Origin of the sequence: Pseudoxanthomonas mexicana (genome assembly GCF_014397415.1) — a bacterium.
In the GTDB taxonomy this organism is placed as follows: domain Bacteria; phylum Pseudomonadota; class Gammaproteobacteria; order Xanthomonadales; family Xanthomonadaceae; genus Pseudoxanthomonas_A; species Pseudoxanthomonas_A mexicana.
In genome coordinates, this window is the sequence record NZ_CP060731.1 from 671,878 (window position 1) to 896,880 (window position 225,003).

204 protein-coding genes, 1 pseudogene and 1 riboswitch (2 of these 206 cut by a window edge) are annotated in these 225,003 nt (G+C 68.6%); of the genes and pseudogenes, 111 read left to right on the forward strand and 94 right to left on the reverse strand.

What is annotated here, in order from left to right:
* Both IAE60_RS03065 and IAE60_RS03070 read right to left on the reverse strand, forming a co-directional pair.
* On the reverse strand, positions 1-3,944 hold the 5' portion of the coding sequence (locus tag IAE60_RS03065) for a DUF7507 domain-containing protein (protein ID WP_187573821.1). Its footprint begins 11,629 nt before the window's first position; the window shows 3,944 of its 15,573 coding nt (coding positions 1-3,944); it begins with the start codon at positions 3,942-3,944; its stop codon lies beyond the left edge, outside the window.
* A 469-nt stretch (positions 3,945-4,413) separates the two neighbouring features.
* Positions 4,414-5,163, reverse strand: coding sequence for a GntR family transcriptional regulator (locus IAE60_RS03070; RefSeq protein ID WP_162111451.1), 750 nt, complete (start codon positions 5,161-5,163; stop codon positions 4,414-4,416).
* A 123-nt stretch (positions 5,164-5,286) separates the two neighbouring features.
* Between IAE60_RS03070 and zwf the strand changes: the two genes are divergently transcribed.
* From zwf to IAE60_RS03090, 4 genes are all read left to right on the forward strand, one after another.
* Positions 5,287-6,765 carry a glucose-6-phosphate dehydrogenase gene (gene zwf, locus IAE60_RS03075; RefSeq protein ID WP_187573822.1) on the forward strand — a complete coding sequence of 493 codons (1,479 nt, stop codon included), beginning with the start codon at positions 5,287-5,289 and terminating at the stop codon, positions 6,763-6,765.
* Positions 6,766-6,853: 88 nt separating this feature from the next.
* The gene (gene pgl / locus IAE60_RS03080) at positions 6,854-7,567 is read left to right on the forward strand and encodes a 6-phosphogluconolactonase (RefSeq protein ID WP_187573823.1); all 714 of its coding nucleotides are present in this window, start codon (positions 6,854-6,856) and stop codon (positions 7,565-7,567) included.
* Positions 7,568-7,732: 165 nt separating this feature from the next.
* Positions 7,733-8,251: a c-type cytochrome gene (locus IAE60_RS03085; protein ID WP_185894600.1), complete on the forward strand. Its 519-nt coding sequence runs from the start codon at positions 7,733-7,735 to the stop codon at positions 8,249-8,251.
* A gap of 178 nt (positions 8,252-8,429) precedes the next feature.
* Complete coding sequence (locus tag IAE60_RS03090) at positions 8,430-10,151, forward strand: ExeM/NucH family extracellular endonuclease (RefSeq protein ID WP_187573824.1); 1,722 nt, start codon at positions 8,430-8,432, stop codon at positions 10,149-10,151.
* A 359-nt stretch (positions 10,152-10,510) separates the two neighbouring features.
* Here IAE60_RS03090 and IAE60_RS03095 read toward each other — a convergent pair whose 3' ends face one another.
* The 9 genes from IAE60_RS03095 to IAE60_RS03135 all read right to left on the reverse strand — a co-directional run bounded on the left by IAE60_RS03095 (position 10,511) and on the right by IAE60_RS03135 (position 16,563).
* Positions 10,511-10,948, reverse strand: coding sequence for a hypothetical protein (locus tag IAE60_RS03095; protein ID WP_187573825.1), 438 nt, complete (start codon positions 10,946-10,948; stop codon positions 10,511-10,513).
* A gap of 36 nt (positions 10,949-10,984) precedes the next feature.
* Positions 10,985-11,527 (reverse strand): DUF1697 domain-containing protein, encoded by a 543-nt coding sequence (locus tag IAE60_RS03100; RefSeq protein WP_187573826.1) that lies wholly within the window; start codon positions 11,525-11,527, stop codon positions 10,985-10,987.
* 7 nt (positions 11,528-11,534) lie between these two features.
* Positions 11,535-11,765 carry a DUF1653 domain-containing protein gene (locus IAE60_RS03105; protein ID WP_187573827.1) on the reverse strand — a complete coding sequence of 77 codons (231 nt, stop codon included), beginning with the start codon at positions 11,763-11,765 and terminating at the stop codon, positions 11,535-11,537.
* A gap of 138 nt (positions 11,766-11,903) precedes the next feature.
* Positions 11,904-12,404 (reverse strand): hypothetical protein, encoded by a 501-nt coding sequence (locus tag IAE60_RS03110; RefSeq protein ID WP_222937195.1) that lies wholly within the window; start codon positions 12,402-12,404, stop codon positions 11,904-11,906.
* 157 nt (positions 12,405-12,561) lie between these two features.
* Positions 12,562-12,945, reverse strand: coding sequence for a hypothetical protein (locus tag IAE60_RS03115; protein WP_187573829.1), 384 nt, complete (start codon positions 12,943-12,945; stop codon positions 12,562-12,564).
* Between the two features lie 70 nt (positions 12,946-13,015).
* Positions 13,016-13,378, reverse strand: coding sequence for a hypothetical protein (locus IAE60_RS03120; protein ID WP_187573830.1), 363 nt, complete (start codon positions 13,376-13,378; stop codon positions 13,016-13,018).
* Between the two features lie 12 nt (positions 13,379-13,390).
* Positions 13,391-15,115, reverse strand: a complete 1,725-nt coding sequence (gene ggt, locus IAE60_RS03125; protein ID WP_187573831.1) for a gamma-glutamyltransferase — start codon at positions 15,113-15,115, stop codon at positions 13,391-13,393.
* Positions 15,116-15,161: 46 nt separating this feature from the next.
* On the reverse strand, positions 15,162-15,863 hold the full coding sequence (locus tag IAE60_RS03130; RefSeq protein WP_187573832.1) for a 2OG-Fe(II) oxygenase: 702 nt from the start codon (positions 15,861-15,863) through the stop codon (positions 15,162-15,164).
* A gap of 67 nt (positions 15,864-15,930) precedes the next feature.
* Entirely contained in the window at positions 15,931-16,563 is a 633-nt protein-coding gene (locus tag IAE60_RS03135) for a tetratricopeptide repeat protein (RefSeq protein ID WP_425504451.1), read from the reverse strand.
* A gap of 157 nt (positions 16,564-16,720) precedes the next feature.
* Here IAE60_RS03135 and IAE60_RS03140 point away from each other — a divergent pair, with 157 nt between their 5' ends.
* Positions 16,721-20,428: an indolepyruvate ferredoxin oxidoreductase family protein gene (locus tag IAE60_RS03140; protein WP_187573833.1), complete on the forward strand. Its 3,708-nt coding sequence runs from the start codon at positions 16,721-16,723 to the stop codon at positions 20,426-20,428.
* Positions 20,429-20,483: 55 nt separating this feature from the next.
* On the opposite strand, the gene IAE60_RS03145 is transcribed toward IAE60_RS03140, so the two are convergent.
* Positions 20,484-21,113, reverse strand: coding sequence for a DUF938 domain-containing protein (locus IAE60_RS03145; protein ID WP_187573834.1), 630 nt, complete (start codon positions 21,111-21,113; stop codon positions 20,484-20,486).
* 72 nt (positions 21,114-21,185) lie between these two features.
* Positions 21,186-22,019, reverse strand: a complete 834-nt coding sequence (locus tag IAE60_RS03150; protein WP_187573835.1) for an NYN domain-containing protein — start codon at positions 22,017-22,019, stop codon at positions 21,186-21,188.
* Positions 22,020-22,142: 123 nt separating this feature from the next.
* Here IAE60_RS03150 and IAE60_RS03155 point away from each other — a divergent pair, with 123 nt between their 5' ends.
* From IAE60_RS03155 to IAE60_RS03225, 15 genes are all read left to right on the forward strand, one after another.
* A complete protein-coding gene (locus IAE60_RS03155) occupies positions 22,143-23,771 on the forward strand; it encodes a TldD/PmbA family protein (protein ID WP_187573836.1) in 1,629 nt (542 codons plus the stop codon).
* 262 nt (positions 23,772-24,033) lie between these two features.
* On the forward strand, positions 24,034-25,668 hold the full coding sequence (locus IAE60_RS03160; protein WP_187573837.1) for a TldD/PmbA family protein: 1,635 nt from the start codon (positions 24,034-24,036) through the stop codon (positions 25,666-25,668).
* Between the two features lie 23 nt (positions 25,669-25,691).
* Positions 25,692-27,026: a TldD/PmbA family protein gene (locus tag IAE60_RS03165; protein WP_187573838.1), complete on the forward strand. Its 1,335-nt coding sequence runs from the start codon at positions 25,692-25,694 to the stop codon at positions 27,024-27,026.
* A gap of 213 nt (positions 27,027-27,239) precedes the next feature.
* Complete coding sequence (locus IAE60_RS03170) at positions 27,240-27,908, forward strand: DUF4159 domain-containing protein (RefSeq protein ID WP_187573839.1); 669 nt, start codon at positions 27,240-27,242, stop codon at positions 27,906-27,908.
* Between the two features lie 185 nt (positions 27,909-28,093).
* Positions 28,094-29,086 (forward strand): AAA family ATPase, encoded by a 993-nt coding sequence (locus IAE60_RS03175; RefSeq protein WP_187573840.1) that lies wholly within the window; start codon positions 28,094-28,096, stop codon positions 29,084-29,086.
* Between the two features lie 8 nt (positions 29,087-29,094).
* Entirely contained in the window at positions 29,095-29,985 is an 891-nt protein-coding gene (locus tag IAE60_RS03180) for a DUF58 domain-containing protein (RefSeq protein WP_187573841.1), read from the forward strand.
* The gene (locus IAE60_RS03185) at positions 29,982-31,136 is read left to right on the forward strand and encodes a BatA domain-containing protein (protein ID WP_187573842.1); all 1,155 of its coding nucleotides are present in this window, start codon (positions 29,982-29,984) and stop codon (positions 31,134-31,136) included. Before IAE60_RS03180 ends, IAE60_RS03185 begins: the two co-directional genes overlap by 4 nt.
* Positions 31,133-33,301, forward strand: a complete 2,169-nt coding sequence (locus IAE60_RS03190) for a hypothetical protein (protein ID WP_187573843.1) — start codon at positions 31,133-31,135, stop codon at positions 33,299-33,301. The genes IAE60_RS03185 and IAE60_RS03190 overlap by 4 nt, the downstream gene beginning before the upstream one ends.
* Positions 33,298-35,121, forward strand: a complete 1,824-nt coding sequence (locus IAE60_RS03195) for a carboxypeptidase regulatory-like domain-containing protein (protein ID WP_187573844.1) — start codon at positions 33,298-33,300, stop codon at positions 35,119-35,121. The genes IAE60_RS03190 and IAE60_RS03195 overlap by 4 nt, the downstream gene beginning before the upstream one ends.
* A 59-nt stretch (positions 35,122-35,180) precedes the next feature.
* On the forward strand, positions 35,181-35,546 hold the full coding sequence (locus IAE60_RS03200; protein WP_187573845.1) for an I78 family peptidase inhibitor: 366 nt from the start codon (positions 35,181-35,183) through the stop codon (positions 35,544-35,546).
* 239 nt (positions 35,547-35,785) lie between these two features.
* On the forward strand, positions 35,786-40,258 hold the full coding sequence (gene gltB / locus IAE60_RS03205; protein WP_187573846.1) for a glutamate synthase large subunit: 4,473 nt from the start codon (positions 35,786-35,788) through the stop codon (positions 40,256-40,258).
* Positions 40,259-40,463: 205 nt separating this feature from the next.
* Positions 40,464-41,909: an FAD-dependent oxidoreductase gene (locus IAE60_RS03210; protein ID WP_187573847.1), complete on the forward strand. Its 1,446-nt coding sequence runs from the start codon at positions 40,464-40,466 to the stop codon at positions 41,907-41,909.
* A 122-nt stretch (positions 41,910-42,031) separates the two neighbouring features.
* Entirely contained in the window at positions 42,032-42,916 is an 885-nt protein-coding gene (locus IAE60_RS03215; RefSeq protein WP_187573848.1) for a methylglyoxal synthase, read from the forward strand.
* Positions 42,917-43,031: 115 nt separating this feature from the next.
* Positions 43,032-44,207 carry a benzoate/H(+) symporter BenE family transporter gene (locus tag IAE60_RS03220; protein WP_187573849.1) on the forward strand — a complete coding sequence of 392 codons (1,176 nt, stop codon included), beginning with the start codon at positions 43,032-43,034 and terminating at the stop codon, positions 44,205-44,207.
* 125 nt (positions 44,208-44,332) lie between these two features.
* A complete protein-coding gene (locus IAE60_RS03225) occupies positions 44,333-44,788 on the forward strand; it encodes a PepSY domain-containing protein (protein WP_187573850.1) in 456 nt (151 codons plus the stop codon).
* Positions 44,789-44,842: 54 nt separating this feature from the next.
* Here IAE60_RS03225 and IAE60_RS03230 read toward each other — a convergent pair whose 3' ends face one another.
* The 4 genes from IAE60_RS03230 to IAE60_RS03245 all read right to left on the reverse strand — a co-directional run bounded on the left by IAE60_RS03230 (position 44,843) and on the right by IAE60_RS03245 (position 48,935).
* A complete protein-coding gene (locus IAE60_RS03230; RefSeq protein ID WP_425504452.1) occupies positions 44,843-46,087 on the reverse strand; it encodes a TCR/Tet family MFS transporter in 1,245 nt (414 codons plus the stop codon).
* Between the two features lie 140 nt (positions 46,088-46,227).
* Positions 46,228-47,094, reverse strand: a complete 867-nt coding sequence (locus IAE60_RS19075) for a D-hexose-6-phosphate mutarotase (protein ID WP_187573852.1) — start codon at positions 47,092-47,094, stop codon at positions 46,228-46,230.
* Entirely contained in the window at positions 47,091-48,359 is a 1,269-nt protein-coding gene (locus tag IAE60_RS19080) for a lytic murein transglycosylase (RefSeq protein ID WP_222937231.1), read from the reverse strand. The genes IAE60_RS19075 and IAE60_RS19080 overlap by 4 nt, the downstream gene beginning before the upstream one ends.
* Positions 48,360-48,476: 117 nt before the next feature.
* Complete coding sequence (locus IAE60_RS03245) at positions 48,477-48,935, reverse strand: protease inhibitor I42 family protein (protein ID WP_187573854.1); 459 nt, start codon at positions 48,933-48,935, stop codon at positions 48,477-48,479.
* A gap of 33 nt (positions 48,936-48,968) precedes the next feature.
* Between IAE60_RS03245 and queF the strand changes: the two genes are divergently transcribed.
* The 4 genes from queF (at position 48,969) to IAE60_RS03265 (ending at position 53,189) form a co-directional block, all read left to right on the forward strand.
* Positions 48,969-49,787 carry an NADPH-dependent 7-cyano-7-deazaguanine reductase QueF gene (gene queF, locus IAE60_RS03250; RefSeq protein ID WP_187573855.1) on the forward strand — a complete coding sequence of 273 codons (819 nt, stop codon included), beginning with the start codon at positions 48,969-48,971 and terminating at the stop codon, positions 49,785-49,787.
* Positions 49,788-49,896: 109 nt separating this feature from the next.
* Positions 49,897-50,202, forward strand: a complete 306-nt coding sequence (locus IAE60_RS03255; RefSeq protein WP_162110057.1) for a LysM peptidoglycan-binding domain-containing protein — start codon at positions 49,897-49,899, stop codon at positions 50,200-50,202.
* 30 nt (positions 50,203-50,232) lie between these two features.
* On the forward strand, positions 50,233-50,715 hold the full coding sequence (locus IAE60_RS03260) for a hypothetical protein (protein WP_187573856.1): 483 nt from the start codon (positions 50,233-50,235) through the stop codon (positions 50,713-50,715).
* Between the two features lie 242 nt (positions 50,716-50,957).
* Entirely contained in the window at positions 50,958-53,189 is a 2,232-nt protein-coding gene (locus IAE60_RS03265) for an NADP-dependent isocitrate dehydrogenase (protein WP_187573857.1), read from the forward strand.
* Positions 53,190-53,452: 263 nt separating this feature from the next.
* On the opposite strand, the gene IAE60_RS03270 is transcribed toward IAE60_RS03265, so the two are convergent.
* Complete coding sequence (locus IAE60_RS03270; RefSeq protein WP_187573858.1) at positions 53,453-53,680, reverse strand: hypothetical protein; 228 nt, start codon at positions 53,678-53,680, stop codon at positions 53,453-53,455.
* Positions 53,681-53,789: 109 nt separating this feature from the next.
* Between IAE60_RS03270 and IAE60_RS03275 the strand changes: the two genes are divergently transcribed.
* From IAE60_RS03275 to IAE60_RS03285, 3 genes and pseudogenes are all read left to right on the forward strand, one after another.
* Positions 53,790-54,668, forward strand: coding sequence for a LysR substrate-binding domain-containing protein (locus IAE60_RS03275; protein WP_187573859.1), 879 nt, complete (start codon positions 53,790-53,792; stop codon positions 54,666-54,668).
* 69 nt (positions 54,669-54,737) lie between these two features.
* A pseudogene (aceK, locus tag IAE60_RS03280) lies at positions 54,738-56,408 on the forward strand (bifunctional isocitrate dehydrogenase kinase/phosphatase); the annotation flags it as partial.
* Positions 56,409-56,475: 67 nt separating this feature from the next.
* Positions 56,476-59,181 carry a bifunctional acetate--CoA ligase family protein/GNAT family N-acetyltransferase gene (locus tag IAE60_RS03285; RefSeq protein ID WP_187573861.1) on the forward strand — a complete coding sequence of 902 codons (2,706 nt, stop codon included), beginning with the start codon at positions 56,476-56,478 and terminating at the stop codon, positions 59,179-59,181.
* 9 nt (positions 59,182-59,190) lie between these two features.
* Here the strand turns inward: IAE60_RS03285 and IAE60_RS03290 are convergent, their stop codons facing one another.
* Positions 59,191-60,219, reverse strand: coding sequence for an NADP-dependent oxidoreductase (locus tag IAE60_RS03290; protein WP_187573862.1), 1,029 nt, complete (start codon positions 60,217-60,219; stop codon positions 59,191-59,193).
* Between the two features lie 143 nt (positions 60,220-60,362).
* Between IAE60_RS03290 and IAE60_RS03295 the strand changes: the two genes are divergently transcribed.
* Positions 60,363-61,229: a class I SAM-dependent methyltransferase gene (locus tag IAE60_RS03295; RefSeq protein ID WP_187573863.1), complete on the forward strand. Its 867-nt coding sequence runs from the start codon at positions 60,363-60,365 to the stop codon at positions 61,227-61,229.
* Between the two features lie 39 nt (positions 61,230-61,268).
* Here IAE60_RS03295 and IAE60_RS03300 read toward each other — a convergent pair whose 3' ends face one another.
* Both IAE60_RS03300 and IAE60_RS03305 read right to left on the reverse strand, forming a co-directional pair.
* Entirely contained in the window at positions 61,269-62,027 is a 759-nt protein-coding gene (locus tag IAE60_RS03300) for an anti-sigma factor family protein (protein WP_425504453.1), read from the reverse strand.
* The gene (locus IAE60_RS03305; protein WP_162111395.1) at positions 62,024-62,548 is read right to left on the reverse strand and encodes a sigma-70 family RNA polymerase sigma factor; all 525 of its coding nucleotides are present in this window, start codon (positions 62,546-62,548) and stop codon (positions 62,024-62,026) included. The genes IAE60_RS03300 and IAE60_RS03305 overlap by 4 nt, the downstream gene beginning before the upstream one ends.
* A 145-nt stretch (positions 62,549-62,693) precedes the next feature.
* Here IAE60_RS03305 and IAE60_RS03310 point away from each other — a divergent pair, with 145 nt between their 5' ends.
* The 3 genes from IAE60_RS03310 to IAE60_RS03320 all read left to right on the forward strand — a co-directional run bounded on the left by IAE60_RS03310 (position 62,694) and on the right by IAE60_RS03320 (position 64,982).
* Positions 62,694-63,794: a catalase family peroxidase gene (locus IAE60_RS03310; protein WP_187573864.1), complete on the forward strand. Its 1,101-nt coding sequence runs from the start codon at positions 62,694-62,696 to the stop codon at positions 63,792-63,794.
* Positions 63,791-64,372, forward strand: coding sequence for a cytochrome b (locus tag IAE60_RS03315; protein WP_187573865.1), 582 nt, complete (start codon positions 63,791-63,793; stop codon positions 64,370-64,372). The genes IAE60_RS03310 and IAE60_RS03315 overlap by 4 nt, the downstream gene beginning before the upstream one ends.
* A 73-nt stretch (positions 64,373-64,445) precedes the next feature.
* On the forward strand, positions 64,446-64,982 hold the full coding sequence (locus IAE60_RS03320; RefSeq protein WP_187573866.1) for a pseudouridine synthase: 537 nt from the start codon (positions 64,446-64,448) through the stop codon (positions 64,980-64,982).
* Between the two features lie 18 nt (positions 64,983-65,000).
* On the opposite strand, the gene IAE60_RS03325 is transcribed toward IAE60_RS03320, so the two are convergent.
* Both IAE60_RS03325 and hrpB read right to left on the reverse strand, forming a co-directional pair.
* Complete coding sequence (locus IAE60_RS03325) at positions 65,001-65,381, reverse strand: hypothetical protein (protein WP_187573867.1); 381 nt, start codon at positions 65,379-65,381, stop codon at positions 65,001-65,003.
* Positions 65,382-65,692: 311 nt separating this feature from the next.
* Complete coding sequence (gene hrpB / locus IAE60_RS03330; protein WP_187573868.1) at positions 65,693-68,290, reverse strand: ATP-dependent helicase HrpB; 2,598 nt, start codon at positions 68,288-68,290, stop codon at positions 65,693-65,695.
* A 139-nt stretch (positions 68,291-68,429) separates the two neighbouring features.
* Here hrpB and IAE60_RS03335 point away from each other — a divergent pair, with 139 nt between their 5' ends.
* Positions 68,430-69,227: a TatD family hydrolase gene (locus IAE60_RS03335; RefSeq protein ID WP_162111230.1), complete on the forward strand. Its 798-nt coding sequence runs from the start codon at positions 68,430-68,432 to the stop codon at positions 69,225-69,227.
* Between the two features lie 12 nt (positions 69,228-69,239).
* Here IAE60_RS03335 and IAE60_RS03340 read toward each other — a convergent pair whose 3' ends face one another.
* The 4 genes from IAE60_RS03340 to IAE60_RS03355 all read right to left on the reverse strand — a co-directional run bounded on the left by IAE60_RS03340 (position 69,240) and on the right by IAE60_RS03355 (position 72,530).
* Positions 69,240-69,755: a hypothetical protein gene (locus IAE60_RS03340; protein WP_185897173.1), complete on the reverse strand. Its 516-nt coding sequence runs from the start codon at positions 69,753-69,755 to the stop codon at positions 69,240-69,242.
* A gap of 68 nt (positions 69,756-69,823) precedes the next feature.
* Positions 69,824-70,753: a 2-dehydropantoate 2-reductase gene (gene panE / locus IAE60_RS03345; protein WP_187573869.1), complete on the reverse strand. Its 930-nt coding sequence runs from the start codon at positions 70,751-70,753 to the stop codon at positions 69,824-69,826.
* A complete protein-coding gene (locus IAE60_RS03350) occupies positions 70,753-71,562 on the reverse strand; it encodes an ABC transporter permease (protein WP_187573870.1) in 810 nt (269 codons plus the stop codon). Before IAE60_RS03350 ends, panE begins: the two co-directional genes overlap by 1 nt.
* Positions 71,559-72,530: an ABC transporter ATP-binding protein gene (locus IAE60_RS03355; RefSeq protein ID WP_187573871.1), complete on the reverse strand. Its 972-nt coding sequence runs from the start codon at positions 72,528-72,530 to the stop codon at positions 71,559-71,561. The genes IAE60_RS03350 and IAE60_RS03355 overlap by 4 nt, the downstream gene beginning before the upstream one ends.
* 141 nt (positions 72,531-72,671) lie before the next feature.
* Between IAE60_RS03355 and IAE60_RS03360 the strand changes: the two genes are divergently transcribed.
* From IAE60_RS03360 to IAE60_RS03375, 4 genes are all read left to right on the forward strand, one after another.
* Positions 72,672-73,382, forward strand: a complete 711-nt coding sequence (locus IAE60_RS03360; RefSeq protein ID WP_187574645.1) for a ferredoxin--NADP reductase — start codon at positions 72,672-72,674, stop codon at positions 73,380-73,382.
* An 82-nt stretch (positions 73,383-73,464) separates the two neighbouring features.
* Positions 73,465-74,973: an alpha/beta hydrolase gene (locus IAE60_RS03365; protein WP_187573872.1), complete on the forward strand. Its 1,509-nt coding sequence runs from the start codon at positions 73,465-73,467 to the stop codon at positions 74,971-74,973.
* A 42-nt stretch (positions 74,974-75,015) separates the two neighbouring features.
* Positions 75,016-75,762 carry an ABC transporter ATP-binding protein gene (locus IAE60_RS03370; RefSeq protein WP_187573873.1) on the forward strand — a complete coding sequence of 249 codons (747 nt, stop codon included), beginning with the start codon at positions 75,016-75,018 and terminating at the stop codon, positions 75,760-75,762.
* Positions 75,759-76,940: an ABC transporter permease gene (locus tag IAE60_RS03375; RefSeq protein ID WP_187573874.1), complete on the forward strand. Its 1,182-nt coding sequence runs from the start codon at positions 75,759-75,761 to the stop codon at positions 76,938-76,940. The genes IAE60_RS03370 and IAE60_RS03375 overlap by 4 nt, the downstream gene beginning before the upstream one ends.
* A 121-nt stretch (positions 76,941-77,061) precedes the next feature.
* Here IAE60_RS03375 and IAE60_RS03380 read toward each other — a convergent pair whose 3' ends face one another.
* The 5 genes from IAE60_RS03380 to rpmH all read right to left on the reverse strand — a co-directional run bounded on the left by IAE60_RS03380 (position 77,062) and on the right by rpmH (position 82,105).
* Positions 77,062-78,051: an energy transducer TonB gene (locus IAE60_RS03380; RefSeq protein WP_187573875.1), complete on the reverse strand. Its 990-nt coding sequence runs from the start codon at positions 78,049-78,051 to the stop codon at positions 77,062-77,064.
* Positions 78,052-78,287: 236 nt separating this feature from the next.
* Positions 78,288-79,628: a tRNA uridine-5-carboxymethylaminomethyl(34) synthesis GTPase MnmE gene (gene mnmE, locus IAE60_RS03385; protein WP_187573876.1), complete on the reverse strand. Its 1,341-nt coding sequence runs from the start codon at positions 79,626-79,628 to the stop codon at positions 78,288-78,290.
* 88 nt (positions 79,629-79,716) lie between these two features.
* Positions 79,717-81,423, reverse strand: coding sequence for a membrane protein insertase YidC (gene yidC / locus IAE60_RS03390; RefSeq protein WP_187573877.1), 1,707 nt, complete (start codon positions 81,421-81,423; stop codon positions 79,717-79,719).
* Positions 81,424-81,436: 13 nt separating this feature from the next.
* Positions 81,437-81,877 carry a ribonuclease P protein component gene (gene rnpA / locus IAE60_RS03395; RefSeq protein ID WP_162111218.1) on the reverse strand — a complete coding sequence of 147 codons (441 nt, stop codon included), beginning with the start codon at positions 81,875-81,877 and terminating at the stop codon, positions 81,437-81,439.
* An 87-nt stretch (positions 81,878-81,964) separates the two neighbouring features.
* The gene (gene rpmH, locus IAE60_RS03400) at positions 81,965-82,105 is read right to left on the reverse strand and encodes a 50S ribosomal protein L34 (protein ID WP_027083663.1); all 141 of its coding nucleotides are present in this window, start codon (positions 82,103-82,105) and stop codon (positions 81,965-81,967) included.
* Positions 82,106-82,376: 271 nt separating this feature from the next.
* Here rpmH and dnaA point away from each other — a divergent pair, with 271 nt between their 5' ends.
* The 12 genes from dnaA to IAE60_RS03460 all read left to right on the forward strand — a co-directional run bounded on the left by dnaA (position 82,377) and on the right by IAE60_RS03460 (position 95,286).
* On the forward strand, positions 82,377-83,705 hold the full coding sequence (gene dnaA, locus IAE60_RS03405) for a chromosomal replication initiator protein DnaA (protein ID WP_187574646.1): 1,329 nt from the start codon (positions 82,377-82,379) through the stop codon (positions 83,703-83,705).
* A 450-nt stretch (positions 83,706-84,155) separates the two neighbouring features.
* Positions 84,156-85,256: a DNA polymerase III subunit beta gene (gene dnaN, locus IAE60_RS03410; protein ID WP_162109031.1), complete on the forward strand. Its 1,101-nt coding sequence runs from the start codon at positions 84,156-84,158 to the stop codon at positions 85,254-85,256.
* A gap of 217 nt (positions 85,257-85,473) precedes the next feature.
* Complete coding sequence (gene recF / locus IAE60_RS03415) at positions 85,474-86,574, forward strand: DNA replication/repair protein RecF (RefSeq protein WP_187573878.1); 1,101 nt, start codon at positions 85,474-85,476, stop codon at positions 86,572-86,574.
* A gap of 118 nt (positions 86,575-86,692) precedes the next feature.
* Positions 86,693-89,158: a DNA topoisomerase (ATP-hydrolyzing) subunit B gene (gene gyrB, locus IAE60_RS03420; RefSeq protein ID WP_187573879.1), complete on the forward strand. Its 2,466-nt coding sequence runs from the start codon at positions 86,693-86,695 to the stop codon at positions 89,156-89,158.
* Positions 89,159-89,165: 7 nt separating this feature from the next.
* Positions 89,166-89,987 (forward strand): CPBP family intramembrane glutamic endopeptidase, encoded by an 822-nt coding sequence (locus IAE60_RS03425; RefSeq protein ID WP_187573880.1) that lies wholly within the window; start codon positions 89,166-89,168, stop codon positions 89,985-89,987.
* Positions 89,988-90,056: 69 nt separating this feature from the next.
* Positions 90,057-90,863 (forward strand): M48 family metallopeptidase, encoded by an 807-nt coding sequence (locus IAE60_RS03430; protein ID WP_187573881.1) that lies wholly within the window; start codon positions 90,057-90,059, stop codon positions 90,861-90,863.
* Between the two features lie 133 nt (positions 90,864-90,996).
* Complete coding sequence (locus IAE60_RS03435; protein ID WP_187573882.1) at positions 90,997-92,202, forward strand: tetratricopeptide repeat protein; 1,206 nt, start codon at positions 90,997-90,999, stop codon at positions 92,200-92,202.
* Positions 92,203-92,362: 160 nt separating this feature from the next.
* Positions 92,363-93,034: an energy transducer TonB gene (locus IAE60_RS03440; RefSeq protein ID WP_185894659.1), complete on the forward strand. Its 672-nt coding sequence runs from the start codon at positions 92,363-92,365 to the stop codon at positions 93,032-93,034.
* Between the two features lie 77 nt (positions 93,035-93,111).
* Entirely contained in the window at positions 93,112-93,873 is a 762-nt protein-coding gene (gene exbB, locus IAE60_RS03445) for a TonB-system energizer ExbB (RefSeq protein WP_162109038.1), read from the forward strand.
* A gap of 45 nt (positions 93,874-93,918) precedes the next feature.
* Positions 93,919-94,344 carry an ExbD/TolR family protein gene (locus IAE60_RS03450; RefSeq protein WP_162109039.1) on the forward strand — a complete coding sequence of 142 codons (426 nt, stop codon included), beginning with the start codon at positions 93,919-93,921 and terminating at the stop codon, positions 94,342-94,344.
* A 3-nt stretch (positions 94,345-94,347) separates the two neighbouring features.
* A complete protein-coding gene (locus IAE60_RS03455) occupies positions 94,348-94,758 on the forward strand; it encodes an ExbD/TolR family protein (RefSeq protein WP_162109040.1) in 411 nt (136 codons plus the stop codon).
* Positions 94,759-94,890: 132 nt separating this feature from the next.
* Complete coding sequence (locus tag IAE60_RS03460; protein ID WP_162109041.1) at positions 94,891-95,286, forward strand: ExbD/TolR family protein; 396 nt, start codon at positions 94,891-94,893, stop codon at positions 95,284-95,286.
* A 23-nt stretch (positions 95,287-95,309) separates the two neighbouring features.
* Here the strand turns inward: IAE60_RS03460 and IAE60_RS03465 are convergent, their stop codons facing one another.
* The 3 genes from IAE60_RS03465 to cls form a co-directional block, all read right to left on the reverse strand.
* Positions 95,310-96,083: a pyridoxine 5'-phosphate synthase gene (locus tag IAE60_RS03465; protein WP_185894660.1), complete on the reverse strand. Its 774-nt coding sequence runs from the start codon at positions 96,081-96,083 to the stop codon at positions 95,310-95,312.
* Positions 96,080-96,343 (reverse strand): hypothetical protein, encoded by a 264-nt coding sequence (locus IAE60_RS03470; RefSeq protein WP_187573883.1) that lies wholly within the window; start codon positions 96,341-96,343, stop codon positions 96,080-96,082. Before IAE60_RS03470 ends, IAE60_RS03465 begins: the two co-directional genes overlap by 4 nt.
* 64 nt (positions 96,344-96,407) lie before the next feature.
* A complete protein-coding gene (gene cls, locus IAE60_RS03475; protein WP_187573884.1) occupies positions 96,408-97,862 on the reverse strand; it encodes a cardiolipin synthase in 1,455 nt (484 codons plus the stop codon).
* A 55-nt stretch (positions 97,863-97,917) separates the two neighbouring features.
* On the opposite strand from cls, the gene IAE60_RS03480 reads away from it, so the two are divergent.
* Together IAE60_RS03480 and IAE60_RS03485 are read left to right on the forward strand one after the other, a co-directional pair.
* Entirely contained in the window at positions 97,918-99,006 is a 1,089-nt protein-coding gene (locus IAE60_RS03480; protein WP_187573885.1) for a PA0069 family radical SAM protein, read from the forward strand.
* A 92-nt stretch (positions 99,007-99,098) separates the two neighbouring features.
* Positions 99,099-99,632 (forward strand): nucleoside 2-deoxyribosyltransferase, encoded by a 534-nt coding sequence (locus IAE60_RS03485; RefSeq protein ID WP_187573886.1) that lies wholly within the window; start codon positions 99,099-99,101, stop codon positions 99,630-99,632.
* Between the two features lie 6 nt (positions 99,633-99,638).
* Here IAE60_RS03485 and IAE60_RS03490 read toward each other — a convergent pair whose 3' ends face one another.
* Both IAE60_RS03490 and IAE60_RS03495 read right to left on the reverse strand, forming a co-directional pair.
* The gene (locus IAE60_RS03490; RefSeq protein WP_162109046.1) at positions 99,639-100,352 is read right to left on the reverse strand and encodes a 2OG-Fe(II) oxygenase; all 714 of its coding nucleotides are present in this window, start codon (positions 100,350-100,352) and stop codon (positions 99,639-99,641) included.
* Positions 100,353-100,380: 28 nt separating this feature from the next.
* Positions 100,381-101,412, reverse strand: coding sequence for a class 1 fructose-bisphosphatase (locus IAE60_RS03495; protein WP_187573887.1), 1,032 nt, complete (start codon positions 101,410-101,412; stop codon positions 100,381-100,383).
* A gap of 96 nt (positions 101,413-101,508) precedes the next feature.
* On the opposite strand from IAE60_RS03495, the gene IAE60_RS03500 reads away from it, so the two are divergent.
* Positions 101,509-102,744: an MgtC/SapB family protein gene (locus tag IAE60_RS03500; RefSeq protein ID WP_187573888.1), complete on the forward strand. Its 1,236-nt coding sequence runs from the start codon at positions 101,509-101,511 to the stop codon at positions 102,742-102,744.
* A 100-nt stretch (positions 102,745-102,844) separates the two neighbouring features.
* On the opposite strand, the gene IAE60_RS03505 is transcribed toward IAE60_RS03500, so the two are convergent.
* The 9 genes from IAE60_RS03505 to phhA form a co-directional block, all read right to left on the reverse strand.
* Positions 102,845-103,474 (reverse strand): response regulator transcription factor, encoded by a 630-nt coding sequence (locus IAE60_RS03505; protein WP_187573889.1) that lies wholly within the window; start codon positions 103,472-103,474, stop codon positions 102,845-102,847.
* Positions 103,471-104,577: a sensor histidine kinase gene (locus tag IAE60_RS03510; RefSeq protein WP_187573890.1), complete on the reverse strand. Its 1,107-nt coding sequence runs from the start codon at positions 104,575-104,577 to the stop codon at positions 103,471-103,473. Before IAE60_RS03510 ends, IAE60_RS03505 begins: the two co-directional genes overlap by 4 nt.
* A gap of 81 nt (positions 104,578-104,658) precedes the next feature.
* The gene (prpF, locus tag IAE60_RS03515) at positions 104,659-105,852 is read right to left on the reverse strand and encodes a 2-methylaconitate cis-trans isomerase PrpF (protein WP_187573891.1); all 1,194 of its coding nucleotides are present in this window, start codon (positions 105,850-105,852) and stop codon (positions 104,659-104,661) included.
* Between the two features lie 13 nt (positions 105,853-105,865).
* On the reverse strand, positions 105,866-106,252 hold the full coding sequence (locus IAE60_RS03520; protein WP_187573892.1) for an endonuclease domain-containing protein: 387 nt from the start codon (positions 106,250-106,252) through the stop codon (positions 105,866-105,868).
* A gap of 83 nt (positions 106,253-106,335) precedes the next feature.
* On the reverse strand, positions 106,336-106,800 hold the full coding sequence (locus IAE60_RS03525; RefSeq protein ID WP_187573893.1) for an SRPBCC family protein: 465 nt from the start codon (positions 106,798-106,800) through the stop codon (positions 106,336-106,338).
* Between the two features lie 43 nt (positions 106,801-106,843).
* A complete protein-coding gene (gene acnD / locus IAE60_RS03530; protein WP_187573894.1) occupies positions 106,844-109,459 on the reverse strand; it encodes a Fe/S-dependent 2-methylisocitrate dehydratase AcnD in 2,616 nt (871 codons plus the stop codon).
* A gap of 160 nt (positions 109,460-109,619) precedes the next feature.
* Positions 109,620-111,203 carry a TIGR00341 family protein gene (locus IAE60_RS03535; protein WP_187573895.1) on the reverse strand — a complete coding sequence of 528 codons (1,584 nt, stop codon included), beginning with the start codon at positions 111,201-111,203 and terminating at the stop codon, positions 109,620-109,622.
* Between the two features lie 82 nt (positions 111,204-111,285).
* Positions 111,286-111,741: an azurin gene (azu, locus tag IAE60_RS03540; protein ID WP_185894670.1), complete on the reverse strand. Its 456-nt coding sequence runs from the start codon at positions 111,739-111,741 to the stop codon at positions 111,286-111,288.
* A 46-nt stretch (positions 111,742-111,787) separates the two neighbouring features.
* Positions 111,788-112,672 (reverse strand): phenylalanine 4-monooxygenase, encoded by an 885-nt coding sequence (gene phhA / locus IAE60_RS03545; protein WP_187573896.1) that lies wholly within the window; start codon positions 112,670-112,672, stop codon positions 111,788-111,790.
* A 130-nt stretch (positions 112,673-112,802) separates the two neighbouring features.
* On the opposite strand from phhA, the gene IAE60_RS03550 reads away from it, so the two are divergent.
* The 3 genes from IAE60_RS03550 (at position 112,803) to IAE60_RS03560 (ending at position 114,429) form a co-directional block, all read left to right on the forward strand.
* On the forward strand, positions 112,803-113,282 hold the full coding sequence (locus tag IAE60_RS03550; RefSeq protein ID WP_185894672.1) for an Lrp/AsnC family transcriptional regulator: 480 nt from the start codon (positions 112,803-112,805) through the stop codon (positions 113,280-113,282).
* A 61-nt stretch (positions 113,283-113,343) separates the two neighbouring features.
* Positions 113,344-113,646, forward strand: coding sequence for a putative quinol monooxygenase (locus tag IAE60_RS03555; protein ID WP_187573897.1), 303 nt, complete (start codon positions 113,344-113,346; stop codon positions 113,644-113,646).
* Positions 113,647-113,814: 168 nt separating this feature from the next.
* Complete coding sequence (locus IAE60_RS03560) at positions 113,815-114,429, forward strand: HD domain-containing protein (RefSeq protein ID WP_187573898.1); 615 nt, start codon at positions 113,815-113,817, stop codon at positions 114,427-114,429.
* 78 nt (positions 114,430-114,507) lie between these two features.
* On the opposite strand, the gene IAE60_RS03565 is transcribed toward IAE60_RS03560, so the two are convergent.
* Both IAE60_RS03565 and IAE60_RS03570 read right to left on the reverse strand, forming a co-directional pair.
* Positions 114,508-115,539, reverse strand: a complete 1,032-nt coding sequence (locus tag IAE60_RS03565) for a patatin-like phospholipase family protein (protein WP_162109060.1) — start codon at positions 115,537-115,539, stop codon at positions 114,508-114,510.
* 79 nt (positions 115,540-115,618) lie between these two features.
* Positions 115,619-116,638, reverse strand: a complete 1,020-nt coding sequence (locus IAE60_RS03570) for a TIGR00266 family protein (RefSeq protein WP_162109062.1) — start codon at positions 116,636-116,638, stop codon at positions 115,619-115,621.
* A gap of 240 nt (positions 116,639-116,878) precedes the next feature.
* On the opposite strand from IAE60_RS03570, the gene IAE60_RS03575 reads away from it, so the two are divergent.
* A complete protein-coding gene (locus IAE60_RS03575; protein ID WP_187573899.1) occupies positions 116,879-119,173 on the forward strand; it encodes a TonB-dependent receptor in 2,295 nt (764 codons plus the stop codon).
* Between the two features lie 158 nt (positions 119,174-119,331).
* Here the strand turns inward: IAE60_RS03575 and IAE60_RS03580 are convergent, their stop codons facing one another.
* Both IAE60_RS03580 and IAE60_RS03585 read right to left on the reverse strand, forming a co-directional pair.
* Positions 119,332-120,141, reverse strand: coding sequence for a rhomboid family intramembrane serine protease (locus tag IAE60_RS03580; RefSeq protein ID WP_187573900.1), 810 nt, complete (start codon positions 120,139-120,141; stop codon positions 119,332-119,334).
* Between the two features lie 91 nt (positions 120,142-120,232).
* A complete protein-coding gene (locus tag IAE60_RS03585) occupies positions 120,233-121,192 on the reverse strand; it encodes a TerC family protein (protein WP_187573901.1) in 960 nt (319 codons plus the stop codon).
* 242 nt (positions 121,193-121,434) lie between these two features.
* Between IAE60_RS03585 and IAE60_RS03590 the strand changes: the two genes are divergently transcribed.
* Positions 121,435-122,604, forward strand: a complete 1,170-nt coding sequence (locus IAE60_RS03590) for a class I SAM-dependent rRNA methyltransferase (RefSeq protein ID WP_187573902.1) — start codon at positions 121,435-121,437, stop codon at positions 122,602-122,604.
* A gap of 2 nt (positions 122,605-122,606) precedes the next feature.
* Positions 122,607-123,287 (forward strand): 3-keto-disaccharide hydrolase, encoded by a 681-nt coding sequence (locus IAE60_RS03595; RefSeq protein ID WP_187573903.1) that lies wholly within the window; start codon positions 122,607-122,609, stop codon positions 123,285-123,287.
* Positions 123,288-123,475: 188 nt separating this feature from the next.
* On the opposite strand, the gene fabV is transcribed toward IAE60_RS03595, so the two are convergent.
* The 3 genes from fabV to IAE60_RS03610 form a co-directional block, all read right to left on the reverse strand.
* The gene (fabV, locus tag IAE60_RS03600; RefSeq protein WP_187573904.1) at positions 123,476-124,693 is read right to left on the reverse strand and encodes an enoyl-ACP reductase FabV; all 1,218 of its coding nucleotides are present in this window, start codon (positions 124,691-124,693) and stop codon (positions 123,476-123,478) included.
* A gap of 170 nt (positions 124,694-124,863) precedes the next feature.
* Complete coding sequence (locus tag IAE60_RS03605) at positions 124,864-126,300, reverse strand: amino acid permease (RefSeq protein ID WP_187573905.1); 1,437 nt, start codon at positions 126,298-126,300, stop codon at positions 124,864-124,866.
* Positions 126,301-126,469: 169 nt separating this feature from the next.
* Positions 126,470-127,120 (reverse strand): suppressor of fused domain protein, encoded by a 651-nt coding sequence (locus tag IAE60_RS03610; protein ID WP_187573906.1) that lies wholly within the window; start codon positions 127,118-127,120, stop codon positions 126,470-126,472.
* Positions 127,121-127,284: 164 nt separating this feature from the next.
* On the opposite strand from IAE60_RS03610, the gene IAE60_RS03615 reads away from it, so the two are divergent.
* Positions 127,285-128,634, forward strand: a complete 1,350-nt coding sequence (locus IAE60_RS03615; RefSeq protein WP_187573907.1) for a DNA recombination protein RmuC — start codon at positions 127,285-127,287, stop codon at positions 128,632-128,634.
* A gap of 102 nt (positions 128,635-128,736) precedes the next feature.
* Here IAE60_RS03615 and IAE60_RS03620 read toward each other — a convergent pair whose 3' ends face one another.
* The 6 genes from IAE60_RS03620 to IAE60_RS03645 are packed head-to-tail and all read right to left on the reverse strand — an operon-like array spanning position 128,737 to position 132,819.
* Positions 128,737-129,750: an MlaA family lipoprotein gene (locus tag IAE60_RS03620; RefSeq protein WP_187573908.1), complete on the reverse strand. Its 1,014-nt coding sequence runs from the start codon at positions 129,748-129,750 to the stop codon at positions 128,737-128,739.
* 28 nt (positions 129,751-129,778) lie between these two features.
* A complete protein-coding gene (locus IAE60_RS03625) occupies positions 129,779-130,081 on the reverse strand; it encodes an STAS domain-containing protein (protein WP_244966645.1) in 303 nt (100 codons plus the stop codon).
* Positions 130,065-130,739, reverse strand: coding sequence for an MlaC/ttg2D family ABC transporter substrate-binding protein (locus IAE60_RS03630; RefSeq protein ID WP_185894688.1), 675 nt, complete (start codon positions 130,737-130,739; stop codon positions 130,065-130,067). The genes IAE60_RS03625 and IAE60_RS03630 overlap by 17 nt, the downstream gene beginning before the upstream one ends.
* Positions 130,736-131,275, reverse strand: a complete 540-nt coding sequence (gene mlaD, locus IAE60_RS03635) for an outer membrane lipid asymmetry maintenance protein MlaD (RefSeq protein WP_187573910.1) — start codon at positions 131,273-131,275, stop codon at positions 130,736-130,738. Before mlaD ends, IAE60_RS03630 begins: the two co-directional genes overlap by 4 nt.
* Before the next feature lie 3 nt (positions 131,276-131,278).
* Positions 131,279-132,031: an MlaE family lipid ABC transporter permease subunit gene (locus tag IAE60_RS03640; protein ID WP_142122896.1), complete on the reverse strand. Its 753-nt coding sequence runs from the start codon at positions 132,029-132,031 to the stop codon at positions 131,279-131,281.
* Positions 132,031-132,819: an ABC transporter ATP-binding protein gene (locus IAE60_RS03645; RefSeq protein WP_187573911.1), complete on the reverse strand. Its 789-nt coding sequence runs from the start codon at positions 132,817-132,819 to the stop codon at positions 132,031-132,033. The genes IAE60_RS03640 and IAE60_RS03645 overlap by 1 nt, the downstream gene beginning before the upstream one ends.
* A 218-nt stretch (positions 132,820-133,037) precedes the next feature.
* Here IAE60_RS03645 and recC point away from each other — a divergent pair, with 218 nt between their 5' ends.
* From recC to IAE60_RS03680, 7 genes are all read left to right on the forward strand, one after another.
* Positions 133,038-136,337, forward strand: coding sequence for an exodeoxyribonuclease V subunit gamma (recC, locus tag IAE60_RS03650; RefSeq protein WP_187573912.1), 3,300 nt, complete (start codon positions 133,038-133,040; stop codon positions 136,335-136,337).
* A complete protein-coding gene (locus tag IAE60_RS03655) occupies positions 136,334-139,978 on the forward strand; it encodes a UvrD-helicase domain-containing protein (RefSeq protein ID WP_187573913.1) in 3,645 nt (1,214 codons plus the stop codon). Before recC ends, IAE60_RS03655 begins: the two co-directional genes overlap by 4 nt.
* Positions 139,975-141,828 (forward strand): exodeoxyribonuclease V subunit alpha, encoded by a 1,854-nt coding sequence (recD, locus tag IAE60_RS03660; RefSeq protein WP_187573914.1) that lies wholly within the window; start codon positions 139,975-139,977, stop codon positions 141,826-141,828. Before IAE60_RS03655 ends, recD begins: the two co-directional genes overlap by 4 nt.
* A 173-nt stretch (positions 141,829-142,001) precedes the next feature.
* Positions 142,002-142,274 (forward strand): hypothetical protein, encoded by a 273-nt coding sequence (locus tag IAE60_RS03665; RefSeq protein ID WP_185894694.1) that lies wholly within the window; start codon positions 142,002-142,004, stop codon positions 142,272-142,274.
* A gap of 8 nt (positions 142,275-142,282) precedes the next feature.
* Positions 142,283-142,627, forward strand: a complete 345-nt coding sequence (locus IAE60_RS03670) for a hypothetical protein (protein ID WP_187573915.1) — start codon at positions 142,283-142,285, stop codon at positions 142,625-142,627.
* 210 nt (positions 142,628-142,837) lie between these two features.
* Positions 142,838-143,209, forward strand: coding sequence for a YciI family protein (locus IAE60_RS03675; protein WP_187573916.1), 372 nt, complete (start codon positions 142,838-142,840; stop codon positions 143,207-143,209).
* A gap of 169 nt (positions 143,210-143,378) precedes the next feature.
* Complete coding sequence (locus IAE60_RS03680) at positions 143,379-144,869, forward strand: serine hydrolase domain-containing protein (protein WP_187573917.1); 1,491 nt, start codon at positions 143,379-143,381, stop codon at positions 144,867-144,869.
* Positions 144,870-144,914: 45 nt separating this feature from the next.
* On the opposite strand, the gene IAE60_RS03685 is transcribed toward IAE60_RS03680, so the two are convergent.
* Together IAE60_RS03685 and IAE60_RS03690 are read right to left on the reverse strand one after the other, a co-directional pair.
* Positions 144,915-145,634 (reverse strand): class I SAM-dependent methyltransferase, encoded by a 720-nt coding sequence (locus IAE60_RS03685; RefSeq protein WP_187573918.1) that lies wholly within the window; start codon positions 145,632-145,634, stop codon positions 144,915-144,917.
* A gap of 94 nt (positions 145,635-145,728) precedes the next feature.
* On the reverse strand, positions 145,729-146,277 hold the full coding sequence (locus tag IAE60_RS03690) for a DUF2058 domain-containing protein (protein WP_187573919.1): 549 nt from the start codon (positions 146,275-146,277) through the stop codon (positions 145,729-145,731).
* A 63-nt stretch (positions 146,278-146,340) separates the two neighbouring features.
* Here IAE60_RS03690 and IAE60_RS03695 point away from each other — a divergent pair, with 63 nt between their 5' ends.
* From IAE60_RS03695 to IAE60_RS03705, 3 genes are read left to right on the forward strand one after another with little or no spacing between them, the layout of a single operon-like run.
* Complete coding sequence (locus tag IAE60_RS03695; protein ID WP_162109124.1) at positions 146,341-146,847, forward strand: M48 metallopeptidase family protein; 507 nt, start codon at positions 146,341-146,343, stop codon at positions 146,845-146,847.
* A gap of 58 nt (positions 146,848-146,905) precedes the next feature.
* Entirely contained in the window at positions 146,906-147,247 is a 342-nt protein-coding gene (locus IAE60_RS03700) for a cupin domain-containing protein (protein WP_162109097.1), read from the forward strand.
* A 30-nt stretch (positions 147,248-147,277) separates the two neighbouring features.
* On the forward strand, positions 147,278-147,775 hold the full coding sequence (locus IAE60_RS03705) for a DUF421 domain-containing protein (RefSeq protein WP_187574647.1): 498 nt from the start codon (positions 147,278-147,280) through the stop codon (positions 147,773-147,775).
* On the opposite strand, the gene IAE60_RS03710 is transcribed toward IAE60_RS03705, so the two are convergent.
* Together IAE60_RS03710 and IAE60_RS03715 are read right to left on the reverse strand one after the other, a co-directional pair.
* Positions 147,769-148,197: a hypothetical protein gene (locus tag IAE60_RS03710; protein WP_187573920.1), complete on the reverse strand. Its 429-nt coding sequence runs from the start codon at positions 148,195-148,197 to the stop codon at positions 147,769-147,771. The two genes, IAE60_RS03705 and IAE60_RS03710, sit on opposite strands and share 7 nt — an antisense overlap.
* Positions 148,198-148,211: 14 nt before the next feature.
* Positions 148,212-148,832 carry a hypothetical protein gene (locus tag IAE60_RS03715; RefSeq protein WP_187573921.1) on the reverse strand — a complete coding sequence of 207 codons (621 nt, stop codon included), beginning with the start codon at positions 148,830-148,832 and terminating at the stop codon, positions 148,212-148,214.
* A 124-nt stretch (positions 148,833-148,956) separates the two neighbouring features.
* Between IAE60_RS03715 and IAE60_RS03720 the strand changes: the two genes are divergently transcribed.
* From IAE60_RS03720 to IAE60_RS03735, 4 genes are all read left to right on the forward strand, one after another.
* Positions 148,957-149,517 carry a cysteine hydrolase family protein gene (locus IAE60_RS03720; protein WP_187573922.1) on the forward strand — a complete coding sequence of 187 codons (561 nt, stop codon included), beginning with the start codon at positions 148,957-148,959 and terminating at the stop codon, positions 149,515-149,517.
* A 44-nt stretch (positions 149,518-149,561) separates the two neighbouring features.
* Positions 149,562-150,110, forward strand: coding sequence for a YdeI/OmpD-associated family protein (locus tag IAE60_RS03725; protein WP_187573923.1), 549 nt, complete (start codon positions 149,562-149,564; stop codon positions 150,108-150,110).
* 129 nt (positions 150,111-150,239) lie between these two features.
* Positions 150,240-150,845, forward strand: a complete 606-nt coding sequence (folE, locus tag IAE60_RS03730; RefSeq protein ID WP_162109104.1) for a GTP cyclohydrolase I FolE — start codon at positions 150,240-150,242, stop codon at positions 150,843-150,845.
* 145 nt (positions 150,846-150,990) lie between these two features.
* Positions 150,991-151,374, forward strand: coding sequence for a YchJ family protein (locus tag IAE60_RS03735; protein ID WP_187573924.1), 384 nt, complete (start codon positions 150,991-150,993; stop codon positions 151,372-151,374).
* Positions 151,375-151,417: 43 nt separating this feature from the next.
* Here the strand turns inward: IAE60_RS03735 and IAE60_RS03740 are convergent, their stop codons facing one another.
* The gene (locus IAE60_RS03740; RefSeq protein WP_187573925.1) at positions 151,418-152,746 is read right to left on the reverse strand and encodes a M20 family metallopeptidase; all 1,329 of its coding nucleotides are present in this window, start codon (positions 152,744-152,746) and stop codon (positions 151,418-151,420) included.
* Positions 152,747-152,788: 42 nt separating this feature from the next.
* Positions 152,789-153,679 carry a DUF6624 domain-containing protein gene (locus tag IAE60_RS03745; protein ID WP_222937198.1) on the reverse strand — a complete coding sequence of 297 codons (891 nt, stop codon included), beginning with the start codon at positions 153,677-153,679 and terminating at the stop codon, positions 152,789-152,791.
* Between the two features lie 88 nt (positions 153,680-153,767).
* Between IAE60_RS03745 and IAE60_RS03750 the strand changes: the two genes are divergently transcribed.
* A complete protein-coding gene (locus tag IAE60_RS03750) occupies positions 153,768-154,556 on the forward strand; it encodes a TSUP family transporter (RefSeq protein ID WP_187573927.1) in 789 nt (262 codons plus the stop codon).
* 146 nt (positions 154,557-154,702) lie between these two features.
* On the opposite strand, the gene purU is transcribed toward IAE60_RS03750, so the two are convergent.
* Both purU and IAE60_RS03760 read right to left on the reverse strand, forming a co-directional pair.
* Positions 154,703-155,554, reverse strand: coding sequence for a formyltetrahydrofolate deformylase (gene purU, locus IAE60_RS03755; protein ID WP_187573928.1), 852 nt, complete (start codon positions 155,552-155,554; stop codon positions 154,703-154,705).
* Between the two features lie 9 nt (positions 155,555-155,563).
* Positions 155,564-155,881: a hypothetical protein gene (locus IAE60_RS03760; RefSeq protein WP_244966646.1), complete on the reverse strand. Its 318-nt coding sequence runs from the start codon at positions 155,879-155,881 to the stop codon at positions 155,564-155,566.
* A gap of 102 nt (positions 155,882-155,983) precedes the next feature.
* Between IAE60_RS03760 and IAE60_RS03765 the strand changes: the two genes are divergently transcribed.
* On the forward strand, positions 155,984-157,045 hold the full coding sequence (locus tag IAE60_RS03765) for a linear amide C-N hydrolase (protein ID WP_187573929.1): 1,062 nt from the start codon (positions 155,984-155,986) through the stop codon (positions 157,043-157,045).
* Here the strand turns inward: IAE60_RS03765 and IAE60_RS03770 are convergent, their stop codons facing one another.
* Complete coding sequence (locus IAE60_RS03770; protein WP_187573930.1) at positions 157,046-158,266, reverse strand: serine hydrolase domain-containing protein; 1,221 nt, start codon at positions 158,264-158,266, stop codon at positions 157,046-157,048. It abuts the gene before it with no gap.
* A gap of 169 nt (positions 158,267-158,435) precedes the next feature.
* Here IAE60_RS03770 and IAE60_RS03775 point away from each other — a divergent pair, with 169 nt between their 5' ends.
* Entirely contained in the window at positions 158,436-158,981 is a 546-nt protein-coding gene (locus IAE60_RS03775; RefSeq protein ID WP_187573931.1) for a hypothetical protein, read from the forward strand.
* Positions 158,982-159,081: 100 nt separating this feature from the next.
* Here the strand turns inward: IAE60_RS03775 and IAE60_RS03780 are convergent, their stop codons facing one another.
* The 7 genes from IAE60_RS03780 to IAE60_RS03810 form a co-directional block, all read right to left on the reverse strand.
* Positions 159,082-159,498 carry an acyl-CoA thioesterase gene (locus IAE60_RS03780; RefSeq protein ID WP_187573932.1) on the reverse strand — a complete coding sequence of 139 codons (417 nt, stop codon included), beginning with the start codon at positions 159,496-159,498 and terminating at the stop codon, positions 159,082-159,084.
* A 217-nt stretch (positions 159,499-159,715) separates the two neighbouring features.
* Positions 159,716-160,735 (reverse strand): ribonucleotide-diphosphate reductase subunit beta, encoded by a 1,020-nt coding sequence (locus IAE60_RS03785; RefSeq protein WP_187573933.1) that lies wholly within the window; start codon positions 160,733-160,735, stop codon positions 159,716-159,718.
* A 224-nt stretch (positions 160,736-160,959) separates the two neighbouring features.
* Entirely contained in the window at positions 160,960-163,296 is a 2,337-nt protein-coding gene (locus tag IAE60_RS03790) for a ribonucleoside-diphosphate reductase subunit alpha (RefSeq protein ID WP_187574649.1), read from the reverse strand.
* A gap of 273 nt (positions 163,297-163,569) precedes the next feature.
* A riboswitch (cobalamin riboswitch) is annotated at positions 163,570-163,790 on the reverse strand.
* A gap of 158 nt (positions 163,791-163,948) precedes the next feature.
* Positions 163,949-165,313: a 2-oxoadipate dioxygenase/decarboxylase HglS gene (gene hglS / locus IAE60_RS03795; RefSeq protein WP_187573934.1), complete on the reverse strand. Its 1,365-nt coding sequence runs from the start codon at positions 165,311-165,313 to the stop codon at positions 163,949-163,951.
* Positions 165,314-165,388: 75 nt separating this feature from the next.
* Positions 165,389-166,252, reverse strand: coding sequence for a sterol desaturase family protein (locus IAE60_RS03800; RefSeq protein ID WP_187573935.1), 864 nt, complete (start codon positions 166,250-166,252; stop codon positions 165,389-165,391).
* 9 nt (positions 166,253-166,261) lie between these two features.
* Positions 166,262-166,555, reverse strand: coding sequence for an EF-hand domain-containing protein (locus IAE60_RS19000; protein WP_187573936.1), 294 nt, complete (start codon positions 166,553-166,555; stop codon positions 166,262-166,264).
* A gap of 116 nt (positions 166,556-166,671) precedes the next feature.
* Positions 166,672-167,196: a hypothetical protein gene (locus IAE60_RS03810; RefSeq protein WP_187573937.1), complete on the reverse strand. Its 525-nt coding sequence runs from the start codon at positions 167,194-167,196 to the stop codon at positions 166,672-166,674.
* Positions 167,197-167,388: 192 nt separating this feature from the next.
* On the opposite strand from IAE60_RS03810, the gene ompR reads away from it, so the two are divergent.
* Genes ompR through IAE60_RS03825 form a run of 3 tightly spaced genes read left to right on the forward strand, consistent with a single transcriptional unit; the run spans position 167,389 to position 170,301 of the window.
* Positions 167,389-168,108, forward strand: a complete 720-nt coding sequence (gene ompR, locus IAE60_RS03815) for an osmolarity response regulator transcription factor OmpR (protein ID WP_162109899.1) — start codon at positions 167,389-167,391, stop codon at positions 168,106-168,108.
* A complete protein-coding gene (locus IAE60_RS03820; RefSeq protein WP_187573938.1) occupies positions 168,105-169,370 on the forward strand; it encodes an ATP-binding protein in 1,266 nt (421 codons plus the stop codon). The genes ompR and IAE60_RS03820 overlap by 4 nt, the downstream gene beginning before the upstream one ends.
* Positions 169,371-169,392: 22 nt before the next feature.
* The gene (locus IAE60_RS03825) at positions 169,393-170,301 is read left to right on the forward strand and encodes an alpha/beta hydrolase (RefSeq protein WP_187573939.1); all 909 of its coding nucleotides are present in this window, start codon (positions 169,393-169,395) and stop codon (positions 170,299-170,301) included.
* Positions 170,302-170,466: 165 nt separating this feature from the next.
* Here the strand turns inward: IAE60_RS03825 and IAE60_RS03830 are convergent, their stop codons facing one another.
* The 3 genes from IAE60_RS03830 to IAE60_RS03840 are packed head-to-tail and all read right to left on the reverse strand — an operon-like array spanning position 170,467 to position 173,034.
* On the reverse strand, positions 170,467-171,219 hold the full coding sequence (locus IAE60_RS03830) for an SIR2 family NAD-dependent protein deacylase (RefSeq protein WP_187573940.1): 753 nt from the start codon (positions 171,217-171,219) through the stop codon (positions 170,467-170,469).
* A gap of 4 nt (positions 171,220-171,223) precedes the next feature.
* The gene (gene zapE, locus IAE60_RS03835) at positions 171,224-172,375 is read right to left on the reverse strand and encodes a cell division protein ZapE (RefSeq protein WP_187573941.1); all 1,152 of its coding nucleotides are present in this window, start codon (positions 172,373-172,375) and stop codon (positions 171,224-171,226) included.
* Positions 172,375-173,034, reverse strand: coding sequence for an alpha/beta hydrolase (locus IAE60_RS03840; protein WP_187573942.1), 660 nt, complete (start codon positions 173,032-173,034; stop codon positions 172,375-172,377). Before IAE60_RS03840 ends, zapE begins: the two co-directional genes overlap by 1 nt.
* 201 nt (positions 173,035-173,235) lie before the next feature.
* On the opposite strand from IAE60_RS03840, the gene IAE60_RS03845 reads away from it, so the two are divergent.
* From IAE60_RS03845 to IAE60_RS03855, 3 genes are all read left to right on the forward strand, one after another.
* Complete coding sequence (locus tag IAE60_RS03845; RefSeq protein ID WP_185894725.1) at positions 173,236-174,153, forward strand: AEC family transporter; 918 nt, start codon at positions 173,236-173,238, stop codon at positions 174,151-174,153.
* A gap of 65 nt (positions 174,154-174,218) precedes the next feature.
* Positions 174,219-175,349 (forward strand): hypothetical protein, encoded by a 1,131-nt coding sequence (locus IAE60_RS03850; protein ID WP_187573943.1) that lies wholly within the window; start codon positions 174,219-174,221, stop codon positions 175,347-175,349.
* A 58-nt stretch (positions 175,350-175,407) separates the two neighbouring features.
* Positions 175,408-175,878: an MgtC/SapB family protein gene (locus IAE60_RS03855; protein ID WP_187573944.1), complete on the forward strand. Its 471-nt coding sequence runs from the start codon at positions 175,408-175,410 to the stop codon at positions 175,876-175,878.
* Positions 175,879-175,882: 4 nt separating this feature from the next.
* Here the strand turns inward: IAE60_RS03855 and yczR are convergent, their stop codons facing one another.
* Positions 175,883-177,322 carry a MocR-like transcription factor YczR gene (gene yczR, locus IAE60_RS03860; RefSeq protein WP_222937200.1) on the reverse strand — a complete coding sequence of 480 codons (1,440 nt, stop codon included), beginning with the start codon at positions 177,320-177,322 and terminating at the stop codon, positions 175,883-175,885.
* A 72-nt stretch (positions 177,323-177,394) separates the two neighbouring features.
* Between yczR and yczE the strand changes: the two genes are divergently transcribed.
* From yczE to IAE60_RS03875, 3 genes are all read left to right on the forward strand, one after another.
* Positions 177,395-178,075 (forward strand): membrane protein YczE, encoded by a 681-nt coding sequence (gene yczE, locus IAE60_RS03865; protein WP_187573946.1) that lies wholly within the window; start codon positions 177,395-177,397, stop codon positions 178,073-178,075.
* Positions 178,072-178,929, forward strand: a complete 858-nt coding sequence (locus IAE60_RS03870) for a PhzF family phenazine biosynthesis protein (RefSeq protein WP_187573947.1) — start codon at positions 178,072-178,074, stop codon at positions 178,927-178,929. The genes yczE and IAE60_RS03870 overlap by 4 nt, the downstream gene beginning before the upstream one ends.
* A 100-nt stretch (positions 178,930-179,029) precedes the next feature.
* Positions 179,030-179,836 (forward strand): hypothetical protein, encoded by an 807-nt coding sequence (locus tag IAE60_RS03875; protein WP_187573948.1) that lies wholly within the window; start codon positions 179,030-179,032, stop codon positions 179,834-179,836.
* 500 nt (positions 179,837-180,336) lie between these two features.
* Here the strand turns inward: IAE60_RS03875 and IAE60_RS03880 are convergent, their stop codons facing one another.
* The gene (locus IAE60_RS03880) at positions 180,337-181,836 is read right to left on the reverse strand and encodes an AAA family ATPase (protein WP_187573949.1); all 1,500 of its coding nucleotides are present in this window, start codon (positions 181,834-181,836) and stop codon (positions 180,337-180,339) included.
* Positions 181,837-182,016: 180 nt separating this feature from the next.
* Between IAE60_RS03880 and IAE60_RS03885 the strand changes: the two genes are divergently transcribed.
* The 9 genes from IAE60_RS03885 (at position 182,017) to IAE60_RS03925 (ending at position 190,908) form a co-directional block, all read left to right on the forward strand.
* Complete coding sequence (locus IAE60_RS03885) at positions 182,017-182,649, forward strand: ParA family protein (protein ID WP_187573950.1); 633 nt, start codon at positions 182,017-182,019, stop codon at positions 182,647-182,649.
* A 14-nt stretch (positions 182,650-182,663) separates the two neighbouring features.
* Positions 182,664-183,140, forward strand: a complete 477-nt coding sequence (locus tag IAE60_RS03890; protein ID WP_162109883.1) for a SixA phosphatase family protein — start codon at positions 182,664-182,666, stop codon at positions 183,138-183,140.
* On the forward strand, positions 183,137-183,721 hold the full coding sequence (locus tag IAE60_RS03895) for a YceI family protein (protein ID WP_187573951.1): 585 nt from the start codon (positions 183,137-183,139) through the stop codon (positions 183,719-183,721). Before IAE60_RS03890 ends, IAE60_RS03895 begins: the two co-directional genes overlap by 4 nt.
* Positions 183,718-185,688: a phospholipase D family protein gene (locus tag IAE60_RS03900; RefSeq protein ID WP_425504455.1), complete on the forward strand. Its 1,971-nt coding sequence runs from the start codon at positions 183,718-183,720 to the stop codon at positions 185,686-185,688. The genes IAE60_RS03895 and IAE60_RS03900 overlap by 4 nt, the downstream gene beginning before the upstream one ends.
* A 103-nt stretch (positions 185,689-185,791) precedes the next feature.
* On the forward strand, positions 185,792-186,220 hold the full coding sequence (locus tag IAE60_RS03905) for a hotdog fold thioesterase (RefSeq protein ID WP_187573952.1): 429 nt from the start codon (positions 185,792-185,794) through the stop codon (positions 186,218-186,220).
* A 51-nt stretch (positions 186,221-186,271) separates the two neighbouring features.
* Entirely contained in the window at positions 186,272-187,069 is a 798-nt protein-coding gene (locus IAE60_RS03910; RefSeq protein ID WP_187573953.1) for a lysophospholipid acyltransferase family protein, read from the forward strand.
* A 90-nt stretch (positions 187,070-187,159) separates the two neighbouring features.
* The gene (locus IAE60_RS03915) at positions 187,160-188,149 is read left to right on the forward strand and encodes a YheT family hydrolase (protein WP_187574651.1); all 990 of its coding nucleotides are present in this window, start codon (positions 187,160-187,162) and stop codon (positions 188,147-188,149) included.
* Positions 188,150-188,197: 48 nt separating this feature from the next.
* Complete coding sequence (locus tag IAE60_RS03920) at positions 188,198-190,267, forward strand: tetratricopeptide repeat protein (RefSeq protein WP_187573954.1); 2,070 nt, start codon at positions 188,198-188,200, stop codon at positions 190,265-190,267.
* 26 nt (positions 190,268-190,293) lie between these two features.
* Positions 190,294-190,908: a YbhB/YbcL family Raf kinase inhibitor-like protein gene (locus IAE60_RS03925; protein ID WP_187573955.1), complete on the forward strand. Its 615-nt coding sequence runs from the start codon at positions 190,294-190,296 to the stop codon at positions 190,906-190,908.
* A gap of 43 nt (positions 190,909-190,951) precedes the next feature.
* On the opposite strand, the gene IAE60_RS03930 is transcribed toward IAE60_RS03925, so the two are convergent.
* The 5 genes from IAE60_RS03930 to IAE60_RS03950 form a co-directional block, all read right to left on the reverse strand.
* Complete coding sequence (locus tag IAE60_RS03930; RefSeq protein ID WP_187573956.1) at positions 190,952-192,367, reverse strand: hypothetical protein; 1,416 nt, start codon at positions 192,365-192,367, stop codon at positions 190,952-190,954.
* A gap of 61 nt (positions 192,368-192,428) precedes the next feature.
* Positions 192,429-193,253 carry an META and DUF4377 domain-containing protein gene (locus tag IAE60_RS03935; protein ID WP_187573957.1) on the reverse strand — a complete coding sequence of 275 codons (825 nt, stop codon included), beginning with the start codon at positions 193,251-193,253 and terminating at the stop codon, positions 192,429-192,431.
* A gap of 69 nt (positions 193,254-193,322) precedes the next feature.
* Positions 193,323-194,117, reverse strand: a complete 795-nt coding sequence (locus IAE60_RS03940; RefSeq protein ID WP_187573958.1) for an undecaprenyl-diphosphate phosphatase — start codon at positions 194,115-194,117, stop codon at positions 193,323-193,325.
* A gap of 90 nt (positions 194,118-194,207) precedes the next feature.
* The gene (locus tag IAE60_RS03945; protein WP_187573959.1) at positions 194,208-195,833 is read right to left on the reverse strand and encodes a flavin monoamine oxidase family protein; all 1,626 of its coding nucleotides are present in this window, start codon (positions 195,831-195,833) and stop codon (positions 194,208-194,210) included.
* Positions 195,834-195,880: 47 nt separating this feature from the next.
* Complete coding sequence (locus IAE60_RS03950; RefSeq protein ID WP_244966648.1) at positions 195,881-201,778, reverse strand: putative Ig domain-containing protein; 5,898 nt, start codon at positions 201,776-201,778, stop codon at positions 195,881-195,883.
* Positions 201,779-202,055: 277 nt separating this feature from the next.
* Here IAE60_RS03950 and IAE60_RS03955 point away from each other — a divergent pair, with 277 nt between their 5' ends.
* The 4 genes from IAE60_RS03955 to IAE60_RS03970 all read left to right on the forward strand — a co-directional run bounded on the left by IAE60_RS03955 (position 202,056) and on the right by IAE60_RS03970 (position 204,316).
* The gene (locus IAE60_RS03955; protein WP_185894743.1) at positions 202,056-202,598 is read left to right on the forward strand and encodes a phage tail protein; all 543 of its coding nucleotides are present in this window, start codon (positions 202,056-202,058) and stop codon (positions 202,596-202,598) included.
* Positions 202,599-202,633: 35 nt separating this feature from the next.
* On the forward strand, positions 202,634-203,170 hold the full coding sequence (locus IAE60_RS03960; protein WP_185894744.1) for a phage tail protein: 537 nt from the start codon (positions 202,634-202,636) through the stop codon (positions 203,168-203,170).
* A 62-nt stretch (positions 203,171-203,232) separates the two neighbouring features.
* The gene (locus IAE60_RS03965) at positions 203,233-203,772 is read left to right on the forward strand and encodes a phage tail protein (protein ID WP_185894745.1); all 540 of its coding nucleotides are present in this window, start codon (positions 203,233-203,235) and stop codon (positions 203,770-203,772) included.
* Between the two features lie 7 nt (positions 203,773-203,779).
* Positions 203,780-204,316 (forward strand): GNAT family N-acetyltransferase, encoded by a 537-nt coding sequence (locus IAE60_RS03970; RefSeq protein ID WP_185894746.1) that lies wholly within the window; start codon positions 203,780-203,782, stop codon positions 204,314-204,316.
* 4 nt (positions 204,317-204,320) lie between these two features.
* Here the strand turns inward: IAE60_RS03970 and IAE60_RS03975 are convergent, their stop codons facing one another.
* A complete protein-coding gene (locus tag IAE60_RS03975; RefSeq protein WP_187573960.1) occupies positions 204,321-204,611 on the reverse strand; it encodes a DUF6916 family protein in 291 nt (96 codons plus the stop codon).
* A gap of 242 nt (positions 204,612-204,853) precedes the next feature.
* Between IAE60_RS03975 and glnA the strand changes: the two genes are divergently transcribed.
* The 6 genes from glnA (at position 204,854) to IAE60_RS04005 (ending at position 211,805) form a co-directional block, all read left to right on the forward strand.
* Complete coding sequence (gene glnA / locus IAE60_RS03980; RefSeq protein WP_162109867.1) at positions 204,854-206,263, forward strand: type I glutamate--ammonia ligase; 1,410 nt, start codon at positions 204,854-204,856, stop codon at positions 206,261-206,263.
* Between the two features lie 432 nt (positions 206,264-206,695).
* Positions 206,696-207,034, forward strand: coding sequence for a P-II family nitrogen regulator (locus IAE60_RS03985; protein ID WP_055941078.1), 339 nt, complete (start codon positions 206,696-206,698; stop codon positions 207,032-207,034).
* A 16-nt stretch (positions 207,035-207,050) separates the two neighbouring features.
* Positions 207,051-208,613: an ammonium transporter gene (locus IAE60_RS03990; RefSeq protein WP_222937202.1), complete on the forward strand. Its 1,563-nt coding sequence runs from the start codon at positions 207,051-207,053 to the stop codon at positions 208,611-208,613.
* A gap of 61 nt (positions 208,614-208,674) precedes the next feature.
* The gene (locus IAE60_RS03995; RefSeq protein ID WP_162109866.1) at positions 208,675-209,727 is read left to right on the forward strand and encodes a two-component system sensor histidine kinase NtrB; all 1,053 of its coding nucleotides are present in this window, start codon (positions 208,675-208,677) and stop codon (positions 209,725-209,727) included.
* A complete protein-coding gene (gene ntrC / locus IAE60_RS04000; RefSeq protein ID WP_187573961.1) occupies positions 209,717-211,153 on the forward strand; it encodes a nitrogen regulation protein NR(I) in 1,437 nt (478 codons plus the stop codon). The genes IAE60_RS03995 and ntrC overlap by 11 nt, the downstream gene beginning before the upstream one ends.
* 79 nt (positions 211,154-211,232) lie before the next feature.
* On the forward strand, positions 211,233-211,805 hold the full coding sequence (locus IAE60_RS04005) for a superoxide dismutase family protein (protein ID WP_187573962.1): 573 nt from the start codon (positions 211,233-211,235) through the stop codon (positions 211,803-211,805).
* Positions 211,806-211,880: 75 nt separating this feature from the next.
* Here the strand turns inward: IAE60_RS04005 and IAE60_RS04010 are convergent, their stop codons facing one another.
* The gene (locus IAE60_RS04010) at positions 211,881-212,765 is read right to left on the reverse strand and encodes a hypothetical protein (protein ID WP_187573963.1); all 885 of its coding nucleotides are present in this window, start codon (positions 212,763-212,765) and stop codon (positions 211,881-211,883) included.
* A gap of 107 nt (positions 212,766-212,872) precedes the next feature.
* On the opposite strand from IAE60_RS04010, the gene IAE60_RS04015 reads away from it, so the two are divergent.
* Both IAE60_RS04015 and IAE60_RS04020 read left to right on the forward strand, forming a co-directional pair.
* Positions 212,873-214,153, forward strand: a complete 1,281-nt coding sequence (locus tag IAE60_RS04015) for an acetyl-CoA C-acetyltransferase (protein WP_187573964.1) — start codon at positions 212,873-212,875, stop codon at positions 214,151-214,153.
* A gap of 31 nt (positions 214,154-214,184) precedes the next feature.
* Positions 214,185-215,105 (forward strand): restriction endonuclease, encoded by a 921-nt coding sequence (locus IAE60_RS04020; protein WP_187573965.1) that lies wholly within the window; start codon positions 214,185-214,187, stop codon positions 215,103-215,105.
* Positions 215,106-215,205: 100 nt separating this feature from the next.
* Here IAE60_RS04020 and IAE60_RS04025 read toward each other — a convergent pair whose 3' ends face one another.
* From IAE60_RS04025 to IAE60_RS04035, 3 genes are read right to left on the reverse strand one after another with little or no spacing between them, the layout of a single operon-like run.
* Positions 215,206-216,465, reverse strand: coding sequence for a heme biosynthesis HemY N-terminal domain-containing protein (locus IAE60_RS04025; RefSeq protein ID WP_187573966.1), 1,260 nt, complete (start codon positions 216,463-216,465; stop codon positions 215,206-215,208).
* The gene (locus tag IAE60_RS04030; RefSeq protein WP_244966649.1) at positions 216,462-217,487 is read right to left on the reverse strand and encodes a uroporphyrinogen-III C-methyltransferase; all 1,026 of its coding nucleotides are present in this window, start codon (positions 217,485-217,487) and stop codon (positions 216,462-216,464) included. The genes IAE60_RS04025 and IAE60_RS04030 overlap by 4 nt, the downstream gene beginning before the upstream one ends.
* A 44-nt stretch (positions 217,488-217,531) precedes the next feature.
* On the reverse strand, positions 217,532-218,302 hold the full coding sequence (locus IAE60_RS04035; RefSeq protein WP_187573968.1) for a uroporphyrinogen-III synthase: 771 nt from the start codon (positions 218,300-218,302) through the stop codon (positions 217,532-217,534).
* A gap of 16 nt (positions 218,303-218,318) precedes the next feature.
* Here IAE60_RS04035 and IAE60_RS04040 point away from each other — a divergent pair, with 16 nt between their 5' ends.
* The 5 genes from IAE60_RS04040 to IAE60_RS04060 all read left to right on the forward strand — a co-directional run bounded on the left by IAE60_RS04040 (position 218,319) and on the right by IAE60_RS04060 (position 221,435).
* Entirely contained in the window at positions 218,319-218,777 is a 459-nt protein-coding gene (locus tag IAE60_RS04040; protein WP_187573969.1) for a YiiD C-terminal domain-containing protein, read from the forward strand.
* A gap of 28 nt (positions 218,778-218,805) precedes the next feature.
* The gene (locus IAE60_RS04045) at positions 218,806-219,228 is read left to right on the forward strand and encodes a hypothetical protein (RefSeq protein WP_187573970.1); all 423 of its coding nucleotides are present in this window, start codon (positions 218,806-218,808) and stop codon (positions 219,226-219,228) included.
* Positions 219,229-219,292: 64 nt separating this feature from the next.
* Positions 219,293-219,736: a rhodanese-like domain-containing protein gene (locus tag IAE60_RS04050; protein WP_162110042.1), complete on the forward strand. Its 444-nt coding sequence runs from the start codon at positions 219,293-219,295 to the stop codon at positions 219,734-219,736.
* 96 nt (positions 219,737-219,832) lie between these two features.
* Positions 219,833-220,345 carry a protein-export chaperone SecB gene (gene secB, locus IAE60_RS04055; RefSeq protein WP_187573971.1) on the forward strand — a complete coding sequence of 171 codons (513 nt, stop codon included), beginning with the start codon at positions 219,833-219,835 and terminating at the stop codon, positions 220,343-220,345.
* Positions 220,346-220,397: 52 nt separating this feature from the next.
* On the forward strand, positions 220,398-221,435 hold the full coding sequence (locus tag IAE60_RS04060) for an NAD(P)H-dependent glycerol-3-phosphate dehydrogenase (protein WP_187573972.1): 1,038 nt from the start codon (positions 220,398-220,400) through the stop codon (positions 221,433-221,435).
* A 131-nt stretch (positions 221,436-221,566) separates the two neighbouring features.
* Here IAE60_RS04060 and IAE60_RS04065 read toward each other — a convergent pair whose 3' ends face one another.
* The gene (locus tag IAE60_RS04065) at positions 221,567-222,124 is read right to left on the reverse strand and encodes an OmpO family porin (RefSeq protein WP_162110039.1); all 558 of its coding nucleotides are present in this window, start codon (positions 222,122-222,124) and stop codon (positions 221,567-221,569) included.
* 261 nt (positions 222,125-222,385) lie between these two features.
* On the opposite strand from IAE60_RS04065, the gene IAE60_RS04070 reads away from it, so the two are divergent.
* Positions 222,386-222,778, forward strand: coding sequence for a transposase (locus IAE60_RS04070; protein WP_185894764.1), 393 nt, complete (start codon positions 222,386-222,388; stop codon positions 222,776-222,778).
* Between the two features lie 62 nt (positions 222,779-222,840).
* Here IAE60_RS04070 and IAE60_RS04075 read toward each other — a convergent pair whose 3' ends face one another.
* The 3 genes in view from IAE60_RS04075 to IAE60_RS04085 are tightly spaced (each overlapping or abutting the next) and all read right to left on the reverse strand, a layout consistent with a single transcriptional unit that may run on beyond the window.
* Positions 222,841-224,103 carry a dicarboxylate/amino acid:cation symporter gene (locus IAE60_RS04075; protein ID WP_187573973.1) on the reverse strand — a complete coding sequence of 421 codons (1,263 nt, stop codon included), beginning with the start codon at positions 224,101-224,103 and terminating at the stop codon, positions 222,841-222,843.
* Positions 224,100-224,891, reverse strand: coding sequence for a L,D-transpeptidase family protein (locus IAE60_RS04080; protein ID WP_187573974.1), 792 nt, complete (start codon positions 224,889-224,891; stop codon positions 224,100-224,102). The genes IAE60_RS04075 and IAE60_RS04080 overlap by 4 nt, the downstream gene beginning before the upstream one ends.
* A protein-coding gene (locus IAE60_RS04085) for a MurR/RpiR family transcriptional regulator (protein WP_185894767.1) crosses the window boundary here: on the reverse strand, positions 224,891-225,003 show its final stretch. 745 nt of this gene lie beyond the right edge of the window; only the last 113 of its 858 coding nucleotides appear in the window; the start codon falls outside the window, past its right edge; it ends in the stop codon at positions 224,891-224,893. Before IAE60_RS04085 ends, IAE60_RS04080 begins: the two co-directional genes overlap by 1 nt.

Genomic DNA, 225,003 nt, shown 5'->3' on the forward strand with positions numbered 1-225,003 from the left:
GCCGTCACCGTCACCGTGTCCGTCGGCGAGGTCGTCGTGCCATCGCTGGCGCTGGCGATGTTCGTCACCGTGCCCGCATCGATGTCCGCCTGCGTCACCGTGTACGTCGCCGTGCACGTGATCGACTGCGTCGGCGCCAGGCCACCGGCCGGCAGCGCCGGGCAGGTCACCGTCGCGATCCGGTCGTCGCTCACCGTGATGGCCGCCGTGATCGTCGTGTTGCCGCTGTTGGTCACCAGGTAGCTGTACGACAGCACGTCACCCACCGCCGCATAGCTCGGCGTGGTCGTCGTCTTGTCGATCGTCAGCGCAGGATTCCGCGTCGCCGTCACCGTCACCGTGTCCGTCGGCGAGGTCGTCGTGCCATCGCTGGCGCTGGCGATGTTCGTCACCGTGCCCGCATCGATGTCCGCCTGCGTCACCGTGTACGTCGCCGTGCACGTGATCGACTGCGTCGGCGCCAGGCCACCGGCCGGCAGCGCCGGGCAGGTCACCGTCGCGATCCGGTCGTCGCTCACCGTGATGGCCGCCGTGATCGTCGTGTTGCCGCTGTTGGTCACCAGGTAGCTGTACGACAGCACGTCACCCACCGCCGCATAGCTCGGCGTGGTCGTCGTCTTGTCGATCGTCAGCGCAGGATTCCGCGTCGCCGTCACCGTCACCGTGTCCGTCGGCGAGGTCGTCGTGCCATCGCTGGCGCTGGCGATGTTCGTCACCGTGCCCGCATCGATGTCCGCCTGCGTCACCGTGTACGTCGCCGTGCACGTGATCGACTGCGTCGGCGCCAGGCCACCGGCCGGCAGCGCCGGGCAGGTCACCGTCGCGATCCGGTCGTCGCTCACCGTGATGGCCGCCGTGATCGTCGTGTTGCCGCTGTTGGTCACCAGGTAGCTGTACGACAGCACGTCACCCACCGCCGCATAGCTCGGCGTGGTCGTCGTCTTGTCGATCGTCAGCGCAGGATTCCGCGTCGCCGTCACCGTCACCGTGTCCGTCGGCGAGGTCGTCGTGCCATCGCTGGCGCTGGCGATGTTCGTCACCGTGCCCGCATCGATGTCCGCCTGCGTCACCGTGTACGTCGCCGTGCACGTGATCGACTGCGTCGGCGCCAGGCCACCGGCCGGCAGCGCCGGGCAGGTCACCGTCGCGATCCGGTCGTCGCTCACCGTGATGGCCGCCGTGATCGTCGTGTTGCCGCTGTTGGTCACCAGGTAGCTGTACGACAGCACGTCACCCACCGCCGCATAGCTCGGCGTGGTCGTCGTCTTGTCGATCGTCAGCGCAGGATTCCGCGTCGCCGTCACCGTCACCGTGTCCGTCGGCGAGGTCGTCGTGCCATCGCTGGCGCTGGCGATGTTCGTCACCGTGCCCGCATCGATGTCCGCCTGCGTCACCGTGTACGTCGCCGTGCACGTGATCGACTGCGTCGGCGCCAGGCCACCGGCCGGCAGCGCCGGGCAGGTCACCGTCGCGATCCGGTCGTCGCTCACCGTGATGGCCGCCGTGATCGTCGTGTTGCCGCTGTTGGTCACCAGGTAGCTGTACGACAGCACGTCACCCACCGCCGCATAGCTCGGCGTGGTCGTCGTCTTGTCGATCGTCAGCGCAGGATTCCGCGTCGCCGTCACCGTCACCGTGTCCGTCGGCGAGGTCGTCGTGCCATCGCTGGCGCTGGCGATGTTCGTCACCGTGCCCGCATCGATGTCCGCCTGCGTCACCGTGTACGTCGCCGTGCACGTGATCGACTGCGTCGGCGCCAGGCCACCGGCCGGCAGCGCCGGGCAGGTCACCGTCGCGATCCGGTCGTCGCTCACCGTGATGGCCGCCGTGATCGTCGTGTTGCCGCTGTTGGTCACCAGGTAGCTGTACGACAGCACGTCACCCACCGCCGCATAGCTCGGCGTGGTCGTCGTCTTGTCGATCGTCAGCGCAGGATTCCGCGTCGCCGTCACCGTCACCGTGTCCGTCGGCGAGGTCGTCGTGCCATCGCTGGCGCTGGCGATGTTCGTCACCGTGCCCGCATCGATGTCCGCCTGCGTCACCGTGTACGTCGCCGTGCACGTGATCGACTGCGTCGGCGCCAGGCCACCGGCCGGCAGCGCCGGGCAGGTCACCGTCGCGATCCGGTCGTCGCTCACCGTGATGGCCGCCGTGATCGTCGTGTTGCCGCTGTTGGTCACCAGGTAGCTGTACGACAGCACGTCACCCACCGCCGCATAGCTCGGCGTGGTCGTCGTCTTGTCGATCGTCAGCGCAGGATTCCGCGTCGCCGTCACCGTCACCGTGTCCGTCGGCGAGGTCGTCGTGCCATCGCTGGCGCTGGCGATGTTCGTCACCGTGCCCGCATCGATGTCCGCCTGCGTCACCGTGTACGTCGCCGTGCACGTGATCGACTGCGTCGGCGCCAGGCCACCGGCCGGCAGCGCCGGGCAGGTCACCGTCGCGATCCGGTCGTCGCTCACCGTGATGGCCGCCGTGATCGTCGTGTTGCCGCTGTTGGTCACCAGGTAGCTGTACGACAGCACGTCACCCACCGCCGCATAGCTCGGCGTGGTCGTCGTCTTGTCGATCGTCAGCGCAGGATTCCGCGTGATCGGCGTGGTCGTCGTATCCGGCGGCGAGGTCACCACCGGACCCGTCGGCGGCGTGCCCGTCGCGGTCGCACTGTTGTTCACCTCGCCGGCGTCCACTTCCGCCTGCGTGATCGTGTGCGTGCCTGTGCAGGTCGTGTTCTGGCCCGGGGCCAGCGTCGTCACCGGGCACACGGCTGCAGCATCAAGCTGGGCGTCGTTCACCACCAGGCCCGTGATCGTCACGTTGCCCGTGTTCGTCACCAGGAACGTGTAGGCGATCGTGCTGCCTGCCATGTTGCCCGACGGCGTGCCGGCCGTCTTGTCGATCGTCAGCGCGGGCGCGGGCTGGAATGTGTTGACGATGGCGCAAGTGACCTGTCCGCCGTTGGCTACCGTGATCTGGCTGCCGACGCTCGCAATACCATCGTTCACGCACTGCCAGTCCCCGGCCGCATATCCGGCAGGCCCGGCCGATTCGGACAGCGTGTAGACGCCCGCAGAAACCGACACTGGACCCGTACCACCCGGACCACTGGCGACGGTCGGACCCGTCGCAGTCAGCGTCCAGTCGGAAGCCACTGCCGTGCCGCCGCCAGTGTTGTCGACCTGCTTGATCAGCGTCAGCGTCGCGGGTTGGTCATTGTTGGTGATCGTGCAGGTCGCGTTCTGGCCGTTGGCCAGGGTCAGCTGGTTGCTCGACAGCGTTCCGGCCGTGCAGCTCCACGCACTGGCGGTGTAGCCGGCCGCCGTCACTTCCGACAGCGTGTAAACGCCGGCGTTGACCGACTGGCTAGTCACTGCGGCAGTGCCGCTCACGCCGGTGATCGTCGTCGGACCGGTCGCCGTCAGCGGGAAGCTGGTGACCGTGGCGGTGCCGCCATTGTCGTTGACCACCGTCTTGACCAGCGTCAGCGTAGCCGCCTGGTCATTGTTGGTGATCGTGCAGGTCGCAACATCATTGCCGACCAGACTGATGCTGTTCGCGGATACCGCCGCGCCGCCATTCTTGACGCAACTCCAGGTGCTGGCGGTGTAGGCCGCGGGCCCACCCGTCTCCGACAGGGCATAGGTCCCTGCGGGGACTGCTGCGCTGGTAACGGCCGCCGCGCCGGTAGTACCCGAAATCGTCGTCGAGGGCCCCGTCGCGACCAGTGTCCACGCTGTGGCCGCGGCAGTGCCGCCGTTGTCGTTGACGACCTGCTTGACCAGGGTCAGGCGCGGCAACGCAAGTACACCGACCGTCACGCTAGAGGTGTTGTTCGCTGCGTTGCTGTCGACCACCGGCGAACCGGGAGGCAGGGCCACCGTGGCGGTGTTCTGGACCGAGGTCTGCGCATGGGCGGGGGCTAGAGCCGCCAGAGCGACCAGCATCAAACCCGATGTGGTCACCATGTGGCGGCGAAGGGCCGCTTTGAAAATGTAGGTCAGGCCTTGCACGGTAGTCCCTTGCGCTGAATCTGGACGAGCCAGCCGGGGACTGCCTCCCCCAAGGCTGTCTTGAAGTTGCCGCCCCTCACCGCGCGACCCATTCGCCGCGGGTTTTCGGGGTCTACGTCACAATTCGCGACCCGCGCCCCGTAGAGGACATGGGTTCCGGAAATGTGATGGTGATAACGTCTTTACGAAATCTTATCGTCAAATTGTAGACGGATAACACTACATTCATATACATGATCACACTTTTCACGTACGGCACGCCACTTTCTTGACGCCTTGGGCCCGGAGAACCGCTCCGGGAAAGGCGCGAATGACGCGCAGGCGAAAGCCTCCCGCCACCCGGGGGCGGCAGGTCTAGGGGCAGGATCACGGCAGGCAGGCCCGTCAGGGCCTGCGGCAGGCGTCAGTCGCTCTGCAGTTCGGCGACGAAGTCGTAGGCGTCGCCGCGATAGTAGGACCGGGTGGACTCCACGACCCGTCCGTCCTCCAGGAAGGCCCGACGCTCGACCAACAGGCCCGGCGCACCCACCGGCAATTCGAGGTGACGGGCCGCCTCCTCATCCAGCGCCACGGCCCGCAGACGCTGCAGGGCCCGCTTGGGCCGGTGGCCATAGGCGTCCAGCGCCTCATATAGAGAGGTCGTCACGCTGTCCGGATCCGGCAGCAGCGCGTACGGCACCAGGGTGCGCTCGATGGCGATCGGAGCGCCGTCGACGTGCCGCAGGCGGTACATGCGCACCACGCCGCTGCCTGGCGACAGGTTCAGCGCCATCGATTCCTCCGGAGTCACTTCCCCCACCGAACGCTCGAGGAACCTCACCTGCGGGTTGAGCCCGCGCTCGCGCAGGTCATCGGTGAAGCTGGTCAGGCGGGAGAACTGTCGCAGGATCCGCTCGGCCACGAAGGTCCCCGCGCCCTGCCGCTGCACAAGCAGACCACTTTCGATCAGGCCGGCCAGCGCCTTGCGAATGGTCACCCGCGACAGATCCAGCAGCTGGGCCAGGTCGCGCTCGCTGGGGAGCGCCTGCCCCGGCCGCAACACGCCCGCGTCCATGAGGTTCTGCAGCGCGCGGCGCAGGCGCAGGTAGGCGACGGCCCGGGTGGACTCACCGGTCTGCAGCCGCTGGTATTCCTCGAGCAGATTGGTTTGCATGACCCTCAAGATACCAGTGACGTACCAATATCGCAACAAGCCCTTCACATAGCGGACCTGTTGGCGTCCCGTGGTACCGCGGTGGTATGGTGGCAACTCATCCCGTTGCGCCGAGAAGCTCCCGTGACCGCGAAGACCCTGTCCGTCGACACCTTCGATCTCGTCATTTTCGGGGGCACCGGCGACCTGGCATTGCGCAAGCTGCTACCCGGCCTGCTGCGCCGCTATGCCGATGGCCAGATTCCGGAGGACAGTCGCATCCTGGGCGTGGCCCGCGACAGACAGGGCGATGCGGAGTACCGGGCCAAGGTGGGCGAAGCGCTGGCCCGCGTCGCCGCTGCCGACGAAACCCTCCAGGCCAGGCTGCCTGCCTTCCTGGACAAGCTCGGCTATCTGGCCCTGGATGCCACCAAGGACGAGGGCTGGGACGAGTTCGCCACCCGCCTGCTGGCCACCGGCGAGCGCATCCGGGTCTTCTACCTGTCCACCAGCCCCACCCTGTTCGTGAACATCTGCGACCGGCTGCGCGCGCATGGCCTGAACACCGGCAATGCCCGCGTGGTGATCGAGAAGCCGATCGGCCACGATTCGGCCAGCGCCGCCGTCATCAACGACGCCGTCGGCGGCGCGTTCGCCGAAAGCCAGATCTTCCGCATCGACCACTACCTGGGCAAGGAAACGGTCCAGAACCTGCTGGCGCTGCGCTTCGCCAATATCCTGTTCGAGCCGTTGTGGAATGCCAGCCGGATCGACCACGTGCAGATCACCGTGGCCGAAACCGTTGGCCTGGAGAAACGCGCGGGCTACTACGACACCTCCGGCGCGCTGCGCGACATGGTCCAGAACCACTTGCTGCAGCTGCTGTGCATGGTGGCGATGGAACCGCCGGCCGCCCTGCAGGCCGACGCCGTGCGCGATGAGAAACTGAAGGTGCTGCGCTCGCTCAAGCCGATCCGTGGCGAAGACGTCGCCCACCTGTCCGTGCGCGGCCAGTACCGCGCCGGCGCCAGCAGCGGCGCCGCCGTGCCGGGCTATCTGGAGGAACTGGGCAAGCCCGATTCCCGCACAGAGACGTTCGTGGCGCTGAAGGCGGAAGTGGACAACTGGCGCTGGGCCGGCGTGCCCTTCTACCTGCGCACCGGCAAGCGCCTGGCCGAGCGCGTGTCCGAGATCGTCATCGCCTTCAAGCAGATCCCGCACTCGATCTTCGACGACAGCGCCGGCCCGGTGATGGGCAACAAGCTGGTGCTGCGCCTGCAGCCGGACGAAGGCGTCAAGCTGTGGCTGATGATCAAGGACCCGGGACCGGGCGGCCTGCGCCTGCAGCATGTGCCGCTGGACATGAGCTTCGCCGAGGCCTTCGGCGTGCACCAGCCGGAAGCCTACGAGCGCCTGCTGATGGATGTGGTGCGCGGCAACCAGACCCTGTTCATGCGCCGCGACGAGGTCGAGGCCGCCTGGGCCTGGATCGACCCCATCCTGTCGGCCTGGGACAACCTGCGTGACGCGCCCAAGCCCTACACCGCCGGCTCGTGGGGTCCCAGCGCCGCCGTGGCGCTGGTCGAACGCGACGGCCGCACCTGGCACGAAGACACCGTCTGACGTCGCCGGCCCTGCCTTGCGGGGCCTTCACCCGGCACCTCACGCCGACCTGTCTTCCCCCGGGAAGCCCCCACTCCCGAGTCGCCCCATGCCCCCCACCGATCTCTCGCTGCAGATCCAGCTGCACCCGTTCCCGGACGGCGACGCCGTCGCCCAGGCGCTGGCCCAGGCCGTGGCCGACGACCTGCGCACCGCCCTCGCGCTGCGCGGCCAGGCCAGTATCGCCCTGTCCGGCGGCACCACCCCGCGCCGCTTCCTGCAGGCACTGTCGCAACAGCCGCTGGACTGGGCGAACGTCACCGTCACCCTGGTCGACGAACGCTGGGTGGATGACCGCCACGAGCGCTCTAACGCCCGGCTGGTGAAGGAGTATCTGCTGCAGGATGCGGCGGCCGACGCCCGGTTCGTGCCGCTGTACCGCCCGGCGGCTTCACCGGACGAGGTGCTGGCCGACGTGGCAGCCGCCCTGCCGGCCACGCTGGACGTGGTCGTGCTGGGCATGGGGGGTGACGGCCACACCGCCTCGTTCTTCCCCGGTGGCGACCGTCTCGCCGACGCGATGGACCCGGCCACGACCGCCACCGTCCTGCCGATGCGCGCCCCCGGCGCAGGCGAACCGCGCATCACCCTGACCCTGCCCGTGCTGCGGGATGCCGGCCGCCTGTACCTGCACATCGAGGGCGGCGAGAAGCGGCAGGTGCTGCAGCAGGCCCTTTCCGGCCACGGGGCCGGCGCCGGTTATCCCGTCCGCACGGTGCTGCAGGCCCTTCGCGCCCCGCTGCAGGTCTATCTGACGCAGTGACCGCCACGCGCCGGTGTTGAGGCAAAGACGGCCTCACTGCTTATAATGCCGCCTTGCCCGCGGCGTTCCGGCGCCCGGTCCCGCCAGGATCGCGCCCTGCGCCATCCGCCGGCCCCCGTTTCGTAGCCATGCGCGGCCCCGCGGCCGTGCTGCCAAAGGTGGAAAGTGCGTAACTACGACCTCGAATTCCTCAAGCATTTCTCGATGGTGATCGGCTTCCTGATGCTGGTCACCGCGGGCCTGATCGTCGGCGCGTACTTCCTGCACGACAGCCTGCCGCCGGAAGTGAACCCCAAGGCCGCCCAGATCACCGAGGCGCGCATCGCCCCCGCCGGCGCGGTCTATGCCGGCGAAACCGGTGCGGCGGCGCAGGCCGCCGCTGCGGCCGCCGCCGCGGCCGCTGCTTCGTCCCAGGTCGCCTACGGCGGCACCCTGGACGGCGGCGAGATCTACAAGAACCTGTGCGGCGCCTGCCACACCAATGGCGTGGGCAAGGCCCCCATGCTGAATGCTGCCGGCATCGGCGCACGCGCCGCCAAGGGCGTGGACATGCTGTACAAGCACGCCATCGAAGGCTTCACCGGCCCGGACGGCGGCATCATGCCCCCCAAGGGCGGTAACCCCGCCCTCACCGACGAGCAAGTGAAGGTGACGGTCGACTGGATGCTGGCCAACAGCAAGTAAGGCTTCGCGCCTTTCACGGAACGCCGCCCCCGGGGCGGCGTTTTTGTTTGCGCGGCATCCAACGTTGACGCGAATGTCCTTCTCCCCGCGCACGGCGCGAGGGAGCTGCGCAGGCATCGCCTCTGCCCGTCACCCATTCCGTTTACCCTTGCCGCCTCGCTTCAACGGCCGCCCCTCGATGACGCCTCCCCGCTCGCTGCCCACCCTCGCCCTGCTCGCCTCCCTGGCACTGCCCGCCTGCGCTGTCACGCCGCAGAAACCCGTCACACCCATCGGCGAGATACAGGGCGACGGCGCACGCAGCGCGCTCGATGGCCAGACCGTCACGATCGAAGGCATTGTCACCGCGACCTTTCCTGGTCTGGGCGGCTTCTTCGTGCAGGACGCCGGTGACGGGCAGGCGACGACCTCCGACGCCCTGCTCGTGGCCTTCGAGGAAGGCGTACCCGCACCGGCCATGGCTTCAGGCGATCGTGTCCGCGTGCGCGGCATCGTCGGCGAGCGCAAGGCCGGTGGCGACGACACGCTGACCGCGCTGCACGCACCGGTGATCCAGCCGCGCGGCACCGGCCGCATCGCGCCCACCGTGCTGACCGCACCGCCCGCCGACTGGGAACCGCTGGAAGGCATGCTGGTCCGCATCGACGCCCCGCTCACGCTCAGCGGGACGCACACGCTCGAGCGCTTCGGCGAGCTGATCGCCAGCTTCGACGGCCGCCTCTGGCAGCCCAGCGAACTCGCCGTACCCGGCAGCGCCGACGCCCAGCGCCTCGCGGCGGACAACGCGCGCCGCACCCTGCTGCTGGACGACGGCAGTGCCCAGCGCGACCCCGCCGGCGTGTGGTACGTGAAGGACGGCCAGCCGCTGCGCACCGGCACCGTGCTAACCGGCGCGCAGGGCATCGTGGAACAGCGCCTGGGCAGTTGGCGCCTGCAGCTCACCACCGCGCCGACGATCGCCGCACCGGAGCGCCCGGCCGCGCCGCAGGTCGCCGGCAATGTGCGCATCGCCGCGTTCAATCTGGAGAACCTATTCAACGGCGACGGCCGCGGCGGCGGCTTTCCCACCGAGCGCGGCGCCAAGACGCCGGAGCAACTGAAAGCACAGATGGCGAAGCTGGTGGCCACCATCCGCGGCCTGGATCCCGACATCGCCGCGCTGATGGAGTTGGAGAACGATGGCTACGGCGCCGACTCCAGCCTGGCGCAGCTGGTCGCTGCCCTGAATGCCGGTGGCGGCTCCTGGCGCTTCATCGACGCCAAGCAGGGCCCGGGCCCGGACACCATCCGCGTCGGCATCATCTACCGCAGCGACAGGGTGAAGCCCACCGGCAAGTCCGCCACGCTGGTGGAAGGCCCGTTCGGCGAACGCAGCCGCAGCCCGCTGGCGCAGGCGTTCGTGCGCGACAGCGGCAAACCCTTCGTCGTGGTCGCCAATCATCTGAAGTCGAAAGGCTGCTCGGAAGCCACCGGCCTGGACGCCGACCAGAAGGACGGCGCCGGCTGCTGGAACGCGCTGCGCCTGGATTCGGCCAAGCGTCTGGATGCGTGGTTGAAAGCCGATCCCACGCGCACGCGCAGCGACCGCATCGTCATGCTCGGCGACTTCAACGCCTACGCGATGGAAGCGCCGGTACGCTGGCTGCGCGACGAGGCCGGCTGGGTGGACGCGTTCAAGCAGGCCGGCATCGAACAACCCTACAGTTACGTCTACAGCGGCCTCACCGGTCGCCTCGATCACGCCCTGCTCAGCCCGTCATTGGCCAAGCAGCTGCGCGGCGCCGCCGAGTGGCACATCAACGCCGACGAGCAGGACGCGCAGGGCTACGCCGACGGCGACCCCGCGGTGCCGTTCCGCAGCTCCGATCACGACCCGTTGCTGCTGGGCTTCGATCTGTAGGCGATGGCGGCACCCCAGCAGGGTGGCTTTTGGTCCACCTTTGCCTGCGACCCTGCCCTGTCGCGAAGGTGGGCCAAGGCCCACCCTACGCGCGTCGTTGGTGAGGCGTTTTTTCCAGGCGGCCAGGCATGGATGCGCCATGGCGACGTGTGGAGGTGAGTCGACGACGCATGACTGTGAGATGCCGCACCCTCGAGGTGCGTCATCCGAGGCCTGTGCGTGCGATGACAAGCCGCTGACGCGAGGTGACAAGGCTGTTCTGTTCCATGACAAGGAAAAGCGCCTGGCTGGCGAGGCAGTAGCGCCTCGAATGTCGAGGAAGATTGCCTTGTCATGGAACGAAAGAACGTCGGCGATGGCTAGGGGCCGGTTGCACCTGCCTCGATGCGCGTTGCGACCGGCGAGCAGTAGGCCAGTGCCAGGCACGCGCCCCACAGCAGGGTCGATGCTTCGGTGAACATCGCTTCGAGCGGCGACATCAAGATCGGACCAAGCACGAGATACAGCGGAAGGCCCAGCAGCGTCAGGCAAAGCGACAGCATGCGTCCCCATCGTGTGAGCAGGAAGAGACCGATGAAGCCGGCCGCCGCGACCGTCAGCAAGGTCAGCACCGCCAACAAGGTCAGCAGAAGGGCAATCGGTGCCCGGTCGTCCATCAGGAGCCATGGGGAAGGCTCGCTCGCATAGGCATCGGCCAGCGCGGGCGAGTATCCGCCCGGAAGCAGACCAATCACCAACGCGGCAACCAGCGACAGGAAAGATGCGATCAACAGGGCGCGGAAACGGGTGATGGTCATCCTTGAATATCTCGGACTGGATGGAGATGCGGCGCGTCAGGCGTCGATCTTGTCGACCAACGCCTGCAGTTTCAACACGGTGGCCCAGTTGCGCGTGCTGGCAGCCTTGCCTGTCTTGCCCAGCAGCGCTTCGGCCGCCTTGCTTTCCAGAATGCCGCTGGCGCAATGCAGGTAGGCGGCATGCATGCCGACGTGGAACTGTTCCGGCGCGACGACGTGCGGCTCGATCGCCGACGTGGCCGACAGCATGCCGGCGTCCGCCACGAAGGCGATCAGCAGGCGCGAGGGATCATCGGCCGATGCGAACGGATTCTCGCGGACGATCAGCGCCAGTTCCTTGGCCGACACGACAATGACGGGCACCTCGATGCCGAGGCGCGTCGCGATGGCGTCCGAGATGTCGGCAGCGAGCTTCTTCCGGGAGCCCTTGCCCGTTCTGAAGACCACGTTGCCGCTGTTGAGGAGCGTGGCGACGTCGGTGTAGCCGAGATCCTCCAGCAACGCGCGCAGGTCCGCCATCGCGATGCGCTTGGCCTTGCCGACGTTGATGCCGCGGAGCAGGGCGATGTAGGTGGTCATGCCGGCCTCAATCGCTCGGCGCGAAGCGTCGCACCGCGCGCCCATCCACGATCACGTCTTCGCAGAACATCGCGTACGGCCGCACCCACAACCCGCCTTCGCCGTACAGCGCGCGGTACACCACCACCGGTTCCAGCGTCTCGCTGTGACGCGCCACCGCGATCACTTCGTAGTCGTTGCCCTTGTAGTGGCGGTAGAGACCAGGGGCGAATTCGGGGAGGGCGGGGAGCGTGGCCATGCGTGTGCCTCGTGAATGAGTAGGGTGGGCCCTGGCCCACCGTCGCGGACATTGTCCACGATCAGGCAACACACGCGTCGGGAGACGTTGGATCCACAAAGAATGCGTGTGGTGGGCCTAGGCCCACCCTACGAGCTCTCACCGTGCAGGGCATGGAGGGGGCGGCGGTGGCACCTGGGATATCTCCGACAACCCCGAGGCGAAGACCTCTTCCAACTTCGCCTTGCCACGCAAGACTGCTTCGAGGTCATCCGCCTCCGGGTGCGTGAAACGATCCCATAAGGGCAACACATTGGCGTGGCTCGCATGGAAACTCGCGCCATCGCTACGCAGGAACCCGATGTAATCCTTGCCGGCTTCCAGGCGGATGCCGCAGCAGCGATGAATCCAGTAGTCCAGCTCGCGAGCCGTCGTCTTGCCACGCACGTTGGCGAGTACGCGGATCTTCGCCGATACACGATAACCGGCGAGGCGATCATCCTGGGATTCATCCTGTGCCGTGGTGCTGATCACGCGAAACACGAACACGTGGCGCGCCGCCCTGGCTGATGCCGTATCCAGAGGCGTATCGACACAGCTGCACGCCGCTGCAGGGCCGGCCAGTAGCAGTGCACTTATCAGAAGTATGATCCTCAGCATCCTCAATCCTATGTGTCGAATGAGTGCTTCTTGCGGGTTCACGGGATGTACTGGGTCCGATCAGCGCAATAGGTTTGGATGATCTTGCGAAACCCAAAAAGGTGGATGTTTCGTTGCTGCGATGTTGGGATTCGCTCCGCTCATCCCAACCTATGAACTACGGCTGTGTCTCGGTGGCTTGCACAGCGCGCGAACGTCCAAGAAGTTCCGACGCGATCGCGCTCCGTACATCCTCAACCGATCCCGACCAAGGCAGTCTCGCCAATGCCTTGTGCTCCGTGCGCTCCCAACGCGGGAACATGGGTACCGTACGACGCGCCCATGCCAGCAGCTTTGGTAGCGCGGGGTAGCGCGTGCTCAGACGCGACACTTCGATCCAGCCATCCGGATATCCCTGGACATCGATCGCGTGCCGCACACCACCCTCCCACCACGAGAGCTGCCAACTGCCTGCGTCGTAGTGCGTGTCGTAGGAGATCGTGAGCCCATGTTCCCGGGCCATGGCTTCCACGAGTTGGCGAATGACAGGATCGGCCTCCATGGTGCTCCTCGAGTTTGATGGGTTCGGCGGATGGGTTGGGTCTTAAGCGGTGTTCAACCCATCTTGCTTCTCAGGGACTCTCCGCCTTCCAAACGCTCAGAAGTCGCTCCCCGGCATCTTGTGGCAGTACGCCGGCCTCCAGAAGGTGCCAAACAAGGTGGATCCCCAGGAGCTGCAACTCACCATGATCCAGCGTGTCCCGCGGTACGGCTGAAGCAGTAATCAAGTGATGGCCAAGTTCGCATGTGTGCTGCTCCATCTGCACATTTGCAGTCCAGGCTGCATGAGTCAGGGCTTCCAGGGCATCGCCTGCGACATGGACCACGATGCGTGCATGGTCTCCTGACCATTCCTGCCCAACCACTTTGGCGTCAGGCATCAATGCGATCAACGCGCACACCTCGTCCAATGTTGAATCGCGCGTCATGTCCATGATGAGGCCCCCTCAATACCCCGCCGCCTGCCCATCCTTGCGGCTCTCGCTGGCGCCGTAATACACGCCGGTCTCGGGATCGCGCTTGATCGCCTGGTAGCCACCGTAGGGCCCCAATGCCCATTCGACGTGGTGACCCTTGTCCATCAGCGCGCGCACGGTTTCGTAGGGGAAGCCGGATTCCAGCTGCACCACGCCGCCGTCGGTCATCGCGGTAGCGCTGCCGACCGGTTCGGTGGAGCCGTCGTGCTGGATGCGCGGTGCGTCACCGGCTTCCTGCAAGGTCATGCCGAAGTCGACCAGGTTCATCACGATCTGCACGTGGCCCTGCGGCTGCATGGCGCCGCCCATCACCCCGAAGCTGACCCACGGCTTGCCATCCCTGGTGATGAAGGCGGGGATGATGGTGTGGAACGGGCGCTTGCCCGGCGCGTAACAGTTGGGATGCGGCGCGGCACCTTCACACCCTTGCAGCACGAACATTTCGCCACGGTCCTGCAGGATGAAGCCTAGGCCGGTCGGCGCCATACCGCTCCCCATGCCGCGGTAATTGGACTGGATCAGCGAGACCATCATCCCGTCCTGGTCAGCGACGGTCAGGTAGATGGTGTCGCCTTCGTCCAGTTCCTTCGGCGTGCCGGGCTGCACTTCGCGCAGCACCTTGTCGGGCGAGATCAGCCTGGCGCGTTCGCGCGCATAAGGCTTGGAGATCAGGCGCGCGACCGGTGCGGGCTGGAAGGCGGGGTCGGCGTACCAGCGCGCGCGGTCGGCGAAGGCCAGCTTCTTGGCCTCCACCAGCAGGTGCACGTGTTCGGGGCTGCCGAACGGAATCTTCGAGAAGTCGTAGACTTCCAGCACGTTGAGCATCTGCAGGGCCGCGATGCCCTGCCCATTCGGCGGCAGCTCCCAGACGTCGTAACCGCGGTAACTGGTGCTGACAGGTTCGACCCACTCGCCGTGGTGCGCGGCCATGTCTTCGTACGACAGGAAGCCGCCGTTGGCCCTGAAGTAGGCGTCGATGGTGCGGGCGATGTCGCCCTTGTAGAACGCGTCGCGACCGCCGTCGGCGATCTTCTGCAACGTGTCGGCAAGATAGGGGTTCCTCCACATCTCGCCAGTACGCGGCGCGCGCCCGTCGAGGGTGAACTGCTCGGTGAAGCCGGGGAACTTCGACAGCCGCGGCACCGAGCGCTCCCAGTAGTAGGCGATCGTCTGGTGCACCGGGTGGCCTTCGCGCGCGTAGCGTATGGCGGGCGCCAGCAGGTCCTTCACCGGCAGCCTGCCGAAGCGCCCGTGCAGCGCGAACCACGCATCCACCGTACCCGGGACGCTGACCGGCAGCGGCCCGTGCGCGGGAATGTCGGTGATGCCGTGCTGCTTGAAGTAATCCAGGGTCAGCGATTTCGGCGAACGGCCGGAGCCGTTGTAGCCGTGCAGCTGCTTCGTCTTCGGGTCCCACACGATGGCGAACAGGTCGCCGCCGATGCCGTTGCCGGTGGGCTCCATCAGGCCGAGCGCCGCGTTGGCGGCGATGGCTGCATCCATCGCGCTGCCGCCCTGCTTCATCACGTCCAGCGCGATCTGCGTGGCGAGCGGATGCGAGGTGGCCGCCATCGCGTGCGGGGCGATGACATCGGAGCGGGTGGCGAACGCACGACCGGCGATGCGGTCGGCGGCGAAGGCGGGCAGCGCGACGGCAAACAGCAGGCAAGAGGTCAGCGAACGCAGCAGGAACATCGGGAACTCCTCACGAGCAAAGGGAAAGTACCCGCGCGCGCACACGTCAGCTGCGGCGGAACCAGCCGGTGATGCTGTAACGGTGATCTCCCGCCCAAGGCGCCACCTGACTCACTTGGTGCGCCTGCGGTACGCGGAACAAACTGAGACTGTTCCAGTGCGGAGTAAATGTTTCGACGACGTTCTGCCGATCATCGACGAATTGAAGCAGGCCACCCCAGTCGGCTTCCCAGTTGCGTCCCAGGTTGATGACATAGGCGAACGCGCGGTCTTCATCGTGCGACTTGTCGTCGTGCATGCGCAGAAAGTGACCAGCACGGTAGCGCACGGCCATCGCGCTCACCATCCGGATACCGTGATCGCCGGTAAGTTCGCGTGCGAAGGCGAGAAAGTCCGGCGAGTTCAGGAAATCCACCACCACGTGCAGCACCAGCTCAGGATGCATTCCGTCACGGCGCGCCTCGATCATCTTGAAGCGATCGAAGAAGAACTCGAACCCGCTCATCGCCCTGCGCACCGCCTCCATGAGGCGAGCCCGATCCTGTTGGGGCGGCGACAGTTCTTGAGCGGTGGATGGCAGGAGTGGCGGCCTGTCGCTACGTTGACCGGGCTCCCAGGGTACTTCGCGGCTCAGGCACTGCCGCAGGCGTTCCGCGGACGACTCCTGCAGGAACGCCGGAATCTGGACCCTACCGACCGCATCTAGGCGCGCGCGATAGGACTCGATGCGGAGGTCGTTGTTGATCATCGCGAGGCATGCGCCTATCCGGCAACCGCACAGTGCAGCCGCCCACGCGGCCTATTGTGTCATGCGTTCAGGGCCAGGTCGGCGGATTGGCCTGCCAGGCGCCCAGGACTTCCGCCAGCGTGTCGCGATCTTCCTGCTTCCAGTCTGGGAGCTGCGAGGCGAAATTGCGCGCGTCGATCCAGACGGCGGGTTCCGTGCGCACGGCGGCGCCGAACCAGGCGACCGCTTCCTGCTTCCGGTCCAGGCGCCACAGCGCCAGCGCCAAGGTGGGCGGCGCCCACGAGGGAGATCCGTAGGCGCTGGCGACTTCGACCCAGCGCGTCAGTGCGGGCTCGACCTGTCCCGCGCGGAAGAGGTCCCACGCGTAGTTCCACCGCACGGCGCGCCCCAGTGTGCCTTTGGCATCCGTCTGCGCCAGGGCCTGCTGGTAGAGCTGGCCGCCGAGGTCCGTACGCCCGTCGCTGAAAGCGATGTGGGCCAGCTGCGCGGTGGCCTCGAGCTGCCGGCGGCCGCGGTCGCGTTCGCGCACGAGTGCCTGCACCTGGGCTTCTCCCTCACCCTCGACCACGACGATCGGTCGCGCCGTCGTCTTGTCCTCGTCGAAATAGAACTCCTTGGGCTTCGGCACGCTCTGCGCGTGCGCGGAAAAGACCACGGATGCCAGCACGACGGCCAGCAGCATGTACTTACCGGATTTCACGAACGTCCCCCAGACAGCCGATGTACCCCGGCCCCATGCTAACCGCTGCAACGCACAATGACGAAGTGACCGGCGTCACAGAAAAGGGCGCTGTTACAATGCGCGCCTTCGCGCCCGGGGGTTGTCGGGCCTCGCCAGCCGCTTGCACGGGCCCGCCATGACCAGCACCGCCGAACTCACCTCACCCTCGTCCGCCAACACGCCGCAGCTCGGGGTGATCGACAGCGACTACACGCTGGAGCACAAGTACACCCGCACCGACGGCCGCATCTACCTGAGCGGCGTGCAGGCGCTGGTCAGGCTGCCGCTGATGCAGCGCCTGCGCGACCAGGCCGCGGGCCTGAACACCGCCGGGTTCATCAGCGGCTACCGCGGCTCGCCGCTGGGCGGCTTCGACCTGGAGCTGTGGCGCGCGCGCAAGCATCTGGAGGCGGCGGGTGTGAAGTTCACCCCCGGCCTGAACGAGGACCTGGGCGCCACGATGGTGTGGGGCACGCAGCAGACCAACCTGTTCCCCGGCGCCAAGGTCGATGGCGTGTATTCCATGTGGTACGGCAAGGGTCCCGGCGTGGACCGCTGCGGCGACGTGTTCAAGCACGGCAACGCGGCAGGCACGTCGAAGTTCGGCGGCGTGCTGGCGCTGGCGGCGGACGATCACAACTGCCGCAGCTCCACCCTGCCGCACGGCTCGGAAGACGAGTTCGTCAGCGCGATGATGCCGATCCTCAACCCGGCCGGCGTGCAGGACATCCTGGACCTGGGCCTGGTGGGCTGGGCGATGAGCCGGTACACGGGCCGCTGGATCGGCTTCAAGACGATCGCCGAGACGGTGGAGTCGTCGGCGTCGGTGCAGGTGGACCCGTTCGCGCGCGAGATCGTGCTGCCGGAGGACTTCGCCATGCCGGCCGGCGGCCTCAACATCCGTTGGCCGAACCCGCCGCTGGACCAGGAGATGCGCCTGCACAAGTACGCGGTGGCCGCAGCGCAGGCGTTCGCGCGTGCGAACAGGGTGGACCGGATCGTGCTGGATTCGCCGCGCGCGCGGCTGGGCATCGTCACCACCGGCAAGAGTTATCTGGACGTGCTGCAGGCGCTGGAATACCTGGGCCTGGACGAGCAGGCCTGCGCCGACATCGGCATCCGCGTCTACAAGGTCGGCATGACCTGGCCGCTGGAACCGGTGGGCATCACCGCGTTCGCCAGGGGCCTGGAAGACATCGTCGTGGTGGAGGAGAAGCGCGCCTTCATCGAGCGGCAGATGAAGGAGTATTTCTACAACTGGCCGGCCAACGCGGGCACGCGTCCGTCCATCGTCGGCAAGTACGACGAAGGCGGCGAGTGGATCCTACCATCCACCGGCGAGCTGACCCCGGCCACCATCGCCGGCGTGATCGGCAAGCGCATCCAGCGCTTCTTCACGACGGAGTCCATCGAGCAGCGCCTGCGCTGGATGGAAGAGAAGGAAGCCGAGATGGCGCTGCCGCGCGCGAACTTTCCGCGCGTGCCGCACTACTGCAGCGGCTGCCCGCACAACACCTCGACGGTGGTGCCGGAAGGCTCGCGCGCGCTCGGCGGCATCGGCTGCCACTACATGGTCACGTGGATGGACCGCAACACCGACACCTTCACCCACATGGGCGGCGAAGGCGTCACCTGGTCCGGGCAGGCACCGTTCACCGAAACCGAGCACGTCTTCCAGAACCTGGGCGACGGCACATTCTTCCACTCCGGCTCACTGGCGGTGCGCCAGTCGGTGGCCACCGGGGTGAACATCACCTACAAGATCCTCTACAACGACGCGGTGGCGATGACCGGCGGCCAACCGGTGGACGGCACGCTGTCGGTGCCGCAGATCGCGCACATGATGCGCGCCGAGGGCGTGGACACCATCGTCGTGGTCAGCGACGAAGTGGGCAAGTGGAGCAAGCGCGAGATCTTCCCCTCGGGCGTGGAGTTCTTCGACCGCAAGGACCTGGACGACGTGCAGCGCCGCCTGCGCGAGGTGAAGGGCGTCTCCATCCTGATCTACGACCAGGTCTGCGCCACCGAGAAGCGCCGCCGCCGCAAGCGCGGCAAGCTGCCGGACCCGGCCAAGCGCACGATGGTCAACACACTGGTCTGCGAAGGCTGCGGCGACTGCGGCGTGAAGAGCTTCTGCGTGTCGGTGCTGCCGAAGGAAACTGAGTTCGGCCGCAAGCGCGAGATCGACCAGTCGAACTGCAACAAGGATTTCCGCTGCGTCGACGGCTTCTGCCCCAGCTTCGTCACCGTGCACGGCGGCAATCCGCGCAAGGGCAAGAAGGCGAATGCCGCCGACCTGTTGGCCTCGCTGCCGGCGCCGGCGTTCAAGTCGGACCTGGCCCAGCCCTGGAACATCCTGATCACCGGCGTCGGCGGCACCGGCGTGGTGACCATCGGCGCACTGCTCGGCATGGCGGGCCATCTGGAAGGCAAGGGCGCCAGCGTGCTCGACCAGACCGGCCTGGCGCAGAAGGGCGGCGCGGTGACCACGCACATCCGCATCGCGCGCACGCCCGAAGACATCCACGCCGTGCGCATCGCCGCCGGCGAAGCCGACCTGGTGCTCGGCTGCGACATGGTGGTGGTCAACGACTACTGGGTGCTGTCGAAGGTGCGCGGCGAGCGCTCGCAGGTGGTGCTGAATACCTACGAGGCGATGCCCGGCACGTTCACCACGCATCCGGACATGCAGTTCCCGGCCACCGACATCATCGCCGGCGTGAAGGTCGCCCTCGGCGGCCGCGAGCCGATGCTGGTCGACGCCACGCAAGTGGCCACCGCGCTGATGGGCGATGCGATCGCCAGCAACCTGTTCATGCTGGGCTACGCTTGGCAGCAGGGGCTGGTGCCGATCTCCTACGAGGCGATCATGCGCGCCGTTGAGCTCAACGGTGCCGCCATCGAGATGAACAAGACCGCGTTCGCCTGGGGCCGGCTGGCGGTGGTCAATCCGCAGGCCGTGCAGGAGGCCGCCGGGCTGATCCGCAATGCGCAGACCGAGAGCGAGCGCACCCCGCGCGCCCTGCAGGTGCTGCCGCCGGGCGAATGGGAAAGCACCGAGTGGGGCGCGAACGCCGCGCCGCGCAATCCGGGCAACGAGAGCGAACTCCGCGGCCTGCCCGAGGACGGCGCGCACGGCGGCGACGTCGCGTTCCTGCCACTGGACGATCTGCGCCTGTCGCGCTCGCTGGACGAACTGATCGCGCGCCGCAAGGACTTCCTCACCGAATACCAGGATTCCGCCTACGCCACGCGCTACACCGACCTGGTGGCCAAGGTGCGCAACGCCGAGAACACCCGCGCGCCGGGTTCGACGGCGCTGACCGAGGCGGTGGCCCGCTACTTCTTCAAGCTGATGGCCTACAAGGACGAATACGAAGTCGCACGCCTGTATACCAGCGGCGAGTTCAAGCGCCGGCTGGAACAGCAGTTCGAAGGCGACTACGAAGTCCACTTCCACCTCGCGCCGCCGCTGTTCGCCAAGAAAGATGCACACGGCCGCCTGATGAAGAAGGAATACGGCCCGTGGGTGTTCAAGGCCTTCGGCCTGCTGGCGAAGCTGCGCTTCCTGCGTGGCGGTACCTTCGACCTGTTCGGCTACACCGACGAGCGCAAGGGCGAGCGCCAGCTGATCGCCGACTACGAGAAGACCGTGGGCGAACTGCTGGGCACACTGGATGGAGACAAGCTGGGGCTGGCGGTAGAGATCGCCAGCATTCCGGAGCACATCCGCGGCTACGGACACGTCAAGGAAAAGCACCTGCACGCCGCCAAGACGCGCGAGGCCGAGCTGCTGACCTTGTGGCGCAATCCGAAGGCGCTGCACATCGTGCAGGCGGCGTAAAAAAAGGAACCCCGCTCCGGCGGGGTTCTTCGTAGTGTGCGCTACGCGCACGACTTCACGATGCTTGCGGCAATGCCTGGTCATGCGCATGGCGCATGCTACGGCGCCACACCAGGCAGCGGTTGTTGGCCGGCATGGCATTGTCTTCGACCAGGCACAGGCCGATGCCGCGCGCCAGCGCATCGACGGCCTCGAAGTCGCGGATGCCCGAGGCGGGATCGCGGTCCTTCAGCCACTGATCGAACGCACGGTTGCTGTCGCTGGTGAACTCGCCGCCATAGTTGAACGGGCCGTAGACGATCAGCAGGCCGTCCTCTTGCAGCACTTTGCCGACACCGGCAAAGAACGCCTCCACCTGCGACCACCCCATGATGTGCAGGCTGTTGGCGGTGAAGACCGCGTCGAACCCGTTCCCGGGCCACGGCCCGTCGACATCGAGTTCGATCGCAGGCGGCGTGTTCGCCAGCGCTGCCTCGTCCCGCCACGCCGCAATGCCCGGCAGGTTGTCCGCACGGTCGCTGCATTGCCATGCCAGCCACGGCATCGCGGCGGCGAAATGCACCGCGTGCTGGCCGGTGCCGCTGCCGATCTCCAGCACGCGGCGCGTGGCGCCCAGGTGGCGTTGCAGCACTTCCAGGATCGGCCCCTGGTTGCGCTCGCACGACGGCGCGAAGGGTTTGGTCACGAGGCGTAGCGTGCGCCACGCGCACGACCTCGTAGTGCCCGAACGACCATGACGCCGTGCGCGCAGCGCACGCTACGCGGCCCGCACATAGAACCGTTTCGCACCGCCCTCGCCCGCCCGCTCTTCGACGGTGAAATGGCGCGGGTGCGCCTTCATCAGGTCGCTGAGCTTCTTGTGCCCGTAAAGGCGGGTATCGAAGTCCGGCCGCACCTTGCTGAGGTAGCTGCCCACGCTGCCGAGGAAGGCCCACCCCTGGTCGTCGCTGGCCTCCTCGATGGCCTGGCGGATCAGCTTCAGCGGCAGCGATTCGTGCCTGCCGGATTCGGCCGCGGGTGCGGCGGTCGGCTCGGCCTGCCCGGCGGGCTTTTTCGCCACCGGCCTGGCCGCCTTCTTCACAGGCTTCGGCGGCGAAGGCGGGGTGGGCGGCGCCGACGCTTCGCTGCGCAGCACCTCCACGTAGATGAACTTGTCGCAGGCCTGCACGAAGGCATCGGGCGTCTTGCGCTCGCCGAAGCCGTACACGGTCAGCCCTTCCTCGCGCAGGCGCTGGGCCAGGCGGGTGAAATCGCTGTCGCTCGACACCAGGCAGACGCCGTCGAAGCGGCCGGTATACATCAGGTCCATCGCATCGATGATCAGCGAGCTGTCTGTCGCGTTCTTGCCGCTGGTGTAGGCGAACTGCTGCACCGGGTTGATCGAGTGCTTCAGCAGCGCCTGCTTCCACTGGGTCATGCGCGTACTGGTGAAGTCGCCGTAGATGCGCTTCACGCTGGCCACGCCGTACTTGGCCACCTCGGCCAGCAGGCCCTCGATCACCGCGGGCTGGGCGTTGTCGGCATCGATCAGCACGGCGAGTCGCGGCTGCTCGTCTTCGCTCTCGGGGCGTACGGAGGGACGGGACTTCATGCGGGCGCGTTCCTGTGCGGGATGCGCGCATTGTGCACCACGTCACCCGCCCATGACCGGCGTCACTTGACGCTGTACGGCACGCCGACGACAGTCCGGAGCTTCCTCTGCCCGGACACGCGCATGCAGCGACGCGACTTCCTGACCCTCGGCGGCCTGGCCTTTGCGGGCCTGGCCCTGCCCGGCACGCGCGTGATCGCTGCCGAGGCCCTGCTGGAGCCGGGCGACGTGGCGAAGAAGAAGCGCCTGGCCGACACCGCGCTGACAGCGGCGACCGCCGCGGGCGCCACGTACTGCGACGTGCGCATCGGCCGCTACCTGCGGCAGTCGCTGATCACCCGCGAGGACAAGGTGCAGAACGTGGTGAACACCGAATCCTCCGGGGTCGGAGTACGCGTGATCGCGCAGGGCGCATGGGGCTTCGCGGCGACGAACGACCCGACACCCGATGGCGTCGCCGCCGCCGCGCGCCAGGCCGTGGCGATCGCGCGCGCCAATGCACGCATCCAGGGCAGGCCCGTGCAGCTGGCGCCGTTGAGGGGTGTGGGCGAGGTGAGCTGGCGCACGCCGATCGTGAAGAACGCGATGGCGGTGCCGGTGAAGGAGAAGGTGGATCTGCTGCTGGACGCGAATGCCACCGCGCTCGCCGCTGGCGCCAGCTTCGCGGCGTCGCGGATGTTCGTGATCAACGAGCAGAAGTACTTCGCCAGCACCGACGGTTCGTACATCGATCAGGACGTGCACCGCATCTGGGTCCCCTTCACGGTGACGGTGGTGGACAAGGCCAGCGGCCGGTTCAAGACGCGTGATGGCTTGTCCGCACCGATGGGCATGGGGTACGAGTACCTGGACGCCAACGCCGCGGACAAGTTCATGCTGCCGGGCGGGGTCGTGGCCTACGGCGCGTCCTACGATCTGCGCGAGGACATCATCGCGGCGGCGAAGCAGGCGCGCGCGAAACTGACCGCGCCCTCGGTGAAGCCCGGCAAGTACGATCTGGTGCTGGATCCGTCCAACCTGTTCCTGACCATCCACGAGAACGTCGGCCATCCGCTGGAGCTGGACCGCGTGCTCGGCTACGAAGCCAACTACGCCGGCACCAGCTTCGCCACGCTGGACAAGCGCGAGCAGCGATTCCAGTGGGGCAGTCCGATCGTCAACTTCACCGCCGACAAGACCGAGCCGCGCAGCCTGGGCGCGGTGGGTTACGACGACGAAGGGGTGAAGACGCGCCGCTGGGACATGGTGAAGGACGGCGTGCTGGTAAATTACCAGGCCACCCGTGACGAAGTGCACATCCTCGGCGAGGACGCCTCGCACGGCTGCAGCTATGCCGATTCCTGGAGCAGCGTGCAGTTCCAGCGCATGGCCAACGTGTCGCTGGCGCCGGGGAAGACGCCGCTGACGGTGGCCGGGATGGTGAAGGAGGTGGAGAACGGCCTGTACATCCATGGTCGCGGCTCGTATTCCATCGACCAGCAGCGCTACAACGCGCAGTTCGGCGGCCAGCTCTATTTCGAGATCAAGAACGGGCAGGTCACCCGGCAGGTGGAGGACGCGGCCTACCAGATCCGCACGCCGGAATTCTGGAACGCCTGTACGGCGATCTGCGATGCGCGCGACTTCCGCCTGGGCGGCTCGTTCTTCGACGGCAAGGGCCAGCCCAGCCAGGTGTCGGCGGTGTCGCACGGCTCGGCCACCACGCGCTTCAACGGCATCAATATCATCAACACGGCACGCAGCCTCGGATGACCGCCAAGCCGTAGCGCGTGGCTTTCCCGTTTCCCTGTAGGAGCGCCCTCGGGCGCGATGCTTTTTGCCTGGGAATGCATGAAACGCATCGCGCCCGAGGGCGCTCCTACAGGCGATGTGGGGCCATGTATGCCTAAAGTCATTTGACGCTGTCTCGGCCACGGGGCAAGAATCGGGAACGACCTGCGCGGGGACTGCGCGGGCCGACGCACTACCGTCGCAGCCCCGCCTGCCCTGCAGGCCCAACCGGTGGAGAACTGCCTTGCAACGTCGTGACTTCCTGGCCATGACCGGCCTCAGCCTGGGCGGCCTGATGGTGCCGTCCTTCCTCGGCAAGGCGATCGCCGCCGAGCAGCTCCAGTCCACCCTCGACGTCGCCTTCAAGAAGCGCCTCGCCGATGCCGCCCTGGCCGCGGCCAGGCAGGCCGGCGCGACCTACTGCGACGTGCGCATCGGCCGCTACCTGCGCCAGTTCGTGATCACCCGCGAGGACAAGGTGCAGAACGTGGTGAACACCGAGTCCACCGGCGCCGGCATCCGCGTGATCGCCAACGGCGCCTGGGGCTTCGCCGCCACCAACACGCTCACCGCCGAAGGCGTGGCCAGCGCCGCCCGCCAGGCCGCCGCGATCGCCAAGGCCAACAGCAAGACCCAGACCGCGCCGGTGCAGCTGGCCAAGGCGCCGGGCTTCGGCGAGGTATCGTGGAAGACGCCGATCAAAAAGAACGCGATGGAGGTGCCGATCAAGGACAAGGTCGACCTGCTGCTGGGCGTCAACGCCGCAGCGATCAACGCCGGCGCCGATTTCGTCAACTCGATGATGTTCCTGGTCAACGAGCAGAAGTATTTCGCCAGCACCGACGGCTCCTACATCGACCAGGACGTGCACCGCATCTGGGTGCCGATGACGGTCACCGCCATCGACAAGGCCAGCGGCAAGTTCCGCACGCGCGACGGCCTGTCGGCGCCGATGGGCCTGGGTTACGAATACCTGGATGGCGACGCCGGCCAGAAGTTCACCTCGCCCAACGGCGTGATCAACTATGGCCTGTCCTACGACATGAAGGAAGACGCGATCGCCGCCGCCAAGCAGGCGCGCGCGAAGCTCACCGCGCCGTCGGTGAAGCCGGGCAAGTACGACCTGGTGCTGGACCCCTCGCACACCTGGCTGACCATCCACGAATCGGTCGGCCACCCGCTCGAACTGGACCGCGTGCTCGGCTACGAGGCCAACTACGCCGGCACCAGCTTCGCCACCCTGGACAAGCGCGAGCAGCGCTTCCAGTACGGCAGCGAACTGGTCAACCTGTTCGCCGACAAGACCCAGCCCGGCAGCCTGGGCGCGGTCGGCTACGACGACGAAGGCGTGAAGACCAAGCGCTGGGACCTGGTGAGTGCCGGCAAGCTGGTCGACTATCAGACCATCCGCGACCAGGCCCACATCCTGGGCAAGACCGAATCCGATGGCTGCTGCTACGCCGACTCGTGGAGCAGCGTGCAGTTCCAGCGCATGGCCAACGTGTCGCTGGCCGCCGGCAAGACCAAGCTGTCCGTCGCCGACATGGTGAAGAACGTCGAGAACGGCATCTACATCATCGGCGATGGCTCGTTCTCGATCGACCAGCAGCGCTACAACGCGCAGTTCGGCGGCCAGCTCTTCTACGAGATCAAGAACGGCAAGATCACCCAGCAGATCGAGGACGTGGCCTACCAGATCCGCACGCCGGAATTCTGGAACGCCTGCACCGCCGTCTGCGACGAAAGCGACTACCGCCTGGGCGGTTCGTTCTTCGACGGCAAGGGCCAGCCCGGCCAGGTGTCCGCGGTGTCGCACGGGTCGTCCACCGCGCGCTTCAACGGCATCAACGTCATCAACACCGCCCGCTCGCTCGGCTGACCGGCGCAAGGAGATCCTAGAACATGAGCATCCTCACCGAAGCGCAGGCCAAGGCCATCCTGGACAAGGTCATCTCGCTGTCCACCGCCGACGAATGCACCGCGTCCCTCACCGGCTCGGTCGACGGCAACATTCGTTTCGCCCTGAACAACGTCTCCACCAGCGGCATCGTCAGCAACACCGACCTGGGCGTGCAGGTAGCGTTCGGCAAGCGCGTGGGCATCGCGACGATCAACGAGTTCGACGACGCCGCGCTGGAGCGCGTGGTCCGCCGCGCCGAAGACCTCGCCCGGCTGGCGCCGGAGAACCCCGAGTTCATGCCGGCCGTCGAGAAGCAGACCTACACGCCCAGCGCCACCTTCAGCGAGTCCACCGCCGCCATCACGCCCGAGTTCCGCGCCCAGGTCGCCGCCGATTCCATCGGCCCCTGCAAGGCGGAGAAGCTGATCGCCGCCGGCTTCCTGGAGGATGGCCAGAGCTTCGTCGCCTTCGCCAACAGCAAGGGCAACTTCGGCTACCAGCGCGCGACCGCGTTCAACTACACCTGCACCGTACGCACGGAAGACGGCCGCGGTTCCGGCTGGGTCGGCCGCAACCTGAAGGACGCCAGCGCGTTCAAGGCCGACACCGACATCCGCATCGCCATGCGCAAGGCCAGCGAATCGGCCGAGGCCAAGGCGCTGGAACCGGGCAAGTACACGGTGATCCTGGAACCGGCCGCGGCGGCGGGCCTGATCTCCTTCATGATGAACTTCTTCGACGCGCGCCAGGCCGATGAGGGCCGCAGCTTCCTGTCCAAGAAGGGCGGCGGCAACAAGCTGGGCGAACAGGTCTACGACCCGCGCGTGAACATCAGCGCCGACCCGTGGCATCCGGGCGCGGAAGTGATGCCGTGGGACGGCGAAGGCCTGCCCCGCGAGAAGATGGCCATCGTCGAGAACGGCAAGATCGCCAACCTGGAGTACTCGCGCTTCTGGGCGCAGAAGCAGGGCAAGCGCGCGATCGGTTCGCCAGGCAACCTGCTGATGGCGGGCGGCACCAAGTCCACGGCGGAACTGGTCGCCGGCACGCAGAAGGGCATCCTGGTCACCCGTACGTGGTACATCCGCATGGTCGATCCGCAGACGGTGCTGCTGACGGGCCTGACCCGCGACGGCACGTTCTACATCGAGAGCGGGCAGATCAAGCACCCGGTGAAGAACTTCCGCTTCAACGAGTCGCCGGTGATCATGCTCAACAACATCGAGGAACTGGGCAAGCCGGTGCGCGTGGCCGGCGACGAGTCCAGCTTCGTGATGATGATCCCGCCGATGAAGCTGCGCGACTTCACCTTCACCTCGCTGTCCGACGCGGTGTAACGCTGTTCTCCTTCTCCCCCCGGGAGAAGGTGACCGAAGGGCGGATGAGGGGCGAACGCAGTCCATGATGCTTGAACCATCGGGACGCCATCGCCCCTCTCCCCAACCCCTCTCTCTCCCAGGGACTTCCTGCGTTCGCTGGCGGGAGAGGGGCTTTCAGAGACCTCGGCTTTGCTCCACTCCCGGCTAACGCGTGCGCAATTCCTCCACCTGATGCTCGGCGGCATGGTGACGGCTGCATTGGCCAGGCAGGCACGCGCGGCCGGCACCTATGATTTCCATTTCACCCGGCTGAAATACGACTCCGGCGACTGGGACGTGGATGCGCGCATGCCGTCCAACCTGATCACGTCGCTGATCGACTACACCACCCTGCGGGTGGATCCGAAGGAACACGTGCTGGCGCTGTCAGACCCCCGCATGCTCGCTGCCCCGTTCTGCTACCTGGCCGGGCACAAGCTGGTGGAGTTCAGCCCGGTGGAGCGCCGCCACTTCGAGCGCTATGTGCGCAACGGCGGCTTCGTATTCGTCGACGACTGCAATCACGACATCGACGGGCTGTTCGCCAAGTCGTTCGAGGCGCAGATGGCGTCGATCTTCGGCGCGAAGGCGATGAAGAAACTGCCGAACACGCACGCGATCTATTCCTCGTTCTTCAAGTTCGACGGCCCGCCGGCCACCAGCTTCGAGCTCAACGGCTGGGGCGACGACCTGGTGCACGAGTACCTGCAGGGCATCGAGATCAACGGCCGCCTCGGCGTGCTCTACAGCAACAAGGACTACGGCTGCGAGTGGGACTACGACTGGCGCAACAAGCGCTTCCTGGCCGAGGACAACACCAAGTTCGGCGTCAACGTCGTGATCTATGCGTTGACGACATGAAGATGGCTGCACCCATGCCCTCTCCGCCGTCATCCCAGCGCAAGCTGGGATCCATCGTGACCTTTGCGCCGCGCTCGCCCAGGCACCAGAAACGCAAGAGCGCCATCAAATTGGATCCCAGCTTGCGCTGGGATGACGGCACTTGCTGTCGCAATTCGCTGCATTGACATCACCCTGGAAACGCCATGACGCAGATCACCGAATCCGACCTCCAGCAGCAACTCGCCACGCTCGGCGAACTCCGCGCCGCCATCGGCCAGGCCATCGTCGGCCAGCAGGATGTCGTCGAGCAGCTGCTGATCGGCCTGCTCGCGGGCGGCCACTGCCTGCTCGAAGGCGTACCCGGCCTGGGCAAGACGCTGCTGGTCCGCTCGCTGGGCGAGGCATTGCACCTGCAGTTCCGCCGCGTGCAGTTCACGCCGGACCTGATGCCCAGCGACATCCTTGGCACCGAGCTGCTGGAGGAAGACCACGGCACGGGCCATCGCCATTTCCGTTTCCAGCCTGGCCCGATCTTCACCAATCTGCTGCTCGCCGACGAACTCAACCGTACGCCGCCCAAGACGCAGGCTGCGTTGCTTGAGGCGATGCAGGAACGCACCGTCAGCTACGCCGGCACTACCCATGCGCTGCCCTCGCCATTCTTCGTGCTGGCCACGCAGAACCCGCTGGAGCAGGCCGGCACCTACCCGCTGCCGGAAGCGCAGCTGGACCGCTTCCTGCTGCATATCCGCGTGGACTACCCGACCGAACAGGAAGAGCACGACATCCTGGCGCAGACCACCGGCCGCGCCGGTGGCACGGTACCGCGGGTAATGGAAGGCGACGCGGTGCTGGCACTGCAGAAGCATGTGCGCGACGTGCATGTCAGCGAGGACCTGCTGCGCTGGATCACCAAGCTTGTACGCGCCAGCCGTCCCGGTGATGGCGTGCCGGAGGAGATCCGCAAGTACGTGCGCTGGGGCGCCGGTCCGCGCGCCGGCCAGTCGCTGGTGCTCGCCGCGAAGGCGCGCGCGCTGCTGCACGGGCGCCTGGCGGCGACGCGCGAGGATATCGTCGCGCTGGCGAAGCCGGTGATGCGCCACCGTCTGCTGCTGTCGTTCGCCGCCGAGGCCGAGCAGGTCAGCGCGGACGACGTGATCGCCGCGCTGCTGCGCGGCGTGCCGCTCGCCGCCTGAGCGACGCCGTGGCGCACGACCTGATCCCCGCCGATGTCCGCAGCCGGTTGAAGGACCTGCGGCTGACCGCGCGCCGCGCGATCGGCGCGCAGGGGATCGGCGTGCACCACAGCCGCAGCCGCGGCGCCGGCTTGGAGTTCGCGCAGTACCGCGCCTACGAGCCCGGCGACGAGCTGCGCCAGATCGACTGGAAGTTGTATGCGCGCTCGGACCGCTTCTTCGTGCGCGAAGCCGAGCGAGAGAGTCCGCTGACGGTATGGATCGTGCTCGACGCGACCGCGTCGATGGCGCAGCGCGATGGCGCGCGCGGCACGCGTTTCGATGCCGCGCGCAGCCTCGCGGCCTGCATCGCCGAACTGGCCCTGCGCCAGGGCGACCGCTTCGGTCTGCTCGTGCTGCACGGCGATGGCGTGCGGCTCGTGGCGCCTGGCAACGGAGTGCGCCAGCGCGACCAGCTGCTGCTCGCGCTGCACGGCCTGCATGCCGACGGGGCGTTCCCCGCACAGGAACGCTTGGGCCCCGTGTTCGAACGCATCGGTGCCGGCGACCTGGTGCTGATGCTGAGCGACTGGTTCGATGATGCGATGCCCGCCTTGGCCGAACGCCTGGCCGCTGCGCGCCGCGAGGTGCTGGCGATCCAGCTGCTGACCGCGGACGAACGCGACTTCCCGTTCACCGGCGGCCACCGCTTCCGCGACCCGGAAACCGGGGAGGAACTGCTGGGCGATGCCGCCGCGCTGCGCGCCGACTATCTGCGCCGCTTCGCGGATGCGCAGAGTGTGCTCGATGCGCGCCTGGACGCGGCCGGCATCCGCCACGCGCGCCACTACACCGACCAACCGCTGGACCTGCCGCTACGCCGATTGTTCGGTGCGCGCGATGCGGCGGAGTACGCATGAGCCTGGCGTTCCTGCTACCGGCCGGCCTGGCTGCGCTTGCCGCGCTGGTGGTGCCGTTGCTGCTGCACCTCGCGCGCCGGCACGAGCAGACGCCGACCGATTTCGCCGCGCTGCGTTGGCTGCGGCAGAAGCCTAAACCGCGCCACCGTATCCGCTTCGACGAATGGCCGCTGCTGTTGCTGCGCCTGCTGCTGCTCGCATTGCTCGCACTGTGGCTGGCCCGGCCGGTGCTGTCGGGCCTGGACGACACGCGACCATGGACGGTCGCCGTGCCCGGCGTGGATGCAGGCCTCGCACGTGCGCGTTCCGATGCGCGCACACGCCTGCATTGGCTGGCGCCGGACTTCCCGTCGCTGGATGAGCCGGCGCCCGCCGGCACGCCCGCCATCGGCAGTCTGCTGCGGCAACTCGATGCCGAACTACCTCCCGGCGTCGCGTTGACCGTGATCGTGCCTGTAACGTTGCAGGGCGCGGATGCGGAACGGCCTGCACTGTCGCGTGCGGTGACCTGGCAGGTTGTCGAGGGCGCGATGCCGCCATCGTCGGCGAAGGCCTCGCCGACGCCTTTACTGGCGATCCGCCACCCGGCGGGCGACGAACATGCGCTGCGCTACCTGCGCGCCGCCGCACGCGCGTGGCAGCCGAACAGCGCGCCGGCCGTGCAGATCGGGAACACCGACGCGCCATTGCCTCCCCCGTCGCAGTCGCTGGTGTGGCTGGCACCGGGACCGGTGCCCGCGCCGGTCATGCAATGGATCTCGGCCGGCGGTGTCGCATTGCTGGCCCATGAAGCGACGGTGGACGGCATTGCCCTGTCGTCGATGCCGTGGCGCGATGCCGAAGGTGCGCCCCTGGTCGAAGGCGCGCCGCTCGGACAGGGCCGGGTGATGCGCTTCACCCGGCCGCTGCGGCCCGACGCCATGCCGGCGCTGCTCGATGCCGATTTCCCGCACCGGTTGCGCGCCCTGTTCGACGGTCCCGCCGACGCGCCCACGCGCGTGCTGGCGACGGATTACGTGCCGACGCGCGGTGGCGCGACCTATCCGGTCGCACCAAGCGACCTGCAACCCTGGCTCGCGCTGCTGATTGCGTTGTTGGTGCTGGTGGAACGCTGGATGGCCACGCGACGCACGCGGAGCGTGGCGCCATGACGCTGTCGGCCTTCGAGCGTCTCGCCCAGGTCCGTCGCCATGCGGCGCTAGGCCAACTGGTGTTGGGAGCACCGATGCCCGTCGCGCTCGCCGGTGTGTTGTGGCGCTTCGCATCGCCGACGGTAGCCGTGTCCGTCGCGCTGGCCGGGATCGCGGTGCTCGCCGCGCTGGCCTGGCGGCGGACACGCGCGTTCGACACCGCTTGGCTGGTGCGCCAGCTGGATGCGCGCCGCAAGGACCTCGACGACAGCAGCGATCTGCTGCTGGCGCCGCCCGCTTCGCTGACGCCGCTGCAACAGCTGCAGCAGGCGCGTGTCCGCGAACGGCTGCGCAGCCAGCCGGCACCGGACCTGCGCACGCCGTGGCCGTGGCCGCGCATCGCGGCGATGTGGCTGGTGGCCGGCGTGGTGATCGCCGTGGCGGCGTGGTGGCCGGCGCGCGCACCGATGGCCAGCACGCTCGCGCCTGCGGACGAAGAAACACCGGTCATCCCCGGCGTCCCGCGCCTGGTCGGCCAGCGCTTGCACATCACGCCCCCGTCCTACACAGGCCAGCCGGCGCGCGATGAAGCCACGCTCGATGCGAAAGCCCCCGTCGGCTCGCGCCTCGCCTGGACGCTGCGCTTCGAACCGCAACCCACCCGCGCCGATCTCGTCTTCCACGACGGCCAGCGCATCGCGCTGCAGCGCGACGGCGACACCTGGCGGGCGACGCACCACCTCGCCAAATCCACGCTGTACCGTGTGGTGGCCGCCGGCACGGAGGCGCAACCGCCGTCGAAGCTGCGCCGCCTGGATGCCATTCCCGATCGCGCGCCGCAGGTGAAGGTGCTGGCGCCCGACCGTGGCCTCAGCCTGGTGACGGTCGGACAGACGCGCTGGGCGCTCGCCTTCGAAGCGCGCGACGACTACGGTGTGGCCGCGACCGCCACGCTGAAGCTGACGCTCGCCCAGGGTAGCGGCGAGAACATCGCGTTCAAGGAACAGGCGATGACGCTGCACGGCACCGGTCCGGCCACCTCACGCCGCTTCACCGCGTCGCTCGACCTCGCGGCGCTCGGCATGGCCGTCGGCGACGACCTGATCGCGCAGCTCACCGTGCGCGACACGCGCGCGCCGACGCCGCAGACCGCGCAGAGCCCCGGCCTGATCCTGCGCTGGCCGGCGGACCTGGGCCAGGAAAGCACGGGCCTCGAAGGACTGGTGAAGAAGGTGATGCCAGCCTACTTCCGCAGCCAGCGCCAGATCATCATCGACGCCGAAGCCCTGCAGAAGCAGAAGCGCAGCGTGGCGGCGGACGCCTTCGTCACGCGCTCGGACGCGATCGGCGTGGACCAGCGCATACTGCGCTTGCGCTACGGCCAGTTCCTCGGCGAGGAAGCCGAAGGCGAACCGCAACCGCCGCCGACCAGCGACGCCGACGACGATCACGCGGACGACGACGGACACGACCACGCCGAAGCCCCGACCGCCGTGCAGGCCGATCACGACCATGCGACGTCGGCGACCGGCGCGAGCTTCGGCCGCGAAGCCGACGTGCTGGAAGCCTACGGCCACACCCACGACCACGCCGAGGCCGCCACGCTGCTCGACCCCGAGACGCGCGCCACGCTGAAGAAGGCGCTGGACCAGATGTGGCAATCGGAGCTGCACCTGCGCCAGGGACAACCGGACCGCGCACTGCCGTTCGCGTACAAGGCGCTGGAATACATCAAGCAGGTGCAACAGGCGACGCGCATCTACCTGGCCCGCGTGGGGCCGGAACTGCCGCCGATCGACGAGACGCGCCGGATGGGCGGCGATCGCACGGGCATCGCCTCCCGCGCGCTCGGTCCGCTCACCCCGATGCCCGACGACGTCGATGCGGCGCCCGCCCGCGCATGGCGCGCCCTGGCCAACGATCGCGCGCCGGCGGATGGCGCGGACCTGGACGCGCTGCACACCTGGCTGCGCACGAACGAGGCACGCGTGCCGGATGCGCTGGACCTGTTCGCGGCCATCGATGAAGTACGCGGCGATCCGGCCTGCGCGCCCTGCCGTGCACGCCTGCGGGCGCTGCTGTGGTCGGCGTCGCCGCAACCTCACGCACAGGCGCCGCGCCGGGCAGCGCCGGACGACGTCGGCCGCCGCTACCTCGATGCCCTGCAGCAGGAGCCCGCGCGATGACCCTGCCCGCGCTCCCGCCCTGGCTGCTGGCCTGCCTGCTCGCGCTCGGCGTGCTGCTCGCGTGGGCGCGCCTGATCGCGCGGCGTCGTGGTGCTTCCACGGACGTGCGTGGCTCCCGCTCCCGCTTCCTGCTGCTGTGCGCACTGCAGCCGATCTGCGCGCTGCTGCTCTACTTCACCCTGCTGCCGCCGCGGCAGGCATCGACCCCCGGCACGCTGGTGGTGATGACCGCGAACGCCGGACAGGTCGCCCTGCCCGCGGCGCTGCAGGGCCAGCCGCGCGTCGCCCTGCCGGAGGCCACGGCCACCGACGGCAGCGAGCGCGTGCCGGACCTGGGCACCGCGCTGCGCCGGCACCCCGACGCAGGCACGCTGCATGTCGTCGGCGATGGACTGGAAGCCCGCGACCGCGATGCGCTTGGCGACCGGCGCATCGTGTTCTCGCCTGCCGCCTTGCCGCGCGGCGTCGTCGAACTCGCGCCGGTGGGGGACGTGGCGCCGGGCGACACCTTCATCGCCAGCGGTCGCGTGAACGACGTGCCGAAGGCGACGGTGATGCTGTTCGACCCCGCGGGCCAGCGCATCGATGCAGGCCCCGTGGATGCGCGGGGCCGTTTCCGCCTGACCGGTGTCGCCCGCCTGCCCGGCCCGGCGCTGTTCCGGGTGGAGGTGCGGGAAGCGGGCGGTCGCGTGGCCGATGCCGCGTCGCTGCCGGTCTGGACGCAGCCCTCGCCGCCGCCCCGCGCGTGGGTGCTCGCCGGTGCGCCCAATGCCGAAGGTAAGTACCTCCGCCGCTGGGCGACGGACGTGGGCATTCCGCTCCACCTGCAGATCAGCCTGGGTGGCGGCATCCAGCTCGGCGATGCGCCACTGCCGATGAACGCCGAGACGCTGCGCCGCTTCGACCTGCTGGTGCTGGATGCGCGCAGTGCCGCGGGACTCGGCGAAGCGCAACGTGCGGCGCTCGGCGCGGCTGTGCGCGACGGGCTTGGCGTGCTGGTGCGCGCCGACGGACCGATCCCCGCGCCCGTGCAGCGCCTGTTGGGCATCCCTGCCGTGGGCAGCGAGGAGGTGGAATTCCACCTTCCGCGTCCGGCGCCGGACGACGATGCCTGGCGTGCGCGGCGCGGCGCCGGCACGGCTGACCTGCCGGTGGATGCCGATGCGGTACCGGCGGGCCTGCCCGTGCTCACGCGCCGCACGGCCCGGATGCCGGTGGGCGACGATGTGGCGCTGCTCCGCGACGCCACCGGCGCACCGCTCGCCTGGTGGCATGTGATGGGGCGCGGCCGGGTCGGCGTGTGGACGCCGGCCGATACCTACACCCTGGTGCTGGCGGGCCATGCCGACGTGCACGCTGCGCTGTGGTCGCAGGCGTTCGCCACGCTGGCGCGCGCTGGCGCGCCCGCCATCGCCGCGATCCCGGACGAGGCGCGCGCGGGTGAACGCGCAGCGCTGTGCGGCATTGCCGACGAAGCCCGGATCGTCGCGCCCGACGGCACCACCACACGGATGCTGCGCGATCCCGCGACCGGCAACGCGCGCTGCGCGGGTTTCTGGCCACGGGATGCAGGCTGGCATCAGCTGAAGGTCGGGGACGCTGCGACCCCATTCTTCGTCCGCGCCCGCGACGATGCGCCTTCACTGCATCGCGCCGCCGTCCGTTTGCAGACCCTGCAGCGTGCCGCCAGGGCGGAGGCCGCTGCGACGCTGGCCGTCTCGGAAGGTGCACGCGGACCCGCCTGGCCCTGGTTCCTGGCCTGGCTCGCCGCGAGTGCGCTGCTGTGGTGGCTGGAGCGCAGGCGATCCGCACCCGGTTAACGACTCCCGAATGCGCCGTGCGCAATCCTGTCGTCCATCTCACCTTTCCGGAGTTCCGCATGATCCGAACGGCGATCCCTGCCCTGCTGCTGACCCTCTCGCTGGCCGCCTGCTCCTCGCCCGAGGCCGACGAACAGACCGCCGCCGCCGAACAGTCCCAGGCCGCAGCCAGCGAAGCGGCCACGCCGCCCGCCGCCGAGCCCGCACCGGCCGAACTCGCCGGCAGCTGCGACGACACCCAGGCGCAGTGGATCATCGGCAAGACGCCGACGGAGAAGGACATCGAACAGGCGAAGAACGACAGCAAGTCCGACGCCGTGCGCAGCCTGAAACCGGGTGACGCCGCGACGATGGATTTCAACCCGAACCGCCTGAACATCATCCTGGACGAGAAGGGCGCAGTCGCCTCGGTCAACTGCGGCTGACGCCTCGCGACAGCCCCGCGGGATCTTGAACCGCTCGCGGCGACGCGGGCGGTTTTTCGTTGTCCGGCGCGCACGTTTCTGTCGTGAAAAAAGTTGCTTCTGCAACCAACAAGTGGTGCGTCAGAGGTGTTGTTGCGGCGTCGCAACATCTATGGTCTAGTCGGATTTCCGGTGACATTTCGAAGTGCCGCTGCGCGGGCAGGGCACGGTGTCGCCGTCACTCCGGTTTGAGGCAAGACATGGCCCCTCGCCATCGCCAAGGCGGCTTTGACCCCGGTCTCTACGACCCGAACGACGAACGCGACGCCTGCGGTTTCGGCATGATCGCGCAGCTCGACGACCAGCCTTCGCGCGCGCTCGTCGACACCGCCATTGCCGCGCTCTCGCGCATGACCCATCGCGGCGGCGTCGCCGCCGACGGGCTGACCGGCGACGGCTGCGGCCTGCTGATCCGCAAACCGGAGGCCTTCCTCCGCGCGCTCGCCGCCGAATCCGGCATCGACCCCGGCGCGCGCTTTGCCGCCGGCCTGGTCTTCCTGCCGCACGACGACGCGCTTGCCGCGCAGTGCCGCGCCACCCTGGAGGCCGAACTGTTCCGCGCCGGCGTGGCGGTGAAGGGATGGCGCGTGCCACCGACCGACGACACGGTATGCGGACAGCTGGCCAAGGACACCCTGCCGCGCATCGAGCAGTTGTTCGTGGAAGCGGGCGCCGAGCAGAGCGGCGACGCCTTCACGCTGGCGCTGTTCCTCGCCCGCCGCCGCAGCGAACAGCAGCTGCGCACCTCCGTGCCCGATTTCTATGTGGTGACGCTGTCGCCGCACGCCATCGGCTACAAGGGCATGGTGCTGCCGGACAAGCTGGCGACGTTCTACCCCGACCTGCAGCGCGCCGAGCTGGCCAGCAGCGCGGTGGTCTTCCACCAGCGCTTCTCCACCAACACGCTGCCGCGCTGGCCGCTGGCGCATCCGTTCCGCCTGCTGGCGCACAACGGCGAGATCAACACCATCGAGGGCAACCGCCGCTGGGCGCAGGCGCGCAGCAAGGTGTGGAAGACGCCCCGCTTCGACATCGGCGAGTTCGACCCGGTCATCTCGATGCATGGCTCGGATTCGCAGAGCCTGGACAACATGCTGGAGCTGCTGGTCGCCGGCGGCATGGAGCTGATCCAGGCGCTGCGCATCCTGGTGCCACCGGCCACGCAGTCGCTGGAGTTCAAGGACGCCGACCTCGCCGCGTTCTACGAGTTCTACGGGTTGAACACCGAGCCGTGGGACGGGCCGGCCGGCATCGTCTCGATGGATGCGCGCTACGCCGCGTGCACGCTGGACCGCAACGGCCTGCGCCCCGCGCGCTGGATGCTGACCAGCGACCGCCACTTCATCGTCGCCAGCGAAGCCGGCGTGTGGGAAGTGCCGGCCGAACGCGTGACCCGCAAGGGCAAGCTGGGTCCGGGCGAGATGATGGCCATCGACCTCAAGCGCGGCGACCTGCTCGACAGCGAAGCGGTGGACCGCATCAACCGCGGCCGCGCGCCGTACAAGCAATGGCTGCACCAGGGCGTCACCTACCTGCAGACCGAGCTGATCGATCCGTCGCTGACCGATGCGCCGTTCGACGAGAAGACGCTGCGCGGCTACCACAAGCTGTTCCAGCTCACGACCGAGGAGGTGGAGCAGGTGCTGCGTCCGCTCGCGGAGACCGAGCAGGAGGCCACCGGCTCGATGGGCGACGACACGCCCATGGCCGTGCTGAGCCGGCAGACGCGGCCGCTGTACGACTACTTCCGCCAGGCGTTCGCGCAGGTCACCAATCCGCCGATCGATCCGCTGCGCGAAGACTGCGTGATGTCGCTGACCACCCAGCTGGGCCGGGAGACCAACATCTTCCACGCCGGGCCAGAGACGGTGAACCACATCATCCTCAACTCGCCGATGCTGTCCCAGCGCAAGCTGAGGCAGATCGTGAAGATGGCGCCGTACGACCAGAAGCACCGCTACATCGACCTGTCGTACCACCCCGCGGAAGGCATGAAGGGCGCCATCGAGCGCATCAGCGCCGAGGTGGCGCAGGCCGCGCGCGAGGGCATGGTGATGGTGGTGCTGAGCGACCGCCGCCCGCAGCAGGGCCGGCCGATGGTGCATGCCCTGCTCGCCACCGGCGCGGTGCACCATCACCTGTGCCGCGAAGGCCTGCGCTGCGACGTCAACCTGATCGTCGAGACCGGCACCGCGCGCGACCCGCACCATATCGCCTGCCTGATCGGCGTGGGCGCCACCGCGGTGTACCCGTACCTGGCCTACCAGACGCTGTTCGACCTGGGCCGGCGCGGCATCCTGCAGATCAAGAAGGGTGGCGAGCAGACGCAGATCGGCCGGAGCTACCGCAAGGGCATCTACAAGGGCCTGTCGAAGATCATCTCGAAGATGGGCATCTGCACCATCAGCAGCTACCGCGGCGCGCAGCTGTTCGAGATCGTCGGGCTGGATCCGGAGGTCGTCGACCTGTGCTTCGCCGAAACGCCGTCGCGGATCGGCGGCGTCGGCTTCGAACGGCTCGATCTGGAAGCCCGCCAGCTGGACGCGCGCGCCTGGAACGAGCGCGAGTCGCCGGACGTCGGCGGCCTGCTGAAGTACGTGCACGGCGGCGAGTACCACATGTACAACCCGGACGTGGTGATGACGCTGCAGCGCGCGACGCGCACCGGCGACGCCCGTGACTGGCAGGCATACGCGGACGCGGTGAACTCGCGGCCGCCGTCGGCGCTGCGCGACTTGTTGCAGTTGAAGAAGGCCGATACGCCGACGCCGCTGGACGAGGTGGCCGACGCGTCGGACCTGCTGCGCCGCTTCGACACCGCGGCGATCTCGCTGGGCGCGCTGTCGCCCGAGGCGCACGAGGCGCTCGCCATCGCGATGAACCGCCTGGGCGGCCGCAGCAACTCGGGTGAAGGCGGCGAAGACCCCGCGCGCTACGGCACCGAGAAGCGCAGCAAGATCAAGCAGGTCGCGTCCGGCCGCTTTGGGGTGACGCCGGAATACCTGGTCAATGCGGAAGTGCTGCAGATCAAGGTCGCGCAGGGCGCCAAGCCCGGCGAAGGAGGCCAGCTGCCGGGCCACAAGGTCAACGAGCTGATCGCGCGCCTGCGCTACGCCAAGCCCGGCATCGGCCTGATCTCGCCGCCGCCGCATCACGACATCTATTCGATCGAAGACCTCGCCCAGCTGATCTACGACCTCAAGCAGGTCAATCCGACCGCCCTGGTGTCGGTGAAGCTGGTCAGCCATGCCGGCGTGGGCACCATCGCGGCAGGCGTGGTGAAGGCGGGCGCGGACCTGATCACCATCTCCGGCCACGACGGCGGCACCGGCGCCAGCCCGGTGAGCTCGATCCGCTATGCCGGCGTGCCGTGGGAACTCGGCGTGGCCGAAGCGCACCACGCATTGGTGGTGAACCAGCTGCGCGACCGCACCGTACTGCAGACCGACGGTGGCCTGAAGACCGGCCTGGACGTGGTGAAGGCGGCATTGCTGGGCGCCGACAGCTTCGGCTTCGGTACCGGCCCGATGATCGTGCTGGGCTGCAAGTACCTGCGCATCTGCCACCTCAACAACTGCGCCACCGGCGTGGCCACGCAGGACGAGCGACTGCGCACGCAGTACTTCACCGGCCTGCCCGAGCGCGTGGAGAACTTCTTCCGCCTGCTGTCCGAGGAAGTACGCCAGTGGCTGTCGTACCTGGGCGCGCGTTCCCTCGACGAGATCGTCGGCCGCACCGACCTGCTGCAGCAGCTCGACGTATCGCCGCGAGAAGGTGTGCGCGTCGATCTGTCGCGCCTGCTGAAAGGCGCACAGGTGGACAGCAGCAGCTGCGCGGCGCAGCGCCTGTACGAGTCGCCGGACAGCCTGGCCACGCAGCTCGATGGTTTGCTCGCCGAACCGATCCGCACCAAGAGCGGCGGCGACCACCGGTTCCTGATCCACAACACCGACCGCAGCATCGGCACCCGCCTGTCCGGTGCCATCGCGCGCGCGCATGGCAACCATGGCATGACCGACGCGCCGTTGAACCTGCGTTTCCGCGGCAGCGCAGGCCAGAGCTTCGGCGCCTTCAACGCCGGTGGCCTGCTGATGGAGCTGGAGGGCGAAGCCAACGACTACGTGGGCAAGGGCATGGCAGGCGGCCGGCTGGTCGTGCGTCCGCCGCGGGGCGCGCGCTTCGAGGCGCGCAACACGCCGATCATCGGCAACACGTGCCTGTACGGCGCGACGGGCGGCGAACTGTTCGCCGCGGGTCGGGCGGGCGAACGCTTCGCGGTGCGCAACTCCGGCGCGCTGGCGGTCATCGAAGGCGCCGGCGATCACTGCTGCGAGTACATGACCGACGGCATCGTGCTGGTGCTGGGCAAGGTGGGCCTGAACTTCGGCGCCGGGTTCACCGGCGGACTGGCCTATGTCCTCGACCTGGACCGCGACTTCGTCGACCGCTACAACCACGAGCTGATCGACATCCACCGCATCAGTCCGGAAGGCTTCGAGAGCCACCGGCAGCACCTGCACACGCTGGTCACCCGCCACCGCGAACTGACCGGCAGCATCTGGGCGCAGCAGATCCTCGACGAGTTCCGCGATTACGTGGGCAAGTTCTGGCTGGTGAAGCCGAAGGCCGCGAGCATCGATTCGCTCAATGAGACCTTGAGGCGCGCAGCATGAGCGTGCGCCGCCTTTCTCCTCCCCCCTCGCGGGGGAGGATGCCCGCAGGGCAGGAGAGGGGGCGCAAGCGCAGCGACGCGTGCCGTTGCTTCCGTGCACTCGATGCGATGACGTGGCGCTTCGCCGCAACCGGCTCCGGCTCACCCTCTCCCGGCCTTCGGCCACCCTCTCCCATCAAGGGAGAGGGGAATCAGGTACTGTCCTCATGAGCAAGAAGCAGGTATTCCAGTTCCTCGACCTGCCGCGGACGATGCCGCAGCGCATTCCGCTGGAACTGCGCATGTCCGGCGACTGGGGCGAGCTGTACGGCAGGTTCGGCAAGGAGGAGGCGCAGTACCAGGCCGGACGCTGCCTGGATTGCGGCAATCCGTACTGCAGCTGGAAGTGCCCGGTGCACAACGCGATCCCGCAGTGGCTGCAGCTGGTGCAGGAGAACCGCATCGAGGAAGCCGCGGCGCTCTGCCATTCGACCAACCCGCTGCCGGAAGTCTGCGGCCGCGTCTGTCCGCAGGACCGCCTGTGCGAAGGCAGCTGCACGCTGGAGGAGTTCGGCGCGGTCACCATCGGCGCGGTGGAGAAATACATCGTCGATACCGCCCTGGCCCAGGGCTGGCGCCCCGACCTGAGCGCCGTGCAGCCCACCGGCAAGCGCGTCGCCGTCATCGGTGCCGGGCCCGCGGGCCTGGGCTGCGCGGATCGCCTGGCGCGGGCCGGCATCCAGGCCGTGGTCTACGACCGCTACGAACAGATCGGCGGCCTGCTGCAGTTCGGCATCCCCAGTTTCAAGCTGGACAAGGGCGTCATCGCGCAGCGCCGCGAGGTGCTGGAGGGCATGGGCGTGGAGTTCCGCCTGGGCGTGGAAGTCGGCCGCGACATCACCCTGGCACAACTGCTGGACGACTACGACGCCGTGTTCCTGGGCACCGGCGCCTACCGCTACACCGATGGCGGCCTGCCCGGCCAGGACCTGGAGGGCGTGCTGCCGGCCCTGCCCTTCCTGGTGCAGAACGGCCGCATCGTCAGCGGCAACGATCCCTGGGGCCGGCCCATCGCCGGCTGGGAAGACCAGTTGCAGCTGCCGGACCTGCAGGGCAAGCGCGTGGTCGTGCTCGGCGGCGGCGATACCGGCATGGACTGCGTACGCAGCGCGATCCGCCTGGGCGCGGCCAAGGTCACCTGCGCCTACCGCCGCGACGAGGCGAACATGCCCGGTTCCGCACGCGAAGTCGCCAACGCGCGCGAGGAAGGCGTGCGCTTCCTGTTCAACCGCCAGCCGCTGGCCATCGTGGCCGGCGTGGACGGCAAGGTCGCGGGCGTGCAGGTGGTCGAGACGAAGCTGGGCGAACCGGACGAACGCGGCCGCCAGAGCGCCGTGCCGATCGAAGGCAGCGAGTCGGTGCTGGAAGCGGACGTGGTGATCATCGCGTTCGGCTTCTCGCCGACGGTGCCGGCGTGGCTAGCCGAGGTCGGCGTGGAAGGCACACCGAACGGCCGCATCGTCGCCGGTGGCGGCGACCGTCTGCCGTTCCAGACCACGCATCCGAAGCTGTTCGCCGGCGGCGACGCCGTGCGCGGTGCCGACCTGGTGGTCACCGCCGTGGCCGAAGGGCGTGATGCGGCCGGCAGCATCGCGACGCTGCTGCTCGCGTAGGGCGGGCTCAAGCCCGCCTTGTCGCGAAGCCGCGTATGGCGTCGTCGTGCGGGGCGCCCCCCGTGGCGGGCTTGGGCCCGCCCTACGCTAGACTCGCGGCTCCTCCCTCTTCCTCATCGATCATGCGCCTGGGTCTGGCCGCCAACCGCCTGCACCACCACACCGAAGACGCAGCGCTGTTCCGCTGGCTGCGCGCCTGCGAACCCGGCATCCGCGACCTGCGGCTGGCACTGCATGCGGTCGGCCGCACACATGATGCGATCGCCGCCGCCGGCATGCTGCGCGGCTACGACGGGCTCAAGCGCTATCCCTACGGGCGCGACGGCGGACTGATGAAGCTGGTGGCGGAGGTCGTCGGCCTGGAAGGCGCGGAGCGCAGCCTCGACGGCGCGATCTACTTCATCGATCCGGTCGATCCGTCTTCGATCTTCCCCGAGGCCACGGCGCTGAAGCGCCAGTGCGTGATCCATGGCAAGCCGTTCCTGTCGACGGTCGCCTCGGCGCGCGACTGGGTGGAGATGGAACGCATCCATGCGGGCCTGGCGCCCGACCCGAACGCGGACCGTTTCCACGCGCTGGAATCCCAGACCCTGGCGCTGATCGCGCACGATGCGATGAAGCCGCAGATGCTCGCCTTCGCCGACGCGCACTTCGACGTGCTGTCCCGCTTCGCCCACCGCATGGCCACCGGCACCACCGGCCTGCGCCTCAACGAACTGGCCTGGAGCCGTGGCTGGCCGCAGGACGTGCCCTGGGTGGAACGCTTCCAGAGCGGTCCGCTCGGCGGCGACGCGCAGATCGCCGACCGCGTGCTGGAGCACCGTTGCCAGCGGGTGATCTTCTTCGAGGATCCGCACGTCGCGCGGCAGCACGAGGCGGACATCCAGCTGCTCGAGCGCGCGGTGACCACGGTGACCGATGAAGCGGTGTGCACCACGTCGCTGGCGGTGGCCAAGCGCTGGTGCGAGGCGGTGAACAAGCGTGGGATTCTTGTAGGAGCGACGTAAGTCGCGACCGCACGCCCGGACTGCCTTCGGACCCGAACCACACCCATCGGCAGGACGAGATAGTTCAGTCATTTCGGTCGCGACTCACGTCGCTCCTACAGGTGCCGCAGCAGCAATGAGTTCCCCACCCCGCCATCTGCTGAAAGACCTGTCCCTGTCCGCCATCGCGGCCGGCTTCGTCACTGTCCTGGTCGGCTTCGCCAGCTCGGCGGTGATCGTGTTCCAGGCGGCGCAGTCGCTGGGTGCGACGCCGGAAGAAATCTCCTCGTGGATGTGGGCGCTCGGCCTGGGCATGGGGCTGACCTGCATCGGCCTGTCGTTGCGCTACCGCATGCCGGTGGTGACCGCGTGGTCCACGCCCGGTGCGGCCATGCTGATCGGCAGCGTCGCCGGGCTGCCGCTGTCGGATGCGATCGGTGCGTTCCTGATGTCGGCGTTGCTGATCGCGGCGTCGGGCTTCTCGGGTCTCTTCGAACGGATGATCAGCCGCATCCCGGTGTCGCTGGCGTCCGGCATGCTGGCCGGCGTGCTGCTGCGCTTCGGCATCGACGCGTTCGCCGCGATGGAAACGCAGCTGGGCATGGTGCTGACGATGTTCGCGGTCTACCTGCTCGCGCGCCGCCTGCTGCCGCGTTACGCGGTGATCCTGACCCTGCTGGTCGGCATCGCCTTCGCTGCCGGACTTGGGCTGCTGCGCGTGGACGGCCTGTCCCTGCAGCTGGCGAAGCCGGTGTTCACCACGCCGACGTTCTCGCTCGCCGCCATCGTCGGCATCGCCTTGCCGCTCTTCATCGTGACGATGGCGTCGCAGAACGTCCCCGGCGTGGCGGTGATCCGCGCGTCGGGGTATGCGATCCCGATCTCGCCCGTCGTCGGCTGGACCGGCCTGGTCAACCTGCTGCTGGCGCCTTTCGGCGCGTTCGCGCTGAATCTCGCCGCGATCACCGCCGCGATCTGCATGGGACGCGAAGCGCACGAGGATGCGGCACGACGCTACGTGGCGGCCATCGCGGCCGGCGTGTTCTATGTCGTCGTCGGCCTGTTCGGCGCCACGGTGGCAGCGCTGTTCGCCGCGTTCCCGAAGGAGCTGATCCTCGCGATCGCCGGCATTGCCCTGCTGGGCACTATCGGCAACAGTCTGGCGGCGGCATTGCGCGACGAAGCGGAGCGCGAGCCGGCGCTGGTGACGTTCCTCGTGACGGCCTCGGGTCTGTCGCTTGTAGGCATCGGCTCGGCGTTCTGGGGCCTGCTGGCCGGCGTGGTGACGTTGTTGGTGCTGCGACGCACGTAGCCCGCGTTCGCACGCGGCTCATGCAGGTGAACACCGCGTGGAGTGTTCAGTTTGGAGGGGGTGGGTTCACCTGTGGGTGACGATCGGGTGGGCAGGATCGGTCCACCCCTCCACCGGAGATTTCCATGACTGTTCGCAACCGCCATCGCTTGCTGACCCTTGCCGCCCTGGCTGCACTGTCCGCTGCCGCCGTCGCCCAGCCGCCTGCGCCCACGGCCGGCAAGGATGCGCTGAAGGAACCGCAGGTGCGCACCCTGCTCACCGAGAAGGGCTACACGAACATCGACGACCTCGATTTCGAGGACGGCATGTGGGAAACCGACGCCACCAGCGCCAACGGCGACCGGGTGGACGTGCGCATCAATCCGGCGAGCGGCGACGTGATGGCCGAGAAGCTGGTGTCCGATCTCAGCGAGAACGACGTGAAGGCCAAGCTGACGGCCGCCGGCTATTCCAAGATCCACGACGTCGACTTCGACGATGGCGTCTGGAAGGCCGAGGCCGAACGTGCCGACGGCAATGACGTCGAGATCCACCTGGCCGCCAACACCGGCGAGATCATCCACGTCGAGAACGATTGATCATCGCGCAGGCCGCGTAACGGAGAAGGCCGCCCTTGGGCGGCCTTCTTCGCATCAATGCGCTGCCGCTGACGGCGGCCGGGCGAAGCGCCAGCCCACCAGCCAGCCGATGGCGAGCAGCAGCGCCGCCAGCAGCCACGGTGCGCCCGGCAGGTGCGCGGGCGCTGCCTTGCCGATGAACAGCGCGAACGTGCCGGCGAACATCATCGGCCCCACGATGCCGGCCAGGCTGACCAGACTCATCAGCGCGCCCTGCACGCGGCCCTGCACCTCGGCCCCGACCTGCTGGGTGATCAACGCCTGCGTGGCCGGGCCCGCCAGGCCCCACAGCGCGCTGATCGGCAGACCGATCAGGAACATCCAGCCCAGGTCCGCCATGCCATAGATGCAGAAGCCGACCACGCCGCATGCCAGCCCGAACAGCAGCGTGCGGCGTTCGCCGAACTTCGGCACGACGCGACCCACAAGACCCGCCTGCACGATCACGCTGCACACGCCGACGGCGGCGAGCACCCACGCAACCTGTTGTTCGTTCCAGCGGTACTGGTACTCGGCGAACAATACGAACACGCTGGGATAGACGTAGTGCGCCAGGTTCGCGATCAGCACCACCGCCGCCAGGCCGAACACCTGGGGATAGCGCTTCAGCAACACCATCGACCCGACCGGATTGGCGTGCGACCAGTCGAACGTCGCGGTGCGGCGCTCCTTCGGCAGCGACTCCGGCAGCACGAACACGCCATACAGGAAGTTCAGCAGCGCCAATCCGGCCGCGAACCAGAACGGCAGGCGCAGGTCGATGGCGCCCAGCTGGCCGCCGATGATCGGGCCGATGATGAAGCCCACGCCGAAGGCCGCACCGATCATGCCGAAGGCCTGTGCCCGTTTCTCCGGGGCGGTGATGTCGGCGATGTAGGCGTTGGCCGTGGTGAAGCTGGCCGAGAACACGCCCGAGAAGATGCGCGCCACGAGCAGCCACGGCAGCGACTGGGCCAGCGCCATCAGCACGAAGTCGATGCCCAGGCCCAGGCAGGACAGCAGGATGACGGGGCGGCGGCCGAAGCGGTCCGACAGCGCGCCCTGGATCGGCGTGCAGACGAACTGGATGGCGGCGAACAGCATGCCGAAGGTGCCCACCCACCACGCCGCCTGCGCGAAATCGCCACCGGTGAACTGGCGGACCAGGCCGGGCAGGACGGGAATGATCACGCCGAAGGACAGGATGTCGATCAGCACGGTGATGAAGATGAAGACCAGGGCGGCGCGGCGGCCGGCGGGTGCGGAAGCTTCGGCGTTCACGGAGCGGAACCGGCGAAAAGGTGCGCAAGTGTAGGGCATCGGACCGCCGCCCACCGTGCCGGCGCCTGTAGGAGCGCCCTCGGGCGCGATGCTTCTGCTCCCGAACCTGGGCGAAAAAAGCATCGCGCCCGAGGGCGCTCCTACAACCGCGTCACCGACACCACGTGGCTCAGCCGGTGCCGCTGTCCCGGCTCCAGTTCGATGGCGTCCTCGCCGGCATTCGCGGCCTCCAGGCAGACGAAGGTCCGCCAGCCGTCATCGGGCATGTCGGCGATCGCGCATGCGCCGGCCTCGCCCGGATTCCACACCACCAGCGAACGGCTGCCGAAGGTGTCCAGCCGAATGCGCCGACCGCCCGCTGGATCGATCAGTTCGAACCGATGACCGGTGCCGGCGTAGATGCGGTCGCTACGGCCGGGATCGCGCACGTCGTGCAGCGACCAGTCGCCGGACTGCACGTGCGTATCGCCGTCGTACTTGTCCGCGTAGCGAAGGCCATCCAGGCCGGTGACTGCCACCTGCATCGCGTCGGCGACACGGAAGTACGTGTGCAGCGCCTGGGTCAGCATCACCGTGGATTCGCCGCGGTGCACCGTGTCCAGGCTTTGGCGGAGCTCGCGTCCGACCCGCACGGTCTGGACCAGCTCCAGCGGCAGGCCCTCGCGCAGCGGCAGCGCCAGCTTGAGCACGACGCCGCCGTCGGCTTCGCGCTTCACCTCCGTCAATGGCCAGCGCGAGACGCGCGCGTGGCCATGCTGGGGCGCATCGTCCGGCTGTCCCTGTCGGCCGAAGTAGGGCCAGCACACCGGCACGCCACCGCGGATCGCCTTCGGCGGCATCGCCGTGGTCGGTGACAGCCACAGCAGATCGTCGAACCCGGCGGGCGCGAACGAAAGCACCTGTCCGCCATGCAGGCTGATGCGGGCGGTGGACGACGGCGTCTCGATGCGGAGTACGTCGATGTCGTGCCAGACCTCGCGGGTGACGCCATCGGGAAGCGCACTCATGGCGTTTGCGGCTCCGGTGGCGCGACGGGCGGTCCTTCCGCCTTCAGCGCGGCGAGGATCTTCGCGCCGGCGCGGCCATCGGCGGGCTGCAGGCCCAGGCGCTGCTGCTCAAGGACGATCGCGCGCCGCGTCTGCGTGCCGATCATGCCGTCCGCGGTACCGATCGCATGCCCGCGCGCCAGCAGCAGCGTCTGCAGTTCTCGGCGCTGCGGACGGCCAAGGCCCGGATCGTCCGTGGGCCACGCCGTCAGCAACCCCTTGCCGCCGCGCAGGCGGTCGGCCAGCAGCGCGATGGCCAACGCATAGCTTTCGGCCGCGTTGTACGAATAGATCGCGTCGTAGTTCTTGAACACGAGGAACGCCGGCCCCGCCACGCCGGTCGGCACCAGCACCGCTGCTGCGCGGTCATCCGCGGGCAACGGCTGCCCGTCGACGCGGGCGACCCCCTGCGCGACCCACTGCGTCAATGGTTTGCGGTTGGTGCGGCCGACCTGCGCGACATCGAAGCCTGCAGGCAACTGCACTTCGTAGCCCCACGGCTCGCCGGTGCGCCAGCCGGACTTCACCAGGTAGTTCGCGGTCGAGGCCAGCGCGTCGGGAATGCTGTCGATCAGGTTGCGTCGCCCATCGCCATCGAAGTCGACCGCGATGCGTTCGTACGTGCTGGGCATGAACTGCGTGTGGCCGAACGCCCCGGCCCACGATCCGGTCAGCCCGTCGGCACGGATGTCGCCGGCCTGCAGCAGCTTCAGCGTGGTGAGGAATTCGCCGCGGAAGAACGCCTGTCGCCGGCCGAAGCACGAGAGCGTCGACAGCGACACCAGCAGCGGCCGCTTGCCGAACACGCGGCCGTAGTCGCTCTCCACGCCCCACACCGCGACGACGGTGGCGGGATCCACGCCATAGGCCTGCGATACCCGGCCCAGCAGTTCGGCGTGCGTAGCCAACATGGCCTGTCCATCGCTTACGCGCTGCTCGTCGACCAGGGCCGCCAGATAGTCCCACAGCGGCGTGGTGAACTCGGGCTGCGCGTCCAGCAGGTCCAGCACGCTCATGTCGGCGGCCAGGCCCTGGGTGTACGTATCGAAGCTGGCCGTCGTGACGCCCTGCTTCTCGGCGACGCCGCGCAGGCTGGTCATGCAGGTGGAGAACACCGGATCCGGTGCGGGCGTTGGCGCCGCCGCGTCAGGCGCTGGGGTGACAGGCAGTGAACGCGGTGGCGTCGCGCCGGATGCAGGTAGCGTCTGTGCGATGGCGGGAACCATCATCGCCATCGACAGCAGCAGGACGGTCGCGTTGGACCTCATCTCGGCCTCCCTGGCCTTCTGGGGGGAGGCGCCACTTTGCCCTGTGCGGAGCGCGATTGCGACCCTGCAGTACCGTCAGCGGACCTCGATCCGGTACTCCACCACCTCCACCGGCGGCAGTGTCTCCCAGGGCCGCCGGTATTCCAGACGGACGGTAGTCTCCCCGGCCTTTTCCGCCCGGAACCACCAACGCGCGATCGACGAAGCGCCGGGCATCGGCGGCTGCGTATCCATCGGCGGCGGCGTGGCCGGGCCCGGGGTGCGCGCCAGCACGGGAGCCCCGTCTGCGGTGAATTCCCATTGGTAGCCGGTGCTGGCGTTGGACATCAAGGCGATCTCCAGGACCTGACCGACGCGCATCGCCACCGGCGCCGTGCCCTCGGGGCAGACGATGCCGTCGTCCGGCAACGTGTCGGCTGGTGGACCGCCGCCCGTCGCCGGTCCGCTGGCGCAGGCCGACAGCAGCACGCACAACCCGATCACCCGCCATGCATTCATCGTCGCGTCCTCGCTGGAGACCGGGTGGTTATACACCGCCGCTTTAGGCCCCGTCCGTAGAATGGCGGCATGAACAACACCCCCCAGGATTCCTCGCTGGGTCGCGAGGTCGCGTATCCCGCGCATTACGACCCCACCCTGCTGTTCCCCATTCCGCGCCAGGGTGCGCGCGACGAGATCGGCATCGCCGCCGATGCCCTGCCGTTCGTCGGCCACGACCGCTGGCATGCCTACGAACTGAGCTGGCTGGATGCCCGCGGCAAGCCGCGCGTGGCCACCGCCACCCTGACGGTGCCGTGCGCATCGCCATGCCTGATCGAATCCAAGTCGCTCAAGCTCTACCTCAACTCGCTCAACAGCACGCGCTTCAACAGCGACGCCGCCGTGCTGGAGCGCATCGCCACCGACCTGTCGGCCCGCGCTGGCGCGGACGTGGGCGTGGCATTCGGCCTGCCGCCCATGGCCGGAGCGCCAGAGGGCGAATCGATCGATGGTCTGGACGTGGAGATCGACCACTACGGCCCCCCGCGCGCCGAGTTCCTGGCCGCCGATCCTGAAGTGCAGGTCGACGAGACGCTCTCGTCGGAGCTGCTTAAGTCGAACTGCCCGGTGACCGGCCAGCCCGACTGGGCCACGGTAGTGATCCACTATCGCGGCCCGCGCATCGACCGCGTCGAACTGCTGCGTTACCTCGTGAGCTTCCGCGACCACGCGGAGTTCCACGAGCAGTGTGTCGAACGGATCTTTCACGATGTCATGGCGCACTGCCGGCCGGCGTCGCTGTCGGTCGAGGCGCGTTACACCCGTCGCGGTGGCTTGGATATCAATCCCTGGCGCGCCACACGTGACATGAATGTCCCGCTTATGAAGCGGGATCTGCGGCAGTAATGTTGCTCGGCTAACAATTGAGGCGATTTCACGCGCGCGCTATGGTTTCTTAACAGTGCGCGTGCAACGCTTGCTCATCCCAACAGCCCGTCAGGAAGGGGTGGTTGCAATGAGCACAGACAAGAAGGCCGATTTCTCGGACGTCAGCGCGAAGGTGACGTCAACCGAGCAGATCGTCGAGAAAGCGGATTTCTCCGATGTCACTGCGCGCGTCGAGAGCACCGAGGAGATCGTGGGTCAGCAGACCTATACGATCGAGAAGGGCGACACGCTTTCGAAGATCGCAAAGCAGCACTTCGGCAACGCCAATGCGTGGAAGCAGATCTTCGAAGCCAATCGCGACACCATCGACGATCCGGACCGCATCTTCCCCGGGCAGGTGATCAAGCTGCCGCCCAAACCCGCTGATGCCTGATTGTCACCACTTTTCAGAAGGATCGAACCCATGAAGCAGAACCGCATCTCCTACGCCCTGGCCGCCGCGCTGGTCGGCACCGTCGCTCTGGTCGGCTGCAAGAAGAAGGAAGAACCCGTGGCCGCGCCGCCGGCCGCCGTTGAACCGGCGCCTGCACCCGCCGAACCCGCACCTGCCCCCATGCCCATCAGCGCGACCAGCGTTACCGTGGGCAACACGATTGCAGCGGACAAATCCGTCGCCGCCGTTGGCATGTTCGGCGTGAAGGACAAGATCATCGTGTCGGTCAAGACCGATGCCACCACGCCGGCCGACGCCACCATCGAGGCCAAGCTGACCTTCCAGGACGGCCAGGAAGCCGCCAAGCAGTCCGCGACCGTCAAGGCCGAGGACGCGGGCACCACCAACATTGAATTCACCAAGGCCACTGATTGGCCCGCCGGCAAGTACAAGGTCGACGTGACCTTGAACGGCCAGCCCGTCGGCATGACCCAGGAAATCGAAGTCAAGTAATCCGCAAGGCAAGTCTCTCTCCCACGTGTGTGGGGCAAGCTCGGGCGTGGAGGAATCCACGCCCGCTTTTTTTGTCCGCGGATACCGGCTTCGGAAGGTTCCACCCGCAACCTTCCCGGCATGACCCATTGCCCCGGACAGTCCGGCCCCGTCCATACCCCCTCGTTTTGCCCTGCGTGCGGTGGCGCGCGACAATGGCGCGCTGAGTTCCCCGTCGCCCCTTGTCGAGAGCCCTTGTCCCCATGTCGGATACGCCCCGCATCATCTACACCCTCACCGATGAAGCCCCGTTCCTCGCCACCCAGTCGCTGCTGCCGATCGTCGAGGCGTTCACCGCGCCGGCCGGCATCGCCGTGGAGACCCGCGACATCTCGCTGGCCGGCCGCATCCTGTCGCAGTTCCCCGAATACCTGAGCGACGCGCAGAAGATCAGCGACGACCTGGCCGAGCTGGGCCAGCTGGCGACGCAGCCGGAAGCCAACATCATCAAGCTGCCCAACATTAGCGCCTCGGTGCCGCAGCTGAAGGCCGCCATCAAGGAGCTGCAGTCCCAGGGCTACCCGCTGCCGGACTATCCGGATGAACCGAAGGACGACAAGGAAAAGGACGCCAAGGCGCGCTACGACAAGGTCAAGGGCAGCGCGGTGAACCCGGTGCTGCGCGAAGGCAATTCCGACCGCCGCGCACCGCTGTCGGTCAAGAACTTCGCCCGCAAGCATCCGCACCGCATGGGCGCCTGGAGCGCGGATTCGAAGTCGCACGTCGCCCACATGGCCGCCGGCGACTTCTTCGGCAGCGAACAGTCGGCCACGCTGGCCGCCGATGGCGCGCTGAAGATCGAACTGGTCGCCACCGACGGCACGGTCACCGTGCTGAAGGACAAGGTGAAGGTGAAGGCGGGCGAGATCGTCGATGCGTCGGCGATGAGCCGCAAGGCGCTGGCCACCTTCGTGGCCGAACAGATCGCCGATGCGAAGGCGCAGGGCGTGCTGTTCTCGCTGCACCTCAAGGCCACGATGATGAAGGTCTCCGACCCCATCATGTTCGGCGTGGTGGTCACCGAGTTCTACAAGACGGCGCTGTCCAAGCACGCCGCGGTGCTGGAGCAGATCGGCTTCGATGCCAACAACGGCATCGGCGACCTGTACGCGCGCCTGGGCGCGCTGCCGGCCGACCAGCAGGAGGCGATCAAGGCCGACCTGCAGGCCGTGTATGCGGAGAGCCCCGCCCTGGCGATGGTCAACTCCGACAAGGGCATCACCAACCTGCACGTGCCCAGCGACGTGATCGTCGATGCCTCCATGCCGGCGATGATCCGCGACTCCGGCAAGATGTGGAACGCCGAAGGCAAGCTGCAGGACACCAAGGCCGTCATCCCCGACCGCTGCTACGCAGGCATCTACCAGGCGGTGATCGAGGACTGCAAGGCGAACGGCGCGTTCGACCCGGCCACGATGGGCAGCGTGCCCAATGTCGGCCTGATGGCGCAGAAGGCCGAGGAGTACGGCAGCCACGACAAGACCTTCCAGATCCCCGCCGATGGCACCGTGCGCGTCACCGACGACGCCGGCCAGGTGGTGTTCGAGACGCCGCTGGAAGCAGGTGACATCTGGCGCATGTGCCAGGCCAAGGACGCGCCGATCCAGGACTGGGTGAAGCTGGCCGTGGGCCGCGCGCGCCTGAGCAGGACGCCGGCGATCTTCTGGCTGGACAAGGACCGTGCGCACGACGCCCAGGTGATCGCCAAGGTCGAGCGCTACCTCAAGGACTACACCACCGACAATCTCGACATCCGCATCCTGCCGCCGGTCGAGGCCATGAAGGTGTCGCTGGAGCGCATCCGCAAGGGCCAGGACACCATCTCGGTGACCGGCAACGTGCTGCGCGACTACCTGACCGATCTGTTCCCGATCATGGAGCTGGGCACCAGCGCCAAGATGCTGTCGATCGTGCCGCTGATGGCCGGTGGCGGCCTGTTCGAGACCGGCGCCGGTGGTTCCGCGCCGAAGCACGTGCAGCAGTTTCTGGAAGAGGACTACCTGCGCTGGGATTCGCTGGGCGAATTCCTCGCACTGGCGGCGTCGCTGGAGCACCTGGGCCAGCGCTACCTCAACACGCCGGCGAAGGTGCTGGCCAACGCACTGGACGTGGCCAACGGCCGCATCCTGGACGAGAACCGCTCACCCGCGCGCAAGGTCGGCGAGCTCGACAACCGTGGCAGCCACTTCTACCTGGCCCTGTACTGGGCGCAGGCGCTGGCCGCGCAGGACGAGAACGCCGAACTGAAGGCGAAGTTCGCGCCACTGGCGAAAACGCTGGCCGACAACGAAGCGACCATCCTCGCCGAGTTGAACGGCGCGCAGGGCAAGGCGATCGACATCGGGGGCTACTACCACCCCGACCTCGCCAGGACCGCCGCCGCGATGCGCCCCAGCAGGACGTTCAACGAGGCGCTGGCGACGCTGTCGGCCTGAGGTCTATCGCTTCCTCCGCTTGATCCAACGCCCGGCCCTGTGCCGGGCGTTGTGTTTCCGCGCCTGCATTTTCAGTGAGGGAGACCCCGCAACTGGGCCGGGTGATGCCGACGTCCGCATGGCAGCGGAATTCGTTGCGAGTTGTCTGTAGGAGCGACGTGAGTCGCGACCGTAGATCCGCTGCCCTCGTAGTCTCCCGCGCGTCCGGCTGTGCGGTCGCGACTCACGTCGCTCCTACAGAGGCTTCTGTCCCATGGCACGGATCAGCGGAACAGCGACAGCGAGGTCATCGCGCGCAGGCGGCGTGCGCCCAGCCGCTGTACCGCTTCACGATGACGTGCCTGGCCTGCCGCGTCGTGCACGTGGTGCCGGGGCGCGTGTTCCGGCAGCGCGCTGCTGTCTGAGTGGGCAATATGGCCCTGCAGGAACAGCATGCCCTGGCTCATTCCGCCCAGCTGCTGCCACCACTGCTTCCTGGTTCCGGTTTGCATTGGACTGCTCCGTGGCGCCGGTGTCCGGCTTGAAGGACTCCCAAGGTAGGCGCATGATCGGCCGCGAAAAAGCGAAAGCTCCGCAAGCCAGCCTTGAGGTGGATTCAAGATGAGCCGACTTCCCCTGGACCAGGTGGACGCGTTCGTCACGGCCGCGCGCCTGCGCAACCTGACCCGCGCCGCCGAGGCCATGCATCTCACCGTGAGCGCGTTGAGCCACCGCATGCGCCTGCTGGAACAGCGGCTGGGCCACAAGTTGCTCGCACGCGGACCGCGCGGCGTGGAACTGACCCCCGACGGGCAGCGCCTGTTCGATGCGATCTCCGGGCCGCTCGACACCATCGAGCACGCCCTGCGGCGCGCCACGCTGCGCAACGACCACACGGTGACGCTCAGCCTCATCCCCTCCATGGCCACGGCCTGGCTGGTGCCGCGCCTGCCGGCGTTCCTCGCCACGCATCCCGAGCTGGGTCTCAACCTGCAGTCGAGTACGCATGTGGTCGACTTCGAGCGCGAGCCGGTCGACCTGGCCCTGCGGCTCGGCGGCGGACGCTGGGCGAACGTGCAAGCGGAGTTCCTGTTTCCCGAATGGATCACGCCGGTCGCCAGCCCGGCCCTTCTGAAGCAGCACGGCCGGCCGGCGCCGGACCAGATGGCCAGGCTGCCGCTGCTGGGCGATCCGGCCAACCGCTGGAAGGACTGGTTCGAGCATTTCGGCGGGCAGCCGCCGGCGCGCTACGTGGCGCAGTTCGACGACACCGAAACGCTGCACCAGGCCGCGGCGCAGGGCGTGGGCGTGGCGCTGGCGCGCTGGACGCTGGCCGAGCCGCTGGTGAAGGCCGGACGGCTGGTGACGCTGACGAAGAAGCGCCTGCAGGCCGACTTCGCCCACTACCTGGTGTATCCGGAACGCAGCCTGGGCCATCCCGGCTTCCGCAAGGTGCGCGCCTGGCTGCTGGAGCAGGTCGGCGTGGCGGTGGAGCGATGACTCCAGCACGGCCCCGCTAACATCACGCGCATGGTTCCCGCCGATGCCATCGCCCGCCTGATCCACGACGCTTTCGCGGACTACCACGCGCGGTTCGCCGAGATCACCCGCCGGGCGAAGACGCGGTTCGAGACGCAGGACTGGGCCGCTGCGCGCGCCGATGCCGTCGAACGCATCGAACTGTACGACCAGTGCATCGCCGAATGCGCGCTGCGGCTGCAGTCGGTCCTGCTGGGGCAGGCCCACGACCGGTCGCGGTGGATGGCCGCGCGTGGTGCGTTCGAGGCGCTGGTCGCCGGACAGATCGACCGTGAGCTCTACAAGACCTTCTACAACACGCTCAGCCGGCGCTTCTTCCGCATCCGCGGCGTGGACCCGGCCCTGGAGTTCGTCGCGCTCGACGTCGAGCCCACCGATGCGATCACCCATCCGGTCGCGCGCCACAGCTATGCGGTGTCGGAGCAGCGGCCGACCGAGACCTTCGCGCGGGTGCTGGCGGACTACGGCTTCGACGTGCCCTACGCGCACCGCACGCGCTGCGCGGCGGCGATCGCGGTGCGGCTGCAGGACGACCTGGCGCACTGGGGCGCCCAGCCGGTGCGCGCCATCGAACTGCTGGATACCGTGTTCTACCGCGAGCGCCGCGCCTACCTGGTGGGCCGCGTGTTCGGCGAACACCGGTTCTCGCCCTGCGTGATCGCACTGGTCAACGACGGCGGCCAGCTGAAGGCGGAAGCCGTACTGACCCGCCGGGCCGACGTGGCGCACCTGTTCGGCACCTCGCGCAGCTACTTCCACGCCGACCTGGCGACGGTCGGCGACGCGGTGGTGTTCCTGCGCTCGCTGCTGCCGGGCAAGCCGATCGACGAGATCTACACCGTGCTGGGTCGTGCCAAGCAGGGCAAGACCGAACGCTACCGCACCTTCTTCCACCATTTCGCCGCGCAGCCGGACGAACAGCTGGTGCATGCCGAAGGCACGCGCGGCATGGTGATGGCGGTGTTCACCCTGCCCAGCTATCCGCTGGTGTTCAAGGTGATCCGCGACCGCTTCGCCTATCCCAAGGCGATGAGCCGGCAGGATGTGGAGGACAAGTACGACCTGGTCTTCCATCTGGACCGCGTCGGTCGCCTGCTGGACACGCAGACGTTCCGCTACCTGCGCTTCCCGCGTGCACGCTTCGCGCCCGCCCTGCTCGATGAACTGCGCGAAAGCTGCGGGCACAGCCTGAGCGAGGATGGCGACGACCTGATCGTCCACCTGTGCTACGTGCAGCGCAGGCTGCGACCCTTGAACCTGTACCTGCGCGAGCAGAAGGCCGAGGCCGCGCGCGCGGCCGCACTCGACTACGGCCAGGCCATCAAGGACATGGCGCGCAACAACATCTTCCCCGGCGACATGCTGCTGAAGAACTTCGGCGTGTCGCGGCACGGACGCGTGGTGTTCTACGACTACGACGAGCTGCGGCTGGTCACCGACTGCCGCTTCCGCGACTGGCCGCAGGCCACGACCTACGAAGAGCAGATGGCCGATGCGCCGTGGTTCCACGTGGATGCGGGCGATGTGTTCCCGGAGCGGTTCCCGCAGTTCCTGGGCCTGCCCGAGATGCAGGCGAAGGCCTTGCAGGCCGCGCACGGCGACCTGTTCCGTCCGGACTGGTGGCGCGACCTTCAGTCGCACCTCGCCGCCGGCGACTATCCCGATACTCCACCCTATCCGGATACGCTCAGGCTGGCGTGACGGCGCGCAAGTCCGCGCAACAGGCGGCGCGTTACCCTAGCCGCACCGAGGAGACCGCCTTCCCGCCATGAGCACCTACCGCCTCGACTCGATCTTCCGCCCGCGCGCCGTGGCCGTGGTCGGCAGCCAGTCGCGCCCGCGTTCGGTGGGCCGCGCGGTGGTGGAGAATCTCCTTGCCTCCGGCTTCAGCGGCCCCATCGGCCTGGTCAACAAGCATCCCTCGCCGATGGACGGCGTGGCGACCGTGCGCCACCTGCATGAGCTGCCCTGGACGCCGGACCTGGTGGTGATCGCCACGCCGGCGGCGACGGTGCCGCAGCTCGCCGCCGAGGCGGCCGGGAAGGGCGCCGCCGCGGTGGTCGTGCTGACCGCCGCGATGGGCAGCGGCCCGGGTTCGCCGGCCGCGCAGCTGGAAGCGCTGACGCGCGAGAAGGGTCTGCGCGTGCTCGGCCCGAACTGCCTGGGCGTCATCGCGCCGCATGCGCGCCTCAATGCCAGCCTCGCCAGCCGCTTCCCGAAGGCGGGCGACCTGGCGCTGATTTCGCAATCCGGCGCCATCTCCGGCGGGCTGGTGGAATGGAGCATGAGCCAGCCGGTCGGCTTCTCCGCCGTGGTGTCGCTGGGCGATGCGCTGGACGTGGATTTCGCCGATCTGCTGGACTACTTCGCCACCGACAGCCGCACGCGCGCCATCCTGCTGTACGTGGAAGCCATCCGCGACGCGCGCAAGTTCATGTCGGCCGCGCGTGCGGCGGCGCGCACCAAGCCGGTGGTGGTGGTGAAGTCCGGCCATGGCGGGAGTCCGCAGGTCACGCCGGCCGGCAGCACGCATGCGCAGAATCTGGCGCGGCCGAACGCGGTCTACGGCGCCGCCTTCCGACGGGCGGGGCTGTTGCGCGTGCGCTCGCTGCACGAGCTGTTCGCCGCGGCGCGCACGCTGGGCCAGGTCCGCCCGTTCCAGGGCCGGCGGCTCGCCATCCTCACCAATGGCGGCGGCGTCGGTGCGCTCTCGGTCGACCACCTGTACGAACAGGGCGGCTCGCTGGCCACGCTGTCCGAGGCCACGCGCGATGCGCTGGACCGCATCCTGCCCGTGGGCTGGTCGCGCACGAATCCGGTGGACCTGCTGACCGACATCGATGCCGACCGCTACGCCGCGACGATCGACGCACTGCTGGCCGATCCCGGGAACGACGCCTTGCTCGCCGTCAACGTGCCCACGGTGTTGTCGTCGTCATCGGAAGCGGCCCACGCCGTCACCCGCCTGCTGTCGCAACGGCCCGGCCATGGCACGCGGAAGCCGGTCTTCACCGTCTGGCTGGGCAACGACCCGCAGGCCGAAGCCGTGCTAGACGCCGCGCAGGTGCCGCGCTATCCGAATGAGTCGGATGCGGTCGCCGGCTTCATGCACCTGGTCCGCCATCGCGAGGTGCAGGCCGCGTTGATGGAGACGCCGCCCAGCCTGCCGGAAGACTTCAGTCCCGACGTGGCGCTGGCGCGCACGCTGGTGGACAGCGCGCTGGATGCCGGCCAGACCTGGCTGGATCCGTTGGCCACCACACAGCTGCTCGCCGCGTACGGCATCCCGATGGCGCCGCTGTGGCGCGCCGACGACGCCGACGACGCCGCCCGCATCGCGGCGCCGCTGCTGGCCGAGGGCGCGACGGTGGCGGTGAAGATCCTCTCGCCCGACATCCCGCACAAGTCCGACGTGGACGGCGTCCGCCTCAACCTGGCGAATGCCAACGCCGTGCGCGAGGCGGCGGCCGGCATCCTGCAGCGCGCCCGCGAACGCCGGCCCGAGGCGCGCATCGAAGGCGTACTGGTGCAGCCGACGGTGTTGCGGCCGAAGGCGCGCGAACTGATCGCCGGCATCGCCGACGACCCCGTATTCGGGCCGGTAATCGCCTTCGGCCGGGGCGGCACCGCCGTGGAAGTGATCAACGACCAGGCCGTCGCCCTGCCACCGCTGGACCTGCGCCTGGCCCACGAGCTGATCGCGCGCACCCGTGTCTCGCGCGTGCTGAAGGCCTACCGCGACGTGCCGGCCGCCGACGAGCGCGCCGTCGCGCTGGTGCTGGTCAAGCTGGCGCAGCTGGCGGCCGACATCCCCGAGATCCAGCAACTCGACATCAATCCGCTGCTGGCCGACCGCGAAGGCGTGGTGGCCGTCGATGCCCGCATCGCGGTGGCACGCGGGCGTGTGCTGCACAAGGGCCGCGGCCATCCGCGCTTCGCCATCTTCCCGTATCCGAAGGAATGGGAACGCACCATCGAGCTCGCCGACGGCCAGCCGGCGCTGGTGCGCCCGGTGCGGCCGGAGGACGATGCGATGTTCCGCGAATTCTTCACCCACGTGACCGACGAAGACCTGCGCCTGCGCTTCTTCCAGTCGGTGCGCCACTTCAGCCACGAATTCATCGCGCGCCTGACCCAGCTCGACTATGCGCGCTCGATCGCGCTGGTGGCGATCCATCCGCAGACGCACGAGATGCTGGGCGCGGTGCGCCTGCACGCGGACGCGAACTACGAGAAGGGCGAGTACGGCATCCTGGTGCGCTCGGACCTGAAGGGCCACGGCATCGGCTGGAAGCTGATGCAGATCATGATCGAGTACGCGCGATGGCTGGGCCTGAAGGTCATCGAGGGCCAGGTGCTGCGCGAGAACCGCACCATGCTGGCGATGTGCGAAAGCCTGGGCTTCACCGTGAAGCTGGATCCCGACGATCCCACGCTGATGAACGTCAGCCTGCCGGTATTGGCGGGCGCATAGGGTCGCCGCCTATAGCTTCACCACCACCTTGCCGAAGTTTTCCCCGCGCAGCAGGCCGATCAGCGCGCGCGGGGCGTTCTCCAGGCCTTCCACGATGTCCTCGCGGTAGCGGATCTTCCCGTCGGCGAGCCATCCGCCCATCTCGCGCAGGAACTGCGGATACAGTGCGATGAAGTCGTGCTGGATGAAGCCGCGCACGGTCAGGTGGCGGGTCAGGATCTGGCTCATCAGCCACGGCATGCGGTCCGGGCCGGGCGGCAGCGTGGTGTCGTTGTAGTGCGCCACCAGGCCGCACACCGGGATGCGGGCGAAGTCGTTGAGCAGCGGCACGACCGCATCGAAGACCGCGCCGCCGACGTTCTCGAAGTACACGTCGATGCCGTCGGGACAGGCGGCACGCAGTTGGTCGGCGAAGTCCGGCGCACGGTGGTCCAGCGCCACGTCGAAACCGAGTGCGTCGCGCAGGTAGGCACGCTTGGCCTCGCCGCCGGCGATGCCGATGGCCCGGGCGCCCTGCAGTTTCGCGATCTGTCCCACCGTCGCGCCGACCGGGCCGCTGGCCGCGGCGACCACGACGGTTTCGCCCGGTTGCGGTTTGCCGATCTCGTGCAGTCCCGCATAGGCGGTGAAACCGGGCATGCCGTACACGCCCAGTGCGGTGGTCAGCGGCGCGGCACGCGCATCCAGCCTGCGCTTAAGCAGGCGGCCATCGGCGACGACATGCGTCTGCCAGCCGCCGTGCGCCAGCACCATGTCGCCGGTCCGGAAGTCGGGATGGCGCGAATCGATCACTTCCGACACCGTGCCGCCGTCCATCACCTCGCCGATCTCGACCGGCTTGGCGTAGGAACGGCCGGCATTCATGCGGCCGCGCATGTACGGGTCCAGCGAGAGGTAGCGGTTGCGCAGCAGCACCTGGCCCTCGCCGGGCACGGGCAGCGGCACGTGCTCCACACGGAAGTCGTCGGCGGTCGGCTCGCCGCGCGGACGCGCGGCCAGCACGATGCGGACGTTCTGCGTGGCGTCGTGGGCAGTCATGAGCGATCTCCGGGGCAGCCAGGACAGGCAGTCTAGCGATGCCGCGTCCGCGTGCGGTGAAGCGTGCCCATGCTGCGATGGCCGCGATGCCCGCTGAACGGAACGCGTGCTAGGCTCCGCGCACCTTTCTGGAGGGCTGACACATGACGATCCGCATTGTTCCGCTGTCCCTGGCGCTGGTGGCCGCACTGGCCGCATCGCAAGCGTCGTTCGCCGCATCGCCGGCCAAGGCCGCGGGCGCCGCGCAGGCGCTGCCCGCCGCCGACGCGGCCGCACTGGATGCGGCACTGAAGGGCGCGTGGCGCGACCCGAAGAACGTGGCGCGCGACGTGTACCGCCATCCGCGGGAAACCCTGTCGTTCTTCGGCGTGACGCCCACGCAGACTGTCGTGGAGATCACGCCCGGCGGCGGCTGGTACTCCGAGGTGCTGGCGCCTTACCTGAAGGCGAAGGGCCACTACGTCGCCGCTGTCGTGGACCCGGCGAAGGCGTCCGAGAAGAGCCGCAACTACTATCAGCGCAGCCTGGACGGGCTGCAGAAGAAGTTCGCCGACGGTCCGGCGCAGTTCGACAAGACCGCCGTGGTGAAGTACGACCCGGCCGCGCCGGTGTTCGGCACCACAGGCTCCGCCGACGTGGTGCTGACTTTCCGCAACGTGCACAACTGGCGCAGCGCCAACCAGGCCGAAGGCATGTTCAAGGGCTTCTTCGCCGTGCTGAAGCCGGGCGGCGTGCTGGGCGTGGTGGAGCACCGGGCGAACAAGGACGTGGCCGCGGATGACGACTCCGGCTATGTCAGCGAGGCGCAGGTGATCGCGCTGGCCGAAGCCGCCGGCTTCCGCCTCGACGCGAAGAGCGAGGTCAACGCCAACCCGAAGGACACCAAGGACCACCCGAACGGCGTGTGGACCCTGCCGCCGTCCAACAACCACCCGGAAGCCGACCGCGCGAAATACCAGGCCATCGGCGAGAGCGACCGCATGACGCTGCGGTTCGTGAAACCGCGTTGAGTCGCGCCCGGTGCGGCCCGTCCGGGGCCGCACCGGCGGTCAGCCGTTCTCCAGCAGGCGCGGCAATGCGCGCGCGGCGGCATCGGCGGCATCGCTGACCAGCGCGAAGCTGGTGTCGCGGCGGGACCAGTACTGCGCCAGCAGGTTGCCATCGCGGCGTTGTCCATCGCCGGCCAGCCGGCCACGCGGCCGCAGATAGAAGCCGACGCGCGCGCCCGATCCATCCTGGTAGACCAGCATCGCGGCGGCGCCCTGTTCGGTGGAGAGCAGACGACCACCCATCAGCCGGTAACCGGCCTGGCTGAGATCGGGCACACGCCCGGCCTCGCCGAAGTGACGCAGCAACCAGCGCTGCAGATCATCGGTGCGAGCCGTATCGAATTCCATCGGCGGCGCATCGGCCTCGGCGAACTGGCGGTACGCGGCCACCGCATCCGCCATGGGCAGGTTCGAAGGCGACGGGCGTAGCTCGCGCATCTGCCAGCCCGCGCCACCGCCGATGACGAACGCAAACACCCACGACGCGGCGATGCCCAGGCGCCGGCGGCGCCGCGCCTGCAGGCCGCGCCTGACCTGTGCGGGCGTCAGCGATGCATTCGCGGGCCAGCGTTCGGGATTCGCGGCCAGCGCGCGCAGGCGTTCGGCATCGCGCTTCCAGCCTTCCACCTGGGCCGCGCGCTCCGGATGCGCCTCCAGCCAGGCGGCGACGACCGCACGGCGCGCGGGATCGAGGCGGCCGTCGACGTAGGCGTGCAGTTCGTCGTCCATGGGTACGTCGTGCAGGGTCTTGATGGTCATCGCAAGGCCTTCAGTGTGGACGTGGGCGGCGTTTCCTCCTGCATCGCGCGCAGTGCCTGGCGCGCGCGCGACAACCTCGACATCACCGTGCCCACCGGGATGCCCAGCGCATCGGCGGCCTCGCGGTAGGCCAGCCCTTCCACGCTCACCAGCATCAGCAGCGCGCGCTGCTCGGGCGCCAGGCGGGCGAAGCCGGCCAGTGAACTGCGTGCGTCGAACACCTGCTCGGGCGTGGGTGACGTAGTGTCGTCCTCGGCGGAGAACAACCGTGCGATGCGCTTCCAGCGTGCCGCCCGCCGATGCTCGTCGACGAAGATGCGGTACAGCACCGAGAACAGCCAGGCCTGCAGCGCCGACGGGTCGCGCATGTCGGCGCCGCGCGTCAGCGCGCGCTCCAGCGTGGCCTGGACCAGATCGTCGGCGGCCGCGGCGTCGGATGCCAGCGAGCGCGCGAACCGGCGCAGCCGCGGGATCAGCGCGTGCAGGGTCTCGTCGTCCAGGGGAGGCGGTCGGGCGGGCATGGGCCTGTCAGGGCGGGAATGAGGGTAGGACGCACCAATATCCGGATTATTCCCGTCCGCGTATGCATCCGGATGCACACGCCCGGCGCGGGAATAAATCCGGCACCCACGCGTCCCACCGACATTCCACGAACAGGAGCCCCTCATGCCGCCCCTCCCAGACGATCCATCGCCGCCATCCCGCCCCTGGGGTCCCTGGGCCGCCATCGCCGGCCTGGTGCTCGGCCTGTCGTTGGCTTTCGCCTGGGTGGCGGGATGGATCGGGCCGGCCGCGCGACTCACCGCACCGCGTCTGGTGGACGACATCGAGAACGGCAAGCCCTTCCCCGGCTTCCGGCGCGCGCACAGCCGGGGCGTCTGCGTGGCCGGCTACTTCGAGCCGAGCGCAGAGGCGGCCACGCTGTCGCGTGCACGGGTGTTCCGGCAGCCACGCACGCCGGTGCAGGGTCGCCTGTCGATCGGTGGCGGCGATCCCTTCGGTGCCGAAGCACAGGCGCGCGTGCGCAGCCTGGCGTTGTCGCTGCGGACCGATGACGGGCAGGAGTGGCGGATGGCGATGAACAGTTTTCCGTTCTTCGCCGTCGCCACGCCGGCGGGCTTCCACGCGCAGCTGCTGGCTTCGCGACCCGACCCGGCCACCGGCAAGCCCGATCCGGCGAAGATGGCCGCGTTCCTCGAACGGTATCCGGAAGCCGCCCGCTTCCAGGCCTGGGCCAAATCCGCGCCATGGTCGAGCAGCTGGGCGAATACCGAATACAACGGCGTGAATGCCTTCCGCTTCATCGATGCACAGGGGCGATCGCGCTTCGTGCGCTGGTCGATGCAGCCGCAGGCCGCGTTCGAAGCGCTGGCCGCCACCACGCGCCAGGACGCCGAGGCGGACTATCTCCAGCGCGAACTGGCGCAGCGGCTGGCGCAGGGCCCGCTGCGCTGGGACCTGGTGGTCACCGAAGCAGCGGCCGGCGATCCGGTCGACGATCCTTCGCAGCCCTGGCCGGCGTCGCGCCCGACGCATGTGGCCGGTACGCTGGTGCTGGAGCGCAGCGAACCGCAGGCGACCGGCGCCTGCCGGGACGTCAACTACGACCCCACCGTGGTACCCGATGGCGTGGCGCTGTCCGACGATCCCATCCTGGCCGCGCGTGCAGCCGCCTACAGCATCTCGTTCAACAGGCGCGAGCGCGAAACCGCACGTGGCGATATCGCCAGGCCCGCGCCCACCCACGGCACGGAGGCGACCCGATGAATCGCGGCGACCATTTCGACCTTTTCGCGCGCGTGCTGCACTGGGGCATGGCGGTGCTGATCCTGGCGATGCTGTTCGTCGGCGTGGGCATGGTGGCGTCGCTGTCGCTGCGTCCGGTGCTGATCGACCTGCACCGGCCGCTGGGCATCGCGTTGCTGCTGCTGGCCGTGATCCGCCTGCTGTACCGCTGGCGTCATCCGCCGCCGCCGCTGCCCGCCTCGCTGCCGCGCGCGCAGGCGCTCGCCGCCAAGGCATCGCATGTGGCGCTGTACGCCGCCATGCTGGCGATGCCGCTGCTGGGCTGGGCGATGCTGTCGGCGGGCGGGTATCCCGTGCGCATGACCTCGTCGTTCGCGCTGCCGCCGATCCCGTCGCCCGACCCGGCGCTGTACAGCCTGCTGCGGCAGGCGCACGGATGGATGGGCTATGCGCTGTTCGCGCTGATCCTGCTGCACATGGCCGCCGCGCTGCATCACGCCTGGGTGCGCCGGGATGGCGTGTTCGAGGCGATGGCGCGTGGACGATCCAGGACGGCGACCACGGCCGACCCGGATCCGGAAGCGCGACAGGAAGCATGAGGGCGATCGCGCGCTGGACGCGGCGCGCCGATGACGTTGCAATGCGCGCTGTCGTCTCTCCGGAAAACTCCGTGTGCTGATCGCCTTCAACAAGCCGTTCAACGTCCTGTGCCAGTTCACCGACCGCAGCGATCCGCCGCGGCGGACGCTGGCCGGGTTCGGCCTGCCGCCGCGCGTCTATGCGGCGGGACGGCTGGACTACGACAGCGAAGGCCTGTTGCTGCTCACCGACGACGGTGCGCTGGCGAACCGGCTGACCGATCCGCGCCACAAGCAGCCCAAGACCTACTGGGTGCAGGTGGAAGGCACACCCACGGACGAGCAGCTCGACGCGCTGCGCCGTGGCGTAGTGCTGAACGATGGACCGACGCGTCCGGCGCAGGTGGAAACGCTCGATCCGGCGCCGGTGCTGTGGCCACGCGATCCGCCGGTCCGTTTCCGCAAGACGGTGCCGGATGCGTGGTTGTCGATGACGATCACCGAAGGCCGCAACCGCCAGGTCCGGCGCATGACGGCCGCGGTAGGCCTGCCTACGTTGCGGCTGGTGCGCACGGCGATGGGCGATGCCCGCCTGGGCGACCTCGCGCCCGGGGAATGGCGCTCGCTCTGACGCGGGCGCCCGCCGACATCAGCTTTCGGCCGAACGCGTCGTGCTGCGCGGCTTGCGCGGCGTGCCGGTCTTGCGCGCGGTGGACGTGCGGCTGGTGCCATTGACCTTGCGCGCTTCCACGCGGCGCGACTTGCCTTCGATCGGGCCGTTGGCCTGGTCCTGCTTGCGCTTGCGGTAGGCGACCAGCGCCAGCAGGCCCACGCCGATGCCGGTGGCCACGGCGACCGCGGGGTTGCGGCGGACGAAGTTCACCGCCAACTTGCCGCCGGTCTTCGCCACGCCCAGCGCGGCGCCGGTCTGCAGCAGCTTGTCGGCGCTGGGAACGGCATGCTTGAGGCTGGTTCCGGCCTGGCTGGCCAGCTCGAGTGCGCGATCGGTGATGGTGGTCAGCTTGCTCATGGAGTCTTCCCTGAAAGGGGTGGGGAGGACGCCAGTGTCCGGCGCTGGATGTTTACGTGGTGTTAGTTCCGCCGCCCCGCGCTGGCCGCTAGCTGAACGTGATGCGCGTCGAGCACGCGACCGCGAAGCGGACGCGCGAGGCCGTGCGATGCGGCGAGCTTCATGCGGTCGTGCGCATGGCGCACGCTACGTGCCGCGCGGCTTCGCCCGATGGGTGGCCTGGGCACTCCAGGGATCGTCCGGCCGCGCCGCGTGGAATCCACCGCCAACGCAATGCATACGCCGCCGCCGCGGCAGGCGACAACGACGCGCTAGGTACCGCGCGGCTTCGCCCGATGGGTGGCTTGGGCACTCCAGGGGTCATCCGGCCACGGATGCTTCGGATACCGCCCCTTCATCTCCTTCTTCACCTCGGCATAGGTCGAGTTCCAGAAGTTGCGCAGGTCGGAGGTCACCTGCAGCGGCTTGCCGCCCGGCGACAGCAGGTGCAGTAGCACCGGTACGCGACCATCGGCCACGCGCGGCGTATCGGCCAGGCCGAACAGCTCCTGCAGCTTCACCGCCAGCACGGGTGGCTGGCCGTGCGCGTATTCGATGCGGCGCTCCATGCCCGAGGGCACGGTGATCCGCGTCGGCGCGAGCACATCGATGCGCTGGCGCAGCGACCAGTCGAGGCCGGACTTCAGCGCGTTCGCCAGGTCGTCTTCGCCCAGCGCATCCAGGCGGGTCTTGCCGGCGAAGGCGGGCTGCAGCCAGTCATCCAGCGTCGCCATCAGCGCGTCGTCGGACAGGTCCTGCAGGCCGAGTTCGGGCATCCAGTCGCGCAGGCAGCGCACGCGTTCGCGCCATTGCCGCAGCGATTCGGGCCACGGCAGCGCGTCCAGGCCCAGGTCGCGCACCGCGTCGGTCAGCGCCGCCGCGGCAAGCGCAGGATCGACGCGCCCGGCGGGACGCGCGTCGAAGACGATCTGGTCGAAGCGGGATTCACGTTGCGCCGACAGCGCGCGGCGTGACGCATCCCAGCGCACGGTGTCCTCGGTGACGAAGCGGTCGGCGAAGCCGCGCCGCAGGCACCGCTCGTCCACCGGTGCCGCGCGTTGCACGAGCGCATCGCGCGCTTCATGGCGCAACTCACTGACGACGATCCACGGCTCACCGACCAGCGCGCTGTCGTCGAACAACCGCGCGCTGCGCCCGTTCGCCAGCAGGTAGCGGCGCGCGTCCTGCGGATGCTGGAAGCCGATGCGGTCCGGGAAGGCATGCATCAGCACGTCGCCCAGGCGGTGCGCCTCCACCGAGGCCGGCGGCGCGGTGGCCTCGCGGACGCGGCGTCGCCACTGCTTCGCGGCGGCGTCGATCGCGGCCAGGCCCGAACGGTTCGCGTCCTGGGGCGCGCGGCCGTTGCGGAATGCCGCCAGCGCACGCCAGCGCGCGGCCAGCGCATCCCCGCCCATGCGCAGCGGATCGCGCGCTTCGACCAGCGCCGCGAGATCACACGCCAGCGCGCGGTCCTCACCCTCGTCCGCCGACAGCAGCATCGCCGCGAGCCGGGGGTGCGTGCCGAGCGCAAGCATGCGCTTGCCCAAGGGCGTGATGGCGTTCGATGCCGTCAGCGCACCGAGCCGGTGCAGCAGGTCGCGCGCGGCATTCATCGCCCCGGGCGGCGGTGCATCGACGAAGCGCAGGTCGTCGCTGCCCCACGCGGCCAATTCCAATGCGAGGGCGCCGAGTTCGACCAGCGCGATCTCCGGCCGGCGCTGTGGATCGAGCCGCTGCGATTGCGGCCACAGGCGATACGCCCAGCCCTCGGCCACGCGACCCGCACGGCCGGCACGCTGGTCGGCGGAGGCCTGCGAAATGTGGGTCACCTCCAGGCGCGAGAAACCGCTGTTCGGGTCGTACGAAGGCTCGCGCGCCAGTCCGCTGTCGACCACCACGCGCACGCCGGGCAGCGTCACCGACGATTCGGCCACGTTGGTCGCCAGCACCACGCGGCGGCGACCCTGCGGATCGGGCTGCAGGGCTTCGGACTGTTTCTCCACCGGCAGCTCGCCGTGCAGAGCGAGGACGATGAGATCGTCTTTCCCTTCTCCTCTCGGGAGAAGGTGCCCGGAGGGCGGATGAGGGGCGAGCGCAGCCTTACTGCCGGAACCATCGCGTCCTTCGTTGGCCCTCTCCCCAACCCCTCTCCCGGCGGGAGAGGGGCTCAGCATCGCCTCCACCCGCGCGATCTCGCGCTGGCCCGGCAGGAACACCAGCACATCGCCGGGGTGCGTGAGCACGGCGTATTCGATGGCGCGGCGCGCCTGTACTTCGATCGCCTCGTCCCGGCGCGCGGGAAAGTGCGCCACTTGCACCGGGAAGCCGCGGCCTTCGCTGCTCAGCCGCGGCGCATCCAGGAACCGTGCCAGCTTCTCGCCGTCCAGCGTGGCGGACATCACGACGATGCGCAGGTCCTCGCGCAGCTGCGCCTGCACGTCCAGCGCCAATGCCAGGCCGAGATCGCCCGCCAGATGGCGCTCGTGGAATTCGTCGAACAGGATCGCCCCGACCCCCTCCAGCATCGGATCGTCCTGGATCATCCGGGTCAGGATGCCTTCGGTGACCACCTCGATCCGCGTGTCCGGCCCGACCTTGTTCTCGAAACGGATGCGGTAGCCGACTGTGCCGCCGACCGCTTCGCCCCGCTGCCTGGCCATGAAGCCGGCCGCCGCGCGCGCCGCCACGCGTCGCGGCTCCAGCATCACGACCTTGCGGCCCTGCAGCCACGGCTCGTCCAGCAGCGCCAGCGGCACCTGGGTGGTCTTGCCCGCACCGGGCGGGGCCTCCAGCACCAGGCGCGGATGGTCGGACAGGCTTCGGACGATGTCCGGCAGCAGCGGGGTGATGGGGAACGTGGGCGATGGCATGCGGAGGAAAGGATAAGGCCTGACCCTGTTTCCCTGTAGGAGCGCCCTCGGGCGCGATGCTCTTGGGGCGGATTCCGGTGAAGAGCATCGCGCCCGAGGGCGCTCCTACAAGTGAACGGGCGGACGGTAAAATGCGCGCATGGACTTGATCGACATCGGCGCCAACCTCACCCACGAAAGCTTCGACCACGACCGCAACGCGGTGCTCCAGCGCGCGCGCGAAGCCGGCGTGGTGCAGCAGGTGATCACGGGCGCCAGCCGCGAGCATTCGCCCATGGCCCTGCGTCTGGCGCAGGCGCACCCGGGCGAGCTGTTCGCCACCGCGGGCGTGCACCCGCACCACGCCACCGAATACACCGACGAATGCGACGCCGAAATGCGTGCGCTGCATGCGCATCCGGAGGTCGTCGCGGTGGGCGAATGCGGGCTGGACTACTTCCGCGATTTCTCGCCGCGGCCGGCGCAGCGCCGGGCGTTCGAGCGGCAACTGCAGATCGCGGTGGACACCGGCAAGCCCCTGTTCCTGCACCAGCGCGACGCGCACGACGACTTCGTGGCCATGATGAAGAACTTCGACGGCCGGCTCGGCCCGGCGGTCGTGCACTGCTTCACCGGCACCAGAAAGGAGCTGTTCGACTGCCTTGACCAGGACTGGCACATCGGCATCACCGGCTGGCTCTGCGACGAACGCCGCGGCCTGCACCTGCGCGAGCTGGTGAAGAACATCCCGGCCAACCGGCTGATGATCGAGACCGACGCGCCCTACCTGCTGCCGCGCACCGTGAAGCCACAGCCCTCGCATCGCCGCAACGAGCCGATGTACCTGGCCCACATCGTCGCGGAGCTGGCGCGCGACCGCGGCGAGGAGGTCGAGGTCACCGCCGCGGCGACGACGGCAACCGCGCGCGCATTCTTCGGCTTGCCTGTCGACCGCTGAGCCAGAATCGCGTCACTCGACCTTGTCATCCTCGGACTTGGCCTGCTGCATGGCCTCGGGTTCGAGTTCCTCGGCGCTGCGGTTGAGACGGACGAATACGCCCCACGCCACCAGCAGCAGCGCCGCCGAGCCGCCGATCGCGATGACGTATGGCAGTTGGCGCGGGTCCTCGTGCATCAGCTCGAACGTGGCCACCAGCGTTTCGATCGACAACGCGATGACGATGACCACCAGGAAACGCGACAGGTAGCGACGCACACGGGTGGGACCGCTGACCTTCACGTCGCGCTGCACTTCCTCTTCGAACACCGTCTGCGCCAGTTCCAGCGCGACCAGTCCGATGGTCAGCATGCCGATGCTTTCGAGGATGTTGTCGAAACGACCACGCAGGCCGGCGTCGGTACCCGCCATGATCGCGCCATGCCACAACTCACTGGCGGCCAGGACGACGAGTGAGACGGCCGCAGCAAAGAACAGGGCGATGATGGCCAGGTGGCCGGCGAGGAAGAGTCTGTGCAGGTGCTTCATGACGGCGCCACCGGGAAGGTGGCGCAGCATGGAGTCAGCCGCCGTCAGGGCGGCGTGAAGCCCCTCGCTCAGGCCGGTCGCTGCGCCTCGTACGCCTGCAGGTGCACCCACGCGGCCTGCAGGTGGGGCGTGGCGATGCCATGCGTCGCCGCGCGATGCACCATGTCGCCGACGATATGCGCCGCCTCGACACGCTGGCCCGCCTCCAGGTCACGCAGCATCGACGCCTTCATCGGCGAACCGGTGGTCGTCAGCGTGTCGCGTGCCGAAGCCTGCGCTGCATCCGGTATCGACTGACCGGTTGCCGCCGCGACGGCCAGGCATTCCCCGTGCAGCGCCGCCATGAAGTCCGCGCCGCCCTCGCCCGCCACGATCGTGCCGATCGGTGCGCGCATCAGGCACGTACCCGCCGCGAGCGCCGTGAGGAAGCTGTACTTCACCCACTGCGCCTGCGCGATGTCCGGCGCGTGCGCGTGGTCGATGCCGGCCTGCGTGCAGGCGGCGGCGAGCGACTGCAGGCGCACGTCGGCGGGCTGGCCGTCGCGTTCACCGAACGTGACCGATGCCGGCTTGCCGAGGTGCAGGATCTCGCCGTCGGCACCCAGCGTGGCGCTGATGAAGCAAAGCCCGCCGAGCACATTGGCGAAACCGAAGCGCGCGTCGAGCGCTTCGTAGTGGCGCAGGCCGTTGAGCAGCGGCAGCACGCGCGCGCCGGCTTCCACGGCAGGCGCGATGGCGTCCATCGCGCTGTCCAGGTCGTAGGCCTTGCAACTCAGCAGGACGAGTTCGAACGGTGCGGCATTGTGGAGTTCGTCCGCGGTGATGACCTGTGCGGGAACATCCGCGTCGCCCAGCGGACTGCGGATGCGCAGGCCGCGTTCCCGCAACAGGGTGGCGCGTGCAGGACGCACCAGGAAGCTTACGTCGACACCGGCCTGAGCGAGACGGCCACCGAAATATCCGCCGGTGCCGCCGGCGCCGAGCACGAGCAGCCGCATCAGCTGCGCAGCCCCACGCCTTTCTTCAACAGCCACAGGCCCAGCGCACCCAGCCCGAACACGAACGCCAGCATCAACACGTAGGCGATCCACAGCGGGACGTCGCTGGTGCCCAGCAGGCCGTAGCGGAATGCGTTGACCATGTAGAAGATCGGGTTGGCGTGGGTCAGCGCCTCGGCCCACGGCGGCAGCAGCTTCACCGAATAGAACACGCCACCCAGGTAGGTCAGCGGGGTGAGGATGAAGGTCGGCACGATGGCGATGTCGTCGAACTTCTTCGCATAGGCCGCGTTGACGAAGCCGGCCAGCGAGAAGATCGTGGCACCCAGCAGCACCGTGGTGATGGTCACCAGCGGATGCGGCACGCGCACCTTGGTGAAGAACATCGCGATGACCAGCACGATGGCGCCCACCATCAGGCCGCGCAGCACGGCGCCGGCCACGTAACCCAGCAGGATCACCCAGTTCGGCATCGGGCTGACCAGCAGTTCCTCCACGTGGCGGCCGAACTTGGCGCCGAAGAAACTGGAGCTGATGTTGCCGTAGCTGTTCTGGATGATGCTCATCATCACCAGGCCCGGCACGATGAACTCCATGTAGGTGTAGCCGCCCATGTCGCCGATGCGGCTGCCGATCAACCCGCCGAAGATCAGGAAGTACAGCGTCATGGTGATGGCCGGCGGCACCAGGGTCTGGCCCCAGATGCGCAGGATGCGGTTCACTTCGCGGCGCACGATGGTGCCCAGCGCGACCAGGTTCTTCTGCAGCGGCGTGGTCATGGCGGTCTCCTGCGGGTTGGCGGCGCTCATGCGGCCTGCTCCCGCTTGGCGGCGGCTTCATCGCCGGTCAGGCGCACGAACAGCTCCTCCAGCCGGTTGCTCTTGGTGCGCATGGAGCGCACGCGGATGCCGGCGTCGTTGAGCGCGGCGAACACACGGTTGAGGTCCATCGCACGTGGCATGTCCAGGTCCAGGGTGTGGCTGTCGGTGGCGGACAGCGTGGTGCCTTCGATCACCGGCAGCTGCACCGGCAGGTCGCCGTCGATGTCGAACAGGAAGCCCTCCACGTCCAGCTTGGCCAGCAGGGCGCGCATCGGTCCCTGCTCGACGATCACGCCACGGTCGATGATGGCCAGGTTGCGGCAGAGGCTCTCGGCCTCTTCCAGGTAATGCGTGGTCAGGATGATGGTGGTGCCGGACTCGTTGATGTCCTTCAGCGTCTTCCACATGCCACGGCGGATCTCGATGTCCACGCCCGCGGTGGGCTCGTCCAGGATCAGCAGCTTCGGTCGGGTCATCATGGCGCGGGCGATCATCAGCCGGCGCTTCATGCCGCCGGAGAGCGTGCGGCTCATCACGTGGGCCTTTTCCCACAACTGCGCGCGCTTGAGTTCCTCTTCGGCGCGCACCAGCGCCTCGGCGCGCGGGATGCCGTAGAAACCCGCGTAGTTCACGCAGATGTCCAGCGGCTTCTCGAACATGTTGAAGTTGATCTCCTGCGGCACCAGGCCCAGCAGGCGCATGGCGCCGTCGCGGTCGCGGTCGATGTCCACGCCGAACACGCCGACCTGGCCGCTGCTCTTGTTGACCAGCGAGCTGACGATGCCGATGAGCGTGGACTTGCCGGCGCCGTTGGGGCCGAGCAGGGCGAAGAAGTCGCCGGGTTCGACCTGCAGCGACACGCCCTTCAGGGCCTGCACGCCGTTGTCGTAGACCTTGCGCAGGTCGGAGATGGCCAGCGCGGGCGCCGCCGCGGAAGCCGTTGTCGCAAACGCCATGGGGTACCTTGTGGCGCCACGACGGCGCCCGGGGGAATCGAACGCTTATTATAGGCGTCCCACCGGGGCCACCCCGGGCCACACAGTGTTCCAGACGCCTTGGCGATCGTGCATTTCCCGTTGAAGCTCATCGGCCGCCGCATGCTGGCGCCCAGCGTGGGCCACTACCAGTTCGTCCGCGACGACGGGCAGCCGCTGGACTTCGTCCCCGGCCAGTTCATCCAGGTGCATTTCCGCTACGCCGACGGCACGCCGGCCAAGCGCAGCTATTCGCTGGCGACGATCCACGACCATGCGCTGGGCCCGGGCGAAGCGGTGGAGATTGCGGTCAGCTACGTGCCCGGTGGCGCGGCGACCGCGCTGTTCGAAGGCCTGCCGGAAGGCGGGCATGTGGAAGCGAGCGGCCCGTTCGGCCGCTTCTGCCTGATGCCGGGCGACCGCAACGCACGCTACCTGCTGATCGCCACCGGGACCGGCGTGACGCCCTACCGGTCGATGCTCCCCCAGCTGCAGTCGCTGATGGCGGAGCGCGGCGTGGAGGTCGTGCTGCTGCAGGGCGCCCGCACGCCGGCCGAGCTGCTGTACGGCGACGAGTTCCGCGCCTTCGCCGACGCGCATCCGGGATTCCGTTACGTGCCCTGCCTGTCGCGCGAGCTTCCACCGGATCCCCACCCCGACGTGCGCCACGGCTACGTTCAGCAGCACCTGGGCGCGTTCGCGCCCGATGCCGCGCGCGACATCGCCTACCTGTGCGGCAACCCGGACATGGTGGATGCCTGCTTCGAGGCCCTGAAGGGATTCGGCCTGCCGGTACCCCAGATCCGCCGGGAAAAATACGTGAGCAGCAAATAGCGGCGGCCACGCCGACCGCCGGTCACATCCGTCCCGCTGCGCCGTCATGGCATGCTGGAACCAGCTCAAACGGGACAGATGCATGGAACACCAGTTTCGTCGAACACTCGCGACCACCCTGGGCGCCCTGGCGCTCGCAGGCTGCAACGGCGCCGCCCCGGGGCCCGACCAGCAGGCCGTCCGCCATTACGGCGAGCTGGCCTTCACGCCCTGCACGCTGACGGCGCCCTACCTGACCACCAACGTCGAGGCGCAATGCACGACCTACGAGGTGGCCGAGGATCCGGCCAGGCCCGAAGGCCGCAAGGTGGCGTTGAACATCGCCTGGCTGCCTGCGACCAACGAAGGCGCGGCGACGGACGATCCCGTGTTCTTCCTTGCCGGCGGCCCGGGCCAGTCGGCCGTGCAGGTCTGGCCGGCCATCGACGGGGCGTTCCGCGAGGTGCGCAAGTCGCGCCACATCGTGCTGGTCGACCAGCGCGGCACCGGCAAGTCGAACCCGCTCGCCTGCAAGGACACGGAAGGCCGCAACGCCTACAGCGATCCGGATGACCTCAGCGAGGCGGCGGCAGCCGCCTTTGCGCGCGACTGCGCCGCCGCGTTGAAGGCCGATCCCCGCTTCTACACCACCACCGACGCCGTGCGCGACCTGGACAGCGTGCGCAAGGCGCTGGGCGCGGCGAAGATCAACCTGGTCGGCGGCTCCTACGGCACGCGGGTGGCACAGCAGTACGCCATGCGCCATCCCGACAGCACGCGCGCCGTGGTGATCGACGGCGTGGTGCCGAACGAACTGGTGCTGGGCAGCGAGCATGCGCGCAACCTGGACGCGGCGCTGGCGCTGCAGTTCCAGCGTTGCCAGGCGAACGACACCTGCAAGGGCCGCTTCGGCGATGACCTGCGCGGGCAGCTGCGCACGTTGATGACGCGCCTGGCGGCCGCGCCGGCGAACACCGAGTACCGCGATCCCTCCACCGGCGAACTGCTCACCGGCGAGGTCAACGCCGGCACGGTGGCCGGCATCACCCGCATGTATTCGTACTACCCGCAGGGCGCCGCGCTGCTGCCGCTGGTCCTCAACGAAGCCCAGCAGGGCCGCTACGGCTCGCTGATGTCGCTGTCCAAGCTGTTGGAAGCGCAGGTGGGCGACCAGTTCATGCACGGGATGCAGCTGTCGGTGATCTGCGCCGAGGACGCCGATCTCTTCAAGACCGACCCGGCCGACGGCGACACCGTGCTGGGCAGTGCGATGGGCGACACGCTGAAGGCGCAGTGCGCGGCATGGCCCACCGGCAAGCGGCCGGCGGATTTCCACACCGCATGGACGTCGGACATCCCCACGCTGCTGACCTCCGGCGAGCTGGATCCGGTCACGCCGCCGCGCTATGGCGAGCAGGTGCTGCGCACGCTGTCCAACGGTCGCCACCTGGTGCTGAAGGGACAGGGCCACGGGACGTTCGCCGTGGGCTGCATGCCCAAGCTGCTGGGCCGCTTCCTGGAGACGGCCGATGCCACGGGTCTGGACGCCAAGTGCCTGGACAGCCTGGACTACGTGCCGCCCTTCACCAGCTTCAACGGCTGGGAACCGTGAGCCGCGCACCGCGCGCCCGCCACCTTCAAGGGACATGACCGAATGATCATCGCCAACGACCTGCACAAATCCTTCAAGACCAAGACCGGGAAGGTCACCGCCGTGGACGGCGTCAGCTTCACCGCCCACGACGGCCAGATCACCGGGCTGCTGGGGCCCAACGGCGCCGGCAAGACCACCACCATGCGCATGCTGTACACGCTGATGACGCCGGACCGCGGCAACGTCACCGTCGATGGCATCGACGCCGCGCGCGACCCGGTCGCCGTGCGGCGTGCGCTGGGCGTGCTGCCCGATGCGCGAGGCGTGTACAAGCGGCTGACCGCGCGCGAGAACATCGCCTACTTCGGCGAACTGCACGGCCTGTCGTCGAAGCAGATCGCCGAACGCACCAGGGCGCTCTCCGATGCGCTGGACATGGGCGACATCCTGGACCGCCAGACCGAAGGCTTCAGCCAGGGCCAGCGCACCAAGACGGCGATCGCCCGTGCGCTGGTGCACGACCCGCGCAACGTCATCCTCGACGAGCCCACCAACGGCCTGGACGTGATGACCACGCGCGCGATGCGCGGCTTCCTGCGCCAGCTGCGCGAGGAGGGTCGCTGCGTGATCTTCTCCAGCCACATCATGCAGGAGGTGGCCGCGCTCTGCGACCGCATCGTCATCATCGCCAAGGGCACGGTGGTCGCCGCCGGCACCGCCGACGAGCTGCGCGAACAGGCGGGCGAGGACAACCTGGAGGAAGCCTTCGTCAAGGTGATCGGTTCGGAGGAGGGCCTGCTGGCATGAACATGTTCCGTACCGTCTTTACCGTGATGCGCAAGGAACTGCGCGACCTCTCCCGCGACCGTCGCACGCTGGCGCTCGCCCTGTTCCTGGGACCATTGCTCTACCCGGCGCTGATGCTGGGCATGGGCTACCTGACCGAAAACCGCATCCGCACGCAGGTGGACAAGACCCTGGAGATTCCCATGGTGGGCGCCGAGCACGCGCCCAACCTGGTGAAGTTCCTCGCCACAAACGGCATCACCGCAAAGGCGGCGCCTGCGAACCTGGACGCCGCGATCCGCTCGCAGGAAATCGACGCGGCGCTGCGCATCAGCCCGGACTACGCCGAAGACTGGCGCAACGGCCGTCCCGCGCTGGTGGAGATCATCCGCGACAGCACGCGGCGCGATGCGGACATCCCCACGCAGCGCCTGCAGGCCGCGTTGAACGCGTACAGCCAGCAGGTCGGTGCGTTGCGCCTGCTCGCGCGCGGCATCGATGCCTCCGTCGCGCGACCGGTCAACATCGGCCTGCAGGACATGGCCACGCCGGAAGCCAAGCAGGGCATGCTGTTGTCGGTGCTGCTGCCCTACCTGCTGATCCTGACCTCGTTCATCGGCGGTGCCTACCTGATTCTGGATGCGACGGCGGGCGAGCGGGAGCGCCAGTCGCTGGAACCGCTGCTGGCGACGCCCGCACCGCGCAGTGCCGTGGTCAGCGGCAAGATCGCCGCAGCCTGCATGATCGGCCTGGCCACGCTGCTGCTCACCCTGCTGGCCTTCAAGTTCAGCGCGCAGTTCGCGGGCACGCTGGGACGGCAGTTGAACGTGTCGTTCCTGGCCATCGGCAAGATGCTGCTGATCCTGGTGCCGATGCTGTTCATCGGCACGTCGCTGCTGACGTATCTCGCCGCGTCGGCCAAGAGCATGAAGGAGGCGCAGAGCCACATGACCTGGCTGATGCTGCTGCCGATGATCCCGACCTTCGCGCTGATGGCGAACCCGCTGAAGAGCCAGCCCTGGCAGTTCGCGGTGCCGTTCCTGGCGCAGAACCAGCTGCTGCTGAAGGTGATCCGCAACGAGTACATCAGCGCGCAGACCTGGGGCATCTACGTGGCGGCGGCGTTCGGCGTGGCGGCGCTGCTCTGGTACGCCGCGGTGCGGCGCTACCACCAGGAGAAGCTGGCGATCGCCGGCTGAAGTCCGCCCAGAAACGCAGGAAGCAACGGCCACCGCGAGGTGGCCGTTCGCTTTCCGGCGCCGGGAAAGAGAAACGCCGGCACGAGGCCGGCGTCTGTCCTGGTCCGGAGCGCCGGGCGGATCAGCTGCCCGGATTGAACCCGATCGTGCGGCGGGTGGTGACCGGCGCATCCAGCGGCTCGAAGCGCCAGCGGCGTACGGCGTTCAGCGCCTCGCGATCGAACACGCGGGCCGGCGTGGCGCGGACGACGCGCGCGTTGGTGACCGAGCCGTCGGTGCCGACGGTGATTTCCACCAGCACCTCGCCCTGGGTACCCGAACGCAGGGCTTCGGGCGGGTAGCGCGGGGCCGGCGTGCTGACGGCACGCAGCGTCTGCGCCGGCGCGGCGGCGGGAACGGCGGCGCGCGCCGCGGCGGCCTGGCGTTCGGCCGCTTCGCGCTGTGCGGCGGCCTGGCGTTCGGCTTCCTGGCGGGCCGCCTCCTGACGCGCGGCCTCCTGCTGCTGGGCCAGCTGCTGGGCGGCCGCGGCCTCGGCGGCACGCTGCTGCTCGGCCTGCTGGGCCAGGCGCTGCTGCTCCTTTAGGCGCGCCTCTTCATCGGCCTTGCTCTTGGCGTCGTCCGTCACTGCGCGCTGGGCGACGGCCTGCTGGGCGGCGGCGATGCTCTGCTGCAGGCGCGGCAGCGCCGGTGCCTTCGGATCGGCCTTCTCGATGATGGCCGACAGGCGCTGGGCCTCGGTGAATTCTTCCCGCGCGATGCTCTGTTCGGCGGCGATCAGCGTGTACGGCATCAGGTCGGTCAACGCGCTGGTCACGCCCGGGTCGTTGGGCAGCTTGTCGCGCAGCGCCAGGTAGTACTCCATGGCGTTGTCGCCGCCGGGCGCGTAGATGCGGTTCTCGCGCAGCGCCTTGGTGGCGGCTTCGCGCAGGGCGTCGGCATCCATCGCCTGGACTTCGGCCGATACCGCGGGCGGCGGCGGCGCGGCGGGCGTGGCGGCCGTAGGCGTGGTGGCGGGCGCGGCTTCGTCCTGCTTGGAGCACGCCGCCACGGCGACGATCAGCAGCAATGGCGCGACGTAACGCAGGCGTCCGGTCGTGTTGGTCAAGGACATCGGTTTCAACTCCCCCAGGTGCATTTTCTAATGTTGGCGACACGGTCCCGGCCCGCGCAGCGCGGGTCCGGACATGGATGGTCAGCGCAGGCCCGTCGCCGCACGACGGCCATGGGCCCGGTGCGAAGCGGCACGATGCCTTCCGGGTACCCCTACCCGGTGTTCAGGGTACGTCGCCGCCTTGCTGCCAACACTTGATCTGCGTCACAGTTTTGACGGGCTCCGTCCTGTCTGCATCACTTGCCGATGCAGAACGTGGAGAAGATGTGGCTCAGCATGTCGTCGGCGCTGAGGCGGCCGGTGATCTCGCCCAGCGCGTCGTGGGCCAGGCGCAGCTCTTCGGCCGCCAGTTCGAGCTGTTCGTGCTGCAGCTGGTCGGCGGCGGCCCCGGCGTGCAGGGCGGCACGCTGCAGCGCGTCCACGTGACGGGCGCGCGCGGAGAACTCGCCCTCGCCACCGTCGCCGGCCGCCCCGCCCGCGACCGCGCGCAGACGGGCGTGCAGGCGGTCGAGGCCGAGGCCGCGCGCCGCCGAGACGTGGATGTGGTCGGGCGGATCCGGCGGTGCCTGCACCAGCAGATCGACCTTGTTGTGGATCCACAGCACCGCGGGCACGCCCACGATGTCGGCAGCAACGGCCGCGCGACCCGCCGCCGGGTCGCGTGCATCGACCACCGCCAGGGCCACGTCGGCGCGCTGCAATTCGGCCCGGGCGCGGCGCATGCCTTCGCGCTCGATCGCATCGCCGCCATCGCGCAGGCCGGCGGTGTCCACCAGGTGCAGTTCCAGACCGTCCAGGCGGATGGTTTCGCGCAAGGTATCGCGGGTGGTACCGGCGACATCGGTGACGATGGCACGGTCGCTGCCGGCCAGCGCGTTGAGCAGCGAGCTCTTGCCGGCGTTGGGCGGGCCGACGATCACCGCATGCACGCCGTCGCGCAGCTTGCGCCCGCGTTCGGCATCGGCGATCAGCGCGTCCAGCTGCTGCCGCGCTTCGGCCAGGCGCAGGCGGACCTGTTCGCCGCCGAGCGTGTCGAGGGATTCGTCGGCGAAGTCGATGGCGGCTTCCACGTGCACGCGCAACGCCAGCAGCGACTGGCCGATGCCATCGACGCGCGCGGAGAACACGCCGTCCAGCGCGCGCCGCGCGGCGCGTGCGGCGCGTGCATCGGCGGCCGCGATGAGATCGGCGATGGCTTCGGCCTGGGCGAGATCGAGCTTGCCGTTGAGGAAGGCGCGTTCGGAGAACTCCCCCGGCCGTGCCATCCGCGCACCGAGCGCGCAGGCGCGCGCCACCAGTTGTTGCAGCACGACAGGACTGCCGTGCGCCTGCAGTTCCACCACGTGCTCCCCGGTGAAACTCGCCGGGCCGGGAAACGACAGCGCGATGCCATCGTCGATCGTGCCGCCGTCGGCATCCAGGAACTTTACGTGGTGCGCACGGCGCGGCGACAGCGCGCGCGCGCAGACCGTCTTCGCGATCGCCTGCGCGCGGGGTCCGGACAGGCGCACGATGCCGACGCCTCCCGCACCGGGAGCCGTGGCGATGGCCGCGATGGTGTCCTGCGCTGGCGTCATGTTCCTGGGTTCGACGAAGAGGTTTCAGCGTAACGGAAAAACGAAGCCCGCCGGAGGGCGGGCTTCGTCATATCGCGATGGCGCGCGGTCACTTCGCGATGGCGGTCTTCGGCGGCGTGGCCGACTCGCCGTGGCGCTTGGTCATCCACCACTGCTGCAGCAGGCCCAGCGCGCCGTTGGTGACCCAGTACAGCACCAGGCCCGACGGGAAGAAGGCCATCATCACGCCGAACACCAGCGGCATGAACTGCATCATCTTCTGCTGCATCGGGTCCATGCCCGGGGCCGGCGTCAGCTTCTGCGTCAGCCACATGACCAGCATGTTGAGCACCGGCAGGATGAAGTACGGATCGCGCGCGGTCAGGTCCTGGATCCACGCGAACCAGGGCGCCTGGCGCAGCTCGACGGTTTCCACCAGCACCCAGTACAGCGCCAGGAACACCGGCATCTGCACGAGGATCGGCAGGCAGCCGCCCATCGGGTTGATCTTCTCCTTCTTGTACAGCTCCATCATGGCGACCTGGAACTTCTGCTTGTCGTCGCCGTAGCGTTCCTTCAGCTGCTGGATGCGCGGCTGGAACTTGCGCATCTTGGCGAAGCTCTTGTACTGCGCGGCCGACAGCGGATACAGCGCCAGCTTCACCAGGATCACCAGGCCGATGATCGACCAGCCCCAGTTGCCGATGAAGCCGTGCAGGAAGTTCAGCACCCAGAACAGGCCCTGGCCCAGCAGCGCGAGGATCGCGAACTGGCTGTAGTCCACCACGCGGTCGATGCCGGGCGCATTGATGGCGTGGATCTTGTCGACCAGCTTCGGGCCCACCCACAGGCGCGCGGTGGTGGTGGCCTGCTGGCCGGGGCCGACGTTGACCCCCGGGCCCATCTGGCGGATCAGCGCGCGTGCGCCGTTGTCCGGGGTGTCCAGCGAGATGGTGGTGGTGTCGTCGGCACTGGGGATCCACGCACTGAAGAAGTGGTGCTGCGGAATCGCGATCCAGCCGCCCTTCACCTGCGCGTTGACGCGGCCGTCCTCCAGGTAGTCCTCGTTGAACTTGCGGCGCTGGTAGCTGCCATCCCACCACGTGGCGCCGTTGAAGCTGAAGGACTCGGGATTGGTCATGCCGCTCTTGACCTGCGGCGGCGTGCGCAGCAACTGGCGGTAGACCGTACCCTGCCACGTACCGGCGCCGGCATTGACGACCTGGTCGCGGACTTCGATCTCGTAGCTGGCACGCTTGAAGGTGTAGGTCCTGCGGATGGTCACGCCCTCCGGGCCCTGCCACACGAACGGCACGCTGATGCTGTCGCTGCCCTTGGCCAAGGCGACTTCGCCCGCCCCGTTCTCGGGCACGAAGGCGTGATGGTCGGGCGCCTTCGACCCATTGCTCACCCAACCGCTTTCCGCCGTATAGAAGTGCTGCGGATCCTCGCTGAAAAGGCGGACCGGACCACTGCCCGGCGTCTTGCTCTGGGGATAGTGCAGCAGGTCGGCCTGCAGCACGCTGCCGCCGTCCAGCACCAGGCGCAGCACGTCGGTGTTCACCGTCACCCGCGGCGCCGCCGCAGCGCGGGGAGCCTGCGTGATGCCCGGCGTGGCCACCGGTGCCGCCGGTACCGTGCCCGTGGCGGGCGCTGCATCGGTGGCGGTGGGTACGGTGCTCCCGGCCGGCGCCGTTGCGGTCTGCGCCGCGACCGCCGGCTGGGCGGGCGCCGCCTTGTCCCGGCTCCATTCGAACCACAGCAGGGTCGCCACCATCAGCCAGGCGAAGATCAGGAATACACGGGTCTGGTTCATCAGGCAGGCAGTCTCAACCGGCGTCGGAAACCGGTTTGGTCGGATAAGAAGGAGTGGGAGGCGGCGCGGGGCAATTCAAGCCCGGCGGCATTGTGCCGCCCGGTGCGGATGCCGGCAATGCGCCGGCGCGCGCCAGGACGCGTTCGAACGTCGCACACAGCTGGCCCGGATCGGCTTTCGCCGCCGGCGGACGCGCGACGACGACGTAGTCGCCGCCCGGCAGCGCGGCACGGAGGCGACGGAAATGCTCGCGTAACTGGCGCTTGATGCGGTTGCGGCCCACGGCGCGCGTATCCACCTTGCGCGACACCGCCAGGCCGAGGCGCGCGGCGCCATCGCCCGGCAACCAGTGCAGGCTCATCAGGGGATCGGACGTGCGGCGGGCCTGCTCGAACACGCGCGCATAGTCGGCGCTCGCGCGTACCCGTGCGCTGCGCGGAAAAGCCGTGCTCATCTCAGCAAGAAGCCCGCTCGTGAACGGGCGGGCTCCTTTTGATACGGGGAACGCATGGATGCTGGCCGTCGAACGACGGCCGAGCCATCAGGCGGTCAGGCGCTTGCGGCCCTTGGCACGGCGACGGGCCAGGATCTTGCGGCCATCGGCCGTGGCCATACGGGCACGGAAACCATGGTCGCGCTTGCGCTTGAGGTTGCTGGGTTGGTAAGTGCGCTTGGTGGCCATGGGGCCCTCGTGCGTGTTCGGGTGGAAAGAACCGGAAATTCTATAGGAACCGCCGGCTTACGGTCAACTCCCTCCGTACTTTCGATGGATATGCCGTCCGGCGACGGTGGGCGCACCGCCATTCGTCCTTTCACCCACATCTTATACACAGGATCGTTGGCGGGTCCCGGCGCCGGTGGTAGTCTGGCCGACCCCATGGATTCCGCCCCGCGCTGCCCCCGGCAATGCGGGATGCCCCCGTTCCGCCCCCACTTGCGAGTTGTTCCACCTGATGGATGCCTGGCCCCGTTGCCTCGAACGCCTGGAAGCCGAATTGCCGGCCGAGGATGTACACACTTGGCTGAAGCCGCTGCAGGCCGAGCAGCGCAGCGACGCGATGGTGCTGTACGCACCCAATGCGTTCATCGTCGAACAGGTGCGCGAGCGCTACCTGGGCCGCATCCGCGAGCTGCTGGATTACTTCGCCGGCCACGATGACGTGTCCCTCGAAATCGGGTCGCGCAGCAGGGCGGCGGAGCCTTCGACCAGCGCCGCGGCCCCTGCGGGCGCGGGCACGGCCGCACCTGCGGAGCCGTTCGCCGGCAACATGGACCTGCACTACACCTTCGACAACTTCGTCGAGGGTCGCAGCAACCAGCTTGGCCGCGCCGCGGCGTGGCAGGCCGCGCAGAAACCCGGCGACCGTGCGCACAACCCGCTGCTGCTGTATGGCGGCACCGGCCTGGGCAAGACGCACCTGATGTTCGCCGCCGGCAACGAGATGCGCCGGCAGAACCCGAATGCCCGCGTGCTGTACCTGCGCAGCGAGCAGTTCTTCAGCGCCATGACCAAGGCGCTGATCGAAAAGTCGATGGACCAGTTCAAGCGCCGCTTCCAGCAGGTGGACGCGCTGCTGATCGACGACATCCAGTTCTTCGCCGGCAAGGACCGCACGCAGGAAGAGTTCTTCCACACCTTCAATGCGCTGTTCGACGGCCGCCAGCAGATCATCCTGACCTGCGACCGCTACCCGCGCGAGGTGGAGGGCCTGGAACCGCGCCTGAAGTCGCGACTGGCGTGGGGCCTGAGCGTGGCGATCGACCCGCCGGATTTCGAGACGCGTGCGGCGATCGTCCTGGCCAAGGCCCACGAGCGCGGCGCGCAGATTCCCGACGACGTGGCCTTCCTGCTGGCCAAGAAGATGCGCAGCAACGTGCGCGATCTGGAGGGTGCGCTCAATACGCTGGCGGCCCGCGCCAACTTCACCGGGCGCGCCATCACCACCGAGTTCGCCCAGGAAACCCTGCGCGACCTGCTGCGCGCGCAGCAGCAGGCCATCAGCATCCCCAATATCCAGAAGACCGTGGCAGACTACTACGGTCTGCAAGTCAAGGACCTGCTGTCCAAGCGGCGCACGCGCTCGTTGGCGCGCCCGCGGCAGGTGGCGATGGCCTTGGCCAAGGAACTGACCGAACACAGCCTGCCGGAAATCGGCGACGCGTTCGCCGGTCGCGACCACACGACCGTGCTGCACGCCTGCCGACAGATCCGCACCCTGATGGAGGCGGACGGCAAGCTGCGTGAGGACTGGGACAAGCTGATCCGGAAACTCAGCGAGTAAGCGCGGGTCGTCCTGAGGCGACCTTCGCGTTCATGCGGTATCCGGGCCAGCGCTTCACGTTTATACGGCTGGTGAGGGGGTGTTCCGTGCGCACGGGTCGAGTGGTCGTCCACGTCGCCTGACGTATCGTTTTCCTCTTCGAGATTGTTGCCTCAGGCCGCCGCCGCACCCGTGGCGACACTGTAGGCAAGCCAGTGAACCGCGGCAACGCATAACATCGGGGACAAGCAGGCCTGCCTTCTGTGGATAAGATGTGCGTGGAATCGGGCCGGAAAGTTGTCCACAGGTTTCTGCATAGGCACACCCGACCCTGTCCACCGGGTTGAAGAAAGAATAAATCAAACAAATTCATAAGGTTATGTTGGTTTTCCCGGATTTCGGGGCCTACCATCACCACCAGCTTTTAAGCTTTTAGTCTTCAAAATCCAAAGCGAAGGGGCTCCAACACTCATGCGTTTCAGTCTGCAGCGCGAAGCTTTCCTCAAGCCCTTGGCCCAGGTGGTCAACGTGGTCGAACGCCGGCAGACGCTGCCGGTACTGGCGAACTTCCTGGTTCAGGTACAGAACGGCCAGCTGTCGCTGACCGGTACCGATCTGGAAGTGGAGATGATTTCGCGCAGCGCCGTCGACGACGCGCAGGACGGCGAAACCACGATTCCCGCGCGCAAGCTGTTCGACATCATTCGCGCCCTTCCCGATGGCAGCAAGGTGACCGTCAGCCAGTCCGGGGACAAGGTCACCGTGCAGGCGGGCCGCAGCCGGTTCACCCTGGCGACGCTGCCGGCCAACGATTTCCCCTCGGTGGATGAGGTCGAGGCGACCGAGCGGATCGAAGTGCCGGAAGCGACGCTGAAGGAACTGATTGAACGCACCTCGTTCGCCATGGCCCAGCAGGACGTGCGCTACTACCTCAACGGCCTGCTCTTCGACCTGAGCGAACGGACGCTGCGCTGTGTGGCGACCGATGGTCACCGGCTGGCCATGTGCGAGTCACAGCTGGAAGGCGCGCCGGTGGGCAAGCGCCAGATCATCGTCCCGCGCAAGGGCGTGACCGAGTTGCAGCGCCTGCTGGAAGGCGGCGATCGCAGCCTCGAGCTGGAAGTCGGCCGCAGCCACATTCGCGTGAAGCGCGACGATGTGACCTTCACCTCCAAGCTGATCGACGGCCGCTTCCCCGATTACGCCGCGGTGATCCCGATCGGAGCGGACCGCGAGGTGTTGCTGGACAGGGAGGTATTGCGGGCTGCGCTGCAGCGTGCCGCCATCCTGTCCAACGAAAAGTACCGGGGCGTTCGCGTCGAGGTGTCGCCCGGGCAGCTGAAGATCAGCGCCCACAATCCCGAGCAGGAAGAAGCGCAGGAAGAAATCGAGGCCGACACCAAGGTGGATGGCCTGGCTATCGGCTTCAACGTCAACTACCTGTTGGATGCCCTGTCGGCTCTGCGCGACGAACATGTCGTGCTGCAGCTGCGGGACGCCAATTCCTCTGCCCTGGTCCGCGAGGCCAGCAGCGAGAAGTCACGCCATGTGGTGATGCCGCTGCGCCTCTGACGGTCCTGTTCCACGTGAAACACATCGGATCGCCCGGCCTTGTGCCGGGCGATCCGGTTTTAGGGGTCTGTGTCCCTGTCCGGGCACCCTATCCCTCACAGCCGTCCCGGCCTGGCACGCTACAATTCATCATGCCCCCGCTTTTCCGTACCCGGACGACCTCTGTTCTGCGCCTGCGCGATGAGGGCCGGGTGGCCATGCGTGACGGGGCGGGTCTGTGCAGGTAACCCGACTGGAGGCCAGCGGCCTCAGGCGTTTCGAACGGGTGACGCTGGCGCCGCAACCCGGACTGAACCTGATCACCGGCGACAACGGTGCGGGCAAAACCAGCCTGCTGGAGGCATTGCACCTGATGGCCTACGGCCGCAGCTTTCGCGGCCGGGTACGCGATGGTCTTGTCAGGACGCAGTCCGAGGCGGTGGAAGTCTTCGTGGAGTGGTGCGAAGGTGACCCACTCCGGCCTCGCCGTGGCGGTCTTCGGCACACGGGGCAGGCCTGGACCGGGCGGCTGGATGGCGAGACGGTGGCCCAGCTTGGCGATCTTTGCGCGGCCCTGGCGGTCGTGAGCTTCGAGCCTGGGAGCCACGCCTTGGTGACGGGCGGTGGAGAACCACGCCGCCGCTTCGTGGATTGGGGCTTGTTCCACGTGGAACAGGGGCGGGTGGCAGGGTTCCTGCCCCTCTGGCGGCGTTATGCGCGTGCGCTCAAGCAACGCAATGCCCTGCTGAAGGCCGGGATCGGTGGCGGGCAACTCGATGCCTGGGACCACGAACTGGCTGACGCCGGTGAACCGCTTACCGACCATCGCCAGCGCTACCTGGATGCCTTGCAGCAGGACCTCACCGCGGTCGTGTCCGATCTGGCGCCCTCATTGGGTACGGCGACCCTGATGTTCCAGCCGGGCTGGCGTCGCCATGAACTGGCGCTGGGGGACGCTTTGCTGCTGGCCCGTGAGCGTGACCGTGCGGCCGGCTACACCACGGTCGGTCCCCACCGGGCCGATTGGCGGATCGACTATTCCACCCTGCCCCAGCGTGAAACCCTGTCGCGTGGCCAAGCCAAGCTGACGGCGCTGGCTTGCCTGCTGGCGCAGGCCCAGGATTTCGCCCGTCGGCGCGGCGAGTGGCCGATCATGGCCCTGGATGACCTGGCCTCGGAGCTGGACCGTCACCACCAGCGGCGCACCCTGGAGCGCCTGCTGGCGAGCGGTGCCCAGGTTTTCATTACCGGGACGGAACCACCGGCAGGGTTGGCCGGCACCGGGGTCGCACCAACGCTGTTCCACGTGGAACACGGCACCGTGCAGCGTCTCGGGTAACCCGGTCGCCGGGGCTAAGTGCGCACCAGTGCTATAATTCCGCCTTGATCCCTTGGCCTGCGTAGCGCGCCCACCGACCCGGTGACGCGACGCCCGCCTTGCAGCCGACACGAAGCGAATGACCGACGAAACGACCTCTTCTGCACCCAACGGCAATACGTACGACGCCAACAGCATCACCGCACTGGAAGGTCTGGAAGCGGTCCGCAAGCGCCCCGGCATGTACATCGGCGACGTGCATGACGGCACGGGCCTGCACCACATGGTGTTCGAAGTCGTCGACAACTCCATCGACGAAGCCCTGGCGGGTCACGCCGACCATGTCGCGGTGACGATCCACGCCGATGGCTCGGTGTCGGTGTCCGACAATGGCCGCGGTATCCCGGTCGGCAAGCATGCGCAGATGAGCGCCAAGCTGGGGCGCGAGGTATCTGCGGCCGAAGTCGTCATGACGGTCCTGCATGCCGGCGGCAAGTTCGACGACAACAGTTACAAAGTGTCCGGCGGCCTGCACGGCGTCGGCGTCAGCGTGGTCAACGCGCTCTCCGAGAAGCTGCAGCTGGACATCTTCCAGGGCGGGTTCCACTACCGGCAGGAATACAGCAACGGCGCCGCTCTGGGGCCGTTGAGCCAGCTCGAAAGCACCACCAAGCGCGGTACCACCCTGCGCTTCTGGCCGTCGGTGACCGCTTTCCATGGCAACGTCGAATTCCACTACGACATCCTGGCCCGCCGCCTGCGCGAACTGTCGTTCCTCAATTCCGGCGTCAAGATCGTGCTGGTCGACGAGCGTGGCGAGGGCCGTCATGACGATTTCCACTACGAAGGCGGCATCCGCAGCTTCGTGGAGCATCTGGCGCACCTGAAGACGCCGCTGCACCCCAACGTCATCGCGGTCAGTGGTGAGCAGAACGGCATCACGGTGGAAGTCGCCCTGCAGTGGACCGACGCCTACCAGGAAACGATGTTCTGCTTCACCAACAACATCCCGCAGAAGGATGGCGGTACCCACCTGATCGGCTTCCGTGCCGCGCTGACGCGCACGCTGACCAATTACATCGAACAGAACGGGATCGCCAAGCAGGCCAAGGTCAATCTGTCCGGCGACGACATGCGCGAAGGCATGATCGCCGTGTTGTCGGTGAAGGTCCCGGATCCGAGCTTCTCGTCGCAGACCAAGGAGAAACTGGTCAGTTCCGACGTAAGGCCGGTCGTTGAAAGCACGTTCGGTGCACGTTTGGAGGAGTTCCTGCAGGAACACCCCCATGAGGCCCGCGCCATCGCCGGCAAGATCGTCGACGCCGCCCGCGCCCGCGAGGCCGCCCGCAAGGCCCGCGACCTGACCCGCCGCAAGGGCGCCCTGGATATCGCCGGCCTGCCCGGCAAGCTGGCCGACTGCCAGGAGAAGGATCCGGCGCTGTCCGAACTCTTCATCGTCGAGGGCGACTCCGCAGGCGGTTCCGCCAAGCAGGGTCGTAACCGCAAGAACCAGGCGGTGCTGCCGCTGCGCGGCAAGATCCTCAACGTGGAACGCGCGCGCTTCGACCGCATGCTCGCGTCGGCCGAAGTCGGCACGCTGATCACCGCGCTCGGCACCGGCATCGGCAAGGACGAATACAACCCCGACAAGCTGCGCTACCACCGCATCATCATCATGACCGACGCCGATGTGGACGGGTCGCACATCCGCACGCTGCTGCTGACGTTCTTCTACCGGCAGATGCCGGAGTTGATCGAGCGAGGTCACGTCTACATCGGCCTGCCGCCGCTGTACAAGCTCAAGCAGGGCAAGCAGGAGCTGTACCTGAAGGACGACGCAGCACTGAACGTCTACCTGGCGAACAACGCGGTGGAAGGTGCGTCGCTGATTCCCGCCGACGGCGAGCCGCCGATCTCAGGCGAAGCGCTGGAGAAGCTGCTGCTCGTCTTCACGACCGCGCGCGACGCCATTGCACGCAACGCGCACCGCTACGATCCGGTGCTGCTGGAGTCGTTGATCGATTTCACTCCGCTCGATGCCGAACACCTGCAGCAGAACATCGACGAGCGGCATGAACTCGATGCTCTCGAAGCCAAGCTCAACCGCGGCAGCCTGGGCAGTGCGCGCTATTCGCTGACGCTGCAGTCGGCCACCGAGCAGCGCCCCGCCGCACTGCTCGCCACGCGCCGCCACATGGGCGAGGAGCTGGTGCAGGTGCTGTCGCTGTCGGCGTTCGAGAGCGGCGAACTGCGTCCGCTGCGCGAAGCCGCTGCGCTGCTGCACGGTCTGGTGCGCGAAGGTGCGCAGGTCCTGCGCGGCAACAAGGCGCAGCCGGTGGCCACCTTCGCCGAGGCGCAGGCCTGGCTGATGGAAGAAGCCAAGAAGGGGCGCAGCATCCAGCGCTTCAAGGGCCTGGGCGAAATGAATCCCGAGCAGCTGTGGGATACCACGGTGAACCCGGACACACGCCGCCTGCTGCAGGTCCGCATCGAGGACGCGGTGGCCGCCGACCAGATCTTCAGCACCCTGATGGGCGATGTGGTCGAGCCGCGACGCGAGTTCATCGAGGACAACGCGCTGAAGGTATCCAACCTCGACGTCTGACGCCGCCATGAGCCAGGTCCGCACACCGGAGGCCGCGACGGTGCCGTTGCCGCTGCGCAGCGTACTGCCGGCGTTCGGCCTGGACGTCGGCATCGCCATGGCGCTGTCGGTGTCCATCATGATGGCGGGCCTGTTCGGATGGGCGGCATGGCGTGGCATCCAGCTGGCGCAAGCCGCGGAGGGCGCGCCGGGTGCGACCGCGCTGCAGTCCACGCTGGGCGCGCCGCCGGTACTGTTCCTGATCGTGATGACGCTGCTCAGCACGGGGGGCACTGCCCTGGTGCTGTACCTGTGGCGCCGCCGCGCGACAGCGGCCGAACGGCGTGGATCCGCCGAGCGGCTGCGCCGGCCTGCCACCTGGCTTTGGGCGGCAGGTGCGGGACTGGCGACCTTCCTCTTCAGTTCGCTCATGAGCGCCGGCGGTCGCGCGCTCGGACTGGACCTGCAGGCCAGCAACCTGGACCTGATCCGCGAAGGCTTCGCGCGATTCCCCGTGTTCCTGGCGCTGTTCGCCGTGGTGCTGGCGCCGCTGTACGAAGAGCTGCTGTTCCGGCGCGTCCTGTTCGGACGGCTATGGCATGCGGGATGGCCGGTACTGGGCATGGCGCTGAGCAGCGTGATCTTCGCGCTGGTCCACGAAATGCCGGGGCTCAACGGCAAGCCGGCCGGCAGCACGGCCTTCCTGATCCTCGTCTACACCGGCATGGGGGCGATCTTCGCCTGGGTGTACCGCCGCACGGGAACCCTGTGGGCACCGGTTGCGGCCCACATCCTGAACAATGCGATAGCGCTGGCTGTCCTGCAGGTTTACGGCAGTGCGCCGGTCTAATGTGATTGACGAAAGTTTAAGACACGCTTGCCCAGACTCTGGTCCCACGCAATATCGCAGGGGGCGAGCATGAAACACCGGATCCTCGGAACGGCCATGGCGCTGGCGCTGACCGCGTGCGCCACCACCACCTCGCCCACCGGCCGCACGCAGATGGTCGGCGGCGTCTCCCAGGCGCAACTGGATCAGCTGGGCGCGCAGGCGTTCGCCGAAACCAAGGCGAAGGAAACCCTCAATCGTGATGCACGGCAGAACGGCTACGTCACCTGCGTGGTGAACGCGCTGGTGCGTCAGCTGCCGCCCGAACAGCGCCGCGTCGCCTGGGAAACCGCCGTCTTCGCCGACAACGAACCCAATGCGTTCGCGTTGCCCGGCGGCAAGGTCGGCGTCAACACGGGGATCTTCACGGTCGCCAAGAACCAGGACCAGCTGGCTGCCGTCCTGGGCCATGAAATCGGCCACGTGATCGCACGGCATCACGAAGAACGCATCACCCGCCAGATGGGTGCGCAGGCAGGTCTTGGCGTACTGGGTGCGCTGGCCGGTGCGCGCTATGGCGAAGGTGCGGCCAACACGGTCAACCAGCTGGGCGGAATGACCGCGCAGGCCGCCTTCCTGCTGCCGGGCTCGCGTACGCAGGAAAGCGAGGCCGATGTCGTCGGCCAGCGGCTGATGGCGCAGGCGGGCTTCGATCCCCGCCAGGCCGTCGGACTCTGGCAGAACATGATGGCCGCCAGCGCGAATCGGCCGCCGCAATGGTTGTCCACGCATCCGGATCCCGCCAACCGGATCCGCGAGTTGGAACGCGACGCTCCCTCCCTCGTGCCCACGTACGAGGCGGCCAGGAAGGCCGGAAACGTGCCGAAATGCGGCTGACACACGGCTCGGTATTGCTGCTAAGCAGCACTCGAAACGGTATCCGCCCATCCTCGGTTTCTGTTAGCTTTGCCGGCCCCGCACGTCGGCGGGATGCCTTGTCATCTCCCGCATGGCCCCATGAGGTTTAGACATGAAGCTCCGTAATTCCAAGACCACCCTGCTCAGCCTGGCCCTGGTGGCCGCGTTCTGCGGTGGCGCTGTCCTCGATGCGAACGCGGCCCGCCGCGGCGAGCAGAAGAAGGAAGAAGTCCTCTACCCGGACGCCACGCGACAGGAACCCGAAGCCAAGGGCTCGCCCAAGGTCCAGACCAAGCTCAACAAGCTGATCGAGGCCTACAACAAGGCGCTCGAGCAGGAAGACGAAGCCAAGGCCACCGCCGGCTACACCACCGCCCGCACGCTGGCGGACGAGATCATCGCCAACGGCTCGGCGAACGCTTACGACAAGGCGCTCGCGGCCCAGATCGCCTCGCAGGCCGCGCTGAACACCGACGATGAAGCTGCTGCCGAGGGCTACCTCAAGCAGGCCGTCGATGCCAACGCCCTGGGCAACAACCAGCACTTCCAGCTGATGCTGCAGCTGGCCCAGCTGCAGCTGCAGAAGGACGACTACACCAACGGCTTCGCCACGCTGGACAAGTACCTGGCCGAATCCAAGAGCAAGCGCCCGGCCGATTTCGCCTTCAAGGGCCAGTACCTCTACCAGGCCGACCGTTTCGCCGAATGCATCCCGCCATTGAAGCAGGCCATCGAGACCTCGACCAATCCGGAAGACAAGGTCGACAACTGGACGCAGATCCTCATGGTCTGCTACCAGGAAGCCGGACAGCTGGCCGAAGCGGTCAAGGTGGCCGAACAGCTCGCCGCCAAGTCGCCCAACGACAAGCGCGCGCAGATGAACCTGGCCAGCATCTACCTGAATTCCGAGCAGGAGGCCAAGGCGGCCGCCGTGCTGGAGAAGCTGCGCGCCGCCGGCCTGATGACGGAAGAGAAGGACTACCGCCAGCTCTACCTGACCTACGCCAACATGGACGGCAAGGAGAAGGACGTCATCGCCGTGGTCAACGAGGGTCTGCAGAAGGGCATCGTGAAGCCGGACTACCAGACCTACCTGGCCCTGGCGCAGGCGTACTACTACTCCGAGCAGATCCCGCAGGCGATCGAGGCCTGGCAGAAGGCGGCGCCGCTGTCCAAGGACGGCGAAACCTACCTCAACCTCGCCCGCGTCCTGTGGCAGGAAGGCCGGGTCCCCGAAGCCAAGGTGGCTGCCCGCGCCGCGCTGGACAAGGGTCTGAAGAAGCCCGACGACGCCAAGAAGATCATCGCGTTGCCGTAACGGGATTCCGTGACACCGAAGGCCAAAAATCCGTACGGATGATGGCACCGGAGCGTCGGATTGGTATAAGCTGAGGGTTCCGCCGGTGAAAACCTCACCGGCAGGGCCCAGAATCAACGAGGCGTCTAGGCGCCCGTATCAACCTTGAGTTAATTGGCGCATGGCTGAACAACTGGTCATCAACAGGTACCGGGAAGAAGAAGAGGACACCAGCCTCAACTGGCCCCGTATCATCGGTATTGCCTTCGTGATCGCGTTGCATGCAGCCGCCCTGCTTGCGCTGTTGATCCCGGCCGTCGCTCCCCCGGCGGAAAAGGAGCAGGAGCGCCGCACTTCGGTCGTCATCGTCGATGCGCCGCCCCCGCCGCCGCCGCCGCCGCCGCCGCCGCCGAAGCAGGACACGCCGCCGCCGCCGGTCAAGAACCTGGCGCCGCCCAAGACCACGCCGCTGCCGCCGCCGCCGGAAGCGCCGCCGGTCGACGTCGCCGAACCGCGTCCCACCGACATCGTGACGCCGCCCTCGCCCCCGGCTCCGCCGGCGCCGATCGCCGACGTCGCCGCCACGGTGGACATCTCGTCGAAGAACATGAACCCGCCGCGTTACCCGCCCGCCGCTGCGCGCGCCGGTATCGAAGGCACGGTCATCCTGATCATCGATGTGGATGCCAACGGCAACGTGACCAACGTGGCGGTGGAAAAGTCCAGCCGCAACCGCGATCTGGACCGCGCCGCGATGGAAGCCGCCCGCAAGTGGCGCTTCAATCCGTCGGTGGTCAACGGGCAGAAGGCCGCAGGCCGGGTCCGCGTGCCGGTCGATTTCAACATGGGGTGAGTGCGGCTTCCGCCCTCTTCCCGTTTAGTTCGTAACCCGCAACACTCTCAATCAACACTTATATAAAGGTAAGCGTCATGCTGCAGGAAACCCTTTTCGCCGCCGCCGCCGGGGGCACCAACGCCGCGAATGCCCTGTCGCAGATGGGCTTCGAGCACATGATCAGCGAAATGATCAACAAGCCCGGCGAATTCATCGTCTCCTGGGTCGTGCTGTTGACCCTGGTGATCATGTCCGCGATGTCCTGGTACTGGACCGTCATCAACGTGCTGCGCAGCACCCGCCTGAAGGGCCAGGCCGACCGCGTGACCAGCGCCTTCTGGGAAACCCCGAACGCGCAGGACGCCATCCGCCTGATGGAAGAACAGCCGAAGAACGAGCCGTTCTCCAAGATCGCCCTCGACGCCGCCCAGGCCGCCGCGCACCACCAGCGCGCCGAAGGTTCGGGCCAGGGCATGGGTGAAACCCTGAGCCGCTCGGAGTTCGTGGACCGCGCACTGCGCCAGGCCGTGACCCGCGAGAGCACCAACCTGCAGGGCGGCATGACGCTGCTGGCCACCGTCGGTGCGACCGCGCCGTTCGTGGGTCTGCTGGGTACGGTGTGGGGCATCTACGGCGCCCTGATCCGCATCGGTGCGACCGGCCAGGCCTCGATCGACGCCGTCGCCGGCCCGGTGGGTGAAGCGCTGATCATGACCGCCATCGGTCTGTTCGTCGCCATCCCGGCCGTGTTCGCCTACAACTTCTTCAGCAAGACGAACGCGGCCGTCATCGCCAAGTTCGATACGTTCGCGCACGACCTGCACGACTTCTTCGCCACCGGCTCGCGCGTTCGCTGAGCCGGCGGTACAAGCAGTCAACGCAACGTTTAGACGGAGCCCGTCATGGCTTTCAGTAGTGGTAATAGCGGTGGCCCGATGGCCGAGATCAACGTCACGCCCCTCGTGGACGTGATGTTGGTGCTGCTGATCATCTTCATCATCACGGCGCCGCTGATGTCGCACAAGGTGAAGATCGAACTGCCCGAGGCGAACCTGGTCCAGGACAAGGACAAGGAAGCGCCCAAGACCCCGCCGATCACCATCTCCGTGAAGGAGAATGGCGACCTGTTCTGGGGCGACGAGCCGGTCAGTAAGGAAATCCTGGAATCGCGCCTGTCCAGTGCGGCCCAGCTGCAACCGCAGCCGAAGCTGAACCTGCGCGGCGACAAGACGACCAAGATGGGCACCATCGCCGAGGTCACCAAGATTGCCCAGAGCCAGGGCATGCTGGACATCGGCTACGTGGCCACGAAAGAGAAGGGGCAGTAAGCCATGGCATTCAGCAGTGGTGGAAGCAAGGGTCCCATGGCCGACATCAACGTCACGCCCCTAGTGGACGTGATGCTGGTGCTCCTGATCATCTTCATCGTGACCGCTCCGATCATGACGTACCCGATCGAAGTGGCCCTGCCGCAGCGCGTGATCAACCCGCCGCCGCAGGTGCGCGAGCCGCCGCCGCCGATCGACCTGCGGATCAACGCGGACGGTACCGTGTACTGGAACAACAGCCCCGTGAACGTGGCCGACCTCCAGCGGAAGATGGAAGACGAAGTGCAGCGCGATCCGACCAACCAGCCGGAGCTGCGCATCGAAGCGAACTCGGAAGCGCATTACGAAGTGATGGCCAAGGTCCTGGCCGCCGCCAAGAACGCGCAGATGATGAAGATCGGTTTCGTGCAGTAACCCTGACGCGCAACTTACCTTTGAACGCCGCCCACCCGGGCGGCGTTTTTTATTGGGCCGCCCCACCCCTATTGCGGCGGTGCGGGGACGGGCGTAGCGTCGGGGGTACGGTCCCGACAGAGGAGGTGTGCCATGGCGTTCTCCGCTCCCGCAAGCCGTCGTGAACTGGCCGAGATCAACATCACCCCCCTGGTGGACGTGATGCTGGTCCTGCTGGTGATCTTCATGGTCACCGCGCCGCTGCTGTCCCGCCCCATCGACGCGCAGCTGCCACAACCCGTCCCGGATGCACAGCGCGTACCTCCGAACGACCTGGTCCTCAAGCTCGGGCTGGCCGGCGACTACACGCTGGACGACCGCCCCGTCTCGCTGGCCGAACTGCGCGTTCGTCTGGAAGACGCACGCATCGCCGATCCGGAGACGGTCCTGCAGGTGGAGGCCTCCGCCGGCGCCGACTACCAGCAACTGGTCAGCGCACTGGCACAGGCGCACGCCAGCGGCATCGGGCACATCGTGATGAGGGACTGACCGGCACCGGCCGCGGGAGATACTCAGCCGCGGCCACCGCCCGCCTGCGTCCCGCGCAGGATCTGCAGGTAGGCCTTCACGGTCGCATCGAGTCCGGCGTACAGCGCTTCGCCGATCAGGGCGTGGCCGATGGACACCTCGAGTACCCCCGGGACGTTGGCCACGAACATGCCCAGGTTGTCCTGGCTGAGGTCGTGCCCCGCGTTGACGCCCAATCCCAGGGCCTGCGCCTGGCGTGCGGTCGCGGCACAGCGGGCCAGCTCGGTGGCCGCGTCGCCGCGGGCGGCGGCTTCGGCAAAGGGGCCGGTATAAAGCTCGATCCGGTCCGCGCCCATCCGTGCCGCCTGCTCCAGGCCTTCGCAGCCGGCGTCGACGAACAGGCTGACCCGGCAGCCCATGGCCTTCAGCTGGGCCACGAGCGGCTGCAGGCGCGCGCCGTCGCGTGCGAAATCGAAACCATGGTCGGACGTGATCTGGCCGTCGTCATCCGGTACCAGGGTCGCCTGCGCAGGGCGTACTGCCTCGCACAGTGCAAGGAAGCCGGGATACCCCGCGCGCGGCGGCGCGAAGGGGTTGCCCTCCACGTTCAATTCCACCCCGTGTTCGCGCGTCAGCGCCGACAGCGCATGCACGTCGTCGCTGCGGATGTGCCGTTGGTCCGGACGCGGATGAACGGTGATGCCATGCGCGCCGGCCGCCAGGCAGGCCCGCGCCGCGCGCACGACATCCGGCTCGTTGCCGCCACGGGAATTGCGCAGAACCGCGATCTTGTTGACGTTCACGCTGAGCTGGGTCATGGCGCGGGAGGCTCGGCGGGAGGCGTCGCGCTCGCGCGCCGTGCTTCGGCGATCTCGCGCAGCCGGCGCAGTTCCGCCGGGTCGATCATCATCGAAGGATCCTGGCTGCCCTCGCCGGCGCGACGCGCATACCAGCCCATGATCCACACCACGAACAACACCAGCGACGCCAGCAGGGCGACCACCATCACCGGCGTCGAGGTGACCGTGAAACCGACATACAGCGCGCCCACCGCCATCAACAGGAAGAGCCAGTGCATCATCCACCCCCGGGTTGCTGGCGGCATCTTAACGCCTCGGCCGCAGGCCAAAAACCGCCGTGCTTCACAGCAACGGCGACAGCAGGCGGGCCAATGCCTCGGGCAGGCGGTGCCGCCACAGCGAGCGGTCGCGCTGCACCTTCACCGGCTCGCACGCGGCGATCTCGCCCTCCAGCCATTGCGCCAGCGTGCCCGCCACCCCGCGGTCGCGGAACATCATGGAGATCTCGAAGTTGAGGCGGAAGCTGCGATGGTCGAAGTTGGCGCTGCCGATGATGGCCAGCCCGTCGTCGCAGAGCATCGCCTTGCTGTGCATCATGCGCGGGCCGTACTCGTACACCTTCACGCCCGCGGCGATGAGCTCGTCGAAATACGAACGCGCCGCCAGCGTCACCAGGCGCGAATCGCTCACCTTCGGGACCACCAGGCGCACGTCCAGTCCGCCCAGTGCCGCCGACGTCAGCGCCATGCGTGCGGCTTCGCCCGGCACGAAATAGGGCGTGACCAGCCATACGCGCTGTTTCGCCTCGTGGATGGCCGCCACCTTCATCCGGTGGATCGGCTCCCACGCCGAATCCGGCCCCGACACCAGTGCCTGCGCGGCGATGCCTCCGCGGATGTTGGCGTCGGCCGCACTCCACAGCCGTGTGCCCTGGAAGTCCTTGCGCTGCTGCCCGGTGGCGTACACCCAGTCCTCCACGAACACCTGCTGGATGCTGCGGACGATCTCGCCCTCCAGCCGCAGGTGCAGGTCGCGGTAGGCGTCCCCGCGCAGGGACTCGTCCTCGTCGTCGGTCACGTTGATGCCGCCGGTGAAGGCGATGCGGCCATCGACCACGACGATCTTCCGGTGCGTGCGCAGGTTGAGCCAGGGCCGGGTGAAGGGCCGGAACCGGGTCGGGTGGAACCAGGCGTACTCGCCGCCGGCGTCCACCAGCGGCCGCAGGGCGCGTTTCTTCAACCGGTTGGAGCCCACCGCGTCGAGCAGCAGGCGCACCTTCACGCCTTCACGCGCCTTCGCCGTCAGCGCCTCCAGCACGCGCTGGCCCGTCCTGTCCCCGTTGAAGATGTAGTACTCCAGGTGGATGTGGTTCTCGGCCGCCGCGATCGCATCCAGGATGGCCTGATACGTCGCACATCCGTCCACCAGCTGCTGCACCGACGTCGCCGACGAGGGCGGAAGACCGGTGATCTTCTGCGCGAGCATCGGCAGCTCGGCACTGTTGCCGTCGGTGGGCGCAAACACCTCGTAGCGGTCCAGGCCCGCTCGAGCGCGCGTGCGGCGCAGCTGGTGGCGCTTGATGCGCTGGGGGCCAAGCAGGAAGTAGATCAGGTAGCCGATGTACGGCAGCAGGGCCAGCGACAGCAGCCAGCTGAGGGTGGCCACCGGCTCCCGCTTCTGCAGGACGATCCAGGCGCACAGCGGCACCAGGTAGAGCAGCCACGCGCCGGTGATCCACCACTGCAGGTGCGGCAGCGAGCCGAGGACGTCGCGGAGGGTACCGAGGGCATCGTGCATACGCCGATTCTATGCGGTCGCCGGGCTTGCGACGCGGGCGGCGTAAGCTGCGCCGATGACGACGCGCACTCGACCGGGCATCAAGGGACGCGGTTCCACCGGCTACCTGCCGGGCCGCTTCTCCGTGACCACGGCGGACGCGGTCGACGATGGCTGGCATGACGCCGACACCGAGGGCGACCCGTCATCGTCTCCGCAAACCGAGCTGCACGAGGAAGTCGCGCGCAGCGTCATCACCCGCAACTCGTCGCCCGACATCCCGTTCGAGCAGTCGCTCAACCCCTACCGGGGCTGCGAGCACGGATGCAGCTATTGCTTCGCGCGTCCGTCGCATGCCTATCTCGACCTGTCGCCCGGTCTGCATTTCGAAACCCGGATCTTCGCCAAGACCAACGCGCCCCAGATCCTGCGCCAGGAGCTGTCGAAGCGGGGCTACCAGCCCAGCCCGATCTCGCTGGGCATCAATACCGATGCCTACCAGCCGACTGAACGCAAGCTGCAACTGACCCGCCGTATCCTGGAAGTGCTGGCGGAGACGAAGCATCCGGTTTCGCTGATCACCAAGAATGCGTTGATCGAACGCGACCTGGACCTGCTGGCGCCGATGGCACGGGAGAACCTCGTGCACGTCTACCTCTCGATCACCACGCTCGACAATGGCCTGTCCTCGCGGCTGGAGCCGCGTGCGTCCGCGCCGCACAGCCGCTTGAGGACGGTGGCGCGGCTCAGCGAGGCGGGCGTGCCGGTGGGCGTGATGTTCGCCCCGGTGATTCCCTGGGTGAACGACCACGAACTGGAAGCGGTGCTCGAAGCATCGCGCGATGCAGGCGCCACGGCGGCGGGCTACGTGCTGCTGCGCCTGCCGCACGAAGTCGCGCCGCTGTTCCGCGACTGGCTGCAGACCCACCTGCCCGATCGCGCCGCGCACGTGATGAGCACTGTGCAGCAGCTGCGCGGCGGCCGGGATTACGACAGCCGCTTCGGCACCCGCCTGCGCGGCGAGGGCGTGTACGCCGACCTGCTGGCGCGGCGGTTCGCGCTGGCGTTGAAGCGCTTCGGCTTCGAAGGACGGCGCCATCCTCCGTTCGACTGCACGCGCTTCGTGCCGCCCCGTGCCGCATCGCCACAGGGCGAGTTGTTCTGACGCCGGCGATGGCACCACTGCGACGATCGGTCACGCGGCGGCCCGCCGACGGGCAGGGACAATCCACTCTCCCCGCCCTGCGCCTCCTGCCGATGATCCAGTCGCTCTACCTTGCCGGCCCCGACATCTTCCGCCCCGATGCCGCCGCGCGCGGCGAGCAGCTCAAGGCGCTGTGCGCACGCCATGGTTTCGAGGGCCTGTTCCCGCTGGACGCCCAGGTGGCCGGCCACGCCACCGGCGATCCGCTGGAGACCGCGCGCTGGATCTACCGTGCCGACATCGGCCTGCTCGGCGCGGCCGATGCGGTGCTGGCGAACCTGGATTTCTTCCGCGGTGCCGAACCGGACAGTGGCACCTGCTTCGAAGTGGGTTACGCGATCGCCCGCGGCAAGCCGGTCTACGGTTACGTGCCCGAAGGCGGCAGCCTGGCAGAGCGTATCCGCCGGCGCTGCCCGGAATACCTGGGCGAAGACGCCGGCAACGACATGCAGGGCTGGCAGCTGGAGGAGTTCGGCCTGCCGCTCAACCTGATGCTCGCCGTGCCCTGCGTGATGGTGGTGGGCGATGCCGAAGCGGCATTGCAGCGCCTGCGTCGCGACCTGGACGCCCGGCACAGGGTCGCCTGAGCCGCGTCAGCGGCCGCCGTACAGCCGTTCGGCACGCTGGAACAGGATCCAGCTGGTCGCGATGTACTTGTCGCCGCCCACGGGGCGGTTGCCGCGGTGCGTGTGGGTGAACGCGGTCGGGGCGATCAGCAGGCTGCCGGTGCGCGGTGCGATCTTGCGCTGCTGGTGGAAGAATTCGGTTTCGCCCGCCTCGAAGCCATCGTTGAGGTAGAGCGTCCACAACACGTGGCGGTGCAGCGGCTCCGCATCGGCGCCCTTGGGGAACAGCTCGCAATGCCAGTAGGGATAACCGCCTTCGCCCGCCGGATAACGCTGCAGGTTGATCCGGCCCGGCACGAACACCGCCATGATCAGCCGCATCAGCGCATCGTCGTCCATGCCGGCGACGTCCTCGTAACCGAGGCGGCGCAACTGCCCGTCCTCGCCCGGCTGCTGCAGCATCAGCGGTGCGATCAGGCTGAAGGGATAGGTGCGCAGGTACTGCTTCAGCCCGGCGAGCACGGCCAGGTTGAGCCGCTGTTCCACGTCGCGCCAGTCGGCCTGCCCGCTGATGCTGATGTCGCGGCTGTGCTTGAGCTCCGGATGGTGACCACCCCCGACCTGTCCCGGCCGGTCCTGCCGGCTGGCGTCGAAGCGCGCCACGATGGCGCGGCAGGTCGCCGCGTCCAGCGCGTCGTGGTAGACCTCGATGAAGTCGGCAGGATGCGGATGCGGCGTCATGGCCGGATTCTAGCCGCCCGCGTCGCGGTCAGGCGGCGGCGGTGTCGTGGGCCCGGTGATAACCGACGGCCGCCTCGACTTCCTTCTTCGATCCGAGGAACACCGGCACGCGCTGGTGCAGCTGGGTCGGGCGCAGCGACAGGATGTCCTCGCGCCCGGTGCTGGCGGCGCCGCCGGCCTGCTCCACCAGCAGGCCCATCGGATTGGCCTCGTACATCAGGCGCAGCTTGCCGGCCTTGCCCGGGTCCTTGCGGTCCCAGGGATAGATGAAGATGCCGCCGCGGGTCAGGATGCGGTGCACGTCGGCCACCATGCTGGCGATCCAGCGCATGTTGAAGTCCTTGCCGCGCGGACCTTCGCGACCGGCGAGCAGGTCGGTGACGTAGGCCTGCATCGGCGCTTCCCAGTGGCGCTGGTTCGACATGTTGATGGCGAATTCCTTCGTTTCCTCGGGAATGCGCATGTCGCGCTGGGTCATCACGAACGCACCCTGCTCGCGGTCCAGGGTGAAGGCGTGCGTGCCGTTGCCGGTGGTCAGCACCAGCATCGTGCTCGGGCCGTAGATGCAGTAGCCGGCGGCCACCTGTTCCCGACCCGGCTGCAGGAAATGCTCGTCGCCCGGCGTGGTCACGCCGTCCGGGCAGCGCAGCACCGAGAAGATGGTGCCGACCGAGACGTTGACGTCGATGTTCGAGCTGCCGTCCAGCGGGTCGAACAGCAGCAGGAAGCCCCCGCGCGGGTAGGCGTCCGGGATCGGCTGGCTGTGGTCCATTTCCTCCGAGGCGCACGCGGCCAGGTGGCCGCCCCAGGCATTGGCCTCCAGCAGGATGTCGTTGCTCAGCACGTCGAGCTTCTTCTGCGCCTCGCCCTGCACGTTGCCGGTGCCGGCGTCGCCCAGCACGCCGCCCAGCGCGCCCTTGCTGACCGCGATGGAGATGCTGGTGCAGGCGCGGGCCACCACCGCGATCAGCTGGCGCAGGTCGGCGCTGATGCGGCCCGCGCGCTGTTCTTCGATCAGGTAACGGCTCAGCGAGACGGCGGACGGAGCGGAAGCGGGCATGATGGAGTCCACGGCGAAGGTGCGCGCATTGTCCGGGTTGAAGAGACCAATGCAAGACCATTCGCTATGCTCACGGTCGACGACAGGAACGACGCGATGGACGAAACAACTCCGGAAACCTGGCTGGCGCTGTCCTCGGCGCTGGGCCTGGGCCTGCTGATCGGGCTGGTGCGCGAGCGCCGCCCGGGGCGCGCGCATGCCATCGCCGGCCTCCGCACGCATGCGCTGGTGGCCCTGGCCGCCGCGGTCGCCATGTCGCTCGGTGTCCCCGTCCTGCTGGTGGCGCTGGCGCTGACCGGCCTGCTCGCCGCCATGGGCTACCGCGCCACGTCGGCGGACGACCCGGGCCTGACCAGCGAGGTGACGCTGGTGCTGACCTTCCTGCTGGGCGCGATGGCCATGCGCACGCCCGCACTGGCCACGGGGCTGGCGGTGGTGGTGGCGGTGCTGCTGTACGCCAAGGAGCCGCTGCACGAGCTGACCCGCGAGACCTTCAGCGAGCGCGAGGTGTTCGATGGTCTGCTGCTGCTGGCGTCCGCCCTGGTCATCCTGCCGATCCTGCCGGACCGACCCATCGGCCCCTACCAGGCGATCAACCTGGCCACCATCTGGAAGCTGGTGGTGCTGGTGATGGCGGTGAGCGCACTGGGCCACGTGGTCCTGCGCGTGATCGGCAATCGCTGGGGCCTGGCGGCGGCGGGTTTCTTCGCCGGCTACGTGTCGTCCACCGCGGCGACCATCGGCTTCGGCCAGCGGGCGAAGGAAACCCCGTCGCTGCTGCGCTCCGCGGTGGCTGCCGCGCTGCTGTCCAACCTCGCGTCGCTGAGCCTGTGCGTGCCCATCCTGTGGGCCGTGTCGCCGCCGCTGGTGCGCGGCCTGCTGCCGGAGCTGGGCGTCATCGGTGCGGTCCTGCTGGCCGGCGGCCTGCTGGGCCTGCATCGCGGCGAGGACGATGCGGTGAAACCGCCGACGTCGGAGAGCCGCATGTTCCGCTTCGGGCAGGCGCTGGGCTTCGCATTGCTGGTCGCGGCATTGACCTTCGTCGCCGCCGCACTGGCCGCCTGGATCGGCCCGCGCGGTGCGATGGCCGCCGCCGCGCTGTCGGCCGTGGCCGAACTGCACGCGGCCGTGGCCACGCTGGCCAACCAGTTCGCACGGGGCGGCCTGGAGGCCACCGAGGCGCGCGGGTGGATGCTGGCGCTGCTGGCCGCCAGCCTGATCGCGAAGTCGGTGATCGCCTGGGTCAGCGGCGGGGCGGCCTATGGCTGGCGGGTGTCGGCGGGGCTGATGGCGGCGCTGGCAGCGGGGGCGGCCATGGTGGTGGTGTTCTGAATGTCGTGATGCTGTTGTGGGAGCGACGTAAGTCGCGAAGGGGACCAGCAAGAGCTTCGCGACTTACGTCGCTCCCACGAAAAGCGGCTCCGCGCAGCCTTCAAATGATCCGCAGCGTGATGGCCTTCAGCACGGCGCGGGTGCGGTCGCGGGTGCCCAGCTTGTCGAGGATGGTGGACACGTAGTTCTTGACCGTGCCCTCGGCGAGGAACAGCGTGCGCGCGATTTCCTTGTTGGAATAGCCGCCGGCCAGCAGGCGCAGGATCGCGACCTCGCGCTCGCTGAAGGTGTCGCTGGGTGGGACCTCGTCGCGGAAGCGGAAGCGCGCGCGTACAGGATCGGTGCTGACCGGCTGCAGCAGCGTCTCGCCGCCCGCCACGCGGCGGATGGCATCGTGCAGGTCCTCCGGTGCGGCGTCCTTCAGCAGGAAGCCCTGTGCACCGGCATCGGTCGCGCGCAGCAGCAGGTCGCTGTCGTCGAAGGTGGTGAGCAGCAGCACCGGCGTGCGGTCGCCGCGTTCGCGCAGCTTGATCAAGGCCTCGATGCCGTCCACGCCCGGCATGCGGATGTCGCTCAGCACCGCGTCGACGGGCTGCGTTTCCAGCTTCGCCAGCAGGTCGGCGCCGTCGTCGGCTTCGAACACCACCTCCACCTGCTGCGCCTTCAGCAGGGCGCGCAGCCCGGCGCGCACCAGGGCCTGATCGTCGGCCAGCGCCACCCGTACGCTCATGCGGGCAGCCTCACATCCAGGCGCAGGCCACCGCTCGCGCTGCTCCCCAACTGCATCTCGCCGCCGAGTGCGGCGACACGTTCACGGATCCCCGACAGGCCGTTGCCCTCGTGGATGCGGCCCTTGAGCCTGCCGTCGTCTTCGATGTGCAGGTGCATGCCCGCGTCCTCGTTCTTGAGTGAAACCGTCAGCGTGTCCGCGTTCGCGTGGCGGGCGGCATTGGTCAGGCACTCCTGCACGATGCGCAGCAGCGATTCGGCCATCGCGGGGTCGTCGACCTTCACGCCGTCGGCGATGGCCAGCCGCAGCGCGGGTCGGGGCAGTGGGGCCGCCAGCGCACGGATCGCCGTCTGCAGGTCCAGCCCGCGCGCATCGCGCAGGGCCTGCACCACGCTGCGGATGTCGTCCAGCAGTTCGGTGGAGAGCTGCTGCGCGATGCGGACCTCGTCGCGCGCGGCGAACACGGGGTCGCTGGCGAGCGCGCGCAGGTTGAGCTTCATCGCGGTGAGTTTGTGGCCGGCGACATCATGCAGCTCACGCGCCACGCGCAGGCGTTCGGCATCGCGCGCGCTGTCGGCCAGCAGGGCACGCGTGGCCAGCAGGTCCGCATTCACCAACGCCAACTGGTCGCGGGAATCCTCTGCGCGGCGGGCGTAGTGCACACACAGGCCGGCAAGCGCCTGGAAGCCGATGTTGATCAGCGTCATCGTCAGGGGCGCGCCGAACCGGTGGTGCACCATCAGCAGGTAGAACGCCACGTTCAACACCAGCGCGGCGCCCACGACCCCGCGTGGCGACAGCACGTTCACCGCGCACGCCACCCAGACCACCAGCAGCACCTGCGCGGTGCCCACGCGCGGCGTCAGCCAGGCCAGCAGCAGCGCCAGGCAGGCCATCGCCCCCAGGGCGATCCGACGCGGCCGTTCCCAGGTGTCCGGTGCCAGGGCGAACAGGAGGAATCCCAGCGCGTAAGCCGCCAGCGCGGCGGCCGCGGCTGGCAGCACCTCCGCCGGCAGGAAGCGCAGGCCCAACGACACCGCCGCCAGCGTGAACACGCCGGCCAGGGTCATGGGTTCGCGAAATCGGGTCAGGGCGGTCCACATGCGCCCATGCTGTCGCCTGCCTCGCGCCGGGGCAATGGCCCCGGCGCAAGTGGTGACTTCCGGCAGGTCAGCGTCGACCCGTCAGAACGCGTCGCCCGGCACGCGCACCGCGCCTTCCATCAGCACGCGCGCGCTACGGCTCATCATCGCCTTCGTCACCACCCAGGCGCCGTCCATCTGCTTGACGTCGGCACCGACGCGCAGCGTGCCCGACGGATGGCCGAACACCAGCACTTCGCGCGTGCCGCCGCCAGCCGCCGCATTCACCACCGTGCCCGGCACGGCGGCCGCGGTGGCGATGGCGACCGAGGCCGTGCCCATCATCGCGTGGTGCAGCTTGCCCATGGACATCGCGCGTGCCAGCAGGCCGATGTCGGCGGCCTTTACCAGCTTGCCGCTGGACGACACGTAGTCCTTTGGCGGTGCAACGAAGGCCACCTTCGGTGTCAGTGGACGCTTCGCTGCCGCGGCGATGTCGGCCACCAGGCCCATGCGCACCGCGCCCTGCGCGCGTATCGCCTCGAGCTTCGCCAGGGCGTCCTTGTCCTCGTTGATCGCACCCTGCAGTTCGGTGCCGTCGTAGCCCAGTGCGGCAGCTTCGACGAACACCATCGGCACGCCGGCGTTGATCATGGTGGCCTTGAACATGCCCACGCCGGGCACGTCCAGGTCGTCGACAAGGTGGCCGGTGGGAAACATCGCGCCACCGCCGTCGCCATCGCCCTCATCCGCGGGGTCGATGAACTCCAGTTGCACTTCCGCGGCCGGGAACGTCACGCCGTCCAGTTCGAAGTCGCCCGTTTCCTGCACCTCGCCATTCGTCACCTGCACGTGCGCGACGATGGTCTTCCGGATATTGGCCTGCCAGATCCGCACGGTGCACAGGCCGTCGCGCGGCACGCGTGCCGGGTCGATCATTCCGTTCGCGATGGCGAAGGGCCCGACCGCCGACGACAGGTTGCCGCAGTTGCCGCTCCAGTCGATGAAGGCGCCTTCGATCGGGACCTGTCCGTACAGGTAATCCACGTCATGCCCGGGCTGCATGCTCGGCGAAATGATCACCACCTTGCTGGTGCTCGACGTGGCCCCGCCCATGCCGTCGGTGTGCTTGCCATACGGATCGGGCGAACCGATCACGCGGCACAGCAACGCGTCACGCGCCGGTCCCGGCAACTGCGCCCGTTCGGGCAGGTCCTGCAGGCGGAAGAACACGCCTTTCGACGTGCCGCCACGCATGTAGGTGGCGGGGATGCGGATCTGGGGGGCGTGGGCCATATCGGAACCTGTCTCAGTGGGGCTGTTCCCCCCTCTCCCCTTGCGGGAGAGGGGTCGGGGGAGAGGGCGCTCTTGCATGCAGCGCCCGCCAAATGGTTTCCAGCACAGCATCGGTATGCAGAAGTATCTCGTCGTTCCAGAACCGCAGCACGACGAAACCTTGCTCCGTCAACCAGGCATCACGGAGGGGGTCCGTCGGCGATTCGGCATGCTGGCTGCCGTCCGCCTCCACGATCACGCGCGCACCGAAATGCACGAAGTCGACGACATACGACCCGATCGGTTGCTGGCGGCGGAACTTCTGCCCATCGAGTCGATGCGCCCTTAGATGTTTCCACAGCCGGTGCTCGGCATCGGTCATATTGCGGCGGAGCTGCTTCGCGAACGTCCGTGATTCCATGTAGCCCCCTCTCCCCAACCCCTCTCCCGCGAGGGGAGAGGGGCTTGCAATATCCGTTTGCAGGTCATGGAGCATACACATCGTCACGCGCCGTCGGGAATCTCGGGTTCGACCAGCTTCGCCAGCATCTCCAGCGATTCCTGCCAGCCCTGGTAGCAGAAATCGACCGGAATCGCGGCGGGAATGCCTTCCTGCACGACGTTGAGCTCGGTGCCGGCGATGCTTTCTTTCAGCGTCACCGTGACCAGCATCTTTCCGGGCAGGTCGGGGCTGTCGAACGTGTCGGTCTGGCGGATGAGCTCGTTCGACACCAGTTCCTCGTAAGTCACCGTGAACGAATGGCTCGAGCCGGTGCCGAAGTTGGTGAACGACATCTGATACCCGCCGCCCGCGCGGCCGTCGAAGCGATGCACCTTGCCGGTGAAACCGTGCGGCGGCAGCCACTTCACCATCGCGTCCGGATCGAGAAAGGCGCGGTAGACGCGCGACGGCGGCGCGCGCAGCACGCGGTGCAGGCGGACGGTACCGGGGGTGGCGTTGTCGGACATGATCGGACTCCTGTGCGGTGGGTGTACCGAGACGACGAACGGGTCAGGCAGCTTTCGACGCGTCCAGGAAATCCTGGGCGAACCGTTGCAGCACCCCACCCGCCTCGTAGATCGAGACTTCCTCGTCCGAGTCCAGCCGGCAGGTCACCGGGACTTCCACGGTCTCACCGTTCGCACGGTGGATCACCAGCGTCAACGTCGCGCGCGGCCGGCGCTCGCCCACCACATCGAACGTTTCAGTGCCGTCGATGCCCCAGGTCTTGCGCGTCTGGCCCGGTTGGAACTCCAGCGGCAGCACGCCCATGCCGATCAGGTTGGTGCGGTGGATGCGCTCGAAGCCCTCGGCCACGATCGCTTCCACGCCCGCCAGACGCACGCCTTTCGCCGCCCAGTCGCGCGAGCTGCCCTGGCCGTAGTCGGCGCCGGCAATGATGACCAGCGGCTGCTTGCGGCCCATGTAGGTCTCGATGGCTTCCCACATGCGCACCACCCGCCCGTCCGGTTCGATGCGTGCCAGCGAGCCCTTCTTCACCTCGCCATCGACCACCGCCATCTCGTTGACCAGCTGCGGATTGGCGAAGGTCGCGCGCTGCGCGGTGAGGTGGTCGCCGCGATGGGTGGCGTAGGAATTGAAGTCCTCTTCCGGCAGGCCCATCTTCGCCAGGTACTCGCCCGCCGCGCTCGAGGCGAGGATCGCGTTCGACGGCGAAAGATGGTCGGTGGTGATGTTGTCGCCCAGCACCGCGAGCGGGCGCATGCTGCGCAGCGTGCGCGCGCCGGCCAGTGCGCCTTCCCAGTACGGCGGGCGGCGGATGTAGGTGCTCTGCGGGCGCCAGGCGTACAGCGGATCGACTTTGCCGCCGTGCTCGACGCGCACGTTGAACATCGGCTCGTACACTTTGCGGAACTGCGCCGGTTTCACGCTGGCCTTCACCACCGCGTCGATCTCCGCGTCGCTGGGCCAGATGTCCTTCAGCGTGACCGGCTGGCCGTCCGCATCGACGCCCAGCGCGTCTTTCTCGATGTCGAAGCGCACGGTGCCGGCGATGGCGTAGGCGATCACCAGCGGCGGCGAGGCCAGGAATGCCTGCTTCGCATACGGATGGATGCGGCCGTCGAAATTGCGGTTGCCCGACAGCACGGCGGTGGCGTACAGGTCGCGGTCGATGATTTCTTGCTGGATCGCTGGGTCCAGCGCGCCGCTCATGCCGTTGCAGGTGGTGCAGGCGAAGGCGACGATGCCGAAGCCGAGTTGCTCGAGATCCGGCAACAGGCCGGATTCTTCCAGGTACAGCTGCACGGCCTTGGAGCCGGGCGCGAGCGAGCTCTTCACCCACGGCTTGCGCACCAGGCCTTTCGCGTTCGCGTTGCGCGCCAGTAGCGCCGCGGCGATCACGTTGCGCGGGTTGGAGGTGTTGGTGCACGAAGTGATGGCCGCGATGATCACCGCGCCATCGGGCATCAGGCCCTGCGCTTCCTCTCCCCTGCCCGCTTCCAGCTTGGCGGCATCGGCGATGCCGCGCTCGGCCAGCGCGCTGGTCGGCAGGCGCCTGTGCGGGTTGGACGGGCCGGCCATGTTGCGCACGACGGTGGACAGGTCGAAGTGCAGCGTGCGTTCGTACTGGGCGGTCTTCAGGTCGTCGGCCCACAGGCCTGCCGTCTTCGCGTAGGTCTCGACCAGTGCCACCTGTTCGTCGCTGCGGCCGGTCAGGCGCAGGTAGTCCAGCGTGTTGTCGTCGATGAAGAACATCGCGGCGGTCGCGCCGTACTCGGGCGCCATGTTGGAAATCGTCGCGCGGTCGCCGATGGTCAGCGCCGCGGCGCCTTCGCCCCGGAACTCCAGGTAGGCGCCGACGACCTTTTCCTTGCGCAGGAATTCGGTCAGCGCCAGCACCACGTCGGTCGCGGTGATGCCAGGCGCCGGCCTGCCCTGCAGTTCGACGCCGACGATGTCCGGCGTGCGCATCCACGAGGCGCGGCCGAGCATGACGTTCTCCGCTTCCAGTCCGCCCACGCCGATGGCGATCACGCCCAGCGCATCGACATGCGGCGTGTGGCTGTCGGTGCCCACGCAGGTGTCGGGAAACGCGACGCCGTCCTGGACATAGACGACCGGCGACATCTTCTCCAGGTTGATCTGGTGCATGATCCCGTTGCCCGGCGGGATCACGTCGACGTTCTTGAACGCCTGCTTCGTCCAGTCGATGAAGTGGAAGCGGTCCTCGTTGCGGCGGTCCTCGATGGCCCGGTTCTTCGCGAACGCATCCGGATCGTAGCCGCCGCATTCCACCGCCAGCGAGTGGTCGACGATCAGCTGCACCGGCACCACCGGGTTCACCTGCGCCGGGTCGCCGCCCATGTCGGCGATCGCATCGCGCAGCCCGGCCAGGTCCACCAGCGCGGTCTGGCCCAGGATGTCATGGCAGACCACGCGCACGGGAAACCACGGGAAATCCAGGTCGCGACGGCGTTCGACCAGCTGCCGCAGGTAGCCGTCGCGGCGTGCGGGATCGGCACGGCGCACGATGTTCTCGGCATGCACGCGCGCGGTGTACGGCAGCGTGGCCCAGGCGCCGGGCTGCAGGGCATCGACCGCGGCGCGCGCGTCGAAATAGTCGAGCGCGGTGCCCGGGAGCGAGGTGCGGAATTCGGTATTCATGGCGTGCCGTCTGCTGTGAACGAAGCGCGCGCGGCGCGGGCCGGGCGCGTTTCCCTATGCTACCGGAGGGGCACGTTATCGACGGGAGACGACGGCCTGTCGTCGGAAAGAAACCGGCGATGCGTTGACGGACATCATCAACCTGCGCCGGCCGTCGCGCTCACGGGCTGGCGAACCGCACGCGTGCTTCGCGAAGCACGGGCCCGCCCTCGGCGGTTGCCGTCGCCCGTGCGGCCGCACCGTCTACGGCATGGGCCGTGATGTCGCGGATACCGTGGCGTGCCAACGCATCGGCGACCGCCTGGGCGCGTGCCTGGGCCAATTCCGTATCGTTGCCGGCATATCCGTCCACCTGCACGCGTTCCACGCCCCATCGCTGCAGCGCCCACGCCATGGTCTCCAGGCGGGATGCCTGGTCTTCCGTCAGCGTGGCATCGTCGTCGCCGAACGCAATCGCCGGCAAGGCCTGCATGGCCGGTACCACCTGCACCTTCAACCCCTCTCCGTTCGTGGAGAGCGACTGTTCGAGCCGGCGGGCCGCGGCGATGTCCAGGCCGGACCGGCCATTGAGCCGCCACCGGGCCTGCTGGCCGCCTTCCAGCATGTCCAGCTGGCCGAAATGCGCCAGCACACGCTGGTGCAGGGCTTCCGCGGCCCGGGTGCCGGCGGACCGGGCCTGCGCATCCCGCTCGGCCACGTTCTGCAGGCGCAGCACGCTCTCGCGCAGCTGCGCCAGCGATGCCTGTTCGCTGGCCTGTGCCTGCTCGTCCGCTGTCAGCAGTTCGCGCAGCGACACCACCACCGGCCGCGACAGCGCCGACTCCAGCCGGTGCTCGATCTCGCGATCCAGCTGTGGCTTGTGCCGGGGAAGCAGCATCACCGCATCGATGTTCAGCGTGTTGCCGTTGCGGTCCACGCGCAGGGAGGTGACCTGCCCGCCATTGCTGCGCGCGGTTTCGTCCATCACGTTGCGGATGGTGCGGTCGGCCAAGCCGCGCGCCGCGATATCGCGCAGGGCCAGCCCCAGCGGGATCGACAGCAGCAGGAACGTGCCGACGATCATGGTGGCCTGCCACGCGGTCTGCTTGGGCGTATCGTCCCCGCCGAACTGGTACCAGCGGGCCATGATGGTGACCGACAGTGCGATCGCCAGCAGATTGGTCATGAACAGGAACAGCGCACCGCCGGCGATGCCCGCGTTCAACGTCGCAATGCCGAAGCCCACCACGGCCAGCGGCGGCATCAAGGCGGTCGCGATGGCGACGCCGACAATGGTCTCGCCCTTGCGGGTAATGGTGGCGTAGGCGCCGGCCAGGCCGGAAAACACGGCCACCAGAAGGTCGAACAGCGTGGGTTCGGTGCGGGCCAGGATTTCCGGCGTCGCTTCCTGCAGGGGGGAAACCAGGACGATCGCGGTGGCCGTGGTCAGTGCCACCGCGGTGCCGACCGCCAGCGTCTTGAGCGACTCGCGCAGGCTGCGGAAGTCGAAGGTGGCCAGGGACATGCCCAGTTCGACGATCGGACCCATCAGCGGGGAGATCAGCATCGCGCCGATGATGACCGCGACCGAATTCTGCAGCAGGCCCAGCGTGGCGATGCCGCACGCCATCACGGTCATGAAGGCATAGCGCGGCCCCAGCTGTCCTCCCTCGTCGACGTTGCGCAACACCGCGGCCCGATCGACCTGCAGGTGTTCGCGCCGCCATTGGCGCAGCCAGCGCCACAAAGCTTCGGCAGAGGCCATCGTGAGAACTCCGTCACGGAACCGGCGCGCATCATACCAATGGCGGCGGAGCGGCACGGCGCCCCGAGGCGGCCCGCTTACCTCATCCGAAGACCAGCGTGCCCTTCATCATGTTCCAGTGACCCGGAAACGAGCAGAAGAACGTGTACGCCCCACCCCTGCGCAACCGCGAGGTGGGGAACACCACCTCGGTGGACTGGCCGCCGCCGATCACCGGCGTATGCGCGATCACCCGCGCGTCGTTGCGCGGCAGGTAGTCGTCGGCGAGCTTCATGCGGCCACCTGCCAGGCCCACGTCCCGGTGGTGGCGCGTTTCCGTCAGCACCCAGTTGTGCCCCATCGCCTGCGCCGGCATGCGGCCCACGTGCTTCAGCGTGACCCGCAGCTGGGTGCAGTCGCCGGGCACGCGGAGGGTCTTCAGGTTGAAGGTCATCATGTCCGTGGCTTCCACCGTGATCGCGCAGTTGCGCGCGAACGCGGCGCTGGAGGCGCACCACAGCGCGCAGAGGACGATCAGCGGGAACAGGCGTCGCAGCATGGGGCATCCGGACCGGAGGGGGATGCCCGCGATTGTACGGTGAGGGTCAGACGTCGCCGCCGTCCGCCCAGCCTTCGCCCGTGCCGCGATGGAACACGCGGTCGCCGTCGCGCACGTCGCCGGCCGGGATCGCGTCCTGCGCCTCCAGCCGCGCGTAGATCGGGGTGAAGTCCGGCGCGGTGGCGTTCATCAGCTGCTCGAAGCTGTCGATGACGAAGTAGGTCTTCTGGAACGTATCGATGCGGTAGCGCGTGCGCATGATCCGCTCCAGATCGAAGCCGATGCGGTTGGGCGCATCCGATTCCAGCGAATACAGCGACTCGCCCTTCGACGACACGATGCCCGCGCCGTAGATGCGCAGGCCGTCCTTCGTATCGATCAGGCCGAACTCCACCGTGTACCAGTACAGCCGGGTCAGGTGCTGCAGCGCATCCGGGCCGATGCCATGCGCCTTCACGCCGCCCTTGCCGTACGCCTCCATGTAGTCGGCGAACACGGGGTTCATCAGCAGCGGCACATGGCCGAACAGATCGTGGAACAGGTCGGGTTCGGCGATGTAGTCGATCTGGTCCGGGCGGCGGATCCACCAGGTCACCGGGAAGCGGCGGTTGGCCAGATGGTCGAAGAACTCCAGCTCTGGCAGCAGGCCTTCCACGCCGACCAGCTGCCAGCCGGTGGTGGCTCGCAGGACGTCGTTCAATTCATCGAAGCGCGGGATGCGGTCCGGCGTCATGCCCATGGCGTCCTGGGCCTGCAGGAACTCGTCGCACGCGCGTCCCACCAGCAGCGCCCGCTGGCGCTCGTACAGCGCGCCCCAGGTGGCATGGTCGTCGGCGGGGTAGTCCGCCGGCTGGTCCACGACGGCGGTCGTGTAGACCGGTACGTAGCCCTTGTCGGTCTGCTGGTGCTCGACGCGGCGCGGCTCGTTCATGGCGACTCCCTTCGATCAGCGGGTGATGGGACGATGCTAGCGGCAGAGCCGCGCAACAGGCTTGCAAAGTTGCGCCTGCTCCGACGTGTGGCGCAATGATCCAGTGTGAACAGGCTATTCTTTGCATCAAATGACCGAATCGTCCGTTCTCGACCGTACCGACCTGCGCCTGCTGGCCCTGCTGCAGCGCAACGGCCGGGCGACCAACGCCGACATCGCCGCCCAGGTGAACCTGTCGCCCTCGGCCTGCCTGCGCCGCATCCAGCGGCTGGAGGCCACCGGGGTGATTGCCGGCTACGCGGCCCGCGTCGACCCCAAGGCGGTGGGGCTGGGCCTGCAGGCGTTCGTACGCGTACAGCTGGAACGGCATGACCCGGCCAGCGTCCAGCAGTTCGGCGACCGCGTGCAGGCCTGGGACGAGGTGGTCGCCTGCTATGCGCTGACCGGCGACATGGATTACCTGCTGCATGTGGTGGTGCAGGACCTGGAGCACTTCTCCCGCTTCCTGCTCGACAACCTGCTCAACGCCAGTGGCGTGGCCGACGTGAACTCCAGCTTCGTCCTGCGCGCGGTGAAGACCGACGGCGGACTGCCGCTGCCCGGCGCCTGACGAGGACATCGCCTGTCCGCGAGGCGTGCTACAACGCGCGCAGTTTCCATGAGGACATGCCATGTACGGACTGATCGGCAAGATGCGCGCCACGCCCGGCCAGCGCGAGGCGTTGCTCGCGATCCTGCTGGAAGGCACCCAGGCCATGCCCGGCTGCCTGAGTTACGTCATCGCGCAGGATCCCGCCGAGGCGGACGCGATCTGGATCACCGAAGTCTGGACCGATGCGGCCAGACACACCGCCTCGCTCTCGCTGCCGGCGGTGCAGCAGGCGATCGCGAAGGCGCGGCCGCTGATCGCGGGATTCGACCGCCACATCGAAACGGTGCCGGTGGGTGGGCAGGGCTTGTCATTGCCCATGTAGGAGCGGCGCGAGTCGCAACCGCATGCCCACTTGGTCGGCATGTCATGAAGAGCAACGATCCTGAAGTGATACCGCGCGGCCCCTCTTTGCGCGTCATGGCATCCCACGCCGTGCGGTCGCGACTCACGTCGCTCCTACAATGGAGCCCTCTTGGTCCTGCCGACATCCATGGATAGCTTTCTGTTCTCCTGGCAACGCGCCTGGGCGGGCATCGGCGCGGCAGGCGAGGGCGGTGCACTGTTCGCGCAGCTGATGGCGGCCTACGCCGAGCCGCAGCGCCACTACCACACGCAGCAACACCTCGGCGAATGCCTGTCGGCATTCGACGGTGCGCTCGCGTTGGCCGAGCACCCCGCCGAAGTCGAAATCGCGCTGTGGTTCCATGACGCGGTCTACGACGTCAAGGGCCACGACAACGAGCAGTGCAGCGCGGACTGGGCGCGCGATGCGCTTCGCGATGCCGGTGTCGACACCGGATCGGCGCAGCGCGTGCATGACCTGGTGATGGCGACAAGGCACACCGCAGTGCCGTCGGCACAGGACGAACGGCTGCTGGTCGACATCGACCTGTCCATCCTGGGTGCAGAGCGGGCCCGCTTCGACGAGTACGAGCAGCAGATCCGCAGGGAATATGCGTACGTGCCCGGCTTCCTGTTCCGCCGCAAGCGCCGCGAGATCCTCAAGGGTTTGCTCGACCGGCCCGCGATCTACAGCACGCCGCATTTCCACGACAGGCTGGAGGCGAGGGCGCGCGACAACCTGCGCCGCGTTACCGAAGCGTAGCGCCGGGCTTGCCCGGCTCCACCACGATGTCAGGCATCGCGAAGCACTGGGGACAGGCGCAGCGGAGCGAGCGCCGCGCTACTGTTTCACGGGCTGACCGGCGGCGTCGCATTTCACGTCACGGCCGAACAGGCGGCCCAGTCGCGAGGGCTCTTCCAGGCAGCGCGGGTCGGGCTTCGGCGGGGCGTGGCGCGCCGCGTGTGCGGCGTTGCGGGTGCGCTGCAGTTCGGCGAGCTTGGCCTTGATCTGCGGCATCGCCGCCAGCGCGGCACGTTCGCCTTCCAGGATGGCGGTGTTCTTCTGTTCGAAATCGGCCGGGCCGATGTCGTTGACCTTGGGCCGGATGACGATGTCGGCGCGCGCCAGTTCCTGTTCGCCCAGGCGCTGGCCCATGATGCTGATCGACTGGTTGACGATGCCCAGCATGCTGCCGGGCTTGGTGCCCGGCGCCTTGGTGGAGATGTCCACGGCGATGACGAAGTCCGCGCCCAGCTGGCGCGCCGCGTCCACCGGCACCGGACTGACCACGCCGCCGTCGACGTAGCTGGCCTTGCCGATCACCACCGGTTCGAACACGCCCGGGATACTGCTGGACGCGCGCACCGCCTGGCCCGTGTTGCCGCGCACGAACACCGTCCGCTCGCCGTTCTCCAGCTGCGTGGATACGGCCGCGAAGGGCTTCTTCAACTGCTGGATGGTGCGCTTGCCGACCAGGTCGTTGACGTAATCCTGCAGCTTCTGGCCCTGCACCAGTCCGCCGGAGAACAGGCGCACGTCGCGGATCTTCGCTTCGTCCAGCGCGAACGCCTGGGTCTGCATCCGGAAGGGGTCCATGCCGCTGGCGTACAGCGCGCCGACCACGCTGCCGGCGCTGGTGCCGGACACGACCTGCGGCTCGATGCCGTTTGCCTCGAGCATCTTGATCACGCCTATGTGGGCGAACCCCTTCGCCGCGCCGCCGCCCAGCGCGATGCCCACCTTCACTTTCGGCGCGGCGGGCGTCGGCTTCACCGCCGCCGGCGGTGGCGTGGGCTTGACGTTGTCGCCGCCGCACGCGGCAAGCAGGGTGACGCAGGCGGCGAGCAGCAGGGGACGCGGGATCAGGTGCATGGGGCGGGGCAGGATGGGGGGCGATCAGCGGCGGAGCATAGCGTGCGCCGCCGCAATGGACGCCAACCGCCTCGCGTCCTCAGAAGCTGTTGTCGCCGTCCAGGATGCGGCCCAGGCCGCCCAGCACCGAACCCTCGCCGCGGGCCTGGCCGCCGCCCTGCGGCGCGGCCTGCAGCATGCGGCCGGCCAGGCGCGAGAACGGCAGCGACTGCAGCCACACCTTGCCGGGGCCGGTCAGCGTGGCCAGGAACACGCCTTCGCCGCCGAAGAACATGCTCTTGATGCCGCTGACCGGGCGCACCTCCATGTTGACGCTGGCGTGGTAGGCCACCACGCAGCCGGTATCCACATCGATGCGCTCGCCGGCCTTGAGTTCGCGCTCGACCACGCAGCCGCCGGCATGCACGAACACCCAGCCGTCGCCTTCCAGCTTCTGCATGATGAAACCCTCGCCGCCGAACAGGCCGGTCAGGATCTTGCGCTGCAGGTGGATGCCCACGGTCACGCCCCGTGCGCCGGCCAGGAAGCTGTCCTTCTGGCAGATCAGGCGTCCGCCGTGTTCGTCCAGCTTCATCGCCAGCACGGTACCGGGGTAAGGCGCGGCGAAGGCGACCTTGGCCTTGCCCTGGCCGGTATGCGTGTACATGGTGGTGAACAGGCTTTCGCCGGTCAGCACGCGCTTGCCGGCCGAGAACAGCTTGTCCATCAGGCCGCCGCCCTGGCCGCTGTGCGAGCCGTCGCCGAACACCGTATCCATCTGCACGGCGCTGTCCTTGAACATCAGCGCGCCGGCTTCGGCGATGGCGCTCTCGCCGGGGTCCAGTTCCACTTCGACGAACTGCATTTCGTGGCCGACGATGCGGAAATCGATCTCGTCCGCGCCGCGGCGGCCACCGGCGCCCGGCAGCGGCGGCAGGTGCGGTGGGGGCGTGGCGGCGCCGGCCAGTTCGGGCAACTCGCGCACGGGCTTCCATTCGCGCATGCCCTCGCGCCAGGCCAGCGCGCCCGGGGTCCGCTGGGCGAAGGCCTGCGCGGCGGCCTCATCCAGGGGGCCATGGCGCTGGTTGTCGGCAGGGGTATGGAAGAACCATTGGCTCATGGCGGCGATCCGGCGGTGGGGAAGGGCGCCGAGTCTAGCCCGCGGACCGGGCGCGCCGTCACCTGCCAGCCGTCACACCGGCAGGCTGAACGTACGGGCGCCGGCGCGGGCGTACGGCAACGGCGATTACCTTCGCCGGAATGGGACTTCCGGCCATTGCCCCCCTTGTTGCTGTAATGCAACATTCGCGTGCTAGCGCCCCGGCGCGCCCCGCCACCACCCACCCGGAAGCCCACCGCCATGTCCCGACTCTGCCCGGCCGTCGTCCGGCCGCATCGCCTTGCCTTTGCCATCGCCGCCCTGCTGCCGTTCGGCACCGCCTTCGCCCAGGATGCCGCCACGACGACGGCGGAAAAGGAAGCCGCCACCCTCGACACCGTGGAAGTCACGGCGCAGCGCAAGGTGGAGAACATCCAGGATGTGCCGGTCTCGATTTCCAGCGTCAGCGCCGAGAAGCTGGACGTGCTGGGTTCGGGCGGCAACGACGTGCGCTTCCTCTCCGGCCGCGTGCCGAGCCTGAACATAGAATCCTCCTATGGCCGCGCCTTCCCGCGTTTCTACATCCGCGGCCTGGGCAATACCGACTTCGACCTCAATGCGTCGCAGCCGGTCTCGCTGATCTACGACGAAGTCGTGCAGGAAAGCCCGCTGCTGAAGGGCTTCCCGGTGTTCGACCTGGAGCGCATCGAAGTGCTGCGCGGCCCGCAGGGCACCCTGTTTGGCCGCAACACGCCGGCGGGCGTGGTGAAGTTCGAATCCGCCAAGCCGACCCGTGAACTGAGCGGCTACGCCCAGCTCGCCTACGGCACCGACAACATGTGGAACTTCGAGGGCGCGGTCGGCGGCCCGCTGAGCGAGCGCTGGTCGGCCCGCGTGTCCGCGCTGTACCAGCGCAAGGACGACTGGGTGACCAACACCTACGCCGCCGGCACCAGCGACGGCTTCGAGGGCTACGACGAGTCCGCCGCCCGCGTGCAGTTCCTGTACGAAGGCGAGGCGTTCGAGGGACTGTTCAACCTGCACAAGCGCCACCTCAACGGCACCGCGCGCCTGTTCCGCGCCAACATCATCGATCCGGGCAGCAACAACTTCGTGCCCGGCTTCGACAAGGACGAGGTGTCGGTCGACGGCCAGAACTTCTCCTGGCTGGACACCTGGGGTGGCAGCGCGCGCCTGCGCTGGGACTTCGGCGACCTCAGCCTGTACTCGATCACCGGCTACGAGACCGCCGAGTCGCTCAATCGCGGCGACATCGACGGCGGCTACGGTGCCGTGTTCCTGCCGGATTCCGGCCCGGGCGTGATCCCGTTCGCCTCCGAGTCGGCCGACGGCCTGCCCGACCACAAGCAGATCACCCAGGAGTTCCGCCTGGAGTCCGACTACGCCGGCAAGTTCAACTGGCAGGCGGGCGTGTTCTATTTCAAGGAAGACATCACCATCGACAGCTTCAACTACGACTCGCTGGCGCCGGGCAACCCGCGCGCCGGCCATGCCGTGCAGGAGCAGCAGAACACCGCATGGGCCGCGTTCGCGTCGGGCGAGTACGACGTGACCGAACAGCTCAAGCTGCGCGGCGGCGTGCGCTATACGCAGGACAAGAAGGACTTCAGCGCCAGCGTGCTGGAAGCCGCGCCGTTCGGCGCCCCGGTCGGCGGCCCGTACCGCGTCAGCACCGACGTCAACGACGTCAGCTGGGACCTGAGTGCCGTGTACGCGCTCAATGACGACGTGAACTTCTACGGCCGCGTGGCCAAGGGTTTCCGCGCGCCGTCGGTGCAGGGTCGCCTGCTGTTCGCCGCACCGACCGCACCCAACGGCGGCGTGTCCACGGCCGACTCGGAAGAAGTCATTTCCTACGAGATCGGCGTGAAGGCCGACCTGTGGGACAAGCGTGCGCGCCTGGGTTTCAACGTGTTCCGCTACAACGTCGACAACCAGCAGATCATCGCCGTCGGCGGCGGCTCCAACATCGCGACCCTGCTCAACGCCGACAAGAGCGTGGGCCAGGGCTTCGAGCTGGACCTGGAGGCCTACCTGACCGACAGCCTGCTGGTCACGCTGGGCAGCAGCTACAACGACACCGAGATCAAGGACGCCAACCTGACCGTGCCGGGATGCGGCGGCGGCTGCACCGTGACCGATCCGTTGGTCCGCGATCCGCTCACCGACCTGCCTATCGGCTACTCGATCGACGGCAATCCGCTGCCGCAGGCACCGAAGTGGGTGCACAACCTGACCGCGCGCTACGGCATCGGCATGGGCGAAGGCGCCGAGCTGTACATCTACACCGACTGGGCCTACCGCAGCGAAGTGAACTTCTTCCTGTACGAGTCGCTGGAGTTCCGCGGCAAGTCGTCGCTGGAAGGCGGCCTGCGCATCGGCTACGCATGGAACTACGGCGACTACGAAGTGGCGCTGTTCGGCCGCAACATCACCGACCAGACCCGCATCGTCGGCGGCATCGACTTCAACAACCTGACCGGTTTCATCAACGAGCCGCGCACGGTGGGCGTGGAGTTCAGCGCGAAGTTCTGATGCACAGGGCGTCCTTCGTGGGAGCGACGTGAGTCGCGAAAGGACGCCGAATCCTTGTCCGGAAGAAGGAAAGGCAGACCGGAACGGTCTGCCTTTTTCTTTTCTGCCGTCGACAACGCAGCTGGGGATCGCGACTCACGTCGCTCCCACAAGCAGCGTCAGGATGACGGCGGCTCCCGCGGCGGGCTTTCAACCGCCGGATGGCGGGTAAAACGCAGCACCACCCCACGCGGCTCCTCTTCCGGATGCTCCGGGCGCACCCACAGCAGCGGTACCTCGCGGGGAGCCGGCAGTTCGAGCTCGTCGTCGCCACGCGCGGCGGCTTCCTCTTCCTCGATCTCCCAGCTGTACTTCTTCTTCGGCAGTTCGGGGTCCAGGCGTCGGAACAGGAACGCGGCGACCAGGCCCGCCACTGCGCCGCCCATGTGCGCCTGCCACGACACGCCGGCCTCGCGCGGCAGCACGGTCAGCACCATGCCGCCGTAGAACAGGAACGCGATCATGCCGGCGGCGATCGCGGCGCGGTCGCGACGCAGCAGGCCCAGCATGAAGACCATGAACATCAGGCCATGGGTCAGGCCGCTGGCACCCAGCGTATGCGTGCCGGGATCGGCCAGCAGCCACGGCCCCAGCCCGGCCCCCAGCCACACCAGCGGGATCGCCCACAGCGTGGCCCGCGGATAGACCGCACCGGCCAGCGTGCCGAGGATCAGCAGTGCCGACGCGTTGGCGGCGATGTGCTCCAGCGAGCCGTGCAGCAGCGGTGCGGTGAGGATGCCGAGCAGGCCGTCCGCCGACAGCGGCGCGATGGTGAAGGGCCGCACGTTGAAGCTGCCCTGCGCCGAATACACCATCGCCAGCAGCAGCACGAAGGCCAGGCTCAGATTGAGGGCGCGGAACAGGCGGCGGCGGTCGTGGCGCCGTTGGGTTTCCGGATCGAAGGCCGGATCGTCGGGATGCAGGTCCATGGTCCAGTTCTGGCGACGGGGCAGACGAATGCAAGGCCCGCCCACCCTGGACAGACCATCCCGCGCACGGGATGGTCTGCCGGGCTCGCCGTCAGGCCGCCGTGTCGGCCTTCTGCGGCCGCGCCAGGCTCAGCGCCACGGTCACGGCCAGGATCATCGCCACCGTGCCCAGCGACCACAGCACCGGGATCTTGTACACATCTACCAGCAGCATCTTGCTGCCGATGAAGGCCAGCACCACGGCCAGGCCGTAGGGCAGCAGGTGGAAGCGGTCGGCCATGCCGGCCAGCAGGAAGAACATCGCACGCAGGCCCAGTACCGCGAACACGTTAGAGGTCAGCACGATGAACGGGTCCGAGGTGATGGCGAAGATCGCCGGGATGCTGTCCACGGCGAAGATCACGTCGGTCACCGCGATCATCACCAGCACCACGAACAGCGGCGTGTAACGACGGCGCTTGCCGCGGCCCAGCCACAACGCGTCGCCGTGGTAGCGATTGATCAACGGCAGGTGGCCGGTGATCCAGCGCAGCACCGGATTCTTGTCCAGGTCGGGCTCCTTGCCGGCGGCGAACCACATCTTGATGCCGGTCAGCAGCAGGAACGCACCGAACAGGTACAGCAGCCAGTGGAACTTGGCCAGCAGTGCGGCGCCCACGAAGATCAGGATCGCGCGCAGGACGATGGCGCCCAGGATGCCGATCACCAGCACGCGCTGGCGCTGCTCTTCGGGCACGGCGAAGTAGGTGAACAGCATCAGGAACACGAAGATGTTGTCGACCGCCAGCGCCTTCTCGACCAGGTAGCCGGTCAGGAATTCCAGGCCCACGCGGTTGGCTTCGGCCGCACCCGAGGTCTGGCCGACATACCACCACAGGGCGCCGTTGAAGATCATCGCCAGGGCGATCCAGCCCAGGCTCCACCAGGCCGCTTCCTTGAACGTCACCTTGTGCGCGCCACCGTGGCGCATCAGCACCAGGTCGACCAGCAGCGCGATCACCACCAGGCCGCCGAAGCCGGCCCACAACCAGGGGTTGCCAATCGTTTCCATCGAGATTCCCGAAAAAAGTGGAGGACGGCCGCAGGCGCGGACAACTCGGAACCGGGAAACGGGGGATCCGGGGGTGCCTTCGCCATCGCGGCGAAGGTCTCGCTCACAGCCCGGTGGGCTGCCGTGGGACCGGAGCATCGCTGCTCGAAATGACGGCCGGCACGTTGGGAGCTACTCCCCTTCTGGCGCGGATTGTCCGGATGGCGCCCGGCCAGGTCAACGGGGCAGGTAAAATGCCGTTCATGAATACGCCCAACCCGACCGTACGCCTGAAGAACGCCTGGCGTTCCAGCCACCCGTGGATCTTCCAGAAGCTGGTCGAGAAGCCCGCCGCCAAGCCCAAGTCCGGCACCCTCGTCGAGGTGGTCGGCGTGGATGGGGAGTGGATCGGCCGCGGCTTCTACAACGGCCATTCGCGCATCGCCGTGCGCATCCTGGAGACCCACCCCGACATCCCGGTGGATGCCGGCTGGTTCTCGCGCAAGATCGCCGATGCGGTCTCCCTGCGCCGGGACGTGCTGAAGCTGGATGCCGTCAGCGATGCCTGGCGCGTGGTGCACAGCGAGGGCGACGGGCTGTCCGGCCTGGTGGTGGACCGCTACGGCGACCTGATCGTGGTGGAGTTCTTCGCGGCCGGCATGTTCCGCCACCGCGAATGGATCTACGAGGCGCTGCGCGAGCAGTTCCCCGGCTGCCGCTTCCACAGCTTCGCCGACGAACACGTGCAGAAGCAGGAGAGCTTCGACTTCCACGGCAACACCACCACCGAAGCGGCCGTCATCACCGAGTACGGCGTGAAGTTCCGCGCCGATCCCGCCGGCGCGCACAAGACCGGCTTCTTCGCCGACCAGCGCGAGAACCGCGAATGGCTCAGCCGCCAGGTGGACGGCAAGACCGTGCTGGACCTGTGCTGCAACACCGGTGGCTTCGCGGTGTACGCGGCGGCACGCGGTGCCAGTGAGGTCGTTGGGGTGGACATCGACCAGGACGTCATCCAGATCGCCAAGGGCAACGCCCGGCTCAACAATGTGCGGCCGAAGTTCGTGCAGGCCGACATCTTCCCGTACCTGCGCGATGCGGCGAACCGCGGCGAACAGTACGACGTGGTGATCCTGGACCCGGCCAAGATGACGCGCGATCGCGAGCAGGTGATCGCTGCGCTGAAGAAGTACCTGGACATGAACAAGCTGGCGCTGGGCGTGGTGAAGCCCGGCGGCCTGTTCGCGACGTTCTCGTGCACGGGCCTGGTCAGCGAGGAGCAGTTCCTCGACATGCTGCGCCGCGCCGCGTATTTCTCAGGTCGCACGATCCAGATCCTGAAGGTCGCCGGCGCCGGCCCCGACCATCCCTTCATGGCGCACGTGCAGGAATCGCGCTACCTGAAGGCGGTGTTCTGCCGGGTGGTCGACTGAGCATGCACGGCGCGCGGATCGTTCCGATCCTGCTCGCCGCACTGGCAGCCGGCTGCGCGTCCACACCGGCCGTACCGTGGCAGTCGCTCGCCGGTGTCGCGCAGTGGCGCAGCGTCGGTGAGTCCGCACTGGATCCGCGCTGGCAGGCCAGCGATGGCGAACTCGCGCTGACGGCTGCGGGGAGTGGCGACATCATCAGTGTCGCTGCTTATGACGACTTCGAACTCGAATTCGAATGGCGCCTGCCTGCGGGCGGCAACAGCGGTGTGTTCTATCGCGCCGTCGATGCCTCGCCCGTGTGGGCACGTGCGGTCGAGTACCAGCTGCTGGACGACCGCGAAGCCGAGGACCGCATCGTGCCGAGCCATCGTGCTGGTGCGGTGTACGACCTGGTCGCGCCGAGACAGGACGCGCTTCGTCCCATCGACGCATACAACCACGCGCGCATCGTCGCCTGTGGGCCGCACGTGGAGCACTGGCTCAATGGCGTGCGCGTGGCGACCTACGACCTCGACAGCGATGACTGGAAACGTCGCGTCGCCGGCAGCAAGTTCGCCGGGCAGCTGGACTTCGCGACGGCGCGCCGCGGCCATCTCGCGCTGCAGGACCATGGCAACGCGGTGTACCTGCGCGGCATGCGTATCCGGGCGCTGGGGAAGGATTGCAAGCCGGCTTCACTGTAGGAGCGACGTCAGTCGCGACCGCGCGCTGACAGATGTCGATGGCGCCGGATGATGCATCCCGGCGCACCTGCAATTGTTGATGAGGTCCCTGCTGTCCGGCCGTGCGGTCGCGACTGACGTCGCTCCTACAGGAGAGCAAACGAAAAAGGCGGGCCGAAGCCCGCCTCTTCCTGCGCCATGCGCGGCGATCAACCCTCCGGCGACAACTCGATGCAGTCGAACTGCACGTCCGGGTTCACGTCGGCATCGTAGTCCACGTCGTCGCGCTCGAAGCCGAACAGCTTGAGGAACTCGTGCTTGTAGTTCGCGTAGTCGGTCAGCTGGAAGAGGTTCTCGCTGGTCACCTGCGGCCACAGCGCCTTGGCCTGCGTCTGCACCTCGGGCTTCAGCTCCCAATCGTCCAGGCGCAGGCGGTTCTCGTCGTCGGTCGCGGCCGGAGCGCCGTCGGTGCGATACATGCGGTCGCGGAACAGGCGGTCCAGCTGCTCGATGGTGCCTTCATGCAGGCCCAGTTCCTTCATCACCTTGAACACGATGCTGATGTACAGCGGCATCACCGGGATGGCCGAACTGGCCTGCGTCACCACCGATTTCAGCACCGCCACATTCGCGGTGCCGCCGGTCTTCTGCAGGCGCGCGTCCAGGCGCTGCGCGGTCTGGTCCAGGTCCACCTTGGCGCGCCCCAGTGCGCCGTGCCAGTAGATCGGCCAGGTGATGTCGGTGCCGATGTAGCTGAAGGCCACCGTGCGCGCGCCGTCGGCCAGCACGCCGGCCTTGTCCAGCGCATCGATCCACAGCTCCCAGTCCTGCCCGCCCATCACGGTGACGGTGTCTTCGATCTCCTGCTCGGTCGCCGGCTCGATGGTGGCCTGGACGATGGCATCCTTGTTGGTGTCGATCGCGGTGGAGGTGTACGGCGCGCCGATCGGCTTCAGCGCCGAGCGCTTCACTTCGCCCGTGGTGGGCAGCTTGCGCACCGGCGAGGCCAGCGAATAGACTACCAGGTCGACCTGGCCGCCCATCTCGTTCTTGATCAGCTCGATCACCTTTGCACGCGCTTCGTCGGAGAACGCGTCGCCGTTGATCGAGCGGCTGTACAGGCCCTCGGCCTTGGCGAACTTGTCGAACGCGGCCGAGTTGTACCAGCCCGCGGTGCCGGCCTTCTTCTCGTTGCCCGGTTTCTCGAAGAACACGCCCAGCGTGTCCGCACCGAAGCCGAACGCCGCGCTGATGCGGGCAGCCAGGCCGTAGCCGCTGGACGCGCCGATCACCAGCACCTTCCTCGGTCCGTCCTTGCGCACGCCCTGCGCGCGCGTGGCGGCGATCTGATCACGCACGTTGAGCTCGCAGCCGAGCGGATGGGTGGTGGTGCAGATGAAGCCGCGGACTTTGGGATGGATGATCAACGTCGTAACCCGGGGGATGGTGTGCCTGCGCGGCATCTTAGTGCCGCGGGCGCCGGGAATGAAGCGCTGTGCATGCACACGCCGGCGTATGGGATGGCGCCATGGCCGGCGCGTGGACAAAGAAAAGGCGGGCCGAAGCCCGCCTTGTCGTCATGCATGCCAAGCTGCCATCACGCATCGCCGCCTTTCGCCAGCACGCTGTTGCGCCGGCTGTAGGCCAGGTAGACGACGAAGCCGACAGCGTTCCACACCAGGAACCACAGCTGCGTCCTCTGCGGCAGGCTCCAGAACAGGTACAGACAGCCGAGGATGGCGACGGGGCCGACGATCCATGCCAGCGGCGTGCGGAACACGCGCGGGCGCTCCGGTTCGCGGCTGCGCAGCACCAGTAGGCAGACGCCGACTGCGACGAAGGCGGCCAGCGTGCCCGCATTGGCGAGTGCGGCGATCTCGTCCAGCCGCGCCACGCCGGCCAGCGCCGCCACCAGGATGGCGGTGAACACGGTGATGGCGACCGGTGTGCCGGTGCGCGCGTTGACCTTCGACAGGCCGCGCGGCAGCAGGCCGTCGCGCGACATCACGAAGAAGATGCGGCTTTGTCCGTAGAAGAACGCCAGCAGCACGGTGGGCAGGGCGATGATCGCCACGATGCCGATCACCAGCGCGGCGGTGCCGTGGCCCAGTTCGCGCATGATCAGCGCAAGCGGTTCGGCGCTCTTGCCGAACACCGTGTAGCTCATCGCGCCCACCGCGGCCAGCGCCACCAGCAGGTAGATCAGCGTGCAGCCGATCATCGAGCCGATGATGCCGATCGACAGGTCGCGGCCGGGGTTCTTGGTCTCCTCCGCCGCGGTGGAGATCGCGTCGAAGCCGTAGAAGGCGAAGAAGATGATCGCCGCGGCCGCCATCACGCCGCGTTCGACGCCGGCCGCATCCAGCGATTTCGGGAAGCCGAACGGCATGAACGGCTGCAGGTTGTCCGGGTTGAACGCCGGCAGCGCGACGGCGATGAACACCGCCAGGGCGATCAGCTTGAACACCACCAGGATCGCGTTGAGCGTGGCGCTCTCGCGCGTGCCGGCCATCAGCAGGCCGGCGACCATGAACGTGATGACGATGGCCGGGAGGTTGATGACGCCGCCGGCGTGCGGACCCGCGGCAAGGGCGGCGGGCAGGGTGACGTTCCAGCCGAAGTTCTGCTGCACCCATTGCAGGAACCCGACGAAGTAGCCGGACCAGCCCACGGCCACGGTGCTGACCACCAGCGAATACTCCAGGATCAGGCTCCAGCCGACGATCCAGGCGATGGACTCGCCCAGCACGCCGTAGCTGTAGGTGTAGGCGCTGCCGGCGGCCGGCATCATCGTCGAAAGTTCCGCATAGGCCAGTGCTGCGCAGGCGCAGACCACGCCGGCGATGACGAAGGACAGCAGCACGGCGGGACCGGCCTTGTCCGCGCCCACGCCGATCAGTGTGTAGATGCCCGTGCCCACGATGGCGCCGATGCCCAGCGCGACCAGGTGCGGCCAGCTCAGCGTGGGCACCAGCCGGCGCCCTTCTTCATGCTGGGTGATCCGGTCGATGGATTTGCGCCGTAGCCAGGTCATGGGAACTCCTCGAATGCGTCAATGGGGCGGCATGCCGGCGACAGGTCGGCATGGAAAGCTGAGGGGGCATGACCCGCGGGCGCTCCCCGCCCCGGGGCCGCCAGCAGCCTATGCGCGCGCGGCGCGGCTGGCAATCGGCGGTGCACCACGTCGCACGACGCGCGGTGCTTCAGAGATACGAGGGTCGCGCCGGGTCGAACACCAGCGGGTAGCGGTGCACGTCCAGCAGGTCGAGGAATACGTCCAGGCCCTCGTCCGAACGCACCAGATCGTATTCGGCATCGGATACCAGGTGCACCGCCAGCGGCTCCACGCCCTGGCCATGCAGGTGCAGGTTGTCGAACAGGTGGCGGTCGGCCGCCACGACCGGCGGCAGCAGCAGGAAAGTGGAGAACGGCGAGCCCGCCAGCGGAGGTTCCGGCAGCGGCACGGTGTGGCCGTAGCCCAGCCAGCTGCCTTCGGCGAACGGCAGCTTGGCCAGCCAGCGCAGCCGTTCGATGAAGGCCTGGTGCGGTGCGCGCACGTACCACAGCAGCTCCCGCGCGGCGGACTCGTCGCCGTCGTAACCCTCGGGCATCGCCATCAGCCGGTCGCTCATGCCGCTGGTGACCAGGACGCAGCCCTCGTCCCGGCCCGAGGCGCGATCCGCGGCGAAATCGCGGGCGTACACGTGCACGTCCACCCGATGGCGCCGGTCGGCGTCGCGGTCGATGCGCGCAGGTTCGCCCAATGCCGCCAGCAGGGCGGCTTCTCGCGCGGCCGCCAGCGCAGGCGCGGAATCGGGCGCGGCGCCCATCAGTGTGCGGAGACGTTGCAGCATGCCGGCCTTCCCCAAGCGGTCAGTGCGCCGCGACTGTGCGTTGCCGCCCCCCGGGGGGTCAAGCCGCGCATCCGCGTCCCGTGACGTGGCGCGCGCTTCCCGTGCGAGGCGGTTCGCGCTGCGTCCGCCTCAGGCGGTGAGACGCCAGCGGCTACACTGTCGGCATGGATTCCCAGACTCTGCTCGTCCTGCTGTTGATTCTCGTCGCCATCGCCGTCGTGCTGCTGGCGGTGCTGGTGTTGCGCCGCCCCGAAGCCCGGATCGGCGACCTGCTGGAGCGCGCGCTGCGCGATGAACAGCGCGAGGGCCGCGGGGAATTGCGCGAGCAGCTGGAGGGCCTGTCGCGCGCGCAGGAAGTCCGCATCGACGGCTTCGCGCGCAGCCTGGCCGACCTGAGCACCCGCACCGACCAGCGCCTGGACGTGCTGCGCGACACGCTCAGCGAAGACGCGCGCAAGGGCCGGCTGGAATCCGCGGAATCGCAGCAGCGCTTCGCCGATGCGCTCGGCCAACGCCTCAACGAGCTCACCCAGCGCAACGAGCAGCGCATCGGCGAGATGCGCGCCACGCTGGAAGGCCGCCTGAAGGAACTGCAGGCCGACAACGCGCAGAAGCTGGAGCAGATGCGCGCGACGGTGGACGAGAAGCTGCAGGCCACCTTGACCCAGCGCTTGGATGCGTCGTTTTCGCTCGTGTCCGAGCGGCTGGAGGCCGTCCAACGGGGCCTGGGCGAAATGCAGCAGCTCGCCACCGGCGTCGGCGACCTGAAGCGCGTGCTGACCAACGTCAAGGACCGCGGTGGCTGGGGTGAAGTGCAGTTGGAGAACCTGTTGGAGCAGGTGCTGACGGCCGAGCAGTTCGCGCGCAGCGTGAAGGTGCGCCCGGAGGGCAACGAAGCGGTGGATTTCGCCATTCGCCTGCCGGGTCGCCAGGACGGCGATGTGCCGGTCTGGCTGCCGATCGACGCCAAATTCCCGCGCGAAGACTACGAGCGATTGATCGAGGCCCAGGAGCGCGGCGACGCCGATGCGATGCGCATCGCCGCCACGCAGCTGGAGCGTGCGATCAAGGTGCAGGCGAAGTCGATCAACGAGAAGTACGTGGTGCCGCCGCACACGACGGACTTCGCGGTGCTGTTCCTGGCCACCGAAGGACTTTACGCGGAAGCCATCCGTCGCCCCGGCCTGGTCGATGCCCTGCAGCGCGACTACCGCATCGTCGTCGCGGGCCCCACCACGCTGGCCGCCCTGCTCAACAGCCTGCAGATGGGCTTCCGCACACTGGCCATCGAGAAGCGTTCGAGCGAGGTGCGCGTGTTGCTGGGCGCGGTGAAGACCGAGTTCGGCAAGTTCGCCACCGTGCTGGAGAAGGCGCACAGCCAGCTGGACACCGTGCAGAACAGCATCAAGCAGGCCGGTGTGCGCACGCGCGCCATCGAGCGCCAGCTGCGCGGGGTTGAAGCGTTGCCTGGCGAAGAGAGCCAGAAGCTGCTGGGTGGCGACGAAGCGGAGTAAGGATGCAGGCTTCCTTCTCCCCGCTGCGCAGGGAGAGGGGGCAGCGCAAAAGAAAACGGCGCCTTGCGGCGCCGTTTTCACTCAATGCACTGCAATCGCGCCTCAACCGCCGCCATTGATCTCCGGCATCGGCATGGCGTCGACCGGCACCGTGGGGTCGGTCTCGTCCTGCAGGTATTCCGGCAACTCGCCTTCGGACGGTTGCTGCGGGGTGCGGTGGCTTTCGATCTGGTAGTTGCGGCGCTGCAGCCACGAGTCGCGGACCAGCGCGTAGTCGTCCACCGCGCCCTCGCGCAGGCTGTCCAGCGAGAGCAGCTGCGCGCGCGTATCCACCAGGTTCAGGCCCTGCAGGAAAATGCGGGTCTTGTCGTCCTCGATCTGGCGCACCGGACTGAGCGGCATGTCGCCGGCCATCCCCAGCACATCGCGGACCGTTCGCGGGCCGAAGAATGGCAGTTCGATGTAGCGCGAACGGCGCCAACCCCACGTGCCCAGCGTCTGCCCGAAATCCTCGCTGCGGCGCTTCATCTTCAGGTCGCTGGCCGGGTCGAACAGGCCGCCGATGCCCAGCGTGGAATTCACCAGGAAGCGCCCGAACGTCTGTGTGGCATCACGCGGGCGGCCCTGCAGCAGCTGGTTCACCATGGTCAGCGGCTGGCGCAGGTTGTCGAAGAAGTTGCCCACGCCCAACCGAACCGGGCGCGGCACCGCCGCCACGTAGGCACGGGCGAGCGGGCGGGCGACGGTGCGGTCGACGGCGTTGTTGAAGCGGTGGACCTGGCGATTGAACTTCTCCCACGGGTCGTACGCGACCGGCGCCTGCACTGGCGCGGGCAGGGTGGGATCGGCGACCGGGTCGTAGGTGGCGCTCTGGCCGTAAATGGCGGCGAAATCGTCCTCGCCTTCAGACGCCGTGGCGTTGTCCGCCATCGGTGCGGGTGCATCGATACTGGCGGGGTCGATCGGCGGCTCGGCGGGCAACGGAGCCGCCGCCGCGGCGGTGCTGTCGATCACCGTGGCCTCAGCCGGCGCGGCCGCCGACGGCTTGGGTGCCGACGCGCAGGCGCTCGCCAGGGCGGCCAGCAGGACGACGGTACTGAGGCGGAACAGATTCATCCTGATTCCTGGAAACTGCGGGTGGGGGTTACGCCGGGAAATCCAGCTCCGGCGTGAGGCGGTACGCGGCCTGCAGATCGGCCAGGCCGGCGGGCTGGCCTTCGACGCGGGGTACCGCGCCGGCGGCGCGCGCGCGCGCCGCCAGTTCCGCCAACAGTGCCAGTCCGGCGCTGTCGACGGTAGTGACGTTGGTCAGGACGAAGCGTTGCACGCCTGCCAGCTGCGCCGCGGCCTGCGCCCACAGCGCCGCGGCCGCGGCGCGGTCCAGCGCGCCGGCGAACACCAGCGCGTCGCCGTCCCGCCTGATGTGGGCGTCACTTGCCGCTGGCACTGCCATTGACCTGCAGCTTGCCGGACTTCAGGTCCGAGGCCACCTGCGCGATGGACTTCTGGCGCAGCGGGGTGTCGAACTGGGTCTTGAAGGTCTGCACGAAGGACACGCCTTCCGGCAGCACGTCGAACACCTTCCACTGGCCCCCGACGTTGCGCGCATAGAACGTGATCGGGGTGACCGTCTGGTCGGGCTGCACGAACTCGGTCTCGACCTTCACGCCCTTGCCGCCCGGCAGCGGCGACTCGGACTTCACCCGCACCTTCAGCCGTGCGTTGAAGTCGGCCAGCCGCGCACCGTAGGCCGACAGCAGGCGCTCGGTCAGGGCCTGGCCGAACAGCTTCACGTCGGCGTCGGAGGCGCCACGGCCATGCACGCCCAGCACCAGACGGGCCGAATAGTCGCCATCGAACAGCGTGTTGAACTCGCTGGTGACGTACTGGCGCAGCGCGGCCGGGTTCGCCTTGAACTCGGCGCGGCGCTGGTCGAGCGTGGCCAGGATGCGCGTGCTGCTGCCCAGTACCACCTGGCTGGCGCTGTTCTGCTTCGCGGCGGCGGCCGGGACGGCGCCCTGTGCGGACACGGTGGCCGGCGCGGCCGCCAGCAGGGCCGCCGACAGGGCGATGGACAGAAGGGAATGCTTGGTCAGGGTCTTCATGGTGTGGGTTCTTCCGTAACGGGGGGCGCGGTCTCGCCGCTGGCCGGGGTTTCCCCGGAGCCTGCGCCGGCATTGTTGGCGCCGCCGCTGAACATGTACTTGCCGGCCAGCTGCAGCAGGTCCACCGCAGGCTGGGTGAAGGCGATCTCGTCGCCGTCCTTCAGCGGCTCAGGATCGCCGCCAGGCGACAGGCCGATGTAGTTCTCGCCCAGCAGGCCGCTGGTGAAGATGCCCGCCGCGGTGTCGGCCGGCAGGTCCTTGAACGTACTGTCGATGGACAGGGTGACGATGGAGTCGAACTTGACCGGATCCAGCTGAATGTCGGCCACCTGGCCGATCACCACGCCGCCGATCTTCACCGGCGCCTGCTTGCGCAGCTGGCCCAGGTTGGAAAAGCGCGCGGTCAGCTCGTAGCTGCCGCCGCCCACGCCGAAACGCTTGTTGGTGGAAGCCAGTGCCAGCACCAGCAGCGAGGCCAGGGCCAGCAGCAGGAAGGCGCCGACGGCGAATTCGAGGCGGGGTCCACGGATGGACATGGGTCAGCTCCTGAACAGCAATGCAGACATGACGAAATTGAACATCAGCACCAGCAGCGAGGCGTTCACCACCGCACGGGTGGTGGCCACGGAGGTGCCCTCGATGGTCGGCTCGGCGTGGAAGCCCACGTAGGCGGCCACCAGCGCGGCGGTGCCGCCGAATACGGCGGACTTCAGCAGCGCCACGCCGAAGTCGTCCCAGAAATCCACGCTGTTCTGCAGCGCCGACCAGAACGTGCCGTTGTCCAGGCCGAGCACGTGCACGGCCTCGAAGTAGCTGGCGCTGATCGCCAGCGAGCAGAAAAAGCCGGTCAGCAGCGGCACCGTCAGCACCGCCGCCCAGAAGCGCGGCGCCACGGCCTTGGCCACCGGATCGATCGCCATAAGTTCCAGCGCCTTGATCTGGTCGGTGGCGCGCATCAGGCCCAGCTCGGCGGCGATGGAGCTGCCGGCGCGGCCGATGAACAGCAACGCGGTCAGCACGGGGCCCAGTTCGCGGTACAGGGACAGACCCAGCAGCGTGGACAGCGCGTCGCTGGCGCCGAACGTGGTCAGCGTGCGGTAGCCCTGCAGCGTCAGCACCAGCCCCACGAACGCGCCGCCGACGGCGATGATCGGCAGGGAACGGCCGCCGATCTTGTAGATCTCGCGGGTCAGCTCGGCCAGGAAGTCGCGGGTCGGCGTGGATGCGCGGAACACCGACAGCGAGAACAGGCCGGCGCGGCCCAGCGACCGGATGGCGGTGGCGAAGGCCATCACGCGGCCTCCCCGCGCTTGACGGTATCGAACGCGATCGGACCGTCCGGCTCGCCACGCAGGAACTGCCTCACCAGCGGGTCCGACGTGGCGTCGAGTTCGGCGGGGGTGCCCGAGAACACGAGGCCACCATTGGCGATCACCACCGCCTGGTCGGCGATCGGCAGCGTCTCGTGCACGTGGTGGCTGACGATGATGCTGGTCAGGCCCAATGTGTCGTTGAGGCGCTGGATCAGGCTCATGATCACGCCCGAGGCGATGGGGTCCAGGCCGGTCAGCGGCTCGTCGTAGAGCATCAGCGGCGGGTCCAGCGCCAGCGCGCGGGCCAGCGCCACGCGGCGCGCCATGCCGCCGGACAGCTCGCGCGGGTAGGCGTCGGCGGCGGCACGCAGGCCGACCGCGTTCAACTTCAGGTCCACCAGCCGGCGGATGAGCGCCTCGGGCAGCTTGGTATGCGTGCGCAGCGGCAGCGCCACGTTCTCCGCCGTGGTCAGGTCGGTCAGCAGGCCGTTGCCCTGCAGCAGTACGCCGATGCCCTTGCGCATCTCCAGCAGCGCGCGGCTGCCGTGCGGCACGGGCTGGCCGAACACCTCCACCGTACCCGCGGCAGGCGGCAGTTCACCGGTCAGCGCGGCCAGCAGCGTCGATTTGCCGCTGCCGGACGGGCCAAGGACGGCGGTAATGCTGCCGCGCGGCACCGTCATGTCGATGCCGCGCAGGATGGTGCGGCCGCCGCGGTCAAGGCGGAGGCCGGACAGGTGCACGGCAGGGGCGTCGGCAGGCGTCATGGGCGTCGTCGGCGAGCGGGTCCGTGGACCGGGGTCAACGGGTTAACGGAAAAACAACGGCGTAGCTTCGCGGCCAGCGGCTGAACATAAACCGTACCGCGCAGTTTGATTATTGTGGCACCCGGACAGCGCCCGCGCGCACGGCCGTGCGGGATGCTGTGGCCCAAACCGTCTGGTCTCCGGTGCTGCGACCGCCATCCGGCACAATGACGGCGACGATGACCGCCGACGCCGCGCCCGACTTCCGCCTGTATCCCTCCAACGCACTGGAGCTGCTTGCGGCGTTGCTGGCCGAGGAGCTGCGCAACCCGGTGCCGGGCCAGTCGCCGCTTGCGCCGGATGTCGTGCTGATCCCCCAGGTGGCGATGCGGCGTTGGCTGCAGGCCACGCTGGCGACCCGGTACGGTGTGGCCGCCAACCTGGAATTCCTCACCCCCGGCGAGTTCGTCGCCCGCGCGCTGGACGCCAATCTCGGTCCGAGCACCGACGACCTGGACATGGCCGCCCTGCAGTGGCGCCTGTACGGCGCGCTGGGCGATCCGACGCTGCGCGGCACGCCCGCGATGGCCTCGCTGGACGCCTGGCTGGGCGACGGCGACCCGCTGAAGCCCTGGGCGCTGGCCGGCGAACTGGCCGGCGTGTACGAGAAGTACCAGGCCTGGCGCCGCGACTGGCTGCTGCGCTGGGAAGCGGGCGCCGACCAGGACGACGCCCAGGCGCGACTGTGGCGCGCGGTCGCCGCCGGGCGCGACTACCGTGCACGCCGCATCCACGACTATCTCGCGCGCTTCGGCCGCGACGACGGCCCGCTCCCGCAGGGCCTGCCGAAACGCCTGCTGGTGTTCGCCACCCTCAACATCTCGCCCGACGTGCTCCGCGTGCTGGCCACCCAGGCGCGCGTGGGCACGCTGCATTTCTACCTGCCCACGCCGGCGCGCGGCTATTGGGGAGACCTGCAGACGCTGCGCGAGCGCCGCCGCAGTGGCGACAGCGCGCTGTTCGCCGACGACGTGCAGGAGAACCCGCTGCTGCAGGCCTGGGGTGCCGCCGGCCGCGACTTCATGGCGCTGCTGGGGGACTACGAAGTGGTGCACCCGCGCGCCGAGATCGACGTCTACGCCGATCCGCTGTCCACGCAGGGCCCCGACACGCTGCTGCGGCGCCTGCAGTCGGACCTGTTCCACCGTCGCGCGCCGGCCGTGCCGCCGCCGCGCGCCTCGCTGGACCTGGCCGATGCCAGCCTGCAGGTCCACGCCTGCCACACCCGCCTGCGTGAGCTGCAGGTGTTGCACGATCAGCTGCGCGCCCTGCTGGACGACCCGCGCTTCGATCCGCCGCTGCAGCCGCGCGAGATCGCGGTGCTGGCGCCGGACATCGATCCGTACGTGCCCTACCTGGATGCGGTGTTCGGCGGCACCGGCCACGACGATGCGCTGCCCTGGGCGCTGGCCGATACCAGCCCGCTGGCGAGCGAACCGCTGGCCGAGGTGTTCCTGCGCCTGCTGGACCTGCCGGTGTCGCGCTTCGGCCTGGACGAGGTGCTCGACCTGCTGGCCAGCGCGCCCATGGCCGAAGCCTCCGGGCTGGACAGCGACGCCATCGACCGCCTGCATGGCTGGCTGCGCCAGGCAGGCGCGCGTTGGGGCCTGGATGCCGCGCACCGCGTCGCTTCCGATGCGCCAGCCGACGACGCCTACACCTGGCAGTTCGCGCTGGACCGTCTGCTGCTGGGCCACGCGAGCGGCAGCGAAGACGAGATCGCCGGTGTCGCGCCCTGGCCGGAGCTGGAAGGCAGCGGCCTGGACGCGCTCGATACGCTGGTGCGCCTGCTGCGCGAACTCGCCCGCCAGCGGCGCGTGCTCGGCGAAGCGCAGACGCCTGCGCGATGGCGTGAGCGCCTGCTGCACCTGCTCGACGCGTTGCTGCCGGAACGGCCGGCCGCACCGCGCGCGCAACGCGCGCTGGACCGCCTGCGCACCCTCATCGACCGCTTCGCCCGCGACGCGGAGGCGGCCGGCTATGGCGGTACCGTGCCGCCGGAGGTGGTGCGCGCGCACTTCGCCGACCTGCTGTCGCAGGCGGACACGCGCGCACCGCTGCTGACCGGCGGCATCAGCGTGGGCCGCATGGTGCCGATGCGCCTGCTGCCATTCCGGGTCATCTGCCTGCTGGGCATGAACGACGGCGACTTCCCCCGGCGCGATCCCGCCGCCGGCCTCAACAAGCTGACCGCCGAACTGCATGCGGGACGGCGCCTGCCCGGCGACCGTTCGACGCGGGAGGACGACCGTTTCCTGTTCCTGCAGCTGTTCGCCGCCGCGCAGGACGTGTTCTACCTCAGCTACCTCGGCAACGACCCGCGCGACGGCAGCGTGCGCGAGCCGTCGGTGCTGGTCAGCGAACTGCTCGACGTCGCCGCGCGCTACCACGCCGATCCCGGCGCGAGGACGCGACTGGTCGTGCGCCACACGCTGCAGCCGTTCGCGCCGGAGGCGTTCGGCAGCCGCGATGAACCGCGCCGCTTCAGCTACCGTGCGCGCTGGCGCGAGGCTGGCCAGCGTCTGGGCGAAGCACGACACGCCCTGGCGCCCTGGCTGTTGCAGCCGCTGCCGCCAGAGAAGGCCGACACGGCCGACCTGTCGCTCGATGCGCTGCGGCGCTTCTTCGCAGATCCTCAGGGGCGCTTCCTGCAACAGCGCCTGGGCTTGCGCCTGCCCGAGCCGGTCGACCAGGGCGAAGATGTCGAGCCGCTGGTCGTCCCCGGTCGCGGGCTTGAACGCGCGCGGCTGCAACAGGCGCTGATCGACGCGATGGATGCCGGCCAGGAAGCCGGCCTGCGCGAACGCCTGCGTGCACGCGCGCTGCTGCCATCGGGTGCGCTCGGCACACGCCAGTTCGAGGCCATGCTGGCGCGGGCGTCTCCGTTCGCGCGGGCGCGTCGCGAGTGGCTGGCGGGCGAGACGGCGGCCTCTGCGGCCTATGCCATCGAGCTCGATGGCCGCCGCCTGCACGGCCGCGTCGCCGACGTGACCGCGCGCGGGCTGGTGCGCCTGCGCGCGGACGCACTCAACGGCCGCGCAGCGCTGCGCTGGGGGTTGGACTGGCTGCTGGCCAATGCGGCGGGTGCGCGCCTGCCGCTGGTGCAGTTCCACGACGGCGACCATCCGGGGCCGCACCTGATCGAGGCGCTGGCGCCGGAGCAGGCGCGCACGGCATTGCGCTGCCTGTTGGCCCTGCACGCGCGAGGCCTGCAGGCGCCACTGCTGTTCGCCCCGTCCACCGGCTGGGATATCTGGAACGCCGAGCCCGGAAAGCGCCGCGCCGCCGGCTGGAAGCGCTGGCACGGCGATGGCAACGGCGGTTGGGCGGAAGGCGAGGGCGAGGCGATCCGGCTCGCCCTGCGCGGTCGCGATCCCTTCGCGCGCGACGACGACTATGCCGAACTGGAGCGCACCAGCCTGGACGTCTACGACCTGCTTCGCCACGGCCGTACGCGCCACGACGGAGGTGCGGCATGAGTGCCCCCGACCTGGCGGAGGAGCCTTACCTGGCGCGTGCCCTGGACGGCGTGCAACTGATCGAGGCCAGTGCCGGTACCGGCAAGACCTACACGCTGGCGACGCTGTTCACCCGCCTGATCGTCGAACAGCGGCTGCGCATGGGCCAGGTGCTGGCGGTGACCTATACCGAAGCCGCCACCCAGGAGCTGCGCAAGCGCATCCGAGAGCGGCTGGCGCTGGCGACGAACGTGATCGGCACGCCGGTGCAGGACGACGAGGACCATGAGATCGCGCTGACGCGTTTCATCCTGGACCGCCATCTCGCCGGCGGCACCGAGACGCCGGCGCAGCTGGCGCGCCGCCTGCGCACCGCGGTTGAGGAAACCGACCTCGCCGCCATCTTCACCATCCACGGCTTCTGCGCTCGCGTGCTGCGCGAACATGCGCTGGAAGCGGGGCAGGGCCTGGCCGCCGTCGAACTGCTCGGCAACGCGCGCGACCTGTATGCCGAAGTCGCCGCCGACCTCTGGCGTGTGCATGCCGCCGATCCGGAGACCGCCGACGCCCTCATCGGCCTGTGGAAGGATCCCGGCACCCTGGCCGAAGACCTGCCCGCACTGTGCAAGCCGTTGCCGTTGTATCCGCTGGCGCCGGTGGAAGGGAACGAGGAACGGCAGGTCGCCGTCGATGCGACGCGTGCGGGATGTGCCGCGCACCTGGTCGAGGCGATTGGCCTGTACCTGGCGGAGGCGCGCGCCGTGATCGCGACGGCGTTCGATGCCAAGGTGTTCGATGGCCGCCGCGCGCGCCGACCGAGCTTCGACAAGGCGTTCGACGAACTGCAGGCCGGTGCCGTCCTCGCCGATTGGCCGCGCACCGACAAGACGCACCTGCAGAAGCTGCTGCCGGACGCCCTGCTGGGCTACTGCAAGGAAGGGCAGGAGGCGCGCGTGCCGGTATCGCCGCTGTTCGACGCCTTGCGCGACTGGTGCGAGGCCGACGATGCCTGGCAGCAGATGCAACTCGCCCGGCGTGCCGCGCTGCTCCACCGCCTGCGCGACGAAGCGCGCCAGCGCCTGCAGCTGCTCAAGCGCACGCGGCGCGTGCAGACCTACGACGACCTGATCGACCGCGTCGCCGACGCCCTGGCGGGTGGTCCGGACACGCTGACGCTGGTGTCCCGCCTGCGCGCGCAGTACCGGATCGCACTGGTCGACGAGTTCCAGGACACGGACGAGCGCCAGTGGCAGATCTTCGCCCGCGTGTTCGGCGATTCCGACGCCGTCCGTGCGATCGGCGACGTGCCCGCCCTGTTCCTGATCGGAGATCCGAAGCAGGCCATCTATGGCTTCCGGGGCGGCGACGTCGCCACGTACCTGTCCGCCAAGCACCATCCCGCCACCGTCCACGCCGATCCGCTGACCCACAACTTCCGCTCGCGACCTGCCGTGCTGCGCGCGGTGCAGGCGCTGTACGCCGGCGCGGCGGCGGCGGGCCAGGAGCCCTTCGCGCATCCCGGCATCCACTTCGAGGCGGTCGAGCCCGGGGGTGCGCAGCGCGACGACCATTACCTGCGCGATGGCACGCCCGCACCGGCACTGACGCTGCGGCTGCTGCGCGGCGACGGTGGACCCCTCGACGCCGACGCCTCGCGGGAAGCCGCCGTCGCCGCCTGCGTGGCCGACATCCATGCCGTCCTCTCCGCGGCCCGCGGGGATCGCGCCCTGATCAGGGGTCGGCGCGTGCAGCCCGGCGACATCGCGGTGCTGGTGCGCAACCACAAGGACGCCACGCGTGTGCAGCAGGCCCTGGCGCGCGCCGGCGTGCCGGCGGTCGCTGCGGGCAGGCAGAGCCTGTTCGAGACCGCCGAGGCCGGCGAGCTGCGCACCCTGCTGCTCGCCCTGCTGCATCCCTCCGACAGCGGCCGGCTGCGTGCGGCACTGTCCACGGTGCTGTTCGGCCAGGACGCCGCCGCCATCGCCGCCCTGGAAGACGGAGGCGATGCGCAGCGCGACCACCAGGCGAAGCTGCTGCACTGGCGCGAACGCTGGCAGCGCAGCGGCCCGTTCGCACTGGTGTCCGAACTGTGCGCCGAACAGGCCACGCGGCTGCTCGGCCTGCTGGACGGCGAGCGGCGGCTGACGAACTACCTGCAACTGGGCGAGCACCTGCAGGAGGCCGCCGCCCGCACGCTGGGCCTGCAGGGTCTGCTCGACTGGCTGCAGATGCGCATCGCCCGTGCCGATCCCGGCGACGAAGCGCAGCTGCTGCGGCTGGAAAGCGATGCGCTGCGTGTGCAGATCGTCACCCTGCACAAGAGCAAGGGCCTGGAATATCCGCTGGTCTACCTGCCGTTCGCCGGGCTGGGCACCCACCGTCCCGACACCAGCCGTCACCGCATCGTGCACGACGACGATGGCCGCCGCGTGCTGCAGTGGAAGATCGACAAGGAGGATGCCGCATGGAAAGCGGCCGGTGAGGCGGCCAGGCGCGATGCCATCGCCGAGGATGCGCGGCTGCTCTATGTCGGCCTGACCCGCGCGGCGCATGCGCTGTGGATCGCGGCGGGCGATGTGAAGGATTTCGACAGGAGCCGCCTTGCGCCATTGCTTGCCGGCATCGCCGGCCTGCGTGCGCAGGCCGACGTGCGCATCGTCGACGGCCCTGCCGAGCCGCCGCCGCCGCGCTTGGCGCAGGACGGTGCGACCGTCGTCGCGCCGGCCCGCACCGCACGCGGCCGCGTCGCCGCCGACTGGTGGGTCTACAGCTTCACCCAGCTCGCGCATGCCGAAGGCGCCGATCCGCTGGCTGCCGCCACCCAGGCCGATCCCGGTGGTGAAGACGAAGCCCCCGCGTCCGATGCCGACGTACTGCCCGATGCGGCCGTCACGCCTTTGGTGCAGGCCGATCCGCGCTTCGCCGGCAGCCGTTTTGGCGTGGTGATGCACGCCGCGCTGGAGAACGCGGACTTCGCTGCATGGCGCGACTGGCAGCCGGGCGATCCCGCGCCCGACGGCCAGGCCGATGTCATCGTGCAGGCCCTGCACGAAGGCGGCTACGCCGAAGCCGACATCGAGGACGGCCTCGCAGTGTTGGTGCCGCTGGTGGGACAGACGCTGTGCACGACGCTGCCGGAAGGCGTGCGCCTGGCCGACGTGCCGGCGGCGTCGCGCCGCGCGGAAATCGAGTTCCACTTCGCCATGCAGCCCACCGCCGTGCCGGCGCTGCTGGCGCTGCTGCATCGGCACGGCCTGCTGCGCCATCGCAGCGCCTTCGGCACACGCGCGCGGCTGGAGGGCCTGATGACCGGCCTGATCGACCTCACCTACGGCCACGATGGCCGCTGGTATGTGCTCGACTACAAGTCGAACCAGCTGCCCGCCTACGACGCGGCGGCGATGCAGCAGGCGATGGTGCACAGCGAGTACGACCTGCAGGCGCTGATCTACACGCTGGCGCTGCACCGCTGGCTGCGCTTCCGCCTGGGCGATGCCTACGACTACGCACGCGACTTCGGCGGCATCCGCTACCTGTTCTGCCGTGGCCTGGATCTGACCCAGCCACGGTCGCCCGGGGTGCATGCGCAGCGCTTTGCGCCCGAGCTGGTGCAGGCGCTCGATGCGCTGTTCGCCGGCCATGCGACGGAGGCCGGCGCATGAGCCTGCTCGACGCGCTCCACAAGGGCGGCCACCTGCGCACGCTCGACCATGCGCTGGCGCAGAGCCTGCGCCGGCTGGACCGCGACACGCCCGATGCCGTGCTCGCCGCGGCGGCGCTGGCGTCGCTGGCGGTGGCCAAGGGTCATGCCGGCGTGCGTCTCGGTGCAGCGGATGCGCTGGTCGAGGCCGAGATCGCCTGGCCCGATGCCACCGCGTGGACACGACAGCTCGAGGCTTCGCGCTGGGTCGACACGCCGGACGATGCCACCGCTGTCGCCGATCCGCATGCGCCGCTGGTGCTGGAAGGCGGCCTGCTCTATCTGCGTCGCTATCGCGAGTACGAGCGCGCGCTGGCGCTGGGCCTGCAACGCATCGCCACGCAGCCGGTGCCGGAAACAGGCATCGAGCCGCTCGCCCCTTTGTTCGCCCGCCTGTTCCCGCAGGCCACGCACGACGACCGCCAGGCGCGCGCGGCCGCGCTCGCTCTGCGCCATGCGCTGCTGCTGGTCACTGGCGGCCCGGGCACCGGCAAGACCACCACCACCGCGCGCCTGCTGGTGCTGCTGGTCGCGCAGGCGTTGCACGCAGGTCGCGCGTCGCCACGCATCGCGCTGGCCGCGCCCACCGGCCGTGCCGCCGAGCGCATGGCCGAGAGCGTGCGCCAGGCGGTACAGGCGTTGGCCGCAATGGACGTGGACGCGGATCTGCTCGCCGCGCTGCCCACCAGCGGCACCACCCTGCATCGCCTGCTCGGCACGATTCCGGATTCCCCACGCTTCCGCCACGACGGCGACAACCCGCTGCCGTTCGATGTCGTGGTCGTCGACGAGGCGTCGATGATCGACCTGCCGCTGATGGCCAAACTGGTCGATGCGGTCGCCAGCGGCACGCGGCTGGTGCTGCTCGGCGACCCCGACCAGCTGCCCTCGGTGGAAGCCGGCGACGTGCTGGCCGCCATCCTCGGCGCCGCGGGCGAAGGCGACGCCATCGGGCGTGCGGATGCCGACGTGCTGCGGCTCCTGCTCGGCGATGCCGACGACACGTCTGTCCTTGCGCAGGAAGGGGGCGAAGCACGCTTCCCCGGCATCCGCGTGCACCTGCAGCGCGGATGGCGCCAGAGCGAGGCGCTGGATCTCGCACCGCTGGCGGCCGCCGTGCGCGAGGGCGACGCCGACGCCGCGCTGGCGCAGCTGCGCGCCGGTACATTGTCCAACGTGCATTTCCACGAAGGACTGGCCGACCCGCTGGAGTCGCAACGCGATGCCCTGTTGGCGCATTTCCGCGCGCTGGGCCACGCCGCGACGCCTGCCGACGCGCTGGCACAGTCCACGCGCCTGCGCCTGCTGACGGCGGTGCGCGAAGGTCCCCAGGGCGCGCGCACGCTCAATGCACGCATCGAACGGTTGCTCGCCGAAGGCGGCGGATCGGGACGCGCCCCGCAAGGCCACTTCCAGGGCCAGTTGCTGATCGTCACCGAGAACAGCTACCGCCACCGCCTGTTCAATGGCGACATCGGCGTCTGCCTGCGCGATGCGGCGGGTACGTTGGTGGCATGGTTTCCCGGTGACGATGCGGACCACCCGCGCGCCTTCCATCCGGCCGCCCTGCCCGCGCACGAATCCGCCTTCGCCATGACCGTGCACAAGGCGCAGGGCTCGGAGTTCGATACGGTGTGGCTGCTGCTGCCCACACGCGGCAACCGCGTACTGTCGCGCGAGCTGGTCTACACCGGCATCACCCGCGCACGCCGCGCATTGCACGTGGCCGGCAGCGAAGCGGTGATCCGCGAAGCGCTGGCGCGGCATGCGGGCCGGTGGTCGGGCCTGGGGTGGCGGTTGGGCGCACGCTGAACACGCTCACTCCCTGTACGCATCGGCTCGCCCGTGCCCCAGGTTGTTTGCGATAACCCCCCCAACGGCGTATACCTGTTCCTGCTGACGGGCAGTCCCTTTCGCCGCATCCTGCTGCTGGCTATCTCCTCTCGGCCCCTTCCGCGCGATCTGCGCGAGCCGACGAGGTATGTGTGGCAAACCATCAGACCCAGGTCTTCATTCTCCATCTGGGATCCCAGCAATCCATCGGACCGGGCGACCTGCGCGTGATGTGGGCGACGGCCTGCGAATCGCTCGATATCGCCGTGTCGCGACGCCCGCCGGGCCACGGCAACCACACGGGAAGGCCCTGTTTCGGGTTGTGGGCGGGCCGCGAGTTCCATCGCGCGCCGGCCGAACGGCGCATGCGCGCGCTGCTCGAAGCGCGCGGCTTCCTCTTCACGCTTACACATACCGCCCTGTAGGAGGGTGCATGACCTTTGATGTCGGGATCGGCAAGTGCCGGTCGGTGCAATCGGATTCGGTGGACGTGTGGGTGGACGGTTCCATCGTCCGGCGCCTGGCCCCGGAGACCAAATGGCAGCGCGACGGCATCAGCGTGCTGCAGGTGCCATCGAAGCTGTGCAGCGCTCGTCACCGCGTGGCGATCGGCGAGGAAGTATTCCTCGACACCGGCCTCATCAACGCCAACAGCGCCGGCAAGCTGGATGTCGACGGCAGCGGCGATTTCGCCCGGGCGCGACTGTCCATGCTGGTGCCCGTCATCGACCCCGCGCCCACGCCGCCCCCGCCTTCGCGCAAGGCGAGCTGGCGCTGACACCGTCCCCGGCGTTGAGGCGCGGCCAGCCCGCGTCCGTCTGCACCATCGCGGATCGCAAAGGTTCACGCCAGTGGCACGCTTCGTGAGACAGGGACGGACGTACTTCCTTGGTGATCGTGCCGCGCTGCCGCGGCTCTCAAGGATAAGGATGTCGATTCGCCATTGCCGGCTTCGTCGTCCATACGATCACCGCCTCAAGGAGCGCGCATGAAATATCTCGGCCTTGCCTATTTCGCCCCGGACAAGTTCGCGGCGATGGCGCCCGACGATGTCGATCGCCTGGTGAGCCAGTGCCCCGCGCTGGACGAGAAGATGCATGCCACCGGCAAGGTGCTGCTGGCCGCATCGCTGGGCGATGTGGCCGGCTGGACCACGCTGCGCCCCCGCAATGGCCGGACGCAGGTCAGCGACGGGCCCTACACCGAATCGAAGGAAGTGGTGGGCGGCCTGTTCATCATCGAGGCCGACGACCATGACGAGGCGCTGCGCCTCGCCTCCATGCATCCTGCCGCCGCCTTGGGCGAAGAGGGGGGCTGGGCGGTGGAGCTGATCCCTATCGAATTCTTCATGACGCGCTGAGGCGGGCGGCGTGCAAGGCGCGCGGCCACTCTCACGGCAGGGGGTACATGACTTCGTCGGCCCCCGTCCGCGTTTCGTCCCCCGCAGGACCTGTTCCGTCGGCTGCGATTGCCCTCCCCCGAAGCACCCATGCACCCTCGACGCGGTCCTGTTCTTTGCCGGAGTCCGCATGAACCGTTTCCGCCTCATCCCGTGGGTGCTGGCCGGCCTGGGGCCCGGTGCACTGACAATGCCCGCGCTGGCATTTGTCGAGTCTGCGGCGGGTTCACCCGAGGCGTGCGTTACCGCGCCGGATGCGCAGGCGCGGCGAGACCGGGTCGCCCAGGGTCTGCTGCCGCGCGTGATGTTCAGCGGTGAAACGGCGCCGGCATCCGTGCAGGCGCGCATGGCCACGCATCGTGTACCGGCGCTCTCCGTGGCGGTGATTCGGGCCGGTACGCTGGACTGGAGCGCCGCCTGGGGCCGACAGCAGGCCGACGGCGCAGCCGCCACCTGCCGCAGCCTGTTCCAGGCCGGGTCGCTGGCCAAGCCCGCCACGGTCCTGGCCGCATGGCGCATGCAGCAGGCGGGCGCGATCGATCTGGATGCCGATGTAGATGCGTATCTGACGCCGTGGAAACTGCCGGCCGGTCGCCAGGATGCCGAGCATCCGGTAACGCTGCGCCACCTGTTCGCCCACACCGCGGGCATCACTCCCGGGGGGTACGAGGGATACCCGCGCAACGCCGTCCTGCCCACCGACCTGCAGACCGCACAGGGCCTTCCGCCGTCCAACGCGCGCAAGGCGGAAGTGCTGGCGCTGCCGGGCACGACCTTGCGCTACTCCGGCCCCGGTTACACCGTGGCCGAGATCGCCCTGCAGCAACACCTCAAGCGACCGTTCGAGTCGTTGATGCGCACCTGGCTGACCGGGCCCGTCGGCATGCGCCATGCCGATTTCAGCCAACCGGCGCCGAGAGAAGGGGAAGAACACGTCGCGCTTGGCCACCAGGCCGATGGCCAGCCGGTACCCGGGGGCTGGCACGCCCATCCCGAACAGGCGGCGGCGGGCCTATGGGCCACGCCAGCCGATCTGGCCACCCTGCTGATCGAACTGCGCAAGGGTTGGCTTGGCACCAGCACCGTGTTTGCCCAGGCCAGCGTCCACGACCTGCTGGCCCGGCCTTTCGAGGAACATGCCTATGGTTTCCGTCTGATCGGCGATGGCGAGCAGGTGTTCCTGACCCACTACGGCGGCACGGTCGGCTACCGCGCCGGCATGACGCTCAATCTGCGCAGTGGCGACGGGGCGGTGTTCATGGCCAATGCGGACAGCGGCATGGATCTGGGGATGGAGTTCTTCGCCGCCGTGTCGGATACCTACGGGTGGTCGAGCTTCGGGCCGACACGGGTGGAAAGGGCGGCAACGCCGCCGGCCGACGTCCTGCAGTCGCTCGCAGGCCGTTATGGCTTCGAGGATGGCCCGGTGGTGGAGGTGGTGCCGGAGGCCGGGGTGCTGACACTGGTATTCCCCAACGGCGACCGCTATCCGCTCAGCCCCATCAAGGGCCTGCCCCGCGCCTTCATCCATGCCGACACCGGCGTGCGCGCAAGTTTCGACGGCGAAGGCGAAGCGACGACGATCCAGTTGTACGGCGACACCGGCAGGCGAGTGCGTTAGGGAACGTGGCGCCGGGCAACCCGGTGTGCCGGGTCGCGTGGATCTTCACCTTGCCGACGATACGGACGCGTCCTTCGTCCGCGCGCACCATCCATGGATCATTCCCGCCTGGTGGAAGCGCAATGGCGGCGCGAAGCCGCCGGCTTCCGCCAGCGCGGCCACGCGATCCGGAGGAAGGATCGCGACATCGCGGGCGTAGTTGGCGCGGATCTGTTCAAGGGCGGCCGCGTCGAGGCCGGCGCCGGACATGGTCTCCATCCACAGACGCAGCATCGCCGGATAGTCGGGCGCCTCCGTATCCCAGGCCAGGTCGGCCCACACCAGCGTGCCGCCAGGCCGGAGCCGGTGCGCGATGGAGGCGAAGAAGGCAATGCGCGCGTCCGGATCGAGCAGGAACTGGGAGACCAGCAGGCAGGTGGCCCCGTCGAACGCGGCCTCCTCCGGCAGCGTCTCGACCACGCCGGCATGGAAGCGGCAGCGATCGGCGAAGCCCTCGCGCAACGCGCGTTCGCGGCAGGCGGCGATCATCTGTGTGGACGGATCCAGGGCGAGGAAGGTCCAACGCGGGAAGCGCCGCGCCAGATGACCGATCTCGGCGCCGGTGCCCGCGCCGACGCACAGCACATGGGCGTCGTCCGGCAAGGGGGCGAACACGGTGTCGATCAGGAACAGCAGGCTGTCGCGGATCGGGGCCATGCGCACCCAGCGTGCGTCGTAGCCGGCGGCCTGCTGGTCGAAGAGAGCATCGAGTTCGTGCTGCTGCATGGCGGTTTCCGCGGGGGCCTCATTCCACCCTACACGGGTCGTCAAGTCCCCCGCGGTGCGGCGTCGCCATCAGGGACCGACGATGCGCCGGCGGTCACCACACCAGGTCGTCGGGCACCTTGAACTGCGCGTAGTACGCATCGTCTTCGGACGTGGCCGCTGCGGGTTCATTGGCCTGGCCATGGTCCAGCACGATCATCGCGGCATCGCGTTCGCGCACCTTGTCGGCCGCCACGCGTGGCAGCAGTTCGTAGCGGTCGTCGATGCGCGCGATGACCAGCGCCCCGGTGGACAGCTTCTTCTTCAGATCGTCGTTGACCAGCAGGGTGCGGATGGCGCCGTCGGCGGTGAAGCGGTACTCCACTTCGCCGCTGCGCGGCACCTTGCGGTCCTGGACCATCTGGCGCGCCTGCGCGTGCAGTTCCGCCGCGCGGGCCTGCGCCTTGCGTTCGGCCTCCAGGGCACGGTCGCGCTCGACCTTCTCCGCGCGCGCCCGCTCGGCGTCACGCTGGATCTCGCTGGGTGCCGGCGCCCCCTTGCCGTGGCGGGCCTTGTGCTGCTCGCGCGCGACCTCGGCCAGCTTGGACTTCTTCACCAGTCCGGCCTTGAGCAGCTGTTCCTGCAGCGGGTTTCCCTTCGCCATTGCGGGGTTCCTTGGGGATTTGGCGGCATGATACCCGTCCCGCAGCGCCCCCTTCCCCTCCCGATGCAACCGCTCGTCTACCTCACCGGCTACCCGCAGGACCTGCAGGCCCGCGTGCGTGCGCTGATCGAACAGGGCCGGCTCGGTACGATGCTGGCGGACAAGTACCCGCAGGCGCACGCGGTGCGCAACGACGGCCAGCTGTACGACTACGTGCAGGCACTGAAGGAACGGCACCTGCGGCGCTCGCTACCGCTGGGCAAGGTGGCGTACGACAGCACGCTGCAGGTGATGAAGCACGCACTGGGGACCCACACCGCCATCTCGCGCGTGCACGGCGGTCGCTTGAAGGCCAGCCGCGAGATCCGCATCGCCACCGTGTTCCGCGACGCACCGGCGGAGTTCTTGAAGATGATCGTGGTGCACGAACTCGCGCACCTGAAGGAAGCCGAACACAACAAGGCCTTCTACGCCCTGTGCACGCACATGGAACCGGACTATCACCAGCTGGAGTTCGATCTGCGGCTGTACCTGACCCACCAGGAAAGCGTCGGCACGCCTGCGCGTTGACGGGGCCTGCACGCGCGGGCGCAGATGCTGCAGTCCCCGGGCAACGCGAGGCAGACACATGAAATGCAGGCACCTGCGCATGGGCATCGGCTTCCTTCCGCTCTTCCAGGCCCATGGCGTGCAGGCTGCTCAGATGGTGATTCCGCCCGGCGGCCGCGAAGGGGGACCCGACAACCGTCATCGGGGCGCGGACCAGTGGCTGTTCGTGGCATCCGGCCGCGGCATGGCCATCGTGGAAGGCGCGCGGCGCGCGCTGCGGCCCGGCAGCCTGTTGCTGATCGAACGGGGCGAGCGGCACGAGATCCGCGCGACGGGCGACGCGCCCTTGAAGACGGTGAACTTCTATTCACCGCCTGCCTATACCGCCACGGGTGGCGAGCGTCCGGCGGGCCGATCCTGATGCAGGCGAGGGGATGACATGGACAGTGTTTTGCGCAGCCTGTTCGAGCTTGGCATGCCGTGGTGGGAGTTCGTGCTGCGGGCGACCGCGGTCTACGTGGTGGTGCTGGTGATGGTGCGGATGAGCGGCAAGCGCACGGTGGGCCAGTTCACCCCGTTCGACCTGCTGGTGGTGGTGCTGCTCGGTACCGCCGTGCAGAACTCGCTGATCGGCGAAGACACCTCGCTGCTCGGTGGCCTGATCCTGGCGGCGACGCTGCTGTCCCTCAACTGGACCGTCGGCAAGCTGTCCTCGCGCTCGCAGCGCTTCCACCAGATGGTGGAGGGCAAGCCGGTGATCCTGGTGCATCGCGGCCATCTGTTCCGTGACGAGCTGGCGCGGCAGTCGATGAGTGAGGAGGACTTCGCCATCGCGCGTCGATCCGCCGGCTACGCCACGGTGGGGGAGATCGCGCTGGCGGTGCTGGAGTCGTCCGGCGAGATCACCTTCGTCCCCCGCAAGGAACGCGATGCCTCCGACGATCAGTGAACCAGTCGCGCGGCGACGCTCTCCAGATCGTAGGCGAAGCCACCGTCGGAGCGCTGCACGATGTCGGCGCCCGCTGCCGCCTGCAGGAACGCCGTAGTGATCTGGTAGCCGCCGGCTTGGGCCGGCGCGATATGGCCGGCGATGCGGCTGTCGTGTTCGGCCTGGCCCAACAGCTCGCCGAAGGCGACCACGCGCATGACCAGCGAGGTTTCCTCCTGCGGGCTCAGACCATGCCCGCTGACCTGCCGGGTGATGGCGCTCATGCCCAGGCAGGGCAGGTCGTCGCCATCGTATTCGTCGACGGGCATGGCCCCGGTCATCACGGCCTGGAACACATCGATGCCGAAGGTCAGCAGCGCCGGATCGACCGGGACCGCCTCGTCGAGGCGGCCCCGGGGACCTGCGGGAACGTCGCGCGACATGCAGCGCCCGCGGCTCAATGCTTGCGCCCGAGCATCTGCTCGCGGCTCTGCTCGGCACGCGACGCGCCGATGGCGGTCTCGACGTTCTTGACCTCTTCCGGCGGCGGCAGCACGGCCGGCATGCCCAGCGACTGGATCCACAGTTCCCGGCCCCATCCCATGGTGTGGTACAGGTGGTGGTCCTCGTCGCTTTCCACCGCCTTGTAGGCCGGCTCCAGCACCTTGGCCAGGGCACCGCCCTGCTCCACGACCTTGCCGATCAGTTCCCAGTTCTGGTGATCCTTGGTTTCGGCCAGCACCACGCACTCGGCGGCCACCAGCTGGGCGGCTTCCGGGGTGTCGTGCTTGATCGCCATCTCGATGGCCTTGACCAGCGAAGCACCCAGATGCGCCACCACCTCGCGACCCGGCGACGCGGCTTCGGTATCCAGCTCCAGCTGCTCGAACACGCGCGTGAGCACCTGCTCGTGCGTACGCGTCTCCTCCAGATACTCGCTCCATTCCTTCTTCAGGTCGTCGTTGACGGCGGCCTTGAGGGCGGCAGTGTAGATCTGGATGCCACCGCGCTCGGTTTCCAGCGCCTGCAGCAACAGTTCATGGACCTGGTCGGTGTTGACACTGGCGGAACGCGCCATGGCTAGACTCCGTGAGGGTTGGAAGGAGTCCCTGTTTTAGGCGCTTGTACGCAAACACGAGGTGAGGGCGACGCATGCACGACGTTCACAAGTCCGAACGCGCGCCGGAACGCGGGAAACGCGGATGAGCGACACCGCGTTGCTGGTGCTGGACATGGTGAACCGGTTCGACTTCGAAGGCGGCGACCGTCTGGCGAAGGCGGCGCGAGCGATCGTGCCGCGCATCGAGACGCTGCGTGCGCGTTTCGACGCGGCGGGCGCGCCCACGATCTACGTGAACGACAATTTCTCGCACTGGCAGGGACAGTTCGGCGACCTGGTGGCCGCCTGCCGCGACGCCGGGGGTGCGTCCGCTTCGATCGTGCAGCGCCTGGCCCCGCGCCCGCACGACTATCATGTGCTCAAACCCAAACACTCCGGCTTCCTCGCCACGCCGCTGGCCATCCTGTTGGCCAAACTGGGCGCGCGCCGGCTAGTGCTGACCGGCCTGTCCGCCGACTCCTGCGTACTGGCCACCGCGCAGGGTGCCAACATGCGCGAGTACGCGGTCTGGGTGCCACAGGATGCCGTGGCCGCGATCACACCCGCACGACGCCGCCACGCCCTGCAGGTGATGGCCGTCGGCCTAGGGACGCGGGTGGATGCGGTACGCGCGGTGACCGGCCTGTTCCCCGACCCCGCGTGACGGCCCGCGTCCATGCGCGTCCACGTGACCGGTACCATGCGCCCATGACGACCTCCGCTGCGATCCGCTTCTCCGCCACCCTGCAACGTCCGGCCGAGCCGAAAGCGGCGACGTGGACCTTCCTGGTGCTGCCCGCCGCGGCCAGCGCGAAGTTGCCCACCCGCAGCCTGGTGACGGTGGAAGGCACGCTGGCAGGCCAGCGCTTCCAGGCCACGCTGCAGCCGGACGGAGCAGGCAGTCATTGGCTGAAAGTGGAGAAGGCGCTGCGGGCATCCGCGGGTGTCGCCGCCGGCGACCGGATCGATCTGGTGATCGCGCCGGTGAAGGAAGAACCCGAGCCGGTGGTGCCGGCCGATGTCCGCAAGGCGCTGGCGGCTGCGCCGGAAGCGAAGGCGGTATGGAACAGCCTGACCGCGGTGGCACGCCGCGACTGGATCCACTGGATCACGTCGGGCAAGAAGGCCGAGACGCGCGTCAAGCGCATCGCCACCGCCTGCGACATGCTGGCGTCCGGCAAGCGGCGTGCGTGCTGCTTCGATCGTTCGGGGATGTACAGCAGAGGCAACATGGGTGCCCCTGTCGCGGCGGAGTAGCGAATCTGCTGCGGCGCTGCATCCGGCGCGTCGCCTCGCCCGTACCAGCGCAGGCATCGATCACCGGGCCGGTTCGGGTCGCGGGAGGTCCGATGGGTTATCCTCCACGCCCCCGCAGGAGTCCATGCGATGAGCCATTCCGACGACAATCCCGGCAAGGTGACCCAGGCGCAGGCCGAAGACGCCGTGCGCGTACTGCTGGAGTGGGCGGGCGAGGATCCCACGCGCGAAGGCCTGCTGGACACGCCCAAGCGGGTGGCCAAGGCCTACCGCGACTGGTTCAGCGGCTACCAGATGGACCCGCGCGAGTACCTGGCGCGCACCTTCGAGGAAGTTGCCGGCTACGACGAGATGATCGTGCTGCGCGACATCGAGTTCGAAAGTCATTGCGAGCATCACATGGCGCCGATCATCGGCCGCGCGCACGTGGGCTACCTGCCCGACGGCAAGGTGGTGGGCATCAGCAAGCTGGCGCGCGTGGTGGACGTGTACGCGCGCCGTTTCCAGGTGCAGGAGAAGATGACCGCGCAGATCGCGCAGTGCATCCAGGATGTGCTGCAGCCCCGCGGCGTGGCCGTGGTGGTCGATGGCGCGCACGAATGCATGACCACCCGCGGCGTGCACAAGCGCGGCGTCAGCATGGTGACCAGCAAGATGCTGGGGACCTTCCGCGACGACGCGCGCACCCGCGCCGAGTTCCTGCGCTTCATCGAGACGGGCCACGGCAAGCGTTGAGTGCGTGCCGCTGTTGTAGGAGCGACATAAGTCGCGACCGCATGACGTCACTGCCCATTGGCTTGCTCATCTCCAGGATTCCGCCGTCCCGTTGCCTGAGGGTGCCCGGTCGCGACTCACGTCGCTCCTACAGTGAAGCGATGCCATGAACCCCTGCCCCTGCGGCACTGGCCGCGATCTCGTCGTCTGCTGCGGCCGCTATCACGCCGGTGACGCCGCGCCCGACGCCGAAGCGCTGATGCGCTCGCGCTACAGCGCCTTCGTCACCGGCAACGCGGACTACCTGCGCGCGACCTGGCATCCCGACACCCGGCCAGACGAGCTCGGCCTGGATGCCCCCGGTGCACAGAAGACCATGTGGCTCGGGCTGACGGTGAAATCGCACCGCGTCACCGGGCCGGAGACGGCCGAGGTCGAGTTCGTCGCCCGCTACCGCGTCGGCGGCGGCAGCGCGGTGCGCCTGCACGAGCGCAGCCGCTTCGTCCGCATCGACGGACGCTGGCTGTACGTGGATGGCGAGCATCAGTGATGTCGAGCCCCTCTCCCCGCTTCGCATGGAGAGGAAGAAACGCTCAACCCTTCGGCTTCTCCAGGTAATCCAGCGTCACCTGCAGCAATGCGCGCAGCCCCACGTCGAGCGAGGCCTCGTCCAGCATGAACTCGGGCGAGTGGTTGCTGGGCGCGGTGACGGGGTCGATGCCCTTGGCCGTGCTGCCGACGAAGAAGAACATCGACGGCACTTCGCGCGCGTAGAACGAGAAGTCCTCCGCGCCCATCTGCAAAGGAGGGGTGATCACGTTGTCCGCCCCCACTGCCGCCTGCAGGCTGGGCAGCATGCGCGCGGTGAGGTCCGGATCGTTCACGGTGACCGGGTTGCCGTCGTTGTCGGGCACGCTGGCCTCCACCTTCGCGCCGTGCGCGGCGCTCACATGGGTGGCGACGTTCTTCAGGTCGGCGAAGATCTTCTGCCGCATGCCCTCGTCGAAGGTGCGGATCGTGCCCACCACTTCCACGTCGTCGGGGATGATGTTGTAGCGGATGCCGCCCTTGATCGCGCCGAAGCTGACCACGGCGGGCAGCCTGGAGATGTCGGTGCGACGGCTGACGATGGTCTGGGTGGTGCCGATCACGTCGGCCATCGCCACGATCGGGTCCACGCCGCCCCACGGCCGCGAGCCGTGCGTCTGCCGGCCGACGACCTTCAGCGTGAAGCTGTCCGAGGCCGCCATCAGCGGCCCCTGGCGCACGCCGATCTGGCCGACCGGGATAGACGAGAATACGTGCAGGCCGAATACCGCCTCCGGCTTGAAGTCCCGGAACACGCCGTCCTTCAGCATCAGCGCTGCGCCCCCTTCCTCGCCGGCCGGCGCGCCTTCCTCGGCGGGCTGGAAGACCAGCAGTACCTCACCCGGCAGCGTGTCCTGCATGCCGACCAGCGCCTTCGCCACGCCCAGCAGGATGCCGGTATGCGCGTCGTGGCCGCAGGCGTGCATCACGCCGACGGTTTCGCCGCGATACGTCGATGTGGCCTTCGAGGCGAAGGGCAGGCTGTTGCGCTCGGTGACCGGCAGCGCGTCCATGTCGGCGCGCAACGCGATGCGCGGGCCAGGCCTGCCGCCCTTGATCACCGCGGTGACGCCGTGATGGGCGATGCCCGTGCGCGGTTGCAGGCCCAGCTTGCGCAGTTCCTCGGCCACACGCTTTGACGTCTGTTCCTCGCGGTTGGACAGTTCCGGGTACTGGTGGAAATGCCGCCGCCAGTCGATCACCTGCTGCTGCATCGCCTTGCCGGCGGCGATGACCTCCGGCCGTTGTGCGGGCGTAGCGTTCTGCGCGGCGGTCGAGGGGGCAAGCGAGGCGATGGCCAGCGCGATGACGGAAAGCAGCAGAGGGTTGGGCATGGCGATGTCCGGCAAGGAGTCGAGGGATCAGACAGTAGTCCGTTAATTCTTCGGTGTCGCGTACATGTCCTGCATGTTCGCGGTGTACTCGGCCAACGACGGCATGCCCAGGGCGGCGCGGCGCGCCTCCACGTGCTCCGGATCCTCGATGGGCTGGGGCTGTGGCACGCCCTCCACGCTGTGGAACTGGGTGCCGTAAAGCTGCGGCTTGCCTTGGGCGATCCGAACGCGGTCGGTCAGATAGGCCAAGTGGATGCCCGAGGCCTGTCCCCGTTCAACCGCATCCTGCAGCATCCCCAGGACCTGCTCCTGGAAGGCCGGTTGGTGATCGGCATGCTGGGCGAGCAGGAAGAATCCCATGCTGCCGCTCCGGCCCACCTTGTCGTAGCCGGGCCATCCGTGCGCGTCCAGATAGGACTTCAGCCACGCAGTGTTGTCGCGATCCACGTCGCCCATCGCGGCGGCGAGCGCCGGATCCGCGGGCGCCAGCATCGCCTGGTTGCGCGCATCCTGGTCCCTGTCGATCCGCCGTTGCAACTCTTCCAGGAGGGCATCGTCGCGGCGGGACATCTCGGCTGTCATGTCGCGGCGATGGCGCGCAAGCAAGGCTGTCCATCGCGGATCATCGTGCAGGGACACCAGATCGGCGTCATCGGCGATATGGCTGCGCAGCTGATCCGAGGGCGTGGCGGCCAATCGGGCCAAGGCCGCTTCCTTGTCGCCCGCCAGGGCCAGGCAGCACGCCGCATCGTAGGCGGCGCCGCGCACCGGCGGCGTGCGATCCGCTTGTTGATCATACAGGCGCGCGCAGGCGGGATAGTCCTTGGCCTTGTAGGCGCCGACGGCACTGCGATACTCGGCCGCCTGCGCAACGCCTGCAGCGCAAAGGCATATGCATGCGATCAGGACCCTTGGCGTGTGCACCGTCATCATCCTTGGCGATGGAGGAAGCCCTAGAATACACACGCATCCGCACGGCCGTGTCGTCACGGGCGATGCCATCCTCAACCTCCACCACCCCATGCCCGACCTCGCCCTGCAGGTGCTCCTGCTGCTGTTCCTCGCCGCGATGCTGGCGGGTTTCATCGATGCCATCGCCGGCGGCGGGGGGATGATCACGATCCCCGCCATGCTGCTGGCCGGCATCCCGCCGCTGCAGGTGCTGGGCACCAACAAGCTGCAGTCGCTGTTCGGCTCGGGGTCGGCCAGCTGGGCCTATGCGCGCCACGGGCACGTCGACCTCAAGGGCCAGCTGCCGATGGTGCTGACCGCTGCGCTGGGCGCGATAGGCGGTGCACTGCTGGCCACGGTCATTCCGGTGGACTGGCTGAAGTGGGCGCTGCCGTTCCTGCTGGTCGGCATCGCCGTGTACTTCGGGCTGAAGCCCGACATCGGCCATGTGGATCGCCACCAGCGCATGCGCCCGAAGGTGTTCGCGCTGACCTTCGTGCCGGCGATCGGTTTCTACGACGGCGTGTTCGGACCGGGCACCGGCTCGTTCCTGATGCTGGGGTTCGTCGCGCTGGCGGGCTTCGGCATCCTCAAGGCGACCGCGCACACCAAGTTCCTCAACTTCGGGTCGAACGTCGGCGCGTTCGCCGTGTTCCTCGTCCATGGTGCCGTGCTGTGGAAGGTCGGCCTGCTGATGGGGGCGGGCCAGTTCCTCGGCGCGCAGCTCGGTTCGCGCTTCGCGATGAAGCAGGGTGCGCGCATCGTCAAGCCGCTGCTGGTCACCGTATCGATCGCGCTGGCGATCCGCCTGCTGGCCGACCCGCAGCACCCGGTGCGGGTGTGGGTGGCGTCCTTCTGATCCTTTTTTTGTAGGAGCGACGTAAGTCGCGACCGCGGGAATCAATCCGCCGGGATGGGTCATGCATCGCATGATGGATGCAAGCCAGGCGTTGCAGGGAGTGCGGTGCGGTCGCGACTCACGTCGCTCCTACATCAGGCCACGGCCTATCGGAACACGACCGTCCGGTGCCCGTTGAGCAGGATGCGGTGCTCCACGTGGCGGCGCACCGCGCGGGCCAGCACCAGCGATTCGATGTCGCTGCCCATCCGCACCAGCTCTTTCGGCGTCATCGCATGGTCCACGCGCGCGACGTCCTGTTCGATGATCGGACCTTCGTCGAGGTCGCGCGTCACGTAGTGGGCGGTGGCGCCGATGATCTTGACCCCGCGCGCATGCGCCTGGTGGTACGGTCTTGCGCCCTTGAAGCTCGGCAGGAAGCTGTGGTGGATGTTGATGGCGCGGCCGGCCAGCGCATCGCACAGCGTGGGCGAGAGGATCTGCATGTAGCGCGCCAGCACCACCAGGTCGATCCGCTCGCGCTCGACCAGGTCGATGATGCGCTGCTCCTGCTCGTCGCGATGGTCGGCAGTGACCGGCAGGTGGTGGAAGGCCACGCCGTACGACTGCGCCAGCGGCGCGAAGTCGGCATGGTTGGAGACCACGCAGGCGATCTCCACCGGCAACTGCCGGCTGTGCACGCGGAACAGCAGGTCGTTGAGGCAATGCCCCTGCTTGCTCACCAGCACCATCAGCCGTGCCTTGCGGCGCGCGTCGTGCAGCTGCCAGTCCATCGCGAACGCGTCGGCGAGCGGCTGGAAGCGCGCATGCAGTGCTTCGACCGAGACGTCTTCGGGCAGGTCGAAGTGCACGCGCAGGAAGAAGCGGCCGGACTCCTCGTCGCCGAACTGCTGGGCGTCCAGGATGTTGCAGCCGGCATCGAACAGCAGCCCGGTGACGCGGTAGACGATGCCGGTGGTGTCCGGGCACGAGAGCGTGAGGATGTGGTCGCGGCGCATGGAGCGGGCTTACTCGCAGCGGGCCGCGGTGATGCGGTTGTCGGCGTCGATGTACACGCGCAGGCGGTCGGTGCGCGCATCGCGCTTGACCACGGTGCTGGGGCCGATGGGATTGACCAGCCCGGCGCCGCTCTCGCCGGACAGGCGGCGCAGCGTGGCTTCGTCCGCCGTCTGGCCCACGGCCCAACCCAGCGAGGCGTCGCTGCAGCGGCCGCTGCCGGCCACCTGCGGGCCGGGCGTGCTGACGCAGGCGGAGAGCGCCAGCATGCCCAGGACCAGGAGCGGCGCGCGGATGGACGAACGGTGCGACAGCAGGGGGAGGGCCATGGCAGCATCTCGGGGGACGGGATCGCTGTTTAACATACCCGCCGGCATAAAGGGCGGGCGCACTCGCCGCGCACCCGACATCACCCTGCCACGGAGGTCGTCATGGATCGTCGCTTCGTCTTGCTGCTCGCGCTTGCCGCCACCCTGCTGTCCTCGCTCGCCGCCACGCCTCCCGCCGACGCCTGTACGCGCCTGGTCTACCTGGGCGCCCACGACGACGTGATCACCGCCCGTTCGATGGACTGGAAGACCGACGTGGCGACGAACCTGTGGATCTTCCCGCGTGGCATGGCGCGCAACGGACAGGCCGGACCGAACTCGGTGACGTGGACGTCGAAGTACGGCAGCGTGATCGCCAGCGGCTACGAGGTCTCCACCACCGACGGCATGAACGAAGCGGGCCTGGTCGCCAACGTGCTGTGGCTGGTGGAATCCGAATACCCCGGCTACGACGGGCGCGGCCCGGGCCTGAGCATCGCGGCCTGGGCGCAGTACGTGCTGGACAACTACGGCACGGTGAAGGAGGCCGTCGAGGCCCTGCGTGCGCAGCCCTTCACGGTGGTGACCGACAAGGTGCCGGGCGAGGACCGCCTGGCCACGCTGCACCTGTCGATGTCCGACGCCAGCGGCGACAGCGCCATCATCGAGTACATCGGCGGCAAGCAGGTGATCCACCACAGCCGCGACTACCAGGTGATGACCAACTCGCCGGTGTTCGACCAGCAGCTGGCGCTCAACACGTACTGGAAGCAGATCGGCGGCACGGTGATGTTGCCGGGTACCAACCGCGCAGCGGACCGCTTCGCGCGCGCCTCGTTCTACGTCAACGCGATCCCCAAGAGCGAGGACCCGGTGAAGGCGCTGGCCAGCGTCTTCAGCGTGATCCGCAACGCATCGGTGCCGTTCGGCATCAACACACCGGAGGAACCCAACATCTCCTCCACCCGCTGGCGCACGGTCGCCGACCACAAGCGCAAGCTCTATTTCTTCGAGTCCGCGCTGACGCCGAACACGTTCTGGGTAGACCTCAAGGACATCGACTTCTCGAAGGAGACCGGCAAGGTGCTGCGGCTGGACCTGGGCCCCGACCAGCGCAACGTGTTCGCCGGCAACACCGTGAAGGACTTCCGGCCGGCGGAACCGTTCGTGTTCCAGGGCCTGTAGCTACAGGTCGAAGGCCAGCAGGTCGTGCCCGGTGGCCGCGCGCACCACGCGCCGGTACAGCACGTTGCCGCTGCCGCCGTTGGTCAGCGCCACCAGCGCGCGCTGGCCGCTGGCGTCGCCCAGGGCGAAGTTCTTGAAGATGCCGCCGTTGCTGCCCGAGTGGTAGAACACCGGGCCGCGCGGGGTGGCTTCCAGGTTCCAGCCCAGGCCCTTGTCGGTCCAGCGGCCGGGCACGTCGATCTGCTTCGTCAGCATCGCCGTGCGCGTGGCCTCGCTGATCTGCCACGGTGCGCGCGGTGTGCGCACCATCAGCGCCATGAAGCGCGCATAGTCGGAGGGCGTGGTGCGCAGGCTGGCGGCCGCGTTGGCCAGGATGTCGCCGGGCCAGTTCACCAGGCCTTTCGGCGTGGTGGCCTGCACCTCGGGCAGTGCGCGCTGGGCGTCTTCGTACCGCCATGCCGACAGCGGCTTGCCCCAGCGGTCTGCGACGGTCTGCGCCGCGTTCCATGTCTCGCGCAGCATCTGCGGCGGCATGCCGGCTTCTTCGTCCTCGATGGCGCGGTGCCCATACACCGAGCGCTCGGCGAGATCCTTGCTCCACGTATAGCTGCTGTCGCGCATGCCGGCCGGACCGAACAGCAGGCGCTGCATCGATTCGTCCAGGCTCTCACCGGTGAGCTTCTCCACGACCAGCTGCAGCCAGAAGATCGCTTCGCCCGAATAGTCGATGCGCGTGCCGGGCTTCGCGGCCGGGACGAGCTTCTCGTGGGTCGGATCCTTGCGCCAGTTCGGCATGCCGGTGGAATGGCGCAGTACGTCCCGCGCGGTGACCATGTCCACCCACGGATGGTCGGCCAGGTAGTCCATCCGCCGATAGCGCACCAGCGGCGCGTCCAGGTCGATCACGCCCTGGTCTGCCAGCTGCAGCACCAGGTAGGCGAACACCGGCTTGCTCAGCGAGGCATCCTCGAACAGCGTGTCGTCCGCCACCGGCGCCCGGGTCTCCGCGTTCGTCACCCCCAGGTTGCGCGCCCACACCACCTCGCCCCGCTCCACGACGGCCATGCCGATGGCCGGCACGCGCAGGGCCTGCATCAGGCGCGGCAGGTCGGCCAGGAAGGCGTCGGGCGGGATCCAGTTCGCGGTGTCGTCGCAGGCGGCGGCGTGGGCGAGCCGCGGCCAGGCGGTGGCGGCGAGCGGCACGGCGGTGAGGGTGGTCAACCAGCGGCGGCGTGAGGGTGACTCGGGCGATGTCGCGGGGGTCATCATGGGCCTGTGGCAAGGACGTGCTGTTCCAACAGGACGAACAAGTGAGGGCAATCCCGCCGCGTTGGGGATACCAGGATGCATTCGACGTATTCTTTTGCTATCCAGGGATCCAAGGTGTGCCATGCGCGCCATCGGCTACATGTACAAGCGGGTCGAGACGCCTGAGGGGTTTGATCTGCCCGGGATATTGGACGTCTACTCGCTGGGCGCGTGCGTCAACGACGACTTCGCCGATTACATCGGCTTCTGGAAGCACAACGGCTACTTTCTGTTCGATTCCCCTGCGGTCATGCGCGCGCTGGCCGATGAGCACGAAATCTCGCTGGAGGGTTTGCGGCTCTTCTACTATGAAGCACACGACCTCCAGTTCGATGGCGATAGTCGGGAGTGGGTGCCGTTTGGCCCGTTCCACGATGATGTCAACGTCCAGCCGCCGGCGCGTGCAACGTTGGAAGGCTTCGACATCACCTCATTCTGGGCGGGCGCTGGCCCCGAGTGCTCGCCACTGTCCTGCAACTACCTTGCCAGGTCTATCGAAACCAATAAGCACTGCCTGCTTCCGACATTCGAAGCGGCAGTCGACGTGCTGGAGAGTGGTGCATTCAAGAACGCCAAGCCCGGCCCCTATCGGATCGTAGCGGTGTACTCAGTCGCCGAAACGGAGTGATCCAGAGCGACGAGTCCGCCCCTCCGAAGACCTGTCGTTGCGTGCAGGCGGCCTGACAGCCGCCAAATGCGTGGGCGGAAGTGCGCCCGCTCACGTCGTCTCAATCCCGCGTGATCGCCGGTAGCAACGGCGGCGCCGGCGTCGGCCGGCCGAGCGGGTCGAGCGCGATCATCACGAAGTGACCGCGCGTGCACAGCTTGCGCTCGCCGGTCAGCAGGTTCTCCGTGATGACTTCCACGTCGACGTTCATCGAACTGCGGCCCACCTTCACCACGCGCGCCACCACTTCGACCAGGTCGCCCTTGTGGATGGGCTGGTTGAAATCCACCTGCTCCGAGCGCGCGGTGACCACGGTGGTGCGCGCGTAGCGGGACGCGACGATGAAGGCGGACATGTCCATCCACGCCAGCGCCTGCCCACCGAACAGCGTGCCCAGGTGGTTGGTGTGGTCGGGGAAGACCATGTGCAGCAGGCGCGCCTCGGTCGGGCGCGCTTCGGCGTTGGCCAGTTCGGTCATGGTGGTGCTCCGGTTAGCGTGCTCCCGGCGTGAGCATAGCGCGCCGGATGTTGTGCTGGTGTAGGAGCGACGTGAGTCGCGACCGCATGAACGAATGTCCGGACTACCCGATGGGCTCTCTATGGCGCAGCGCCGGCGACGTCCTGGGAGTGGTGCAGCGATAGGAGGTGCTCATTGCCGCGGTCGCGACTGACGTCGCTCCTACAGAGAGCGCATGCTAGAACGCGTGGTCGAAGCCGACTTCGCCCTGCACGCCAAGCTGGTAGGCGGAGACGCGGCGTTCGAAGAAGTTGGTCAGTTCCTGCACGTCCTGCAGCTCCATGAAGGGCAGCGGGTTGCGCACGTCGTAGCGCTTGGGCATGCCGAGCTTGGCGAAGTGCTGGTCGGCGCAGTGCTGCAGGTACTGGCGCATGTCGCGGGTCGAGATGCCGGCCACGCCGCCGGACAGCACGTCCTCGGCGAACTGCACTTCGCACTCGATCGCTTCTTCCAGCATGTCGTAGACCTGCTGCTGCATGACGTCGTCGAACAGGTCCGGCTCTTCCTCGCGCACGGTGCGCACGCACTCGAACGCGAACTCCATGTGGCAGCTCTCGTCGCGGAACACCCAGTTGGTGCCGCTGGCCAGGCCCGGCAACAGGCCGCGCGAGCGGAAGTAGTACACGTAGGCGAAGGCCGCGAAGAAGAACAGGCCCTCGATGCAGGCGGCAAAGCAGATCTGGTTGAGCAGGAACTGCCGGCGCTGGTCGCGCGTCTCGATCCGCTTCAGGTCCTGGATACTGTCGATCCACTTGAAGCAGAAGTCGGCCTTCTTCTTGATCGCCGGGATGTTCTCCACCGCCGCGAACGCCTTGAAGCGCTCCGCCGGGTCGGGCAGGTAGTTGTCCAGCAGCGTCAGGTAGAACTGCACGTGCAGCGCCTCTTCGTAGAGCTGCCGCGACAGGTACATGCGCGCTTCGGGCGCGTTGAGGTGCTGGTACAGGTTCAGCACCAGGTTGTTCGACACGATGGAATCGCCGGTGGCGAAGAACGCGACCAGCCGGTGGATCAGGTGGCGGTCGGCCGGCGTCATCTTCGCATGCAGGTCGGTGATGTCGATCTGGAAGTTGATCTCTTCCACCGTCCACGTGTTCTTGATCGCGTCGCGGTACATGTCATAGAACTGCGGATAGCGCATCGGGCGCAGCGTCAGTTCGAAACCGGGGTCTAGCAGCATCTGCTTGGGGTGTACGGACATGGTGCGGTGTTCTCGTGGTTCTCCTTCTCCCTTCGGGAGAAGGTGCCCGAAGGGCGGATGAGGGTGCGGCGAAGGCAGCGGCGGTCAGGCATCCTGATGTCGCCGTACCCTCACCCCAACCCCTCTCCCGGTGGGAGAGGGGCTCGGATCAGGGGTCGGCGCATCCATGCGCCCGGAACCTCCGTGTTCCGTAGTCCGTCGGGGATACCGACGTGGGAGAGACGTTACTGGCAGGCCTCGCAGGCTTCCGGGTTCTCCAGCGAGCAGGCGATGGCTTCGGTGGGCGTGTATTCGCGCTTGGGCGAGGCGGCGGCGGCCGTGCTGACCGTGGTCTTCGCGATCTTCGTGGCCGGGCGCGAGCGCAGGTAATACGTGGTCTTGATGCCCCGCTTCCACGCATACATGTACATGGACGACATAGCACCGATATTCGGGCTTTCCATGAACAGGTTGAGCGAGGCCGACTGGTCGATGAAGGCACCGCGGTCGGCGGCCATGTCGATCAGCGAGCGCATCGGCAGTTCCCATGCCGTGCGGTAGACCTGCTGCAGCGTGTCCGGGATCTGGGCGATGCCCTGGATGGAGCCCTCCGCCAGCTTGATCGCATCGCGGATCTCGGGCGTCCACAGGCCGAGCTTCTTCAGCTCGTCCACCAGGTAGCGGTTGACCTGCAGGAAGTCGCCCGACAGCGTCTCGCGCTTGAACAGGTTGGACACCTGCGGCTCCACGCACTCGTAGCAGCCGGCGATGGAGGCGATCGTCGCGGTCGGCGCGATGGCGATCAGCAGCGAGTTGCGCAGGCCGTGTTCCCTGATGCGCGCGCGCAACGCGTCCCAGCGCTCGGCATCCTCCGGCTTGATGTGCCAGGCATCGAACTGCAGTTCGCCGTTGGCGGCGCGGGTGTCGGCGAAAGACGGGTGCCGGCCGCGTTCCTGTGCCAGTTCCACCGAGGTATCCAGCGCGTGGAAGTAGATGGTCTCGGCGATCTTCGCCGACAGCGCGCGTGCCTCGGCGCTGTCGAACGGCAGGCGCAGCTTGAAGAACACGTCCTGCAGGCCCATGCAGCCCAGGCCGACCGGGCGCCAGCGCAGGTTGCCGCGGCGGGCGGTTTCGATGGGATAGAAGTTCAGGTCGATCACGCGGTCCAGCTGGCGCACGGCCAGACGGACGGTTTCGGCGAGCTTGTCGAAATCGAAGTATCCGTCCTCGTCGAAATGGCGTGCCAGGTTGATCGAGCCCAGGTTGCACACCGCCGTTTCCTCGGCCGAGGTGACCTCGAGGATCTCGGTGCACAGGTTCGACAGGTGGATGACATTGCCCGCGCGCAGCGTCTGGTTGCTGGCTGCGTTGCACTTGTCCTTGAACGTCATCCATCCGTTGCCGGTCTCGGCCAGCGTGCGCATCATCCGGCCGTACAGCTTGCGGGCCGGGATGGTCTTGACGGCCTTGCCCTGCAGCTCGGCCTGCGTGTACCCCAGCTCGAATGCGGCGCCGTACAGGTCGGTCAGCTCGGGTACCACGCGCGGATCGAACAGCGACCACTCCTGGTCGGCCTCGACGCGCTTCATGAACAGGTCCGGCACCCAGTTGGCCAGGTTGAGGTTGTGCGTGCGGCGCGCTTCGTCGCCGGTGTTGTCGCGCAGCTCCAGGAAGTCCTCGATGTCGGCGTGCCAGGTTTCCAGGTAGACACAGGCCGCGCCCTTGCGCTTGCCGCCCTGGTTGACCGCCGCGACCGAGGAATCCAGCGTCTTCAGCCAGGGCACGATGCCGTTGCTGTGGCCGTTGGTGGACTTGATCAGTGAGCCGCGCGAACGCACGCGGGTGTAGCTCACACCGATGCCGCCGCTGAACTTGCTCAGCTGGGCGATGTCGCCGTACCGGGCGTAGATCGATTCCAGCGTGTCCTGCGGCGAGTCCAGCAGGAAGCACGACGACAGCTGCTCGTGCGTCGTGCCGCTGTTGAACAGCGTCGGCGAGCTGGGCAGGTAGTCCAGGTGGCCCATGCGGCGGTACAGCGCCAGCGCTTCCGGCACGTCCTCGCTCAGCGCGCAGGCGATGCGCAGGAAGAACTGCTGCGGCGTCTCGATCACCTTGCGGGTGTGCGGATGGCGCAGCAGGTAGCGGTCGTACAGCGTGCGCAGGCCGAAGTAATCGAAGTGCAGGTCGAGCGAGGCATCCAGCGCATCGTTGAGCTTGCGCGCATTGGTCTGCACGAAGTTCAGCAGGCGGTCGTTGATCAGGCCGACCTCGTGGCCGCGGGTGACCGACTGCGAGAACGCGTGGATCTCCTGGCCGGTGACCTCCTTGGTGATGTAGGCGGCCAGCAGGCGCGCGGCCAGGCGGCTGTACTCGGGTTCTTCACCGGTCAGCAGCGCGGCGGTGCGGATGGACAGCTCGTCCAGTTCGCGCGTGCTGGCGCCGTCGTACAGGCCGGAGATGGTGCGGGTGGCCACGCGCATCGGGTCGATGGCGTGCAGGCCTTCGCAGTTGCGCTGCACTGCGCGCACGATCTTGTTCAGGTCCACCGGCTCGCGGCTGCCGTTGCGCTTGGTCACGCTCATCGCGGTGGCGGTGGGCGGCGGCGTCAGCGAGAACGCGTCTTTCTGGGACGGAGCGGTGCCGGCGTCGGCGACGGCGCTGTCGATCTGGGTCACGAGAATCCTCCAGGCGTGATGCACGCGGCGGCCCGTCCCTCGCGGGGCTGCGCAAGGCCGGATGGAGGTCAACAGTGGGGAAGCGGCGTCGCAGGAGACGCGACCGCGCAGACGGACTGCGGGCGCCCTGCTTCGCCAGCCCTCTCCCCCCGGAGATTCCGCGGCCGGCACCGCGCGGTGTGCATCGCGCGGCTGTCGGCAGGTCTTCGGACTCATGGGCGCGAAGGGCGAGCCTTCTTCCTACATCCGCCGCTTCCCAAGGCATGGCGCCTCAGTGCTGGTGGCGGGTTCGTTCCCAATTACCGCTGCGGGGCAGTGCCGGAGTGGCGCGAACGCGTCACCGGCTTCCCGTTTTAATCCCGTGGCTTGCGACCACCGGAACCGACGGGCACAACATAGTGGGGCAAGCAGGAAGCGTCAACACGAAATGTTGTGTGGAACAGCGATAGTCGATGCCATGCGGGTTTCACGGCGTCGTGCCCGAGAAGTGAGCGGAGAGAAGTGAGGAGTGAGCGAAAGCTCTTCCTCACTCCTCACTCCTGCCCACTCACTCCTGCCGTCAACCGCGCAGCGCCGCGATCGATGCGTCCTGCGCGTGTTGATACAGCGCGAACGGGTCGTGGATCGTCTTGCCCAGCGCAGCCTCGAACGCGTCCTGGTTGGCATGCGCGTCATACGCGCGCTGTTCGCCGCCGCCCAGGTTGGACTGGAAGATGCCCGCCGCGCTGACCGGCAGGAAGTCTTCGTAGACGATGGGGTCCACGACGGCGTAGCCGGCGTCGACCAGCGCGTCGGGCGTCATCGCCGCACGCTCGGCGGTCGGCAATGCGGCGCCGCTGTCGGTCAGGCGGTAGCGGAAGTAGCCCAGGCCTTCGCGGCGCAGCGTGGTCTCGTCATCCGGGAATTCCGCGAACGCCGCCGCCAGCCGCTGCGGATAGTCGGCCGACGTGTTGCCGGCACCGCCGGCCTGACGCACCTGCGCGAGCAGGCGGTCATAGAGTTCGCGCCCGGCCGGCGTCAGCGCCAGGCCGCGCTGCTCGATCTCGCCGAAGCGCGCGCTGTGGCTGCCGGGTACCAGCGTGCCGGTCGCGTCAGGGAAGGCGACTTCCTCTTCCAGTGCCTTGAAGCTGGTCTGGCGCAGCAGGATGGGCACGGCGCGGCGCGGTGGGCCCTCGATCAGCGCCTTGGCCTGGAGGCCGCGTTCGAGCATTGCGGTCTGCGCGGCGTCGATGTCCAGCGTGCGCGGGGTGAGGTGATTGATGTGCGGGCCGCGGAAGCTGACCACGTCGGCCACCAGCCGGTGCAGGCCGTGCAGCGCGCGGTAGGTGTCCAGCGTGACGGTCGCATCGCCGTGCCAGCGGAAGGTTTCCAGCACTTCGGCGACGAAGCGCTGCGCGTCGGCCTCGCCCAGCCCGCCGTCGCGTTCGGCCTGCGCGAGCAGCGCGCGCGCGTCGGCGGTGAAGATGTCGCGCTTGGCCAGGATCGCCTCGGCCTTGGCACGCAGCGCGGCATCGGCGATCAGCTCCAGCCGCAGCAGCGAGGTGAAGATGCGGAACGGATTCGCCGCCAGCGCCTCTTCGGTCAGCGGCCGGAACGCAGTCGCATGCACCGGCACGCCGGCCACCGTCAGGTCGTAGTAGCCCACCGGGTGCATGCCCATCACCGCGAAGACGCGGCCCAGCATCGCCAGTTCCGCCGGCGTGCCCACGCGGATCGCGCCATGGCGTTCCAGGTCCAGGCGCTCGGTCTCGCCGGTACGCTGCAGGCGCTCGGCCAGGGCGGCGTCGCGCTGCAGCGTGGCGTTGTTGATGTCGCCGACCAGCGTGATCAGGTCGCCGTACAGCGGCACCTCGGCGCGGTACATGTCGGACATGGCCTGGGCGAACAGGCCGCGGATGCGGTCGGGGGAAACGAAGGCGGTCATGGGGCTCGGCGGGCGGGCGGCGTGGGGGCCGCGGGGGGCGCGTATTGTCGCCGGCCGCGACGGCCCGGGCCACTCTCAGCGGCCCGGGCGGTCTCCGTCCGCGCCGCCGGGGACATACCCGGGCGGCCCGAACAGGGTCATCCCCACCTGCCGCAGGCCATGCGCGCGGCGCAGGTCGCGCCCCAGTTTCACCCAGGCGTGGAAGGCGATGGTCACCGGGTTGTAGCTGTCGACCGGATCTACCAGCCCGTAGCGGATCGGCACGTCCGGGCGTGCGTCGCGACAGGTGCCGAACAGGCGGTCGAACACGATCAGCACGCCGCCGTAGTTGCAGTCCAGATACTCCGGATTGCTGGCGTGGTGCACGCGGTGGTGCGCCGGCGTGTTGAACACGAACTCGACGGGGCGCGGCAGTCGCGGCACCAGCTCCGTATGCAGCCAGTACTGGTACAGCAGGTTCAGCGCCAGCGCGCCGACCACATAAGGCACCGGGAAGCCCACCCACACCAGCGGACCGAAGAACACCGCCGCACCGGTGAGCTTGCCGGTCCAACCCAGCCGGTACGCGGTGGACAGGTTGTACTGCGTGGCCGAGTGGTGGACCGAATGGTTCAGCCAGAACCAGCGCACGCGATGATCGGCACGGTGCATCCAGTAGTAGCAGAACTCCTGGCCGACGAAGAGCGCCAGCCAGTGCCAGGGACGGTCCATCGCGATCGTGGTCAGGCGGAGCTCCCAGATCGCGAACAGCAGCACGCCCACTACGCCGCCCTGGATCAGCACGCCCAGCAGCGCACGGCCGGCAGCGTCACCGAGCGAGGCCCAGTAGCCCTTCCAGTCGTAGCGGACGCCGCGTCGCATCAGCCACGCGGCCTCCACGGTGGCGACGGCGACCAGCACCAGCAGAGGCAGGCCGGCGAACAGGCGGAAGCCGTCCATCCTGCCGCCTCAGCGCGTGCGACGCGCGGCCATCTTTTGGCCGGCCGCACGCATCTCATCGGGCGACAGCTTGCCGTCGCCGTCGGCGTCCAGGGTGTCGAAACGCTTGGCGAGGCGCGGCAGTTTCGCGTCGGCCTCGGCTTTGTCGATCAGGCCATCGCCATTGGTGTCGGCGGCCTTCAGGCGTTCCTGCAGCGTGGCCTTCTGTTCGTCGGTCAGGGTGCGCTGCTGGGCATGGGCGGGCGCCACCAGCGCGCATACGGACAGGGCGGTGGCGAGGGGAAGCAGGATGGATCGGGACATCGGGAATCTCCGGGTGAGGGAAGGAACAGGTGCAGGCGCGGCGGGTCGGGAATGCGTCCTTGCGGCAGGGGAGGTGCCAGGCCGCCGCGCCTGCGGGAAAGGGTGCAGCCGGTCGGTCAGTGGCCGCGCGGACAGGCGATGGCGTCACCGGTGGCATTGGTGCAGTTGCGCGTATGCACCAGCGTGCCGTCCGAGACGGTCGTACTGCCGGTGTAGCTATTGCCGTTCGTGCCGGTAGCGGTGGTGCTGCGCGCACCGGTCACGTTGCCGTCCGCGTCGCGGCTGATGCCGCCGCTGGTGCTGGCGGTCCCGCCGTTCGGTCCGTTGGCGTACGCGCTGCCCTGGCGGCCGGCACTGCCGTCGGCGTTGCGGTAGGCGCTGCGGTCGTAACCGGCATTGCCGCCGTTGGCGCCGCTGATGCTGCCGCTGCGCGCGGCGCTCGCATTGCCCTGGCCATCGGCCTGCCAGCCTCGTTGGCGCTGGCTGTCGAAGCGGGCATTGCTGCGCTCGACGGCGACGCTGCCGCCCTGGGCGGTACGCTGCACGGCGCGGCTGCGTTCGCGGGCTTCGGCCTGGTCGGCGATCAGGGTGGTGGCGCACAGGGCGAAAGCGGTGGCGATCAGCAACGGGGTCTTGCTCATGGCGGAATCCTCATCGGGGTGGGGGTGGCCGCACGGGGAAGCGGCGGCAGGGCCAAGGTAGGGCGGGCAACGGCGACAGGTGTGTCGCGGTTGACAGCAGATGTGTCTGCCGCCCGCGCCGGAAACATCTGCTTACAAACCGGCCGGAAACGGGGTTTGCCGGGTGTCGCGGCGGCGGGCGATAGTGGCCGCATGGACGAGACCCTGCCCCGCGTGCTGCTGGTGGATGACGACGTGCGGTTGCGCGAGCTGCTGCAGCGATACCTGCAATCGCAGGGCTTCGAGGTGCGCGGCGTGGGCGATGCCGCGCAGATGCGGCAGTCGCTGGATCGCGGCCACTTCGACCTGATCGTGCTGGACCTGATGCTGCCCGGCGAGAACGGCCTGGAGATATGCCGCCGCCTGCGCGGCCAGGGCGACGCCACGCCCATCGTCATGCTGACGGCGAAGGGCGACGAGATCGACCGCATCGTCGGGCTGGAGATCGGCGCCGACGACTACGTGCCCAAGCCGGTGAATCCGCGCGAGCTGCTGGCGCGCATCCGTTCGGTGCTGCGGCGCACGCGCCCCGCGCCCGGTGCGCCGCAACCCGACGGCGGTGAGGTGGTGTTCGGGCCTTTCACGCTGGACCTGGGCCGGCGCGAGCTCACCCGCGACGGCGCGCTGTTGCGGCTGACCAGCGGCGAATTCGCGGTGCTGTCGGTGTTGCTGCGCCATCCGCGCCAGCCGCTCAGCCGCGACCGCTTGATGAGTCTGGCGCGCGGCCGCGAGCACGAGGCCTTCGAGCGCAGCATGGACGTCACCATCGCGCGCCTGCGCCGCCTGCTGGAAGACGATCCGCGCCAGCCGCGCCTGATCCAGACGGTCTGGGGCGTGGGCTATGTGTTCGTGCCGCCGGAGGCCACGCCATGAGGGCGCCGCTGCCGCGCAGCGTGTTCGGCCAGCTGGCGCTGGTCATCGCCCTGGTGTTGGCTGGCGCGGGCGTGCTGGCGGTCCTGCTCGGGCGCGAACTCGCTACGCGGCCGGCGGCCGAACAGCTGCTGCGCGCGATGCAGGGCTTCGCCGAAGTGGTCGAAGCGCTCGATCAGCACCAGCCGCATGCGCGCACGGTCGCGCAGCTGCGGGATGCCGGGCTGGAAGTGCGCAGCACGCCGCCCGCCGACGCCCGGCCGCGTTTCGCGCCCTTGCTGCGTGAACTGCGCGAACGGGCCGCCGGCACGCTGGGCGCCGGTCGCGAGCTGCGGATGGACGCCGGCCGCGGGCTGCGGGTGATCTGGCTGAAACCTGCCACGCGCGAACCGCTGTGGGTGTCGTTCGCCTACGACCGCCCGGGCACCGGCATGCGCCGCTTCTCGGTGTTCATGCTGATCGGGTGCGTGGCGCTGGTGTGGCTGGCCGCCGCGTACTTCGCGCGCCGGCTGGTGCAGCCGTTGCGCCAGCTCGCGGCCGCGGCGCCGGCCATCGTGCGCGGCGACGCCCCGCCGATCGTCCCGGCGCGTGCGCCGCGCGAAGTCGCCGGCCTGGCACAGGCGCTGGGCGAAGCCAGCCGCGACGTGCGCGCGGCGGCCGAAGAGCGTGCGCTGCTGCTAGCCGGCATCTCGCACGACCTGCGCACGCCGCTCACCCGCTTGCAGTTCGCGCTGGAGATGGTGCCCGACACCGATCCCGACCTGACCCGCAGCATGCAGCGCGACATCATGGAAATGGACGCGATCCTGGGCCAGTTCATCGCCTTCGCCCGCGATGGCCGCGACGAAGGCAGCGAAACGGTCGACCTGGCCGCGATCTGCCGCCATGCGGTCGCCGCGGCCTCGAAAGGCTGGCGTGTGGAACTGCCGGAGCACGCGCTGCTGCCGGGCAAGCCGATGGCGCTGCTGCGCGCGGTCGAGAACCTGCTGGTCAACGCCGAGCGGCATGGCGCGTTGCCGCTGTCGTTGCGGCTGTGGGCCGAAGGTCCGGCGTGGGTGGTCGAGGTGGCCGACGGCGGCCCTGGCCTCTCGGCAGATGCGGCCGAGCGCGCTCGCCAGCCGTTCGTCCACGACCAGGCAGGCGGCGGCAGCGGCCTGGGCCTGCCCATCGTCGACCGCGTGGCCCGCCAGCACGGCGGCGAACTGCGCCTGCTGCCGAACACGCCCCAGGGCCTGCGCGCGCAACTGTGGCTGCGGGCCGGTTGATCTCCCCCAACAAGGTGATGCGATGAAGACGATGCTGTTCCGCACGGGCCTGCTGGCCTGCGTCCTGACCGCTGCGCTGCCGCTGGCCGCGCAGACCTTCCGCGAACGCCTGCAGCAGGCGCGCGACGCCTCGCGCCAGCCGGCCGCAAGCCCACCGGCGTTGCCCGCCGGCGCCCGTGCGCTGCGCGATGTCGCCTACGGCGACGACCCGCGCCAGCGCTACGACGTCTACCTGCCGGCGCAGCCGCAGCACGCGCCGGTGATCCTGTTCGTGCACGGCGGCGGCTGGGCCAACGGCAACAAGGACAATCCGGGCGTGGTCGAGAACAAGGCCGCGTACTGGCTGCCGAAGGGCTACGTGCTGGTCTCGATCAACTACCGCATGCGACCGGACACCGCGCCCATCGACCAGGCCCGCGACGTGGCGCGCGCCCTGGCTGACGTGCAGAAGCGCGCACCGTCGTGGAACGCCGATCCCGCGAACGTGCTGCTGATGGGCCACTCCGCGGGCGCGCACCTCGCCGCCTTGGTCGGCGCTTCGTCCACGCTGTGGCGCGACGCGGGCGCCGCACGGCCGCGCGGCGTGGTCTCGCTGGACAGCGGCGCGCTCGACGTGCCGCAGACGATGAAGAAGCCCCCGCTGCCGCGCATCTACGACGCGGCGTTCGGCAGGAATCCCGCCGACTGGATCGCCGCCTCGCCTTACCACCAGCTCACCCGCGACGCGGTGCCGATGCTGTTCGTCTGCTCCTCGCGCCGGCAGGATGCCTGCCCACAGGGTCGCGCGATGGCGGAGAAGGCGAAGACGTTGGGGGTCGCGATGGAGGTGCTGCCGGAAGACCTCTCGCACGGCGAGGTGAATCACCTGCTGGGCGCGCCGTCGGCTTACACCGAAGCCGTGGACACGTTCGTCCAGCGCCATCTGAACTAGTTCCCATCACCGTGGGAGCGACGTGAGTCGCGATGAGGCTTTACCGACAGCCGATCGCGACTTGCGTCGCTCCCACGACAGCGCACCTTGTTTCCCCGGATCAAGCGAGAGCAGGTTCTTCGGGCACTTTCTCCTCGCCGGCCGAGAGAAGACAAGGAGCAGTGCCTAGCGCACCAGCAACGGCAACGCCTGCGCTGCGGTCGCCCGCCAGACGTGGTCCGCCTCCGCGGACAGCGCGGTGGCCTCGGGATTGATCTCCACTACCGTGGCCCCGCTGCGACGTGCCAATGCAGGCAATCCGGCGGCGGGATGAACGAGCCCCGACGTACCCACGACCAGCATCAGCGAACAGCGCGTCGCCGCATCAGTCGCCATGCTCCATGCGTCGTCCGGCAGAGCTTCACCGAACCACACCACGCCCGGACGCACCCGGTCGCCGCAGGCCGCGCAGCGCATCGGTTCGACCCGCTGCACGCCGTCCACGTAGTCGTCGAGCGGGCCGTCATGCGCGCGCCCGCAGGCGAAGCAGCGCAACGCGAACAGGCTGCCATGCACATGCGCATCCACGGTGCTACCGGCGCGTTCGTGCAGGTCGTCGACGTTCTGGGTGACCAATGACAGCGGCACGCGTTGCGCCAGCGCCGCCAGCGCACGATGACCGGCATTCGGCTGCGCATCGCGGACGAGTCGCATGCGCCAGCGGTACCACCCCCACACCAGCGCGGGATCCTCGCGCCATGCCTCGGCCGTCGCCAGCCGCATCGGATCGAAGCGCGACCACAAGCTGTCGCGCGTGCCACGGAAGGTGGGGATGCCGCTCTCGGCCGACATGCCGGCGCCGGTCAGTACGCAGACACGGCCGCCGTTGTCGATCGTCCGGCGCAGCGCATCGTCGATCGCAGCGGGCACCACGTCCATCCGCTCAAGCCTTGTGCGGCGTGGCCAGGTACTCGGCGCTCTGCATCTCGATCAGGCGCGAGGCGGTCCGCTCGAACGCGCCCTGCAGGCGCGTGCCGGTGTACAGCGCCGTCGGCGCGTCCGCCGCGGTGCACACCAGGTTGACGTGGCGGTCGTACAGTTCGTCGATGAGGTTGACGAAGCGGCGCGCGGCGTCTTCGTTCAAGGCATCGAAGCGCGGGATGCCGCCCACCAGCACCGTGTTGAACTCGTGCGCAATCTCGATGTAGTCCGTGGTGCCGCGCGGGCCCTCGCACAGCGCCGCGAAATCGAACCAAGCGATGCTCTTGCCGCGGCCGCGCACCGGGATCTTGCGGCTGTCGATCTCGATGTTGCCGCCGTGCGCGGCTTCGCCGCCGCTGAGTTCGCGCCAGCGCATCGCCAGCCAGTCGTCGGCCGCGCCGTCCAGCGGCGTCCGGTACACCGGCGAGCGGGTCAGCGCGCGCAGGCGGTAGTCTTCCTGCCCGTCCGAGCGCAGCACCACGCAGTACGTCTGCAGCAGGTCGATCGCCGGCAGGAAACCCGCGCGCTGCAGGCCGTCCCTGTACAGGTTCTGCGGCGCGGTATTGGAGGTCGTCACCAGGGTGATGCCTTCGGCGAACATGCGCTCCAGCAGGCGCGCCAGCAGCATCGCATCGCCGATGTCGGTGACGAAGAACTCGTCCAGTACCAGCACGCGCAGCTTGCCGCGGACTTCGCGCACGATCTTCGCCAGCGGATCGCTCTCGCCGGCGTGCAGGCGCAGGCGCTCGTGCACGCCGCGCATGAAGCGGTGGAAGTGGGTGCGGTACTTGCCGCCGCCTTCGCCATGCGCCTTGTTCTGCGAAACCGAGTACGTCGGCAACGGCAGGGTGTCGTAGAACAGGTCCACCAGAAAGGTCTTGCCGCGCCCGACTTCGCCCCAGTAGTACAGGCCCTTGACGGTTTCCGGTGGCTTGCCGAACAGCCTGCCGAACAGGCCGGGCGACGGCGGCTCCGCCAGCAAGGCCGCATGGATGCGGTCGAGTTCGGCCAGCGCGGGATGTTGCGCCGGATCGTTCTGCCATTGGCCTTCCGAGGCGCCGCGTGCGTAGACCTGCGACGGCGTCGGGGCCGTCTGTCGAGCGTCGTCCGCCATCACGCGGGTACGTAGGCTTTCATCGCGTGCTTGATGGCGCCGCGCAGGTCCATCAGCTTGCGGTGGAAGAAATGGCTGGTCTCGGGCATGCGGATCAGTTCGGGCGGCTGTTTCAGCGTGTCGATCCAGTCGTACACGGCCTGCGGCTCGACGATCTCGTCTTCCTCGCCCTGGATCACCAGCCACGGACACGTGGGGGGCGTGATCGAAGCGAAATCCCACCGGCCTGCCGGCGGCGCGATCGACACCAGTGCATCCGGCTGCAGGCTGTCGCTGGCGCGCAGCGACACGTAGGCGCCGAAGCTGAAGCCCGCCAGCCACAGCTGGGTGCCGGGACGCTGGGCGCGCACCCAGGCGACGACGGCGCGCAGGTCGTCCACTTCGCCATCGCCATGGTCGAACAGGCCGGCCGAAGCGCCCGTGCCGCGGAAGTTGAAGCGCACCGTCACCGCACCGAGTTCGCGCAGGCTGCGCGCGGCCATCACCACCACCTTGTTGTGCATGGTGCCGCCTTCCGTGGGCAGGGGATGGCAGATCACCGCGGTGACCGGCTTTACCGGCTCGCCGTCTTCCGGCCAGTCGACATGGGCTTCCAGCGGCCCTTCGGGGCCGTCCAGGGTGATCGGGCCGGACGCGGTGGGAAAGGCAGGAGTCGTCATGCCGCCCATGATAAGCCCTGCGCCGACCTGGCCCCGTCGTTCCGGCGCAAGCCGGAACCCCGTGCCTCTCCTCCGGATGCATGAAGTCGCTGGGTTCCGGCTTGCGCCGGAATGACGGGACTATGCCTACGACGATGGTCCGGCGGCGTGGCGCACCCCTGTGTGCGATCCTGCGCAGCCCCACGCCGCTCCCGCCGCACCATGGCATTCGATGCCTTCGCCCTGATCCTGACCATGCTGGCCCTGGGCATGGTGTTCGCGCGCCTGCGGGTGTTTCCCGACAACGCGGCGGACGTGCTGAACCGGGTGGTGCTGTACGTCTGCCTACCGGCCGCGGTGCTGACCTACGTGCCGCGCCTGCACGTGGACGCGTCGCTGCTGGGCGTGGTCGTCACCCCTTGGATTCTGACCGCCGCGACCATCGCCCTGGTCGCCCTGGCCACGCGCCTGTTCGGCTTCCGTCGCGACGAGCATGCGGTACTGCTGCTGTGCGTGGCCCTGTGCAACAGCAGCTTCATCGGGTACCCGATGGTGCGTGCGCTGCTGGGCGAACACGCGCTGCCGTACGCGGTGGTGTACGACCAGTTCGGCACCTTCGTCCTCCTGTCCACGTTCGGCCTGTACGTGCTGGCGCGCTATGGCGGCGATGCGCCACCCACCGCACGCGAGATGGGCCTGCGCATCCTGAAATTCCCGCCGGTGTGGGCGCTGCTGGTCGGACTGACGCTGATGCCGGAGCAGCCCCCGGCCTGGATCGGCGGGGCCCTGCAGAAGCTGGCCGATGCATTGCTGCCGCTGGTGATGCTGGCGGTGGGCCTGACCATCCAGCTGAAACTGCCGCGAGACGAGGTGAAGCCACTGGCGGTCGGCCTGCTGCTGCGCCTGCTGGTGATGCCGGCGCTGGCGTTGCCGCTGTCGCTGGCGTTCGGCATGTCCGGCGAGATGCTGCAGGCCAATGTGCTGGAGTCGGCCATGCCGACCATGATCACGGCCGCCGCGCTGGCCATCTCGCACCAGCTGGCCCCGCGCCTGGCCGCCGCGCTGGTCGGCTACGGCATCCTGCTGTCGCTGGCGACGCTGCCGATGTGGGCGTGGGTGGTGGGGCGCCTGGCCGCATAGCCGCGCGCTGGCGCGCGGCACCGCGTTCGTGCGAACGTTGAAGTCGTTCCCGACAGGAGTGGGCGATGCGCACGACAATGCAGGTGTGTACGTGGCTGGTGTTGATGGCGTCGGTGCTGGCTCCATCGCTCTCTCTGGCGCAGGACGGTCCGCCCCCGGAAGTGCCGGGCCGGGTCGAATCCGATCCACAGCTGGCCGCTGCCAGCCGGGCCTGGCACGACGCATGGCGTGCCAACGTCGAAGCGCATCTGCGCACCGTCGCCGCGCGCGGCACGGCGCGTGACCTGCTGGTCGCCGGCTGGCTGTGGCCGCGGAGTGACGATGACGCGGACACCCAGGCGCGCGCATGGCTCCAGGCCGCCCACGCCGCGTCCAGGGGCGACGATCCGCTGGTGGACTGGGCACTGCTGGACGCCTGCGCGACGAACGACGCCCGCTGCGACCGCAGCCTGCTGCTGCAACGCCTGATGGCCGCCGATCCGGGCAATGCCGAACGCCTGCTTGCGGCCTATGCCGACGCCGTCCAACGCAGGGACATGGCCGCCGCCGAGCGGTACTGGCAGGCGGCCGCCGCGGCGACCCACTACCGCACGCACTTCAGCGACGTCGGCCTGCTGATGGCCACGACGCTGCGACAGGTGCCGGCACCGCCACTGGATCCCGCGCTGGCAGTCGCCATCGGCGAGGATCTCGGGATCGGCCGGGCTGCCACGCCGCAGGACATGGCGGATGTGGCGGTCATGGCCATCACTGCGGCCATCGCGATCCCGACCCTGCAGCCGATCATGCAGCGCTGCCGGGCCCAGGTCGGTGCGCTGCCCGCCGACGCACGCACCGCCTGCAAGCGGATCTACACGCTGCTGGCCGCCGACGACTCGATCATGATCGGGCCAGCCATCGCGTTGCCGCAGCTGGTGCAGTGGGCCGACGGTGATGTGGAGCGCGAGGCGGCGCGGGAGCGCCTGCGCCAGTTTGCGTGGGCGTACGAAAACGTCATGCAGCTGTACCAGCGACCTGCGGCCGCGCGACATCTGCCGGCCGATTACGTCGATGTCTTCCTACGCGACGGTGAACTCGCCGCCATGCGCCATCAACTGCAGGCCAACGGCATTGCGGGCGAGCCGCCCGCCGGTTGGTTGCCCGACAGCCCGGAACATCGTGCCCTGTTGACCGGCGAACCGCCCACCGCACCCTGAGCTGCCTTCGCATCGCGTTGACCGCGCCGGTGGAAGCATCGGCGCAGGAGGTCATGCCATGTTCGACGGATGGGAAGCACAGGCGCCGGTGGTCGGGCGCATCGCGTTCGCGATGCTGCTGGGCGGCGCCATCGGGCTGGAGCGCGAGATGAAGGACCGCCCCGCCGGCTTCCGCACGCACATGCTGGTGGCCGGCGCGGCGGCCATGCTCACCGGCATGGGCGACATGATGCTGGCGCTGGCGCAGCACGAGGGCGACGAGCGCGTGCGGATCGATCCGTTCAGGCTGGTCGAAGCCGTGATCGCCGGCGTCGCCTTCATCGGTGCCGGCACGATGATCGCCCACCGCGGCCGCGTGGTTGCCGGCATCACCACGGCGGCATCGCTGCTGATGGTGGCGGTGATCGGCGTGGCCGTCGGCTTCGGCCATGGCTGGCTGGCGTTGCTGGCGACGCTGCTGACGTTCGCCGTGCTGTCGGTGCTGGCATGGCTGGAGGGTCGCGTCGCGAAACGCACCGACGACGGCTAGCGCCTCACGCGATCAGGCGTCGTGCCGCGTCGCGGTGATGACGTGCATCGCGCGGATGCGCCTTCCAGGTTTCGGCCATCACCTGCACCGCCTGCACCAGCATGGCTTCGGGCTTGGCATAGGGAATGCGCAGCCACTGGTCGTTGCCGCCTTCCACGCTGAAGACCGGGCCCGGCGCGAGATACACGCCCTTGCGTTCCACGTCCGCCGCCAGTGCGGTGGCGCTGCCGTGCGGCATCCGCACCCACAGCGACAGGCCGCCTTCGGGCAGGCGGAAGCGCCAATCGGGCAGGTGCTCGCGCAGCGCCTGCGCCAGGGTGTCGCGTCGTTCCCGCATCTGGGCGCGTCGCGCGGCGAGGGCGCCGTGGGCGTCCAGCATCTCCGCCACCACCAGCTGGTCGAACAGCGAGCTGCCCAGGTCCATCTGCACGCGCGTGGCGATGAGGCGTTCGATGTGTTCGCGCGGCGCACGGATCCAGCCCACGCGCAGGCCGCCCCAGCAGCGTTTGGACGCACTGCCGATGGTGAACGCATCGGTTGCGAACGCGGCGAACGGTGCCGGCATCGACGCATCGGACAGGCAGGTGGATTGCAGGGTTTCGTCGACGATGGCGATCGTGCGCGTGGCGCGCAGCGCGGCGGCATAGTGCGCGCGTTGCGTTTCACCCATCAGGAAGCCGGTGGGGTTCTGGAAATCCGGAATGAGGTACGCCAGCCGCGGCGAGGTCTGCCGCAATGTCGCCTCGATGGCGGCAAGGTCCCAGCCGTCCTCGCCCAGCGGGTCGCCCATCGGCGCGCTGACCAGGCGCGCGCCGCCTAGGCGCAGTGCCTCGATCGCATTCGAATACACCGGCGACTCGATCATGAGGCGGTCGCCCGGGCGGGACAGCGCGCGGGCGATGATCGCGATGGCCGACAGTGCGCCCGAGGTGATCACGATCTGCTCGGGCGTGGTGGGCAGGCCGCGCTGCGCGTACATCGCCGCGACGCGGGCGCGCAGTGCGGGCAGCCCCGAGGGCAGGTAGCCGTCGCTGGCCAGATAGGCGGGCAATGCCTCCAGCGCGCGCGCATACGCGGCTGCGACGCCGGGCGTGGCCGCGCCGGCCGCGCAGTTGAGGTCGATGGCGACGCCCGATGAAGGTGCCGTGCCCACGGCATGCAGTGCGTGGTCGTGCGCGCGGCGTCGGTCGAGCGGCACCGTGGCGAACGTGCCCGCGCCCTGCCGGGCGGTGGCGAAGCCGGCGGCCACCAGGTCCGCATAGGCGCGGGTGACGGTGTTCCTTGACACGCCGAGCGCTTCGCTGACGGCACGTTCGCTGGGCAGGCGGGTGTCCAGCGGGATGCGGCCGTCGCCGATCAGCTCCTGCAGCGCCTGGCGCAGCCCGCGGTAGGCGGGCGACCGGGGAAAGTCGCCGACCAGCGTGGCGAGGCGAGCAGGGGCCAATACGCGATTCATGAGGCCACTATCGCACGATTGGCTCTATCGAAAAGAGCCAATCGGGGTGAAGGTGGCCCCATGAAACCTGCCTCCCCCATCGGCCTGGCCAACCTCGGCCCCCTCGCCCAACTCAAGGCCGGGCGTCTGCCCGAACGCGTGCTGCGCCTGCTCGTCGGCCTGTGGCTGTACGGCCTGGCCATCGCCCTGATGATCGAAGGTGCCGTGGGCGCCTCGCCCTGGGACGTGTTCCACCTGGGCGTGTCGCGCCACCTGCCGCTGTCGTTCGGCACGGTGATGATTCTCGCCGCGGTGGGCGTGCTGCTGGCGTGGATCCCGCTGCGGCAGATGCCCGGCCTGGGCACGCTGGCCAACACGCTGCTGCTGGGACCGTTCGCGGACCTCAACCTTGCCTGGCTGGCGACGCCCGAGGGCCTGCCGCTGCGCTGCGCCTACCTGCTGGCCGGCGTGGTGCTGTGCGCCGTGGCCACCGCGCTGTACATCGGCGCGCAGCTGGGGCCGGGTCCGCGCGATGGCCTGATGACGGGGCTGGCGCGTCGTACCGGCTGGTCGATCCGCCGCATCCGCACGCTGATCGAAGTCACGGTGCTGGCCATCGGCGTGCTGCTCGGCGGCGTCGTGGGCGTGGGCACGCTGGTGTTCGCCTTCGGGGTGGGGCCGCTGACGCAGTTCTTCCTGCGCCATCTGGTGGTGCGTCTGGACGCGCCCGTTGCCGTTGCGGTCGAAGGAGAAACACGATGACGCCCGCGGTCCTGCGCTACAGCGCTTTCACCACCGACCCGAGCGGCGGCAATCCCGCCGGCGTGGTGCTGGATGCGGGCGGCCTCTCCGACGCCGCCATGCAGCGCATCGCCGCGGACGTGGGCTATTCGGAAACCGCGTTCCTGCTGCCACGCGCGGATGGCGAGCTCGACGTGCGCTACTTCAGCCCGCTGGCCGAAGTCAGCTTCTGCGGCCACGCGACGATCGCGGCGATGGTCGCGCACGCACGCCGGCAGGGCCCGGGAGACTTCGTCCTGCACACGCAGGCGGGGCGCGTGCGCGTGACGGTCGATGCCGGTTTCTTCGCCACCCTGACCAGCGTGCCGCCGCGCGTGGACGCATTGGATGCCGCTGATCTGGATGGCGTGCTGGCCGCGTTGCGCTGGCATCGCGACGACCTCGATCCCGTGCTGCCACCTGCGGTCGCCTATGCCGGCGCGTGGCATCCGGTCATCGCCGCTGCCTCACGCGCGCGGCTGGCTGATCTGCACTACGACTTCGATGCGCTCGCTGCGTTGATGGCGTCGCGCGGCTGGACCACGATCAATCTGGTCTGGCGCGAAGACGCGCACACGCTGCACGCGCGCAATCCCTTCCCGCCCGGCGGCGTGGTGGAAGATCCGGCCACCGGCGCCGCGGCCGCCGCATTGGGTGCGTATCTGGCGGCGCAGGACCGGTTGCCCGACGAACGCAGGTTCACCATTCACCAGGGGAATGATCTCGGGCGACCGAGTGTGTTGCGGGTGGACGTGCCGGTGGATGTACGGGATGGCGTCCGGGTGAGTGGGACGGCGGTGGAGATTGGGGTGGGGGACGTGATGATCCAAGGGTGAAGCATGTCCGTGAGGCTTGCGAAGTCTGGGTCCCGCGACGCCCTCTCTAAGATCTTTGCGCGGTAATGCTTCGTCTACCTTGACGCGTGCAGGGGAGGGCGTGAACATCCCCTTCACCTCCAGGGATGCGGCCCATCAGGCGCCAGGTGTTGTGATTGATCGCGACTCCAAAATAACAGCCGTCGAGGCCTACTCCGACGCCTTCCGCGATCTGGTCAATGACAGAGTCGGTTGGAGGGGAGAGCCCGCGCGGAAGTTGCGCCTCAGCTCGGAGGCGGACTGGAACTTCGTTTGTGTTGCTATGGACATCCTGGGGGATGCATCCCTAGCACTCCACAATTTTCTGAGATTCGGTCTCGATGGTCCGACCCGATACGATGAAACAGGCGAGAAGTATTTAAGGCTGTATGGCCTGCTGAGCGCGGCCTATATCCAGCAGCAGGCCGCCCTTAAGCTCCACAAACTTATGAATTGCACCGCTCAGAAGACATTCAAGAGCAACGCCGACAAGCTTCAGATACGTAGTCTGCGGCATCAGCTTGCTTCTCACAGCTTGGACTACTTTGACTTTGGAGATCGCACCACCTCCGCCTTTGTCCCGGTACGCATCGATCTTGGCGGCTTCAACTGCACCGTGACAGAAAACCGCGGAGATCGGTCCATGTCCTACGACCTCCGCACGGCGCTCGTGGAGCACTGCGACTTTATGCTTGAACTCTTAGATACCATCTACGAGAAGAGCTACAAGACGTTGTTCAAGTCGCACGAATCCAAACAAATTGAACACAAGGCAAAGCTCGAAGATTTGCGGAAGATCAAGGCGGGCTACCTGATCCTTCGCAGCACATCCCCGGACACTCCCAGTGTCGTGCTGGTGCCCCTGAAAGGCCGTCAGCAAGACGCCTAGCAGCTCATACGTGGCCTCCTTTGCCAATCGTTGTCTCAGAAGCGATCGGACGGATGGAGCGGGTGTCGTTCAAGCGGCTGGAAGGCCGGCACTTATATCGGCGCTATCGATTCCGGAGTCGGACCCTTGGCAGCAAGTAAGTAGGATGGGTTGAGCCACCGGCGATACCCATCACCTTCGCGCCGTTGGCGGGAAAGCGAGTAGGATGGGCTGAGCCGCAGGCGATACCCATCACTTGCAATCTCGAAGGGCCAATACAAGAGAAGTGTCCCGCACTGCGTCGTAACAGCACGCATCCTCGCAAAGGGAAACGAAGGTGATGGGTATCGCCTGCGGCTCAACCCATCCTACTGCCAGCCTGATGCTTCGGGCGGGCCTTTGTATAGCCGTGCGCGCTTGCGTGTCCGTCGCATGATGGGCGCGCGATCGCGACTTACGTCGCTCCGACGACAGCGCTTCCCGAGCGTGGCGCCCAGCGGCTCACTTCCCAGCCCGACAGATCAATCCGCCGGCACCGTCCGCTCCCGCGCCCAGTCGCGCAGCGCCTGCACCTGTTCGCCCATCAGCACCGACAGCGGGCGGGTGCTGCGGATCTCATGCATCACCAGCTCGGTGTCGAGTGGCTTCTGTTCCGCGTGCGCGGCGTACAGCGCCGAGACGATGGCCTGTTCCAGTTCCGCGCCGGAGAAACCGTTCGCCCCGGCGGCGAGTGCAGGCAGGTTGAAGGCGTCCGGATCCAGATGCCGGCGTGCCAGGTGCACGCGCAGCACTTCCACGCGCGCTTCGGGCGAAGGCAGGTCGACGAAGAAGATCTCGTCGAAACGGCCCTTGCGCAGCAGTTCCGGCGGCAGGTCTTGGACCTGGTTGGCGGTGGCGACCAGGAAAACTTGCCCGCTGCCCGCGCCCGCCTTGCGCTCGGCCATCCACGTCAGCAGGTAGCCGAGCACGCGGCGGGACACCCCGCCATCCTCGTCGCCGCCGCTAGCCAGGCCCTTCTCGATCTCGTCGATCCACAGCACGCACGGCGCCAGCTGTTCGGCCGAGGCGAGCGCCGCGCGCAGGTTCTTCTCGGTCTCGCCGTGGTACTTGTCATACAGGGTGCCGAAATCCAGCCGCAGCAGCGGCACGCCGAAGCCGGCGGCCGTGGCCTTGGCCAGCATCGACTTGCCGCAGCCCTGAACGCCCAGCAGCAGCACGCCCTTGGGCAGGTCCAGCCCCGGTGGCGGATTGCCGGACACGAACACCGCACGGCGCTGCTCGATCCAGCGCTTCAGCCGCGACGCACCGGCCACGTCGGCGAACTTCGCCGTGTCGTACTCGTAATGCAGGTGGCCGCTGCGGTTGAGCAGCTCGAACTTCAGTTTGTTCAGCGCGGGCAGGTCGCTGGCGGTCAGGGCGCCGTCGGCGAAGATCAGCTGGCGGGCGATGCGGCGGGCGTCGACCAGGCTCAGTCCCTGCAGGTTGCGCACGATCTGCTTCACCGCCTCGCCATCGGCCTCGACGCGCCGGCCGCCGTGCTCGCGCGCATAGTGCTCGGCTTCCTCGCGGACCATCTTCAGCAGGGCGTTGCCGTCGGGCAGGCGCGGGCTGAAACGCACCGCCAGCGCGTCCAGTTCGGCCGGCAGCTCGATCTTTGCGCCCACCAGCACCACCACGTGGGGCAGGCTGTGCCGGCGCTGCAGGATGTCGCGCAGCTGGCGCTGGCTGCTGGCGTAGCCCAGGTAAGGGTGGAAATCCAGCAGCAGGTAGATGCCGCGCTGCTCGGCCTGCTTGATGGCCTGCAGGGCGGCACTGGCGTCGGGCGGGCCGACGGCGTCGTCCTCGCGGTCCATGTCCAGCCGGCGCAGGCCCTCGGTGATGCTCCAGCGGAACAGCGCCCGCCACACCTGGCCCAGGGCCTGCCGGAACAGGTCGACCACGCGCGCCTCGTCCTGGGTCTCGATGACGATCAGCGGGGTGTTGGCGCGGATCAGCGCGGTGAGGTCCTGCAGCTCGTTCATGGGGCGTCCGGTCCGTGGGGACGGAACGATAACAGCAAGCAGTGAGTGGGGAGGAGTGAGGCGTGAGGGGAAGCCGGGTCTTGCCTTCGCTCACTCCTCACTCCTCTCCCCTCACTCCTGTCTTTCTGCTTCACCTCCCCCGGTGTACCCTGCGGGCTCCCCGGGCAACGAGGTGCGCGCATGAAGACGATTCTGGTCGCCAGCTCCAAGGGCGGCGCGGGAAAGACCACCCTGGCGACCAATCTGGCCGCGTATTTCGCACTCGATGGCAAACGCACGGTGCTGGTGGACGCCGATCCGCAGCATTCGTCCACCCGCTGGGCCGAGCGCCGGGCGGAACTGGAGTCGGCCGTACTGCCGATCGAAGCCAGCGGCCGGCGCGCCTGGCGCGCGTGGCTGCCGGAGGACGCCGAGCGCGTGGTGGTGGACGCCCCGGCCGGCGCGATGGCCGACGACCTGGGCAGCTTTCTGGAGCATGCCGACGCCGTGGTGGTGCCGGTGCTGCCGTCCGCCCTGGACATCGAGGCCACGGTCGGCTTCCTGAACACCCTGGCCAAGGTGCCGCGCGTGCACAAGCGCAAGCTGCCCGTGGGCCTGGTGGTCAACCGCAGCAAGCCGTGGACGAATGCGTCGCAGCAGGCGGTGGAGATGCTGAAGACCTGGCCTTACCCGGTCATCACCCAGCTGCGCGATACCCAGGCCTACGTGGTGATGGCAGGCCTGGGCCGCAGCCTGTTCGACTACCGTTCGGCGCAGGTGCGCGAGCATCAGGCCGACTGGGAACCGTTGTTGAAGTGGATCAAGAAAGCCTAAGGAGCAAGCGTCCCATGCGTGAACTGATCCTGCTGCGCCATGCCCATGCCGAACCGGCCACCACCGGGCAGTCCGACCTGGACCGTCCCCTCTCCCCCCAGGGCCTGGCCGAGGCCGAGGCCGTCGCGCGCTGGCTGAAGGAGCAGGGTCTGGTGCCGGACCGCGTGCTGTGTTCGCCGGCCCGCCGCACCCGCGAGACGCTGGAAGCGGTCATGGACGCCATCGGTTACGTGGAGCAGCGGCTGGAAGAGCGCATCTACGAGGCCACGCCCGGCACGCTGGCCGACCTGGCCGACCAGCACCGCGAGGCCGAGCGCCTGCTGCTGGTGGGACACAACCCGGGGCTGGAGCAGCTGGCCGCGCTGATGTACTCCGGCGTGACCAGCGAGTACCGCGGCATGCCGCCGGCCGGCGTGGTGGTGCTGACGCTGCCGGCCGACGCCTCCTTCGAGCCCGGCGTGGCGCAGCTCTCCGCCTTCTGGTGGCCATGACGCAGGCGACGGCCGCCGGCCTGCGCCTGGCCGCGCTGGCGGTGGGCGCGCTGTTGGCCGCACCCGTGCTGGCGCAGGGGCGCAACGACTTCGACCCGGACAACACGAGGCTGGGATTCGAACTGCGCACGCGCTGGGGCCAGGTGCTGGACGGCGTGTTCCGCCACTACGAAGGCTCGGTGGAGCACCTGCCGGACGGGCGCCAGCAGGTGCGCCTGCGCATGTACACCCGCGATGTCGAGATCGTCGGCCACCCCCGTTACAGCGAGTGGGCGCGCAGCGAGCAGTTCTTCGATGCCGACCGCTATCCGGTGGTCACGTTCACGTCCAGGCCCTACGATCCGCTGCTGCTGTACGACGGCGGCAAGCTGGAGGGCGAATTGAGCATCAAGGGCATCAGCCGCCCGCGCGGCCTGGAGGTGGCGCCGGCGACCTGTCCGCGCCCGGCGGTCGGGTGCGATGTGGTGGCCACCGGCGCGGTGCGCCGCAGCGACTACGACATGGACGACTGGATGCTGGCCGTCAGCGACCGCGTGGTGTTCGTGCTGCGCGCGCGCATCAGGAGCGCAAGGACGCCGTGACCCGTCGCAGTGCCGTGATCGCCGCGCGCTGCGCGGTCCTGTGGCTGGCGCTGCTGTGCAGCGCCTGCGCCAGCCTGTCCGACCGCCAGCGCGATCGTGCGGCCGACATCGCCGCGGGCGCCCGTTCAACGGTGATCGAGTGCGAACAGGCCGATGCCTGCGCGCTGTCGTCGCCGCTCTACGACCTGGCCGGACAGGCGCGCGCCGCGTCCACCCCGGAGGCGCCGCGCCATTACGCGGTGATCCTGGACCAGGGCTCGGACGCGCTGCTGGCACGGTTGAACCTGATCCGCAGCGCGCGCGAACGCATCGACCTGCAGACCTACATCTTCGACAAGGACGACAGCGCGCGGCTGGTGCTGGACGAGCTGCTGGACGCGGCGCGGCGCGGGGTGAAGGTGCGGGTGCTGATCGACCAGCTGTCGGCGATCGCCGACCTGCAGATCCTGGCCGCGCTGTCCGGTGCGCACCAGAACTTTTCCATCCGCATCTACAACCCCAGCTTCGGCAAGGCCAAGCTGAACTACCTGGACTACGCGGGCAGCGTGCTGTGCTGCTTCCGCCGCTTCAATCAGCGCATGCATACCAAGCTGCTGCTGGTGGACGACCGCATCGGCATCAGCGGTGGGCGCAACTACCAAGACGACTACTTCGACTGGGACGCCGAATACAACTTCCGCGACCGCGACGTGCTGGTCGCGGGTCCGGAGGCAGCGGCGATGGCGGCCAATTTCCAGGCGTTCTGGGAGGCGCGGCGCAGCGTGCCCGCCGAGCGCCTGAACGATGTCGGCCGCACCCTGCTGCGCGAGGGCGTGCCGGCAATGCCGGTGCCGCGCTACCTGCGGCCGGAGCGCGTGCAGGCGGCGCGCGCCGAGGCGAGCGATGCGGACCTGGTACGGGCGCGTTTCGTCGAACCCGCCTTCGCGGTGGGCGCGGTGCGCTACATCGCCGACCTGCCGCAGAAGCACCGCCGCGAACGCCGCGACGACGATGCGCCCGCCGCCCCCGAACTGGAAGCGTTGATCCGCGGCGCGCAGAAGGAGGTGCTGCTGCAGACGCCGTACCTGGTCATGTCCAAACAGGCGCAGGCGATGTTCCGCGACATGCGCAAGCGCGAGCCGCCACCGCAGGTGGTGGTGTCCACCAACAGCCTGGCGGCGACGGACAACCCGGTCGTCTATTCGATGTCGTTCAAGTACAAGCGCCGCTACCTGCGCGAATTCGGTTTCCGCATCCACGAGTACAAACCCTTCCCGGAGGACGCGCCGGTAGACTACGCCGCGCTGATGCCGGAAGGGCCGCCGGTGGCGCTGTCGGAAGACGGGCGTGCCGCGGCAGGCAGCGGCAGCGGCCGCATCCGTGGACCATCCGGATCGATCGGGCCGTCGGCCGGTTCGCAGGGCGAGACCACCCGCCGCCTGCAGCGTACCGAATCGCGGCCCTCGTTCCTCAGCAGCGGCGCCGCGTCCGAGCCGCTGCCGCTCAAGCGCGCCGGCGTGCGCATGGGCCTGCACGCCAAGTCGATGGTGATCGACGGCGAGACGGCGGTGATCGGCACGCACAACTTCGACCCGCGCTCGGAGAACTACAACACCGAGGCGGCGGTCGTGATCGACGACCCGGCTTTCGCGCAGGCGCTGGCCGACAGCATCCGCCGCGACATGTCCCCGCAGAATGCATGGGTGATCGCCCCGCGGGCCAAGCCGCCGGTGTTCTCGGGGCTGGACTACAGTCTGGGCAAGGTGTCCGAGGCGTTGCCCGTGTTCGATATCTGGCCCTGGCGCTACGCCACCAGCTACGAATTCCGGCCGGGCCCCGACTGCCCGCTGCCGGTGGCCCCGAAGGATCCCGCGTTCCATCGATGCTATGTGGCGGTCGGCGACTTCCCCGAGGTCAACGTCGGGCCGAAATGGCTTTACACGCGGGTGCTGACTGCGTTCGGTGCAGGCCTGGTGCCGATCCTGTAATGCAGGAGTGAGTGCAGAGGAGTGAGGAGTGAGCGAAGGCGCATTCTCTGGCTTCCCTCACTCCTCACTCCTCGCTCCTCGCTCCTCGCTCCAAGGACTTGCCATGGCCTTCCGCGCTCCCGTCGATCTCGCTGCCGTCAACGCCCATGCGGCCGACACCCTGGTGTCTAACCTGGGCATCGTCATCACCGAAGCCGGCGACGACTGGCTGCGCGGCACCATGCCGGTGGATGCGCGCACGGTGCAGCCGTACGGCATCCTGCATGGCGGCGCCTCGGTGGCGCTGGCCGAGACGCTGGGCAGCGTGGCCGGCAACCTGTGCGTGGACACGACCAAGGAGATGGTGGTGGGCTTGGAGATCAACGCCAACCATGTACGCGCGATGCGAGGCGGCAGGGTCACGGGCACGGCGCGTGCGCTGCATGTGGGCCGCAGCACGCAGCTGTGGGAGATCCGCATCGAGAACGACGAGGGCAAGCTGGTCTGCGTATCGCGGCTGACGCTGGCCGTCGTACCGCTGCCGAAACCCTGAGACCCGCACGGACGCATTCCGCTGCGGCGATCCATCCGGTATCGTGATGGGATGACGCCGCCCCCTGTTCATGTTGCTGGCGGCAGCGGCGTGGCGCGGGTCTTTCGCTACCTGTACCGCGTGCCGCTGCTGCTGGTCCACCTGTTGGTCTTCCTGCCGGTCACCCTGTTGTGCCTGTCGCCGCTGCTGGTGTGGATCCGCGTGGGCGACGAGAACGCCGGCGATGTGGCCGTGCGCTGGTGGTCGGGGGGGCTGATGCGCATCTTCGGCTTCCGGCTGCGGCGCGTGGGCAAGCCGTTGCCCGGCCCCACGCTGTTCGTGGCCAACCACGTCAGCTGGATCGACATCGAGGCCCTGCACAGCCAGCGCATGATGGGTTTCGTCGCCAAGCACGAGATCCGCGGCTGGCCGGTGGTCGGCTGGCTGGCGGCGCAGGGCCAGACCATCTTCCACCAGCGCGGCAGCCAGGAATCGCTGGGCGGGGTGCTGCAGGCGATGATGCGGCGCCTGCGCGAGGGGCGCTCGGTGGGCGTCTTTCCCGAAGGACGTACCCGGGACGGGCATGCGGTCGGGCCCTTCCATGCGCGCATTTTCCTGGCCGCCGTCGAGGCGGGCGTGCCGGTGCAGCCGGTGGCCCTGCGCTACGGCCCGCGCGGCAGCGCGCAGCCGGTGGTGGCGTTCGGGCCGAAGGAAAGCTTCTTCGCCAATTTCGTGCGCCTGCTGGGCGAGCCCGCGCGCACGGCCGACATCTGCTTCCTGGAGCCCATCCAGGTGGCCGATGTCGAAGGCCGCCGCCGCATCGCCGACCTGTCGCGCGAGCGCATCGTGCAGGCGATGGCACAGGCCTGACGGATGGTTTGATGGCATGGTGACGGATTCGAGGGAATACTCGACCCACCGGTGCCACCCTCGCCCCGACGCTGCCGCGACGACCCCATGATCACTGCCGCCGACTACCGACCGCCGCGCTGGCTGCGCAATCCGCACCTGCAGTCGGTGCTGGGTTCCAGCGCACTGCGCCGCCGTCGTGGCCTGCGCGCGCTGCTGGGCAGCGGTGCGGTGACGGTGGAGCATATCGTCGATGGCGGCGACGACGTACGCCTGCAGGGGTTCCTCAGCCGCATCCCGGACCGCGCGCCGCGCGGGCTGGTGCTGCTGCTGCACGGATGGGAGGGCAGCGCCGATTCCAGCTACATGCGCCTGACGGCCGCGCAGCTGCTGCGGCGCGGATTCGACGTGTTCCGGCTGAACTTCCGCGACCACGGCGACACCCATCACCTGAACGAAGACCTGTTCCACTCCAACCGGCTCGACGAAGTGGTGCACGCGGCGCTGGACGTGTCGCGACGCTTCGCCGGCGACGTGCCGATGCGGGTGGCCGGCTATTCGCTGGGCGGCAACTTCGCGCTGCGGCTCGCGCTGCGCGCCCCGGACGCGGGGCTGGCGCTGGCGCATGTGGCCGCCGTGTGTCCGCTGCTGGACCCGGCCACGACGATGGACCGCATCGAAAGCGGCCTGCCGCTGTACGACTGGTACTTCGCTCGCAAGTGGCGCCGCTCGCTGCAGCGCAAGCGCAGCCTGTTCCCGCAGCGCCACGATTTCGACGACACCGTGCTGGCGCTGGACATCCGCGCGCTGACCGACTGGCTGGTGCAGCGCCATACCGCCTTCGGCACGCTGGAGGCCTACTTCGACGGCTATGCCATCGCCGGCGACCGCCTGGCGGCGCTGACGGTGCCGGCGCACATCCTGATGGCCGAGGACGACCCGGTCATCCCCTTCGACACCTTCCGCGACTGGGCGCTGCCACCGCATGCCACGCTGGAAATCGCCCCGTGGGGCGGGCATTGCGGCTTCATCGAGAACGCCGCCTGCGATGGCTACGCCGAACGCTGGGTGGCGGAGCGGCTGTCCGGCGGCGGCGCCTGAGACCGGGGCGACCGTTACAATCGGGGTTTGCCCGCAACCGGTAGTCCCATGTACGACCCGATCCTCAACGACCTCCGCCGTGGTGCGGTGGCCGACGCCCTGGCCGCGGCGGAAGCCCTGGCGGCCGAGCGCCCCGACGATGCTCAGGCGCTGCGCTGGCTTTCTGCCGCCCAGCTGCAGAGCGGCCAGGCCGAAGCGGCGCTGGCCAGCATCGACCGCGCCATCGCGCTGGCGCCGGAAGACGCCGAACTCCATCTGGCACGGGCGGGCGTGCTGGTGGGCAGCCGGAAGCCCGATGAGGCGCGTGCCGCGCTGGACCAGGCCACCGGGCTGGACCCCAACCAGTTCACTGCCTATGTCGTGCAGGCCCAGCTGGCCCTGGCCCGCGGCGACCTGGACGAGGCGCAGCGGCTCAACCGGCTGGCGGCACGTGTGGCGCCCGAGCATCCGCGCCTGGCATTCGTCGAGGGCATGGTGCTGTTGCGACAAGGCGATGCGGAGGCTGCGCTGAAGCAGCTTTCGGCCGCGCTGCAGCGTGCGCCGGACGACCTGCAGCTGATGCACGCGCTCGGTTTCGTCTACATGGCGCGCGGTCACCTGGCGTTCGCGGAGCAGACCTTCCGCAATATCGCGGCGAAGGTGCCGGCTGCCACGGATCTGACCCTGCTCATCGCCAGCCTGGCGGGCCGTCAGGGGCGGCCGGAGGAGGCGCTTGAGCTGCTCGATCCGGTCCTCGCAGACGCACAGCGGGCGACTGCCGGCGTGCGCAGCCTCGCGGGCCGCCTGCACCTGCAGGCGGGCCGGCTGGAACAGGCGGCGCCCCTGCTGCAGGCCGCGCTTGCCGGAGGCGTGCAGGATCGCGAACTGCTTTCGTCCCTGCTGGAACTGTGGCACCGGCAGGGACGGCGCGAAGAGGGACGGCAGGCGCTGGAGGCATGCCTGGCGTTCGCCTCGGGCAACGCCGATCTGTGGTTGGCGCGCCTGGCGCTGGAGGACATCGGCAGCAGCGATGCGCTGGAGGTCTCCCGGCGCTGGGTGGAAGCCCAGCCGCAGTCGGTCAATGCCCTCGGAGGCAGGCTGGCGGCGTTGGAGCATGCAGGCCGCCTGGACGAAGCAGACGCCATCGCCGACCGGATCGTGGCGTTGCAGCCGGGCCATGGTGCGGCGCAGGCGCGCAAGGTGAATGCGCTGGTGGCACGTGATCCGGCTGCCGCCGTGATGTATGTCCAGGGATTGCTGGCGCAGGCACAGGGTGGCGATGCGCGCGCGCTGTTGTACGGTTGGCTGGGCATGGCGCAGGACCGCGCGGGGCAGGCCGCGGAAGCCGTGGCCAGCTGGAGCGTGCGCGCACAGCAATCGCCGTCGCTGCCCTTGCCCTTGCTCGGCCCGCCGGCGCAGGCCTGGCCTGCGCTGGCGGCCGTGCCGGAGGGGAACAACGAGTGGCCGCTTCTGCTCTGGGGGCCACCGGGTTCCGGTGTGGAGCGCATCGTCGCCGTACTCACGCAGGCCCGCGCGGCGCTGCTTGTGGACCGTTTCGGCACGACGCCGCCGAAGGACCCGTTGCAACCGTTCGCCACGGTGGAACAGCTGTTGTCCGGACAGGCTGACGCGGCGACGCTCGTGGCGAGCTGGCGCAGCGCGCTGCCGGCGCGCGGCGCGCGCAGCGGCAACGTGATCGACTGGCTGGTGTGGTGGGACAACACGCTGCTGCAGGCGTTGCGTCCGCAGTTGCCGCAGGGACGTCTGCTGGCGATCCTGCGCGATCCGCGCGACATGCTGCTGGAATGGCTGGCATGGGGAGCGCCGTCGATGATGGATATCCCGTCCACGGAAGTGGCGGCTACATGGCTGGCCGGCGTGCTGGAGCACCTGGCCGGCCTGCTGGAACAGCAGTTGTATCCCGCCGTCGTCCTCCGTATCGATGGCATGGAGAACGATCCGCAACGGCTCGCATCGGCGCTGGGCCAGGTGCTGGGCGGTGCCTCGTTACCGGCGCCGGTGCGCGTGGGCAGCGTGGGCTTCCCGGCCGGTCACTGGCGCCAGTATGCGCAGGCCCTTGCCGGCCCGTTCGCCACCCTCACCCCGGTCGCCGTGCGCCTGGGATATCCCGAGGCTTGATCATCCCCTTTCGACAGGAGCCGCACATGCGCCTTTGGAGCGACAGTTTCGAGAATGCCCGTCCGATCCCGGCGGAGTTCGCGATGGGGCAGCCGGACGGGTTCGCGCCCAACCGCAACCCACATCTGGCGTGGTCCGACGTACCGGACGGCACGCGGTCGTTCGCGCTGCTCTGCATCGACCCGGACGCACCGACCGTTCCCGAAACGGTCGGTCGCGACGATGTGCAGATCCCGGTCGAACAGCCGCGCGCGCACTTCATCCACTGGGCGATGGCGGACATCGGCCCCGACGTGCGCACGATCGCCGCCGGCAGCTGCAGCGACGGCGTCACCGCGCGCGGCAAGCGGCAGCCGGCGGGGCCCGCCGGCGCGCGCCAGGGACTGAACGACTACACCGGCTGGTTTGCGGGCGACGCGCAGATGGGCGGCGACTATTCCGGTTACGACGGCCCGTATCCGCCGTTCAACGACCTGCGCGTGCACCGCTACTTCTTCCGCCTGTTCGCGCTGGACGTGGCAACCCTCGACCTGCCGGAGCGCTTCACCGCGGCCGATGTCGAACGCGCGATGCAGGGTCACGTACTGGCCGAAGCGGCGGTCCACGGCACGTATACGCTCAATACTGCGCTGCGCGGCTGAAACGGCAGAGCTTCGGGCGTCCGTGCAAGCGCGAACCGGCGCGTCAGTGCGCTTCCCGCCATCGAACGACGCCTTGGTCATCGATGACGAGGCAAGGTCCGGTCGCCGGGCATTCGCGCGCGATGCCGATGCTCTGCAACGGTATACCGAGACGCCATGCCAGGCCCCATGCGCCGATGGCATAGAAACGCTGCTCGTCCGCGACGCTGACATGCAGGGGCAGGGCCGGTGGCGGCTGGCGCTCGAGCGCCTGCAACGTCGCTTCCGCCCAGCGTGCGCGTCCGATCAGCCCCGGATGGTCGAGGCGGCGCGTGCCTTCCACGGCGATCCATGACGACACGGCGATGAGTGCGGCGACCACGGGCGCGCGCGGCGTATCCACGATGCCGCGTGCCAGCGCGATGATCGGGAGGATGACAGCGACGGCGGCGTAGTACTCGTAGCTGTTCCATGCGAACAGGAAGTAGGGGGCGTAAGCCAGTACTGCGAAGAGCGGCAGCGCCAGCCATTGCCGCGGTGCCAGTGCGGCGCGGCTGTGCCGGAACGCGAGAGCCCAGGCGGCCAGCATCGGCAGCGCCGTCGCGGCGATCCAGGCCAGGCCCGGCAGCCGGTCGCCGGCGACCGCCATGCGCATGGCTTCACGCGGGACATTCAGCAGCCATGCCGCAAACGAGGCGGTGTTGCGCACCACGTGGCCGCCAAGGCTCAGTTCGTACGCGGCATCGGTGTTCGCCGTGAAGCGCGCGCGCAGCACCAGCCATGCGAGCACGACGACGACGGTGGTCAGCCAGGTGGCGATCTCGCCCTTGAAAGGGCGGCGAAGGCCGACGAATGCGGCCACCACCAGCATCAATCCCGGCGTGAGGGCGGCGGACTCCTTGCAGAGCAGGGCCAGGACCAACAGCACCGTCACCGACGTGAGCAGGGCGACGCGCCCGATCCCGCGGGCATCGCGCGCGCTGACCCACGCGGCCAGCGCCAAGGTGGTGAACAGGGTCAGCAGGGCGGTGTTGGCGGCGGCGACCCAATGCACCGGCAGCAGGTGCATCGTCAACGCGGCGTAGGCAACGCCGGCGAGTGCGGCGATCCTGCCGGGTCCGGCCCAGGCACAGGCGCGCGCCACGCGAAGCGCCAGCAGAGCCACGCCCAGAGACGCCGACACGTGCAGCGCCAGATTCGCCCCGTGTGCCGCGAAAGCGTTGCCGTGCAACACGGCATCGACGAAGCGCCAGTAGGCCTCCTGCGACAGTGGGCGCCAGAAGCGCACCGGCGAGGCGGGCCAGAAATCCGACCACCACGGCGCACCGGACGCATTGGTCGCGTGCGCGCCGTGCAGGAAGACGTAGTCGTCGCCCCAGAAAGGCGTCCACAGCGCCGGCACCCAGAGGGCGAGCGCCGCGACGCCCAATAGAGAGACGGCGAGCCAGGAGAGGGTCGCATTCCGTGCGAAAGGCTTCATCGGGGTGCGTGGGCTACGGTGGCGCGCCACTATAACGGCGACGCGGCCACCGCCGGCGGCATCATTTCTTCTCGTTCGCCGACTCCACCACCATGTCCAGTACGTAGGCGCTGGACGATGCATCTGCAGGCGGGTTCTTCACGGTGTAGCGGTCCACGCGCAGCACGTTGCGGATGCCGGGCTCGTGCGTGTAGCCCTCGATGCTGTCGTAGAAGTGCTGGAACGCGCCGGGCGTACCGACCTTCAGGCCCTTGTCGTCGTACTGGATCTCGCGCACCTGCAGGCATTGCTTGTCGGGGATCAGGGGGTGGCTGCAGGGCTTGGTCTCGGCCGCCACCTCCAGGAACACGCGCTCGCCGGGGCCGCCGTAGCGGGTTTCGGCGGTCGGGTCGCCGGTGAACACCAGCGTGTCGCCGTTCGCCGTGGTGAGCGTCAACCGGGCCGCATCGTTCTGCGTCGCGGCGAGCTTCAGCGTTCCTTCCAGCCGCTTGCCCACTTCCTGGTCCAGCGCCATCAGGGCGCTGTCGGTGCAGGCCATCAGGGTGGAGGCCAGGCGGCCGATGGTGAGGCTGGTATCCGACAGGGTGTAGCTGCCCCCCATGCGGTTGCAGGTGTTGGATACGCCAAGGCGGCCGTCCCTGAAATCGAGCTGCACGGGCTGGTCGGCGCGCGCGAACAGGGCGTCGATGCGCTTGCCTTGCGCGTCGTTCGCGTCCGAGAGTCGCCAGTGGTACTGCGGGAGCAGCGCAGGCGCGTCGACGGACGAGGGTGCGGGTGTTTCAGGCGCCGGGGCCGACGCCGGTGCCGCCGGGGCGGCGGCCTGTTCCGCCGGTTTGGGGCAGCCGGCCAGGGCCAGGGGAAGGGCAAGCAGCAGCAGTCGTTTCATGGCGTCCTCCGTCAGGGGTGGCTTATGCAAACGCGCGAGGGGTCGGAACGGGGTGAAGACGGGCCGGCCTCAGCTGCCGGCCGGCATCAGCAACAGCAGCAGCGCGCCGAGCACGATGCGGTAGAGCGCGAATCCGGTGAAGCGGTGCGCTTTGATGAAACCCAGCAGCCACTTCACCACCACGAAACCGGTGGCGGTGGCGGCGACGAAGGCCAAGGCCACCTCGCCCCAGTTCTCGCTGCCCAGCGCGTCGTCCTTCACTAGTTCGAGGAACGCATAGCCGCTGGCCGCGAACATGGTGGGGATGCCGACCAGGAACACGAACTCCGCCGCCGACGAGCGCCGGCTGGTGCCGGCCAGCATTGCCATGAAGATCGCCGCCGCCGAGCGCGAGGTGCCCGGGAAGACGCCGGCCACCACCTGCGCCAGCCCCACCAGCACCGCCACTTTCCACGTGATGTCGGCCACGTCGCCGCGCTTCTCGGCGAAGTGCTCCGCCGCCAGCATCCACACGCCGCCCAGGATCAGCGCCCACGCCACCGGGGTGACGGTCTCGGGCAATTCCCAACCGGCCAGCCGCACCGGCAGGCCGACGAGGGCGGTCACCAGGAAGGCCACCGCCAGCTTGAGCGCGTAGTCGCGGGTGGCGGCATCGCGCCAGCCGGTGGCCAGTTCCCAGATGCGCCGGCGGAACACCAGCGTGGTGGCCAGGATCGCGCCGGCCTGGATGACGATATTGAAGAAGTCCGAGCGCTGGCCCAGCCAGTGCTGCGCGATCAGCAGGTGGCCCGTGCTGGAGATGGGCAGGAACTCGGTCAGGCCTTCGAGGATGCCGAGCAGCAGCGCGGCGAGCAGGTCGGTCATGGGCGGGCTTCGGACGGGGGACGGGCAGGATAACGGAAAGCCCGTCCGTCCCCTGCCCGCCCAGCGCCCTCCGCCGGCGTGGGCCCGGCCTCAGCCGCCGCGGAACAGCGTGCTGGCCTCGCTGGCCGCACGCAGGCCCGACAGCACCGCGCCTTCCATGAAGCCCTGCCATTCGTAGAAGCTGCTGGTGTGGTCGCCGGCGAACAGCAGGTTGTCCACGGCACCGGCTTCCGCGTGCGCGATGCGGGTGAAGTAGCCCGGCTGCGGCCGCGGGAAGGCGCCGCGGCTGTTGGGATCGGTGCTCCAGTTCTGGCTGGTGGCGAGGATCCTGCCGCGGCGATCGCGCGAGACCGCCTGCATCGCGCCGGGCAGCACTTCCTCCAGCGACGCCACGAAGCCCACCGCATCCATCTGCAGGCTGGCGGGCAGCAGGCTGCGTGCGGCCTGGCCGCCCACTTGGTGCGCGATGACGGCACCGGCACGACCGGCACGCGAGGGGTTGGTTTCCCAAGCATTCTGCAGGTTCGGCAGGTCCGCTTTGCCGCTGCCGCTGGCGCCGGCTTCGCGCCAGTACGGGCGCGAGAACCCGACGAGCAGCCGGCTGCTGTCGCCCATCTCCGATTTGTCGATTGCCTGGCGCTTCCACGCCGACATCTCCACGCCACGCATTTCCACGTCGCGCAGCACGCTGAAAGGCATCGCCAGCACCACGGCATCGAAATCGCGCTGCACGTACTTGCCGCGCAGGTCGAACGTCAGTCGTACCGTGCCGCCCAGGCGGCGGGTCACGGCCACCAGGCGGTGGCCCAACTGCACCGGCTGCGGCAGCTTCTGCGCCAGTCCGGTGGCGATCAGGTCGTTGCCGCCGACCACGCGCAGCGATTCGCCGGTGCCCTGCAGGGCGAACTTGCTGCGCCGGTCGCCGTAGACGAAACGCAGGAAGGCCAGCGCGCTGACTTCGTCCAGGTCGCTGCCGAACTCGCCCAGGAAGGCGTTGCCCAGCACGCTGCGCAGCAGGCCGCTGGCGCCGTACAGCGTGAGGTATTCGTCCAGCGTCATGAAGTCGAGCGCTTCGGCGCGTGCGCAGAAGCGTTCCGCGTGCGGTGCGCCCAACGGCTCCAGGTCTTCGCGGATGAAATCGGCGAACGCACGGAACTCGTCCGCGATCTCCGCATCGCTATGACGCTGGCCGGCGAAGTGGTGGAAGGCGCTGCTGCGGCCACGGTCGCCGTCGACCGCCTCCAGCGGCAGGCCCAGCGCGCGCGCGTAGCCCAGCATGGCGTGATGGGAGCTGCCGATGAACTCGGCGCCGCGTTCGGCCACCTGACCCGGGAACACGTTGCGGGCCGACCAGCAGCGACCGCCGACGCGTTGGGCCGATTCGAACACCTTCGCCGGCACGCCGAGACGGGTCAGTTCGGTCGCGCAGGCCAGGCCGGCCAGGCCTGCGCCCACGACGGCCACCCCGCGCGTGTTGGTCAGGCGCGCATACACGGCGCGCGCGTCCTGTGCGGTGGCGGCGAGCAGGGGCGGCGCCATCGCGCCGAGCCCCGCTGCCGCGACGCCGCCCACGGCCGCCTGCATCAGGCGGCGGCGGTCCTGGCTGTCGGGCGTGCCGCGGGCCACGGCTTCGCCTACCTCGTCGCCGGTGCGTGCGCATGTCTGGCCGATGCGGGCCAATCGCAGTACCTGGGCCATCCAGTCAGAACGTGTCATGTCCGTCTATTCCTTGGTCAGGGTTTCGCGGGTCGGTGCGCTCAGCATCACCGGCCTGCCTGGAACATCACCTGCAGGGCGTTGTCGCGCTGGTCGCTGCTGCCCACCACGCCGCGGTAGTCGACCTGCAGCGAGTACGCGCCGAAGTCGAACAGCACGCCCAGCCCCAGCATGAACCGGCTGCGGTCGTAGCCGCTGACCGAGGTCGCATAGGTCGGGCCCAGCAGGTCGGCGTACTGCATGAACGTGCGGCTGTCCGCGGTGAAGTCGTGCTGGTACTCCAGACGCGCCTGCGGCGAGAACGCACCCCAGATCGCGTTGCGGCGGAACGCCATGCGCAGGCCGATGTTGCCGGTGGTGGTGTCCACGTCCTGTTCGCCGTAGGTCAGCGCATAGATGGTATCGCCACGCTCCGTGTACGGATCCAACGTGGCCCGCATCGCGTCCACGCGTGCATAGGGCGTCAGCTGCGCGCCACCGCGCGTGAGGTCGGTACCGATGGACAGCGACGCGAACCACTGGTCGCCATCGCGCGAACCGCGGACACGGCCGTCGTTGGCGGTGACGAAGCGTTCCACGTCGTACGACAGGCGCTGGTAGCCCAGCAGGCCATCGACGAACAGGCGCTCGCCGGGGTGATAGCTGCCGTACATCGCCAGCGTCCACGCCTTGCCATCGAGCTGGGTGCCGTTGTTGCCGATCGCCGTGCTGTCCTGGCCGTAACCCAGGCCCAGGCCGGCCACGAAGTCCGGACGGAAGCGGCGGTCGGCGCCGGCGCTCACGCCTTCGGTTTCGAAATCCAGGCTGTTGCTGCCCGCGCGTCCGTCGAAATTGCCCGAGCGCAGCGTGCCCCCGGTCCAGAAGCCGAATGCGGCGGCATCCGCCTGCGAGGCCGTCCCTTCCTCATCCGGACTGGCACCACCGGACAAGCGCTGCTCGCCCGCCGCGTTCCGCCTGGCATCGGCGGCGCGCGCGCTGGCGCCGCAGGCATCCAGATCCGTGTAGGCACGGTTGTCCTGGCACCGTTCGCGGGTGGTGAACGACACGCCGTTGCGCATGCCGTCCGCCGTCGCGCCGCCATGCAACTGCTCCAGACGCTGCTGGAAGTTGGCGATCTGGCCGGCGGCGAAGCGACGCGTCGCTTCGGCCTGCGCTTCCAGCAATCCCCGCACTTCCGGGTCACGCGTCGGGTCGGGGCGTGCGATCACGGTGAGCGCATAGGTCCGCGTGCCGCTGAAACCCAGCGCATCGGTGGCGCGGATGGTCACCTCGAAGCTGCCGGTCGCGCTCGGCGTGCCCGACAGCGCACCCTCCGCAGACAGCGTCATGCCGGTCGGCAGCGTGCCTGCATCCAGCGTGAACGTGTACGGCGCGGTGCCGCCGCGGGCGGACAGGGCCTGCGTGTACTCCACCGACTGCAGCGCGGTCGGCAGCGTGTCGGGATCCACCACGATCACGGGAGCCGAAACGGCCAGCGTGTATGCACGTACCGTGGTCGCCGCCGTGCCGGTCGTGCTGTCGGTGGCGGTGACGCTGAAGTCGAAGCTGCCCGCCTGCGTCGGCGTGCCCGCAAGCTGGCCGGTGGCCGTGTCCAACGTCAGCCCGGCCGGCAACGTGCCCGCACTCAGTGTGTACTGGTAGGGAGCGACGCCTCCCGTGGCAACGAAGGTCTGCGTATAGGTCACGCCCGCCGTTGCGCCCTGCACCGTTTCCGGCGACAGCGAGAGCGGGGGCACCAGGACCGTCAGCGAATAAGTGGCCGTCACGGTGCCGGGGGTGCCGCCGGTGCTGTCCGTCGCCGTCACGTCGAACGTGAAGGTGCCCGACTCGGTCGGTGTGCCGGCGAATGCCAGCGTGGCGGGATTGAAGGTGATGCCCGTCGGGAGCGCGCCGTTGAGGGTCGCCGTGTAGGGCGCGATACCGCCGCTCGCCACCAGCGACTGGCTGAATGCCGCGCCGGCCGTCGCGTTGGGCAACGCGCCGCCGCCGGGCGCCAGCGTGAGCGTGGGTTGTGCAACCTCGAGCGCATACGCGCGGGTCACGGCCTGGCCGTAGGTGTCCGTGGCCGTGACGGACACGTTGAACGTCCCCGCTTCGGTCGGTGTGCCCGCAAGCGTGCCCGAGCTGGTCAGCGTCAGTCCGGCCGGCAGGGTACCGGCGGAGAGCGCAAACGAATACGGAGCAACGCCTCCACTGGCCGACAACGCCTGGGTGTACACCGTGCCCGCGGTCGAGGCGGACAGCGTCGCGGGCGTCAACGTCAATGTCGGGGCTGCCACCTCCAGCGTGTACACGCGGCTGGTGGTGAAAGGAGCGCCGACACCGCTCGCGCCCGCATCGGTGGCGGTGATCGTGAAGCTGTAGCTGCCGGGCGCCGTGGGCGTGCCGGAAAGGGTATCGCCGCTCAGGCTCACGCCTGCCGGCAGCGTACCGCTCACGGCATAGGTGTAGGGCCCCACGCCGCCTGTGGTCGAGAACGCCTGGGTGAATGCCGTCGCGTAGGTGGCATTCAGTGCAGGTGATGCCGGAGCCAGCGTCAACGTCGGTCCGGCCACTGTCAGCGTGAACGCCTGGCCCACGGTGTAGGGACCGTTGCCCGTGCTGCCGTCGGTCGCCGACACGTTGAGGTTGAACGTGCCCGCCTGCGTCGGCGTGCCGGAGATCGTCACGGTGTTCGCGGTGGTGCCGGCGATGGCCACGCCGGCCGGCAGGTTGGTGACCTGGTAGCCGCTCCACGGCGATGTGCCGCCGTTGAAGGTGAAGGTCTGCGTGTACGGCGCGGCCACCGTGGCGGCGAAGCCGCCGGCGGCGGTGATGGTGATCACCGCATCCTGCACGGTCACGCTCACGGTCGCGGGCGCGGACGCGCCGCCACTGTTGGTCGCGGTGTAGGTGAAGCTGTCAGGCCCGGCGTACCCGGCATTCGGCTGGTAGGTGATGGTGGTGCCGCTGACGATGGCGGTACCGTTAACCGGCGGCGTGGCGATGGCCAACGACGTGGGCGCACCGCCGCTGAGCGTCAGCGGCACGTTCGTGGCGGGGGCGTTGTAGGCCACCGTCAGCGACGAGTTGCCACCCGTCGGCGCCTCATCGATCACCGTGATCGCGTAAGCCTGGGTGGCGGTGTACGGTCCCGTGCCGGTACTGCTGTCGGTGGCGGTGATGCTGAAGTTGAAGGTGCCCAGCGCGCTCGGCGTGCCGGTGATGGAGCCGGTCGACGTATTGAGCGTCAGGCCGCCCGGCAGTGCGCCGGCGGTGACGGCATACGCATAGGGAGCCGTGCCGCCCGAGGCCGGGGTGATCGCGGCCGAGTACGCCGCGCCCAGCGTGCCGCCGGCCAGTGGGGTCGCCGGCAGCGCGATGGTCGGTGCGGCGAGGGTCAGCGTGTACGCCTGGCTGCCCGAGAACGGACCGGGGAACGCACTGCCGTCGGTCGCGGTGACGGTGAAGTTGAACGTGCCGCCGGCGCTGGGCGTACCCGTCAGCGCGCCGCCGGGCGACAGCGTCAAGCCGGCAGGCAGGGCGCCCGCGGTGACCGCGAAACCGTAAGGACCGGTGCCGCCGCTGGCCGTGATCGTCTGGCTGTAAGCGGTGGCCACGGTGCCATTGGGCAGCGTGCCCGGGCTGACCGTCACCGGGACATCGTCGTTGGTAATCGTGCCGACACCCTGGTTGTCGCTGATCGTCGCGTTGATCGCACCGCTGAGGTTGACGAAGAAGGTTTCGTTGGCCTCCGGCACTGTCTCGCCGATCACCGGCACGGTGAGCGTGCGCGTGGTCTGGCCCGGCGTGAAGGTCAGGCTGCCGGAGGTGCTGGTGTAGTCCGCCGGCTGGGTCGCGGTGCCGTCGGCCGTCGCATAGTTGACTGACACCGTCTGCCCGCTGGCGGCGCTCAGGGTAAGGGTGAATACGGCGTTGACGGTGCCGGCATTGCCTTCGACCACGCTGACATCATCGATCGACAGGCTCGGCAGCGGATCGTCGTTGACGACGGTGCCCACGCCCTGACCGTCCACGACCACGGCGTTCACCACGTTGGTCACGTTGACGAAGAAGGTTTCGCTTGACTCGTTGGCGGTGTCGCCGTTGACCTGCACCGTGAAGGTGTAGGTGCTGCTGCCGGCGGGGATGGTCTGGCCGGTCAGACTACTGGTCACATAGTCGACACCGGCGGTGGCGGAGCCGTTGGCGGTGGCGATGTCGAACGTCACGCCGCCCGGACCTGCCGGCGCGCTCAGGCTGACCGTGAAGGTGAAGTTGGTGATGCCGGCATTGCCTTCGTTCGCCGTGACGTCGTTGATCGCCAGGTTCGGGAGGTCGTCGTTGAGGATCGTGCCGGTGGCGCTGTTGGGCACGCCGACGGTATAGCCGGCACCGGCATTCAGGGTCAGGATGACGGTTTCGTTGGCTTCGATGGTGGCATCGGCGGTGGGGTTGACCGTGATCGTGCCGGTGGTGTTGCCCGCCGGAATGACCAGCGGCGAGGCGATCGTTGCGTAGTCGGCGCCGTTCGTCGCGGTGCCGCCGATGGCGTAGCCGATCGAGAGCGCGGAGAACGACGCCTGGTTCAGCGTGACCGTGTAGACGAGGTTTGGCGCACCGTCTTCTGCGACGTTCGCTGGACTCACGCTGATCGTCGCGCTCGGCACGTCGTCGTTGAGGATGTTGCCGGTCGCGCTGGCCGGCACGCCGACGGTATAACCGGTGCCGGCGGCGACTGTCAGGGTGACGGTTTCATCGGCTTCGACGGTGCCGTCGACGGTCGGGTCGATGGTGATCGTCGCGGTGGTCGCATCGGCGGGAATCGTCACCGTCGCGACATTGCCGGTGTAATCGGCGCCTGCAGTCGCCGTGCCGGAGGTGGTGATGTTGACCACCGTGGGCGAGGACAGGCTCAGGCTGCGCGTGACCGTGTAGGTGAGGTTGGTTGCGCCGTCTTCGCTGACGCTGGCCGGTGATACCTCGATCCTGACGTTCGGAGCGGCGCTGACGGTCAGGGTGTAGTTCTCGACCTCGAAGTAGGTGCCCGGACCGGTGCTGCTGTCGGTCACCCGTATCGTGACCGGGTAGTTGCCGGGTGCGGCCGAGGTGGTGCCGCTGACCACACCGCCGCTGGAGAGGGTGATGCCTGCGGGAAAGCTGCCGGTCTCCAGCGCATACGTATAGGGCGCCACGCCACCGCTGGTCGACAGCGTCTGCGAGAACGGCGCACCCTGGATGGCGGTGCCAGACGGCGTAGCCAGCGTCAGCGTCGGGTTCTGTACCGTGCCCGTGTAACCCTTGTCGACGAACTGCGCTGTCGGGGTAGTGGAATCGGTCGAGCGGACACTGAACGAATAGGCGCCGCGCTGGGTGGGCGTGCCGCTGAGCACGCCGCCGCTGGTCAGGCTGACGCCGACGGGCAATACGCCGCTCTGCAGGCTGTAGGTGTACGGCGCCAGGCCGCCGCTGGACGACAGCGTCTGCGAGAAGGCCGTGCCTGCGGTGAGCGTAGGCAGAGCCGCCGGCGACACCGTGATCGGCGAGGCCGACGGAGTGATCGTGATCGTTACCTGTACATCGCCATCGCCGTTCAAGGACCCGTCGGCGAATTCGAAGACATCGGTCGAGCCGATGCCGGTCGAGCCGTTGTGGCTGTAATCGAGGAACCATCCGCCGGGCGTCTGGCGCAGCGTGGCGGTACCGTGATCCTCGAAGTCCCCAGGGCCGTAGCTGCCGCCATCGATGGCGCCGATACCACCGAAGCCGCTGTCGAACTCGCAATCGCTGACATCGATCGTCACCGTGCCGCCGCTGGTGACCGTAGCCGTCTGGGGCGGGCATTCGGCGGAGGAATGTTGCGCGAGGGCGGTGCCCGGCGACAGCAGGCCAAGACCGGCCAGCAGGCACGTGGTCACCATCAGCCGTGCGCGGCGCACGGCGTCAGCTCGAACGATCGACATCATGTTGTTCCCCTAGAAAACGCGGACCGCGGTATCGCCCCCGACAGGGCGCGCGTGCGACTGCATGCGTTGCGATGAAGACATGGAATCCTGGCGCGCCGCGTTCCCACAAGGGTGCAGCGGGCCTCTCCCCTACCCTATTGGAGCAGATCACGTCCACCGGCGGAAGGGGAAGTTGTGGAATCGGTCACTGAAGGGCTTGCCCGGTTGCCGGTTCGCGGTCACAGTACGCCCCAGCGACGCATCGGGGCGTTGCGCTCACCACCTGGGGAAAGGGTTCATGAGCGAGTTCTTCATCGGCCAGATCATGATGGCCGGTTTCAATTTCGCGCCCAAGTTCTGGGCTCTGGCCAACGGCCAGTTGCTGCCGATCAACCAGAACCAGGCGCTGTTCTCGCTGCTGGGCACGCAGTACGGCGGCAACGGCACCACCAACTTCGCGCTGCCTGACCTGCGCAGCCGCACGCCGGTCGGTTACGCCTCGTCCGTGGATCCGAGCTGGCAGCCGCCGTCCGTCCAGATCGGTCAGTCGTCAGGGGTGGAGAACGTCACGCTGCTGAGCACGAACCTGCCCAGCCATGCGCACAGCGTCAACGCCACCACCGCCAACGGCAACAATCGATCTCCGGGCGGGCGGCTGTTCGGCACCAGTACGGGCAGCGGCGCCGCGCCCAACCTCTACGCGACACCCGGGGCCTTGGTCCCGCAGAACCCGCAGACGGTCGCACCGTCGGGAGGGAACCAGCCACATCCCAACCTGCAGCCCTACAGCGTCGTCAACTTCTGTATTGCGCTGAGCGGCATCTTTCCCTCGCGCAACTGATCCAGGCGACTGCGTCCTGACGCATTGGAGCACTCATGAGCACTCCCTACATTGGCGAGATCCGCATATTCGGTTTCGGCACCCGCGGCGCGCCGGATGGCTGGCAGGCATGCGATGGCAGCCTGTTGCCGATTTCCGAGTACGACGCCCTGTTCGCGCTGATCGGCACGACCTATGGAGGCGATGGACAGAGTACCTTCGCGGTGCCGGATCTGCGCGGACGCCTGCCGATTCACCAGGGCCAGGGGCCGGGACTGAGCAATTATGTGCTTGGCCAGCGCGCCGGCACCGAAACCGTGACCGTACTTCCCACGCAGATGCCCGCGCACACACATACCTTGGTAGCCACATCCACGGTGGGAGCGGCAACAGCGCCGGGCAGCGGGACATTGCCTGGGGCGGTGAGTGGCGAAACCTTCTACGCGTCGGACATCACCGGCGCCACGCCCGTCGTCATGTCCTCCCAGTCGGTGTCGCTCGCCGGCGGCAGCCAGCCTCACGAGAACTGCATGCCCACGCTGACGGTGCAGTACTGCATCGCCACCCAGGGCATCTTCCCCAGCCCGGCGTAGAGCCGTCGTTTCCCTTTCTTCAGCGCGCACGCGCGCACGCGCCACGTTCCTGGAGCTGCACCATGACCCAGCCTTACATCGGCGAGATCCAGCTGTTCGGTTTCAACTTCAATCCCCGGGGTTGGGCGTTCTGCAACGGCGCCACGCTGCCCATTTCGCAGAACACCGCGCTCTTCTCGCTGATCGGCACGATTTACGGTGGCAACGGGCAGACAACCTTCCAACTGCCCAACTTCGCGGGCCGCGCGGGATGCCAGCAGGGTAACGGCCCCGGACTGACGCCGCGCAGCCTGGGCGAAGCGTTCGGCACGAACACCGTGACGCTGACCAGCAACCAGATTCCACAGCATTCCCATGGCCTCACGGCCTATCTACAGGGCGACGCCGGCAAGCGCGCCGGTACCCCCGTCGCCAACGGCGGCCTCTCGCAGCCCGGCAATACCGCCAACAAACCATTCTTCGCCGGCACCCCCAGCACCACGTTCGCACCGGGCATGCTGCAGCCGTCCAGCGGCGGCGGACAGCCGCACCAGAACCAGCAGCCGTACCTGGGCGTCAACTTCTGCATTGCGCTGCAGGGCATCTATCCCTCTTTCCCCTGAGTCCGCCATGAGTCCGGGCTTTCCGCCCGAACCCGCGCAGTCTTTGTGGACACCGGACGCTTTGGCGGCCCGCGGCGCACGCCTGCGCTGGCTCACTGCGCAAGATCTGCCCTGGCTGCGCGAGCTCTACGCCGGCACGCGTGCGGACGAAATGGCGCCGGTGCCGTGGACGCCGGAACAGAAGCGCCACTTCCTCGACCAGCAGTTCGACGCCCAGCACCGGCACTACCTGCAAGCCTATGGCAGCGCGGACTTCCTGGCGGTATGCGATCGCGGCGACCGACCTTTGGGCCGTCTCTACCTGCAGCGCACCGCGCCCACCTACCTCATCGTCGACGTCAGCCTGTTTCCCGCCGTGCGGGGGCAGGGCCTGGGGACGGCGTTGATCGGCGCCGTGCAGGACCAGGCGGCGGCGCAGGGCTGCGGCGTCATGTTGCATGTTCTGCAACAGAATCCGCGTGCCCGCCGCCTCTACGAACGGCTTGGCTTCGTGGCCGGCGAGGAGGGGCACTCCCCCTACCTCCGGATGGACTGGAAGTCGTAAGCCGTCAGTTGAAGACGGCCTGGTAGAGGAAGCCGGTTTTGTCCTGGGCCACGGGTACCAGAAAGATATCGACGCCGCCCAGGCGCGGATGCTGCATCCGGTAGGTCTGCTGGGGGAACAGCAGGGCCGAATCGTTGTGGAACACCAGCGAGAACGGCGCGCGCTGCCCATCCGGTCCGGTGTTCGGCAGCGGGAGCGCTTCCACCAGCACGAAAGCGATCTGCATGCCCTGCAGGTCCGCCGAGAAGGTCTCGTGGAGGCAGCCGGCGAACTGGTCGAGGGAAAGCAGGTCCATGTAGGAAGGGCAGGAAGGCGGCTGCGCATCCTCCCCGCAAGCTCCGATCGAGGCAATACCCGACGACAGCCACGCATCGCACCAACTGAGTGCGACCTGTCCGAATGGCGCCCAAAATTGGGGATAACTGTCGCGAAACCATCTTGTCACGATCAAGTAAATCATGGACTTAGGGTTGGCCAGGGGTTGGCACGGGGATTGCTCTGTCTCTGCCACAACCCTATCCAACCCGAGGTTCCCAGATGTCCCTGGACAACGTTGAGAAGCTGATCAAGGACCACAAGGTCGAGTTCGTCGACCTGCGTTTCGTCGACATGCGCGGCATCGAGCAGCACGTCACCTTCCCGGTCAGCATCGTGGATGCGTCGCTGTTCGAGGACGGCAAGATGTTCGACGGCTCGTCGATCTCGGGCTGGAAGGGCATCAACGAGTCGGACATGGTCCTGTTGCCCGACCCGACCTCGGCCTACATCGACCCCTTCTACGCCGACCCGACCCTGGTGCTGGTCTGCGACATCCTGGATCCGGCCACCATGCAGGGCTACTCGCGCGATCCGCGCGGCATCGCCAAGCGCGCCGAGGCGTACCTGAAGTCCAGCGGCGTGGCCGACATGGCGTTCTTCGGCCCGGAGCCGGAGTTCTTCATCTTCGATTCGGTGCAGTTCGCCAACGAGATGGGCAACACCTTCTTCAAGGTCAATTCCGAAGAAGGCGCCTGGAACAGCGGCAAGAGCTACGACGGCGCCAACAGCGGCTACCGTCCGGGCATCAAGGGCGGCTACTTCCCGGTGCCGCCGACCGATTCGCTGCACGACCTGCGCGCCGAGATGTGCAAGACGCTGGAACAGGTCGGCATCGAAGTCGAAGTGCACCACCATGAAGTCGCCACCGCCGGCCAGTGCGAGATCGGCGCCAAGTTCAACACGCTGGTCAAGAAGGCCGACGAACTGCAGCGCATGAAATACGTGGTGCGCAACGTGGCCCACCGCAACGGCAAGACCGTCACCTTCATGCCCAAGCCGATCGTCGGCGACAACGGCAGCGGCATGCACGTGCACCAGTCGCTGGCCAAGGGCGGCCAGAACCTGTTCTCCGGCGACGGCTACGGCGGCCTGTCGCAGCTGGCGCTGTGGTACATCGGCGGCATCTTCAAGCACGCCCGCGCGATCAACGCCTTCTCCAACTCGGGCACCAACAGCTACAAGCGCCTGGTGCCGGGCTTCGAGGCGCCGGTGATGCTGGCCTACTCGGCGCGCAACCGTTCGGCCTCGTGCCGCATCCCGTGGGTGGCCAACCCGAAGGCGCGCCGCATCGAGATGCGTTTCCCCGATCCGCTGCAGTCCGGCTACCTGACCTTCACCGCGCTGATGATGGCCGGCCTGGACGGCATCAAGAACCAGATCGATCCGGGCGCGCCGAGCGACAAGGACCTGTACGACCTGCCGCCGGAAGAAGAGAAGAACATCCCGCAGGTCTGCTCCAGCCTGGACCAGGCGCTGGACGCGCTGGACAAGGACCGCGACTTCCTCAAGGCCGGCGGCGTGATGAGCGACGACTTCATCGATGCCTACATCGCGCTGAAGATGCAGGAAGTGACCAAGTTCCGCGCGGCCACGCATCCGCTGGAATACCAGCTGTACTACGCCAGCTGATGCCGGTGCACGCGCACATCGCCATGCATGCGGAGGGCCAGGCATCGGCCCTCCGCACCGCAGCGGCAGCGCACTGAGTTCTCGCGGCGATGGCGACGGATCTCCCCTCCCACCCGTCGCCATCGCCGCACCCTCTCGTACGCATCGCGCTGCGATGCGTCGGCCCGGTTGGGGAACCGGGGCAACACCCGTCTTCAATTCCTGGAGATCGCACCAACGCTGCAACTGGGGAAACACAGGAGAGGTCCATGAACCGCTGCTCCCTCCCACGTCATCCGTTCCCGTCGCAACCGATCGCGGCGGGCACGGGTGCGGTTCATGCATCGCTCCGCACCGATCACGTGCACGCCGCCAGGGGGTCGCGCGCACGGGTGCCTTGAAACCGCCGGCCGGCTCCGGTCGGCCGGTTCCATCCACCATCGGGGTATGCGCATGAAACTGATCACCGCCATCATCCGGCCGTTCAAGCTCGACGAGGTCCGAGAGTCCTTGTCGCAGGCGGGCGTGTCCGGCATCACCGTGACCGAAGTCAAAGGCTTCGGCCGGCAGAAGGGCCACACCGAGCTGTACCGCGGCGCCGAGTACGTCGTCGATTTCCTGCCCAAGATCAAGATCGAAACCGTCGTCACCGACGAGCGACTGGAGGCCGTCATCGAGGCCATCCAGCAGGCCGCCGGCACCGGCAAGATCGGCGACGGCAAGATCTTCGTCACCACCATCGACCAGGTCATCCGCATCCGCACCGGCGAAGTCGGCGCGGACGCGCTCTAACACTCGGAGCCCCCACATGAAGACTCGACTGTTCTCCGGGTGGAAGACCCGTGCGCAGATGTTGTGCCTGGCCGCGTTGTGCGGCCTGATGACGGCAGGTGTGGCCTCGACGGCGTTCGCCGCGCAGGACACTGTCGCTCCAACGACCGAAGCACCCGCCACCGACGCCGTGCCTGCGCCGGTCGAAGCCGCCGCACCTGCGGAAGCCGTGGCGGCCCCGGCTGAGGCACCCGCCGAAGAAGCTCCGGCCGAGGAGGCGCCGGCCCCGACCATCAGCAAGCCCGACACCGTGTGGGTGCTGGTATCGGCGGTGCTGGTGATCTTCATGACGCTGCCGGGCCTGGCGCTGTTCTATGGCGGTCTGGTGCGTTCGAAGAACGTGCTGTCGATCCTGATCCAGAACCTGGCCGTGTTCTCGCTGGTGGCGGTGCTGTGGGCGGTGTACGGCTACAGCTTCGCGTTCACCGAGGGCAACGCCTTCATCGGCGGCACCGATCGCCTGTTCGCGGCGGGCCTGAATGCATCGTCCATCGGCGCGACATTCACCAAGGGCGTCTACATTCCGGAACTGGCGTTCTTCGTGTTCCAGGGCGCCTTCGCCTGCATCACCTGCGCGCTGATCGTCGGTGCGTTCGCCGAGCGCGTGAAGTTCGCCGGCGTGATGCTGTTCACCGTGCTGTGGTTCACCTTCGCCTACCTGCCGATGGCGCACATGGTGTGGTTCTTCCCCGGCCCGGACGCGTTCACCAGCAACGAGGTGGTGCCGGAAGTGCTGGCCAAGTCGGGTTACCTGTGGGCGAAGGGTGCGCTGGACTTCGCCGGCGGCACCGTCGTGCACATCAACGCGGCGATCGCCGGTCTGGTGGGTGCTTACGTGATCGGCAAGCGCACCGGCTACGGGCGTGAAGCCATCAAGCCGCACAACCTGACCCTGACCATGGTCGGCGCCTCGATCCTGTGGGTGGGCTGGTTCGGCTTCAACGCCGGTTCCGCGCTGGAAGCCGGTGGCGTGGCCGCGATCGCCTTCGTCAACACCTTCCTGGCCACGGCCGCGGCAGTGGTGGCCTGGCTGCTGGTGGAGTGGATCACCAAGGGCAAGCCGTCGCTGCTGGGTGCGGCATCGGGCGCGGTGGCCGGTCTGGTCGCCATCACTCCCGCCGCCGGCCTGGTGGGCCTGAACGGCGCGCTGGCCATCGGCGCCATCGCCGGCGTCCTGTGCCTGTGGGGCGTCAGCGGCCTGAAGAAGATGCTGGGCGCGGACGACAGCCTGGACGTATTCGGCGTGCATGGCGTGGGCGGCATCACCGGCGCGCTGCTGACCGGCGTGTTCGCGGCGCCGTCGCTGGGTGGCGCAGGCATCTGGGACTACGTCACCGAGACCGGCGTGGCCGAGTACTCCATCGGCTCGCAGGTGTGGATCCAGGCGCAGGGCGTGCTGATCACGGTGGTGCTGTCCAGCGTGGTGGCCCTGGTGTCGTACCTGATCGTGAAGTACACGGTCGGTCTGCGCGTGCCTGAAGAGGCCGAGCGCGAGGGTCTGGACATCACCTCCCACGGCGAATCGGCCTACGAGGCCTGAGGGATCACCGGGGACGGCTTTGCACTAAACTGGTGCAATGTCGTCCCCGGCCCCGTCCCGCATGCATTTCGAACCCGCCACCGACGCGCTCAGCACGCCGGTGGCGTGGGCGGATACCGATGGCCTGATCCTCGGCCTCAATCCGGCCTTCGCCCGCTGGCTGGGCGTCAGCACCCGCCGCCTGATCGGGCAACCGCTGGCGGCTCTGGAGATCGAAGGCGACGCCATGGCGCGCTTCCTGGACAACACCGACCGCGACGTCCTGCGCCTGCACCGCATGGCCTTGGGCATGCCCGGCGAGTCGCCGTGCTTCGCCGAAGGCTGGCTGTCGCGGCTGGACGGCGGCGGCTGGCTGCTGGAAGCGCATCCGGTGGACGAGTTCCCCGCGCTGGATCCCACCCAGGTCCTGCCCAATGCCCTGAGCGCGGCGCTGAAGGGGCTGGCGCACGAGCTGCGCAATCCGCTGGCCGGCCTGAAGGGCGCGGCGCAGTTGCTGGCGCGCCGGGCCGCCCATCGCAACGACAACGACGACGAGCGCGAACTGATCGAACTGATCGAATCCGAGATCAACCGCCTCAACAGTTTGCTGGAACAGCTGCTGTCGCCTTCTCCGCAGCGTCCGCACGCACCGCTGAACATCCACACCGTGCTGGAGCGCGTGCTGCGCCTGGCCGAGAACGAAGGCGGCTGGTCGGTGCGCCTGCAGCGCGACTACGACCCCAGCCTGCCGGAACTGTCCGGCGACGCCGACCGCCTGACCCAGGCGGTCTGGAACCTGGTGCGCAACGCCCTGCAGGCGGGCGCCGCCAACATCATCCTGCGCACCCGTGTCGAACACGGCGCGCGCATCCACGACCATCTGCACGCCATGGCGCTGCGGGTGGAGATCGTCGACGACGGCCGCGGCGTGCCCGAAGCGCTCGCCGAGCACCTGTTCCTGCCGCTGGTCAGCGGCCGCGCCGAAGGCAGCGGCCTGGGCCTGGCGCTGTCGCAGCAGGTCGCACGCGAACACCGGGGGTCGCTGACCTACCGCTCGCGCCCCGGCCATACGGTCTTCACCCTGCTGCTGCCGCAGTCGTCGCACGACCCCGACGAGGAACGTCATGTCCACTGATCGCCTGGCCGCTTCCGGCAGCACCGCCGACACACGCCGCATCTGGGTGGTCGACGACGACCGCTCGGTACGTTTCGTGCTGGCCACCGCCCTGCGCGATGCGGGCTACACGGTGGACGGCTTCGACAGCGCCGCCGCCGCCCTGCAGGCCCTGGGTGCGCGCGGTGCGCCCGACCTGCTGTTCACCGATGTGCGCATGCCCGGCGACGACGGCCTGGTGCTGCTGGACAAGTTGAAGGCCACGCACCCGCAGTTGCCGGTGATCGTGATGTCGGCGTACACCGACGTCGCCAGCACGGCCGGTGCGTTCCGCGGCGGCGCGCATGAATTCCTGTCCAAGCCGTTCGACCTGGACGATGCCGTGGCGCTGGCCGCGCGCACCTTGCCGGACGCGGAAGAAGCCGCCGAGGCCGCACAGGACGGCGATGCCGCGCCCACGCCCCAGCTGATCGGCGACACGCCGGCGATGCGCGCGCTGTTCCGCGCGATCGGCCGCCTGGCGCAGGCGCCGCTGTCGGTACTGATCACCGGCGAGACCGGCACCGGCAAGGAACTGGTCGCGCATGCGCTGCACCACGAGTCGCCGCGTTCGCGCAAGCCGTTCGTTGCGCTGAACACCGCCGCGATTCCGTCGGAGCTGCTGGAGAGCGAACTGTTCGGCCACGAAGCCGGCGCCTTCACCGGTGCGCAGAAGCGTCACATCGGTCGCTTCGAGCAGGCCGATGGCGGCACGCTGTTTCTGGACGAAATAGGCGACATGCCGCTGCCGCTGCAGACGCGGCTGCTGCGGGTGCTGGCGGAGGGCGAGTTCTTCCGCGTAGGCGGGCGCGAACTGATCCGCGTGGATGTACGCGTGATCGCCGCCACCCACCAGGACCTTGACGGACTGGTCGCGGAAGGCCGCTTCCGTGCCGACTTGCTGCACCGGTTGAACGTAGTGCGGCTGCAACTGCCGCCGCTGCGCGAACGCCGCGCCGACGTGCCGCAGCTGGCCGAAAACTTCCTGGCCATGGCCACGCGCAAGCTGGACATCGCGCCCAAGCGCTTCAGCAATGCTGCGCTGGACCTGCTGCAGGCCCACGACTGGCCGGGCAACGTGCGCGAGCTGGAGAACGTCTGCTGGCGTCTGGCGGCGTTGGCGCCGGCGGATGTCATCAACACCACCGACCTGCAGGGCGCGCTGTCGCACGCGCCGCAGGCCGGCGGTCGCGGCGAATGGGACCACGCCCTGGGCGAATGGGCGCGCCGGCGCCTGCTGGAGGGCGCCGAATCGCTGCATGCCGAAGCGCGTGAGCGGCTCGACCGGACGCTGCTGCAGGTCGCGCTGGAACTGACCCATGGACGTCGCGCGGAAGCCGCGGCGCGTCTTGGCGTGGGCAGGAACACCGTCACCCGCAAACTGGGGCCGGGTCGCAAGCGCGGATGAGTGCGCGGCGGCGCTTTCATTGAACGTGAAGGCTGCGGTGGTTACGGTAACGGGCCACGCCCTGCACAGGAGTTTCCCCATGCGCATCGCCCTGCTGGCCGCCGCGTCCGCCCTCACTCTGGCGGCATGCAGCACCACGCCGTCCTCGTCTTCGTCGCCGTCATCCCAGAGCGCCGTCGTTCCCACCACCAGCACCGCCAAACAGGCGGTCGCCGTGCTGGCGTCCGCCTCCGGCAGTCTGGTCAGCGGCAGCGTCACGCTCACCCCGATGGGCAAAGGGGTGCATCTGACCGGCGAGATCGGCGGCCTGCCAGCGAACGGCACGCATGCGTTCCATATCCACGAGAAGGGCGACTGCAGCGCTGCCGACGCCAGCAGCGCCGGTCCGCATTTCAATCCGTTCAATGCCGCGCACGGCAAGGCGGGAAGTGGCGCGCACCACGCCGGCGACATGAACAACCTCACCGCCAACGCCGAGGGCGTGGCCAAGGTCGACGCGCACATCGAAGGCGTCACCCTGGGCGGCGGCGCCATCAACGATGTGGCAGGCCGCGCGCTGATCGTACATGCGGCTCCGGACGACTACGCCAGCCAGCCGGCCGGCAACGCCGGTGCGCGGGTGGCCTGCGGCATCATCAAGGTCACGCAATAACACCCAAGACCGTAGCGTGCGCCACGCGCACGACCGCACGATGTGTGTTTCTCGTGGTCGTGCGCATGTCGCACGCTACGACTGCAGCGTTTCCCGCGCGTCGGTCTTGCCCGGGCAATGCGCGAACGTCACCGGGATGCCGTGCGCTTCCAGCACGGCAGCGATCTGCTGCTGGCGCGCCTGGAAGTGCTGGTAGGCGCGTTCCAGCCGCTCGTCGGTCGCTTCCTGCGGCGCGTAACGCGCGCGCCAGGCCATCGGTTCGAACAGTGCGATGTGCACTTCGCCATTCGCGTAGCGCAGCAGCGGTTCCGGCGGCGCATCCAGCCACTGCTCTTCCGCCGGTGCCACCAGGGCGGTCTCGATCACCGGCCACAGCGCGCCCAGCCCGCCGTGCTCGTACTGCATCGCGGTCATCGCGGCCAGGTCGTGCAGCGTCATGTAGCGCGCATGCTCGATCTGCGCGCCGAATGCGGTCTGCGCGAGTAGCGCGGTATCGGGCTGGGCCATGCCCGTTTCCAGCAGCACGCTTTCCAACCGTTCGCCCACGGCATCGACCGTATGGTCGTCGCCGGCCAGCAGGAAGGGCACCACGCGCAGCAGGCCGCCGCGCAGGCCTTCATCGGCCTGCAACGGCAGGGGGATGTCGCCCGTCTCATCGGCGCCGAAGGCGATCACGCGGGGGCCTTCGCCCCGTCCGGGCGCGCGCTGGTGCAGCTCGCGCAGGCGCTGGTGCAGCGACCAGCCGGGTCGCAGCGCTTCGGCCGGATCGAAGTGCGCCGCCGCCATGACGAGATCCAGGTCACGCACCTGAGGAACAAGCGATGCCAGGTCGCGTCCCAGTTTCTCGGCCAACGCACTCGCCTCGGCAGCCGTCAGGGCCGCGTTGCGCGGGCTACTGCCCGCCATCAGTTCCAGGGCCATCACGCCCATGACGACGGGGCCGGTTGGGGATCGAGTCATGTCAGCGGTTGGAGGCGGTGGAGGGGCGCATTACACTCCCCCATTATGCCTGCCGTACGCGGGCGCATCTTCACCCCTCCCTTCATCGCCAACGCCAAGAGGTCCCCATGCCCGGTCCCCGCCCCGTCGCCATCCTCGGCGGCGTCCGCATTCCGTTCTGTCGCCAGAACACGGCCTACGCGGATGTGGGGAACCTGGGCATGTCGGTGCGCACGCTGGGCGCGCTGGTCGAGCGCTTCGGACTGCACGGCCAGCAGCTGGGCGAAGTGGCGATGGGCGCGGTGATCAAGCATTCGTCCGACTGGAACCTGGGCCGCGAAGCCGCCCTCTCATCCGGCCTGTCGCCGCTGACCCCGGGCATCACGCTGCAGCGCGCCTGCGGCACCAGCCTGGACACCATCATCCACATCGGCAACAAGATCGCGCTGGGGCAGATCGAGTCGGGCATCGGCGGCGGGTCGGACACCACCTCCGAAGTGCCGATCGTCTACGGCAAGAAGCTGCGCGCGCGCCTGCTGGCCGCCAACCGCGCCAAAACCACGCAGGACAAGCTGAAGGCGCTGGTGAGCGGCTTCAAGTTCAGCGAGCTGAAGCCCGAGTTCCCCGGCGTGGCCGAGCCACGCACCGGCAAGAGCATGGGCGACCACTGCGAGGACATGGCGAAGGAGTGGAACATCTCGCGCGACTCGCAGGATGAGCTGGCGGTGGCCTCGCACAAGAAGCTGGCCGCCGCCTACGAGCGCGGGTTCTTCGACGATCTGGTCGCCCCGTTCCGTGGCCAGGAGCGCGACAACATCCTGCGCCCCGACACGTCGCTGGAAAAGCTGGCCACGCTGAAGCCGGCCTTCGACAAGACCTCCGGCCGCGGCACGCTGACGGCCGCCAACTCCACGCCGCTGACCGATGGCGCCGCCGCCGTGCTGCTGTCCAGCGAGGAGTGGGCGAAGGCGCACGGCCACGAGCCGCTGGCCTACCTCCGGGATGCGCAGGTGGCCGCCGTCGATTTCGTGCACGGCGAAGGCCTGCTGATGGCGCCCACGGTCGCGGTGCCGGAAATGCTCAAGCGCAACGGCCTGACCCTGCAGGACTTCGACATCTACGAGATCCACGAGGCGTTCGCCGCGCAGGTGCTGTGCACACTGCGCGCGTGGGAGAGCGAGGACTACTGCCGCAACCGCCTGGGCCTGGACGCGCCACTCGGCAGGATCGATCCGGCGAAGATGAATCCCAACGGCTCCTCGCTGGCGACGGGCCATCCGTTCGCCGCCACCGGCGCCCGCATCGTCGCCACCGTGGCCAAGGAACTGAAGCAGCGCGGCGGCGGCCGCGCGCTGGTCTCCATCTGCACCGCCGGCGGCATGGGTGTGGTGGCGATCATCGAGCGCTGACGGGAGTCGGAAGGGCGAGCACGGAGGCTGCATGGCGATTCCGACATATGATCAACTGATGCTCCCGCTACTGCGACTGGCGGGAGCGCACCGCGCCAGCGACCTGCCCACGGCCGAGAAGCTCCTGGGCGACGAGTTTGGTCTGACGCACGAAGAGCGTGCGACGATGCTTCCGAGCGGTCAGCAGACCGCGTTGAGAAATCGAACAGGCTGGGCCAGTTTCTACTTGATGAAGGCGGGTCTGCTGGTCAAGCCGAAGCGCGGATACTTCGAGATCACCGATCGTGGGCGGGACGTCTTGAAGTCCCCGCCCCCCAACATCGACAAGGCTTTCCTCGCAGGCTTTCCGGAGTTCCGGGAATTCCTCACGGGGGCCTCGGCGGAGTCCGTCGGGGGTACGACGCAAACGCTTGTTCCGTCGACGGCAGAGCACACCACGCCGGATGAGGCCCTGCAAGGCGCTTATCAGCAGTTGCGCAGCGAACTAGCCTCGCAAGTCTTGGAGCGATTGCTGCAGGTGAGCCCCGAGTTTTTCGAGCAACTCGTCGTGGAACTGCTGGTCGTCATGGGCTATGGCGGGTCCCGGCGGGATGCTGGCGAGCGCATTGGACGATCCGGCGATGGCGGAATAGACGGGATCATTAAGGAAGATCGGCTTGGCCTGGATGTCATATACATCCAGGCCAAGCGATGGCAGGGAACGGTGGGTCGTCCCGAAATCCAGAAGTTCGTGGGTGCGCTTCATGGTCAGCGTGCCCGCAAAGGCGTCTTCATGACGACGAGCGGGTTCTCGGCCGATGCGCGGGACTATGTTTCGCACATCGACGTCAAGGTCGTCCTGCTAGATGGCATCCAGATCGCGAATCTGATGATCGACCATGGCGTGGGCGTCACGCCGGTGGCGACCTACGTGGTCAAGCGGCTGGATTCGGACTACTTCGACGAAGCCTGAGGTTCCATGATCGGTGTGCCGCCGTTCCGCATGCTGTGGCCTGCGGCTGCAGAGCGGTCGCCGCCGCGGAAGCCGAACGCCGGTTGAGTGCGCCGCGCGTTCAGTCCTTCAGGCGGGGCAGTCCGTGCGCGTCGCGTTCTTCCATGACGGCTTCGTCGTGGATGGCCTGCTTCATGTCGCGCACGGCGAGTTGCGTGGCCGCTTCGCCGCGTTTCGTCTTCAGCGCGTTGGCGTAGCACTGCTGGGCCGATGCGGCGTCGCCGGCGTCTGCGAAGCCCGTGCCCAGCTCCTCCCAGGCGTCGGCGCCCGCGCCCTGCGCGACCGCGCGATGCAGGAACTCCTGCGCCTGCGTCCATTGTCCTTGCTGGCGGGCCAGCCGTCCCAGGGCTACCAGCAGCGCGGGGCTGGCCGGGTGGGCCTGCAGCCAGTGCTGGGCGCTGGCGCGGCGTGAATCCAGCTTGGCCACTGGCAGCCGGCCGTAAAGCGCCACCAGATCTTCATCCCAGCGGGCCTCCAAGGCCTGTTCGATGCTGCGCGTGGCCGCGTCTTCCCAGCGCAAGGCGGCCGCGCGTTCGGCATAGGCAGCGACCACGGGCGACTGTTGCCGCAACGGCTTGGTGAGGGCCTCCCAGCGCTCGGCCAGTACGTTGGGGTCGGCGGCTTCACGCAGCGACTGGGTCGCCAGGCGCGTCTCCAGCGCATCCAGGGTAGCGGGCGCCAGGGCCTGCTGCTGCTTCAATGCGCCCAGCAGGCCGTAAGCCTCCCCGGCCTGCGCCGTGTCCGCCAGGGCCTCGGCACGCAGGGCCAGGCCGCGCGGCGGCAGCGGCTGCACGTCGGCGGCGTCGAGCACCGCCAGCGCGTCCTGCGGACGTCCGGCGTCCAGTGCGAGCTGCGCGGCAAGGATCGCGTGCGCGGGTGCCGACCGTTCGCGCAGCGCCGCAAGCTGGCGTTGCATCGCCGCCTCGTCGCCGCGGGCCTGCGCTGCCCTCGCCGCGGCGACACGCGCGACTGCGCCGACTTCTTCATCCTCGGCGGCGCGTTCAAGCAGTTTCTCGGCCTTCTGCCAGTGGCCGGCATGCAGGGCATCCAGGCCATCGATGAGGCGTGCGCGCGCCTGCTTGCGGCGGTGCCGGCCCCAGGCACGGAACGGCAGCGTGAGCACCCGCCATAGCAACCATGCCACGCCGCCGGCCAGCAGCAGCGCCAGCACGGCCCGCGGCACGTTGGTATGCAGGTCGTAGCCGGCAAAGCGGATGAACACCTCGCCCAGGTCGCGGTCGGTGCCGGCCATCCACTGCGCCGCCAGCACGCCGGCCAGCACCAGCACCAGCATCACCACCACGGTGCGGAACGTCTTCATGGTGTCACCTCCGGCGTCTCCCTGGTCGGGCGTAGCCGCATGCCGGCGCTGCGCAGCGCGCGCAACTGCTGCAGCGTGCTGCCCACTTCGGTCGGGCGCGCGGGCGCTTGCGTCTGCTGCAATGTGCGCAGCCGTGCGTGAACCTGACGTCGTGCCGGCGAGTCCGGCCACAGCCGTGGCAGCCATGCGTCCACACGGGCCAGCGCGGCGCGGTACGCAGCGTCGTCGCCGCGCTCGAGGGCGGCCCGCGCCAGGCCGATCTCGATCTGCAGCGCCACGTCCGCCGCGGCCCGCTGGTCGGGCGCCACCAGCGTGGTGTCGCGTGAAGGCCGCACGTCGACCAAAGGTGCCAGCCAGCGCTGCCACGCGGGGCGCACCTGTCCCGGCGCTGCCGTGGGCGCCTGGCGGGGCAGGCCGGCGATCGCATCCGCCAGGGAATCCAGGCGGGCGAACGCGTCTGCGCGCGCACCGGCGCCGAGCGCGTCGACGGCAACGCGTTCCTGCGCCAGCGCCTGCTTCAGGTTCAGCAGCCGGTGGTCGTCCAGGCCGTCCAGGACGCCGGCGGCCAGTGCATACGCGCGTCGGGCACCGGCCGGGTCATGGGCGATCTCCAGCCGCTGCGCCGCCAGGGACAGCAGCAGTTCCACCTCATCCAGCCGCAAGGCCTGTGCGCCGTGGCGGTCGGGGTCGGTCAGCTTGGCGACGCTTTCCTCGAGCAAGGCACCGCGCTGGCCCAGGCCCAGGACTTCGTCGCGCAGCACGCGGTTGGTGGCCGCGGCGTCCAGCAGGCGCTGCGCCTGCGCGCGCTGGTCGCGCCGCAGGGCCTCGGCACGGGCCTCCAGCGCCTCCAGGCGTTGCACGGTCATGGCCTGCTCGTCCCGTTTCCCTTCGCCCTGGGCCTGCCACCACGCCCAGCCCCGCCAGGCCGCCAGGCCGACCACCAGCACCAGCACCAGGATGGCCAGCGCGATGAGGCGGCCGGCATCGGGGGTGCGGCGGGGGGAGGTGGGTTCGTCGTTCACAAGCATCCTGGTCGCGGGACGAAACGTGATGGAGGCCGCAGATGCTACCGGATGCCGGCCGGGCGGATCGTGCACGCCGCTTTCATCAGCTGCGCCGGGCGCGGCCCTTCGGCCTGGACGACGCGGACGAAGCCCGCCGTTCGCGCCGCGTCGGCCAAGCGCGCGCTGGCGGCGACGACCACGGCCTTTTTGAGCCGCGTGCGAAGCGCTTCGGGAAGCTGGGCCAGGACCTGCTCCAGCGCACCGCCGCTGCTCAACATCAGGCAGGCGGGGGTTTGCAGCGTCGCCAGGGCGTCCAAGGCGCGGCGGGACAGCGCAACGGATTCGCGCCGGTAGACCTCGGCGCGATGCACGCGCGCGCCGCGCGCCGCCAGCGTGGGCATCAGCAGGTTGCGGCCATCGGGCGCGGTGACGAACCCGATCTCCGCACCGCGCAGGTCGGCCAGCGCGGGCAGTGCCAACAGGCCCTCGCTGTCCATGCGATCGGGAAACGACACCTCGGCGATGCCGGCGCGGCGGAGTGCCGCGGCGGTTCCCGCGCCGACCGCTAACCAGGCCTGTCCGGGACGTGGGTGCAGCCGTTCGAGCGCATCCGCGGCGGCCACGGCGGCGGGACTGGTGAATACGACCCGCGGGCACTGCAGTGCCTTCCGCACGTCGGCACGGGTGGTCGCGTCGTCGCAACGGCGGATGCGCCACGGCGACAGCGCCAGCAGACCTGCGCCGTGCCGGCGAGCGGCGCGACGAAGCGCCGCGTGGCCGCCCTGGGGTCGCAGCGAGATGACGTACCATGCCGGCGGCGTTGGATGTCCCATGCGCGGATTATGAGCGATGAGTCTGGAAGAAGCCCTGCAGGAACTGCGTGAGTACTGCTGCGGCATGCCGCCGGTGGCGGCGATGCAGGTCGAGGTGGAGGGCATGCGCGGCGATGCGCTGCGGCTGACCGCGCCGCTGTCGGCCAACGTCAACGACAAGGGCAATGCCTTCGGCGGCAGTCTGACGTCGCTGATGACGGTGGCCGGCTGGGGATTGGTGACGCTGAAGCTGCGCCAGGCCGGCCTGAAGGCCGAGGTCTACGTGGCCGACAGCCAGATCCGCTATCTCGCGCCGCTGTACGACGACCTGGTCGCCGAGGCGGTATTCGCCGAAGGGCAGGCGTGGGACTTTTTCGTCGATACGCTGGTGCAGCGCGGCCGGGCGCGCATCCAGGTGGACGCGCGCGTGCTGCTGCCTGAAGGCGGACTGGCCACCACGCTCAGCGGGCGCTACGTCGCCATCGCGAAGCGGTAGCATGCGGTCAGCAACGGGAGGGGATGCCATGCGGGTGATCGCACGAATGCTGTGGGTGTTGGGGCTGCTGGCGGTACTGGCGCCGGCCGGGGCCCAGAGCCGGCTGCAGCGCGGCAAGCTGCAGCAGGTGCAGGATGCCTACGCGGCCTCCATCCGCTGGGGCGATTTCGAGAACGCCTGGCAGGCCGTCGATCCGGCCTACCGCGCCGAACACCCCATGACCGAACTGGAGTTCGAGCGGTACAAGCAGATCCAGATATCCGGCTACCGCGATCTCTCGACCCGCGGCGGACCCGATGGCACGGTGGAACGGGCCGTGGAGTTGCGCGTCATCAACAAGCACACCATGGCCGAACGGACGGAACGCTACGTCGAGCGCTGGCGCTGGGATCCCGAGGCCAAGCGCTGGTGGCTGGTGGTGGGCATGCCCGACCTGTGGAAAGGCCAGTAGTCGCCCGGCGTCCGCGGCGGCGTCCTGTGCGACAATCGCCGCCCGCTCCACGGTCGCCAACCCTGTGAATTTCGAAGAAATCCTGGCTTTCGCCACCCGTTCGCCCTTCAACCAGATCCTGTCGCTGGCGCTGGTCGCCCTGACGGTGGCCATCGTGTACACCGAGATCGCGCGCCTGTTCCGCGGCTACAAGGCCCTGCGTCCGGCCGAGCTGACCCATCTGGTCAACAGCGAGAACGCCCTGGTCGTGGACCTGTCGGCAAGCAACGACTTCGAGAAGGGCCACATCGCCGGCAGCCGCAACGTGCTGCCCAGCAGCTTCGGCCCCGAGCACAAGCTGCTGGCCGGGGCGAAGTCCCAGCCGGTGGTGCTGGTGTGCCGCACCGGGCAGACCGCGGGCGCCGCCGCCAAGCGCCTGAAGAAGGCCGGCTTCGAGAAGGTCTACGTGCTGGACGGCGGCGTCGCCGCCTGGCAGCAGGCCGACCTGCCGCTGGTCAAGGGCCGCTGAGTCCGCCTGGCCGGTATGGCCCCTTGAAGCGGGGCCGTGCCGGCGCCATGCCATAATCTTCCATTCACTGCATCAATCCTGATTCCGGAGTACGAAATGTCCGACGAGACCACCAACGGCGCGGTCGCGCCCGCCGAAGCCGCTGGCCCTGCCTTCACTGTCGAGAAGATCTACGTCAAGGACGTTTCCTTCGAAGTGCCCGGCGCCCCGGCGATCTTCACCGAGAACGTGCAGCCGGAGCTGCAGCTCAACCTCAACCAGCGCGTGCAGCGCCTGGGCGAGAACGCCTTCGAAGTGGTGCTGGGCGTGACCCTGACCTGCAAGGCCGGCGACAAGACCGCCTACGTCGCGGAAGTGCAGCAGGCCGGCATCTTCGGCCTGATGGGCCTGGAAGCGCAGGCCGTGGACGTGCTGCTGGGCACCCAGTGCCCGAACATCCTGTTCCCGTACGTGCGCCAGCTGGTCAGCGACCTGGTGCAGGCCGGCGGCTTCCCGCCGTTCTTCCTGCAGCCGATCAATTTCGAGGCCCTGTACGCCGAATCGCTGCGCCAGCGCGCCGCGCAGGGCGACGCCGGCCTGGCCAACTCGGAACCCGCCGGCAACGCCTGATCCGTGATGCACAATCCCGTCAGGGCGGCGACGCTTCGCACAGGGGTGACGGATGACTGATCTGCAAGCAAGCACACCGCTGAAGATCGCGGTGCTGGGTGCCGGGTCGTGGGGCACGGCGCTGGCCGCGCTGATGGCGCGGCATGGCCACGCCGTCACCCTGTGGGGTCGCGATCCCGTGGTCGCCGCAGCGATCGACGCGCAGCACGAGAACACGCGCTACCTGCCCGGTATCCCGCTGCCGCTCACGCTGCGCGCCACCACCGATCTGGAAACCTCGCTCGAGGGCGCCGACCAGGTGCTGGTGGTGGTGCCTTCGCACGCCTTCACCGAAACGCTGCGCAAGCTGGCGCCGCTGCGTCCCCCGGGCGCGGGCGTCGCGTGGGCCACCAAGGGCTTCGAGACCGGCTCCGGCCGTTTCCTGCATGAGGTGGCCGAAGACATCCTGGGTCCCGACGTACCGCTGGCCGTCGTCACCGGTCCTTCGTTCGCCAAGGAAGTCGCGCTGGGCCTGCCCACCGCGGTGACCGTGCATGGCGCCGATCCCGTGTTCGCGCAGGCCGTGGCCGACGTGATGCATGGCCCCGCGTTCCGCGCCTATACCGGCGACGACAGGGTGGGGGCCGAGCTCGGCGGCGCGATGAAGAACGTGCTGGCCGTGGCCACCGGCGTGGCCGACGGCATGCAGCTGGGTCTCAACGCGCGCGCAGGCCTGATCACCCGCGGCCTCAACGAGATGCTGCGCCTGTCGGCCGCCATCGGCGCCAAGCCGGAAACCCTGATGGGCCTGGCCGGCTTGGGCGATCTGGTGCTGACGTGTACCGGCGACCTCTCGCGCAACCGCCGCCTGGGCCTGGCCCTGGGTCGCGGCCAGTCGCTGCAGGACGCCGTGCGCGAGATCGGCCAGGTGGTCGAGTCGGTGCAGACGGCGGATGAAGTGATGCGCCAGGCCGACCGCCACGGCATCGACCTGCCGATCTCCAGCGCGGTACGCGCCGTGCTGCATGGTGAGCTGACCCCGCGCGACGGCCTGCAACAGTTGCTGGCGCGCGAACAGAAGCCGGAGTATCCGGAAACGCTGTTCAAGTAACGCGGCGCAAACGAACAGCCCGGCCTCACCGCCGGGCTTTTTCTTTGCCGCATGAAAAAGCCCGGCCACAGGGGCCGGGCTGGGTGCGACGCGGGGAGAGAGGACGCGTCGCGGGGGAGCGGTGTTGCGTGTTACCAGGTGAAACGCGGACCGACGAACCACTGGGTGTCGTTGTCGGCGAACTTCACGTCGCCGCTCAGGCCCCAGTTCTGGTTGAACTTCACCTGCGCACCCAGACGGCCGTAGAAATCGCCGTCGAAGTCGCTGCCGTCCTCATAGCCGACGGTGGCGAAGCCTTCGAACTTCGGCGCGATCGCGCCACGCACGCCGACTTCGGCGCTGTAGCCGTTCAGATGGTCGCCCGGCACCTTGTAGCGCTCATAGGCCACGCGGGTGATCAGATCGGCGCGCTGGCTGATCTCGTGGTTGTAACCCACGCCGAAACGGTAGTTGTCGATATCGACGTTGGTGTCGTCGAACTCCTGCGTGGTGTAGTCGCCGAACAGGTGGAAATTCGGGGCGATGGCCACCGAACCCTTCACGCCCCAGCCGTCGGCGTCCGGCAGGCCGTCGCTCAAGTTGGTCGCGGTGTAGCCACCTTCGACATAGTTGTAGGACACGCCTTCCGCGGCCGAAGCAGCGAACGGAGCGGCGGCCAGCAGGGTCAGGGCAAGCAAGGACTTCTTCATGGGAAACGCCTTTCTGTTTGTTGTTGTGTGTCCATCGCGATGCACTGCGACGGTGGGCGCAGTATCCGCTTCACCTCACAACATCCCCTGAATAGCAAACTGACCAGTACATGAATTAAGCGTGCGGCAGGGGAACTTGCGGCGCTTGCATGCAGCGCGGATGTCCGTTCACGGGCGGGCGCGACGAATCAACCTGCAGGCGGAGGGAATTCGCGGCGCATGCAAGGTGTGCAGGTTTTTCGGGCGATCAGGAGAGGCGTGATGATCGAGGAACAGGGACGTACGGGAGAGCAGGAGGAGCGCGATGCGGTCGCGCCGGGGATGGACGACATGCTCTCCCTGGACGACGACGAATGGCGCGCGGTCTTGGCCGCATTGCCCGCGCTGGTGAGCGCCCGCGCGCGCAACGGTGAACGCACACGCGCCTTCGTGGACGCGGTCCTGTGGATCGCCGCGACGGGCCGGCCCTGGGTGCAGTTGTCGTCGAGTGCCGGTCCGTGGCACAGCGTGTATGTCCGGTTCACGCGGTGGGCCCACGAAGGGCTGTGGGACAAGGTGATCGTCGCCCTCGATGACCGATCCCAAAAGGCAGGATTGCTCCGGCGGCTGGTCACCACCTACCTGCGGTCGCGGTCGCCCGAAGAGCGCAGGTAGCGGACTGGCCCGCAGTGCGCCAGCGTGGCGACGCCACGCGGCGCGGAGGGTGACGTGGCGTCTCAGTCGCCGGGCGCGTCGACATCGCGCGCATCGGGCGACTGGCGCGCGACGATGCTGGTGGCGGTCAGGTCGCCGGTGACGTTGCCGGTGGTCGCGAATACGTCCGGAATGGTGTCCACCGCCAGCAGCAGGCCCAGCGGTTCGATCGGCAGGCCCATCGACTGCGTCACCGGCATGACGGTCGCCATGAAGCTCACCTGTCCCGGCAGGCCGATCGATCCCAGGCTGATCACCACGGCCAGCGCGGCACCGGCCGCCAGCGTCACCGCATTCACATCGATGCCGTAGGCCCAGGCGACGAAGCACGCCGCGACGATGTACTGGATCGGGCTGGTGATGCGGAACAGCGTCACCGCCATCGGCAACACCAGCGCGGCCACCGCGCGCGGATGGCCCAGGCGGAAGCGCGCGCTTTCCACCATTGCGGGCAGCGACGCCAGCGATGACTGCGTGCTGGCGGCCACCACCTGCGCGGGCAGGATGGCCTTGGCGAAGGCGAGCGGGGACTGGCGCGCCAGCACCGCGACCAGCACGTAGCAGATCAGGGTCGCGCCCAGGTACATGCCGCATTGCAGGGCGATGTAGCCCGCCAGCGCGCCGATCACGCCGATGCCCGCCTGCGCGCATACCGCAAGCACCAGCGCGAACACGCCGATGGGTGCGGCCAGCAGCATCCAGCGCACGATGACGATCATGGTGTCGGCGATGCCGTGACAGAAGCCGATGATCTGGGCGCGCCGGTCCTCCTGCACGCGGGTCAGCGCGAAACCGAAGAACAGGGCGAACACCACCACCGGCAGCATCGCGCCCTGCGCCGCGGCCATGATGGCGTTGCTGGGAACGACGGAGCCGATCCAGTCGGCGAGCCCGGGCGCGGCCACTTCGCCGGCGGCGGGCAGCGTGCCGCGCAGGGTGGCCGTCAGCGCTTCGCTGGGCGGCACCATCGCAAGCACGAGCGGCGCGACGATGGCTGCATAAGCCGCGAACAGCGACAGCAGGGCGATGAACACCACCATCGCGCGGCGGGCGACGCGGCCGGAGGCGGCCGCATCGCTGGCGGTCGCCACGCCGAGGATCACCAGCGACAGCACGAGCGGCACGACGGTCATCTGCAGGCCGCTGAGCCACAGCTTGCCCAAGGGCTGGGCGATGGCCACGGCCGTGCCCGCGGTCGCGGGCAGCCAGTGCGCCAGCGACAGACCGACCAGGGCGCCGGCCGCCAGGCCGATCAGGACGCGCGCGGTGGCGCCGGGCCACCTCACGGTGCACGCTCCGGCAGCCGCCAGTCATAGGCAAGGCGTTCGTACTCCGCGCGTGGCAGCAGCACGAACACCGGCCGGGCATCGGGGCGCAGCCAGGCCAGCAGGCCGTCCATCGTCTCGGCCGCCATCGCGGTGCAGCCGGCCGTGGGCTCGCCCGGCGTGCGCCACAGGTGGGCGAAGATGCAACTGCCGGCGCGCGGGGTGGCCGTCGGGTTGTGGCCGATCACCAGGCCTTCGCGGTAACGCGGATCGCCGTTGTTGTGCAGGTCCAGGCGCATCGGTTCGGTCGAGCCCTTCGCCGCCGCCTCGCCCTCGGTACGGGTATCGATGATGCGGTTGTACAGTGGCGAATCCGGCACGTCGATGCAGTAGCTGGTGGCCTGCATCGGCCGGTAGGGCATGGCGGTGGCGGCCTCACCCGCGTAACCGAATGCCTCGCCCAGCGTGAATACGCCTGCCGGCGCGCGACCGTCGCCTTCCTGCTTCTGCGGTCCGCCGGACTGGGCCGGATGCAGCCCCAGGCCCCACGCCGCGCCGTTGCGTCCCACCGAAATAGGCGAGGGTGTCGACGCCGCCTGCCATCGCCCATCGCGAAGTTCGAAGCGCTGCAGCGTACCCGTGGCGGCATCCCAGCCATCGGTCACCACCAGCACCAGTTGGCGGGCATCGCGCCAGGCCTGCGGGGCACTGGCCGGTTGGCCGGTGGCGCGCGCATTGGCGCCGCATGCCATCAGGGCGGCCAGGCCGAAAGCGCGCAAAGAGCGGTGTGGAAACGACAGTATGGGCATCACGACTCCAGCAGGTGATGGATGCGTTCGAGGTTGATGGCGAGCTGGCGGTGACGGTCCGGATTGGCCTGGCACAGCAGGACGAACACGAAGTCGAGCAGCGATTGCAGCG

Excerpts from the sequence above, each read along its gene's own strand:
- IAE60_RS03070 (WP_162111451.1), bottom strand. The coding sequence starts at position 5,163 with ATGCAAACCAATCTGCTCGAGGAATACCAGCGGCTGCAGACCGGTGAG.
- pgl (WP_187573823.1), top strand. The coding sequence starts at position 6,854 with ATGCCCCCCACCGATCTCTCGCTGCAGATCCAGCTGCACCCGTTCCCG.
- IAE60_RS03090 (WP_187573824.1), top strand. The coding sequence starts at position 8,430 with ATGACGCCTCCCCGCTCGCTGCCCACCCTCGCCCTGCTCGCCTCCCTG.
- IAE60_RS03095 (WP_187573825.1), bottom strand. The coding sequence starts at position 10,948 with ATGACCATCACCCGTTTCCGCGCCCTGTTGATCGCATCTTTCCTGTCG.
- IAE60_RS03100 (WP_187573826.1), bottom strand. The coding sequence starts at position 11,527 with ATGACCACCTACATCGCCCTGCTCCGCGGCATCAACGTCGGCAAGGCC.
- IAE60_RS03105 (WP_187573827.1), bottom strand. The coding sequence starts at position 11,765 with ATGGCCACGCTCCCCGCCCTCCCCGAATTCGCCCCTGGTCTCTACCGC.
- IAE60_RS03110 (WP_222937195.1), bottom strand. The coding sequence starts at position 12,404 with ATGCTGAGGATCATACTTCTGATAAGTGCACTGCTACTGGCCGGCCCT.
- IAE60_RS03115 (WP_187573829.1), bottom strand. The coding sequence starts at position 12,945 with ATGGAGGCCGATCCTGTCATTCGCCAACTCGTGGAAGCCATGGCCCGG.
- IAE60_RS03120 (WP_187573830.1), bottom strand. The coding sequence starts at position 13,378 with ATGGACATGACGCGCGATTCAACATTGGACGAGGTGTGCGCGTTGATC.
- ggt (WP_187573831.1), bottom strand. The coding sequence starts at position 15,115 with ATGTTCCTGCTGCGTTCGCTGACCTCTTGCCTGCTGTTTGCCGTCGCG.
- IAE60_RS03130 (WP_187573832.1), bottom strand. The coding sequence starts at position 15,863 with ATGATCAACAACGACCTCCGCATCGAGTCCTATCGCGCGCGCCTAGAT.
- IAE60_RS03140 (WP_187573833.1), top strand. The coding sequence starts at position 16,721 with ATGACCAGCACCGCCGAACTCACCTCACCCTCGTCCGCCAACACGCCG.
- IAE60_RS03150 (WP_187573835.1), bottom strand. The coding sequence starts at position 22,019 with ATGAAGTCCCGTCCCTCCGTACGCCCCGAGAGCGAAGACGAGCAGCCG.
- IAE60_RS03155 (WP_187573836.1), top strand. The coding sequence starts at position 22,143 with ATGCAGCGACGCGACTTCCTGACCCTCGGCGGCCTGGCCTTTGCGGGC.
- IAE60_RS03165 (WP_187573838.1), top strand. The coding sequence starts at position 25,692 with ATGAGCATCCTCACCGAAGCGCAGGCCAAGGCCATCCTGGACAAGGTC.
- IAE60_RS03170 (WP_187573839.1), top strand. The coding sequence starts at position 27,240 with ATGCTCGGCGGCATGGTGACGGCTGCATTGGCCAGGCAGGCACGCGCG.
- IAE60_RS03175 (WP_187573840.1), top strand. The coding sequence starts at position 28,094 with ATGACGCAGATCACCGAATCCGACCTCCAGCAGCAACTCGCCACGCTC.
- IAE60_RS03185 (WP_187573842.1), top strand. The coding sequence starts at position 29,982 with ATGAGCCTGGCGTTCCTGCTACCGGCCGGCCTGGCTGCGCTTGCCGCG.
- IAE60_RS03190 (WP_187573843.1), top strand. The coding sequence starts at position 31,133 with ATGACGCTGTCGGCCTTCGAGCGTCTCGCCCAGGTCCGTCGCCATGCG.
- IAE60_RS03195 (WP_187573844.1), top strand. The coding sequence starts at position 33,298 with ATGACCCTGCCCGCGCTCCCGCCCTGGCTGCTGGCCTGCCTGCTCGCG.
- IAE60_RS03200 (WP_187573845.1), top strand. The coding sequence starts at position 35,181 with ATGATCCGAACGGCGATCCCTGCCCTGCTGCTGACCCTCTCGCTGGCC.
- gltB (WP_187573846.1), top strand. The coding sequence starts at position 35,786 with ATGGCCCCTCGCCATCGCCAAGGCGGCTTTGACCCCGGTCTCTACGAC.
- IAE60_RS03210 (WP_187573847.1), top strand. The coding sequence starts at position 40,464 with ATGAGCAAGAAGCAGGTATTCCAGTTCCTCGACCTGCCGCGGACGATG.
- IAE60_RS03215 (WP_187573848.1), top strand. The coding sequence starts at position 42,032 with ATGCGCCTGGGTCTGGCCGCCAACCGCCTGCACCACCACACCGAAGAC.
- IAE60_RS03220 (WP_187573849.1), top strand. The coding sequence starts at position 43,032 with ATGAGTTCCCCACCCCGCCATCTGCTGAAAGACCTGTCCCTGTCCGCC.
- IAE60_RS03225 (WP_187573850.1), top strand. The coding sequence starts at position 44,333 with ATGACTGTTCGCAACCGCCATCGCTTGCTGACCCTTGCCGCCCTGGCT.
- IAE60_RS19075 (WP_187573852.1), bottom strand. The coding sequence starts at position 47,094 with ATGAGTGCGCTTCCCGATGGCGTCACCCGCGAGGTCTGGCACGACATC.
- IAE60_RS19080 (WP_222937231.1), bottom strand. The coding sequence starts at position 48,359 with ATGGTTCCCGCCATCGCACAGACGCTACCTGCATCCGGCGCGACGCCA.
- queF (WP_187573855.1), top strand. The coding sequence starts at position 48,969 with ATGAACAACACCCCCCAGGATTCCTCGCTGGGTCGCGAGGTCGCGTAT.
- IAE60_RS03255 (WP_162110057.1), top strand. The coding sequence starts at position 49,897 with ATGAGCACAGACAAGAAGGCCGATTTCTCGGACGTCAGCGCGAAGGTG.
- IAE60_RS03260 (WP_187573856.1), top strand. The coding sequence starts at position 50,233 with ATGAAGCAGAACCGCATCTCCTACGCCCTGGCCGCCGCGCTGGTCGGC.
- IAE60_RS03265 (WP_187573857.1), top strand. The coding sequence starts at position 50,958 with ATGTCGGATACGCCCCGCATCATCTACACCCTCACCGATGAAGCCCCG.
- IAE60_RS03270 (WP_187573858.1), bottom strand. The coding sequence starts at position 53,680 with ATGCAAACCGGAACCAGGAAGCAGTGGTGGCAGCAGCTGGGCGGAATG.
- IAE60_RS03275 (WP_187573859.1), top strand. The coding sequence starts at position 53,790 with ATGAGCCGACTTCCCCTGGACCAGGTGGACGCGTTCGTCACGGCCGCG.
- IAE60_RS03285 (WP_187573861.1), top strand. The coding sequence starts at position 56,476 with ATGAGCACCTACCGCCTCGACTCGATCTTCCGCCCGCGCGCCGTGGCC.
- IAE60_RS03290 (WP_187573862.1), bottom strand. The coding sequence starts at position 60,219 with ATGACTGCCCACGACGCCACGCAGAACGTCCGCATCGTGCTGGCCGCG.
- IAE60_RS03295 (WP_187573863.1), top strand. The coding sequence starts at position 60,363 with ATGACGATCCGCATTGTTCCGCTGTCCCTGGCGCTGGTGGCCGCACTG.
- IAE60_RS03300 (WP_425504453.1), bottom strand. The coding sequence starts at position 62,027 with ATGACCATCAAGACCCTGCACGACGTACCCATGGACGACGAACTGCAC.
- IAE60_RS03305 (WP_162111395.1), bottom strand. The coding sequence starts at position 62,548 with ATGCCCGCCCGACCGCCTCCCCTGGACGACGAGACCCTGCACGCGCTG.
- IAE60_RS03310 (WP_187573864.1), top strand. The coding sequence starts at position 62,694 with ATGCCGCCCCTCCCAGACGATCCATCGCCGCCATCCCGCCCCTGGGGT.
- IAE60_RS03315 (WP_187573865.1), top strand. The coding sequence starts at position 63,791 with ATGAATCGCGGCGACCATTTCGACCTTTTCGCGCGCGTGCTGCACTGG.
- IAE60_RS03325 (WP_187573867.1), bottom strand. The coding sequence starts at position 65,381 with ATGAGCAAGCTGACCACCATCACCGATCGCGCACTCGAGCTGGCCAGC.
- hrpB (WP_187573868.1), bottom strand. The coding sequence starts at position 68,290 with ATGCCATCGCCCACGTTCCCCATCACCCCGCTGCTGCCGGACATCGTC.
- IAE60_RS03335 (WP_162111230.1), top strand. The coding sequence starts at position 68,430 with ATGGACTTGATCGACATCGGCGCCAACCTCACCCACGAAAGCTTCGAC.
- IAE60_RS03340 (WP_185897173.1), bottom strand. The coding sequence starts at position 69,755 with ATGAAGCACCTGCACAGACTCTTCCTCGCCGGCCACCTGGCCATCATC.
- panE (WP_187573869.1), bottom strand. The coding sequence starts at position 70,753 with ATGCGGCTGCTCGTGCTCGGCGCCGGCGGCACCGGCGGATATTTCGGT.
- IAE60_RS03350 (WP_187573870.1), bottom strand. The coding sequence starts at position 71,562 with ATGAGCGCCGCCAACCCGCAGGAGACCGCCATGACCACGCCGCTGCAG.
- IAE60_RS03355 (WP_187573871.1), bottom strand. The coding sequence starts at position 72,530 with ATGGCGTTTGCGACAACGGCTTCCGCGGCGGCGCCCGCGCTGGCCATC.
- IAE60_RS03360 (WP_187574645.1), top strand. The coding sequence starts at position 72,672 with ATGCTGGCGCCCAGCGTGGGCCACTACCAGTTCGTCCGCGACGACGGG.
- IAE60_RS03365 (WP_187573872.1), top strand. The coding sequence starts at position 73,465 with ATGGAACACCAGTTTCGTCGAACACTCGCGACCACCCTGGGCGCCCTG.
- IAE60_RS03370 (WP_187573873.1), top strand. The coding sequence starts at position 75,016 with ATGATCATCGCCAACGACCTGCACAAATCCTTCAAGACCAAGACCGGG.
- IAE60_RS03375 (WP_187573874.1), top strand. The coding sequence starts at position 75,759 with ATGAACATGTTCCGTACCGTCTTTACCGTGATGCGCAAGGAACTGCGC.
- IAE60_RS03380 (WP_187573875.1), bottom strand. The coding sequence starts at position 78,051 with ATGTCCTTGACCAACACGACCGGACGCCTGCGTTACGTCGCGCCATTG.
- mnmE (WP_187573876.1), bottom strand. The coding sequence starts at position 79,628 with ATGACGCCAGCGCAGGACACCATCGCGGCCATCGCCACGGCTCCCGGT.
- yidC (WP_187573877.1), bottom strand. The coding sequence starts at position 81,423 with ATGAACCAGACCCGTGTATTCCTGATCTTCGCCTGGCTGATGGTGGCG.
- rnpA (WP_162111218.1), bottom strand. The coding sequence starts at position 81,877 with ATGAGCACGGCTTTTCCGCGCAGCGCACGGGTACGCGCGAGCGCCGAC.
- rpmH (WP_027083663.1), bottom strand. The coding sequence starts at position 82,105 with ATGGCCACCAAGCGCACTTACCAACCCAGCAACCTCAAGCGCAAGCGC.
- dnaA (WP_187574646.1), top strand. The coding sequence starts at position 82,377 with ATGGATGCCTGGCCCCGTTGCCTCGAACGCCTGGAAGCCGAATTGCCG.
- dnaN (WP_162109031.1), top strand. The coding sequence starts at position 84,156 with ATGCGTTTCAGTCTGCAGCGCGAAGCTTTCCTCAAGCCCTTGGCCCAG.
- gyrB (WP_187573879.1), top strand. The coding sequence starts at position 86,693 with ATGACCGACGAAACGACCTCTTCTGCACCCAACGGCAATACGTACGAC.
- IAE60_RS03425 (WP_187573880.1), top strand. The coding sequence starts at position 89,166 with ATGAGCCAGGTCCGCACACCGGAGGCCGCGACGGTGCCGTTGCCGCTG.
- IAE60_RS03430 (WP_187573881.1), top strand. The coding sequence starts at position 90,057 with ATGAAACACCGGATCCTCGGAACGGCCATGGCGCTGGCGCTGACCGCG.
- IAE60_RS03435 (WP_187573882.1), top strand. The coding sequence starts at position 90,997 with ATGAAGCTCCGTAATTCCAAGACCACCCTGCTCAGCCTGGCCCTGGTG.
- IAE60_RS03440 (WP_185894659.1), top strand. The coding sequence starts at position 92,363 with ATGGCTGAACAACTGGTCATCAACAGGTACCGGGAAGAAGAAGAGGAC.
- exbB (WP_162109038.1), top strand. The coding sequence starts at position 93,112 with ATGCTGCAGGAAACCCTTTTCGCCGCCGCCGCCGGGGGCACCAACGCC.
- IAE60_RS03450 (WP_162109039.1), top strand. The coding sequence starts at position 93,919 with ATGGCTTTCAGTAGTGGTAATAGCGGTGGCCCGATGGCCGAGATCAAC.
- IAE60_RS03455 (WP_162109040.1), top strand. The coding sequence starts at position 94,348 with ATGGCATTCAGCAGTGGTGGAAGCAAGGGTCCCATGGCCGACATCAAC.
- IAE60_RS03460 (WP_162109041.1), top strand. The coding sequence starts at position 94,891 with ATGGCGTTCTCCGCTCCCGCAAGCCGTCGTGAACTGGCCGAGATCAAC.
- IAE60_RS03465 (WP_185894660.1), bottom strand. The coding sequence starts at position 96,083 with ATGACCCAGCTCAGCGTGAACGTCAACAAGATCGCGGTTCTGCGCAAT.
- IAE60_RS03470 (WP_187573883.1), bottom strand. The coding sequence starts at position 96,343 with ATGCACTGGCTCTTCCTGTTGATGGCGGTGGGCGCGCTGTATGTCGGT.
- cls (WP_187573884.1), bottom strand. The coding sequence starts at position 97,862 with ATGCACGATGCCCTCGGTACCCTCCGCGACGTCCTCGGCTCGCTGCCG.
- IAE60_RS03480 (WP_187573885.1), top strand. The coding sequence starts at position 97,918 with ATGACGACGCGCACTCGACCGGGCATCAAGGGACGCGGTTCCACCGGC.
- IAE60_RS03485 (WP_187573886.1), top strand. The coding sequence starts at position 99,099 with ATGATCCAGTCGCTCTACCTTGCCGGCCCCGACATCTTCCGCCCCGAT.
- IAE60_RS03490 (WP_162109046.1), bottom strand. The coding sequence starts at position 100,352 with ATGACGCCGCATCCGCATCCTGCCGACTTCATCGAGGTCTACCACGAC.
- IAE60_RS03495 (WP_187573887.1), bottom strand. The coding sequence starts at position 101,412 with ATGCCCGCTTCCGCTCCGTCCGCCGTCTCGCTGAGCCGTTACCTGATC.
- IAE60_RS03500 (WP_187573888.1), top strand. The coding sequence starts at position 101,509 with ATGGACGAAACAACTCCGGAAACCTGGCTGGCGCTGTCCTCGGCGCTG.
- IAE60_RS03505 (WP_187573889.1), bottom strand. The coding sequence starts at position 103,474 with ATGAGCGTACGGGTGGCGCTGGCCGACGATCAGGCCCTGGTGCGCGCC.
- IAE60_RS03510 (WP_187573890.1), bottom strand. The coding sequence starts at position 104,577 with ATGTGGACCGCCCTGACCCGATTTCGCGAACCCATGACCCTGGCCGGC.
- prpF (WP_187573891.1), bottom strand. The coding sequence starts at position 105,852 with ATGGCCCACGCCCCCCAGATCCGCATCCCCGCCACCTACATGCGTGGC.
- IAE60_RS03520 (WP_187573892.1), bottom strand. The coding sequence starts at position 106,252 with ATGGAATCACGGACGTTCGCGAAGCAGCTCCGCCGCAATATGACCGAT.
- IAE60_RS03525 (WP_187573893.1), bottom strand. The coding sequence starts at position 106,800 with ATGTCCGACAACGCCACCCCCGGTACCGTCCGCCTGCACCGCGTGCTG.
- acnD (WP_187573894.1), bottom strand. The coding sequence starts at position 109,459 with ATGAATACCGAATTCCGCACCTCGCTCCCGGGCACCGCGCTCGACTAT.
- IAE60_RS03535 (WP_187573895.1), bottom strand. The coding sequence starts at position 111,203 with ATGGCCTCTGCCGAAGCTTTGTGGCGCTGGCTGCGCCAATGGCGGCGC.
- azu (WP_185894670.1), bottom strand. The coding sequence starts at position 111,741 with ATGCTGCGACGCCTGTTCCCGCTGATCGTCCTCTGCGCGCTGTGGTGC.
- phhA (WP_187573896.1), bottom strand. The coding sequence starts at position 112,672 with ATGAACGAGCCGCGCCGCGTCGAGCACCAGCAGACCGACAAGGGCTAC.
- IAE60_RS03550 (WP_185894672.1), top strand. The coding sequence starts at position 112,803 with ATGACCGAATCGTCCGTTCTCGACCGTACCGACCTGCGCCTGCTGGCC.
- IAE60_RS03555 (WP_187573897.1), top strand. The coding sequence starts at position 113,344 with ATGTACGGACTGATCGGCAAGATGCGCGCCACGCCCGGCCAGCGCGAG.
- IAE60_RS03560 (WP_187573898.1), top strand. The coding sequence starts at position 113,815 with ATGGATAGCTTTCTGTTCTCCTGGCAACGCGCCTGGGCGGGCATCGGC.
- IAE60_RS03565 (WP_162109060.1), bottom strand. The coding sequence starts at position 115,539 with ATGCACCTGATCCCGCGTCCCCTGCTGCTCGCCGCCTGCGTCACCCTG.
- IAE60_RS03570 (WP_162109062.1), bottom strand. The coding sequence starts at position 116,638 with ATGAGCCAATGGTTCTTCCATACCCCTGCCGACAACCAGCGCCATGGC.
- IAE60_RS03575 (WP_187573899.1), top strand. The coding sequence starts at position 116,879 with ATGTCCCGACTCTGCCCGGCCGTCGTCCGGCCGCATCGCCTTGCCTTT.
- IAE60_RS03580 (WP_187573900.1), bottom strand. The coding sequence starts at position 120,141 with ATGGACCTGCATCCCGACGATCCGGCCTTCGATCCGGAAACCCAACGG.
- IAE60_RS03585 (WP_187573901.1), bottom strand. The coding sequence starts at position 121,192 with ATGGAAACGATTGGCAACCCCTGGTTGTGGGCCGGCTTCGGCGGCCTG.
- IAE60_RS03590 (WP_187573902.1), top strand. The coding sequence starts at position 121,435 with ATGAATACGCCCAACCCGACCGTACGCCTGAAGAACGCCTGGCGTTCC.
- IAE60_RS03595 (WP_187573903.1), top strand. The coding sequence starts at position 122,607 with ATGCACGGCGCGCGGATCGTTCCGATCCTGCTCGCCGCACTGGCAGCC.
- IAE60_RS03605 (WP_187573905.1), bottom strand. The coding sequence starts at position 126,300 with ATGACCTGGCTACGGCGCAAATCCATCGACCGGATCACCCAGCATGAA.
- IAE60_RS03610 (WP_187573906.1), bottom strand. The coding sequence starts at position 127,120 with ATGCTGCAACGTCTCCGCACACTGATGGGCGCCGCGCCCGATTCCGCG.
- IAE60_RS03615 (WP_187573907.1), top strand. The coding sequence starts at position 127,285 with ATGGATTCCCAGACTCTGCTCGTCCTGCTGTTGATTCTCGTCGCCATC.
- IAE60_RS03620 (WP_187573908.1), bottom strand. The coding sequence starts at position 129,750 with ATGAATCTGTTCCGCCTCAGTACCGTCGTCCTGCTGGCCGCCCTGGCG.
- IAE60_RS03630 (WP_185894688.1), bottom strand. The coding sequence starts at position 130,739 with ATGAAGACCCTGACCAAGCATTCCCTTCTGTCCATCGCCCTGTCGGCG.
- mlaD (WP_187573910.1), bottom strand. The coding sequence starts at position 131,275 with ATGTCCATCCGTGGACCCCGCCTCGAATTCGCCGTCGGCGCCTTCCTG.
- IAE60_RS03640 (WP_142122896.1), bottom strand. The coding sequence starts at position 132,031 with ATGGCCTTCGCCACCGCCATCCGGTCGCTGGGCCGCGCCGGCCTGTTC.
- IAE60_RS03645 (WP_187573911.1), bottom strand. The coding sequence starts at position 132,819 with ATGACGCCTGCCGACGCCCCTGCCGTGCACCTGTCCGGCCTCCGCCTT.
- recC (WP_187573912.1), top strand. The coding sequence starts at position 133,038 with ATGACCGCCGACGCCGCGCCCGACTTCCGCCTGTATCCCTCCAACGCA.
- IAE60_RS03655 (WP_187573913.1), top strand. The coding sequence starts at position 136,334 with ATGAGTGCCCCCGACCTGGCGGAGGAGCCTTACCTGGCGCGTGCCCTG.
- recD (WP_187573914.1), top strand. The coding sequence starts at position 139,975 with ATGAGCCTGCTCGACGCGCTCCACAAGGGCGGCCACCTGCGCACGCTC.
- IAE60_RS03670 (WP_187573915.1), top strand. The coding sequence starts at position 142,283 with ATGACCTTTGATGTCGGGATCGGCAAGTGCCGGTCGGTGCAATCGGAT.
- IAE60_RS03675 (WP_187573916.1), top strand. The coding sequence starts at position 142,838 with ATGAAATATCTCGGCCTTGCCTATTTCGCCCCGGACAAGTTCGCGGCG.
- IAE60_RS03680 (WP_187573917.1), top strand. The coding sequence starts at position 143,379 with ATGAACCGTTTCCGCCTCATCCCGTGGGTGCTGGCCGGCCTGGGGCCC.
- IAE60_RS03685 (WP_187573918.1), bottom strand. The coding sequence starts at position 145,634 with ATGCAGCAGCACGAACTCGATGCTCTCTTCGACCAGCAGGCCGCCGGC.
- IAE60_RS03690 (WP_187573919.1), bottom strand. The coding sequence starts at position 146,277 with ATGGCGAAGGGAAACCCGCTGCAGGAACAGCTGCTCAAGGCCGGACTG.
- IAE60_RS03695 (WP_162109124.1), top strand. The coding sequence starts at position 146,341 with ATGCAACCGCTCGTCTACCTCACCGGCTACCCGCAGGACCTGCAGGCC.
- IAE60_RS03700 (WP_162109097.1), top strand. The coding sequence starts at position 146,906 with ATGAAATGCAGGCACCTGCGCATGGGCATCGGCTTCCTTCCGCTCTTC.
- IAE60_RS03710 (WP_187573920.1), bottom strand. The coding sequence starts at position 148,197 with ATGTCGCGCGACGTTCCCGCAGGTCCCCGGGGCCGCCTCGACGAGGCG.
- IAE60_RS03715 (WP_187573921.1), bottom strand. The coding sequence starts at position 148,832 with ATGGCGCGTTCCGCCAGTGTCAACACCGACCAGGTCCATGAACTGTTG.
- IAE60_RS03720 (WP_187573922.1), top strand. The coding sequence starts at position 148,957 with ATGAGCGACACCGCGTTGCTGGTGCTGGACATGGTGAACCGGTTCGAC.
- IAE60_RS03725 (WP_187573923.1), top strand. The coding sequence starts at position 149,562 with ATGACGACCTCCGCTGCGATCCGCTTCTCCGCCACCCTGCAACGTCCG.
- folE (WP_162109104.1), top strand. The coding sequence starts at position 150,240 with ATGAGCCATTCCGACGACAATCCCGGCAAGGTGACCCAGGCGCAGGCC.
- IAE60_RS03735 (WP_187573924.1), top strand. The coding sequence starts at position 150,991 with ATGAACCCCTGCCCCTGCGGCACTGGCCGCGATCTCGTCGTCTGCTGC.
- IAE60_RS03740 (WP_187573925.1), bottom strand. The coding sequence starts at position 152,746 with ATGCCCAACCCTCTGCTGCTTTCCGTCATCGCGCTGGCCATCGCCTCG.
- IAE60_RS03745 (WP_222937198.1), bottom strand. The coding sequence starts at position 153,679 with ATGATGACGGTGCACACGCCAAGGGTCCTGATCGCATGCATATGCCTT.
- IAE60_RS03750 (WP_187573927.1), top strand. The coding sequence starts at position 153,768 with ATGCCCGACCTCGCCCTGCAGGTGCTCCTGCTGCTGTTCCTCGCCGCG.
- purU (WP_187573928.1), bottom strand. The coding sequence starts at position 155,554 with ATGCGCCGCGACCACATCCTCACGCTCTCGTGCCCGGACACCACCGGC.
- IAE60_RS03760 (WP_244966646.1), bottom strand. The coding sequence starts at position 155,881 with ATGGCCCTCCCCCTGCTGTCGCACCGTTCGTCCATCCGCGCGCCGCTC.
- IAE60_RS03765 (WP_187573929.1), top strand. The coding sequence starts at position 155,984 with ATGGATCGTCGCTTCGTCTTGCTGCTCGCGCTTGCCGCCACCCTGCTG.
- IAE60_RS03775 (WP_187573931.1), top strand. The coding sequence starts at position 158,436 with ATGCGCGCCATCGGCTACATGTACAAGCGGGTCGAGACGCCTGAGGGG.
- IAE60_RS03780 (WP_187573932.1), bottom strand. The coding sequence starts at position 159,498 with ATGACCGAACTGGCCAACGCCGAAGCGCGCCCGACCGAGGCGCGCCTG.
- IAE60_RS03785 (WP_187573933.1), bottom strand. The coding sequence starts at position 160,735 with ATGTCCGTACACCCCAAGCAGATGCTGCTAGACCCCGGTTTCGAACTG.
- IAE60_RS03790 (WP_187574649.1), bottom strand. The coding sequence starts at position 163,296 with ATGAGCGTGACCAAGCGCAACGGCAGCCGCGAGCCGGTGGACCTGAAC.
- hglS (WP_187573934.1), bottom strand. The coding sequence starts at position 165,313 with ATGACCGCCTTCGTTTCCCCCGACCGCATCCGCGGCCTGTTCGCCCAG.
- IAE60_RS03800 (WP_187573935.1), bottom strand. The coding sequence starts at position 166,252 with ATGGACGGCTTCCGCCTGTTCGCCGGCCTGCCTCTGCTGGTGCTGGTC.
- IAE60_RS19000 (WP_187573936.1), bottom strand. The coding sequence starts at position 166,555 with ATGTCCCGATCCATCCTGCTTCCCCTCGCCACCGCCCTGTCCGTATGC.
- IAE60_RS03810 (WP_187573937.1), bottom strand. The coding sequence starts at position 167,196 with ATGAGCAAGACCCCGTTGCTGATCGCCACCGCTTTCGCCCTGTGCGCC.
- ompR (WP_162109899.1), top strand. The coding sequence starts at position 167,389 with ATGGACGAGACCCTGCCCCGCGTGCTGCTGGTGGATGACGACGTGCGG.
- IAE60_RS03820 (WP_187573938.1), top strand. The coding sequence starts at position 168,105 with ATGAGGGCGCCGCTGCCGCGCAGCGTGTTCGGCCAGCTGGCGCTGGTC.
- IAE60_RS03825 (WP_187573939.1), top strand. The coding sequence starts at position 169,393 with ATGAAGACGATGCTGTTCCGCACGGGCCTGCTGGCCTGCGTCCTGACC.
- IAE60_RS03830 (WP_187573940.1), bottom strand. The coding sequence starts at position 171,219 with ATGGACGTGGTGCCCGCTGCGATCGACGATGCGCTGCGCCGGACGATC.
- zapE (WP_187573941.1), bottom strand. The coding sequence starts at position 172,375 with ATGGCGGACGACGCTCGACAGACGGCCCCGACGCCGTCGCAGGTCTAC.
- IAE60_RS03840 (WP_187573942.1), bottom strand. The coding sequence starts at position 173,034 with ATGACGACTCCTGCCTTTCCCACCGCGTCCGGCCCGATCACCCTGGAC.
- IAE60_RS03845 (WP_185894725.1), top strand. The coding sequence starts at position 173,236 with ATGGCATTCGATGCCTTCGCCCTGATCCTGACCATGCTGGCCCTGGGC.
- IAE60_RS03850 (WP_187573943.1), top strand. The coding sequence starts at position 174,219 with ATGCGCACGACAATGCAGGTGTGTACGTGGCTGGTGTTGATGGCGTCG.
- IAE60_RS03855 (WP_187573944.1), top strand. The coding sequence starts at position 175,408 with ATGTTCGACGGATGGGAAGCACAGGCGCCGGTGGTCGGGCGCATCGCG.
- yczE (WP_187573946.1), top strand. The coding sequence starts at position 177,395 with ATGAAACCTGCCTCCCCCATCGGCCTGGCCAACCTCGGCCCCCTCGCC.
- IAE60_RS03870 (WP_187573947.1), top strand. The coding sequence starts at position 178,072 with ATGACGCCCGCGGTCCTGCGCTACAGCGCTTTCACCACCGACCCGAGC.
- IAE60_RS03880 (WP_187573949.1), bottom strand. The coding sequence starts at position 181,836 with ATGAACGAGCTGCAGGACCTCACCGCGCTGATCCGCGCCAACACCCCG.
- IAE60_RS03885 (WP_187573950.1), top strand. The coding sequence starts at position 182,017 with ATGAAGACGATTCTGGTCGCCAGCTCCAAGGGCGGCGCGGGAAAGACC.
- IAE60_RS03890 (WP_162109883.1), top strand. The coding sequence starts at position 182,664 with ATGCGTGAACTGATCCTGCTGCGCCATGCCCATGCCGAACCGGCCACC.
- IAE60_RS03895 (WP_187573951.1), top strand. The coding sequence starts at position 183,137 with ATGACGCAGGCGACGGCCGCCGGCCTGCGCCTGGCCGCGCTGGCGGTG.
- IAE60_RS03905 (WP_187573952.1), top strand. The coding sequence starts at position 185,792 with ATGGCCTTCCGCGCTCCCGTCGATCTCGCTGCCGTCAACGCCCATGCG.
- IAE60_RS03910 (WP_187573953.1), top strand. The coding sequence starts at position 186,272 with ATGACGCCGCCCCCTGTTCATGTTGCTGGCGGCAGCGGCGTGGCGCGG.
- IAE60_RS03920 (WP_187573954.1), top strand. The coding sequence starts at position 188,198 with ATGTACGACCCGATCCTCAACGACCTCCGCCGTGGTGCGGTGGCCGAC.
- IAE60_RS03925 (WP_187573955.1), top strand. The coding sequence starts at position 190,294 with ATGCGCCTTTGGAGCGACAGTTTCGAGAATGCCCGTCCGATCCCGGCG.
- IAE60_RS03930 (WP_187573956.1), bottom strand. The coding sequence starts at position 192,367 with ATGAAGCCTTTCGCACGGAATGCGACCCTCTCCTGGCTCGCCGTCTCT.
- IAE60_RS03935 (WP_187573957.1), bottom strand. The coding sequence starts at position 193,253 with ATGAAACGACTGCTGCTGCTTGCCCTTCCCCTGGCCCTGGCCGGCTGC.
- IAE60_RS03940 (WP_187573958.1), bottom strand. The coding sequence starts at position 194,117 with ATGACCGACCTGCTCGCCGCGCTGCTGCTCGGCATCCTCGAAGGCCTG.
- IAE60_RS03945 (WP_187573959.1), bottom strand. The coding sequence starts at position 195,833 with ATGACACGTTCTGACTGGATGGCCCAGGTACTGCGATTGGCCCGCATC.
- IAE60_RS03950 (WP_244966648.1), bottom strand. The coding sequence starts at position 201,778 with ATGATGTCGATCGTTCGAGCTGACGCCGTGCGCCGCGCACGGCTGATG.
- IAE60_RS03955 (WP_185894743.1), top strand. The coding sequence starts at position 202,056 with ATGAGCGAGTTCTTCATCGGCCAGATCATGATGGCCGGTTTCAATTTC.
- IAE60_RS03960 (WP_185894744.1), top strand. The coding sequence starts at position 202,634 with ATGAGCACTCCCTACATTGGCGAGATCCGCATATTCGGTTTCGGCACC.
- IAE60_RS03965 (WP_185894745.1), top strand. The coding sequence starts at position 203,233 with ATGACCCAGCCTTACATCGGCGAGATCCAGCTGTTCGGTTTCAACTTC.
- IAE60_RS03970 (WP_185894746.1), top strand. The coding sequence starts at position 203,780 with ATGAGTCCGGGCTTTCCGCCCGAACCCGCGCAGTCTTTGTGGACACCG.
- IAE60_RS03975 (WP_187573960.1), bottom strand. The coding sequence starts at position 204,611 with ATGGACCTGCTTTCCCTCGACCAGTTCGCCGGCTGCCTCCACGAGACC.
- glnA (WP_162109867.1), top strand. The coding sequence starts at position 204,854 with ATGTCCCTGGACAACGTTGAGAAGCTGATCAAGGACCACAAGGTCGAG.
- IAE60_RS03985 (WP_055941078.1), top strand. The coding sequence starts at position 206,696 with ATGAAACTGATCACCGCCATCATCCGGCCGTTCAAGCTCGACGAGGTC.
- IAE60_RS03990 (WP_222937202.1), top strand. The coding sequence starts at position 207,051 with ATGAAGACTCGACTGTTCTCCGGGTGGAAGACCCGTGCGCAGATGTTG.
- IAE60_RS03995 (WP_162109866.1), top strand. The coding sequence starts at position 208,675 with ATGCATTTCGAACCCGCCACCGACGCGCTCAGCACGCCGGTGGCGTGG.
- ntrC (WP_187573961.1), top strand. The coding sequence starts at position 209,717 with ATGTCCACTGATCGCCTGGCCGCTTCCGGCAGCACCGCCGACACACGC.
- IAE60_RS04005 (WP_187573962.1), top strand. The coding sequence starts at position 211,233 with ATGCGCATCGCCCTGCTGGCCGCCGCGTCCGCCCTCACTCTGGCGGCA.
- IAE60_RS04010 (WP_187573963.1), bottom strand. The coding sequence starts at position 212,765 with ATGACTCGATCCCCAACCGGCCCCGTCGTCATGGGCGTGATGGCCCTG.
- IAE60_RS04015 (WP_187573964.1), top strand. The coding sequence starts at position 212,873 with ATGCCCGGTCCCCGCCCCGTCGCCATCCTCGGCGGCGTCCGCATTCCG.
- IAE60_RS04020 (WP_187573965.1), top strand. The coding sequence starts at position 214,185 with ATGGCGATTCCGACATATGATCAACTGATGCTCCCGCTACTGCGACTG.
- IAE60_RS04025 (WP_187573966.1), bottom strand. The coding sequence starts at position 216,465 with ATGAAGACGTTCCGCACCGTGGTGGTGATGCTGGTGCTGGTGCTGGCC.
- IAE60_RS04035 (WP_187573968.1), bottom strand. The coding sequence starts at position 218,302 with ATGGGACATCCAACGCCGCCGGCATGGTACGTCATCTCGCTGCGACCC.
- IAE60_RS04040 (WP_187573969.1), top strand. The coding sequence starts at position 218,319 with ATGAGTCTGGAAGAAGCCCTGCAGGAACTGCGTGAGTACTGCTGCGGC.
- IAE60_RS04045 (WP_187573970.1), top strand. The coding sequence starts at position 218,806 with ATGCGGGTGATCGCACGAATGCTGTGGGTGTTGGGGCTGCTGGCGGTA.
- secB (WP_187573971.1), top strand. The coding sequence starts at position 219,833 with ATGTCCGACGAGACCACCAACGGCGCGGTCGCGCCCGCCGAAGCCGCT.
- IAE60_RS04060 (WP_187573972.1), top strand. The coding sequence starts at position 220,398 with ATGACTGATCTGCAAGCAAGCACACCGCTGAAGATCGCGGTGCTGGGT.
- IAE60_RS04065 (WP_162110039.1), bottom strand. The coding sequence starts at position 222,124 with ATGAAGAAGTCCTTGCTTGCCCTGACCCTGCTGGCCGCCGCTCCGTTC.
- IAE60_RS04070 (WP_185894764.1), top strand. The coding sequence starts at position 222,386 with ATGATCGAGGAACAGGGACGTACGGGAGAGCAGGAGGAGCGCGATGCG.
- IAE60_RS04080 (WP_187573974.1), bottom strand. The coding sequence starts at position 224,891 with ATGCCCATACTGTCGTTTCCACACCGCTCTTTGCGCGCTTTCGGCCTG.